This is a genomic window from Lentzea sp. NBC_00516 (assembly GCF_036346835.1).
GTDB classification, from domain to species: domain Bacteria; phylum Actinomycetota; class Actinomycetes; order Mycobacteriales; family Pseudonocardiaceae; genus Lentzea; species Lentzea sokolovensis.
Genome location: NZ_CP107840.1, coordinates 1 through 230686, shown reverse-complemented (window position 1 = coordinate 230686; position 230686 = coordinate 1). Strand labels below are relative to the sequence as shown.

Annotated in this window: 212 protein-coding genes, 3 rRNA genes and 2 pseudogenes (1 of these 217 cut by a window edge); 90 read left to right on the top strand and 127 right to left on the bottom strand. The window is 68.4% G+C overall.

All coding sequences use genetic code 11. From position 1 onward, the window contains the following. Both OG205_RS01085 and OG205_RS01080 read left to right on the top strand, forming a co-directional pair. Positions 1–428, top strand: partial view of a helix-turn-helix transcriptional regulator gene (locus OG205_RS01085; protein WP_330274319.1) — the final stretch only. It extends 448 nt beyond the left edge of the window; 428 of the gene's 876 nt are visible here — the last part of the coding sequence; its start codon lies off the left edge, out of view; its stop codon occupies positions 426–428. Between the two features lie 186 nt (positions 429–614). Beyond that, positions 615–1592, top strand: a complete 978-nt coding sequence (locus OG205_RS01080; RefSeq protein WP_330274318.1) for a hypothetical protein — start codon at positions 615–617, stop codon at positions 1590–1592. Here OG205_RS01080 and OG205_RS01075 read toward each other — a convergent pair. Then, positions 1589–2488 (bottom strand): LysR family transcriptional regulator, encoded by a 900-nt coding sequence (locus OG205_RS01075; protein ID WP_330274317.1) that lies wholly within the window; start codon positions 2486–2488, stop codon positions 1589–1591. The two genes, OG205_RS01080 and OG205_RS01075, sit on opposite strands and share 4 nt — an antisense overlap. A 71-nt stretch (positions 2489–2559) precedes the next feature. Here OG205_RS01075 and OG205_RS01070 point away from each other — a divergent pair, with 71 nt between their 5' ends. Beyond that, complete coding sequence (locus tag OG205_RS01070) at positions 2560–3228, top strand: nitroreductase family protein (RefSeq protein WP_330274316.1); 669 nt, start codon at positions 2560–2562, stop codon at positions 3226–3228. A 29-nt stretch (positions 3229–3257) separates the two neighbouring features. Then, a complete protein-coding gene (locus OG205_RS01065) occupies positions 3258–4121 on the top strand; it encodes an AraC family transcriptional regulator (RefSeq protein ID WP_330274315.1) in 864 nt (287 codons plus the stop codon). Here the strand turns inward: OG205_RS01065 and OG205_RS01060 are convergent. From OG205_RS01060 to OG205_RS01045, 4 genes are read right to left on the bottom strand one after another with little or no spacing between them, the layout of a single operon-like run. Continuing rightward, a complete protein-coding gene (locus tag OG205_RS01060) occupies positions 4099–5277 on the bottom strand; it encodes a hypothetical protein (RefSeq protein ID WP_330274314.1) in 1179 nt (392 codons plus the stop codon). The two genes, OG205_RS01065 and OG205_RS01060, sit on opposite strands and share 23 nt — an antisense overlap. A 3-nt stretch (positions 5278–5280) precedes the next feature. Then, positions 5281–6096 carry an SDR family NAD(P)-dependent oxidoreductase gene (locus tag OG205_RS01055; RefSeq protein WP_330274313.1) on the bottom strand — a complete coding sequence of 272 codons (816 nt, stop codon included), beginning with the start codon at positions 6094–6096 and terminating at the stop codon, positions 5281–5283. A gap of 28 nt (positions 6097–6124) precedes the next feature. Continuing rightward, positions 6125–8068: an ATP-binding protein gene (locus OG205_RS01050; RefSeq protein WP_330274312.1), complete on the bottom strand. Its 1944-nt coding sequence runs from the start codon at positions 8066–8068 to the stop codon at positions 6125–6127. A 10-nt stretch (positions 8069–8078) separates the two neighbouring features. Beyond that, positions 8079–9728, bottom strand: coding sequence for an AMP-binding protein (locus OG205_RS01045; RefSeq protein WP_330274311.1), 1650 nt, complete (start codon positions 9726–9728; stop codon positions 8079–8081). 68 nt (positions 9729–9796) lie between these two features. On the opposite strand from OG205_RS01045, the gene OG205_RS01040 reads away from it, so the two are divergent. Further along, positions 9797–10615 (top strand): LuxR C-terminal-related transcriptional regulator, encoded by an 819-nt coding sequence (locus OG205_RS01040; RefSeq protein WP_330274310.1) that lies wholly within the window; start codon positions 9797–9799, stop codon positions 10613–10615. 89 nt (positions 10616–10704) lie between these two features. Here OG205_RS01040 and OG205_RS01035 read toward each other — a convergent pair whose 3' ends face one another. Beyond that, positions 10705–11859, bottom strand: coding sequence for an RNA-guided endonuclease InsQ/TnpB family protein (locus OG205_RS01035; RefSeq protein WP_330274309.1), 1155 nt, complete (start codon positions 11857–11859; stop codon positions 10705–10707). A 194-nt stretch (positions 11860–12053) separates the two neighbouring features. Between OG205_RS01035 and OG205_RS01030 the strand changes: the two genes are divergently transcribed. After that, entirely contained in the window at positions 12054–12476 is a 423-nt protein-coding gene (locus tag OG205_RS01030) for a nitroreductase family deazaflavin-dependent oxidoreductase (protein WP_330274308.1), read from the top strand. On the opposite strand, the gene OG205_RS01025 is transcribed toward OG205_RS01030, so the two are convergent. Together OG205_RS01025 and OG205_RS01020 are read right to left on the bottom strand one after the other, a co-directional pair. Then, positions 12432–12995, bottom strand: a complete 564-nt coding sequence (locus OG205_RS01025; RefSeq protein ID WP_330274307.1) for a hypothetical protein — start codon at positions 12993–12995, stop codon at positions 12432–12434. The two genes, OG205_RS01030 and OG205_RS01025, sit on opposite strands and share 45 nt — an antisense overlap. Beyond that, positions 12992–13555, bottom strand: coding sequence for a TetR/AcrR family transcriptional regulator (locus OG205_RS01020; RefSeq protein ID WP_330274306.1), 564 nt, complete (start codon positions 13553–13555; stop codon positions 12992–12994). Before OG205_RS01020 ends, OG205_RS01025 begins: the two co-directional genes overlap by 4 nt. Before the next feature lie 130 nt (positions 13556–13685). Here OG205_RS01020 and OG205_RS01015 point away from each other — a divergent pair, with 130 nt between their 5' ends. Together OG205_RS01015 and OG205_RS01010 are read left to right on the top strand one after the other, a co-directional pair. Further along, positions 13686–15119: a trypsin-like serine protease gene (locus OG205_RS01015; protein ID WP_330274305.1), complete on the top strand. Its 1434-nt coding sequence runs from the start codon at positions 13686–13688 to the stop codon at positions 15117–15119. Between the two features lie 211 nt (positions 15120–15330). Further along, positions 15331–16551: a family 16 glycosylhydrolase gene (locus tag OG205_RS01010; RefSeq protein WP_442916723.1), complete on the top strand. Its 1221-nt coding sequence runs from the start codon at positions 15331–15333 to the stop codon at positions 16549–16551. Positions 16552–16649: 98 nt separating this feature from the next. Here the strand turns inward: OG205_RS01010 and OG205_RS01005 are convergent, their stop codons facing one another. Genes OG205_RS01005 through OG205_RS00995 form a run of 3 tightly spaced genes read right to left on the bottom strand, consistent with a single transcriptional unit; the run spans position 16650 to position 18535 of the window. Beyond that, entirely contained in the window at positions 16650–17507 is an 858-nt protein-coding gene (locus OG205_RS01005) for an ornithine cyclodeaminase family protein (RefSeq protein WP_330274304.1), read from the bottom strand. 25 nt (positions 17508–17532) lie between these two features. Beyond that, positions 17533–17694, bottom strand: a complete 162-nt coding sequence (locus tag OG205_RS01000; protein WP_330274303.1) for a DUF397 domain-containing protein — start codon at positions 17692–17694, stop codon at positions 17533–17535. A 10-nt stretch (positions 17695–17704) separates the two neighbouring features. After that, entirely contained in the window at positions 17705–18535 is an 831-nt protein-coding gene (locus OG205_RS00995; RefSeq protein WP_330274302.1) for a DUF5753 domain-containing protein, read from the bottom strand. Here OG205_RS00995 and OG205_RS00990 point away from each other — a divergent pair. After that, positions 18459–18851 carry a zinc finger protein gene (locus tag OG205_RS00990; RefSeq protein WP_330274301.1) on the top strand — a complete coding sequence of 131 codons (393 nt, stop codon included), beginning with the start codon at positions 18459–18461 and terminating at the stop codon, positions 18849–18851. The two genes, OG205_RS00995 and OG205_RS00990, sit on opposite strands and share 77 nt — an antisense overlap. Continuing rightward, entirely contained in the window at positions 18833–19081 is a 249-nt protein-coding gene (locus OG205_RS00985; RefSeq protein WP_330274300.1) for a hypothetical protein, read from the top strand. Before OG205_RS00990 ends, OG205_RS00985 begins: the two co-directional genes overlap by 19 nt. Positions 19082–19137: 56 nt before the next feature. Here OG205_RS00985 and OG205_RS00980 read toward each other — a convergent pair whose 3' ends face one another. Genes OG205_RS00980 through OG205_RS00970 form a run of 3 tightly spaced genes read right to left on the bottom strand, consistent with a single transcriptional unit; the run spans position 19138 to position 25020 of the window. Then, positions 19138–20259 carry a hypothetical protein gene (locus tag OG205_RS00980; protein ID WP_330274299.1) on the bottom strand — a complete coding sequence of 374 codons (1122 nt, stop codon included), beginning with the start codon at positions 20257–20259 and terminating at the stop codon, positions 19138–19140. Next, positions 20256–23132, bottom strand: a complete 2877-nt coding sequence (locus tag OG205_RS00975) for an ATP-binding protein (protein ID WP_330274298.1) — start codon at positions 23130–23132, stop codon at positions 20256–20258. The genes OG205_RS00980 and OG205_RS00975 overlap by 4 nt, the downstream gene beginning before the upstream one ends. After that, entirely contained in the window at positions 23116–25020 is a 1905-nt protein-coding gene (locus OG205_RS00970; RefSeq protein WP_330274297.1) for a hypothetical protein, read from the bottom strand. Before OG205_RS00970 ends, OG205_RS00975 begins: the two co-directional genes overlap by 17 nt. 83 nt (positions 25021–25103) lie before the next feature. Here OG205_RS00970 and OG205_RS00965 point away from each other — a divergent pair, with 83 nt between their 5' ends. After that, positions 25104–25418: a DUF4190 domain-containing protein gene (locus OG205_RS00965; RefSeq protein ID WP_330274296.1), complete on the top strand. Its 315-nt coding sequence runs from the start codon at positions 25104–25106 to the stop codon at positions 25416–25418. Here the strand turns inward: OG205_RS00965 and OG205_RS00960 are convergent. Then, positions 25402–26253, bottom strand: a complete 852-nt coding sequence (locus tag OG205_RS00960; protein WP_330274295.1) for a hypothetical protein — start codon at positions 26251–26253, stop codon at positions 25402–25404. The genes OG205_RS00965 and OG205_RS00960 overlap by 17 nt on opposite strands. Before the next feature lie 436 nt (positions 26254–26689). On the opposite strand from OG205_RS00960, the gene OG205_RS00955 reads away from it, so the two are divergent. Further along, complete coding sequence (locus tag OG205_RS00955) at positions 26690–28375, top strand: DEAD/DEAH box helicase (RefSeq protein WP_330274294.1); 1686 nt, start codon at positions 26690–26692, stop codon at positions 28373–28375. Between the two features lie 51 nt (positions 28376–28426). Here OG205_RS00955 and OG205_RS00950 read toward each other — a convergent pair whose 3' ends face one another. The 5 genes from OG205_RS00950 to OG205_RS00930 form a co-directional block, all read right to left on the bottom strand. Further along, a complete protein-coding gene (locus OG205_RS00950) occupies positions 28427–29164 on the bottom strand; it encodes a methyltransferase domain-containing protein (RefSeq protein WP_330274293.1) in 738 nt (245 codons plus the stop codon). 191 nt (positions 29165–29355) lie between these two features. Beyond that, entirely contained in the window at positions 29356–32757 is a 3402-nt protein-coding gene (locus OG205_RS00945) for a S8 family peptidase (protein WP_330274292.1), read from the bottom strand. A gap of 64 nt (positions 32758–32821) precedes the next feature. Then, positions 32822–33220: a VOC family protein gene (locus OG205_RS00940; RefSeq protein ID WP_330274291.1), complete on the bottom strand. Its 399-nt coding sequence runs from the start codon at positions 33218–33220 to the stop codon at positions 32822–32824. Beyond that, positions 33217–34017 carry a helix-turn-helix domain-containing protein gene (locus OG205_RS00935; RefSeq protein ID WP_330274290.1) on the bottom strand — a complete coding sequence of 267 codons (801 nt, stop codon included), beginning with the start codon at positions 34015–34017 and terminating at the stop codon, positions 33217–33219. The genes OG205_RS00940 and OG205_RS00935 overlap by 4 nt, the downstream gene beginning before the upstream one ends. Positions 34018–34027: 10 nt before the next feature. Next, positions 34028–35002: an ROK family transcriptional regulator gene (locus tag OG205_RS00930; RefSeq protein ID WP_330274289.1), complete on the bottom strand. Its 975-nt coding sequence runs from the start codon at positions 35000–35002 to the stop codon at positions 34028–34030. Positions 35003–35040: 38 nt separating this feature from the next. Here OG205_RS00930 and OG205_RS00925 point away from each other — a divergent pair, with 38 nt between their 5' ends. From OG205_RS00925 to OG205_RS00885, 10 genes and pseudogenes are all read left to right on the top strand, one after another. Continuing rightward, a complete protein-coding gene (locus tag OG205_RS00925; protein WP_330274288.1) occupies positions 35041–36048 on the top strand; it encodes a Gfo/Idh/MocA family oxidoreductase in 1008 nt (335 codons plus the stop codon). Next, entirely contained in the window at positions 36045–36515 is a 471-nt protein-coding gene (locus tag OG205_RS00920) for a heme-degrading domain-containing protein (protein WP_330274287.1), read from the top strand. Before OG205_RS00925 ends, OG205_RS00920 begins: the two co-directional genes overlap by 4 nt. 25 nt (positions 36516–36540) lie before the next feature. Then, positions 36541–36639, top strand: coding sequence for a hypothetical protein (locus OG205_RS46710; RefSeq protein WP_442916798.1), 99 nt, complete (start codon positions 36541–36543; stop codon positions 36637–36639). A 281-nt stretch (positions 36640–36920) separates the two neighbouring features. Further along, positions 36921–38327: a family 2B encapsulin nanocompartment shell protein gene (locus tag OG205_RS00915; RefSeq protein WP_330274286.1), complete on the top strand. Its 1407-nt coding sequence runs from the start codon at positions 36921–36923 to the stop codon at positions 38325–38327. A 3-nt stretch (positions 38328–38330) separates the two neighbouring features. Further along, positions 38331–39380 (top strand): annotated as a pseudogene (locus OG205_RS00910) (terpene synthase family protein); the annotation flags it as partial. Between the two features lie 46 nt (positions 39381–39426). After that, entirely contained in the window at positions 39427–40410 is a 984-nt protein-coding gene (locus OG205_RS00905) for a terpene synthase family protein (protein ID WP_330274284.1), read from the top strand. Between the two features lie 36 nt (positions 40411–40446). Beyond that, positions 40447–41847, top strand: a complete 1401-nt coding sequence (locus OG205_RS00900; RefSeq protein ID WP_330274283.1) for a family 2B encapsulin nanocompartment shell protein — start codon at positions 40447–40449, stop codon at positions 41845–41847. Positions 41848–41850: 3 nt separating this feature from the next. Continuing rightward, entirely contained in the window at positions 41851–42897 is a 1047-nt protein-coding gene (locus OG205_RS00895) for a family 2 encapsulin nanocompartment cargo protein polyprenyl transferase (protein ID WP_330274282.1), read from the top strand. A 22-nt stretch (positions 42898–42919) separates the two neighbouring features. Next, entirely contained in the window at positions 42920–43861 is a 942-nt protein-coding gene (locus tag OG205_RS00890; protein ID WP_330274281.1) for a 4-hydroxy-3-methylbut-2-enyl diphosphate reductase, read from the top strand. Then, positions 43851–45557, top strand: coding sequence for a 1-deoxy-D-xylulose-5-phosphate synthase (locus tag OG205_RS00885; RefSeq protein WP_330274280.1), 1707 nt, complete (start codon positions 43851–43853; stop codon positions 45555–45557). Before OG205_RS00890 ends, OG205_RS00885 begins: the two co-directional genes overlap by 11 nt. Here OG205_RS00885 and OG205_RS00880 read toward each other — a convergent pair. Together OG205_RS00880 and OG205_RS00875 are read right to left on the bottom strand one after the other, a co-directional pair. Continuing rightward, positions 45520–46617 carry an acyltransferase family protein gene (locus OG205_RS00880; RefSeq protein ID WP_330274279.1) on the bottom strand — a complete coding sequence of 366 codons (1098 nt, stop codon included), beginning with the start codon at positions 46615–46617 and terminating at the stop codon, positions 45520–45522. The two genes, OG205_RS00885 and OG205_RS00880, sit on opposite strands and share 38 nt — an antisense overlap. 59 nt (positions 46618–46676) lie before the next feature. Then, positions 46677–47276: a TetR/AcrR family transcriptional regulator gene (locus OG205_RS00875; protein ID WP_330274278.1), complete on the bottom strand. Its 600-nt coding sequence runs from the start codon at positions 47274–47276 to the stop codon at positions 46677–46679. A 90-nt stretch (positions 47277–47366) separates the two neighbouring features. Here OG205_RS00875 and OG205_RS00870 point away from each other — a divergent pair, with 90 nt between their 5' ends. Then, entirely contained in the window at positions 47367–48227 is an 861-nt protein-coding gene (locus OG205_RS00870; RefSeq protein WP_330274277.1) for an alpha/beta fold hydrolase, read from the top strand. A 51-nt stretch (positions 48228–48278) separates the two neighbouring features. On the opposite strand, the gene OG205_RS00865 is transcribed toward OG205_RS00870, so the two are convergent. Further along, on the bottom strand, positions 48279–49400 hold the full coding sequence (locus tag OG205_RS00865) for a citrate synthase (RefSeq protein ID WP_330274276.1): 1122 nt from the start codon (positions 49398–49400) through the stop codon (positions 48279–48281). A gap of 42 nt (positions 49401–49442) precedes the next feature. Here OG205_RS00865 and OG205_RS00860 point away from each other — a divergent pair, with 42 nt between their 5' ends. Next, a complete protein-coding gene (locus tag OG205_RS00860) occupies positions 49443–50558 on the top strand; it encodes a citrate synthase/methylcitrate synthase (protein ID WP_330274275.1) in 1116 nt (371 codons plus the stop codon). Between the two features lies 1 nt (position 50559). Here OG205_RS00860 and OG205_RS00855 read toward each other — a convergent pair whose 3' ends face one another. Next, entirely contained in the window at positions 50560–50709 is a 150-nt protein-coding gene (locus OG205_RS00855) for a hypothetical protein (RefSeq protein WP_330274274.1), read from the bottom strand. A 70-nt stretch (positions 50710–50779) separates the two neighbouring features. Between OG205_RS00855 and OG205_RS00850 the strand changes: the two genes are divergently transcribed. Beyond that, positions 50780–51724, top strand: a complete 945-nt coding sequence (locus tag OG205_RS00850) for a helix-turn-helix domain-containing protein (RefSeq protein WP_330274273.1) — start codon at positions 50780–50782, stop codon at positions 51722–51724. Here OG205_RS00850 and OG205_RS00845 read toward each other — a convergent pair. Beyond that, the gene (locus OG205_RS00845) at positions 51629–52108 is read right to left on the bottom strand and encodes a MarR family winged helix-turn-helix transcriptional regulator (protein ID WP_330274272.1); all 480 of its coding nucleotides are present in this window, start codon (positions 52106–52108) and stop codon (positions 51629–51631) included. The genes OG205_RS00850 and OG205_RS00845 overlap by 96 nt on opposite strands. A 148-nt stretch (positions 52109–52256) precedes the next feature. Between OG205_RS00845 and OG205_RS00840 the strand changes: the two genes are divergently transcribed. After that, positions 52257–52814 (top strand): YceI family protein, encoded by a 558-nt coding sequence (locus OG205_RS00840; RefSeq protein ID WP_330274271.1) that lies wholly within the window; start codon positions 52257–52259, stop codon positions 52812–52814. Here the strand turns inward: OG205_RS00840 and OG205_RS00835 are convergent. Next, positions 52801–53604 (bottom strand): universal stress protein, encoded by an 804-nt coding sequence (locus tag OG205_RS00835; RefSeq protein WP_330274270.1) that lies wholly within the window; start codon positions 53602–53604, stop codon positions 52801–52803. The two genes, OG205_RS00840 and OG205_RS00835, sit on opposite strands and share 14 nt — an antisense overlap. A gap of 84 nt (positions 53605–53688) precedes the next feature. On the opposite strand from OG205_RS00835, the gene OG205_RS00830 reads away from it, so the two are divergent. After that, complete coding sequence (locus OG205_RS00830) at positions 53689–54339, top strand: response regulator transcription factor (RefSeq protein WP_330274269.1); 651 nt, start codon at positions 53689–53691, stop codon at positions 54337–54339. Here OG205_RS00830 and OG205_RS00825 read toward each other — a convergent pair. Beyond that, positions 54336–55901 (bottom strand): sensor histidine kinase, encoded by a 1566-nt coding sequence (locus OG205_RS00825; RefSeq protein WP_330278075.1) that lies wholly within the window; start codon positions 55899–55901, stop codon positions 54336–54338. The two genes, OG205_RS00830 and OG205_RS00825, sit on opposite strands and share 4 nt — an antisense overlap. A gap of 157 nt (positions 55902–56058) precedes the next feature. On the opposite strand from OG205_RS00825, the gene OG205_RS00820 reads away from it, so the two are divergent. Then, a complete protein-coding gene (locus OG205_RS00820) occupies positions 56059–56709 on the top strand; it encodes a hypothetical protein (protein ID WP_330274268.1) in 651 nt (216 codons plus the stop codon). Between the two features lie 97 nt (positions 56710–56806). On the opposite strand, the gene OG205_RS00815 is transcribed toward OG205_RS00820, so the two are convergent. Then, on the bottom strand, positions 56807–57964 hold the full coding sequence (locus tag OG205_RS00815) for a hypothetical protein (RefSeq protein ID WP_330274267.1): 1158 nt from the start codon (positions 57962–57964) through the stop codon (positions 56807–56809). A gap of 81 nt (positions 57965–58045) precedes the next feature. Continuing rightward, positions 58046–58573 (bottom strand): CGNR zinc finger domain-containing protein, encoded by a 528-nt coding sequence (locus OG205_RS00810; RefSeq protein WP_330274266.1) that lies wholly within the window; start codon positions 58571–58573, stop codon positions 58046–58048. Positions 58574–58690: 117 nt separating this feature from the next. On the opposite strand from OG205_RS00810, the gene OG205_RS00805 reads away from it, so the two are divergent. Continuing rightward, positions 58691–59125: a nuclear transport factor 2 family protein gene (locus tag OG205_RS00805; protein ID WP_330274265.1), complete on the top strand. Its 435-nt coding sequence runs from the start codon at positions 58691–58693 to the stop codon at positions 59123–59125. 5 nt (positions 59126–59130) lie between these two features. Then, positions 59131–59811 carry an MOSC domain-containing protein gene (locus OG205_RS00800; protein ID WP_330274264.1) on the top strand — a complete coding sequence of 227 codons (681 nt, stop codon included), beginning with the start codon at positions 59131–59133 and terminating at the stop codon, positions 59809–59811. Positions 59812–60019: 208 nt separating this feature from the next. Here OG205_RS00800 and icmF read toward each other — a convergent pair whose 3' ends face one another. After that, positions 60020–63226 carry a fused isobutyryl-CoA mutase/GTPase IcmF gene (icmF, locus tag OG205_RS00795; RefSeq protein WP_330274263.1) on the bottom strand — a complete coding sequence of 1069 codons (3207 nt, stop codon included), beginning with the start codon at positions 63224–63226 and terminating at the stop codon, positions 60020–60022. Positions 63227–63364: 138 nt separating this feature from the next. Here icmF and OG205_RS00790 point away from each other — a divergent pair, with 138 nt between their 5' ends. Continuing rightward, complete coding sequence (locus tag OG205_RS00790; protein ID WP_319981291.1) at positions 63365–63706, top strand: iron chaperone; 342 nt, start codon at positions 63365–63367, stop codon at positions 63704–63706. Here OG205_RS00790 and OG205_RS00785 read toward each other — a convergent pair. Continuing rightward, positions 63703–64959, bottom strand: a complete 1257-nt coding sequence (locus tag OG205_RS00785; protein ID WP_330274262.1) for a LuxR C-terminal-related transcriptional regulator — start codon at positions 64957–64959, stop codon at positions 63703–63705. The two genes, OG205_RS00790 and OG205_RS00785, sit on opposite strands and share 4 nt — an antisense overlap. Before the next feature lie 139 nt (positions 64960–65098). Between OG205_RS00785 and OG205_RS00780 the strand changes: the two genes are divergently transcribed. After that, positions 65099–65998, top strand: a complete 900-nt coding sequence (locus tag OG205_RS00780) for an NADP-dependent oxidoreductase (RefSeq protein WP_330274261.1) — start codon at positions 65099–65101, stop codon at positions 65996–65998. Between the two features lie 15 nt (positions 65999–66013). Further along, positions 66014–66862: an NAD-dependent epimerase/dehydratase family protein gene (locus tag OG205_RS00775; RefSeq protein ID WP_330274260.1), complete on the top strand. Its 849-nt coding sequence runs from the start codon at positions 66014–66016 to the stop codon at positions 66860–66862. Here the strand turns inward: OG205_RS00775 and OG205_RS00770 are convergent. Then, the gene (locus OG205_RS00770) at positions 66768–67661 is read right to left on the bottom strand and encodes a polyprenyl synthetase family protein (protein ID WP_330274259.1); all 894 of its coding nucleotides are present in this window, start codon (positions 67659–67661) and stop codon (positions 66768–66770) included. The two genes, OG205_RS00775 and OG205_RS00770, sit on opposite strands and share 95 nt — an antisense overlap. A gap of 177 nt (positions 67662–67838) precedes the next feature. Between OG205_RS00770 and OG205_RS00765 the strand changes: the two genes are divergently transcribed. Together OG205_RS00765 and OG205_RS00760 are read left to right on the top strand one after the other, a co-directional pair. Further along, positions 67839–68804, top strand: coding sequence for an aldo/keto reductase (locus OG205_RS00765; RefSeq protein ID WP_330274258.1), 966 nt, complete (start codon positions 67839–67841; stop codon positions 68802–68804). A gap of 30 nt (positions 68805–68834) precedes the next feature. Beyond that, complete coding sequence (locus OG205_RS00760; RefSeq protein ID WP_330274257.1) at positions 68835–69239, top strand: TOBE domain-containing protein; 405 nt, start codon at positions 68835–68837, stop codon at positions 69237–69239. On the opposite strand, the gene OG205_RS00755 is transcribed toward OG205_RS00760, so the two are convergent. From OG205_RS00755 to OG205_RS00730, 6 genes are all read right to left on the bottom strand, one after another. Continuing rightward, positions 69236–70426 (bottom strand): acyl-CoA dehydrogenase family protein, encoded by a 1191-nt coding sequence (locus OG205_RS00755; protein WP_330274256.1) that lies wholly within the window; start codon positions 70424–70426, stop codon positions 69236–69238. The genes OG205_RS00760 and OG205_RS00755 overlap by 4 nt on opposite strands. Further along, positions 70426–71262 (bottom strand): 3-hydroxyacyl-CoA dehydrogenase NAD-binding domain-containing protein, encoded by an 837-nt coding sequence (locus tag OG205_RS00750; protein ID WP_330274255.1) that lies wholly within the window; start codon positions 71260–71262, stop codon positions 70426–70428. Before OG205_RS00750 ends, OG205_RS00755 begins: the two co-directional genes overlap by 1 nt. Beyond that, a complete protein-coding gene (locus OG205_RS00745; RefSeq protein WP_330274254.1) occupies positions 71259–71981 on the bottom strand; it encodes an acetoacetate decarboxylase in 723 nt (240 codons plus the stop codon). Before OG205_RS00745 ends, OG205_RS00750 begins: the two co-directional genes overlap by 4 nt. A gap of 1 nt (position 71982) precedes the next feature. Then, positions 71983–72726 carry a crotonase/enoyl-CoA hydratase family protein gene (locus OG205_RS00740; RefSeq protein ID WP_330274253.1) on the bottom strand — a complete coding sequence of 248 codons (744 nt, stop codon included), beginning with the start codon at positions 72724–72726 and terminating at the stop codon, positions 71983–71985. Continuing rightward, positions 72723–73886, bottom strand: coding sequence for a CaiB/BaiF CoA transferase family protein (locus tag OG205_RS00735; RefSeq protein WP_330274252.1), 1164 nt, complete (start codon positions 73884–73886; stop codon positions 72723–72725). Before OG205_RS00735 ends, OG205_RS00740 begins: the two co-directional genes overlap by 4 nt. 114 nt (positions 73887–74000) lie before the next feature. Beyond that, the gene (locus tag OG205_RS00730; protein WP_330274251.1) at positions 74001–74909 is read right to left on the bottom strand and encodes a LysR family transcriptional regulator; all 909 of its coding nucleotides are present in this window, start codon (positions 74907–74909) and stop codon (positions 74001–74003) included. 98 nt (positions 74910–75007) lie between these two features. On the opposite strand from OG205_RS00730, the gene OG205_RS00725 reads away from it, so the two are divergent. Continuing rightward, complete coding sequence (locus OG205_RS00725) at positions 75008–76276, top strand: FAD-binding oxidoreductase (protein WP_330274250.1); 1269 nt, start codon at positions 75008–75010, stop codon at positions 76274–76276. Here the strand turns inward: OG205_RS00725 and OG205_RS00720 are convergent. Then, positions 76273–78816, bottom strand: a complete 2544-nt coding sequence (locus OG205_RS00720; RefSeq protein ID WP_330274249.1) for an AfsR/SARP family transcriptional regulator — start codon at positions 78814–78816, stop codon at positions 76273–76275. The genes OG205_RS00725 and OG205_RS00720 overlap by 4 nt on opposite strands. Positions 78817–78879: 63 nt before the next feature. On the opposite strand from OG205_RS00720, the gene OG205_RS00715 reads away from it, so the two are divergent. Continuing rightward, the gene (locus OG205_RS00715; RefSeq protein WP_330274248.1) at positions 78880–80496 is read left to right on the top strand and encodes a C39 family peptidase; all 1617 of its coding nucleotides are present in this window, start codon (positions 78880–78882) and stop codon (positions 80494–80496) included. A 42-nt stretch (positions 80497–80538) separates the two neighbouring features. Beyond that, positions 80539–81006, top strand: a complete 468-nt coding sequence (locus OG205_RS00710) for a hypothetical protein (protein WP_330274247.1) — start codon at positions 80539–80541, stop codon at positions 81004–81006. Positions 81007–81074: 68 nt separating this feature from the next. Here the strand turns inward: OG205_RS00710 and OG205_RS00705 are convergent, their stop codons facing one another. Beyond that, positions 81075–82262, bottom strand: a complete 1188-nt coding sequence (locus OG205_RS00705; RefSeq protein ID WP_330274246.1) for an RNA-guided endonuclease InsQ/TnpB family protein — start codon at positions 82260–82262, stop codon at positions 81075–81077. Positions 82263–82315: 53 nt separating this feature from the next. On the opposite strand from OG205_RS00705, the pseudogene tnpA reads away from it, so the two are divergent. Continuing rightward, positions 82316–82714: pseudogene (gene tnpA / locus OG205_RS00700) on the top strand (IS200/IS605 family transposase). Between the two features lie 81 nt (positions 82715–82795). Then, entirely contained in the window at positions 82796–83521 is a 726-nt protein-coding gene (locus OG205_RS00695) for an alpha/beta fold hydrolase (protein ID WP_330274245.1), read from the top strand. Here the strand turns inward: OG205_RS00695 and OG205_RS00690 are convergent. Next, positions 83491–84090: a TetR/AcrR family transcriptional regulator gene (locus OG205_RS00690; RefSeq protein ID WP_330274244.1), complete on the bottom strand. Its 600-nt coding sequence runs from the start codon at positions 84088–84090 to the stop codon at positions 83491–83493. The two genes, OG205_RS00695 and OG205_RS00690, sit on opposite strands and share 31 nt — an antisense overlap. An 81-nt stretch (positions 84091–84171) precedes the next feature. Between OG205_RS00690 and OG205_RS00685 the strand changes: the two genes are divergently transcribed. Continuing rightward, positions 84172–85116 carry a beta-ketoacyl-ACP synthase III gene (locus OG205_RS00685; protein ID WP_330274243.1) on the top strand — a complete coding sequence of 315 codons (945 nt, stop codon included), beginning with the start codon at positions 84172–84174 and terminating at the stop codon, positions 85114–85116. A gap of 88 nt (positions 85117–85204) precedes the next feature. On the opposite strand, the gene OG205_RS00680 is transcribed toward OG205_RS00685, so the two are convergent. From OG205_RS00680 to OG205_RS00650, 7 genes are all read right to left on the bottom strand, one after another. After that, the gene (locus OG205_RS00680; RefSeq protein WP_330274242.1) at positions 85205–88897 is read right to left on the bottom strand and encodes a M28 family peptidase; all 3693 of its coding nucleotides are present in this window, start codon (positions 88895–88897) and stop codon (positions 85205–85207) included. Between the two features lie 32 nt (positions 88898–88929). Beyond that, positions 88930–90504 (bottom strand): S1 family peptidase, encoded by a 1575-nt coding sequence (locus tag OG205_RS00675; protein WP_330274241.1) that lies wholly within the window; start codon positions 90502–90504, stop codon positions 88930–88932. Positions 90505–90656: 152 nt separating this feature from the next. Continuing rightward, positions 90657–92780, bottom strand: a complete 2124-nt coding sequence (locus OG205_RS00670; protein ID WP_330274240.1) for a fibronectin type III domain-containing protein — start codon at positions 92778–92780, stop codon at positions 90657–90659. A gap of 319 nt (positions 92781–93099) precedes the next feature. Then, complete coding sequence (locus tag OG205_RS00665; RefSeq protein ID WP_330274239.1) at positions 93100–94485, bottom strand: NAD(P)/FAD-dependent oxidoreductase; 1386 nt, start codon at positions 94483–94485, stop codon at positions 93100–93102. Next, positions 94482–95306, bottom strand: a complete 825-nt coding sequence (locus OG205_RS00660; RefSeq protein WP_330274238.1) for a ferredoxin — start codon at positions 95304–95306, stop codon at positions 94482–94484. Before OG205_RS00660 ends, OG205_RS00665 begins: the two co-directional genes overlap by 4 nt. Positions 95307–95467: 161 nt before the next feature. Then, the gene (locus OG205_RS00655) at positions 95468–96178 is read right to left on the bottom strand and encodes a DUF4142 domain-containing protein (RefSeq protein ID WP_330274237.1); all 711 of its coding nucleotides are present in this window, start codon (positions 96176–96178) and stop codon (positions 95468–95470) included. Positions 96179–96247: 69 nt separating this feature from the next. Then, the gene (locus OG205_RS00650; RefSeq protein WP_330274236.1) at positions 96248–96841 is read right to left on the bottom strand and encodes a COG4315 family predicted lipoprotein; all 594 of its coding nucleotides are present in this window, start codon (positions 96839–96841) and stop codon (positions 96248–96250) included. 115 nt (positions 96842–96956) lie between these two features. Here OG205_RS00650 and OG205_RS00645 point away from each other — a divergent pair, with 115 nt between their 5' ends. From OG205_RS00645 to OG205_RS00630, 4 genes are all read left to right on the top strand, one after another. Further along, a complete protein-coding gene (locus OG205_RS00645; protein ID WP_090065093.1) occupies positions 96957–97526 on the top strand; it encodes a sigma-70 family RNA polymerase sigma factor in 570 nt (189 codons plus the stop codon). Then, on the top strand, positions 97523–98263 hold the full coding sequence (locus OG205_RS00640; RefSeq protein ID WP_319981315.1) for an anti-sigma factor family protein: 741 nt from the start codon (positions 97523–97525) through the stop codon (positions 98261–98263). The genes OG205_RS00645 and OG205_RS00640 overlap by 4 nt, the downstream gene beginning before the upstream one ends. A gap of 224 nt (positions 98264–98487) precedes the next feature. Beyond that, a complete protein-coding gene (locus tag OG205_RS00635) occupies positions 98488–98757 on the top strand; it encodes a hypothetical protein (RefSeq protein WP_330274235.1) in 270 nt (89 codons plus the stop codon). A gap of 8 nt (positions 98758–98765) precedes the next feature. Continuing rightward, positions 98766–99236 (top strand): YkvA family protein, encoded by a 471-nt coding sequence (locus OG205_RS00630; RefSeq protein WP_330274234.1) that lies wholly within the window; start codon positions 98766–98768, stop codon positions 99234–99236. Here OG205_RS00630 and OG205_RS00625 read toward each other — a convergent pair. After that, a complete protein-coding gene (locus OG205_RS00625; protein WP_330278074.1) occupies positions 99171–99656 on the bottom strand; it encodes a GNAT family N-acetyltransferase in 486 nt (161 codons plus the stop codon). The genes OG205_RS00630 and OG205_RS00625 overlap by 66 nt on opposite strands. 65 nt (positions 99657–99721) lie before the next feature. Between OG205_RS00625 and OG205_RS00620 the strand changes: the two genes are divergently transcribed. The 3 genes from OG205_RS00620 to OG205_RS00610 are packed head-to-tail and all read left to right on the top strand — an operon-like array spanning position 99722 to position 102817. After that, on the top strand, positions 99722–100867 hold the full coding sequence (locus tag OG205_RS00620) for a PP2C family protein-serine/threonine phosphatase (protein ID WP_330274233.1): 1146 nt from the start codon (positions 99722–99724) through the stop codon (positions 100865–100867). Beyond that, a complete protein-coding gene (locus tag OG205_RS00615) occupies positions 100864–102384 on the top strand; it encodes a sensor histidine kinase (RefSeq protein WP_330274232.1) in 1521 nt (506 codons plus the stop codon). Before OG205_RS00620 ends, OG205_RS00615 begins: the two co-directional genes overlap by 4 nt. Then, the gene (locus tag OG205_RS00610) at positions 102377–102817 is read left to right on the top strand and encodes a response regulator (RefSeq protein ID WP_330274231.1); all 441 of its coding nucleotides are present in this window, start codon (positions 102377–102379) and stop codon (positions 102815–102817) included. The genes OG205_RS00615 and OG205_RS00610 overlap by 8 nt, the downstream gene beginning before the upstream one ends. Here the strand turns inward: OG205_RS00610 and OG205_RS00605 are convergent. The 5 genes from OG205_RS00605 to OG205_RS00585 form a co-directional block, all read right to left on the bottom strand. After that, positions 102801–103232, bottom strand: a complete 432-nt coding sequence (locus OG205_RS00605) for a ClpX C4-type zinc finger protein (protein WP_330274230.1) — start codon at positions 103230–103232, stop codon at positions 102801–102803. The two genes, OG205_RS00610 and OG205_RS00605, sit on opposite strands and share 17 nt — an antisense overlap. Before the next feature lie 61 nt (positions 103233–103293). Beyond that, positions 103294–103443 carry a hypothetical protein gene (locus OG205_RS00600; RefSeq protein WP_330274229.1) on the bottom strand — a complete coding sequence of 50 codons (150 nt, stop codon included), beginning with the start codon at positions 103441–103443 and terminating at the stop codon, positions 103294–103296. Then, a complete protein-coding gene (locus tag OG205_RS00595) occupies positions 103440–104165 on the bottom strand; it encodes a lysophospholipid acyltransferase family protein (RefSeq protein ID WP_330274228.1) in 726 nt (241 codons plus the stop codon). The genes OG205_RS00600 and OG205_RS00595 overlap by 4 nt, the downstream gene beginning before the upstream one ends. Next, entirely contained in the window at positions 104162–105151 is a 990-nt protein-coding gene (locus OG205_RS00590; protein WP_330274227.1) for an MBL fold metallo-hydrolase, read from the bottom strand. Before OG205_RS00590 ends, OG205_RS00595 begins: the two co-directional genes overlap by 4 nt. Positions 105152–105186: 35 nt before the next feature. Next, positions 105187–105456, bottom strand: a complete 270-nt coding sequence (locus OG205_RS00585; RefSeq protein WP_396425015.1) for a GNAT family N-acetyltransferase — start codon at positions 105454–105456, stop codon at positions 105187–105189. Positions 105457–105494: 38 nt separating this feature from the next. On the opposite strand from OG205_RS00585, the gene OG205_RS00580 reads away from it, so the two are divergent. The 4 genes from OG205_RS00580 to OG205_RS00565 all read left to right on the top strand — a co-directional run bounded on the left by OG205_RS00580 (position 105495) and on the right by OG205_RS00565 (position 110659). Beyond that, positions 105495–106472 (top strand): LLM class flavin-dependent oxidoreductase, encoded by a 978-nt coding sequence (locus OG205_RS00580; RefSeq protein WP_330274225.1) that lies wholly within the window; start codon positions 105495–105497, stop codon positions 106470–106472. Between the two features lie 46 nt (positions 106473–106518). Continuing rightward, complete coding sequence (locus OG205_RS00575) at positions 106519–107004, top strand: hypothetical protein (RefSeq protein ID WP_330274224.1); 486 nt, start codon at positions 106519–106521, stop codon at positions 107002–107004. 348 nt (positions 107005–107352) lie between these two features. Then, on the top strand, positions 107353–108147 hold the full coding sequence (locus tag OG205_RS00570; RefSeq protein WP_330278073.1) for an ABC transporter ATP-binding protein: 795 nt from the start codon (positions 107353–107355) through the stop codon (positions 108145–108147). After that, positions 108140–110659 (top strand): ABC transporter permease, encoded by a 2520-nt coding sequence (locus tag OG205_RS00565; protein WP_330274223.1) that lies wholly within the window; start codon positions 108140–108142, stop codon positions 110657–110659. Before OG205_RS00570 ends, OG205_RS00565 begins: the two co-directional genes overlap by 8 nt. A 52-nt stretch (positions 110660–110711) precedes the next feature. Here OG205_RS00565 and OG205_RS00560 read toward each other — a convergent pair whose 3' ends face one another. Beyond that, the gene (locus OG205_RS00560) at positions 110712–111551 is read right to left on the bottom strand and encodes a dienelactone hydrolase family protein (protein WP_330274222.1); all 840 of its coding nucleotides are present in this window, start codon (positions 111549–111551) and stop codon (positions 110712–110714) included. 242 nt (positions 111552–111793) lie between these two features. Between OG205_RS00560 and OG205_RS00555 the strand changes: the two genes are divergently transcribed. After that, the gene (locus OG205_RS00555; RefSeq protein WP_330274221.1) at positions 111794–113719 is read left to right on the top strand and encodes an endo-beta-N-acetylglucosaminidase; all 1926 of its coding nucleotides are present in this window, start codon (positions 111794–111796) and stop codon (positions 113717–113719) included. On the opposite strand, the gene OG205_RS00550 is transcribed toward OG205_RS00555, so the two are convergent. Continuing rightward, complete coding sequence (locus tag OG205_RS00550; RefSeq protein ID WP_330274220.1) at positions 113703–115415, bottom strand: discoidin domain-containing protein; 1713 nt, start codon at positions 115413–115415, stop codon at positions 113703–113705. The genes OG205_RS00555 and OG205_RS00550 overlap by 17 nt on opposite strands. Positions 115416–115629: 214 nt before the next feature. Here OG205_RS00550 and OG205_RS00545 point away from each other — a divergent pair, with 214 nt between their 5' ends. The 3 genes from OG205_RS00545 to OG205_RS00535 are packed head-to-tail and all read left to right on the top strand — an operon-like array spanning position 115630 to position 117901. Beyond that, on the top strand, positions 115630–116466 hold the full coding sequence (locus OG205_RS00545; protein WP_330274219.1) for a DUF1996 domain-containing protein: 837 nt from the start codon (positions 115630–115632) through the stop codon (positions 116464–116466). Further along, positions 116463–116924 carry a hypothetical protein gene (locus OG205_RS00540; RefSeq protein WP_330274218.1) on the top strand — a complete coding sequence of 154 codons (462 nt, stop codon included), beginning with the start codon at positions 116463–116465 and terminating at the stop codon, positions 116922–116924. Before OG205_RS00545 ends, OG205_RS00540 begins: the two co-directional genes overlap by 4 nt. A 5-nt stretch (positions 116925–116929) precedes the next feature. Further along, on the top strand, positions 116930–117901 hold the full coding sequence (locus OG205_RS00535; protein WP_330274217.1) for a LacI family DNA-binding transcriptional regulator: 972 nt from the start codon (positions 116930–116932) through the stop codon (positions 117899–117901). A gap of 1 nt (position 117902) precedes the next feature. Here OG205_RS00535 and OG205_RS00530 read toward each other — a convergent pair whose 3' ends face one another. The 3 genes from OG205_RS00530 to OG205_RS00520 are packed head-to-tail and all read right to left on the bottom strand — an operon-like array spanning position 117903 to position 119799. Continuing rightward, positions 117903–118559, bottom strand: a complete 657-nt coding sequence (locus tag OG205_RS00530; protein WP_330274216.1) for a hypothetical protein — start codon at positions 118557–118559, stop codon at positions 117903–117905. Continuing rightward, entirely contained in the window at positions 118556–119371 is an 816-nt protein-coding gene (locus tag OG205_RS00525) for an ATP-binding cassette domain-containing protein (protein WP_330274215.1), read from the bottom strand. Before OG205_RS00525 ends, OG205_RS00530 begins: the two co-directional genes overlap by 4 nt. A 59-nt stretch (positions 119372–119430) precedes the next feature. Beyond that, entirely contained in the window at positions 119431–119799 is a 369-nt protein-coding gene (locus tag OG205_RS00520; protein ID WP_330274214.1) for a GntR family transcriptional regulator, read from the bottom strand. Between the two features lie 64 nt (positions 119800–119863). Between OG205_RS00520 and OG205_RS00515 the strand changes: the two genes are divergently transcribed. Then, positions 119864–120682 carry a hypothetical protein gene (locus tag OG205_RS00515; RefSeq protein ID WP_330274213.1) on the top strand — a complete coding sequence of 273 codons (819 nt, stop codon included), beginning with the start codon at positions 119864–119866 and terminating at the stop codon, positions 120680–120682. Continuing rightward, entirely contained in the window at positions 120679–121371 is a 693-nt protein-coding gene (locus tag OG205_RS00510; protein WP_330274212.1) for an SDR family oxidoreductase, read from the top strand. The genes OG205_RS00515 and OG205_RS00510 overlap by 4 nt, the downstream gene beginning before the upstream one ends. Here OG205_RS00510 and OG205_RS00505 read toward each other — a convergent pair. From OG205_RS00505 to OG205_RS00460, 9 genes are all read right to left on the bottom strand, one after another. Beyond that, entirely contained in the window at positions 121349–121543 is a 195-nt protein-coding gene (locus OG205_RS00505; protein ID WP_330274211.1) for an MbtH family protein, read from the bottom strand. The two genes, OG205_RS00510 and OG205_RS00505, sit on opposite strands and share 23 nt — an antisense overlap. 21 nt (positions 121544–121564) lie before the next feature. Continuing rightward, positions 121565–122815, bottom strand: coding sequence for a lysine N(6)-hydroxylase/L-ornithine N(5)-oxygenase family protein (locus OG205_RS00500; RefSeq protein WP_330274210.1), 1251 nt, complete (start codon positions 122813–122815; stop codon positions 121565–121567). A gap of 189 nt (positions 122816–123004) precedes the next feature. Beyond that, complete coding sequence (locus OG205_RS00495; protein ID WP_330278072.1) at positions 123005–124345, bottom strand: GH1 family beta-glucosidase; 1341 nt, start codon at positions 124343–124345, stop codon at positions 123005–123007. A gap of 1 nt (position 124346) precedes the next feature. Beyond that, the gene (locus OG205_RS00490; RefSeq protein WP_330274209.1) at positions 124347–125303 is read right to left on the bottom strand and encodes an ABC transporter ATP-binding protein; all 957 of its coding nucleotides are present in this window, start codon (positions 125301–125303) and stop codon (positions 124347–124349) included. Continuing rightward, positions 125300–126118, bottom strand: coding sequence for an ABC transporter permease (locus tag OG205_RS00485; protein WP_093604263.1), 819 nt, complete (start codon positions 126116–126118; stop codon positions 125300–125302). Before OG205_RS00485 ends, OG205_RS00490 begins: the two co-directional genes overlap by 4 nt. 7 nt (positions 126119–126125) lie before the next feature. Further along, the gene (locus tag OG205_RS00480) at positions 126126–127106 is read right to left on the bottom strand and encodes an ABC transporter permease (protein WP_330274208.1); all 981 of its coding nucleotides are present in this window, start codon (positions 127104–127106) and stop codon (positions 126126–126128) included. After that, positions 127103–128008 carry an ABC transporter ATP-binding protein gene (locus tag OG205_RS46705; RefSeq protein ID WP_442916720.1) on the bottom strand — a complete coding sequence of 302 codons (906 nt, stop codon included), beginning with the start codon at positions 128006–128008 and terminating at the stop codon, positions 127103–127105. Before OG205_RS46705 ends, OG205_RS00480 begins: the two co-directional genes overlap by 4 nt. Beyond that, the gene (locus tag OG205_RS00465) at positions 128009–129652 is read right to left on the bottom strand and encodes an ABC transporter substrate-binding protein (RefSeq protein WP_330274207.1); all 1644 of its coding nucleotides are present in this window, start codon (positions 129650–129652) and stop codon (positions 128009–128011) included. Between the two features lie 114 nt (positions 129653–129766). Beyond that, positions 129767–130762, bottom strand: coding sequence for a LacI family DNA-binding transcriptional regulator (locus OG205_RS00460; RefSeq protein WP_319981349.1), 996 nt, complete (start codon positions 130760–130762; stop codon positions 129767–129769). Between the two features lie 264 nt (positions 130763–131026). Between OG205_RS00460 and OG205_RS00455 the strand changes: the two genes are divergently transcribed. Beyond that, on the top strand, positions 131027–131566 hold the full coding sequence (locus tag OG205_RS00455) for an MOSC domain-containing protein (protein ID WP_330274206.1): 540 nt from the start codon (positions 131027–131029) through the stop codon (positions 131564–131566). Here the strand turns inward: OG205_RS00455 and OG205_RS00450 are convergent. Beyond that, positions 131563–132297, bottom strand: coding sequence for an alpha/beta fold hydrolase (locus OG205_RS00450; RefSeq protein ID WP_330274205.1), 735 nt, complete (start codon positions 132295–132297; stop codon positions 131563–131565). The two genes, OG205_RS00455 and OG205_RS00450, sit on opposite strands and share 4 nt — an antisense overlap. A gap of 182 nt (positions 132298–132479) precedes the next feature. On the opposite strand from OG205_RS00450, the gene OG205_RS00445 reads away from it, so the two are divergent. The 3 genes from OG205_RS00445 to OG205_RS00435 all read left to right on the top strand — a co-directional run bounded on the left by OG205_RS00445 (position 132480) and on the right by OG205_RS00435 (position 135424). After that, positions 132480–133376: an anti-sigma factor RsbA family regulatory protein gene (locus OG205_RS00445; protein WP_330274204.1), complete on the top strand. Its 897-nt coding sequence runs from the start codon at positions 132480–132482 to the stop codon at positions 133374–133376. A gap of 61 nt (positions 133377–133437) precedes the next feature. Next, positions 133438–134736 carry a wax ester/triacylglycerol synthase family O-acyltransferase gene (locus OG205_RS00440; RefSeq protein ID WP_330274203.1) on the top strand — a complete coding sequence of 433 codons (1299 nt, stop codon included), beginning with the start codon at positions 133438–133440 and terminating at the stop codon, positions 134734–134736. Positions 134737–134758: 22 nt separating this feature from the next. Then, positions 134759–135424, top strand: coding sequence for an HAD family hydrolase (locus tag OG205_RS00435; RefSeq protein ID WP_330274202.1), 666 nt, complete (start codon positions 134759–134761; stop codon positions 135422–135424). Here OG205_RS00435 and OG205_RS00430 read toward each other — a convergent pair. From OG205_RS00430 to OG205_RS00415, 4 genes are all read right to left on the bottom strand, one after another. Beyond that, positions 135421–136692 (bottom strand): serine/threonine-protein kinase, encoded by a 1272-nt coding sequence (locus OG205_RS00430; protein WP_330274201.1) that lies wholly within the window; start codon positions 136690–136692, stop codon positions 135421–135423. The genes OG205_RS00435 and OG205_RS00430 overlap by 4 nt on opposite strands. Positions 136693–136764: 72 nt before the next feature. Continuing rightward, entirely contained in the window at positions 136765–137991 is a 1227-nt protein-coding gene (locus OG205_RS00425; protein WP_330274200.1) for an ATP-grasp domain-containing protein, read from the bottom strand. A gap of 92 nt (positions 137992–138083) precedes the next feature. Further along, positions 138084–138701 carry a ScbR family autoregulator-binding transcription factor gene (locus OG205_RS00420; protein WP_330274199.1) on the bottom strand — a complete coding sequence of 206 codons (618 nt, stop codon included), beginning with the start codon at positions 138699–138701 and terminating at the stop codon, positions 138084–138086. Beyond that, positions 138698–139108, bottom strand: a complete 411-nt coding sequence (locus tag OG205_RS00415) for a nuclear transport factor 2 family protein (RefSeq protein WP_330274198.1) — start codon at positions 139106–139108, stop codon at positions 138698–138700. The genes OG205_RS00420 and OG205_RS00415 overlap by 4 nt, the downstream gene beginning before the upstream one ends. A 254-nt stretch (positions 139109–139362) precedes the next feature. Between OG205_RS00415 and OG205_RS00410 the strand changes: the two genes are divergently transcribed. From OG205_RS00410 to OG205_RS00395, 4 genes are all read left to right on the top strand, one after another. Continuing rightward, positions 139363–139671, top strand: coding sequence for a helix-turn-helix transcriptional regulator (locus OG205_RS00410; protein ID WP_330274197.1), 309 nt, complete (start codon positions 139363–139365; stop codon positions 139669–139671). A gap of 150 nt (positions 139672–139821) precedes the next feature. Continuing rightward, positions 139822–140352: a lamin tail domain-containing protein gene (locus OG205_RS00405; RefSeq protein WP_330274196.1), complete on the top strand. Its 531-nt coding sequence runs from the start codon at positions 139822–139824 to the stop codon at positions 140350–140352. A gap of 137 nt (positions 140353–140489) precedes the next feature. After that, complete coding sequence (locus OG205_RS00400) at positions 140490–141125, top strand: lamin tail domain-containing protein (RefSeq protein ID WP_330274195.1); 636 nt, start codon at positions 140490–140492, stop codon at positions 141123–141125. 151 nt (positions 141126–141276) lie between these two features. Then, complete coding sequence (locus OG205_RS00395; RefSeq protein WP_330274194.1) at positions 141277–144984, top strand: S8 family peptidase; 3708 nt, start codon at positions 141277–141279, stop codon at positions 144982–144984. Here OG205_RS00395 and OG205_RS00390 read toward each other — a convergent pair. Continuing rightward, positions 144978–145940, bottom strand: coding sequence for a helix-turn-helix domain-containing protein (locus OG205_RS00390; RefSeq protein WP_330274193.1), 963 nt, complete (start codon positions 145938–145940; stop codon positions 144978–144980). The two genes, OG205_RS00395 and OG205_RS00390, sit on opposite strands and share 7 nt — an antisense overlap. Before the next feature lie 140 nt (positions 145941–146080). On the opposite strand from OG205_RS00390, the gene OG205_RS00385 reads away from it, so the two are divergent. After that, positions 146081–147505, top strand: coding sequence for a glycoside hydrolase family 28 protein (locus tag OG205_RS00385; protein ID WP_330274192.1), 1425 nt, complete (start codon positions 146081–146083; stop codon positions 147503–147505). Between the two features lie 4 nt (positions 147506–147509). Here OG205_RS00385 and OG205_RS00380 read toward each other — a convergent pair whose 3' ends face one another. Then, complete coding sequence (locus OG205_RS00380) at positions 147510–147971, bottom strand: MarR family winged helix-turn-helix transcriptional regulator (RefSeq protein ID WP_330274191.1); 462 nt, start codon at positions 147969–147971, stop codon at positions 147510–147512. A 109-nt stretch (positions 147972–148080) separates the two neighbouring features. Between OG205_RS00380 and OG205_RS00375 the strand changes: the two genes are divergently transcribed. Together OG205_RS00375 and OG205_RS00370 are read left to right on the top strand one after the other, a co-directional pair. Further along, positions 148081–149241, top strand: coding sequence for an FAD-dependent monooxygenase (locus OG205_RS00375; protein ID WP_330274190.1), 1161 nt, complete (start codon positions 148081–148083; stop codon positions 149239–149241). Between the two features lie 48 nt (positions 149242–149289). Next, positions 149290–150090: a dioxygenase family protein gene (locus OG205_RS00370; protein ID WP_330274189.1), complete on the top strand. Its 801-nt coding sequence runs from the start codon at positions 149290–149292 to the stop codon at positions 150088–150090. On the opposite strand, the gene OG205_RS00365 is transcribed toward OG205_RS00370, so the two are convergent. Beyond that, the gene (locus OG205_RS00365) at positions 150064–151335 is read right to left on the bottom strand and encodes a PucR family transcriptional regulator (protein ID WP_330274188.1); all 1272 of its coding nucleotides are present in this window, start codon (positions 151333–151335) and stop codon (positions 150064–150066) included. The two genes, OG205_RS00370 and OG205_RS00365, sit on opposite strands and share 27 nt — an antisense overlap. 82 nt (positions 151336–151417) lie before the next feature. On the opposite strand from OG205_RS00365, the gene gabT reads away from it, so the two are divergent. The 4 genes from gabT to OG205_RS00345 all read left to right on the top strand — a co-directional run bounded on the left by gabT (position 151418) and on the right by OG205_RS00345 (position 155945). After that, on the top strand, positions 151418–152719 hold the full coding sequence (gabT, locus tag OG205_RS00360) for a 4-aminobutyrate--2-oxoglutarate transaminase (RefSeq protein WP_330274187.1): 1302 nt from the start codon (positions 151418–151420) through the stop codon (positions 152717–152719). Continuing rightward, positions 152614–154026, top strand: coding sequence for an aldehyde dehydrogenase family protein (locus OG205_RS00355; protein WP_442916719.1), 1413 nt, complete (start codon positions 152614–152616; stop codon positions 154024–154026). Before gabT ends, OG205_RS00355 begins: the two co-directional genes overlap by 106 nt. Positions 154027–154072: 46 nt before the next feature. Further along, positions 154073–155035, top strand: a complete 963-nt coding sequence (locus OG205_RS00350; protein WP_330274186.1) for a LacI family DNA-binding transcriptional regulator — start codon at positions 154073–154075, stop codon at positions 155033–155035. A 391-nt stretch (positions 155036–155426) separates the two neighbouring features. Next, on the top strand, positions 155427–155945 hold the full coding sequence (locus tag OG205_RS00345; RefSeq protein ID WP_330274185.1) for a CAP family protein: 519 nt from the start codon (positions 155427–155429) through the stop codon (positions 155943–155945). A gap of 464 nt (positions 155946–156409) precedes the next feature. Here OG205_RS00345 and OG205_RS00340 read toward each other — a convergent pair whose 3' ends face one another. Further along, positions 156410–156904 carry a hypothetical protein gene (locus tag OG205_RS00340; RefSeq protein WP_330274184.1) on the bottom strand — a complete coding sequence of 165 codons (495 nt, stop codon included), beginning with the start codon at positions 156902–156904 and terminating at the stop codon, positions 156410–156412. Between the two features lie 117 nt (positions 156905–157021). On the opposite strand from OG205_RS00340, the gene OG205_RS00335 reads away from it, so the two are divergent. Continuing rightward, a complete protein-coding gene (locus tag OG205_RS00335; RefSeq protein WP_330274183.1) occupies positions 157022–158347 on the top strand; it encodes an amino acid permease in 1326 nt (441 codons plus the stop codon). Here the strand turns inward: OG205_RS00335 and OG205_RS00330 are convergent. Together OG205_RS00330 and OG205_RS00325 are read right to left on the bottom strand one after the other, a co-directional pair. After that, complete coding sequence (locus tag OG205_RS00330; protein WP_330274182.1) at positions 158301–160289, bottom strand: NPCBM/NEW2 domain-containing protein; 1989 nt, start codon at positions 160287–160289, stop codon at positions 158301–158303. The genes OG205_RS00335 and OG205_RS00330 overlap by 47 nt on opposite strands. Then, positions 160286–163087, bottom strand: a complete 2802-nt coding sequence (locus OG205_RS00325; RefSeq protein ID WP_330274181.1) for a glycosyl hydrolase family 95 catalytic domain-containing protein — start codon at positions 163085–163087, stop codon at positions 160286–160288. Before OG205_RS00325 ends, OG205_RS00330 begins: the two co-directional genes overlap by 4 nt. A gap of 165 nt (positions 163088–163252) precedes the next feature. Between OG205_RS00325 and OG205_RS00320 the strand changes: the two genes are divergently transcribed. After that, positions 163253–164431 carry a cytochrome P450 gene (locus tag OG205_RS00320; protein WP_330274180.1) on the top strand — a complete coding sequence of 393 codons (1179 nt, stop codon included), beginning with the start codon at positions 163253–163255 and terminating at the stop codon, positions 164429–164431. A 4-nt stretch (positions 164432–164435) separates the two neighbouring features. On the opposite strand, the gene OG205_RS00315 is transcribed toward OG205_RS00320, so the two are convergent. From OG205_RS00315 to OG205_RS00300, 4 genes are all read right to left on the bottom strand, one after another. After that, the gene (locus tag OG205_RS00315) at positions 164436–164960 is read right to left on the bottom strand and encodes a hypothetical protein (protein ID WP_330274179.1); all 525 of its coding nucleotides are present in this window, start codon (positions 164958–164960) and stop codon (positions 164436–164438) included. 147 nt (positions 164961–165107) lie between these two features. Then, positions 165108–165365: a helix-turn-helix domain-containing protein gene (locus OG205_RS00310; RefSeq protein WP_030479084.1), complete on the bottom strand. Its 258-nt coding sequence runs from the start codon at positions 165363–165365 to the stop codon at positions 165108–165110. A gap of 268 nt (positions 165366–165633) precedes the next feature. After that, on the bottom strand, positions 165634–166269 hold the full coding sequence (locus OG205_RS00305) for a UdgX family uracil-DNA binding protein (protein WP_330274178.1): 636 nt from the start codon (positions 166267–166269) through the stop codon (positions 165634–165636). Further along, positions 166247–166426 (bottom strand): CsbD family protein, encoded by a 180-nt coding sequence (locus OG205_RS00300; protein ID WP_330274177.1) that lies wholly within the window; start codon positions 166424–166426, stop codon positions 166247–166249. Before OG205_RS00300 ends, OG205_RS00305 begins: the two co-directional genes overlap by 23 nt. Before the next feature lie 186 nt (positions 166427–166612). Between OG205_RS00300 and OG205_RS00295 the strand changes: the two genes are divergently transcribed. After that, positions 166613–166957: an ANTAR domain-containing protein gene (locus OG205_RS00295; protein ID WP_330274176.1), complete on the top strand. Its 345-nt coding sequence runs from the start codon at positions 166613–166615 to the stop codon at positions 166955–166957. Here the strand turns inward: OG205_RS00295 and treZ are convergent. From treZ to OG205_RS00260, 7 genes are all read right to left on the bottom strand, one after another. Next, complete coding sequence (gene treZ / locus OG205_RS00290) at positions 166876–168549, bottom strand: malto-oligosyltrehalose trehalohydrolase (protein ID WP_330274175.1); 1674 nt, start codon at positions 168547–168549, stop codon at positions 166876–166878. The genes OG205_RS00295 and treZ overlap by 82 nt on opposite strands. Then, entirely contained in the window at positions 168546–170624 is a 2079-nt protein-coding gene (gene treY / locus OG205_RS00285; RefSeq protein WP_330274174.1) for a malto-oligosyltrehalose synthase, read from the bottom strand. Before treY ends, treZ begins: the two co-directional genes overlap by 4 nt. Next, the gene (gene glgX, locus OG205_RS00280) at positions 170624–172729 is read right to left on the bottom strand and encodes a glycogen debranching protein GlgX (protein ID WP_330274173.1); all 2106 of its coding nucleotides are present in this window, start codon (positions 172727–172729) and stop codon (positions 170624–170626) included. The genes treY and glgX overlap by 1 nt, the downstream gene beginning before the upstream one ends. Before the next feature lie 460 nt (positions 172730–173189). Then, positions 173190–173492 carry a hypothetical protein gene (locus OG205_RS00275; RefSeq protein WP_330274172.1) on the bottom strand — a complete coding sequence of 101 codons (303 nt, stop codon included), beginning with the start codon at positions 173490–173492 and terminating at the stop codon, positions 173190–173192. Between the two features lie 95 nt (positions 173493–173587). Continuing rightward, entirely contained in the window at positions 173588–175402 is a 1815-nt protein-coding gene (locus tag OG205_RS00270; protein ID WP_330274171.1) for a 4-alpha-glucanotransferase, read from the bottom strand. 105 nt (positions 175403–175507) lie between these two features. After that, entirely contained in the window at positions 175508–175933 is a 426-nt protein-coding gene (locus tag OG205_RS00265) for a RidA family protein (protein ID WP_330274170.1), read from the bottom strand. Between the two features lie 13 nt (positions 175934–175946). Further along, positions 175947–176858 (bottom strand): LacI family DNA-binding transcriptional regulator, encoded by a 912-nt coding sequence (locus tag OG205_RS00260; RefSeq protein ID WP_330278070.1) that lies wholly within the window; start codon positions 176856–176858, stop codon positions 175947–175949. A 31-nt stretch (positions 176859–176889) separates the two neighbouring features. Here OG205_RS00260 and OG205_RS00255 point away from each other — a divergent pair, with 31 nt between their 5' ends. After that, complete coding sequence (locus OG205_RS00255; RefSeq protein WP_330274169.1) at positions 176890–177348, top strand: peroxiredoxin; 459 nt, start codon at positions 176890–176892, stop codon at positions 177346–177348. 145 nt (positions 177349–177493) lie between these two features. On the opposite strand, the gene OG205_RS00250 is transcribed toward OG205_RS00255, so the two are convergent. The 12 genes from OG205_RS00250 to OG205_RS00195 form a co-directional block, all read right to left on the bottom strand. Next, positions 177494–177985: an MmpS family transport accessory protein gene (locus OG205_RS00250; RefSeq protein ID WP_330274168.1), complete on the bottom strand. Its 492-nt coding sequence runs from the start codon at positions 177983–177985 to the stop codon at positions 177494–177496. A 93-nt stretch (positions 177986–178078) separates the two neighbouring features. Next, the gene (locus tag OG205_RS00245) at positions 178079–179362 is read right to left on the bottom strand and encodes a glycosyltransferase (RefSeq protein ID WP_330274167.1); all 1284 of its coding nucleotides are present in this window, start codon (positions 179360–179362) and stop codon (positions 178079–178081) included. Between the two features lie 41 nt (positions 179363–179403). Further along, positions 179404–179973, bottom strand: a complete 570-nt coding sequence (locus tag OG205_RS00240) for a TetR/AcrR family transcriptional regulator (RefSeq protein ID WP_330274166.1) — start codon at positions 179971–179973, stop codon at positions 179404–179406. 2 nt (positions 179974–179975) lie between these two features. Then, positions 179976–180926, bottom strand: coding sequence for an LLM class F420-dependent oxidoreductase (locus OG205_RS00235; protein ID WP_330274165.1), 951 nt, complete (start codon positions 180924–180926; stop codon positions 179976–179978). A 57-nt stretch (positions 180927–180983) separates the two neighbouring features. After that, the gene (locus OG205_RS00230) at positions 180984–181640 is read right to left on the bottom strand and encodes an O-methyltransferase (RefSeq protein ID WP_330274164.1); all 657 of its coding nucleotides are present in this window, start codon (positions 181638–181640) and stop codon (positions 180984–180986) included. Between the two features lie 11 nt (positions 181641–181651). Then, positions 181652–182410 carry an L-tyrosine 3-hydroxylase gene (locus OG205_RS00225; protein WP_330274163.1) on the bottom strand — a complete coding sequence of 253 codons (759 nt, stop codon included), beginning with the start codon at positions 182408–182410 and terminating at the stop codon, positions 181652–181654. Beyond that, positions 182407–183918: an HAL/PAL/TAL family ammonia-lyase gene (locus OG205_RS00220; protein WP_330274162.1), complete on the bottom strand. Its 1512-nt coding sequence runs from the start codon at positions 183916–183918 to the stop codon at positions 182407–182409. The genes OG205_RS00225 and OG205_RS00220 overlap by 4 nt, the downstream gene beginning before the upstream one ends. Positions 183919–184013: 95 nt before the next feature. Next, positions 184014–184739 carry an SDR family NAD(P)-dependent oxidoreductase gene (locus OG205_RS00215; protein WP_330274161.1) on the bottom strand — a complete coding sequence of 242 codons (726 nt, stop codon included), beginning with the start codon at positions 184737–184739 and terminating at the stop codon, positions 184014–184016. Next, a complete protein-coding gene (locus tag OG205_RS00210; RefSeq protein ID WP_330274160.1) occupies positions 184736–186184 on the bottom strand; it encodes an AMP-binding protein in 1449 nt (482 codons plus the stop codon). Before OG205_RS00210 ends, OG205_RS00215 begins: the two co-directional genes overlap by 4 nt. Before the next feature lie 93 nt (positions 186185–186277). Beyond that, on the bottom strand, positions 186278–187069 hold the full coding sequence (locus tag OG205_RS00205; protein ID WP_330274159.1) for a M23 family metallopeptidase: 792 nt from the start codon (positions 187067–187069) through the stop codon (positions 186278–186280). A 397-nt stretch (positions 187070–187466) separates the two neighbouring features. After that, on the bottom strand, positions 187467–189524 hold the full coding sequence (locus OG205_RS00200; protein ID WP_330274158.1) for a transglycosylase domain-containing protein: 2058 nt from the start codon (positions 189522–189524) through the stop codon (positions 187467–187469). Positions 189525–189683: 159 nt separating this feature from the next. Continuing rightward, the gene (locus OG205_RS00195; protein WP_319981402.1) at positions 189684–190712 is read right to left on the bottom strand and encodes a carbohydrate kinase family protein; all 1029 of its coding nucleotides are present in this window, start codon (positions 190710–190712) and stop codon (positions 189684–189686) included. 51 nt (positions 190713–190763) lie between these two features. Between OG205_RS00195 and OG205_RS00190 the strand changes: the two genes are divergently transcribed. After that, positions 190764–191981, top strand: a complete 1218-nt coding sequence (locus OG205_RS00190) for an MFS transporter (protein ID WP_330274157.1) — start codon at positions 190764–190766, stop codon at positions 191979–191981. Positions 191982–192006: 25 nt separating this feature from the next. Beyond that, on the top strand, positions 192007–192693 hold the full coding sequence (locus tag OG205_RS00185) for an alpha/beta hydrolase (protein WP_330274156.1): 687 nt from the start codon (positions 192007–192009) through the stop codon (positions 192691–192693). Here the strand turns inward: OG205_RS00185 and shbA are convergent. The 5 genes from shbA to OG205_RS00160 form a co-directional block, all read right to left on the bottom strand. Further along, the gene (gene shbA / locus OG205_RS00180) at positions 192656–193258 is read right to left on the bottom strand and encodes an RNA polymerase sigma factor ShbA (RefSeq protein ID WP_330274155.1); all 603 of its coding nucleotides are present in this window, start codon (positions 193256–193258) and stop codon (positions 192656–192658) included. The two genes, OG205_RS00185 and shbA, sit on opposite strands and share 38 nt — an antisense overlap. A gap of 231 nt (positions 193259–193489) precedes the next feature. Next, positions 193490–194716 carry a cyclopropane-fatty-acyl-phospholipid synthase family protein gene (locus OG205_RS00175; protein WP_330274154.1) on the bottom strand — a complete coding sequence of 409 codons (1227 nt, stop codon included), beginning with the start codon at positions 194714–194716 and terminating at the stop codon, positions 193490–193492. Next, entirely contained in the window at positions 194713–195378 is a 666-nt protein-coding gene (locus OG205_RS00170; RefSeq protein ID WP_330278069.1) for a DUF1365 domain-containing protein, read from the bottom strand. Before OG205_RS00170 ends, OG205_RS00175 begins: the two co-directional genes overlap by 4 nt. 11 nt (positions 195379–195389) lie before the next feature. Further along, positions 195390–196628: an NAD(P)/FAD-dependent oxidoreductase gene (locus OG205_RS00165; protein WP_330274153.1), complete on the bottom strand. Its 1239-nt coding sequence runs from the start codon at positions 196626–196628 to the stop codon at positions 195390–195392. Then, the gene (locus OG205_RS00160; protein ID WP_330274152.1) at positions 196621–197292 is read right to left on the bottom strand and encodes an alpha/beta hydrolase; all 672 of its coding nucleotides are present in this window, start codon (positions 197290–197292) and stop codon (positions 196621–196623) included. Before OG205_RS00160 ends, OG205_RS00165 begins: the two co-directional genes overlap by 8 nt. 256 nt (positions 197293–197548) lie before the next feature. On the opposite strand from OG205_RS00160, the gene OG205_RS00155 reads away from it, so the two are divergent. Next, the gene (locus OG205_RS00155; RefSeq protein ID WP_330274151.1) at positions 197549–198373 is read left to right on the top strand and encodes an alpha/beta fold hydrolase; all 825 of its coding nucleotides are present in this window, start codon (positions 197549–197551) and stop codon (positions 198371–198373) included. Here the strand turns inward: OG205_RS00155 and OG205_RS00150 are convergent. Beyond that, positions 198306–199802 (bottom strand): hypothetical protein, encoded by a 1497-nt coding sequence (locus OG205_RS00150; protein ID WP_330274150.1) that lies wholly within the window; start codon positions 199800–199802, stop codon positions 198306–198308. The two genes, OG205_RS00155 and OG205_RS00150, sit on opposite strands and share 68 nt — an antisense overlap. Positions 199803–199889: 87 nt before the next feature. Here OG205_RS00150 and OG205_RS00145 point away from each other — a divergent pair, with 87 nt between their 5' ends. From OG205_RS00145 to OG205_RS00135, 3 genes are read left to right on the top strand one after another with little or no spacing between them, the layout of a single operon-like run. Continuing rightward, a complete protein-coding gene (locus tag OG205_RS00145) occupies positions 199890–201014 on the top strand; it encodes a sensor histidine kinase (RefSeq protein WP_330274149.1) in 1125 nt (374 codons plus the stop codon). After that, positions 201011–201667 carry a response regulator transcription factor gene (locus OG205_RS00140; protein WP_330274148.1) on the top strand — a complete coding sequence of 219 codons (657 nt, stop codon included), beginning with the start codon at positions 201011–201013 and terminating at the stop codon, positions 201665–201667. The genes OG205_RS00145 and OG205_RS00140 overlap by 4 nt, the downstream gene beginning before the upstream one ends. Positions 201668–201695: 28 nt before the next feature. Further along, a complete protein-coding gene (locus OG205_RS00135) occupies positions 201696–202271 on the top strand; it encodes a nucleotidyltransferase family protein (protein WP_330274147.1) in 576 nt (191 codons plus the stop codon). Here OG205_RS00135 and OG205_RS00130 read toward each other — a convergent pair. Continuing rightward, positions 202246–202854, bottom strand: coding sequence for a C39 family peptidase (locus tag OG205_RS00130; RefSeq protein WP_330274146.1), 609 nt, complete (start codon positions 202852–202854; stop codon positions 202246–202248). The two genes, OG205_RS00135 and OG205_RS00130, sit on opposite strands and share 26 nt — an antisense overlap. Before the next feature lie 224 nt (positions 202855–203078). Here OG205_RS00130 and OG205_RS00125 point away from each other — a divergent pair, with 224 nt between their 5' ends. After that, the gene (locus OG205_RS00125; RefSeq protein WP_330274145.1) at positions 203079–204029 is read left to right on the top strand and encodes an ArsR family transcriptional regulator; all 951 of its coding nucleotides are present in this window, start codon (positions 203079–203081) and stop codon (positions 204027–204029) included. Positions 204030–204063: 34 nt separating this feature from the next. On the opposite strand, the gene OG205_RS00120 is transcribed toward OG205_RS00125, so the two are convergent. After that, the gene (locus tag OG205_RS00120) at positions 204064–204279 is read right to left on the bottom strand and encodes a hypothetical protein (RefSeq protein WP_330274144.1); all 216 of its coding nucleotides are present in this window, start codon (positions 204277–204279) and stop codon (positions 204064–204066) included. 70 nt (positions 204280–204349) lie between these two features. On the opposite strand from OG205_RS00120, the gene OG205_RS00115 reads away from it, so the two are divergent. Together OG205_RS00115 and OG205_RS00110 are read left to right on the top strand one after the other, a co-directional pair. Continuing rightward, a complete protein-coding gene (locus tag OG205_RS00115; protein ID WP_330274143.1) occupies positions 204350–205090 on the top strand; it encodes an SIS domain-containing protein in 741 nt (246 codons plus the stop codon). Positions 205091–205169: 79 nt separating this feature from the next. Beyond that, on the top strand, positions 205170–206726 hold the full coding sequence (locus OG205_RS00110) for a penicillin-binding transpeptidase domain-containing protein (RefSeq protein ID WP_330274142.1): 1557 nt from the start codon (positions 205170–205172) through the stop codon (positions 206724–206726). A gap of 26 nt (positions 206727–206752) precedes the next feature. Here OG205_RS00110 and OG205_RS00105 read toward each other — a convergent pair whose 3' ends face one another. The 5 genes from OG205_RS00105 to OG205_RS00085 form a co-directional block, all read right to left on the bottom strand. After that, positions 206753–207343 (bottom strand): response regulator, encoded by a 591-nt coding sequence (locus OG205_RS00105; RefSeq protein ID WP_330274141.1) that lies wholly within the window; start codon positions 207341–207343, stop codon positions 206753–206755. A 394-nt stretch (positions 207344–207737) separates the two neighbouring features. Further along, positions 207738–209624, bottom strand: coding sequence for an ABC transporter ATP-binding protein (locus OG205_RS00100; protein WP_330274140.1), 1887 nt, complete (start codon positions 209622–209624; stop codon positions 207738–207740). A gap of 93 nt (positions 209625–209717) precedes the next feature. Beyond that, positions 209718–210530: an enoyl-CoA hydratase/isomerase family protein gene (locus OG205_RS00095; RefSeq protein ID WP_319981422.1), complete on the bottom strand. Its 813-nt coding sequence runs from the start codon at positions 210528–210530 to the stop codon at positions 209718–209720. Positions 210531–210588: 58 nt separating this feature from the next. Next, a complete protein-coding gene (locus tag OG205_RS00090; RefSeq protein ID WP_030473247.1) occupies positions 210589–210798 on the bottom strand; it encodes a helix-turn-helix domain-containing protein in 210 nt (69 codons plus the stop codon). A 174-nt stretch (positions 210799–210972) separates the two neighbouring features. Continuing rightward, entirely contained in the window at positions 210973–212601 is a 1629-nt protein-coding gene (locus OG205_RS00085; RefSeq protein WP_330274139.1) for an ABC-F family ATP-binding cassette domain-containing protein, read from the bottom strand. 146 nt (positions 212602–212747) lie between these two features. On the opposite strand from OG205_RS00085, the gene OG205_RS00080 reads away from it, so the two are divergent. Next, on the top strand, positions 212748–213512 hold the full coding sequence (locus OG205_RS00080) for an SDR family oxidoreductase (protein ID WP_330274138.1): 765 nt from the start codon (positions 212748–212750) through the stop codon (positions 213510–213512). Here the strand turns inward: OG205_RS00080 and OG205_RS00075 are convergent. Further along, the gene (locus tag OG205_RS00075; RefSeq protein WP_330274137.1) at positions 213509–214384 is read right to left on the bottom strand and encodes a LysR family transcriptional regulator; all 876 of its coding nucleotides are present in this window, start codon (positions 214382–214384) and stop codon (positions 213509–213511) included. The two genes, OG205_RS00080 and OG205_RS00075, sit on opposite strands and share 4 nt — an antisense overlap. Positions 214385–214421: 37 nt before the next feature. Here OG205_RS00075 and OG205_RS00070 point away from each other — a divergent pair, with 37 nt between their 5' ends. After that, a complete protein-coding gene (locus OG205_RS00070) occupies positions 214422–215345 on the top strand; it encodes an EamA family transporter (RefSeq protein ID WP_442916797.1) in 924 nt (307 codons plus the stop codon). Next, positions 215342–215926: an NAD(P)-dependent oxidoreductase gene (locus OG205_RS00065; protein ID WP_330274135.1), complete on the top strand. Its 585-nt coding sequence runs from the start codon at positions 215342–215344 to the stop codon at positions 215924–215926. The genes OG205_RS00070 and OG205_RS00065 overlap by 4 nt, the downstream gene beginning before the upstream one ends. On the opposite strand, the gene OG205_RS00060 is transcribed toward OG205_RS00065, so the two are convergent. The 5 genes from OG205_RS00060 to OG205_RS00040 are packed head-to-tail and all read right to left on the bottom strand — an operon-like array spanning position 215892 to position 218465. Then, on the bottom strand, positions 215892–216368 hold the full coding sequence (locus OG205_RS00060; protein ID WP_330274134.1) for a GNAT family N-acetyltransferase: 477 nt from the start codon (positions 216366–216368) through the stop codon (positions 215892–215894). The two genes, OG205_RS00065 and OG205_RS00060, sit on opposite strands and share 35 nt — an antisense overlap. 17 nt (positions 216369–216385) lie before the next feature. Then, on the bottom strand, positions 216386–216853 hold the full coding sequence (locus tag OG205_RS00055) for a hypothetical protein (RefSeq protein ID WP_330274133.1): 468 nt from the start codon (positions 216851–216853) through the stop codon (positions 216386–216388). Then, on the bottom strand, positions 216853–217356 hold the full coding sequence (locus tag OG205_RS00050; RefSeq protein ID WP_330278068.1) for a SigE family RNA polymerase sigma factor: 504 nt from the start codon (positions 217354–217356) through the stop codon (positions 216853–216855). The genes OG205_RS00055 and OG205_RS00050 overlap by 1 nt, the downstream gene beginning before the upstream one ends. Before the next feature lie 10 nt (positions 217357–217366). Then, positions 217367–217753 (bottom strand): hypothetical protein, encoded by a 387-nt coding sequence (locus OG205_RS00045; RefSeq protein WP_330278387.1) that lies wholly within the window; start codon positions 217751–217753, stop codon positions 217367–217369. Between the two features lie 31 nt (positions 217754–217784). Further along, complete coding sequence (locus OG205_RS00040; RefSeq protein WP_330274132.1) at positions 217785–218465, bottom strand: acVLRF1 family peptidyl-tRNA hydrolase; 681 nt, start codon at positions 218463–218465, stop codon at positions 217785–217787. A gap of 319 nt (positions 218466–218784) precedes the next feature. Here OG205_RS00040 and OG205_RS00035 point away from each other — a divergent pair, with 319 nt between their 5' ends. Further along, entirely contained in the window at positions 218785–219687 is a 903-nt protein-coding gene (locus OG205_RS00035; RefSeq protein ID WP_245822512.1) for a helix-turn-helix domain-containing protein, read from the top strand. Between the two features lie 129 nt (positions 219688–219816). Here OG205_RS00035 and OG205_RS00030 read toward each other — a convergent pair whose 3' ends face one another. The 6 genes from OG205_RS00030 to OG205_RS00005 all read right to left on the bottom strand — a co-directional run bounded on the left by OG205_RS00030 (position 219817) and on the right by OG205_RS00005 (position 230535). Beyond that, the gene (locus OG205_RS00030) at positions 219817–222501 is read right to left on the bottom strand and encodes a S8 family serine peptidase (RefSeq protein WP_330274131.1); all 2685 of its coding nucleotides are present in this window, start codon (positions 222499–222501) and stop codon (positions 219817–219819) included. A gap of 260 nt (positions 222502–222761) precedes the next feature. Further along, a complete protein-coding gene (locus OG205_RS00025) occupies positions 222762–224303 on the bottom strand; it encodes a deoxyguanosinetriphosphate triphosphohydrolase family protein (protein ID WP_319981433.1) in 1542 nt (513 codons plus the stop codon). 18 nt (positions 224304–224321) lie between these two features. Then, positions 224322–225038 carry a hypothetical protein gene (locus OG205_RS00020; protein WP_330274130.1) on the bottom strand — a complete coding sequence of 239 codons (717 nt, stop codon included), beginning with the start codon at positions 225036–225038 and terminating at the stop codon, positions 224322–224324. 324 nt (positions 225039–225362) lie between these two features. Further along, positions 225363–225479: ribosomal RNA gene (gene rrf, locus OG205_RS00015) — 5S ribosomal RNA — on the bottom strand. A 111-nt stretch (positions 225480–225590) separates the two neighbouring features. Beyond that, positions 225591–228675: ribosomal RNA gene (locus tag OG205_RS00010) — 23S ribosomal RNA — on the bottom strand. A gap of 343 nt (positions 228676–229018) precedes the next feature. Next, positions 229019–230535: ribosomal RNA gene (locus tag OG205_RS00005) — 16S ribosomal RNA — on the bottom strand. The 16S, 23S and 5S rRNA genes sit together here, the layout of an rRNA operon. Positions 230536–230686: the final 151 nt, after the last annotated feature.

Genomic DNA, 230686 nt, shown 5'->3' with positions numbered 1-230686 from the left:
ACGACTACCCGCACGACCGGCTCAACATGCTGCTGATGATGTTCGACGAGACGCTGACCACCCAGCGGAACTGCCCGCACTGGGAACAGCACGCGATGGACTACATCGGCATGATGCGCGCCGCCGTCGCCACGGACCCCACCCATCCTCGCGCCACCTCGATCGTGGGCGAGCTGAGCATCCGCAGCGCCGAGTTCCGCCGGCTGTGGGCCCGCCACGACGTGCGGGAGTCAGTCAGCGGCACCAAGGCCTTCCACCTTCCCGAGGTCGGTGACGTCGTCCTCGACTGGGACACCTATCCGCTGCCCGGCAACCCCGGCCCGTTCATGCTCGTCTACACGGCCGAGGCGGACAGCGCCGACGCCGACCGGTTGCGCCTGCTGTACTCCTTGCGCGCGAAGCACTCCTGGACTTCACGCCAGGACTGAACAGGGCCGGCGTGACTTCGCCGGCGTGGATCAGGACCGTCACCGCCTGCCAGAACGTGCCCGCGTCCAGCGACCAGGCCGAGGCTCGCATCTCCGCTGATAATACGTATTACAGTCTTGTTTCGTCGCATCGTCGGCTCTACGGTCCGAAACACCCCGGAGTCCTCGACGCGAAGGAGCGCCCCCATGCCACCGAATCGCCGTCAACTGTTGTTGGGCACCGCGGGAGCGGCCCTGCTGACAGGAGTCGCGCCTGCCGCGGCGGCGCCGGCGGGCTTCCCGAACTACCGGTACACGAGGCTCGCCCTCGTCAAGAACAAGCTTCGCTACAACCCGACCAACGAATTGATCTTTCCCACCATTCGCGGCACAAAAGATCGGATCTCCGGCGCTCTCGCGGCCTACTACCTCTACTACGCGCCCCACGACGCACCAGGCGGAATCTGCCTGGCTTACGCGAACTCGCTGGAGGAGGAGTTCACCGAGTACGCCGGCAACCCGATCATTTCGCGGAGCTGGCCCGGCGAGTACAGCGTGTCCCACGTGTCCTCGCCGCACGCGATGTGGAACGACGACGTCAAGCGCATGTACCTGTACTTCCACGGCGAGAACACCGTGACCCGGCTCGCCAGCTCCGCCGACGGCATCCACTTCTCCTACGAGAAGGAGGTCCTGTCCACGCGACTGCAGCCCGCGGGCACCACCGAGACCTCCTACGCGAGGGTGTTCCGGCACGACCTGCCGTCGCGCAACGCCCGGTACGTGATGGTGTTCATGCTCAACAACAGCACGAACCGCCGGGACATCGGCTGGGGCTGGTCGCCGAACGCCCGCGACTGGACGTTCGCCCAGACCCCGCTCGTCCGGCACCAGGACGTGGGCGCGGTCAACGTCGGCGGGCCGCACCTGTTGTTCCGCAACAACAGCGTCTACGTCGTCTACAACACCGACATCGGCAGCGGCGGCAACATCCTCATCACCGAGGTGGGCGCCGACTTCAGCAAACGCAACCACCTGGGCGTCTTCCACGACTCGACGTCCGGATCACCGGACAACGGCAGGTCGGCCGCCCCGTCGTTCGGCACCTACCAGGGCCGGGAGTACATGATCTACGAGGCCGGGGACCGGCTGGCGGGCAACATCGCCATCGCGCGAGCGCTCTAACGGAACAGCGCGGCGCAGTGCTCGGCGAACGCTTGCGCGCGGCGCGTCAACGGCCCACTCGCCCAGCCGAGCACCACGGGTGTGGTGGGAACGTTGTCGCGCAACGGCAGTGCCAGCACCTCCAGCCCCTCGTACGACCGGGCCAGCGCCGGTTGCTGGACGGTCATCGAGTAACCGATGCCGCGCGCCACCAGCGACCGGGCCAGCTCGAAGCTGCGCGCCCGATGCGTCACCACCATCTCGACACCGGCGGCAGCGAACACCGACCGGAAGTAGCGCTCGCTCGGCGGCACGTCGAGCAGCACGAACGGATCGCCGGCCAGTTCGCTCAACGCCACCGCGCGCCGCCGGCGCAACCGATGATCAGCGGGCAGCAGGACCCTGGGCGGCTGGTCGTACAACGTCCGGGTCTCGATGCCAGGCAGCAGGTCCTGGTCGTAGAGGAACGCGATCTCGCACCGCCCGGAGATCAGGTCCTCCCCGATCTCCGGCAGGCTCCCCTCCACGAACCGCACGGACACCTCCGGATGTGCCCGCTCGAACGTCGCGATCGCCGCGGGCAGGTGGAACGGCGCGATCGGCGCGTAACACCCGACCGTCAGCACACCGCTCACGGTCGAACTGAGTCCGCGCGCCTCAGTGCCAAGATCCCCCATCGCTCCAATGACCCGCCGAGCGTCCGCCAGCACCTGCGTGCCCGCCGCCGTCAACGCGGCACCCCGGCGCGGCGACCGGACGACCAGTCGCAGGTCCAGAACCCGTTCCAACTCGGTCAACGCCAACGAGATCGCGCCCTGCGAGACGTGGCAACGTGAGGCGGCGGACGTCAGCGAGCCCGTCTCGGCCACCGCGATCAGGTATTCGAGCTGCCGCACCGTCACGTTGGGCAGATTCATGAGCTGAGCTTATAACTGACCGAAGAAACGTGAACTGGCCAAAAGAGTCGGCCACGGGCATCGTCCGAACAGTGACCCGACCGCACTCCCACCCGTTCATCCCGTACACACCGCCCCGGCTGCCGATCGAGGACGGACTCAACCACGGCAGGGCGTTCCACCGGCTGCTCGACGAGCGGAGGTCGGTGCGCTGGTTCTCCCCCGACCCGGTTCCGAAGGAAGCGATCGAACTGGCGGTCCAAGCCGCCAACACCGCCCCGAGCGGCGCGCACCAGCAGCCGTGGCGGTTCGTCGCCACTCAGGACCCGGAGCTCAAGCGCCGCATCCGGGCAGCGGCGGAAGAAGAGGAACGCCGCTTCTACCACGAGCGCGAGATCCCGGACTGGCACGCGGCGCTCGCCCGGCTGGAGACCGACGCGGACAAGGAGTTCCTGGAGGTCGCTCCCTGGTTGGTGGTCGCGTTCGCGCAGAAGCAGCAGGACGGCAAGAAGACCTACTACACCAACGAAAGCGTAGGAATCGCCTGCGGGTTCTTCATCGCGGCGCTGCACTCGATGGGCCTGGCGACGCTCACGCACACCCCGAACCCGATGACGTTCCTGACCGATCTGCTGGGACGGGACGGCGAACGGCCGTACATCCTGTTCCCGATCGGCTACCCGGCCGACGACTGCGAGGTGCCGGACCTCCACCGCAAACCGCTCACCGAAGCACTCACGTTCGCCGAGGGACTTGCCTGATCCCCCCACCAGCGGGGAGCATCGGCGAGGTGGACGAACTACGCGCGTTGCTGGCCAAGCACGCCCGGCCCGACATGAGCACCATCATCGAGGACGTCCTGGTCTCCAGGACCACGCTGGGAGGGCCGCCCACGCCGTCGATGTCCGGCACGATCCTCGCGTTCGTCGCCCAGGGCCGCAAACGGATCGCGTTAGGTGAGCGCGTCTACGACTACCGGGCCGGCCAGTACCTGGTGGCCTCGGTCGACATGCCGATCACCGGCAACTACGTCGACATCAGCCCCTCCGAGCCCGCGCTCGGCATCGGCCTCGTCCTCAGGCCGGACAAGGTCGCCGAACTGCTCCTGACCAACGACCTCCCGAAACCCGCGGGCACCCCGGAAGGCCTGGCCGTCAGCGACGCGAGCCAGGAGCTGATCGACGCCGTCACGAGACTCGCGCGCCTGCTCGACCAGCCGCGGGACGCGCGAGCGCTGGCGCCGCTGATCAAGCAGGAGATCCTCTGGCGGGTCATGACCGGCGAGCAGGGCGCGGTCGTCCGTCAGCTCGGCACCCAGGACAGCAGCCTGAGCCACATCGCCAAAGCGGTGAAATGGATCCGCGAGAACTACGCCGAGTCGTTCAAGGTCGAGAACGTCGCGCGGATCGCGGGCATGAGCGAGTCGGCGTTCTACCGCAACTTCCAGGCCGTCACGGCGATGAGCCCGATCCAGTTCCAGAAGCAGATCCGGTTGCAGGAGGCCAGGTTGCTGCTCGCGACGAACCGGGACGTGACGAGCGTCAGCCACCGGGTCGGCTACGACAGCCCGTCGCAGTTCAGCCGCGAGTACCGCCGCCAGTTCGGCGCGCCGCCCAGCCAGGACGCGATGCTCACGCTCCAGCCCGTGTCCTGACGTCCAGGTAGACCGCGCGGACCTCCAGCGTCCGTTCGACCTTCTCGATCACGGGCGCGAAGAACTGGCGGCGGTGCTCGGCGTCGCTCATCGAGATCACCGAGAAGTACATGCTGCCGAACGCCGCGAACAGCGTGGCGTTGCGCAACATCGCGGACGGCACGCCCAGCCACGACATCTTCGGCGGCTCCCCGATCCACAGCTCGGCGATCGCGGGCGTCACCACGATCAGGCCGAGTATCACGAAGAACGCGAACAGCGCGAGCCCGATCACCGCCGCCTGCACCAGCTGCCGGATCGCGAGCATCACCAGCAGGTTGCGCGACTGCCGGCCGTTCAACCGCTTGGGCGGCAACGGTTCGGTGATCTCCACTTCGGACAGCGGCGTGCCCTTGCAGGCGACGGACAGGATCTCCGGCCGCAGGTCCTGCTCGACGCGGCCGATCTCGTCGCGCAACCGGGCTGCTGCCGCCAGCACCGTGATGGCGGCGAACAGCAGCACGACCAGGCTGACCCGAGGCCAGCGCAACTGGTTCATCGCCTGCCACAGCTCACCCGTGAAGAACAGGAACAGCGTCACGAACAGCATCGGCGGCAACGCCCGGCCGATCAGGTGCACGCTGTTGCCCAGATCGGCGATCACGTGCCGGATGGCGGCCTTGAGCAACGCACCCAGCCCGTAGGTCGTGGCCAGCATGGTCGCCACGAAGGCCGCCGCGAACACGACGACGAACCAGACCAGGGCGACCCACACCGACTCGGTTTCCTGGTCCCCGTCCGGCGCGGTGAACTTGACGTCGATCGCGGACTGGATCAACGGTGTGATCACCGGTATCGCCGCGTAGACGACCAGCACCAGCACGGTCATGCGCGGCGAGAAGTTCGGCATCCGCCGCACGAACAGCGAAAGCAGGATCCACGCGGACACCATCGCCGCGACGATCACCCCGAGCAGCAGCCACCGCGACAGCCCGGCGGACTGCTGCAGCACCAGCCAGGCGAGGCTGCCGACCGCGACGAACGTCAACGCCGGCAACATCCTCGGCAGCACGTGCGACCGGAAGCCGTAGCCCTCGATCATGGTCGGCGCACCCTGCCGGACGAACCACTGCTCGGTCTGCCGCACGACCGTCTCCGAAGCCACGGCGAGGATCATGCCTCACCGTTCGAACAGGCGCGCCATGATGCTGTAGTAGTGGGTCGGCGTGATGCGGGCGAGCAGGTCGAACGCGTAGGCGTCCGGCCCGACGAGCACCCGTGCCTTCCCGCGTTCGACACCCCGGTGGATGACCTCGGCGGCCTTGTCCGGGGTGGTCAGGGCGATCTTGTCGAAGTCGGCGGCGATCTGCTCCAGCGACCGGCCCTGTTCGTCGAGTTCGGTGTGGAAGCGCCCCTTGCGGACGATGTTGGTCTTGATGCCGCCGGGGTGCACGGCGACCGCGGAGACGCCGGTGCCGCGCAGTTCCTGGCGCAACGAGTCGGTGAACCCGCGCACGGCGAACTTCGCGGCGCAGTAGGCGCTCTGGTTCGGCATGCCGCACAGCCCGAACACGCTGGAGGTGTTCACGATGACGCCGTAGTTCTGCTTGACCAGCAACGGCAGGAAAGCCCGCGTGCCGTTCACGACACCCCAGTAGTTGATGTCGAACAGCCAGGAGTCGTCCTCCGCCACGGAGTTCAGCACGCTCGTGGACGTGGCGACGCCCGCGTTGTTGAACACCGCCGCGAGCGGCAGGTCCAGCCAGTCCTGCACCTCCTTCGCGAACCGCTGCACGTCGTCGGCGTCGCGGACGTCGAGGATCCGGCTCAGCACCGGTCCCTTCAGCGACGCCGCGGTCTCCTCCAGCCCGATCTCGTCGACGTCGGCGATGATCACCGGCGAACCGTGCCGGGACAGCCGCTGGGCGAGGCTGCGGCCGATTCCCGAGGCCGCCCCGGTGATCACCGCCGGACGTCCTGAGATCTTGCGGACCATGCTCGTGCTCCCTGTCGTCGTGAGCACCTCACGTTTCCAGTGATCGCTCCGCCGCACCAGAGTCGATCAGCTTCGCCCGAACGCCCTCCAGGTCCGGATGTCCGAGCCTGGTCAGCAACGTTTCTGCCCGTGACCAGGCCCGGCGCGCACCTTCGTCGTCTCCGGCGGCCGCGAGCGCGTCACCGAGATCACCCGCGCACTGCGCCTCGCCGTACCGCTCCCCCAGCCCCGCGAGCTGGTCGACCGCCAGCCGCAGCACCACCGCGGCGCGTTCGTGCTCGCCGAGCTTGTGGTGGACATGTCCCAGCGTGCGCAGCGCGTACGCCTCGCCGTCGAGGTCGCCCAGCACCCGCAACCGGTGCAGCGCCTCGGTGGAGTGGTCGAGCGCCGCGTCGAGGTCGCCGATCATCGCGTTGGCCCAGCCGAGCGCGCCCTGGATGAGGGCGATCCACGACGGGTTCCTGGTGGTGATGAACTGTTCCAGGGCCTTCTGGGCGTGGGCGAGTGCCGTGGTGAAGTCCTCGGCCATCGCGTGCGACCAGGCGATCGAGAAGTGCGTGACGCCGACGTTCACGGCGTCGCCCTGGTGCAGCTCCAAGGCTCTCGCGAGGTCGGCCTGCGCACCCGCGTGGTCGCCGAGCATGGCCTTGCCGCGCCCGAGCAGGTGCAGTGTGACCGCCTCCGCCGACCGGTCCCCGAGCCGTCTCGCCGCGGCCAGGGCGAGGTGTTGTGTGGAAGCCCTGTCGTCCCACCGGCCGCAGCGGTACAGGAACGTCGACATCGTCCACGGCAGCTGCCAGGCGTGGACGTCGAAACCCTTCCGCACGGCCAGGTCCGTGGCCGCGAGCAGCACGGGCAGCTCGGCTTCCAGCCACGCCAGCGCTTCCTCGTACCCGCCGAACGACACGTCCGACTCGACACCGATCGACGGCCAGTGCGGGGCGAGACACCGTTCCGCCGCGAACGCCGTGTGGAGGTAGTGGTCGAGCAACCGCTGCAACGCCGGTCGTGCCTCGTCCTCCGTCACCAGGTCGGCGGCAAAGGCTCTGAGCAGGTCGTGCAGCCGGAACCGGCCGGGTACGTGCTCCTCCACCAGATGCGCGCGGGTCAGCTCCGCCAACGGCTTGCGCGCCCGGCCTTCGAGCAGGACCTCGGCCGCCCGCAGGTCCAGATCCGGTCCACAGTGGACGCCCAGCAACCGGAACAACCGCGCCGCGTCGTCCGGCAACGCGTTGTAGGACATGGAGAACACGGCATCGAGCGCGTCGAGCCGTTCCTCCTGAAGCTCGTCCACCAGCGCCCGCAACGGAAACGCCGGATAGGACAGCACCCGTGCGGCCACCACGGCCAGCGTCAGCGGCAGCCCGCCGGAGCACCGCACCAGCTCCGCCACGGCCTCGGTGTCCCCGAGCCGATCGGCACCGAGCCGCAGTGCCAGCAGCGCGACGGCCTCGTCGTCGGCCAGCACCGGCACGGTGAGCGGCTGGGCCTGCTCGTACGCCACCAGGTCGTGCATCCGGTTCCGGCTGGTGACGATCACCAGACTGTCGGCGCCACCGGGCAGCAGCGGCCTGACCTGCTCCTCGTCCCGGGCGTTGTCGAGGACGACGAGCATCCGCCGATCCGCCACCAGCCCGCGGAACAACGCCCCGCGCGCCTCCAGGTCGTCCGGAATCCGTTCGGGCACCACGCCCAGCGCGTCCAGGAACCCGCGCAGCACCACCGCGGGCGACGAGGGCGCGGCGGCTGGATCGAACCCGCGCAGGTTCACGTAGAGCTGGCCACCGGGGAACCGTTCGACGTTGTCGTATGCCCAGCGCACGGCCAGCGACGTCTTGCCGGACCCGCCTGGCCCGCCGATCACCGCCACCCCGGACTCGATCGCGTCCAGCGCCTTGAGCTCGTCCAGCCTCCCCACGAACACCGGCGGTCTGGCAGGCAACTGCCGTGGCACAACGGTTTCTCTCCCCACGAGCCCGATGCTAGGCGCGCAACTCCGGGAACTGGTCGTCCCGCCACTCTCCTGTTCCGTCGAAGCCCTGTTCTTCCCGGGTCCGCAGATCGACGCGCCGGATCTTGCCGGACACGGTCTTGGGAAGCTCGAAGAACTCCAGCCGCCGAATCCGCTGGAAGGGCGCCAGGTGTTCGCGGGCGTGCCGCAGGATCTGCAGCGCCGTCTCACGGTTGGGCTCCCAGCCCGCGCTCAACGCCACGTACGCCTTGGGCACGGCGAGCCGCAGCGGGTCCGGAGCAGGCACGACGGCGGCCTCGGTGACCGCCGGGTGCTCGATCAGCACGCTCTCCAGCTCGAACGGCGAGATCTTGTAGTCCGACGCCTTGAACACGTCGTCCGTGCGCCCGATGTAGAACAGGTAGCCGTCGTCGTCGCGGCTCGCGACGTCACCGGTGTGGTAGTAACCGCCGGCCATCGCCTCGGCGTTGCGCTCGTCGTCGCCGTGGTAGCCGACCATCAACGACATCGGGCGTTGCCCCAGGTCGATGCAGATCTCGCCTTCCTCGGCCAGTTCGCCGGTGATCGGGTCGACCAGCACGACAGGAACACCCTGCAACGGCCGTCCCATCGAGCCGAGCTTCACCTCGGCGCCCGGCACGTTGCCGACCGACAGCGTGGTCTCGGTCTGGCCGAAGCCGTCGCGGATCGTGAGGCCCCACTGCTTCTGGACCTGCTCGATCACCTCGGGGTTGAGCGGCTCCCCCGCAGCCACGACCTCGCGCAACCCGCCCGGCCCGCCGCTGAGGTCGGCCTTGATCAGCATCCGCCACACCGTCGGCGGCGCGCAGAACGTGCTGACGTTCTTCGCGCGGATCTGGCCGAGCAACGCGGCCGCGTCGAACCGGGCGTAGTTGTAGACGAAGATCGTCGCTTCGGCGATCCACGGCGCGAAGAAGCAGCTCCAGGCGTGCTTGGCCCAGCCGGGCGAACTGATGTTGAGGTGCACGTCGCCGGGCTTCACGCCGATCCAGTGCATGGTCGTGAGGTGCCCGACCGGGTACGAGGCCTGGGTGTGCTCGACGAGCTTGGGACGGCTGGTCGTGCCGGAGGTGAAGTACAGCAGCAGCCGGTCGTCCGCGGTGGTCTTCGGGTGCGGCAACGGGGTGTCCGGCGCGTCGGCGGTCTCGGCGTAGTCCAACGGGCCCGTGCCGCCGACCGTGATCACCACAGGTCCCTCTTCGAACTTGCCGGCGTCCTCAGCCCGTGCGATGACGTGCCGCACCGAACCCCGATGCAGCCGGTCGGCGAGATCGGCCGGCCCCAATGCGGTGGTGGTCGGCATGATCACCGCGCCGAGCTTCATCACCGCGAGCATCGACTCCCACAGCTCGATCTGGTTGCCCAGCATGATCATCACGCTGTCGCCGCGACCGACGCCCTGCGACGCGAGCCAGCGCGCGACGCTGTTCGACCGGCGGCGCAGCTCGTCGAACGAGTAGGCGCGCTCGGAGCCGTCCTCCTCCACGATGTGCAACGCCGTGGCGGTGTTGCCCTCCGCGATGAGGTCGAACCAGTCGTGCGCCCAGTTGAAGCTGCCGTCGAAGCTCGGCCAGGTGAACGAGTCGGGGTCCGTGAGCATCAGGTCGCGGGCCGCGCGGTAGATGTCGTGACTGGACATGACGCAGAGGGTGGGAGCGCCAGGGGTCGCAGGTATACCCCCGGACGGGGGTGTACCCCTTTTCGAGGGTGCCGCCGTCAGCGAAACTGCTGGACGTGCTGCCAGACCGTTTTCAGGCGATGCTCCCGCAGCGCCTGGACATGCTCCGCCGAGCCACCGGGCTGCCCGTCGTGTTCGGCGGGGCGTTGACGCCCGGCCACGACCTGCTGCTGAGCAGTTTCCTCGGCACGCACGGCTCCTCGTTGCACGGACTGCGCGTCGGCACCGGCCGGGGCCTGGGCGGCACCGCGATCGCGATGGGCACCGCGGTCCGCGTCAACGACTACGCCACGACCAGGGCGATCACCCACGAGTTCGATCAGATGGTGGTGGTAAACGAACGCCTGACCTCGGTGTTCGCCTACCCGGTGACCGTGCGGGGCACCGTTCGCGGCGTCCTCTACGGGGCCGTGCGCGGGCAGACGACAGTGGGTGACCGGGCGATCAGGATGGCCGGCGCCATCGCGCAGGGATTCGCACAGGACCTGGACATGCCTTCCCAGCAGAATCAGACACTGCACACGCAGGCCGCACTCCGCGAGCTTGCCGAGGTCGCCAAGCTCGTCGGCGATCCCGTGCTGCGCGAACGACTCCGCAAGGTGCACCAGAACCTCGGCGGCGAACCACCCGTCAGCGTCCCCAGCGGCCTGACCCCGCGCGAACTCGATACGCTTCGGCTGGTCGCGGTCGGTGCGTCCAACCGGGAGATCGCCGCCGAGCTCGGACTGAGCACCGAAACCGTCAAGGCCTACCTCCGGGGCGCGATGCGCAAACTGGGGGTGCACAACAGAACCGCCGCCGTCCACGCGGCGAGGTCGACGGGAGCGCTGTCAACTTCTTGGCCCTGATGGTTCGAGCGTGATGCTCGGACCTTCAAGCCGAGTCGCGTTCTCCGTGCGCCACTGGGTGTGGCGTGCGGGCCGCATCAACCCGTCGTCTATGCGGCGGCGGGTTCGGGTGCGTTGACGTGTACCCACGCCGACCGTGCCCGGTTTCGGACGTTCACGGCGGCGACGACGTCGGCGGGTCCAGCGAGACCGCACCGGCGACAGCAGAAGGTGTCCCTGTCTGGACGGTTCGAACGAGACGTGTGCTTGCAGCGCGGACACATCCGTGAGGTGTAGTGCGCGTCCACGATAAGCACGGGCACGCCGACGCGGCGGGCTTTGTAGCGGACGTGTGCTTCGAGTTGGTGAAACGGCCAGGAGCTGTGGGTGGCTCGCTGGTGCCGGGCAACCGTGACCCGGTCGCGGATACCGCTCAAGTCTTCGAGCGCGATCCCGCGACCGGTGCGTTCGGCAACAACCACCAACTGCTTGGCGACCCTGTGGTTGACGTGCGTCGAATGCCGCTGCTCGCGACGCGACCGTTTCCTGAGCCGCCGGGTCGCCGACTTCGTTCGCCTGGCCTGCAACTCGGCGCGCACGCGGGCGTGCCGGCGTCGGTAGCGGCCCAGCCCGCGGCCTTGGAAGTTGTCCGCGTCGCTGGTGGTCGCGAGGTTCACGATGCCCCGGTCCACACCGAGCCAGTCGACCGGCTCGAACTGTGGCTGCTCGGGCACCTCACAGGTCGCGATCAGCAACCACATGCCATCGCGGTGCACCAGATCGCTCTCGCCCTTGCGGTACTCACGCAGGGTCTTGAGCTGGCCTGGAGAACCCGCGAACCGCACGTCCTTCATCCGGCCCGCCGTGGTCCAGATCGACACGGTGCCCGCGTCGTGGTTCCACGACAGGCACCGGTCGTCGAACGGCTGCGCCGCATCCGGCCGGAACGCGACCGGTTTCGACTCGGCCTTCACCCGGCGCTTCGAACCAGGCCTGCCCAGGCTCCCGGCCCGGACGGTCGCGTGCAACGCGGCGTAGGCGTCCGCGACCTTCTTGATCACGTGCTGAGCGGCCTGCGCACCCAGACCGCGAGCCTTCAACTCCGCATAGGCGTGCTTGCGCAACGCGTACTCACGGAACACCCCGTGCTCGAACGCGATCCGCGACACCCAGTCCGCAGACTCGTTGCAGCCGTGCAGAGTCGCCGCCAACGCGGACGCCTGTACGGCGTCCAGCAGCAGCTTCACCTGCACAACGATCTTCACGAACGAGACCGTACATCGGTCTGGATCCCCTCAATGGGGCCGAAACCGGACTTGACCTTGCCTCGTAGGTCGCGCTCTCATGCCAGGTCGACAGCCTCAAAGGCGTCTCCTCGCGAGGCCAGGGCGCCGCGGAACTACAGATCGCAATCCTCTCGGCCTTGAAGAGCCGGGGGCTCCCACGATTAGATTGCCGAATGTCCTGGCAGCAAAAGGCCGTGATCGGCACCGATCGCCTGCTCTACAAGCTGACCGGAGGCAAGGTCGGTCTCGTCTCGTTCAGCAAGCAGACCGGCCTGACGCTGATCACCATCGGCGCCAAGTCCGGTGAGCGCCGCGAGAACCAGGTCCAGTACGTGGCCGACGGCGACGCGATGCTGGTCGTCGGGTCGAACTGGGGCAAACCCCACCACCCCGCCTGGACCACGAACCTGCTGAAGAACCCGGACATCCAGGTGAACGTGCGCGGCGACATCCGTGACGTGCGGGGCACGTTGCTGGAGGGCGCCGAGCGAGAGGCCGCCTGGACCAGGATGGTGGCGGCCTACCCCGCGTTCCAGGACTACGTGGAGCGGTCAGGCGGCCGCGAGTTGCGCGTCTTTCGCCTCACTGCGCGCTGAGTCCCACGCCAGCCACACGCAGCCGACGATCATGAGCACGCCGTGGGCGATCCGCACAGCCGGCGGCGTGAAGAACTGCGGCAGGAACAACGCGAACCCGGCCGCGAACACGATCGCCGCCGTGGTGCGGAGCTTCAGCGCGACCATGATCGCCGCGACGCCCATGGTGACGAGCCCGAGCGCGAAAATCGTGACGGCGAACGGGTTGTAGCGCACGGCCTCGGCCAGTTCGAGGACGTTCGGCTGGGCTGCGATCGCGTGCAGCCCGAAGTCCTCTGCGCCGTAGTACGGCAGCGTGAGGCCCGCGCCGACCCAGAACGTGATCGCGGCCGTGCGGTGGATCTCCAGCAACGCGATCGGCACCAGGATGAAGCCGATCATCGCGAACAGGTGCGACAGCACCCACGCGGTCGAGCCCATCGAGGCTGCCGCGCCCGCTGCCGTCGTTTCGTCGTGCCACGGTCTCAACGCCGGGTACAGCAGGAAGAGCAGGCCCGCGGCGGTCAGCGTCCACTTCATGATTGCCCCCTGAGATCGTCGAGATACATCCGGACGAGCTGGTCGTAGGTGTCGTCGAGTCCCTCCGGCAGGCCGAAGCCGCCGCTGGACTCGATCGACGCGAAGCCGTGCACGATCACCCGCACCCGTCGCGTGGCGTGGATGGCGTCCGAGCCCTCCAGGCCGTAGCTCCGCAGCGTGGCGAGGATGAGTTCCATGAACTTCTGACCTGCCTCCCGCTGCAGTTCGTCGTGCAGCGGATCCATCGGCGCGGCCAGGTAGCGCTTCGGATGTTCCTGCACGTAAGCGCGGTACGCGTACATGAGCGCCCGGACGGCGTCGTCCCCTGCCCTGCCGACGACGGCGGCGGTGAACCGGGCGGTCATGTCCTCCATCACCCGCAGGCCGAGGTGGCCTCTGAGCTCGCCGAGGCTCGCGATGTGCTTGTACAGCGAGGGCGTGGCGACACCGGTCCTGGCGGCGACGGCGGCGAGCGTCAGTGCCTCGACGCCGTGCTCGTCGACCAGTTCCAGTGCGGCGTCCACGACCTTGGCGGTGGTGAGACGAGCGCGAACAACCATAGCCCAAAAGCTAACGCCATTAGCCCAGAACGTCAAGCGAAGGTTTTGTGGAGATCTTGTGGAACCTCGGCGCGAGCGACCCGTCCACGGATATGAATGGCAAGTCACTCGCATCGGCAAGGAGAAAGCATTGCGATTAGCCAAGATCCTGGGGGCGGTCACCGCGAGCGTGCTGTTCGCGTCGACCATCGCGGCTGCACCGGCCACGGCCGGACCCACGACCACGATCGACCCGAGCACCGTCAAGGAGTCGATCGAGTACCTGGTGCAGACCTACCGCATCAGTGAGCGGGAGGCGTTGCGCCGGCTGGAACTCCAGAACAACGCCACCGAGCTCGAGAAGAGACTGAAGAGCGAGGCCGCCGGCGAGTACGGCGGCATGTGGATCGACCAGGAGGCGGGCGGCAAGCTCGTCGTCGCGATGACGAAACCCGCCGCCGCGCAACGACACATCGCCGCGTTGCCCGACCGCGCGAACGTCAGCATCCGCACGGTCAAGAACTCCCTGGCCTCGCTTCAGGCCACCTACGACCGGATCAGCGGCCAGATCGGCGCCAAGGCGGAGTCGGTGTACCTGCCGGCCGTCAGCCCGACCGAGAACAAGGTCGTCGTCTGGGAACGCGCCTGGCTCAAGAAGCCCGGGATCGCCGCGCAGGCGGAGCCGCGCACGTTCGACGCCGACCCGAGCCTGGTGTCGGCCCGCACGCTGAAGAAGCCGACCCCGTACTCGGCCGACCCGATCGACTGGGGTTTCTGCCACCCGCTGTACTGCACGAACTACGGCCCCATGCGCGGCGGTCTGCGCCTGGACATGAGGCGTGACAACGGCACCACCGGCGGCTGCACCAGCGCGTTCAACCTGCGCACGACCGGCGGCGCGTTCCCGGGAGTGCCGTGGGTGCTGACCGCGGGCCACTGCATGGCGACCAAGACGAACAACGTGCCGACCGAGCACAACCGCGAGGTGATCCTCAACCAGCACGGCATCGAGAAGAACTTCTACCCCTACGACTACTCCGCCCTGCGGTACGTCGACGCGGCCACCGCGAACAGGTGGCTGGAGAGCCAGACCAACCGCAACATGGTGCTCAAGTACTGCCGCAACGGCGGTCTGGACAGCAACGGCGACACCCCGTGCGGCCCGCAGGCGACCTCCCAGAACCAGGAGATCACCTCGGTCACGCCGCTGGCGCAGGTCCTGCCCGGCGCGGTCGTGTGCTCCTCGGGTTCCGGTGCCAGCTCGGTGAACTACCCGGACTCCTACGACAGCGGCCCCGGCGCGGACTACCTCGTCGGCACGCGGTGCGGCCGGGTCCTCTCGACCGACGTCGGCATCAACACCGACCTGTGCTCGCGCAACGGTGACAGCGGCAGTCCGCTGTTCAGCCAGGTCACCAAGGCGGCCCTGGGCATCCTGGAGGGCAGCCAGCAGGCCCGCAGCGGCCCGTGCCAGCTGGGCGAGCTGACCGACTACGCCCCGATCTCGACGATCCTCGAAGACCTCAGCGCGCGCCAGGCGAGCGGTGGTTCGGTCTTCAACGTGATCACGACCCCGCAGGGCTGATGCCCGCAGTCTCCGGAGGGACCGGTTCGGGCCCTCCGGAGACGCACCTTCGAGTTAAGCAGCCTTAAATCCACTGGTAGCGGGCCAGATCTCCTGAGAGCGCTCTCATCTGACAAATTCGTGAAAACCTTTACACGTTGACCGAGAGTCACAGCACGACAACACTTCCGAACCACTGGGCGCACAACTAACACCCGGAAAGGTCGGTTCGATGCAGCGACGCATCGGGACGGCCCTTGCCGCTGCCTTGATGGTTGCCGCAGGGATCACCGTCGCCACCACCAGCCAAGCTCCCCCTGCCAACGCGGCGGTGACCTGGGCCGACGAGTTCAACGCTCCCGCCGGTTCAGGTGTCGACGGCGGCAAGTGGAACATGGAAGTGGGCAACAACAACGGCAACAACAGGGAAAACCAGTGGTACCAGTCGGGTACCTCCAACGCCGCGCACGACGGCCAGGGCAACCTGGTCATCACCGCCAAGCGCGAGAACCCCGGCAACTACAACTGCTGGTACGGACGGTGTGAGTACACGTCCGCCCGCATCAACACCGCGAACAAGTTCACCCAGACCTACGGCCGGTTCGAAGCGCGGATGAAGATGCCGCGCGGCAAGGGAATCTGGCCCGCGTTCTGGATGCTGGGCGCGGACATCAACACCGGCAACCCGTGGCCGGGCTCCGGTGAGATCGACATCATGGAGTTCCTGGGACACCAGACGAACACCGTGTACGGCACGATCCACGGCCCCGGTTACTCCGGCGCCGGCGGCAAGTCCCACGCCTACAACGGCCCGAACTTCTCCGACGGTTTCCACAACTTCGCGGTTGACTGGAAGCCCGGCGAGATCACGTGGTCGGTGGACGGCAACGTCTACGCCCGCAACACGCCGACGGACGTCAACGGCAACCCGTGGGTGTTCAACAAGCCCTTCTTCATCATCATCAACCTCGCGGTCGGTGGCGAGTGGCCGGGCTACCCCGACGGCAGCACGACGTTCCCGCAGCAGCTCGTGATCGACTGGGTCCGCGTCTCCAACGACACCCCCAGTGGTGGTGGCGGCTCGGAGATCCGCGGCATCGGCGGCAAGTGCCTCGACGTGCCCTGGGCGAACACCGCCAACGGCACGCCCATCCAGATCGTCGGCTGCAACGGCAACGCGGCCCAGAAGTGGAGCCGTCCCGGTGACGGCACGATCCGCTCGCTGGGCAAGTGCCTGGACGTCAACGGTGGCGGAACCGCCAACGGCACAGTGGTCCAGCTTTGGGACTGCAACGGCTCGGCTGCCCAGCAATGGGCCGTCAGTGGGGCACAGGACATCGTGAACCCGCAGGCCAACAAGTGTCTGGACGCCATCGGAGGCTCCTCGGCCGACGGCACGAGAACCCACATCTGGGACTGCCTCGGCGTCGCCAGCCAGAAGTGGGCGGTCTGAGGTCTCTCCACGTCAGGTTGCGCATGGCCTGACGAGGAGAATCACGGCGCTGGACGTGAACCCCCGCGGCGGATGGGTTCACGTCCAGCGCTTTTCCTTTACGCCAGAAGCCTTGCGACAGCCCAGTCCTGCACCGCGACGCCGACCGACTTGAACACCGTCCGGCCTTCCCTGAGCGGCGGATTCCCCAGCGCCGCACCGAGTTCGACGAGCGACTCCAGCCTGAGCACGCCGGACTGCACGGCCCGGATGATCTCGCCGGCCTCGCTCAGCGCCGCCTCGACCTGGTCCACCACCACGACTCCGGCGGTCGCCAGCAGTTCCTCGGGCAGCTCCCGCATCACCGGCCGATACGAGCCGATGGCGTTGACGTGCACCCGTTCCTTGAGCGAGTCGCACCGGAACAACGGCACGGTCGACGCCGTCGCACAGCACACGATGTCCGCGCTCTCGACCGCTTCGTCCGGGTCGTTCGCCACGTCCATGACCGTGTCCGGCAGCTCGTCCTTCATGCTCTCCAGCAACGCCTCGGCCTTCTTGGCGTTCCGGTTGAACACGACGAGCTTCTTCAACGGCCGCACCGCGTGCACGGCCCGGATCTGGTCCGCCGCCTGCGCCCCGGCCCCCAGCAACGCCAGGTGCGAGGCGTCCTCGTCGGCCAGCAGATCCGTTGCCACACCGACGACAGCGCCGGTCCGCAGCGTCGTGAGCGGCACCGCGTCCGTGACGAACTGACCGTCCGGATGAGAGAACACGACCGTGCCCGTGATCACCGGATCCCGTTCGAGCTCGATGCTGATCACCTTGACCGCTGTGGACCGCGTGGGCCGGTGATGCGCCGCCATGACGAGCGACCGGCTGTCGCTGAACGCGTGCCGCGCGGGCAGGTCGAACTCCTCCGCGCTGAGCCCGACGAACGCTTCTCGCACGGCATCGATCGCTGCGGGCATGGTCATGGTTCGGATGGTAACGACCTGCCGGTCAGCGCTCCCGCGTGACGCCCGCCAGGAACGCGGACCAGGCGGCGGCGTCGATCTCGATGTGGGCGGCCGGCGCCTTGCTGTCCCGGATGCCGATGCCGATGGCGACTTCGACGCACTCGCTGGCGTTCGCGCTGTAGCTGCTCTTGCGCCACTCGGCCATCAATCTCTCCTCAACCGATGATGTCTTTGATCAGACTCCTCGATTGTTCCTCGTCCAACGCCGTCCGGGCGAGTGATTCGACCACCGCGTCGTAGCTCTTGATCGGCAGCGGCGACTCGATGATCAGGCTGGCGTTCTCGCTCTCCACGAAGACGACCGGCTCGATCTTGTGGAACCTCATCAGGTTGAAGCCCCCCGCGTGTCCCGCATGCGCTCCGATCGACGTGGGCAGCACCCTGATGACGACGTACTGCCGCATCGACACCTTCACCAGGTACTCCAGCTGGGCACGCATCACCTCCTCGCCACCGACCGGCGTCCTGAGCACGGACTCGTGGAGGTAGAACGTCGCCTTCAGGCCCGGCCGCAGCGCTTCCTGCCGTGCCACTCGTGCGTTGACCCGCTCTTCCACCTCGTCCTCGGGCACGTTCGCGTTCGCCGCGATCACCGCACGCGCGTAGTCCGGTATCTGCAACATGCCGTGCACCAGCAACGGCAACCAGCTCACCAGCGTCTTCGCGATGGCCTCGTGCTGGACGAGGGTGCGCGGCAGGATCGGCTCGGCGGCCCCGTGTTCCTGCAGCCATCCCTTGACGTTCGTCGCGCGGAAGAGCTTCTGCAGGTGTTCCCGCTCGTCCGACGGCGTCCGGCACGCCCCCAGCAACAGCGCGAGTTCCAGTTCGGTCGCACCGCCCTTGCCGTTGATCAGGTCGGACAGCTTGGCTTCCTGCCAGTCGACGATTTCGGCGATCTTGCGCGAGGTCATGCCCGTGGCGGCGATGGCGGCGCGAAGCCCGTCACCGAACTCCCGACCCCTTGCAGTGGAGAATCTTTTCGGCATGGCGAGGACCGTAGACCCATTCTCAGGGCCTCCAGAACATTTACCAGCAACACAACCCAAAAGGGCGTTAGCTTGGAGCTCCTCCAAGCTGCAGAATAATCCTGTGAGATTTCGATGGACGCCCCACGAAGGGCGGCGACACGCCATCTCCGACGAGCCGGCCAGGGGGCGGCTCGTCGAGACTCTATGCGGCGATCCCTTTGTGCCGCAAGAGTTCAACCTGTGGCGAGACAAGATAGTGTGGCCGACGTGCTGGGACTGCGACGGCATCTGGCGCGAGAACGAGGGGATCCTGCCATGGCCGCGGAAATCCTGACCGAAGACCTACTGCGCATATCTCTTCAGCGCCTCTCGCGTGAGGTGGTGAAGACTTATCCACAGTTCGGCGAGCTACTCGCACAAAACATGTTGCGCACGTGCGGCCTGATTCCCGACCTGGAACGCGCCGCGCACTATCGCGACCTCGGCACGTTGCTCATGGACCTGGGCCGCCTTTACCTGGCAGAGGCCGACGAACTCTCCACAGTCGACCTCCCCCAGACCTGACAACAACCCCCGGCAGGCTCCGGACCCATCGCCCCGGAGCCGCGCCACCGCCAGGGCTAGTCGTCGTCACCCTTCTCGCCGCCTCCGCCGCGCTTCTTGATGGAGTCGACGAAGGAGTCGAGGTAAGCCTTGAGCGTCCACGGCATGATCTTCCAGTGGTCGAAGTTCTTGCCGATCTCACCCGCTACCGGCGCGAGCGCACCGATGATGTCGCTCTGGGCGGCCTCGCCGCCGATTTTCTCAGCGGCCTCGCCGACGAAGTTGGTGAACTCCTCGACCTGCTTGCCCCGGAACTCGTCCTCGGTCTCGTCGTCCACGCCGTTGTCGTCGGCGTCGCCGTCGTCGTCAGGGCCATCTGACGAGTCAGGCCCTTCGCCCTCCGAGTTTTCCGACTCATCGTCAGACTCGTCGTCATCGTCCGATTCGTCGTCGTCTTCAGACTCGTCGTCATCGGACTCGTCGTCGTCATCAGACTCGTCGTCGTCATCAGACTCGTCGTCGTCATCGGACTCGTCGTCGTCATCAGACTCGTCGTCGTCATCAGACTCGTCGTCGTCATCAGACTCGTCGTCGTCATCGGACTCGTCGTCGTCATCGGACTCGTCGTCGTCATCGGACTCGTCATCGTCATCGGACTCGTCATCGTCATCGGACTCGTCATCGTCATCGGACTCGTCGTCGTCATCGGACTCGTCATCGTCATCGGACTCGTCATCGTCATCGGACTCGTCATCGTCATCGGACTCGTCATCGTCATCGGACTCGTCATCGTCATCGGACTCGTCATCGTCGTCCGATTCGTCGTCGTCATCGGACTCGTCATCGTCATCGGACTCGTCGTCGTCATCGGACTCGTCATCGTCATCGGACTCGTCGTCATCGGACTCGTCATCATCGTCCGATTCGTCGTCGTCTTCAGACTCGTCGTCATCGGACTCGTCATCGTCGTCAGACTCGTCGTCGTCATCCGATTCGTCGTCCTCTTCAGACTCGTCATCCTCGACAGCGCCGTCGTCGTCCTCCCCGCCCGACTCGCCCTCGCCACCAGTCTCGGACCCCTCCCCCGACTGGTCGTCCTCCTGAGCCGAGTCGGCGCCCTCATCCTCCGCAGACTCCGCCGAAGACCCGGACGACTCCGGCGCCTCGTCCTCCCCCGACGTCTCGCCCGTCTCGCTCACGGCGCCTCCCCCGGCTTCTGCGTGCTCTTGATCCTCAGCACCGAGGTCGCCCACGAGGTGCGGAGGTTGAGGAACCTGGTGGCCTGCCGGAACTGGGCCAGCGGGTCCTTCTCGCTGCTCAGGTCGGAGACGGCGAGGTCGATCGGTGCGGGCGTGACCGTGCCGCGCGTGGTGGCCTTGGCGCCGCGGCTGCGTTCTGGGCGCGCCTGCAGATCGTCGTGTTGTTCGGCGCGGGTGGTGCCGGTCAGCGCGAGGCCGCGTGCCGCCCAGGATGCTGTGCGGGGGTCCGGGGCGGTGTCCGGTGACACGGGTCGTTTCAGCGCCTTCGACACGTCTGCCCAGCGGTAGGGGCCGGACTGCCAGCGGAATTCGCTGCCGTCGCAGCCGTGCGGCTCGCCGGCGAGGGTGCGGCGGGCGCTGTCCATCAGGTGTGTCACCAGGTCGGGGGCCGCGTTGTGGGCGGTGATCGTGGCGTAGCGGGAGTCGACCGCTGTCTGCACGCGGTGGGCGAGAGCGCAGTCGAGGGTTCGCGGGTCCAAACCACGCAGTGACGTGATCCAGGCCGGGTCCGGGTCAGGAGCGGGACGGCCGGTCAGGTGGGCCACCGTCAGCAGTTCGATCCACAGCACGAAACGCGCGTCCTCGTCCGCCCGGTACACGGCGTCGCCCAGTTCGGCCAGCGTGCACGGCCGCGAGGAGCACAACTGTCCACACGCGACACTGCGCAGGCGGGCGAGGACCGGTTCCTTCGACACGAGCGCCGCGTCCTCGGAGCCCTCGTTCAACGGCACCAGCACGCGCAGCGGGCGGTCCATGCCGTCGGTGAACACGGCTGCCCGGCCTGGCGGCAGCGTGACGACGTGCCGGGACTGCGCCTCGCTGAGGTTCATCGTCGCGCCCACGGCTTCGCGGTCGTCGGCGGCGGGCAGGCGGTGCAGGATCTTGCACGCCGTGTTCTTCACGACGTCGGGCACGATCTTGCCGGGGATCTGCTCGGCGACGATGATGCCTTCGCCGTACGCGCGGATCTCGGCGAGCAACGACGTGAACAGTTCCACCGCGTGCTCGGTCTGGCTGCCCGGCTCGGCGCGCTTGAGCAGCCGGTGCGCTTCTTCCAGCACCAGCACGTGCTTCAGGCCGCGCACGCCCGCTTTGTGGTTCACGCGCAGGTGCTCGAACAACCGGATCAGCACAGCGCCGATGAAGAACGCCTTGTCCACGTCGGACCCGATGTCCTCGATCTCCAGCACCACGTTGCCGCGCAACAACGCCGCGATGTCGAGAGGGTGGCCGCCCTCGAAGAACCGGCCGGGCGTGCCGAGGCGCAACGACCCGATGCGCACGTCGACGAAGCCGCGGATGTTGTCCGCGACCTCCCGGCCGTAGCCGATCTTGTTCACGACCTCGACGGCCGCGCCCTGCAGATCGCCGAGTCCGGGGTACTTCACCGGTCCCACGCGGCCGCGCGGCACGCCGGTCACGGGATCCCAGCCGTAAGCGGTGTAGCAGTGGGTCAGCGCCTGCGCGAGCACCTGCGGGAACGGTTCGTCGGCGTCGAACGCGGCCAGGAACAGCGCGCGGGTCAGGTCGAGGTGGGTCTGCAACGGGAATCCGGCGACCGGTTCCAGCGGGTTCAGGCCCGCCGGGTAGGAGTGGGGGTCGCCGGGCCGGATCACCGTCACCGAGCCGCGCGAACCAAGCCTGCCCGCCATCGCGGCGTACTCGGCCTTCGCGGGTTCGATCACGAGCCACGGCACGCCCGCGTCGTTCAGCCCCTCCAGCAGCGTGCGGACGGTCTGGGACTTGCCGGAACCGGTGGCGCCGGCGACGAAGGTGTGCCGGTTGATCGTGTCCAGCGCGACCCGGTACTCCCCGACCGGCTGATCGGCGTCGTCGAGCACCAGTCCCAGCGGCACGTCCCCTGCGACCTCGGGCGTGACGTCGAACAGGGGTGGCTCGACCACGCGGATGCCCGGCAGTTCCCGCCGCGGCGGACGAGCGAGCGCGGCCACCAACTCGGCCGTGGCAGAAAAGGGCGAGCTCAACTCTCCGCTCTTGACCCGGTCACGCCACACGCCGGCGAAGTCCGAGCAGTCCTGTCCCGGGGTGAGGACGTACGGCAGGACGTCCAGATCGCTGGCACCGCACAGCAACGCGGCCGCGGTGCGCGCGCTCACGTCGTCCACACCGCCGACCAGCACGTGCACCGACCACATGCCGACGGCCTGGGCACGGGACAGTTCCCGGTAGCGCGACTCGGCCCGCAGCAACGCGACCCGGTCGGGTTCCGAGTTCTCCCGCTGCCGCAGGCGCGGCATGGTCGTCTCCAGCGCCAGCAGTTCGCGTTCGACGGTCTCCGCGGCCAACGGCTCCGCCAGGACCAGCCAGACGAACTCGCCCGGCAGGTGCGTGACGTAGTCGTCGAAGCCGCCCCTGCCCGGTGCCGCGGAACCGGACTCCGGTGTCCACAGTGGATCGGTCCCGCCCGCGCAACGGGTCCACGAGCCCAGGGACGCCCACCGCGCACGAAGTTCCTCCACCGGCTCCACGTCACCGAGGCTGCCCGGCGGGTAGAGCAACGGCACACCGGTGTCGGAATCCGAGCGGACCACCGGCGAGTACGGCCGTCCACCGACGAGGATGCGCAGTTCACGACCGCCGCGCGAACGTTCCCAGGCCACCGCGAACGCCGAGTCCGGCCGGCCGCGCAGGCCCGCGTGCGCCGCGGTCAGAGCGGCGAACAACTGGGCCGGGGCGCGCCCGCCCGACTCGTCCGGGCGGTCCACCGCCGTGGCCATGTCGTCGCCGCGAGGGACGACCTTCATCCGGTGGAAGACGAAACCGTCGAGCACGGACTCAGGAGGCCCGTGCATCGAGGGCCACCCGGTCGAGGAGCACGATGCCGGGGTTGCAGTCACCGAGAACGACCCTGCGTCCCGTGGGAGCGGTCTCCACCATCACGAACGCCGTGGGCGCCAGCGCCTGCAGCGTCGTCGGTTCGACGGTGAACTCGTAGACGCGGGCATCGGTCCGGCCGAGGGTCTCCGACCTGGCCTCCGACTGGCTGCGGGTGTCCGACCAGTTCGCTTCCCTGCTCTCCGCCCTGCTGCTGAACGACGACCACGAACTGCCGGAGGACGAGCTCCCTCCGTTGTTGGAGTAGGAACTGCTGGAGCTGCCGCCCGAGCTGGAGCCCCTGCTGGTGGTGACGCCTTCCGAACCGCCCTCGGACGTCGACGAGCCGTGCGTGAGGGTCTTGCCGATCTGCTCGGTCAGCTGGGACATCACGAACTTGTGCCCGCGGCCGATGAACTCCGCGGCGGCCGCGGCCTCCTCGCCGTTGCCCAGCTGCATCAGCAGGGTGGCGGTGCCGCCGGCGCCGAGGAGCTTGCGCAGGTCGTCCCGCAGGTGCTGGATCAGGAAGATCAGCCGCACGCCGGAGCGCCGCGCCTGCCTGGCCATCGCCTCGAGCGCTTCCAGGCCGATCTGGTCGGCGCCGGCGACGACCAGCGTCTCGCGTCCGGTCGCCTGGCGCGAGTGCAGTTCCTGCAGGGCGCGGTGGAACACGACGTGGTCGAGGAACCGGCGGTGCCTGCCGGTCCTGGCCCTGGTCGCGATCGTCGCGAGACCGCGCACCGGCCACACCTCGCGGAAGCCGGCAGAATCGGCAGCGTCCTCTTCGGCGCGGGCCAGCGAGCGCAGTTCCCCTTCCAGGGACTGGAGTTCGTTGCGGACCTGGTCGGTGTTGCCGGCCGTGTCGACGTACGAGTTGAGCTTGCGCAGTTCGTCCGCCGCGAGCGTCTCGTCCGATCCGGCGTCGTACACGCGGCGCAGCACCTGGAGCCCGGCGACCAGCTTCGCGAACGTGACGGGCCCGGTGAGCCGCTCGGCGATCGCCGTCAGCAGGTCGATGTGCAGACCGCGCTGGTCCGCGGCCATCATCGAGCGGTTGAGGTTGTACATGGACTCGGCCAGCACCTCGGCCAGTTCGGTCGCGTCGAGACCGGTCAGCAGGCCGAGGCGCGTGAGGTCGCGGGGCGCCTCGTGGGCGTGGACCTCATAACCCTGACGCGTGGCGGCGTGCGCGACGTTCTCGCCGACGGACATGTCGGTGAAGTCCAGCAGCAGCATCGACGATCCGGACGCGAGCTGCGCGGCGCCGATCGTGGTGAGCAGGCTGGCCCAGCCGTCCTCGGTGCCGCCGAAGACGTCGATCCGGCCCGGCCTCGACGCGAGCTGCAACGGGTGCCACAGCATGGCCGTGACGAACCGTTCGGCCTCCCGGCGGTCGTGCTCCTCGATGCGGGCGCGCCACCCCGCGTACGCGTCGTTGTAGCGCTGGACCGCGCCGTTGTACTCGGCGTCGTAGCGCCGCTTCATCACGCTGAAACGGCGCTTGGTGCGGAAGAACGAGAAGATCACGAGCACGACGCCCACGATCAGCACGATCCACGTCGCCCACTGCTCCAGCGCGGGCACCGTCGCGCGGGTCGGCCTGAGCAGCGCGCCCGTGAACACCACCGCGAAGAACGTGGCGACGAGCCCGCCGATCAACGCGAGCCAGGCCTTCTTGCTGCGTTTCTGCTGGAGCAGGAAGTCGTGAGGCGCGTAGACCTGGTCGGCCACCGGCTCGTGGGCCGCCTCCGGGCTGATCGCGGGCAGCGCGGGAGCGGTGAACTCCCAGCCCCACCTCTCCTGGCCGCTGAACAGCCTCTGCCACATCTGATTCGTCCCGGCCACGACGACGTCCTGCCCCTGCACGAGCCCTCCCCAGTGCGCTCTGAAAGATCGAGCATCACCGATTGTGCCGGATGGCCTAGCGCGCTGTGACACAATCGCGAACTGTGTCGGTCAATTCATCGGGGGAACCGCCGCAAGGGCCCAATCCGCCCGCGTACCTGCAGCTGTCCCAGGCTCCGCCGCAGCAGTACACGGGGCCGGGCCGCAACGGGTGGGCGGTCGCCTGTTTCATTTGCGGCCTGGTCGGAATCCTGGGCTTCCCGATCCTGCTGTGCTGGATCTTCGGCTTCATGGCGCGGTTCCAGATCATGCGGACCGGTCAGAAGGGCCGCCTGCTGGTGCACCTCGGGTTCATGGCGTCCGGCATCTGGATCCTGATCATCATCGCCAAGGCCGCACAGCTCACGCCGAATCTGTGATCGCGACCGCGCGGCCGCTGGTGTCGAACTCGTGCGCCAGGGTCCGCAGCGGCTGATCACCGGCGGCCCACGCGGCCGTCCAGGTCAGGCACTCCGCGGCGCCGTTGCCACCGCACTCGACCAGGTCTGCGCCGATCTCGTCGAGCCATTCCTGCGACGTGCCACCGATTCCCGCCAGGAACGCCTCGTCCCAGGTGCGCACGAGCTCGCGGATCGTTCCTTCACGCCGTGCGCGCTCGTTGACGTCCTTGATCCACGTCTGGCGTTCCTCCTCCGTGAGCGCCACGCCGGTCTCGGGTTCGCGGAAGCCCGGCAGGTCGTGCGCCAGCCCGCCCGAGCCGACGTAAAGAACGCGCTTGTCCGCGAAGAACTCCCCGACACGGCGGCCCAGTGCGGCGGCACGGCGGAAGGTCGCGTGCGGCGGCGAGGCGCAGTTGATGAAGATCGGCAGCACCGGCTTGGCGTCGATCGTGCCCAGCAGGTCGCGGGTCGTGTGGCCGAACGCGTGGTCCAGGGCGGCGCTGTAGGCCGTGGCGATGTCGAACTCGTGCGCGACCAGGTCGGCGATCAGCGCGCGTCCCAGATCGGCGGGCACGTCGTAGGAACCGGTGGGTCCGGCGACGTCGCCCTGCGCGGTCGCCTCCAGCACGACGGCGAAGGTCGGGACCACGGAACGGAAAGCGCGCCGGTGGTCGGTGCCGAAGAAGACGACGAGCTCCGGGTCGAACTCGTCAACGGCCTCGCGGGCGGCGCCGATCGCCTCGCGGACCGGGCCGTGAGGCGCGCTCGGCAGGGTGATCAGGTGCGAGGCGCAGACCGTCAGGCGTTTCTTCACCGGCCCAGTCTAGGTTCCGGGAGGCGTGACGAGCCCGCGCGTCCACTGTGGACTGCCTGCCGCTGGTGATCAACGGCAGGTGCCAAAGCCGAGATCCGGCCCATGTGGACCCACTCCAGGTGCGGGCTCCGTCCACCCTGCGCTCCGGCGTCACGGAAACAGTTGCGGCGACGGTGAAACAGGGGCCCGGTCGTTGGCGATGTCCGATGGGCGATGGGCGCGGTGTGGGAAGGGTCACGTGGTCCGCACGTCGGCACCAAGGCCGGGATCAAACCGTGACACCGATGTCCTCACCGGAATAAGGCCTGGTCAGGTCGAGATGTCGGTCACGGCGAACGGCGTGACGAGCAGCGCGGACGTGCGCGTGAGCCTGCGAGAGGCGGCTTGACCTGGTCTGAGTGAGTGCGGTGTGAGGCGGTGGGGGAAGATACTCGCCATGACCACCGCCGACAACGGTTCCGCCGACAACGGTTTCGCCGACCTGGGCCTGCGCCCCGACCTCCTCAACGCCCTCAACGCTCTGGGCTACGAGGAGCCGACGCCGATCCAGAGCGAAGCGATCCCGCCGTTGCTCGCGGGCAACGACCTGCTGGGCCAGGCGGCCACGGGCACGGGCAAGACGGCGGCGTTCGCGCTCCCGCTGCTCGAGCGCATCGCCGACAGGATCGGCAAGGGTGAGAAGCCGCTGGCCCTCGTCCTCGCGCCTACCCGTGAGCTGGCCGTGCAGGTGTCGGAGGCGGTCCACCGCTACGGACGCCACATGGGCGCACGCGTCCTCCCCATCTACGGCGGCCAGCCCATCGGCCGTCAGCTGCGCGAGCTGTCCCGCGGCGTCGACGTGGTGGTCGCGACCCCGGGTCGCGCGATCGACCATCTCCAGCGCGGCACGTTGCAGCTGGGCGACCTGCGGGTCGTCGTGCTCGACGAGGCCGACGAGATGCTCGACATGGGCTTCGCGGAGGACATCGACGCGATCCTGAGCGAGACGCCGGCCGAACGGCAGACCGTGCTGTTCTCGGCCACGATGCCGCCGCGCATCGACCGCATGGCCAAGAGCCACCTCCGCTCGCCGGTGCTGATCCAGATCGAGCGCGAGAAGACGGAGCCGGGCGAGGCCCCGCGCGTCCGGCAGACCGCGTACCTCGTGCGCCGCGAGCACAAGCCCGCCGCCCTGGGCCGTGTGCTGGACGTCGAGTCGCCGACCGCCGCCGTCGTCTTCTGCCGCACCCGCGACGAGGTCGACCAGCTCACCGAGACGCTCAACGGCCGCGGCTACCGCGCCGAGTCGCTGCACGGTGGCATCAGCCAGGAGCAGCGCGACCGCGTCATGTCGCGTCTGCGTTCCGGCACCGCCGACCTGCTGGTGGCCACCGACGTCGCCGCCCGCGGCCTCGACATCGAGCAGCTCACGCACGTCGTGAACTACAACGTGCCGTCCGCCCCCGAGGCGTACACGCACCGCATCGGCCGTGTGGGCCGCGCCGGCCGTGAGGGCGTCGCGATCACCCTGGTCGAGCCGCGCGAGAACTCGATGCTCAAGACGATCGAGCGCGTCACCAAGACCAAGATCCCGGTCGAGAAGGTCCCGACGGTCGCCGACCTGCGCGCCCGTCAGCTGGAACTGACCCGCTCGTCGCTGCACGAGTCGCTGCTGGAGGACGACCTCTCGCGCTTCCGCGTCGTGGTCGAGACGCTGGCGGACGAGTTCGACGTCATGGAGATCGCGCTCGCCGCGGTCAAGCTCGCGCACGAGGCCTCCGGTGCCGCCGCCGACGAGGAGGAGATCCCGGAGGTCCGCCCGCGTGAGGACCGTCCGCGCCGCGATGGTGTCGGTGGCGCGCCCGCCGGCCCGCGCCGCGAACGTCGTGGCCCGACGGAGGGCATGACCAGGCTGTTCCTCGGTGCCGGCCGCTCGTCGGGCATCCGTCCGCAGGACATCGTCGGCGCCCTCACCGGCGAGACGGAGCTGAAGGGCCGCGACATCGGCGCCATCGAGATCGCCGACCGGTTCTCGCTGGTCGAGGTGCCGGGCACGGCCGCGAACGACGTGATCGAGCAGCTGCGCGACGCCACGATCAAGGGCAAGCGCGTCACGATCCGCCGCGAGCGCCAGCCCCGCTAGAACACCTCGAAGCAGCCCTTCCGGACGAGTTCCGGAGGGGCTGTTTCGCGTTCACGGCCTGCGAGCCTCGATCAGGAACCGTGCAGAGGTGCACGCGAACTCCCCGTGCTCCCGAATGTGCTCGTGCATGGCCAGGAGCCGATCCCGATACCCCTCGACGGTGAACCCCGGCACGGTCCACAGCACCTTCCGCAGAAAGTGCACCACCGCGCCGACGTCGAAGAAGGCCACCCGCAGCTCCGCCGGTTCCAGCCGAAGCACTTCCAGTCCGGCAGCCTCGGCGTCAGCGCGCGACCGTTCAGCACTGCGAGCCTCGCTCACCGGCTGCGGCCCCATCATGAAGTCCGTGAGCCCCGAGTTCGTGCCCGCGCCGATCTGCTGCGAGAAGTAGGTCCCGCCGGGCCGCAGCACCCGCGCGATCTCCCGCCACGGCGTCACCACCGGATGCCGGCTGATCACGAGATCGAACGACGCGGAGCGGAACGGCAGCGGACCGTTGTCGGGCGCCTGCACGACGAGGGGCAGGTTCCGAGACGCCACCGACGCGTTCGGCGGCCACGACTCGGTGGCGGCCATCAGAGGCGGCAACACCGGAGCCGACGCCGTCACCTCTCCCCCGCCCGTCTGCAGGTCCAGTGCCGACGAGACGGCCGCCAGCCGCGACGCGATCAACCCGGCGTAGCCCCACGGCGGGCGTTCCTCGGTGGCCCGGCCCTCGAACCACGAGAAGTCCCAGCCCTCCAGCGGCACGGCCGCGCCCTCGGCCACCAGCTCCTCGAAAGTCCCCATGGGCCGACATGCCATCACAGCGGCGCCGAACCGGCCACCGAGAAAACGGCGGCACCTGCCCCGGGCGCAGAGACGCCGCGTCCTTGATCGTCTCGCGCACGGCGGGGGCAGGTGCCGCAGGGGGTTACAACGACCGAACGGCCGTGCGGTTACGCCCATAAGACGCAACACACACGACCGTTCGGCCTATCTCAGCGCAGGCGGTATGCCCGCAGCACCGTCTGGTCGACGGTGTTGCCGTCCGCGTCGGCGGCCACCACGCGCAACGACACGAACCCGCCCGCCGCTCCACCGGGCGGCACCAGCGACTTCACCGGAACCCAGGTGACCCCGTCGTCGAACGACGCGTACGCCTGCAGCGAGCGCAACGAGGCGTTGCCCGCCCCCGCCTGAGGTGACGCGGTGAACTTCGCCGGCATCGGCACACCGGCCTTCCAGCTGTTGCGCAGGTCGACCGGCACCGAGTAGTCGACCTCCAGCAACGGCAACCGGCCGTCGGCGGCACCCGAGAACTCCCACGTCGTCTTCACGCTCGTCGACAACGCCAGCGTCTCGCGGGAGGCGTCCAGCAGGAGCTTGTACCGGCCGTCGCGGGCGGGGGCGTGGAAGGAGCCCTGCCGGACGTCGGACCAGCCCTGCGCGACACCGTTGTGCTGCAGTTCGAGCGTGCCCCAGCCGCCGCGGTGCCAGTTCTCCACCCAGGTCGAGCCGCCGAACGGCGAGATCCGGGCGTTGATCAGGTCACCGGACCGCTCGACGCCGCCGCCGTCCGCCCACGTCACGAGCGGCGAACCGCCGAGCCGGGGTGAGGTGACCGCGCGGAGGTTGGTCCGCTCGTACTTCCTGCCCGCCTGGTAGGTCACCGGCGCGAGGTCGGCCCACGAGGTCGTGCTCGGGTCGTCGTCGCTGCCGAACATGCGACCGTCGAAACCCTCCTGGTACCAGGTGCCCGGGCTGAAGTACTCGGTGCGCTGCATGGGAGCGGAGATCCGTTCGTCCAGCACGTCGCCCAGGGCGCCGTTGACGACCGGGGAGTTCCGTTGCGAGACCGAGCCGTCGGCGCCGGACGTGTGGTAGCGCGCCTTGACCTCGGCGAGGTCCGAGTGCCGGATCTTCCTGGTGCCGAACGGCAACGCGCCCTTGTCCCGCAGGAACATCGTGTACGAGACCGGCGAACCCGCGATGGCCCGCAACGTCAGCTTCGCCGGCGTGGTGGTCACGTGGTGTTCCGCCACCGTGATCACCGGAATCGCCGACTGGGGCTCCAGGCCGAACGGCACCGGTCCCGCCCACAGCACGGCGACCGCTCCGGCGTCCTTCATCTCCTGGGCGACCGCGTAGGGGTCCTCGCCCGCCTGACGGACCAGGGCGAGCTTGCCGCGCACGTCCCCACCGCGTTCTGCCACGTCCAGCTTGTGCTCGCCCGGCGGCAGGTACTTGCTGCTTTCGTAGTACCGCACGGGGAACCCGCCGGGAACCGAGACCAGCGGCTGTCCGCCCTTGAGCCCGGAGTCGTAGGTCAGTTCCGGCAGCGGCGCCCCGAAGGACAGGCCGTACAACGGAACCCGGCCGTCGACGATGCTGGCGACACCGCTGATCTTGCCGGGCTTGAACGGCACCGCCAGCGTGGCGTCGCGGTACCAGACGACCGAGTCGCGTTCGGGCAGTTCGACGCTGATCGGCTTGCCCTGCCTGGCGTCCAGCGCGACGGACACGTCCGCGTTCAGCGAGACGCGGCCCGCCACCTCGGTCGCGGAGACCGGGGTGAACCAGGCGTAGTTCGGCGTCAGCTCGTCGATGCGGCCGATCACCGCGTAGTCCGCGACCGGCAGCCGCGACGTTCCGGTGCCGTCCACGATGGAGAGCACCGACGCTTCCTGCGTGGACATGTTGACCACGACGACGAACTCGCTCGCGACCGGTTTGCCGTCGCGTCCGGTCATCGACACCTTCAGCTCGTGCCGTTCCTCCTGCACGTACGCGCCGACGGCGGTCGTGAGGGAGACACCGTCAGCGGAAGCCTTGAGGTGCCCGAAGAACGTGCCGTTGCCCTTGTGCGGATCCAGCACGACGTCGACCGCCGCGCTGCCCTGGGCGGGCACGGTCACCGACGCCGGGACCGCGAAGTCCGCGCCGAGGTTGTGCTGCAACGCCAGCGTCACCGGTGCGGAGCCCGCGTTCGAGTAGGTGATCGTCTTCGTGAACGTCCTGGTGTGCGGCCATTGCAGCAACCCGAACGACAGGCTGCCCACCGATGCCCGGACCTGCTGCTTCACCGCGCGTTCGACGTCGAGCAGACCGGTGCCGACGCTCGTGGGAGAGTCCGCGACCGGCTTGACCGTCGCCATCAGCGCGGCCTTGAGCTCGGCGGCCTTCCAGGTCGGGTTGCGCTGCGCGAGGACCGCCGCGGCACCGGCCACGTGCGGTGTCGCCATCGACGTGCCTGTCAGCTTCGCGTGCAGGTCGTCGACCGCATGGTCCCACAACGTGTTCTCGGCGCGTGCGGCCACGATGTCCGTGCCCGGCGCCGCGATGTCCGGCTTGACCGCGTGGTCGTTGATCCGCGGGCCGCGCGACGACCACTCCTCCAGCACGCCCTGCTTGGTCATGTTCGCCACGGCCAGTGCCGCGTCGGCCGCCGCCGGTCCGGACACCTGCCGCCGGGTGCCGTAGTTGCCCGCCGCGATCACGAACAGCGCGCCGGTCTCGGCGGTCAGCTCGTTCACCTTGAGGGACAACGGGTCCGTGCCGTCGGACTGGTCGCCGCCCAGCGACATGTTGACGACCTTGGCCTTGACGTCGCGCGCCGCCCACTCCATGCCGGCGATCACCGCGCTGTCGAAGCAGTACTCGGCCTCGCAGACGCGGCCCACCGCGAGCGAGGCGCCCTTCGCGACACCGACGTACTGGCTGCCGCGCCCCGCGACCGTGGCCGCGACGTGCGTGCCGTGCCCGACGTTGTCCTGGATGCCCGCCGGGGTGAAGTCCTTCGACACCGAGACGACGCCCGCGAGTTCCGGGTGCTTCTGGTCGTAGCCCGTGTCGAGGACCGCGACCGTGACGCCGGTGCCGTCGAACCCGGCCTGCCACGCACCGGGCGCGCCGACCATGGGCACGCTCTCAGTGAGCGAGATCTTCGACTTGCCGTCGAGCCACAGCTTGCCGGCACTCAACGCGCTGGTGCGCCGCGCCGTCCACTGCTGTGCCGCGTCCTTCTTCTGCACCGCGCCCGCCGCACGGAAACCATTGCTCAGCAACGGAATCCGGTCGATCTTGTCGTCGGTGTACCCGTAGCCGTGCAACGAGGTGACGTCGAAGAAGCGCTTGTCGACGCGATCCTGCCCCACCGCGTCGACCGCGTCCGCCGGCACCACGTACTGGTGGTCGTTCTGGACGTACTGGGCGAACTGCATGCCGGGCCGCCCCTCGACCCTGACGAGTTCCCCCTGCTCGTTGACGACGACCTTGTCTCCGCTGATCAGCGTGATGGTCGACGTCTTCGCAGCTCTCAACGGTTCCGCCTGCGCCGTCGCCGCCGGACTGAGCAGTCCGGCGGCGAGGGCGGCGATCACCGAACATCGTGCAAGACGCACGTGTCCTCCCCTAGGTGTGAACCTCTCCTCCGGGGAAGACTCCAAACAGCGCGTGAAGGTTGCTTCACGCTCCGCGATAGGTGCCGAAGCTCCAGCGGTTGCCCTCGGGATCGGCCACGGTGAAGCCGCGCGAGCCGTAGTCCTCGTCGCGCAGACCGCGGATCTCGGTGGCCCCGTGCGCCAGCGACTGCGCGTGGAGCTCGTCGGGCCGGTCGGTCACCACGTAGATGGAGCCGGCGCCGACCTTGGTCGCCTCGACCTCGCCGACCGACCGCACGGCGGACCCCAGCATGACGCCGCCGCCCTCTGGCCAGACCATCTCGCAGTGCACGACCTCGCCGTCGGCCTCCCCTGGCACGACGAGGTGTTCCTTGAACCCGAACGCCTCCACGAGGAAGCGGATCGCGGTAGGAGCGTCCTGATAGGACAAACAGGGCCAACAGGTAGGTGCGGGTGTGCTCATGACGGCAACTCTGCGCCCTGACCGTGCTCGCTGCCTTGTACGAATGGAAGCTCGGCCGCGATCCACTCGGTCGGGGTCGCCCCGCACAGCGCGCGCCAGTCCCGGTTGAAGTGCGCCTGGTCGGTGTAACCGCAGGCAGCGGCCACTTCCGTCAGCGTGGGCCGGCGTTCGCCGCGCAGCATCCGGTTCGCCCGCTCGAACCGCATCACGCGGCCCATGACCTTGGGCGTGAGCCCGTACTCGGCCGCGAACCGCGCGCTCAGGTGCTGCCGGCTCCACCCGACCTCGGCGGCGATCTCCGCGACCGGCGCCCCCGCCGCGAGCCGTTGCCACGCCCACGCCACCTCGACCTGCTGCCGCACCGGTTTCACCAGGCCGCCCAGCATCTCGTCCAGGCGCGCGAACCGATCCGTCCACGTCGGCGCGTCCTGCAGCCGTTCGCGCAGCTCGGCGGCCGGAGCGTCGAGGGAGTCGAGCCCGACCGTGACGGCGCTGAGCTCGCCGGCCGGCATGCCGAAGAACGCCCGCATCCCCAACGGCGTGAGGTCGCACTGGACGCCGTGCTGGAACCCGTCGTGGGTGATGATCACGGCCTCGTCGTGCAACCCGCCGCACAGCGCGGCGAACCGGCCCTCGGACAGGTCGACCGTGCCGTCCATCGTGACCACGAGCGTGAGCGAGCGCGACGGCAGGCCGCGGTGAATGCCGGGCTCGGTGCGCATCCGATACCCGGAGTACCGCGTGACGAACGGCCGCAGCCGCGGGTGCGGCAGGCCGACGACGTGCTCGACGTCCACGCTGTCGATGCTAAAACAATTCGCCCAGGACCAGCAGCCCGGCGCCTACCGGCACCAGATCGGGGCCGTAGGACGTGACGCTCACGTCCACGTCCGGCATCGCCCGCAGGTACAGCTCCGGCGACTCCAGCACTCTCCGTCCACTCAGGACGATCTGGTCCAGGTCCAGCAGCTGCACCAGGTTCGCGACCGCCGCGCCGAGCACCCGTGCCGCCTCCACGCCGGACGCGGTCGCGTGCACCGCCTCGACGCACCCGCGCCGTCCGCACACGCACAGCGGCCCGTCGAGCTGGATCGTCGTGTGCCCGAACTCGCCCGCCCCCGAGCGTGCGCCGCGATGAACCTCTCCTCCGAGGAGCAGCCCCACGCCCAGGCCGGTGCCCACGAACACCAGTGCCGCGTCCCGCAACGGTCGTCGCCACGCCTCGGCGAGCACGGCCGCGTTCGTGTCCTTGTCGACGACGACCGGGAGCCCGAGCCGTTCCTCGGCCAGCGCCTTCAACGGGACCGAGGACCAGCCCGGCAGGCCGTTCGGCGACACCACGCCGTCGCGGAAGTCCAGCGGGCCGGCGATGCCGATGCCCAGCCCGAGCACCTTCTCCCCGGCCGTGACCAGCGGCTCCAGGGCGTCCAGCACGTCGTCCGGCGTGAACATCGGGGCCAGCGGCGCGACCTCGGCCGACACCACCTCGCCGGTCAGGTCGAGCCGCACCACCCGCAGCTCGTCGCGGTCGACGTAGGCCCCGTACGCGTAAGCCCCACCCGCGGCGAGCTGCAACGACATCCTGGGCTTGCCGCGGCCCCCGTCGCGCACGGCGCCGGTCTCCTCCAGCAGGCCCGCCTCGATGAGCCTCGCCACGATCTTCGACACCGCCTGCGGGGTCAGTCCGGCCTGTTCGGCGATGGAAGCCCTGCTCAGAGCACCGGAGCGGACCAGTCTGAGCACTGTCCTGTCGTTGTGCGAACGCAGCGAGGTGAGGTCCACGGTCGCAATTATTCAACAGCGTTGCTTTAATCGGAAGCATGACTCGAGTCGGACTTCTGGGCTACGGCATAGCGGGGCGGGTCTTCCACGCCCCGCTGATCTCCTCCACGGACGGCATGGACCTCGTCGCGATCGTCACGGCGAACCCGGAACGACAGGCACAGGCCCGTGCCGCGCACCCGGACGCCAAGATCGTCACCGCCGACGAGCTGTTCGAGCTGGACCTCGACCTCATCGTCGTCGCCACGCCGAACAAGACGCACGTCGAGTACGCGAAGCGCGCCATCGGCAAGGGTGTCGCGGTCGTCGTCGACAAGCCGTTCGCGCCGTCGTCGGCCGAGGCCGCGGAGCTCGTGGCCGCCGCGCAGGCCGCACAGGTGCCGCTCACGGTCTTCCAGAACCGCCGCTGGGACAGCGACTTCCTCACCGTCCGCAAGATCATCGGCGAACTGGGTGAGGTTCGGCGGTTCGAGTCCCGCTACGACCGCTGGGTGCCGGAGATCTGGGACAACTGGCGTGAGTTCGGCGCGCCGGAAGAGGCCGGCGGCCTGCTCTACGACCTCGGCGCGCATCTCGTCGACCAGGCGCTGCAGCTGTTCGGACCGGTCAAGATCGTTTACGCCGAACTCGACCGGCGCCGCCCCGGCGCGCAGGTGGACGACGACGTGTTCGTGGCGCTGACGCACGAGAACGGCGTCCGCTCCCACCTCTGGGCCAACGCGCACGCGGCGAGCCTCGGGCCGCGCTTCCGGCTGCTCGGCAGCGAGGGCGCGTTCGAGATCAGCGGCTTGGACGAGCAGGAGGACGCGCTCGACGCGGGCCGCCGCCCGTCCGACCCCGGCTGGGGCGAGGAGTCCCGCACCGGACGGCTCGGCATCCTCGACGACACGACCGAGGTAGCTGTCGAACCCGGCGCCTACCAGAACTTCTACGCCGAACTGCGGGCCGGACGCGTCCCCGTCGACCCCGCGAGCGCCGTGGACGCTCTGCGGGTCATCGAGGCCGCGTTCACGTCCGCGCGCGAGAACCGGGTGGTGGAGCTGTGAACCCCACGAGCGAGGAACTCCTGGCCCAGGAACGCGAGCTCCAGTTCACGCGCTTCGGCAACGACGTCGCGATCGAACTCGGCCTGCACCTGCTCGCCGCAGCCAAGGAGCAGGGCCTGCCGATCGCGATCTCGGTGCAGCGCAACGGGCACCGGCTCTTCCACGTCGCACTGCCCGGCACCGCGCCGGACAACGACAGGTGGCTGGAGCGCAAGGCGCGTGTCGTCGACCTGTTCGGCCACAGTTCGTTCTACGTTGGCACGACGTTCCGCGAGAAGGGCTCGACGTTCGAGACCGAGTCGGGTCTCGACACGGCGCTGTACGCGGCGCACGGCGGCGTCTTCCCGGTGATCTTGCGCGGCACGGGTCCAGTCGGCACCGTCGGCGTCTCCGGACTGCCCCAGGCACAGGACCACGCGTTCGTCGTCACCGAGCTGGAATCATTCCTGAACGGCCGCGAAGCGTAATAGCACGAATAGCCGTTGGTACAAAATCCGGTTAACGCTTGCCAGTATCACCGAGAGCCGTGACGTCGTATTGATACACACCACTTCGAGTGGATTCCGTTCCACTCGAAGTGGTTGTGCATAGCATCCGCACAAGGGCCGCCCGCACGCTCGAAAGAGTGATCCTACTGGGCCAAACGAGTGTCCTATTCCATATTCGAACGAATAGCACTCGGTCACCCGCCTGCGGATACAAGAGCGGTTGCGTACGACAGCAGTTGTACGCTCCGTAGCATCATCAGGCGTAAACCACCCACCCGAATGACGCCTTTTTGGCCTCTTCACAGTGCTCATCAGCGCGAACTAACGTCCGTTCCGGCTTATCGGATTGGTCCATTAGCGCATTGAGATGGGTGGGTGCAGGTTGTGACTGTGACGGATTCTGACCTCAATGAGGGCCGTCAGCAGCTGAGTTTGGGCACGGCCGCCGCACGTAATCTGGCCACGACCACCAAGTCCGTCCCGCAGATGCAGGGAATCACTTCCCGCTGGCTGCTCAAGGTGCTCCCCTGGGTGCAGGCGGCCGGTGGTGCCTATCGCGTCAACCGGAGGCTCACCTACACGCTGGGCGATGGCCGCGTCTCGTTCACGAACATCGGCGCGGAGATCCGCGTGGTGCCGATGGAGCTCACCGAACTCGCGCTGCTCAAGGGCTTCGACGACGAAGAGGTCCTCGCGGCGCTCGCCGGCCGCTTCACGCAGCAGGAGTTCGGCATCGGCGACGTCATCGTCGAGAAGGGCCGCCCGCAAGACACCGTCGTGCTGATCGCGCACGGCAAGGTCGACAAGATCGGCACCGGCGAGTACGGCGGCGACACCGTGCTCGGCAACCTGGCCGACGGCCAGTACTTCGGCGAGACCGTGCTGGCAGGGCCGCAGGGCGAGTGGGAGTACACCGCCAAGGCCGTCACGCCGGTCACCGTGCTCACGCTGTCGTGGGAGGACTTTCAGGCGCTCAACGGGGAAGCGGGCGGCCTGCGCGCACACATCCAGCAGACGTTCAACAGCCGCAACAAGCCCCAGGACGAGCACGGCGAGGCCGAGATCGGCATGTCGTCCGGTCACGACGGCGAGCCCGTCCTGCCCGGCACGTTCGTCGACTACGAGCAGTCGCCGCGCGAGTACGAGCTGAGCGTCGCCCAGACCGTGCTGCAGGTCCACAGCCGCGTCGCGGACCTCTACAACAACCCGATGGACCAGGTCGAGCAGCAGTTGCGGCTCACGATCGAGGCCCTGCGCGAACGCCAGGAACACGAGATCGTCAACAACAGGTCGTTCGGCCTGCTGCACAACGCGGACCTCAAGCAGCGCATCCACACCCGGTCCGGCCCGCCCACCCCGGACGACTTCGACGAGCTGCTGTCGATCGTGTGGAAGGACCCCGGGTACTTCCTCGCGCACCCGCGCACGATCGCGGCGTTCGGCCGTGAGCTCAACAAGCGCGGCCTCTACCCGCAGCACATCGACTTCAACGGCCAGCAGGTGCCCGCCTGGCGCGGTGTCCCCGTGCTGCCGTGCAACAAGATCCCGGTCTCCGACACCCGCACGTCGTCGGTGATGCTGATCCGCACCGGCGAGCAGAACCAGGGCGTCATCGGCCTGCACCAGACCGGCATCCCGGACGAGTACCAGCCGGGCCTGTCGGTGCGGTTCATGGGCATCAACGACCAGGCGATCATCAACTACCTGGTCAGCGCCTACTACTCGGCCGCCATCATGGTGCCGGACGCGATCGGCGTGCTCGAGCACGTCGAGCTCGGCCGCGAGGGATAGGTCTTGGCCTCCTTCACCATGCCGGAGTTCTACGTGCCGCACCCGGCGCGGATGAACCCCCACCTCGAACGCGCCCGCACCCACTCGACGCAGTGGGCGCGGGACATGGGGATGCTCGACACCGGGGTGTGGACCGACGAGATCCTCGCGGGCGACGACTACGGGCACATGTGCGCGTGGACCCATCCGGACGCGCCCGCGGAGATCCTCGACCTCATCACGGACTGGTACGTCTGGGTCTTCTACTTCGACGACGAGTTCTTCGCCGAGTTCAAGCAGACCAAGGACGTGGCGGGCGCGAAGGCGTATCTCGACCGGCTGCCGGCGTTCATGCCCCTCAACGGCACGGACCCGTGGCCGGAGCCGGAGAACCCGACCGAACGAGGCCTCGTCGACCTGTGGCAGCGGACCATTCCGCTGATGTCGCAGGACTGGCGGCGCCGGTTCACCACGAGCACCCACAACCTGCTGCTCGAGTGCATGTGGGAGATCAAGAACATCGAGAGCGGCACGGTCGCCAACCCGATCGAGTACATCGAGATGCGCCGCAAGGTCGGCGGCGCGCCGTGGTCGGCGAACCTGGTGGAGGTCTCCGAAGCAGCCGAGGTGCCCGCGTCCATCGCGGGCACCCGGCCGCTGCGGGTCCTGTCCGACACGTTCTCCGACGCGATCCACCTGCGCAACGACATCTTCTCGTACGAGCGGGAAGTGTTGCGGGAGGGCGAGAACTCCAACGGTGTGCTCGTGTTCGAGAAGTTCTTCGGCCACGACACGCAGACCGCGGTCGAGGCCGTGAACACGCTGCTGACCTCGCGGCTGCACCAGTTCGAGAACACCGTCTTCACCGAACTGCCCGTGCTGTTCTCCGAGAACGGCGTCGACGCGCTGGAGCAGGCCCGCGTGCTCAAGTACGTGAAGGGCCTGCAGGACTGGCAGTCCGGCGGCCACGAGTGGCACCTGCACGCGGGCCGCTACACGAAAGTCGAGGGAGGCGCCGGTAACTCCGCGTTCTTCCGCACGATCCTGCGCGGGCCGACCGGCCTGGGCACGTCCGCGGCGTGGCTGGGGGTGGCTCGTGGTTGAGGTTCCCTCGTTCGACATGCCTTTCGCCGCAAGGCTTTCACCGCACGTCGACCGCGTCCGCCAGCACACGAAGACGTGGGTTCGGGACATGGGCATGCTCAGCGGCGCGCCGTGGACCGAGGCGTTCTACGACGCCGCGGACTACGGCGGCTTCGGCCCGCTGACCCACCCGACGGCGTCCCTGGACGACCTCAAGCACATCAACGACTGGCACACGTGGGGCTTCTACGTCACCGACGCGTTCCAGGCCGGCTTCCTCCGGCCTCGCAACGTCGCGGGCGGCAGGGCGTTCGTGGCCGCGCTGAAGTCGGTGCTGAGCGGCTCGCTCCCCTCGTCGAACCCGGCCGAGAGGGGTCTGGCCGACCTGGTCTCGCGGTCCACTCTGGACAACGAGGACCAGGAGCACCTGGTCGAGTTCTTCGACGCGTTGCTGTGGGAGCTGCACAACACCGCGCAGGGCAGGGTGCCCGACCCGATCGACCTCGTGGAGATGCGGCGCCGGTCGATCGCCACGGAGCTGTCCGCGAAGCTCGCGCGCAAGTCCGTCGGCGCGGAACTGCCGGCGGAGTTGTTGCGCAACAGCACGATGCGGGCCCTGGTGGACTCGTTCGGCGACGTTCCCGCTCTGCGTCAGGAGATCGTCGGCTTCGACCTCCTCTACGCCACCGGGGGCAGCTCGACCAGCGCCGTCCTCGCCGTGCAGCAGTTCTTCGACTGCGACCTTCCGCAGGCCGTCTCGGTCGTCGGCGACCTGATCGCGGCCCGGTTGCGGCAGATCGGCTCGATCATCGGTGAGCTGCCGTCCATCGCCGACGAGTACGGCCTCGACGCGGAGGCCAAGGCCGGACTGCACCGGTACGTCGAGGCACTGAAGTCGTGGCTGGCCGGTGAGCTCCTCTGGACGCAGAGATCCGGCCGATTCAGCTTCTCCCCGGTCCCCAACCGGAAGTCGTTCCACCAGCCGTCCGGTCTCGGCACGGCAGCAGTTCTCGTTCGCTAGTTCCAACCCAGCACCAACAGATTGGCAGGACTTCCAGTGACTGTTACCGATCCGGGCCTTGGGGTCGAGGGCGGGCAGCTGAGCCTTTCCACGAAGGCGGCTCGCAACCTCTCGACGACCACCAAGTCCGCACCGCAGATGCAGGGGATCTCGCCCCGGTGGCTGCTGCGCATGCTGCCCTGGGTCGAGGCGAAGGGTGGTGCTTTCCGCGTCAACCGCCGGCTCACCTTCGCGATCGGCGACGGCCGGGTCACGTTCACCTCGGTGGGTTCCGAGGTGCGGATCGTGCCGCAGGAACTGGCCGAGTTCGTGCTGCTGCGCGGGTTCGAGGACGAGGCGGCGCTGACCGCCGTCGCGAACCGCTTCGAGCAGCGCGAGTACCTGCCGGGTGAGGTGATCGCGCACCGCGGCGAGTCCGTCGACGAGATCATCGTCATCGCGCACGGCAAGGTCACCAAGACCGGGCTCGGCGAGTACGGCGACGACGTGGCGCTGGGCACGATCGCGGACGGCGAGTACATCGGCGACGAGCCGGTGCTCTCCGGTTCCGACAAGAACTGGAGCTTCACCGCGCGCGCGTTGACGCCGACGACGGCCGTCGTGCTGTCGCGGGCGGCGTTCCGGCAGCTCAACGGGCAGATCGAGCCGTTGCGCCAGCACATCGAGCAGCAGCTCGCGAACCCGACGAACGCGTCGAACAAGCACGGCGAGGCCGAGATCGACATCTCGTCCGGCCACGACGGCGAACCGACGCTGCCCAGCACGTTCGTCGACTACGAGCTGCGGCCCCGCGAGTACGAGCTCTCGGTGGCGCAGACGATCGTGCGCGTCCACACGCGCGTGGCCGACCTCTACAGCCAGCCGATGGACCAGGTCGAGCACCAGTTGCGGCTGACCATCGAGGCCCTGCGCGAGCGGCAGGAGTTCGAACTCATCAACAACAAGGAGTTCGGCCTGCTCGCCAACGCCGACCTCAAGCAGCGGGTCAGCACCAGCTCCGGCCCGGTGACGCCCGACGACATGGACGAGCTGATCTCGCGGCGCCGCAACACCAAGCTGATCCTGGCCCACCCCAAGGCGATCTCGGCGTTCGGCCGGCAGCTGTCCTCGCGCGGCCTGTACGCCCCGACCGTGGACCTCGAGGGCAAGCAACTGCAGTCGTGGCGCGGCATCCCGATCGCGCCGTGCGACAAGATCCCGGTCAACAAGAACGGCACCACGTCGATCATCGCGATGCGGCTCGGCGAGGAGAAGCAGGGCGTCGTCGGCCTGCGCCAGACCGGCATCCCGGACGAGTACGAGCCCGGCCTCAACGTGCGGTTCATGGGCATCGACGAGCACGCGATGCTCAAGTACCTGGTGTCCACGTACTACTCGGCGGCCGTTCTCGTGCCGGACGCGCTGGGTGTGCTGGAGAACGTGGAGATCGGTCTCTAAGTCATGACAGCCGAGATGACCGAACCGCTGGCGGCCGGCAGGCCGTCGGGTGAGCTGCTCGCGTGGAGCCGGAGCCTCGTGCTTCCGGCTCTGCGCAAGGCCGTCGACCAGTTGCCGCCGTCGATGCGCACGATCGCGGAGTACCACCACGGGTGGCGTGACGAGTACGGCAACCCGGTGCTGGAGAACGGCGGCAAGGCGATCCGTCCCGCGCTGGTGCTGCTGGCGGCCGAGGCCGTCGGCGGCACGGCCTCCTCCGCCGTCCCGGCGGCGGTCGCGGTGGAGCTGATCCACAACTTCTCGCTGCTGCACGACGACGTGATGGACCGCGACACGACCCGGCGCCACCGGGCCACTGCGTGGACCGTGTTCGGCGTCAACGCGGCGATCCTGGCCGGTGACGCGCTGCAGATGCTGGCCGTCGACGTCCTCGCGGCCTCGGGGCATCCGCGTGCCCTGGAAGCGATCCGGACGCTCGGCGACGCCACGGTGGCATTGCTCGACGGGCAGGCGTACGACCTGGACTTCGAGACGCGGTGCGACGTGCGGGTGCCCGAGGTCGAGCAGATGGCACGAGGCAAGACCGGTGCATTGCTGGGCGCCTCGACGGCTTTGGGCGCGTTGTACGGCGACGGGTCCGACGAGCAGGTCGAGGCGATGCGCGGCTACGGCGCCGAGCTGGGTCTGGCGTTCCAGCACGTGGACGACCTGCTCGGCATCTGGGGCGACCCCGCGGTGACCGGCAAGGCCGCGCACTCGGACCTGGTGAACCGCAAGAAGTCCCTGCCCGTCGTTCGTGCGCTGAACGCCGGCGCGCCCGCCTCCGCGGAGCTGGGTTCGTTGTACTTCGGCGAGCAGGAGATGAACGCGGAAACGCTTGCGCGGGCGGCATCCCTGGTCGACATGGCCGGTGGTCGCGCGTGGAGCCAGACGCAGGCCGATGAACTCCACACGCAGGCACTGGTTCATCTCGGCGAGGCCTCACCGACCGCGCGTGCGGCGGTGGAGCTCGGCACGCTCGCCCAGCTGGTCACCCACCGGGACCACTGAATCCCCTTTTGGAAGGCACTAGATGACGGAACATCCGCCGCGTTCGGTGCTGCTCGCCTCACCCCGGTCGTTCTGCGCCGGGGTGGAGCGGGCCATCGAGATCGTGGAACGACTGCTGGACCAACGCGGCGGCCCCATCTACGTGCGCAAGCAGATCGTGCACAACGTCCACGTCGTGCGTTCGCTCGAGGCTCGTGGCGCCGTGTTCGTGGAGGAGCTGTCCGAGGTGCCTTTCGGTGCCACGGCGGTCTTCTCCGCCCACGGCGTCTCTCCCGCCGTACGCGCTGAGGCGCGGGACCGCTCGCTGGACGTGCTGGACGCCACCTGTCCGTTGGTGACGAAGGTGCACGCCGAGGCGCGGCGTTTCGCCGAGCGCGGCGACACCATCGTGCTGATCGGGCACGCCGGGCACGAGGAGGTCGAGGGCACGTTCGGCGAGGCTCCCGACCAGATGGTGCTGGTGGAGACCGTGGCCGACGTCGAGGCTCTGGAGATCACCGGTCCGGTGTCCTACCTGACGCAGACGACGCTGGCCGTGGACGAGACGACCGAGGTGATCGAGGCGCTCGAGCGGAAGTTCCCGCAGGTGCGCGGCCCTGGTTCCGATGACATCTGTTACGCCACCACGAACCGGCAGGTCGCCATCCGCGAGGTCGCCGCTCAGGCAGACCTGGTGCTGGTGGTGGGATCGAAGAACTCCTCCAACTCGGTGCGGATGGTCGAGCTCGCCGCCCGTGGCGGCACTCCGGCCTATCTGATCGACGACGCTTCCGAGATCGACCCGGCATGGCTTTCCGGTGTGTCGTCGGTGGGGCTGTCGGCAGGTGCTTCAGCGCCCCCTGAGCTGGTGGACGAGGTCGTGGCGGCGTTGGAGGCCTTGGGTTCCGTCTCCGTGTCGACCCACACGACCGCGACGGAGACGATCGCCTTCACGTTGCCGCTGGCGGTGCGCCGTGCTGGCTGACATCACCTCGCCCGCGGACGTCCGGGCGCTCTCCTCCTCCGAACTCTCTTCGCTGGCAGCGGAGATCCGGTCGTTCCTGATCTCCAAGGTGCACCGGACCGGTGGTCATCTCGGCCCGAACCTGGGTGCCGTCGAGCTGACGATCGGGGTGCACCGGGTCTTCAACTCCCCTGCCGACGTGGTGCTGTTCGACACCGGGCACCAGTCGTACGTGCACAAGATGCTGACCGGCCGGTGCTCCGACTTCGACTCGTTGCGGCAGGCCGGCGGCATGTCCGGCTATCCGTCGGCCGCCGAGTCGGCACACGACGTCATCGAGAACTCGCACGCCTCCACCGCACTGTCCTATGCGGACGGTCTGGCCAAGGCGTTCGAACTCGGCGGCACCGATCGCCGGGTCGTCGCCATCGTCGGCGACGGCGCGCTGACCGGAGGGATGTGCTGGGAGGCCCTGAACAACATCGGCGGCGCTTCTCGTCCGGTCGTGGTGCTGCTGAACGACAACGGCCGTTCCTACGACCCGACGACCGGTGGTTTCGCGGCGTCCCTGCTGGCCGGTTCGGCGCGGCACCTGTTCGAGGCGCTGGGTCTCGCCTACATCGGTGAGGTCGACGGGCACGACGTCCACGCCGTCGAGAACGCCCTGTGGGAGGCCAAGTCCCTCGGTCGCCCGGTCGTGGTGCACTGCAAGACGGTGAAGGGCAAGGGATACGAGGCCGCGGAGTCCGACGAGGCCGACCGCATGCACGCCGTCGGCGCGTCCGGTGCCTCCGGCGGACGGACCTGGACCGACGCGTTCTCGGACGAGATCGTGGCGATCGGCGCGGAACGTCCGGACGTCGTCTGCCTGACCGCGGCGATGCTGGAACCGGTGGGGCTGCGGCCTTTCTCCGAACGCTTCCCGGCGCGCGTCTTCGACGTCGGGATCGCCGAGCAGCACGCCGTGACGTCCGCCGCCGGCATGGCGATGGGCGGCCTGCACCCTGTCGTCGCCGTCTACGCGACGTTCCTGTCCCGCGCCTTCGACCAGTTGCTGATGGACGTGGCCCTGCACCGGCTCCCGGTGACGTTCGTGCTGGACCGCGCCGGCGTGACCGGCCCGGACGGCGCGTCGCACCACGGCATGTGGGACGCCTCCGTGCTGCCCGTGGTGCCTGGGTTGAGGTTGGCAGCACCCCGCGATCCGGCTTCTCTGGCCGCACTGCTGCGTGAGGCCGTCGAGGTGTCGGACGGCCCGACGGTCGTGCGCTATCCGAAGGCCGCCGTCGGCCCGGACGTGCCCGCACTGCGGCGCGTGAACCACTTCGACGTGCTGCGTGAGGAACCGGACGCCGAGGTGCTGCTGATCGCGGTCGGTCCTCTGGCCGGCCAGTGCCTGGCCGCGGCGGAGGAACTCGCGGGGCACGACGTCCGAGTCACCGTGGTCGACCCGCGCTGGACCGCTCCCCTGGACCCGCACCTGGTCAAGTACAGCGGCCAGCACCGCCTGGTCCTCGCGGTGGAGGACACGACGTCGACCGGTGCCCTGGGCGCCCGCCTGGGTCAGGCGCTGGCCGGTTCCTCGACCTGCGTGGCGACTTTCGCGCTGCCACCACGCTTCCTGCCGCACGACTCCCGCGCCCGCATCCTGCGAGCACACGGCCTGGACGCCGCCGGCATCACGACGAGCGTGCTGAAGCGCCTCGGCGTGAAGTGACGAACCAGCCGATCGCGAACGACAACGCGATCGCCCCCGCACCCACCAGCGGCGCCTTCGCCTCGGCGGGAAGGTCCAGCGGGCGCAGGGCGGTCGCGAGACTGAGCAGAATCGGCCCCTGCACGACGAACGCGACGTAGGCGGACCGCGCCAGCCCCTCCGCGAAGGGCCCCTGGCGCGTCAGCCGCCGTTGCGCCAGCCCGATCAGCCACAAACTCCCCGCCACCACGAGAATTCCCTCGATGAGGGCGAGGATCGCGGCCTGCCAGGTGAACCCGCCGAGGAACGGTTCCGCGCTCCTGGCCAGATCCAGCACGCCCATCAGCGCGGCCGCGACCGGCAGGACCACGATCGTCCCGATGACGACGTTGCGGGTCATCCGATAGATCTCGTCCGGCACCCGTTCCGCGAGCTTGCGCCCGCCGATCGCCCCCAGCAGCAACATCCCCAGGCACTGCGGCCACCACCAGAGGTGCAGATCCCCGACCTGCCCGCTGCGCGCCGGAAAGACCAGCCGCGTCAGAAACGTGGTCCCCGCAACGATCATCGTCATGCCGACGACGGTCTTCGTCGTGATGGCCCGCTCTTTGATCGGTGGTGCCAGCGCGATCGCGATGCTGAAGATCAGCAACACCCCGACGAACCACAACGACCCGCTGTCCAGGAACGGCCGCCGGTCCGTGAACGCCTGCCACCACGAGACGTCCCGCCCGGCCCCGTTGTAGGCGATCCACACGAACGTCGGCCAGACGACCAGGGCGGTGACGATCCAGGGCGTGCCGAGCCGCACGAGCCGCTCGGCGATGAACCGCTGCCGCCCTTTGCGCTCGATCGAGCCGGGCGTGAAGATCCCGGCCATGAAGTAGAAGGTGCCCATGAAGAACAGCCCAGAGGGCCCGATCATCGCCGCCAGCACCGTCTCGGCCCCGGGATGGAACGTGACCTCGTTGACCTCGTCGTACGGCCAGCCACCGATCGCGGCGTAGCCCAGCAGCGCGTGGCCGCCGATGACCCACGCCACCAGGATCACCTTCAGGTTGTCCACAGCGGACAATCTCATGGTTTCGATGGTCCGCTTCGGGACGCGATCACGCCAGCGGCCAAGCGAGGCAGCCCTCGCTAGGCGGAGAACAACTGGCCGAGCCGGTAGTCGACGATCTCCTCGGCCTGCTTCGCGTCGTAGGCGTCGACCAGCATCGCGCTGAGGAGGCCGGCCGTCATGGTCGCGAGCGCGTCCGCCTCCAGCTGGAGGTCGAGGTGTGACGGGACCCGGTCGCGTTTCCGGGCGAGTCCGAGCTGGTCGACGAGAAGGCGCACGAGGTAGGGCATCATCGCCTGCTGGTCCGGCGCCTGACCGCCGCGCGTGACGTCCAGCGCGAAGTAGGCGATCTGCACCGCGCAGAGCATGCGGCTGCGCTCGTCCGTCGGCAGGACCGCGAGCAGACATGCCCGCATGACCGCGCGTTCGTCACCCGTCCGCATCGCCTCCGCGATGCGCTGCCCGGCACGTTCGGCGCCCAGCTCGGTGATCCGCTGCCACGCGTGCCGCAGCATCTCTTCCTTGGTCGGGAAGTAGTACTGGATCTGGAACATCGACACGCCGGCCTCCGCCGCGACCGCGCGCAACGTCACCGACTGAAGGCCTCGCGTCGAAGCGATCCGGAAGAGCGCCTCCGCGAGGTCACGCCGTTTCTCCTCGTGGTCGACGCGCTTCGGCATGTGATCACTGTGTCACAACGACCGGTGTCGACGAGCACCGCGCGACGCTGTTACATTGCATCTGCATTAGAAAAACAACCTGGGGGTGTGATGGTCGGGAAGTTCGTGGACCAGAAGGCGCAGGAGCGGTACTTCGCCACCTACGAGGCGATCCGGCGGAAGTGGCCGGTGCCGTCGGAGGAACTGGACGTGGAGACGCGGTTCGGCTCGACCCGCGTCCGGCGCAGCGGCACCGGTTCGCCGATAGTCCTGCTGCCCGGCGCGATGGGCACGTCGTTGTCCTGGTACTTCTACGCCGCCGAACTGGCGGCGCGGCACACCGTGTACGCCGTCGACACGATCGGTGAACCGGGGCACTCGGTCCAGACCCGGCCCCTGGAGAGCACCGACGACGAGGCGGACTGGCTCGCCGACGTCCTCGCGGGTCTCGGCCACGAGAAGGTCCACCTGGTCGGGATCTCGCGGGGCGCCTACATGGCCCTGAACCTCGCCACCCGGCGTCCCACCGGGGTCGCCGGCGTCCTCGCGTTCGAACCGGGCGGGTTCGGGATCGCCTTCCTGAGGTTCGTCATCTGGAGCATCGGCGAGCTGTTCCGCTGGTGGCTGCCCGCCGCGATCCTGCGCCGGGTCAGCGCCGGCGATCCCGCCGTGCGCCACACGATGCGCCCGCTGGTGTTCCGCGGCCTCAAGTACAAGATCCAGATGGCTCCGCAACACGTGTTCACCGACGAGGAGTTGCGGTCGATCGACGTGCCCACCTACTTCGTCCTGGGCGAGCGCTCGCTGATCAACGCGCGGGAACTCGCCTCGCGCGTCGAGTCACTCGTCCCGCGCGTGCGCACCGAGATCGTGCCTGGGGCGACCCATGCGCTGAACCTGGAGGAACTCGAGCTGACCACCGCGCAGATCCTCGCCTTCGCCGGGGAGGACCACGCCGGCCTGCCGGACTGAACGAGCTCTGCGGTGCCAGGCGTCCTGGGGGTCGCCTGGCGCCTCACGCGACTACGGCCTGTCCCCCGTGTACACACCCATCGTCCGGAACCGCAGCCCAGGCTCCCGGTACTCCTCCATCGCGTGCGCGATCCACCCCACGATCCGCGCGATCGCGAAGATCGCCTCGCCGGCGTCCGGCGCCATCTTGAACAGCAGCGCGAACTGGGCCAGCGCCAGGTCGACGTTCGGGAACGTCTGCGACTGGGTGGCGATCACCTTGTCCGCCACCAGGTCGCCGTGGCCGCGCAGCAGGGCGAAGAGGTGGTCGGCGCGCGGGTCGCGCGCCGAGTAGACGCGGTGGCCGAAGCCCGGGATCGGATGGCCGGAGCGCAGGTGTTCGGCGACGGTGCCCATCGGGTCGGACTGGGCCTGCAGCAGGAAGCGGTACGCGATCGTGGTGGCGGCGCCGTGCTTCTGGCCCTCCATGGCGCCCATGCCCGCGGACACGACGGCGTACGGGTTGGCGTGGGCCGAGGCGGCGACCCTGGCGGCCATGGTCGAGATGGCCAGGTCGTGGTCGGCCAGCAGGATCAGGGCGGCGTTGAGGAGGTCCGGCTGGGCGGGCTCCGGCGAGAGGCGGGCCCACAGGCGTTCGGCGATGTCGGTGCCCTGAGGCCTGCCCACCAGCGGCAGGGACTCGACGACGTCGGCGATCAGGGACTTGGCCGTGGTGACGGCCCGGTCCAGGTCGTAGCGCAGCGGGTCGCCGACGCTGGCCAACGCGATGGCCACGCGGACCCGGTCGGTGAGGGTGGCGCTGTCGGGCAGGGCCATCCAGATCTCCTGGCCCTCGGGGAACTGCATGCCCGTCGAGTCGATCTCGGTCCACAGCCAGTGCGCGACGTCCTCGAAGCGCTTGGTGCTCGAGAGTTCGGGGACGGACCGGCCGCGGTAGTGCAGGCGGTCGTTCTCCAGCAGCGAGATGCGGGTGCGGATGCGATCCGTCACAGCGGCCACTGCTCCGCGCGCACCAGTGCGCTGCGCCAGGGCCTCCACCTCGGCGACGCCGAACATGCTGTGGCGGTTCACCTTCGTGCTGGTCAGGTGGCCGCGGCTGACGTACGCGTAGACCGTCGCCGGTTTCACGCCCAGGCGGCGAGCAGCTTGATTCGTCGTCAACATTGATTCCATCAACGTTGACTGTACAAGACATGTTGACGGAGCCTGGTGTCCATGTTGATTGATGCACCCAAAGGGCTTAAAGACGTCGTCGTCACCACGACCCTCATCGGGGACGTGAACGGTGCCGCGGGCTACTACCACTACCGCGAGCACGACGCGATCGAACTGGCCAGGACGCGGTCGTTCGAGGACGTGTGGTTCCTCTTCGCGGAGGGCAGGCTGCCGGACCCGGCCGAGGCCGCGCTGTTCGCCCGCCAGACCGCCGAACTGCGTCCGCTACCCGCGGCGATCCGCGAGGTGCTGCCCGCCGTCGCGCGGTCGGGGTGCACGGCGCTGGCCGGGCTGCGGACCGCGTTGTCGATGCTGCCGGCACAGCCGATGTGGGACGCGCCGATGAGCACCAGGAAGGCGGACGCGCTGCGGGTCAGTGCGATGACGCCGACGATCCTGGCCGCACTGCACCGGCTCAAGCTCGGACTTGATCCCGTCAACCCCAGGGTTGATTTGTCAACGTCGGCGAACTGGTTGTACATGTTGACCGGGCAGGAGCCGTCAACATGGGCGGCTCGTGCCGTCGAGCAGTACTTGATCGCCACGATCGACCACGGCTTCAACGCGTCGACGTTCACCGCGCGCGTGGTCGCGTCGGCGGGAGCGGACGTCGTGTCGGCGGTGACGGCGGCGATCGGGACGTTCTCCGGGCCCCTGCACGGTGGCGCGCCGGACCGGGCGCTGGAGGCGCTCGACCTCATCGGGACGCCGGACAACATCGACGCCTGGGTGCGGGAGCGCATCGAACAGGGCGACCGGATCATGGGTTTCGGGCACGCCGTCTACAAGACGGAGGACCCGCGGGCCCGCCTGCTCAAGGAGATCGCGCTCGAGCAGCCCACGCGGCTGACGGAGTTCGCGGTCACCGTGGAGCGCAGGGTCACGGAGCTGCTGGCCGAGCTCAAGCCCGGCCGGCAGCTGTACGCGAACGTGGAGTTCTACGCCGGTGTGGTGATGGAGCAGTGCGGAATCCCGCGCGAGATGTTCACGCCGACGTTCGCGTGCAGCCGGGTGATCGGGTGGTGTGCCAACGCGCTCGAACAGTCCGAGGACACGAAGATCATCCGCCCGGTCGCCCGCTACACGGGACCGGAACCCCAGATCATCGGGCACTGAATCAGGTGAGGTACCGCAGGTCGTTGCGCACGCGGCTGCGGTCGCGGTCGTTGACGTCGGAGGAGCCCGCCAGACCGGCGGTGCGGTCGCGGTGCCTGTCGAGCCAGACGGAGAGTGCTGCTACTGCCAGGACGATCGCTGCAAGAGTCATGTCATAAATGTATGGTCGGCAATATCCCGCCAACAGTGGCAGATCTGACGCTGCGCGCTAATATCCTGCCATGCTGGCTTCGGTGGCGGTTCCCCTCATCGACGGCGTCGCGCCGTTCGAGTTCGGCCTGCTCTGCGAGGTGTTCGGCATCGACCGGACCGAGGAGGGCGTGCCGCTGATCGACTTCCGGGTCTGCGGGGAACTCCCGAACGAGCCGGTGCCGACGAGCGTCCGGGGCGTCAGCATCACGCCGGAACACGGGTTCGACGCGCTGCAGAGCGTCGACCTCGTCGCACTGCCCGCCGCGCGGGTCCGCGACCACTACCCCGAGAAGCTGGTCAAGGCGCTCCAGGAGACCGACGCGACGCTGCTCAGCGTGTGCAGCGGGGCCTTCATCCTCGGCGCGGCCGGGCTGCTCGACGACCGGAACTGCACGACGCACTGGCGCGAGGCGAGGCAGTTCCAGGAGCGGTTCCCGAAGGCCCACATGGACCCGGACGTGCTGTTCGTCGACGACGGCAACATCATCACCAGCGCCGGCACGGCGGCAGGGATCGATGCCTGTCTGCACCTGGTCCGGCGGGAGCTGGGCACCAAGGTCGCCAACATCATCGCGCGCCGCATGGTCGTGGCGCCGCAGCGCGACGGCGGTCAGCGGCAGTTCGTGGAGCTCCCGATCCCGGAGTGCAGCTCCGACAGCCTGGAGCCGGTGCTGGAGCAGGTGCTCGACACGATCGCGGACAACCACACGGTGGCCACGATGGCAAAGCTCGCCGTCATGTCCGAACGGACTTTCGCGCGCAGGTTCGCCGCGGAGACCGGCACCACTCCGAACAAGTGGCTGTCACTCCAACGGGTACTTCACGCGCGCAGGCTCCTCGAGGAGACCGACCTGGACGTCGACGCGGTCGCGACCAGGTCAGGCTTCGGGACAGCCGCTCTCCTCCGGCACCACTTCCATCGGGTCGTCGGCATCGCACCGAGCGATTACCGCCGCACATTCTCCTGTCGTTAGGCGCGTGAAGACCTTCTCGGAGATCTCCCGCAGCGCCGTCACCTCGGAGTCGTCGAGCAGGTCGAACACCAGTTTGCGGACCGTCTCGGCGTGCGACGGCGCGGCCGCCTCGATCGCCGACCGGCCCAGGTCCGTCAGCACGACGAACGACCCGCGCCCGTCGCTGCGGCAGTTCTCCCTGCGCACCAGGCCGCGTTTCTCCATCCGTGCGACGTGATGTGAGATACGGCTCTTCTCCCAGTGCAAGGACCGTGCAAGCTCCAACACGCGCACGCGTTCATCACGCGTGTCGGTGAGCTGCACCAGCACGGCGAAGTCAGCCATCGAGATGTCCGAATCGACTGACATTTGCCTGCTCAGATGCGCATTGAGCTCCCCCTGCATGCGGACGTAGGCACGCCACGCCTGCTGCTGCTCAGGTTCCAACCATCGTGTCACTGGTTCAGCATACGGGAATAGTTGACACATCATCCACGTTCCGGCAGGGTGAGTGACACTTCAACCAAATCGAGCAACCGAAGGACTTGACACCATGACCACCGCCACCAACCTCTCCGAACTGACCGGCGACTACGTCATCGACGCCTCGCACTCCCGCATCGGCTTCGTCGCGCGCCACGCGATGGTCACCAAGGTTCGCGGTGCGTTCAACGAGTTCGACGGCAAGATCTCCATCGACGGTGACAAGCCGGACAACACCACCGCCGAGGTGACCCTGAAGGTCGCCAGCATCGACACCCGCAACGCGCAGCGCGACGGTCACCTGACCACCAACGACTTCCTCGCCGTCGAGGAGTACCCGGAGATCAAGTTCGTCTCGACCTCCGCCAAGCAGATCGACGACGACAACTTCGAGATCACGGGTGACCTCACCATCAAGGACGTCACCAAGAGCATCACCATCCCGTTCGCCTTCGAGGGCGTGGCCGTCGACCCGTTCGGCAACACCCGCGTGGGCTTCGAGGGCTCGCACACCATCAACCGCAAGGACTACGGCGTGACCTGGAACGCCGCCCTGGAGACCGGTGGCGTGCTGGTGAGCGAGAAGGTCGTCCTCGAGTTCGAGATCTCGGCGATCAAGCAGGCCTGACGACGGCCACCGGGCACGGGGCGTGGTAGATCAGGGCCTGCGAGGTAGATCCGAGCAGCATCCCGGCGAATCCGCCACGCCCCCGAGACCCGACGACGAGCAGCCCGGCCCGTTGCCCGAGCTTCAGGAGCAACGGAATCGGCCGCTCCCCCACCACGAGTTGTTCCACCGCGACGTCCGGGTACTTCTCCTGCCACCCGGACATGCGCGCGTTCAGCAGCGACGACTGCTCGTCGACGTGCGCCATCGCCGCCACCAGCGCCACCCCGGACGCCGCCGCCTCCTCGAACCCGAAGCCGATGGCCGGGTCCGACTCGGGCGAGAGGTCGACACCCACCACCACGGGGCCGTCGTGCTGACTGCCTCTGACCACCACCACGGGACACTCACCGTGAATCGACAGCGCCACGGCCGTTGAGCCGACCAACGCTCCGGTGAACCCGCCCAGTCCGTGCGACCCCACCACCACCTCGCGTGCGCGTGCAGACTCCGCGATCAACACGGGCGTGGGGTGTTCCATCCGCAGGTCGTGCTCCACGGACACATCAGGTGCTTCCGCCCGTGCGACGGCAACGGCCTGAGAAAGCCACATCCGCCCTTGGTCGTACATGGCGGAACGCAGGTCACGCGCCGATGAGATGACTTCGGGATACCCGCGCGTCGGCAACGTGTATGCGTGCACCAACCGCAACGGCGCACCGTGATGCGCGCACGACCGAGCGGCCCACGCCACCGCGGCGAGCGCGGACGAGGAACCGTCGACTCCGACGACCACGGGAAGTCTGCTCATGATCCCAAAGTAGGCCCGATCGTCGCAGTGAGCCGTGTGCCGTTGGTCCCCTCATGTCAGGGTCTTTGGGCTACCGTGGCCCTCATGGCGACGCGTGTTTTCCTCGTCGACGACCACGAGATCGTCCGGCGTGGCATAGCGGACCTGCTCGGCGAGGAGTCCGATCTGCTGGTGGTCGGTGACGCCGCGTCGGTCACGGAGGCTCTGGCCAAGGTGCCGGGTGCCCAGGCCGACGTGGCAGTGCTCGACATCAGGCTTCCGGACGGCAACGGCATCGAACTGTGCCGCGAACTGCGCAGCCGGATCCCCGGCCTGCAGTGCCTGATGCTGACGAGCTTCGCGGACGACGAGGCCCTCTTCGACGCGATCATGGCCGGCGCCTCCGGCTTCGTGCTGAAGCAGATCCTCGGCGCCGACCTGGTCAACGCCGTCCGCACCGTCGCAGCGGGACAGTCCCTTCTGGATGCTCGCACGACTTCCGCGCTGCTCAACCGAATCCGCCGCGAACGCGAGGAGGGCGACCCGCTGCGCATGCTCAGCGAGCAGGAGCGCACGGTCCTCGACCTCATCGGCGAAGGCCTGACGAACCGGCAGATCGCCGAGCGCATGTTCCTGGCCGAGAAGACCGTCAAGAACTACGTCTCGCACCTGCTGGCGAAGCTCGGCATGCAACGCCGCACGCAGGCAGCCGTGTTCGCGTCGCAGTTCCGCAAGGACGTCGACAGGCCCCATTAGCCGAGGGGCACGCGCCACACCAGGCAGGCGCCGCCACCTTCCGTCGCCCGCACCTCCAGTGACCCGCCGAACTTGGTCGCGCGGTGGGCGAGGTTGCGCAGCCCGCTCCTGGCGGCGTCGGCCGGAATGCCGACCCCGTTGTCCTGCACGGTGATCACGACGTCGTCACCGGCGTCGATGAGCACCGTCAGTTCGGTCGCGGACGCGTGCCGGACGCAGTTCGTGACGGCCTCGCGCACCACGGCCTCGACGTGTTCGGCGAGTTCGGGTGGCACGGAGTTGTCCACGGTGCCGGACATGCGGACGGACGGCTTGAGGTGCGTCGCCTCGGTCAGACCGGCGACGAGGTCCAGGAGTCTGCGCCGCAGCGAGGTGTTGTCCGTCGAGTGCAGGTCGAAGATGGACGTGCGGATCTCGCGGACGGTCTCGTCCAGCTGCTCGACGGCCGTCCGCAGGCGGGAGGCGACGTCGGGTTCGGTGATGCGGCGCATGGTGGCCTGCAGGGTGAGGCCGGTGACGAACAGCCGCTGGATCACGTGGTCGTGCAGGTCGCGGGCGATGCGGTCGCGGTCCTCCAGGACGTCGAGCAGGCGTTGCGAGCGTTGCTGTTCGGCGAACTCCAGGGCGACGGCGGCCTGGTCGGCGAACGACGCCAGCATCGGCACCTGGTCGGGCAGGAAGCGCGTCTCGCCGCTGAGGCGCAGCACGACCAGCGCGCCCGTGACACCCATCTCGGACCGCAGCGGCACGGCCAGTGCGGGGCCGAACGCCGTGCCCAGGTCGTCCACCAGCAGCGGGACCCCGGAACGGACCACCTCGTCGACCGCGTAGTCGGCGGCGGTGAAGTTCTCGATCTTCACGCCCGCGCTCGCGGCGATGGACAGCGGCGTGTCGTGGCCGTCGCCGAGCACGACGAGGGCCGAGTCCGCGCTCGCGAGTTCGACGGTGCGCTGGGTGATCAGGCGCAGCGCGTACTCGCCGGACGCGCCACCGAGCAGTTCGGAGTTGACCTCCCCGATCGCCTCCAGCCACCGCTCACGCATGCGGGAGCGTTCGAACAGGCGGGCGTTCTCGATCGCGATGCCGGCGGCCGCGGCCAGGGCCTGCAGCACGGCCTCGTCATCGGCGGTGAACTCGGCGGCGCCGATCTTCTCGGTCATGTAGAGGTTGCCGAACACCTCGTCGCGCACGCGCACGGGCACGCCCAGAAAGCTGTGCATCGGCGGATGGTTGGGCGGGAAGCCGACGGACATCTCGTGCCGTGCGAGGTCGCGCAGGCGCAGTGGCGTCGGGTCCTTGATGAGCAGCCCGAGCAAGCCCTTGCCCTCGGGCAGGTGGCCCATCGACGCGCGCGTCACCTCGTCCACCCCGACGTGCATGAACTCGGACAGGTCGTCCCGGGTGCCGAGCACGCCCAGCGCGCCGTAGCGGGCGCCCACGAGGTCGGCGGCGGCCTGGACGATGCGCAGCAACGTCGGCTTGAGCTCCAGACCCGACGCGACGGCGAGCATGGCGCCGAGGAGCTCCTGCATCTGGTCGCGGGTGGTCACGATCTCGTCCATGCGGTCTCGAACCTCGTCGAGCAGCTCGTCGAGGTCGCGGCGACCAGGCACGTCAGGCACGCCGCCTAGATTCGCACATTTTCCGACAACTCACGGCCCTAGTAAGTGAGGACCTTCGACCGTGGTCGATCTACGTCCCCGGCCGCAGAGTGGGCGCATGACGATCGCTGTGCCCGGCTCACTCGGACTTGCGGGTGAGGACGTGCGTGCCGTCCTGGCGCTTGCGAGGGACTCGGTCTCGGGCGTGCGGTTCGAGGTGCGGCCCGAACAGATCGAACTGCACACCTCCACCCCGCACGGCCGGGAGACGCGTGTTGCCTGCGGGGTCGCGCTGCTCAACGTCCGGCTGGCACTGCAGGGGCACGGCATCCGTCCACTGGTGACGTTGCTGCCGGGGCCGAGCGCGCACGACGCGGCCGCGGCCATCAGGCTCGGCGGGTACCAGGAGCCGAGTCCGGACGTGCTGGCGTTGCTGCACTCCCTGCGCACGAACCGTCGCGCGTGGACGGCGTTTCCCGAGCTGGCCTCCTGGCGCGGGTTGCTGTCGCGGGCGGCCGAGGTCGAACGAGCGTGGCTGCACGTGCGGAGCGGGACCGAGCTGGTGCTGTGCACGTTCAACCAGGGTGCGGCGGCGGAAATCCGTGCGGGGCAAGCGATGCAGCGCGTGATCCTGACGGCGGGGACGATGGGGTTCGACGTCTCCCCCGCGCTCGCCGCGGTGGACCTGGCCGCGTTGCGCGCGGACCTGCGCCAGTGCCTCGGCAGCACGCTGGTGCCGCAGATGGTCCTGCGGCTGGGCGCGCAGTAGACCGCGCCCAAGTGGCACGGTCAGGTCGTGCCAACGCGAAGGCAGCGACTATCCGCAATGGACGACGCAACCTTGCGTGTCTCTGAGAACGGACCGGCTACCGGACCATCACCGCCTTCCAGAGCAGTCGCGCCAGTTCCGGATGACAGATGTCGTTGTGCGCACCGGCGATTCCGTCGATGCGGCGGATCACCGACGTGCAGTCGACGTTGTGCACCTGCCCGCGCTGCAGCTCGCCGGGAGATCCGATGTTGTGGCCGTGGGCGTATGTGCCCTGCACGCCGTGTGAGCCGAGGCCGCCGTACTTCGGGTACTCGTCCAGGTCGACCTGGCGGCCCGATCGCGCGGCCAGCGGGTAGAACCTGCCGATGGCGTAGTCGTTCGACGACGTGGTGACGATGATCGGGCCGGGCACGCGGCCGAGCACGCCGCGGAAGTAGCCGGAACCGGGTTCGCCGGGCAGCCGTTCGGCGAACGACCAGAGCGACATCGCGCCCTGCACCAGGGTCAGCGTCGCGGCGGGCACGACGTTCGCCATGGCGGTCGCGGTGATGCAGCCGAAGCTGTGGCCCATCAGGTGGACGCGCGCGTTTGGGGCGGCCTGAGCGACCTCGCGGGCGATCCTCGCGGCGCCGCTCTCGCCGAACACCTTGGCGCGGCGCTTCATCTTCCAGAACGTCAGGATCCGCAACGGCGACAGGATCCCGCCCAGCGCCGGATCCTCCAGGCACGCGCGGTAGAGCTGCTCGGCGTCGAACGTCATCCCGTCCTCGCCCGGCAGGTCGGGAACCGAGCTCTCGAGGTAGTCGTAGGCCTGTTTGACCGCACCGGACATCCGGCACGGGTGTTGCCGCGCGGCCTCGACGATCGTGCGCACCGCGGCCGTGCGGCCTGCGCCTCCGCCGAGACGCTGGGCCTGTGCCTTGATGAACTCGTCCGACCGCACGTCCTCGTCGCCCCACGCCTTCGACGGCCAGTGCAGGCCGACGAGCAGGGACTTGAACCCGCCCGGAAGCCCATGCGCCGCTTCACGTTCGGCGCGGCAGCCGGCCATCGTCGCGACCCACCGCCCGTACTGTTCGCGGGCGGCCGGCACGTCGCCGTTCCACCCGTGGATGAAGAAGAAGATGTCGGTGACACCGCGGCGGGCGTCGTACAGGACGTCCGCGCTGTCGCGCCCCCGCTCGTTACCTGTCTCGTCGAAGCAGACGAGGTGATAGCTGATGTCGTGACCTGGCACGGATTCTCGGGACATCGCGGATCACCACCACACAAAACGCGCCCAACTGTTGTCCGTTTAATCGGAACCGGGGCGGCTCATGTTTACCCCCGCTGATCAGGAAAACCCGTTCGGACCAGGGGATTCACCCCGATTGCGCCGGTAGTGTCGGGCCGCGCGGACCCTGTTGCCGCACGACGGCGAGCACCATTCACGGCGCGGATGGTCCTTCACGAAGTACAGCACGCAGCCCGGCGCATAACAGGCGCGCAACAGAACTCTCTCCTCGCCGGTGAACAGCTCCACGGCCTCCGCGGCGATCGAAGCGCGCTCACGATCCGCGAGCGAGCCCTCACTTTCGTTGAGCCGCAACAGCTTCCCTTCTTGCACGGCCAGTTGCGGCCATCGCTGCGCGCTGCGCGCCGCACGGTTGACCTCACCCACGGCCCGTTCGAGGTCACGATCCTGCGCGACCGGACGCGTGTCCTCGGTGAGCACGCCCGCGAGGTCCCGGAGCGCCTGCCGCAACGCGCGGAACGCCGTCAGGTCGGCCTGATCCGCCGGCCCCCCCAGAAAGTCGCGGAGCCCACCGACAGTCGTCAGGTCGTCGTGCACCTGCGACCGATTGGCCCAGATGGTGTTCATCAACAGGACCGGACGGGGTTCGTCGGGCGTCAGCACGACTAACGGTAACACAGGCTTGCATCCGTTAGAATCTCGTTCTAACGTTTGCAGCGTCGCCCAACCGTTGGAAGGACCGTCGTGAAACTCGTGCCCCCGTTCGACGCCGAGACCGCCCGGCTCAAGGTGCAGGCGGCCCAGGACGCCTGGAACACGAAGGACCCGCAGCGCGTCGCCGGCGCCTACACGCCGGATTCGGTGTGGCGCAACAGGTCCGACTTCGTCCACGGCACCGACGAGATCGTCGCGTTCCTGACGAAGAAGTGGGAGCGCGAGCACGAGTACGTGCTGCGCAAGTCGCTGTGGGCGTTCAGCGACAACCGCATCGCCGTGCGCTTCCAGTACGAGTGGCACGACGACGAGGGCCAGTGGTGGCGCAGCTACGGCAACGAGAACTGGGAGTTCGCCGAGTCCGGCCTGATGAGCAGGCGCGAGGCGAGCATCAACGACGTGAAGATCGCCGAAGCCGACCGCCGCATCGACCCCAGCTCGACCTACGAGATCCCGCAGGAGTGAGGAACGTGCACGTCAAAGCACTGTGGCGCTTCCCGGTGAAGTCACTGGGCGGCGAACCACTCCAGCAGGCCACGTTCACCCCGGACGGCGTGGAGGGCGACCGGCTCGTGCACGTGCAGGGCCCGCGCGGCGTCCTGACCGGGCGCACGCGGTACGGACTGCTCACCATCCCCGCCTCCACCGGCCCGGACGGCCCGCTGGTCGACGGACATCCCTGGGACAGCTGGCAGGCTCACGAGAAGGTGCTGCCGTACGGCGGCAGGCTGACCCGTTACACCGGCCCGGAGCGCTTCGACGTGCTCAACGTCCTGGTGGCGACGGACGGCCAGGTCGAGGCGGCGGGCGTCGACGTGCGGCGGCTGCGGCCCAACATCCTCATCGGCGGCGTCGAGGCCGGCGAGGAGGACGGCTGGCCGGGGCACGCACTGGTGGTCGGCGACGTGGTGATCGGGATGTACCAGAAGCGGGCCCGGTGCGTGGTCACGACGATCGACCCGGACACCGGCGCGCAGGACCTCGACGTGCACCGGCGCATCCGGCACGAGTTCGGTGGCGTGCTGTGCCTGGACAGCTGGGTGATCCAGCCGGGTGTGGTCGACGTCGGCGACACCGTCGAGCTGGTGCCGACCGACGAACTCCCCGACCGCATCGGCGGGTGGATCGTCGGCCGGCCCTACGCGGTCTAGCCGTCAGTCCGAGCGGGTGATGCGGATCGCCTCGATGAAGCAGTAGTCGCACTCCGCCGGACTGCCCACACGATGGGTGGCCGAGGCGGGTGCGGCCGGCCCGGCAGCGAGCGTCAGCGCCGCACCAGCGCAGCCAGAACTGAACGCGTCTCATTCGAGTCCCCCAGGACTGTTGACGGAACGAGCCGTGCCCGTTCCGTCAACGCACTCAGATGTTGCGCCGGTACTGGCCGCCCACCTCGAAGAACGCCTCGGTGATCTGGCCGAGCGTGCAGACGCGGGCGGCGTCCATCAGCACGGCGAACACGTTCTCGTTCGTCTGCGCCACCTCGCGCAGGCGGGCCAGCGCCTTCTGGGCCTCGTCGCGGTGCGCCGCCTGGTAGGCGCGGGTGCGGTCGACCTGCGACTCCTTCTCCTCCTCGGTGGCGCGCGCGAGCTCGATCTTCACGACCTCGCGTGTGCCGTCCTCCGGCAGGAAGGTGTTGACGCCGATCAACGGCAGCGAGCCGTCGTGCTTGCGCTGTTCATAGAGCATCGACTCGTCCTGGATGCGGCCACGCTGGTAGCCGGTCTCCATCGCGCCGAGCACGCCGCCGCGTTCGGAGATGCGGTCGAACTCCAGCAGCACGGCCTCTTCGACGAGGTCGGTCAGCTCGTCGATGACGAACGAGCCCTGCAGCGGGTTCTCGTTCGCCGAGAGGCCCCACTCCTTGTTGATGATCATCTGGATGGCCATCGCGCGGCGGACGGACGACTCCGTGGGAGTGGTGATCGCCTCGTCGTACGCGTTGGTGTGCAAGGAGTTGCAGTTGTCGTACAGCGCGCACAACGCCTGCAGCGTCGTGCGGATGTCGTTGAAGTCCATCTCCTGCGCGTGCAGCGAACGGCCGGACGTCTGCACGTGGTACTTGAACTTCTGCGAACGCTCCGCGGCGCCGTAGCGGTCGCGCATGGCCACGGCCCAGATCCGGCGTGCCACCCGGCCGATGACGCTGTACTCGGCGTCCATGCCGTTGGAGAAGAAGAACGACAGGTTCGGCGCGAAGTCGTCGATGTTCATGCCGCGCGCCAGGTACGACTCGACGTAGGTGAAGCCGTTGGCCAAGGTGAAAGCGAGCTGCGAGATGGGGTTCGCCCCGGCCTCGGCGATGTGGTAGCCGGAGATCGACACCGAGTAGAAGTTGCGGATCTGCTGCTGGATGAACCACTCCTGGATGTCCGCCATCATGCGCAGCGAGAACTCCGTGGAGAAGATGCAGGTGTTCTGGCCCTGGTCCTCCTTGAGGATGTCGGCCTGAACGGTGCCGCGGACGTTGGCCAGCGCGGAGGCCCTGACCTTCTCGTACTCCTCCGCGTTCGGCTCACGGCCTTCCGCGTCCTTGAACTTCCCGACCTCCTGGTCGATCACCGTGTTCAGGAAGTAGGCGAGGATCGTCGGTGCCGGGCCGTTGATCGTCATCGACACGGACGTCGTCGGCGCCACGAGGTCGAAGCCGTCGTAGAGCGCCTTCATGTCGTCCAGCGACGCGATCGAGACGCCGGAGGTGCCGATCTTGCCGTAGACGTCCGGCGGGGTGTCGGGGTCGCGGCCGTAGAGCGTCACCGAGTCGAACGCCGTCGACAGGCGCGTGGCCGGATTGCCCTTCGACAGGTACTTGAAGCGGCGGTTGGTGCGGAACGCGTCGCCCTCGCCCGCGAACATGCGGGCCGGGTCCTCGCCCTCGCGCTTGAACGGGAAGACGCCTGCCGTGTACGGGAAGAAGCCCGGCAGGTTCTCCTTGCGCAGGAACCGCAGCAGCGAGCCCTCGTCGTCGTAGCGCGGCAGGCTGACCCGGCGGACCTGGTTGCCGGACAACGTCTCCCGCGTCAGCCTGGTGTGGATCTCCTTGTCCCGCACCTTGAACACGAGCTCGTCGCCGGAGTACTGCTCCACCGTCGCCGGCCACGCCTGGAGCAGGTCCGCGGTGTCGCGGCCGACCTTGCGCTCGGCGGCGTCGGCGAGTTCGGCGATGTCCGTGACGCCCTTGCCCGCGGCTTCCAAGGCCTTCTGTGCTGCGGAGAGCTGGGTGTGCGTGCGCACAGCACCGACCTGTTCGTCGGTCTTGCGGTGGTAGCCGCGCACGGTGTCCGCGATGTCGGACAGGTAGCGCGCACGAGAAGCGGGCACGATCGTGGACGCGGACGTCGACGTCTTGCCGTTGACCGTCGCGAGAGAGCCCTCTTCCACCGCGAGACCGTGTTCGACCAGTCCGTCACGCAGGAACTGGTAGAGCGCCGTCACGCCGTCGTCGTTGAACGTCGCGGCGGACGTGCCGTAGACCGGCATCTCCTCCCACTTGACGCCGAACGCCTCGCGGTTGCGCACCATCTGCCGTGCGACGTCACGGCGCGCGTCCTCAGCACCGCGACGCTCGAACTTGTTGATCGCCACGGCGTCCGCGTAGTCGAGCATGTCGATCTTCTCGAGCTGTGACGCGGCACCGAACTCCGGCGTCATCACGTACAGCGAGAAGTCGACGAACGGCACGATGGCCGCGTCACCCTGACCGATACCGGGCGTCTCGACGATGACCAGATCGGCACCGGACGCCTTGCACGCCACGATGGCCCGCTCCAGGCCGTCCGGGATCTCGCTGCCCGCACGGCGCGTTGCCAGCGAACGGAAGAACACGCGGTCGCCGTCGAGGCAGTTCATCCGGATGCGGTCGCCGAGCAGCGCGCCACCGCCACGGCGGCGCGTCGGGTCGACGGCGAGCACGGCGATGCGCAGCTTGTCCTGCTGGTCGAGCCGGAAGCGGCGCACGAGCTCGTCGGTGAGCGACGACTTGCCGGAGCCACCGGTACCGGTGATGCCCAGCACGGGGACCTTGCGGGTGGTCTCGATGCCCTCGGCGCTGCCGGCCTCGATGTGCGTGATCGCGCGCGCCAGGGCCTCGTCCGCCCCCGTCAGCAGCGCGTCGTGGCTGAACGGCGCCGTGAGCGCGTGGTCGCACTCCTCGATCATCAGGTTGATCATGCGCGCGAGGCCGAGCGTCTGCCCGTCCTGCGGCGAGAAGATCCGCGCGACCCCGCGCGAGTGCAGCAGCTCGATCTCCTCCGGGACGATGACGCCGCCACCGCCGCCGTAGACCCTGATGTGCCCGGCGCCGCGTTCGCGCAGGAGTTCCACCAGGTACGAGAAGTACTCGACGTGCCCGCCCTGGTACGCGCTGATGGCGATGCCCTGCGCGTCCTCCTGGATCGCCGCGTTGACGACCTCCACCACGGACCGGTTGTGCCCGAGGTGGATGACCTCCGCACCCTGCGACTGCAGGATCCTCCGCATGATGTTGATAGCCGCGTCGTGGCCGTCGAACAGGCTGGACGCGGTCACAAAGCGCACCGGGTTCACCGGCTTGTGCAGAGTGGTCGCCATGAGAATAGTTTGACTTCCTACTATTGGACGTGCAACTGAGCGTGGTCCAGGTCTCTGTATCGAGCAGGAAACCGACATGATCCAGGCAATGCCCACAGGTTCGCTCGCGGAGCACTTCGCCCAGGTAGCGTGCGCGGCATGGCCGACGTGGACGACTACTTCGCCTCGCTCGACGCCCCGGCGCGAGCCGCGTTCGAACGGGTCAGGGCACTCGCGGAGGAGTTGGCGCCGGACGCCGAGCAGGGCCTGAGCTACGGCCTGGCCGCGCTTCGGCACAAGGGCAAGCCGCTGCTCGGGTTCAAGGCGGCGAGGGACCACCTGGCCGTGTTCCCGTTCAGCCCGGCCGCGGTGGACGTGGTGCGCGAGCGGCTGACCGGCTACTCGCTCTCGAAGGGCACGATCCGGTTCACGACGGACATGCCGCTGCCCGACGACGTGGTGCGCGACCTGATCCGGCAGCGGCTCGGCGAGATCGGCTAGCGAGCGTTCGCTCCCCACTCGTGGGCAAGGGCGGCCGCTTCGCCGCGGGAGCCGACGCCCAGCTTCTCCAGGATCTTCGCCACGTGGAACTTCACCGTGGACTCGCTGATGTGCAGGTCACCGGCAATGTCGCGGTTGCGGCGGCCGCGGGCGAGCTGACCCAGCACCTCCAGTTCCCGCGCGCCCAGCACGGTCAACGGGTCCTCGCGCGGGCTCTCCGGCGGGCCGAGCGGCACCTCGATCGTCACCGTCGTTCCCCACTCCGGCACGGCGTCGACCTCGACTTTGCCTCCGAGCGGCCCGAGGCGTTCGGCGACGCGGCGCGCGTCGAGGCTGCCGCAGGACAGGGTGCCGGGGCCGTCGTCGCGCACGGTCGCCCTCAGCACCGTCCCGACGATCTTCCAGCCGATGTGGATCCGGTGCACGCCCCGCTGGTCGTCCAGCATCGCGTGCACGGAGGACCGGACGACCGCGCCGGCCGTGGAGGCGATGTCGGTCGGCAGAACGCGGTCCGCGCCCTCCTCCGCACCGGGTGTGCCCAGGTCCAGCCGCACGTCCCGGCCGCGCAGGACGCGGCGCAGCGACTCGGCGAGCCGTTCGAAGGCGTCGCCGGTGCGTTCCTCGGTCTGCGCCCGGTCGAGGTCGGCGTGCGCACGCAGTTCGACCAGCGCGGTGACAGCGAGGTCGACGGCACGCGCACGGGCAGGTGCGTCGTCCACGTCGCGGTCGCGCAGCACGCCGAGCAGGGCGGTCAACGAGGCTCCGTACGCGTCACCGAGATCTGAGATGGCCACGGCACGCGCCGCAGCAGCTGCCCGAGACACGGCGATAGTCGCGGGCACGGCCTCGTTGCGCAGGGCCTCCATGTGCGCGGTGACGACGTCCCACAGCGCGTTGGCCGACGTCAGGTCCGTGTCGGGCACCGGGGTGTCCTCGGAGCGCAGGAGCACCAGGAGCGCGCTCGGCACGGAGAAGGCACTCACCAGCACCACGACCGGGACCTCGGCTCCGGCCAGGACCGCCCGGCCCTGCCAGGGCCCGTTCTCCCCTGCCAGCGACCTCAGTGCGGCGATGTCGGCGATCGTGACGGACGGCCCCGGTGACTCGCCGCGGAACTTGAACGGCGCGAACGAGCAGTTGGACAGCTCGGAGATCGCCCGGTGCGGAATGGCCCCGGCGAAGGCCGCCGACAGCTGCGACAACGTCTCGCACAACGGCGCCTGGATCACCTCGGCGGCCTTTGACAGGTCCATGGATTCCAGGCTAGTCCGCCCGACCAGGTGACCGGCTGGCCGTTCGACTAGGCGGGACTAGCCGAAGTACGGGGGCAGCAGACCTGAGACAGCGCTAGTGTTGACATGTCAACCAAAAGACGAAGCTCTGGAGTCAGCCATGAAGGCGATCACCTACACCACGTTCGGCGGCCCGGAAGTGCTGAACCTGACCGACGTCGAAGAGCCGCACGCCGGACCGGGACAGGTGCGGCTGAAGGTCGTCGCCGCGGCCGTCAACCCGCTGGACTCCAAGATCCGCAACGGCTGGATGCCCCCGGAGATGACGCCTCCCTTCCCCGTCACTCCCGGCCTGGAGGCCGCCGGGGTCGTCGACGAGATCGGCGAGGGCGTCACCGGCGTCTCCGTGGGCGACGAGGTCCTGGGTTGGGCCACCGGTGCCTACGCCGAATACGCCGTGGCCGGCGACTTCGCCCCCAAGCCCGCGAACCTCGACTGGGACACCGCCGCCGCACTGCCCGTGGCCGTCGAGACCTCGGTCCGCGTGCTCGACATCCTCAAGGTCGAGGCGGGCGACACCGTGCTCCTGCACGGGGCGGCCGGTGTCGTCGGCGCGGTCGCGGTGCAGCTCGCGGTGGCTCGCGGCGCCACGGTCATCGGCACCGCCTCGCCTCGCAACCACGACTACCTGCGTTCCCTCGGCGCCGTCCCGGTCGCCTACGGGGACGGGCTCGGCGACCGCGTCCGCGCCGCCGCGCCGAACGGGGTCGACGCCGTGTTCGACGCCGCCGGAGCGGGCGACCTGCCGTTGTCGATCGAGCTGCGCGGCGGCACCGACCGGATCGTCACCATCGCCGATCCCGCGGCCGCCGAGCACGGCGTCACGTTCTCCGGCGGCGGTGGCCCGTTCGGTGCCCGGCTCGCCGAGTACGCCCGGCTCGCCGCCGACGGCAAGCTCGCCGTGCGGGTCGCGCAGAGCCTGCCGCTGGCCGACGCGGGCAAGGCGCAGGAGCTGAGCGCGACCGGTCACGCGGAGGGCAAGGTCGTGCTGCGCCCGTGAGGTAATGATTGACCCATGACTCAACGTGTCGCGGTGACCGGAGGAAGCGGCAAGCTCGGGCGCGCCGTCGTGGCCGACCTGCTGGCGAACGGCTGGGAGGTCCACAACCTGGACCAGGCCGCTCCCCCGGTTCCCCAAGGCGAGTTCACCCGCGTCGACCTCACCGACTACGGCCAGGTCGTGGAGGCGATCAGCGGAATCGACGACAGGTACGCCGGGCTGGACGCCGTCGTGCACCTGGCGGCGATCCCCGGTCCGGGCGTGGCGCCCAACGCGCGCACGTTCCACAACAACGTGACAAGCACGTACAACGTGTTTGCCGCCGCACGGCTGGCGGGCGTGCGCAACGTCGTGTGGGCGTCCAGCGAGACGGTGCTCGGCTTGCCGTTCGACACTCCTCCGCCCTACATCCCGGTCGACGAGGAGTACGCGGGACGCCCGGAGACGTCGTACTCGCTGGGCAAGCTGGTGGACGAGACACTCGCCCAGCAGTTCTGCCGCTGGGAGCCGTCGATGAAGATCATCGGTTTGCGGTTCTCGAACGTCATGGAGCCACACGACTACGAGCGCTTCCCGTTCGACGCCGACCCCTTCGCACGCAAGTGGAACCTCTGGTCCTACATCGACGCACGCGATGGTGCGCAGGCTGTGCGCAAAGCGTTGGCCCACGACGCCACGGGTTTCGACGTGTTCATCATCGCGAACGCCGACACGTGCATGACGACGCCGAACGACGAGTTGGTCGCGCAGGTCTATCCGGGCGTGCCGATCAAGCGAGAGTTTGGTCCGCACGAGACTCTGCTGTCGATTGAGAAGGCACGACGGGTGCTGGGGTTCGAGCCGGTGCACACCTGGCGGTCGTGACCGTCCTGGCGAGCGAGGCCAGCTCGTCCGCGGCCAGCGCCCTGGGACCGCACTGCCTCAGGTGGTGCAGGGCGCGGGCGAGCAGCAGTTCGGCCTGCTGCTCGCACCACTTCCGCCCGCCGTCGACGGTCATGCCGGAGCTGATCGCCGCCGCCATCGGGAGCGTGCGACGGTCGGTGTCCGGGGCCAGCACGTCGTCCACGTGCCTGCGCGCCAGGCCGATGTCGTCGCCGAACTCCCTGAGGTGGCCCGCCTGGCTCGCGCTCGCACCGGCGGCCAGTGCGCCGAGCTCACAGGCCGCCGCGGTGAGCGAACTGCTCTTGGCCGCCGCCACGCCCAGGTACTCGGCCATGTCCACGTCGTCGCGTTCGTCCATCTCGATCTCCTGGACGTAACCGTCCACAACGGACATCAGCGCGACGTTGAGGATCAGCACTCCGGGCTTGGTGAGCCGTGCGCACGCCAGCGAGAGAAGCGCGTCGGCCGCCGAGACGGTCCTGTCCGCACCGAACACCTCCCGCGCACCCGTGCGCGCCATGAGGTCCACGTGCAGTTGTTCGTGCAGGTGCGCGAACTCCAGCGCGAGCGCGACCAGAGCCACGTCCGCGTCACCGAAGGCCTCGGCGGAGAGCAGCACGAACGCGGCCGTCGAGAAGTCCTGCCGGGCGAGGCCGAACTCGACCACCTCGCGCGTCTCGTCCGGAAGTTCCGCCAGCGCGGCCCGCAGCAAGGGCTCGACCGTGGCGCGGGTGCGCTCCAGGACGTCCTGCGGTGGCGCGACCAGGTCGATGCTCGTCATGCGCTTTCCTCTCAAACCCCGGGAAAACGACGCTAAACCCGCTGGTCGGACAATCAGGACCGAAAGCCACTGACGTGTTCAACAGAGGCACGATCCGGCGAGCCGGACTAGGTTGATGTTGACGGGTTGTCGTCACCATCACCCGACCGTGATCGTCTTTTTCCTGAGGGGCTGACCATGCGCTACACCAAGCTCGCCGGCATGGACGTGTCCGAGATCTGTCTCGGCATGATGAGCTACGGAGATCCGAAGCGTGGCGGCCACCCGTGGTCGCTGCCAGAAGAGGACTCCCGGCCGTTCATCAAGGCCGCGCTCGACGCCGGCATCAACTTCTTCGACACCGCGAACGTGTACTCGGCCGGTTCGTCGGAGGAGATCACCGGCGCCGCGCTGCGCGACTTCGCCCGGCGCGAGGAGATCGTGCTCGCCACCAAGGTGCACAACCGGATGCACGAGGGCCCCAACGGTTTCGGGCAGTCGCGGAAGTCGATCCTCGCCGAGATCGACAACTCGTTGCGCAGGCTCGGCACGGACTACGTGGACCTCTACCAGATCCACCGCTTCGACGGCACCGTCCCTCTCGAGGAGACGCTGGAAGCGCTGCACGACGTCGTGAAGTCCGGCAAGGCACGCTACATCGGTGCGTCGTCCATGTACGCGTGGCAGTTCGCCAAGGCGTTGTTCACGCAACGGCAGAACGGCTGGACGCGGTTCGTGTCGATGCAGAACCACTACAACCTCCTCTACCGCGAGGAGGAGCGCGAGATGCTGCCGTTCTGCGCGGACCAGGGCATCGCCGTGATCCCGTGGAGCCCGCTGGCCCGTGGCCGCCTGGTCCGTGACTGGGACGCGACGACCGCGCGCAGCGAGACCGACGAGTTCGGGTCCACTCTGTACCTGGAGTCGGACCGCGCGATCGTCGACCAGGTCGCCGCCATCGCCACCGCTCGCGGCGTGTCACGGGCGCAGGTCGCGCTGGCCTGGTTGCGGCGCAATCCCGTTGTCACGGCGCCGATCGTCGGCATCACCAAGCCCGCGCAACTCGACGACGCGGTGGCGGCGCTGGACTTCGAGCTGACCGACGACGAGGTGGAGCAACTGGAGTCGGGCTACCAGCCGCACCGCATCGCTGGCCACTCCTGACTCCGCGAAAGCGGATATACACTCCCGCTCGTGCCGAATCTGCGGATCAGTGAGGCCGCCGCGCTGCTCGGGGTCAGTGACGACACCCTGCGCCGGTGGATTGATCAGGGACGCCTCGCGTCCGTCGTGCTCGACAACGGGCGCAAGGGCGTCAGCGGCACGGAGCTCGCCGCGTTCGCCCAGAAGATGACCGACGTGGCCGAGCACGGCGCGACCGTGGCGGCCTCGGCGCGCAACCGCATGAAGGGCATCGTCACGCGGGTCGTCAAGGACGGCGTGATGGCCCAGGTCGACATGCAGGCCGGGCCCTTCCGCGTCACGTCTCTGATGAGCCGTGAGTCAGCGGACGAGCTCGGCCTGGAGGTCGGCAGCGTCGCGGTGGCCTCGATCAAGTCGACGCACGTGGTCGTCGAGATTCCCGAGTCACACCATTAGACGAAGGCGCTCTGCCCGGTGATCGCCTTGCCGACGATCAGCGTGTTCATCTCGCGGGTGCCCTCGAAGGAGTAGATCGCCTCGGCGTCGGCGAAGAAGCGGGCCACGTCGTAGTCCAGCACGATGCCGTTGCCGCCGAAGATCTCCCGCGACCAGGCGACGACCTCGCGCATCCTGGAGGTGACGAACGCCTTCGCGAGCGACGAGTGCTCGTCCTGGAAGATGCTCGCGTCCTGCAGCTTCGCGAGCTGCACGAGCATGCCCCACGACGCGGTGATGTTGCCGAGCGACTGCACCAGCTTGTCCTGCACCATCTGGAAACGCGCGATCGGGCGGCCGAACTGCTCGCGTTCCTTCGAGTAGGCGAGGGCGGCCTCGTAGGCGCCGATCATGACGCCGAGCGCCTGCCAGGCGACGCCGCCGCGGGTGGCGCGCAGGATCTCCGCGACGTCGCGGAACGAGTCGATGCGCTGCAACCGGTTCGCTTCCGGCACGCGGACGTCGGTCAGGGTGATCTCGGCGTTCTCGACGATCCGGAACGCGATCTTGCCCTCGATCTTCTCGGCGACGAAGCCGGGCGTGCCCTTCTCCACGACGAACCCCTTGACCTGGTTGTCGTCGAGGTCGCGGGCCCACACGATCACGTAGTCGGCGAAGGTGGCGTTGCCGATCCACTTCTTGGCGCCGTTGAGGATCCACGTGTCGCCGTCGCGCTTCGCGGTGGTGCGCATGCCGCCCGCCACGTCGGAGCCGCCGAGCGGTTCGGTCATCGCGAACGCGCCGATCTTGTCCATCGCGGCCATGGCGGGCAGCCAGCGGTCGCGCTGCTCCTGCGAACCGCCCGCGTAGATCGAGTACATCGCGAGTCCGTTGTGGACGCCGAAGAACGTGGCGACCGACGCGTCCGTGCGGGTCATCTCCATCGCCAGCATGCCGGTGAGCAGGTTGCTGACGGCGGCGGGGTGCTCGCCGTAACCCTCGTACGACAGGGCGGTGAAGCCGGCGCCGCGGAACTTGCCGATCAGCTCGTGCGGGAACTCGCCCTTGGCCCAGTACTCGTTGACCAGCGGCTTGATCTCGGTGGTCATGAACTCGCGAGCGCTCAGCAGGATCTTGCGCTCGTCGTCGCCGAGCAGCGCCTCGTAGTTGTAGAAGTCGGCGGTCAGCTGGTCTTCCAGGCGGTTCATCAGTTCTCCTCCAATGCCGTGAGCACGGCGAGCTGCTTGCGGTCGCGCGTCTCGGCGAGCGCCGAGTACGTGGAGGAGCCGTAAGCGTCTTCCACGGCCTTGATCAGCCGTTCTGGATCTTGTGAAGGGATGCCCAGCTCCAAACCCTGCATGGACTTCCCGATGTGCGTGGCGAGGTGCCGGTAGCCGCCGGGTCCGCCACCGAGGTGGGCGCCGAGGAACGGGCCGACGGTCGCCCAGCGCAGGCCGAGCGAGTTCGTGACGACGGCGTCGAGGTCTGCCGGCGTGACGACGCCCTGTTCGACCAGGTAGGCGGCCTCGCGGGAGAGCGCGGCCTGCAGGCGGTTGCCGACGAAACCGGGGATCTCCTTGCGCTCGACGACAGGGGTGCGGCCGAGCGAGCGGTAGAACTCGACGGCTTGCGCGACGGACTCCTCGCTCGTCTGCTCCCCCGGCACGACCTCGACCAGCGGGATCACGTGCGGCGGGTTGAACGGGTGTCCGATCAGGACGCGCGAGCCGTCGATGCCCTCGGTGAACGCGCTGGACGGGATCGCGGACGACGAACTGAGCAGCAGTGCGTGCTCCGCGGCTTCCCTGACGAGTTCGGCGAACAGGTTCTTCTTGAACTCGAGGTTCTCCGGGCCGTTCTCCTGCACGAAGTCCGCGTCCCGCACGGCTTCCGCGACGCTCGACGCGATCTGCACGCCGTCCGGGACGACGTCCGCGAGATCCGGGCGCGGGTCGGTGATCCGCACGGTCAGGCCGTGCTCCACGAACAGGCGGGCCCACGAGAGACCGATGACACCTGCTCCGACGACTGCGACGGTTTTCATGCTTCCTCCAAGTAGTTGTGAACCGGCTTGGCGGGAGCGAGCGTCAGGTCGGTGATGACGTGGCTGGCGGACACGACCTCCAGCACCGGGAGGTCGGCGAGCGGCGCGAGGACGTGCTGGAACAGCTGCAGGCGCGCCGGGCCCGTGTACGCGGCCTTGACCACGACGTCGGTGATCTCCGTGCGCACGAGCTCCTGGACCCGCGGCGTTCCGTCATAGTCAGGGATGGTCTTCAGCATGAAGGTTGGAACCGTGATCTCCGCCTCAGCCTGACGACGGTCCAGTTCGAACTGCTTGTAACCCATGGTCGCGGTCGCCACCCGCAGCGTCCCGTAGTCGAGGGTGCCGACCAGTGCGCCGCTGTCGGCGTAGAGCTTCGGCGACCCCATGACCTTCGGGTAGGCGCTGACCTCGCGGCCGGACGCGGTGGCGGCGAAGCTGTCGAGGTACATGGCGTGCAGGTACTCGCCGCGTTCGCCGTCGAAGACGACCGGGATCGCCTGGCCGGCCTCGGTGTACGGGCCGTAGCCGGTGACGTCGTTCATCCTCATGACCTCGAACCGGACGAGCGGCTCGTCGATCTCCAGCGGCGCGGGGACGACGGCCCGCAGCGCCTCCGGATCGGTCCGGTAGACGATGTTCAGGTACTCGCGGTCGAAGAACCGGGGCTGCACGGCGGGGAAGGCCGGTGCGCTCAGCGGTGTGATGCCGAGGTTCATGTCAGCGTCCTGTCCACTGTGGAGTGCGACGCTCGGCGAACGCGGTCATGCCCTCGCGGACGTCGGCCGTGGTCATCAGCTTCGCGCTCTCGGTGCGTTGCGCGGCCCAAGGGTCTTGGGAGCGCACGACCTTCTTGACGGCGGCGAGCGCCAGCGGGGCGTTCAGGGCGATCTGCTCGGCCAGCTGGAGTGCGATCGCGGCGGCCTCGCCGTTCGGCACGACCCTGTTGGCGATGCCCAGCGTGCCCGCCCGGACGCCGTCGATCGGCTCGCCGGTCAGCAGGATCTCCATGGCCAGGTGGTGCGGGATCCGTTGCGGCAGGCGGACGACTCCCCCGGCGGCGGCGATCAGGCCCCGCTTCACCTCTGGCAGCCCGAACTTCGCGTCCTGCGCGGCGACGATCAGGTCGCAGCCCAGTGCCAGCTCGAACCCGCCGCCCAGCGCGAAGCCCTCGACCGCGGCGATCAGCGGCTTGGTGAGCTCGGCCTCGGTGAGACCGCCGAGGCCGCGATCGCCGACCACCGGCGACTCGCCCTTCAGCGCGGCCTTGAGGTCCATGCCCGCGCTGAACGAGCCACCCGCCCCGGTGAGCACGCCCACGCGCAGTTCCGGCGTGGCCTCGAGCTCGTCCAGCGCGGCGGAGAGCTTCGTCGCGACAGCCGCGTTCACGGCGTTGCGAGCCTCCGGCCGGTCGATCGTGATCAGCAGCGCCGAGCCGACGCGTTCGGTGCGAACCTCAGTCATGACAGCACTCCGTTTTCGAGTTCGGCGAGCACTTCTGCGGTGTCCTGCCCCGGCAGCGGGGCGAGCCTGCGGACGGTGGCGGGGGTGGCGGAGAACCGGACTGGGATGCCGATCGACCGGATCTCGCCCTCGCTCGGGTGCCGCACGACGTCGAGGAGGTGACCGTCGCGGACGTAGGGGTCCTCGTGCGCCTTGTCGAGCTCCAGCACCGGTCCGAACGGGATGCTGTGCTTCGCGCACACCTCGGCCCAGTCCTCGGTGGACAGTGCGGGCGCGCACTCGTCGACCAGGCCCATCAGGTCGTCGCTGTCACCGGGATCGATCCGCTCACCGGCGACGCGCGGGTCCTCGACCAGGTCGGGACGCTCCGCGGCGGCGAAGAAGTCGCGGAAGTTCTGCGGGTTGTACGGAACGACGCAGGCGAGGCCGTCCTTGGTGTGCACGGCGTGGTGGCCCTTGGCCATCGACAGGGTGAAGCCCGTCGGCCCCTCCTCCGGCACGAACGCGTGGCCAGCGAGGTGCTCGACCAGGTTGAACGCGATCATCGTGTCCGCCATGGGGATCTCGACCCGCTGCCCCTCACCGGTCGAGTTCCGGTGCACCAGCGCGGCGAGCACGCTGTAGGCGATGGTCAGCGACGACACCTTGTCGCCGATGATCGTCGGCAGGTAGACGGGCCGCCCGATGGCGCGGTTCGCGATGTCGACCAGGCCGGACGCGCCCTGGATCGTCTCGTCGTAGGCCGCGACGCCGGCGCGGTCGGAGTCGCCGCGGAAGCCCTGGGCGTGGGCGTAGATCAGGCCGGGGTTGCGCTCGGCGACGTCGGCGTAGTTCAGGCCGAGCCTGCTCAGCGCGCCGGGACGCATGTTGGTGATCAGCACGTCGGCCGTGTCGATCAGTTCGAGGGCGGTCTCGCGGTCGTTCTCGTCCTTGAGGTTGAGGGCGACGCTGCGCTTGTTCCGGTTGACGTTGAGGCTCAACGAGGTCATGCCCGGCGTGGTGCGGTAGCGGCCGTTGCGGACGGTGTCCACAGGCGACTCGATCTTGATCACGTCGGCGCCGAGGTCTCCGAGGATCTGGGCCGCGTACGGGCCCATGACCACGGTCGAGAGGTCGATCACCCGCACGCCGTCCAGCGGACCGGCGGTGATGTCCTTCATCGTTCGTCCTTTCGCACCTGTTCGTTCTTGCACCTCCGAAGTTAGTGACGAACGACGAGAAAGGGAACGATCATGTCGCGAACAATGGTATGACCACAGCGGTCACACCATTGTTCATTTGATTATCGGCTCGGAGAAGACTTCTTTCGCGACCGCGACGAGTTCCTCGATGTCGCCGCCGTCGCCTCGGTCGCGCCGCCACAGCAGTCCGGTGTCGAGCTGCGCGCGGAAGTCCTCGAACGGCAGGACAGCCATGTTCTCCAGGCGATATCCCCGCATCGAGCTGTCCTCGTCGAGCATCGAGACGGAGAACCCGAGCCCGCCCGACACGATCTCCGAGGTGCCCTGGTAGCCGGTGTTGCTCAGCTGGATGCGCTTTTTGATGCCCAGTTCGTGCAGTTGTCGGTCGAGCTGCTCGAAATACGCGGGCATGATTTCCTCCGGCGACTTCGCGTACGCCAGATCGGCGAGATCGGCCAGTTTGACCGATTCACGGCCTTCGAACCGGTCGGCGGGCACCACCGCGCCGAGACGTTCCGACATCACGTGCAGGGTGTCGAGGGAGGCCTCCTGCACGGGCAGCCGGGCCAGCGTGAGCGCGAGCCTGCCGTCCTTCACCGCCGCGACGAGGTCCGTGGTCGTCCCCGGCCAGCGCTTGACCTCGAACCGGCCGTCGACCCGCTCCGCGAGGAGGGTCAGCCGTTCCCGCAGCGCCGGGTGGAGTCCGGCCGGCACGCCGACGAACACAGTCGACCTGGTGGGCTGCGTGGCCTGGTCGAGGCGCCATCTGATCGACCCGACGCGGTCGAGCACGTCCCGCGCGATCGGCAGCAGGGCCGCGCCCGCGTCCGTCAGCGCCACGTGGTGGGTGCTGCGGTCGAAAAGCTGACGGCCCAGCTCGTGTTCGAGGTCCTTGACGCGCTGGCTCAGCGGCGACGCGGCCATGTGCAGCTTGCGCGCGGCGGCCGAGAAGTTCAGTTCCTCGGCGACCGCCACGAAGTACCTGAGGTGCAGCAGTTCCACGTGATCCAGACTAGGCCGTTCGGAGCACGGACTCGTCACCGTGACGCGCGGCGCCCGGCTACCGGCTTCCGCCGCCACTTCGCCCTATCGTGCGCCGCGTGTCCATCGAACAACCCGCCGCCTTCCGCCCGCGCACGATCACCGAGGTCCTCCGTCCCGCGACGGCCGACGAGGTCGTGGAGATCGTCCGATCCGGCAGGCGAGGGCTGCACCCGATCAGCACCGGCTACAACTGGGGCCTCGGTTCGGGTCTGCCAGTGGGCGACGGTGCCACGGTCCTCGACCTGTCGGGACTGGACCGCGTTCGCGCACTCGACCTCGAACGCGGCTATGCCGTCGTGGAGCCGGGCGTGACGCAGGGCGCGCTCGTGGAGTTGTTGCGGGGCACGCCGAGGATCTTCAACCTGACCACGTCCTCGTTGCGCACCAGCATCATCGGCAACTCGCTGGAGCGCGGCGCCGGCGTGCACCGCGCCCGCGCGGAGGACCTGGTCGGGCTCGAAGTGGTGCTCGCCGACGGCCGGCGCGAGCACGTCGGCTGGTGGCCGGGCACGTCGGCCGTGCCGCGGCCGCACGGTCTCGGGCCGACGCTCACCCACCTGTTCACGCAGTCGTCGTTCGCGGTCGTCACGGCCGCTGTGGTCCGGCTGCTGCCGAGGCCGGAGGAGGTGCGGGTGCTGCCCTTCACGTTCGCCGAGGACGACCTCGCCGACGCGGTCGACGCGCTGCGGTCGTGGACGGAGCAGCGGCTGATTCCCCCTACCACCAAGGTCTACAACCCGGTCGCGGCGCAGGCGGACGGCTACCTCGCGCACGTCTGCCTCAGCGGTGCGGGCGAGGTGGTCGAGGCGCTCAGCTCGGTTCTTCTCGGCGTGGCACGGCATTCGCCCCTGGTCGCGGGGGCGTCGGCGGTGGACGAGGTGGTCCGCGCGACGTACGCGGGTGATCCCGATCCGGCCGACACGTGGTTCCAGCGCAGGACGATGGGTTGTCCTGCCGACCGGATCGACGCCGAGCTCGGGTTGCTGATGTTCCTGCCGATCCTGCCGTTCTCCGGCGAGACCGTGGCTCTCGCGGAGAAACTGATCCGCGACTGCTGCGCGTCGACGCCCGCCGTCACGATGAACGTTCTCGACGGCGACGCCGTCGACCACGTCATCGCCATCGGCTTTCCGGCAGACGATCCTTCTGCCGTCGCCGAGGCACGGGAGACGCTCGACCGGTTGCACCAAGCGTTTGCGGCACAGGGTTTTCCGGCGTATCGGCGAGATGTCGACCGGCCGGGGACGGCGACGGCGTTGCAGGACAGGATCGGGCAGGCCCTCGATCCGGACGGGGTGTTCGCGCCCGGCAGGTACACGGCCTAGCCCAGACCCGCCAGCTTCCGCGTCGCTTCCGTTTCCCCCCAGCGGAATCCGATGCGGCGGGACAGCTCCACGGCCTCGGTGTAGGAAGCGCGGGCCTGCTCGGCCCGTCCCGCCAGCTCGTGCACGGTGCCGCGGTCGAGCAGCACGCCCGCCTCGATCTGCCTGTCCCCCACCGACCGCGCGAGCCGCAACGCCTCGTCCGCCAGTTCCAGCGCCTGGTCCAGGGACCCGAGCTGGCGGTGGGCGTCGGCCATGTTCGCGAGCGCGTGCAGTTCGCCGGACCTGTCGCCGCACGCGCGCAGCGTCGTCAGCGTCTCCTCGTAACACACCAGCGCGGCCGGGAGATCGCCCAGCGCCGCGTGCACGAGACCCAGGTTGGTGCGCACGTAGGCCGCGCCCTGCGAGTCGTCCAGCTCCTCTCGCAACGTCAGCGAGGCCTCCAGCGAGGCCAGCGCGGCGGGCAGGTCGCGGCGGCGCCAGTGCGCGATGCCGAGATTGTTGAGCGTCACGGCTTCGAGCTGGCGGTCGTGCAGGTCACGGGCCAGTGCCAGCGCCGCCGTCCAGTGCTGCTGGGCCTCGGCGAACTTGAAGCCGCGCTCGCAGGCGGCACCGAGTTCCTTCAACGCCAGCGCTTCCGCGCGGACGTCGCCCAGCGAGCGGGCGGCCTCCAGGGCGAGCGTGTTCAACGCGGCCCAGTCCGCCACCTCCGAACGGCGGCGGAAGTACCAGGACAGACCGGCGGCGAACGCGATCGTGTCGGCCGACGAGGCCTGGTGCGCGGCGGCGATCAGGTTGTCGCGCTCCTCGGCGAGCCAGAGGTCCGTCGGGTTGTCCGCCAGCGCTTCCAGATAGTGCTTGTGCAGGCGTTCCAGCGCCAACGACCGTTCCTCGGACGACTCCGAGCCGCGGCAGCGTTCACGGGCGAAGAGGCGCAGCAGGTCGTGCAACGCGAACCGGCCGGGCACCGGTTCGTCGACCAGGTGCGCGTCGGCGAGTTCGGCGAGCAGGTCCCCCACGTCCGGCACGTCGGTCAGCGCCCGTGCCGCCGCGACCGCGAAGTCCGGGCCGTCCAGCAGCCCGAGCAGCCGGAAGACCCTGGCCACCGCGGTCGATCCGAGCTCGGCGTAGCTGACCGCGAACGCCGAGCGCACCGCGACGTCTCCGAGCCGGAGCTCGTCGAGGCGGCGCGTCTCGTCCGCGAGCCTGGCGGCGAGCAGCGGTGCGGTCCACTGTGGACGGGCAGCGAGGCGGGCACCGGCGATGCGCAGCGCCAGCGGCAGTCCGCCGCACCAGCGCACGAGTTCCGTCGCGTCCTCGACCCTGCCGGCGACGCCTTCCAGCAGCCGGAACGCGTCTTCCAGTGGCAGCGCCCCGAGTTTGACGTACGAGGCACCGGTCAGCGAGGTGAGCGGGCGGCGGGACGTGATCAGCACGGCCGAGCCGGGGCCGGTCGGCAGCAGGCGCTTGACCTGGCCCGCGGTGGCGACGTTGTCCAGCACCACGAGCAGCCTGCGCGACGCGGTGAGCGAGCGGTAGCGCAGGGCCTCCTCGTCGCCGGGCCGTTCGCCGAGTGCCCGCAGGAACTGACTCAGGATCCGGTCCGAGGCGCCGTCGGAGAGGTCGGCGTAGAGCTGGCCGTCCGGGAACCTCGCGGCGATCTCGTGGGCCGCCCGCACGGCGAGCGCCGACTTGCCGATACCCGCCTGCCCGGTGAGCACGCACACCGCGACCCGGTCCTGCCGGAGCTGCGCCTTGATCAGGTTCAGTTCCCTGCCGCGGCCGGAGAAGGTGACCACGTCCGGCGGCAGTTGCCGGATCGCCGCCGCGCCAACGGGTTTCGCGCGCAGGATCTCGGCCTGCAGTCGCCGCAACGACTCCCCCGGCTCGACGCCGAGCTCGTCCATCAGCACCCGGCGGCACTCCTGGTAGGCGGCCAGCGCCTCGGCCGGACGTCCCGCGCGGTGCAGCGCGCCCATCTGCTGCTCGCGCAGGCGTTCGTTCAACGGGTGCTCGCGCACCCACTCGTTCAGGTCCGCGACGATCTCGACGTGCCGGCCGAGGTCGAGCTCCGCCTCGGCGCACTCGACCCGCGCCGCCAGCCGCAACTCCTCCAGCTGGGCGACGACCCCGCGCAGCAACCCGGACGCGGCAAGATCCGCGAGGGCGGGCCCGCGCCACAACGCGAGCGCCTCCCGGTAGCTCCGCGGCGTGCGTTCCCGGCGGGCGGCGTCGAGCAGTTCGGTGAAGCGGGTGAGGTCCAGCTCGGCCGGGTCGATCGACATCAGGTAGCCGGGCGCCCGCGAGAGCAGCCTCGATCCGACGATCTTGCGCAGCTGGTAGACGTAGACCTGGAGGTTCTTCAACGCCGTCTTGGGCGGCGCGTCGTCCCACAGCACGCTGATCAGCCGGTCGACCGACAGCACCCGGCCGGGCTGCGCGAGGAGCAACGCGAGCACCGCGCGTTGCTTGGGCGGCCCAAGGCTCACCCGCACGCCGTCGTCGGCGTAACACTCGACCGGCCCGAGCACCCGGAACTCCACAACTCCCGATCGTAACTACCAACCGCATACCGGACGCATGCCACGCGCCAGGACGTTCGACCCATGACGAAAACCTCACTGGCACTGGTGGTGGCACTGGGCACGCTCGCCGCCGCCGTGTCCCCCGCTCAGGCCGTCGAGCCCTACTCCTCCAGCCCGTCCCAGTCGCACGCCGTCCGCTCGGGCGACGGCTACGACGTGATCGTCGGCGGCGTGAAGAGAGCCGCTGTGGCTGTCAGCGATCCCGCCTACACGGTCCGGTCGACCTCTTCCGCCGACGGCGCTCTGGCCGCCGTGATCTCCGACTTCGACGGCACCAGCGGCAGCGTGCTGAACACGGTCGACCGCTACGGCAAGTCACGTTTCGTGGCGCGCGGGGCGATCACCTCAGCCGTGTTCCACGGTTCGACGCTGGCCTACGCGGACGGCGAGAACGTCGTGGTCGACGGCGTCTCCGTGGGCAAGCTCAAGGGCCGCGCACCCCAGCTTCTCGGCTTCACCACCGACGGCACCGGGTTGCTGGCCGTGGAGCACCCGAACGTCGCCGACGACAGCACGTACGTGGGCTCGCTGGTGCGGTTCGACGTGAAGTCGGGCGCCGCGAAGCCGTTGCTCACGTCTGGCGTCGAGGCGCTGTACCGCGACTTCAAGCTCGTCGACGTCAAGGGCGAGCGGCACGTCAGCTTCATCAAGCACAACGAGGTCTACCGCTGCGGCGGCGCCGACCCGCAGTGGCTGGGCCTCGCGTCGGAGAACGGCGAGGTCCGATCGCTGGTCGGCGAGACCCGGCACCACTACCGCAGCGCGGTGTGGAGCACCGACGGCGCGCGCGTGGCGTACGAGGTCATGGGCTGCGTGTCCGACAAGACGCTCGGCCCCGACCAGTTCGCCGGGTTCAACGGCGTCTACGTCCAGGACCTGGCTACCCGCAAGGCTTCGCGAGTCGTCGAGGGCCTGTCGTTCAACTACGCGCTGACCGGCATCGACGGCGCGGAGGCCGTGATCGGCAGCCCCGCCAAGGGGTACGTGAAGGCTTCGGGCCTGCGCGCAACCTCGCTGGACGGCGAGGTGACCACGATGGGCCGGCTGAACCGCGCCGAGTACATCCACCAGCTGTGGGACACGCGCAACGAGTTCAACGGCAACTCGTCCTGCGGCCCGACCAGCGCGGTGATCGACCTCGTCACCTACCAGCTCACGAACGAGTTCGGCGTGCAGGTCCCACAACCGTTCTCGCACTACTCGAAGTGGGGTCGCTACATCACCGACGAGTTCAGCAACCGCGGCACCACCTTCAACCGCACGATGAACGACTGGGACCGCGTCGGCAACTGGAAGGGTGCACACGGCTGGATCACCGGCTACTACTGCCCCGGCAACCGCCCCTGTGCCTCGTGGGAGTCCGAGCGCGACTTCCTGGCCCGCAACGGCGCCGCGGTCCAGCAGGGCAACTTCACCCCGGCGCAGGTCCGCGCGTTCCTCGACCAGGGCAAGTTCGTGATCATGAGCGGCACGTGGGGCTCGACCTCCGGCCACCTGTCCGTGGTGATCGGGTACCACGACAACGGGTCGTTCTACGTCCACGACACCTATGGGGCGGGCACGGACGGGAGTTACGACGGGGCGAACCAGCTCTACACCTGGAACTACATCGCTCCCGCGCAGATGTGGGCCGCCTAGATACTTGACAGTGGCCGTCAAGTACTTGATATCGTCTGTCAAGTGGCGACCACTTCGGAACACGTGGACCTGCGGAACGACCTGATCCGGCTCGCGACGAGCCGCCTGCTCGACCCGCTGGAAATCCTGCTGCCGCAGGCCGATCTCGTCGGCCTGCGGCAGTCCGTCGAGGCCGACGCCGAGATGTGGGCGGCCCAGCTGCTCGGACCGGACGACGCGGTGGCCCGGCAGGTGGCCGTCCGCCTGATGGCCGTGCTCTACCCCGGCGACACCCCGTTCGACCCGCCCGAAAGCTGGTGGGCGACGCCACTGGGCCGTGCCGCCGCACGTCGCGCCGGCCATCCGAGCAAGGACCACGTGTCATTGGGGGTGGCCGGCGCGATGCTCGGCATCACCCGCCAGGGCGTTCATGACCTCGTGAATCGCAACAAGCTGCTGCGGCACCCGGACGGCGGCGTGACCGTCGACTCGATCCGCACACGGCTGAGCCTGAGGAGAGACCTGTCATGAGCTCGTTCCTGAAGGAGCGAGGTTGCCAGCCGCCGCGAGCGGCGGTTTGCAGGCTTGCTGCTGCCGTCCTAGCCGGCTGCCAGGATGGGCGCTGCGTCTGGGCGCATGACTTCGCCCCAGCGCACGACACCGCGGGCCGCGATGTTGTGTGCCGCGTTGTGGTCGGCGTGCCCAACGAAGTCACACCGGCCACACTGGAACACCGCCTGAGTGCGGCGGTTGCGTTTGTCGACGTGCCCGCAGGCGTGGCAGGTCTGCGAGGTGTAGGCCGGATCGACCTGCACCACCATCACACCGGCCTGCTGGGCCTTGTAGGTCAGGAACTGACCGAGCTGGGCGAACGCCCAGGAGTGCAGCGTGGCCCGTTGGGGCTTGCGAAGCCGTACCCGGACACGGATTCCCATCAGTTCCTCGACGGCGATCCCACGTCCGGTGCGTTCAGCCACGGCCACGATGTTCTTGCTGACCCGGTGGTTCACGTCGGCGGCGAACCGGGCCTCCTTGCGACGGCGTTTCTTGAGCAGCCGTCGCGCGGAGGAGGTCTTCTTGGCCTGCAACCGCTTCCGGATTCGCTGCTGGCGCTTGCGGTAGCGGTTCAGGCGCGATCCGCAGAACCGGTCACCGTCAGAGGTGGTCGCGATGTTGACGATACCCAGGTCGACCCCGAGAAACCCGTTCACCGGTTCCCGCCGGGGCGCCTCGAAACTGTCGACGACAGCGTGCAACAGCCACACCCCGTCCCGGTGCAGCAGATCGGTTTCCCCGATCGCCGGCCGGGAACGCAACAGGGCGAGATGCCTGGGGTTTCCCACGATCCGCACACCGCGGAGCCGACCGGCGGTGGTCCAGATCGACACTGTCCCGTCGCGGCCCGCGTCACCGAGTTGCCAGGACAGGCAGCGGGCGTCGAACGGCTGCCCCGCCTGCGGACGGAACCTGATCGGGGTGTCCTCGACCTTGCGGCGCCGGCTCGACCCAGGCGGCCCGTAGTTGCCTGCCTTGAGGTTGGCCCGCAACGTCGTGCAGGCGTCCACTGTCTTACCGATCACCCGGATCGCCGGCTGCGCGGCCAGCCCGAACCGATCCCGCAGTTCGGCGTAGAAGCGCTTCTGCACATCAAACTTCCGGAACACCTGGTCGGTGTGCATCCGCTCAGACAGCCAGGAAGCTGCCGTGTTACAGACGCGCAAGGTGTCGCCCAGCGCCGACGCCTGCTCGGGCGACGGCAGCAACCTCACCTGCACGACCTGCTTCACGTTGATCACCATAGCGTTGGTCTAGGTCACCAAGGCGGGAACCCGACCCCAACGTGCGCAGGGGACGCAGTGTCATCCACAACCTTTATGTCCATCTGGTCTTCGTCACGAAGTACCGGCGTGGCGCGTTCATCGATCAGATCCTGCGCCACTGCGAGGAGATCATGCGGGACGTGTGCGCCGACCTGGACGCGGAGCTGCGCGAGTTCAACGGCGAGACCAACCACGTGCACATGCTCGTGCACCACCCGCCCAGTCTGGCCCTGTCCACACTGGTCAACAGTCTCGACGGCGTCTCCTCTCGACGCCTGCGGCAGGAATTCTCCACGCACATCCGCCGATACCTGTGAGGGCAGCACTTCTGGTCACCCTCCTACTTCGCCGCGTCGTGTGGTGGTGCGCCCTTGTCCATCATCAAGGACTACATCGACCAGCAGCAGCGTCCCGATTGATGGCCCGCTGCGCGGGCTGCGCAAGCCGGAATCGGCTCCTCCTGGCCGTCAACGACCAGGCTTCCGCCGATTGGAGTTCAGGTGAAGTTAGCGGCAATCGACTTCGGCGGCGACGGCCGGGATCACCTGCTCCTGCACGGCCTGGGCGGCGGCAGGTCCACCTGGGAAACGCTTGCGCCCCAACTGAACGGCCGCGCCGTCGCGGTCGACCTGCGTGGGCACGGCGAGTCTCCCGACGGCGAGTGGGACTGGGAGGCCGTGCTCGACGATCTCGACGAGACCGCCGTCCACTTCGGACTCGACGAGCCCGTCGTCGTCGGGCAGTCGCTGGGCGGCATTCTGGCCGGCATGTGGGCGCTGCGGCACCCGTCGTGCCCGGCGGCGATCAGCCTGGACGGACACCGTTCCGCCACAACTCATCCGGCGAACTACGCGGGGCTGCCGGCCGAGGAGGTCGCGGACGGCCTCGCCAAGCTGAACGCGATCTTCGACGCCCAGCTGGAGACGATCACCCGCCCGTCGCGCGAGATCCTCTCGGTGCTGCGGACGTCGCCCGAACTCCTGGACGCGCTGCCGATCTTCGCGAAGGTGACCAGCCCGTTCCTGCTGGTGCTCGCCACCCGCAACCTGCCGGTGCCACCCGATCTCGTGCCGTTGTTCGACGCCCACCGCGCGGGACTGCGCCGCGACCTACCGAAGAACGTGCAGGTGCACGACATCGATGCGACGCACGGCCTGGTGTCCGAGCAGCCGCAGGAAGTCGCCGCGATCATCAATCACTTCGTGAGCAGTCGCTTCAACGCCTGACGGGCCCGGCGCGGTGCGGCGGTGTCGTGTTCGAGTTGCAGGAAGTGGTTGAGCGCCAGCATGACGCCGAGGACCTCGTAGATCAGCTGGTCGACATCGGTGTCCAGCTTGAGGTCGCCGTCGCTCACCGCTCGCCGGATGTGGATCCGCAGGTCCCTGCGCCACAACGCGTTCATGCCGGCCAGGGCGTCCCTGACGCGTCCGCTGCGGCCGTCGAACTCGGCCGTGGCGGCGGTGAAGAAGCACCCGCCGGGGAGCACCTCGCGTTCGAGGTAGGAGACCCAGGCCTCGCAGACGTCGATGAGGCGCGGCAGGCCTGAGGGCATCTGCTTGACTTTGCGCGGCACCTCTCGGAGGAAGACCTCCGCGGCCTGGTCGACCACCGCGAGTTGCAGGGCCTCCTTGGTGCCGAAGTGGCCCAGCAGTCCCGCCTTGCTCATCCCGAGTTCTGTCGCCAGCCGCCCGATCGTCAGGCCTTCGAGCCCTTCCGCCGAGGCGATGGCGAGGCTCCGGTCGAGGATGCGCTGCCGCGTCTCGCGGGTGTCGGCGGCGGATCGGCGCGGGCTCATGTTTGTAGTCTACGTCTCTTTAGCTACCGACCGATCGGTTGCTATATTCGCCCGGTCGCCTGGCCTGAAGGAGAGTTCACCTTGTCCGGATCCCGTGTGGTCGCGTTCGGCCATCACCAGCCCGAGCGCGTGCTGACCAACGCCGACCTGGAAAAGATGGTGGACACCAACGACGAGTGGATCCGCCAGCGCACCGGCATCGCCACCCGCCGCATCGCCGCCGAGAAGGAGACCGTCGCCGACATGGCCTCCGCGGCGGGCGCGAAGGCGCTCGCCGCTTCCGGGCTCGCGCCGTCCGACATCGGGCAGGTCATCGTCGCCACCTGCTCGCCGATCGACCGCTCCCCCTCGACCGCGGCCAGGGTGGCGGCGCACCTGTCGATCCCGTCGGCGGTCGTCTTCGACCTCAACAACGCCTGCGCGGGCTTCTGCACCGCGCTCGCCACCGCCGACCACACGATCCGTGCCGGTGCCGCGCAGCACGCGCTGGTCATCGGTGCCGAGAAGATGTCCGACCTGGTCGACTGGACGGACCGCTCCTCCTGCATCCTGCTGGGCGACGGCGCCGGCGCGGCCGTGGTCAGCGCCTCCCCCGACGCGCTCATCAGCCCGGTCACCTGGGGCTCGGACCCGACGCGCGCCAACGCGGTGCGTCTCGTCGACGAGTGGCAGCCCCGGTTCTCCCAGGAGGGCCAGGCCGTCTTCCGCTGGGCCACCAGCGAACTCCCCGCCATCGCCATCCAGGCGTGCGAACGGGCCGGCGTCGCGGTCACGGACCTCGCGGCCGTGGTCACGCACCAGGCCAACCTGCGGATCATCGAGGCGATGACACGCAAGCTCGGTCTGCGCGAAGGCACCGTGATCGCGCGCGACGTGGTCGAGTCGGGCAACACCTCCGCCGCCTCGGTGCCGCTCGCGCTGTCCAAGATGGCCGAGCGCGGGGAACTCCCGTCCGGTCAGCCCGTCCTGCTGTTCGCCTTCGGTGGCGGGCTGTCGTGGGCGGGTCAGGTGATCACCGCTCCGTGAAAACGCCAAGCGAGGGCACGGATGGAGCGTGCCCTCGCCCGTGGCGATGTTTCCCTGTCCCTGCGACCGACATCGCCAGCCTGAGGGGCTAGCTGGCCCGCCGGGTCAGACTCGTGGGAGCCAGGTCCAGGCTCCACGTGTCGATCGTGCCGACATCGGCCTGATAGACGTCACGCACGCGGAGCTTCCACGTGCCGTTGGCGGACTCGCTCGACAGGTCGGCCGTGTAGGTCTGGTCGATGTCGTCCGCGCTGCCCCCGGTCTGGTCGCGCAACGGGTAGGCCGTGCCGTCCGGCGCGATCAGGGACACCGTCAGGTCGCCGACGTAGGTGTGGCGGATCTTCACCGCCACCGCGGCCCGGATCGACGGCACCGCAGAGCATCCGGAGATCACGAGGTCGCTGTCGACCGCGGCACCCGCGTCCGGGATGGCGACGTCGTTCGGGTTGGTGGCGCTGCAACTCCCTCCTCCGCCGCCGGTCACCGTCAGCGTGTAGGCGGCGGTGCGCGAGGCCGAACCGGCCGCGGTGATCGTGACCGGGTAGCTGCCGGGCGCCACCGACGCCGAGGTGCTGATCGTCAGCGTCGCACTGGCGCCCGTGCTCACCGAGGCCGGACTGAACGAAGCCGTTGCGCCGGAGGGAAGACCGGACGCGGACAGCTGCACGGTCTGCGGCTGACCGCTGACGGTCTGGGTCGCCACGGTCGCCGTCAGGGACGCACCCGCCGCCACCGAACCCGACGACGGCGAGACCGCTACCGAGAAGTCCGCGGCCGGCACACCACCGACCGCCGCCTTCCACAGCGTGTAGGCGATGCCGTCGACAGCGCGGTTCAGGTGGGGGTCGCTGATGTTCGACGTGCTGTCGCAGGCCTGGTGGTAGCACGGGTCGAACGCGCGACCCGCCGTACCGCCCCACTTCGTCGCCTGGGCGGACGTCTTGGTGGCACTGGCGCCCATCGCGTAGCCGGACGCCGGGATGCCCGCGTTGGTGAACGACGCGTCGTCGGAACGGTTGCGGCCCTCGGTGTTCTCCTCGGGCTGGAGGTTCAGCGAGTCCCAGTAGGCCTTCATGTGCGTGGACTGCGTGGCGTTGATGTTGTTGATGAAGTAGCCGCCGTTGACCGATCCGATCATGTCGAAGTTGTAGTAGGCCTTGATCTTCGAGCGGTCCGCCGCCGGGAGCTGCGAGACGTAGAAGCGCGAGCCGTTCAGCCCCTGTTCCTCGTCGGTCCACCAGCCGAACCGGACCTTGTTCAGCATCGACGGGTTGGTCCTCGCGAGGACGAGCGCGGTCTCCAGCAACGCGGCGGAACCCGAGCCGTTGTCGTTGATGCCGGCACCGGCGGACACGGAATCCAGGTGGGCGCCGAACATGTGCACGCTGTTCGCGTCACCGCCACGCCACTCGGCGATCACGTTCGGGCCGGCACCCGAGGTGCAACCAGAGGTGCAGGCCTGCTCCGTCACGGTGAATCCGGCCGCGGTCAGCTTGTCCTTCACGTAGGTCACCGACGCGCGGTACCCGGCCGACGTGGACCGGCGGTTGCCGCCATTCTGCGACGCGATCGTGGAGAACTGGGTCAGGTGCTGCTTCACCGCCGCGATGTCGACGTCCGGTGCCTGACCACCGCCACCTCCGCCGCCGCCACCGAGGTTGAGCGACCACGAGTCGATGCGCCCGGTGTCGTTGGCCGCGTTGTCGTTCACCCGCAGCTTCCAGGTGCCGTTCGCGGTCTCGCCCGAGAGGTTGACGGTGTAGGTCTGGTCGATGTTGTCCGCCGAACCGCCGGTGTTGGTGTGCAGCGGATAGGTCGAGCCGTCCGGCGCGACCAGGCTGACGGCGAGGTCACCGATGTAGGTGTGGACGATCTTCACGGGGACCGTGCTGGTCGCCGACGGGGCCGTGGAGCACCCGGAGATCGTGATCGACGACTCCACCGTCGCGTTGTCGTTGATCGTCACGTCGTCGGCGTTGGTCCCCGAGCACCCTCCGCCACCTCCACCGGAGGTGACCGTCAACGAGTACACAGTGGACTTCGTGGTCGTGCCCGCCGCGTTCACCGTCACGTTGTAGGTGCCTGAGGGCGTGGACGAGCCCGTCGAGATCGTCATCGTCGCGCTGCTGCCGGTCGTCACCGAGGACGGGCTGAACGCCGCGGAAGCTCCGCTGGGCAGGCCGGACGCCGACAGCGCCACGGTCTGCGCGGCGCCGCTCACGGTGGTGGTGTTCACGGTCGCGGTGGCCGAAGAGCCCTGCGCGACGCTGCCGGAGGACGGCGACAGCGCGACGGAGAAGTCGTTCGACTGACCGGTGCAGACCGGGTCGTTCGTCTGCGCCGGTACCGACACCGCGTCCCACGCCGCCTTCACGGTGGTGAAGACCCGGCAGTCGGAGTACAGGTTCTTCGCCGCGTTCAGCGTCGCGGTGCGGACGTTGACGTACTTCCAGTTCGACGTCTTGGCCAGCAGGCCGTTGTAGAACACCTTGCCCGCGTCCTGGATGCCGACACCGGTCACCGAGGACGGGCCGCCGGAGCAGATCGGGCTGTTCGGGTCGCTGCCGCCGGGGTTGCTTCCCTTGGCCACCAGGTAGAACCAGTGGTTCAACGGGCCTGCAGCCTTGTGCACCTCGGTGCTCGGGATGGACGACGAGAAGCAGTTCGGGTCACCGCTCACGAGCGACGGGTTGTACATGTTGCGCAACGGCTGCGTGCCGCTGAAGTTGACTTCTTCGCCGACGAGGAAGTCCGGCGGGTCGTTGGGGTTGTTGGCGAAGTGCTCGGTCAGGGCGCCGAAGATGTCGCCGGTGCCCTCGTTGAGGCCGCCGTTCTCGTTGCCGGAACCGTTGCCACCGGGCGTGGTCTGGAAGATCGCGTGCCCGTACTCGTGCGCCACCACGTCGATCGCGGTGAGCTGACGGTCGCGGGCGCCGTTGTAGCCGAACGTCGTGTTGCTGCCGGTCCAGTAGGCGTTGGCTTCCTGGAGCCCGACCTTCGCCGGGAACGTCCGGCCGTTGCCGTCGACGCCGTTGCGCCCCAGCCACTGCGAGAGCATGGACCACTCTTGTTGCGCCGCGTACAGAACGTCGACGCAGGCGGTTTCCAGGTCGTTGGCGCCCGCGCTGCCCCACGCGTCGTCGGCGCCGGTGTAGGCGCCGCCGCTCTGGCCGCCGCACTGCAGGCCGGGTTTCGTGGTGTCGGTCATGCTGAACGACGAACCGGAGCCCGAGGTGCCGATGGTGACGTCGCCGTTGTAGTAACCGCGACCCGTGCCGGCGAAGACCTCGTCACGCGTGCCGAGCACAGCGCCCGTGGAGGCGTCGACGAACACGTGCAGCACGCTCGGCGCACGGTCCCGGGTGCCGCGAACGACCGTCTCCCAGGCGAGTTTCGGCGCGTCCGTCGCGTGCACGACGAGCCGTGGCGTGTCGACGACGTTCGCCACCGCGAGCTGGGTCCGGGAGATCGCCTTCGCCCGGTCGGCGCTGACCTTGGCGGTGGTGTCGACCGCGATCGCTTGCTGCTGGGCGACACTGGAGCTCAGCACGGCGCCCGTGGCGTTCTTGACGACGACGTAGTCGCCGCCCACGACCGGAAGTCCGCGGTAGGTGCGTTCGTAGGCCACGTACTGCAGGCCGTTGCCGCCTTGGGTCGTCGAGACGACGTGCGCGTCTCCGCTGCTGGGCGGAGGTTCCGGTGCGGCGGAGGCGGGTAGGACGACTGTCGCGATGGCTGTCGCTGTTGCCAGCGCAGCCGCTAGCAGGGTTCTTCTTCTCACGGTGGAGCTCCTTACGCAGGGAGAGCTGTGGTTCAGGCGTCGGCGCGCTGGCCCGTGACCAGGGCGGCGGCCGGCGCGAAGGTGACGTCGTCGAACAACGCCGACACCGGGTCGTCCGGGTGGTTGTCGTCGCGGTTGACGAGGGTGAGCGTGTAGCTGACGCCGGACTTGAGTGGCGCGGTGACCTGCTGCCAGCCCTGACCACTCGTGCAGGTCTTGGCCAGTGGAGTCGTTGAGGCACCGGAGGAGTTGTCGGTCAGCACGACCTTCGCCCACGCGTAGCGCACGCTGTCCGGGCAGGACTGCGAGTACCAGACCGAGAGCGTGCCCGCGGCCGGTGCGGTGAAGGTCTGCCGGACGGTGGACTCGCCGTTGGTGGCGGTCGCGGCACCGAGGCGCACGGCGTTCGTGCCGGTGCGGGCGCCCGCGTTCACGACGGTGGCGGTGCCGCTACCGGTCCAGCCGGTCAAGGAGCCGGACTCGAAGCCGCCGTTCGTGACGCCCCCGCCACCACCGCCGCCCACGGTCAGTTCGACCGCGGCCGACTTCGTCGCGCTGGTACCGGTTCCGGTCACGGTGACCGTCGCGGTGCCGGAGGTCGCCGAGGACGAGGCCGCCAGCGTGAGAGTGGCGCTCTCCCCCGCCTTCACCGACGCCGGCGAGAACGTCGCGGTGACACCGGCGGGCGCACCGGACGCGCTGAGAGCGATCGTCTGCGCGGCACCGGTCGCCGTGGTGCCGACCTTGACCGACGCCGACTGGCCCGGCTGGACGGTCACGGCCCTGGGTTCGACCCCGATCGAGAAGTCGTCACCGGGTTGGTCGCCCAGCTGCTGACGGATCAGCGGCTCGTAGTTGGTGATCTTCGCGCCGACCTGCGGTCCCGCGCACTGCGCGTCGCCGGACTCGATCAGCCCGACCTGCTTCCACACGCCGTTCTGCTGGACCACCAGCGGGCTTCCGCTGTCGCCGGAGCACACGCCGGTGGTGTCGTTCTTCACCGGCCCGAAGCAGAGGTGTTTGTCCGGTGTGAACGTCCAGCCGATGTTCTTGCAGCCACCGGTGGCGTCCGGGTCGATCACCGGGAGGGTGGCCTTCTTCATGACCGGGTCGTAGTCGGCCGTCGTGGTGCCGGGGCCGGTCTTGCCGTGCGTGGCGAGCAACGACTGGGTGCCGACGGCGTTGAGCGCGGGGTCGGTGGCCAGCTGCAGCAACGACGCGGGCGTGCCCACGTTGCGGTCCAGCGTCAGCACCGCCACGTCGTCACCGGCCAGCGAGCCCCACTGGTAGTCGGGGTGCTTCCAGAACGACGTGATCTTGGCGACCACTCCGTCGGTGCCCGTGAGGTCGGTGCGGCCCCAGATGACGGTCTTGTCCTTGACGTCGCCGTAGGTGGGGTCCATGCAGTGCGCGGCGGTGACGACCTTGTTCGGCCGCACCAGTGCGCCGCCGCACGAGACCTTCTGCGGATGCGCGCTGCCCGGCCTGGTGATCACCACCTGCCACGGGTGCTCGGCGTGCGTGGTGTGTTCGCCGCCTTTCACCGCGTGCGCGGATCCAGGAATTAGGGTCGCGAGCAGGGCCGCGACACCGACGATTAATCGCATTGTTTTCACGACGGACAGATTCGCTTCACCGGACATTCCGGCACAATGCCTAACTCTTCAGTGCGCCGTTCACTTTTCAGTTGTTCATTTCATGACGTCATAGGTGAAGCGGGTCCCGCCGGGGATGCGGGACCCGCTCCTGCCGCTGGTCGTCAGATGGTGACCGACCAGCTGTTCAGCACGCCGACGTCACCGGGGCCGTTGTCCCCGATCCGCAACGTCCACGTGCCGCCCGCGGCCTCCCCTGCCGCCGGGACCACGGTGAACGTCCTGCCACTGGGGAACGGGGTGCACGAGTAGTTGCCTCCCGGCGTCCGCAGCAGCGGGTACCAGCGGCCGCTCGGCGCCACCAGCGTGACGTTCAGGTCTTCCAGGCAGGTGTGCGTGGCGCCCACCTTGACCGTGACCGGGTTCTTGGCGGAGCCGGTGGCGGTGGACCGCACCGGGCTGACCGCCGTCTGGAAGTCACGGATCTGGAAGTCCGTGTCGTTCGTGAACGTCCGGCCACCCGTGTCACCGGGCGACGTGCGGGCGGACACGGCCGGGCTGGGCTTCGACTTGTTGCCCGCCGCGTCGCGCGCCTGGACGGTGAACGAGTACGACGTGTCCGCGGTCAGGCCCGTCACGGTCGCCGTGGTGCTCGTGACGGTCGCGGCGAGCGCACTGCCGTTGTAGACCTCGTAGCTCGCGACGCCCACGTTGTCGACGGACGCGTCCCAGGTCAGCGACACGCTGGACGCCGTGACGCCGGTCGACCTGGGGTTTCCTGGCGTCGTGGGCGGTTCGTCGTCCGCCGTGCCCGGCTGGGTGCGCGCGTTGACGGGCGCGCTGGCGGCGGACGCGTTGCCCGCGGCGTCCTTGGCCTTGATCGTGAAGGTGTAGTCGGTGTCCGGCTTGAGTCCGGTGACGGTCGCCGTGGTGCCCGTGACCGCCGTGGCGAGCGCACTGCCGTTGTAGACCTCGTAACCCGTGACGCCGACGTTGTCCGTGGAGGCATCCCAGGCCAGTGACACGCTGGACGAGGTGGTGCTCACGGCACGAGGGGCCCCTGGAGCGGTGGGCGCGGTAGTGTCGCCTGGACCGCCGGTGACCAGCGTGAGGTTCCACTTCCGCAGTGCCTCGTTGACCGGCTGGAAGATCGACATGTCGTCGTCGGCCGGGTTCTGCACGCACTGCGACGGACCGCCGTCGTGCAGGCCGACGGCCTTGTCGCCGAGCAGCCAGCCACCGCCGGAGTCGCCGCCGAGCGAGCACGCGGTGGTCCAGGTGAGGTCCTCGATGACCAGCCCGCCGCCGTAGTCGACGGACTTGTGCGTGTACTTGACCTCGCCGCACTTCCACTTGGAGGTGTTGCCGGAGTGGCAGACGCGGTCGCCGACCATGGCCTCGGCGGACCCGGTCACGGTGATCGCGGGCTCGCCCCACGTGTTGACCGCGGCGGACAGGTTCCAGCCGGACTCGGTCACCGCGACCACGCCCATGTCACCCTCGCGGGCGTTCACACTGCGGCTGCCACCGACGTTCGAGGTGCCCAGACGGTTCTGCTGCCCGGACTGCCCGTACGCGGCCTGGTTGGCGTCGTTCGTGCAGTGCCCGGCCGTGAGGAAGTGCTTGGCGCCGTTCGCGTCCGTCGCGCCGAACCCGACCGAGCAGTTCGACTCGGACCCCGGCCACCACGGGCTGCCGGTCTGCACCGTCCCGGCCTGCTGCCGTTGCTGGGAGTCCGTCTCGACGACGCCGGCCCCGAGCTTCTTCACGTCCCGCAGGAACTTCTCGGTGGCCTGGGTCTTCCTGGTCGTGTTGACCGTGACGCCGACCTGGTTGTTCTTGACGTCGACGCCCCAGCTGTACACGCCGGGCACGCCGGTGCCGATCAGCTTGCGGACCTCGTCGAGCTGCCGGTCGAGGTCGGCCTGGCTCCGCTGGACCTTGGTCGCCTTGACGCCGCGCGCGTTCGCCTGGGCCACGGCCTCGTCGGTGGTGACCGCCACGGTCAGCGCGCCCGCCTCGGCGTCGAACCAGTGGCCGGCGAGTTGGTCGAGCAGGGACGGCGGCAGGCTCTTGAACCGCTTGTGCGCGTCGTCCTGAGCGGTGAGCTGGGTGCGTGCCTGCTGGGGCGAGATGCCCAGCGCCTTCGCCACCCCGTTGACGGCGGCGGGCGGTGCACCAGGGGTGTCGGGCTGGACGGCTTGCGCCGATCCGCCCTGAATCGCCGCGAGAACACCGATCGCGACGATCGGCCCGCACGCGGCGGCGATGATTCTGCGCATTCGCATGGCTGGAACTCCTTCAAGCAGGGTTCCGGAAAAATATGTCCGGAAACCGGCCTGCGGACAGCCACGACCGCGTTTAACAGTTCAGTTCGGCGTTTTCAGGGATTCACTTTCCCCGCAAATAGGCCGGTGTGGCGACTCGGGAGCCCGCCGAGCCGCCACACCGTTGGTGACGCACGAGAAGAAGGTTCAGGCCGCCGGTGCGGGAACGAGCGCATCGCCGCGTGACGTCATCGGTCCGCCACCTGGCCACGCGGGCGACGTCGGAGTTCGCCGTTCCCGCTTGCCCTGTACCGCCGGCCTGAGTACCTCCTGTACCTGGTTAGGGCCTCGCACGTCCTCCGCCCGAACGCACCATCTCCGGCCTCGACCGCGAATGCCTCCGCCGCTGCAATGGCGGGGACATCGACGACGAGACTGACGGGGGAACCGATGATGCGAGGGCGGCGACCGGTTCGGGAACCGGGATCAGGGAGGTCGGGAGAGCTTCCTCGGCGGCAGCAGCGGCAGCGGGTTCTTCCTCCGGCTGCGTCCACACGGGGGTGTTCGTCTCGACCTCGTTCTGCCGGAACAGTTCCGGAGTCTCAGTGATGATCTTGCCCGGCGACTCCAGGCCCACGATGCCGACGAGCTTGCCGTTGGCGATGAAACCCGTGAGGCCGTTCACGTCGGTGGTGTCGGTGCCCAGGACGGGCAGGCCCGCGCCCTGCACCCGCATGCCGTACTGCTCGGTCCAGAAACGCGGGACCGGCGTGTACGTCTTGGCGTGGCTGCGGCCCACCAACAGGTTCTCGGCCGCGGCTCTGCCTCCCTCGACGGCGTTGAGCCAGTGCTCGACGCGCCGCACGGCACCGTTGAAGCGCATGTTGGGCCAGCGGGCCACGTCACCGCAGGCGACCAGGTTCTCGGCGCCGACCACGTGGTTCGTCGAGTCGCACAGCACGCCGTCGGAGATGTCGAGGCCGGAGCCGCGCAACCAGTCGACGGCCGGGGAGGCGCCGACGGCCAGCACGACGCACGAGGCGAAGAAGACCTGGCCGTCGCTCAGGTGAATGCCGATGCCGCCGGGCTGACGCACCCAGTGCTTGATGCCGACACCGGTGGCGAGGCGGACGCCGTGCTCGACGTGCGCCTCAGTGATCTTCTTGCCGATGTCGTCACCGACGACGCCGCCCAGCAACGCGGGCGAGCGCACGATCAGGGCCACGTCGCGGCCCATGTGACGAATCGAACAGGCGAGCTCGCAGCCGATGAACCCGCCGCCGATGACGGCGACGAGACCCTGCGACTGACGGATGTTCTTGCGGATCGCGATCGCGTCGTCCAGCGTCCGCAGCACGTGCACCCGCGGGTCGTGGCGTGGAGCCCCGCCCATCGCCCTGGCGTCGACGCCGGTGGCGATGATCATGCCGTCGTACTTGATCTCCTCGCCGCCGGGCACCCAGACGGACTGCGACTTGGGGTCCAGGTGCAGGGCCGGGGAGTTCATGCGCCACTCGGCGTCGAGGTCACCCGAGAACGACAGCAACGAGTCGTCCGGGGTCCACTCTCCGGTGATCATCTGCTTCGACAGGCAAGGGCGGTGGTACGGGAGGTGCCGCTCGGCGGACAGGATCGTGATCTGTCCGTCGAAACCCATCTCCCGCAGCCGTTCCGCGGAACGAACTCCTCCGAGTCCGCCGCCGACGACCACGATCCGTTCGCTCACTTCACTCGCTCCCTGATCTCGATCGCGCGCATCGGGCACGCACGTTGTGCCGCCCTGGCCTGAGCGAAGTGCTCCTCTGGCGGCCGGCGGTTGTAGGTCAGGCGGTTGTCCTCGATCAGCTGGAAGACGTCCGGTGCCTCCGCCTGGCAGGTGCCGTAGCGGTGGCATTTCTCGTTGTTGACGCTCACGTCCATCGCGTCGCCCTCGCCGACGCCGGGTTCCTTGCCGCGCTCGGAGTCGAGCATGCCGATGCGCATCAGCACGTCGGGCGGCAGGAACCGGGCCAGGGCCAGGGTCGCGGTCGGGACGAGAACGGTGAGGCCGGCCAGCCAGAGAACGGACAGGTTGCCGTTCGCGATGGCGCCGAACCAGGAGTGCACCACGGTGATCGTCACCGCGATGTACGCCGTTTGATGGAACCTCAACCACTTGCGGTAGAAGACTTTGTGCCTCATCGAGGCGAGCACGGCGATCGCGAGCATGACCTCCAGGCCGAGGATGCCCAGCGCGTGCCGGAACAGGCCGCCGTCGACGAACGGCAGGATCAGCTTGATGATGCCGAGGGGGGCACCCTGCAGCAGTGAGAAGGCGAACGCGTGGATGCAGCCGAACGCGATCGCCAGTGACGCGAGCACCATGTGCCCGTTCTTCAACCCTTCACGCCCGGTGAGCTTCTCGGCCCATCCGGTCGCGATCAGCACGCCCCAGGACAAGGTTGCGCACATCATGACGTAAGCCAGCCTGGCGGAGATCTGCGCCATCTTCTTGACGCCCGAGTCGAACTCGGCTTGGGCCACCAGGAGCGGAATCTGGCTCGACAACAACTCTTCCTCCGGAAAGAACTTCTCGCGGGAACCCGCCCGGTCCTGGGTGCAGGAGTGGACACTTCAGGGCCGGGCGGGTGGGAACAGGTCCGCGTTGGAGTGCCTCTGACGTTGGGACACCACCTCCGTTTCCCGTCGTGCAACGGGGTCTTGCAGAATCACCGCACCGGTCGTCGCGGGCGGAGTACTCGGAGCAGGAGCACGGTGAGGACGGCTCCCGCGGCGGTGACCGTGAGGATCACCCACATGTTCGGCCCCTCGTCGGAGGCCAGCGTCGCGTTGATGATGTTGCCTGCGGGCTGCGGTTCGGCGAACGCCGCGTCACCCGCGATGCCCGAGCTCTCCAGCAGCGTCATGTGCTTCATGACCACGTCGATGCCTGCCTGCGCGAACCCGCGGATCACGTCGTTGCGCGTTCCTGAGCGGACCTTCGCGATGAAGGGGAAGATCTGGCCGTGCGCGGCGCGCAACCGGGCGATGAACGCCTGGTCGAACGCGTCACCTTCGAGCGCGTTGATCTCTTCCATCCACGACTGCTGCGTCGGGTTCGGCACGTCGGGCGTGGTCAGCCCGAATCCGGCGGCCGTCTTCTTCGTCAGCGCGTCCAGCATCATGTGGTCGAGCATGATCATCTTGCCGATCTGCTTGACCCTGGCGTTCGACGCCTTGGTGGCCGTGAGCTCGCCCATGGGCATCTCCCACAGGCCTGCGAGGCGCACCCTGTTGAGCAGTTCGCGGTCGTTCGCGGTCAAAGGTCCGCTCGGGGTGTCCATCACTCCCCCGGTGTCCGCGGGCTGCGCTGCAGCCGTGGCGGAGAGGCCGGAGAAGAGGAACAACATCGCAAAGACGGTGGCGAGGGCTCTGGTCATCGTCTTGTTGTCCTCGTTGTCCAAAGGAAGTCGATAGGGGGTGGATGAAGCTGCGGCTGAGCAGTGGGCTCAGTAGCCGGGCGCGGCGGGCGGAGGCGCAGATGACGTCTGGCCGGTGCCCGAGGGGGACGTGCTCGGCGTGCTGCTGCTCTTGTTGCTGTTGTTCTGCGCTTTTCCGCCGGTGATCTTGGCGCCGTTGGGGGCGGTGACGAACCACACTCCGCCCTTTCCCTGCCCCTTCATGTCACCGGCGACCTTGTCCTCGGCGAACGTGTACTGAGGCCAGCCCTGGATGGTGAGCTGCTTGGTGCCATCCGGCCTGGTCAGAACACCCATGGAGATCGGATCGATCCCGGTCGCCATCGGCGTCTTGTCCGCCAGCACCGGCTTCCACGCCTTCGCACACTCGCCCTCGCAGTTGGACTTGGACGGTTTCGGAACGTCCTTGTCGTAGCGGTAGAGCGGGAGCCCGTCGGCGTCGGTGACGAACCACCCCATCTGCTCGGTGTTCGAGATGAAGTACATGTTCGCGCCGCTCAGATCAGCGGGTTTCGCCTGCAAGCCGCCCGTCGCGACCCCTCCGGGAGGGGTCTGGGTGCTACCGCACGCCGTGAGGCTGAGAGCCAGTGCCGCAAGAGCGGTGATGGCCTGTTCACGTCGCATCGGCTGGGGTCCTTTCTCGGCGGGGTACCGAGGAGTACGGACACGATCCGGCAACGGTTCACGAACTTCGTGAGGAATATTTGCCTCTCGACTTGAGACGGTTGATGGGGCAAGGATGTCCACCGTGGCGCGGCATAGACGTCAACGCGAGTTAGACGAACAATCACCAAGACCGGGGTCTCTCGAGGAAGAGTTGATCCGTCGGCTGTACGAGGAATTCGGGAGCGCCCTGCTGGGACACTGCATGAGGCTTACGGGCCATGATCGTCAATGGGCCGAGGACATCGTGCAGGAGACCCTGGTCAGGGCATGGCGCAACGCCGAAAAACTCGAGCGTGACCCCGTGCTCTTGCGGTCGTGGTTGTTCACGGTGGCAAGGCGGTTGGTCATTGACGACAGGCGTAAGAGAAGCGTCCGTCCGCAGGAGTTCGAACTGACCCCTTCGGACGAGTCGCCTTCGGGCAGCGAAGAGGATCGCACCCTCGCGGCGATCGTCGTGGCCGAGGCGATGAACGGTCTCTCCGAGGAACACAGGGAGGCTATTCTCGAGACATATCTGCGGGACCGCACTGTCGGTGAGGCCGCGGCTGCACTGGGTGTGCCGCCGGGAACGGTCAAGTCGAGGGTGTACTACGCGCTCCGTGCGTTGCGGCGTGCGTTGCACGATCGGGGAGAGACGCGGTGACAACGGCACCAGATCACCTCGACGTCGCCGCCTACGTGCTCGGCATCCTCGATGCCGATGAGGTGGAGGCGTTCGAGAACCACCTGACCGAGTGTCGGCGGTGTGCTCTTGACCTGCGCGACTTCGCGGTGGTGCCCGACCTCATCGACGAGGCCGACGCGGGCGGGATGCTGCGCGGGACAGCTCCGGAACGCCCCGACGGCAAGTCGGTGCGAGTCATGCTCGACGCCGTCTCGGCGCGCAGGAAGCGCCGCCGGTGGTTCGTCGCCCAGGGTGTCGCGGCCGCCGCCGCCGGCATCGTGGCGGTGACCGCCGTGGTGACGACGCTCGTAGTACGCGGAGGGGACGAAGGTTCGAACCAGGCGGCCCCCAACAACACCACGACCACGTCGCAGACTCCGGTGGCGAACAACTCCACGGACTCTTCGATGAAGGTCCAGCAGCAGGATCCGAACAGCGGCGTCTTCACGAAGATCAACGCTTCCGACGAGCCGTGGGGAACCTCGATGGACATCGAGGTCAGCGGCATGACCGGCCCCAGCAGGGGTTCGCTCGTCGCGGTCGGACGCGCGGGTCGCGTCGCCCAGGTGACGTCCTGGTACGCCCCGGAACCGGTGGCGGGCGACAAGAAGACCATCCGGCTGCAGGCGAACGTGGCCATGCGCTGGCACGAGATCGCGACGTTCCGGATCGTCGACGAGAACGGCAAGACCCTGCTCGAAGTCGTGGCTTCCTGACGTTTCGCGACACCAGAGGGCTGCCCCTGCGGGATCCGTGAGATCCTGTGGGGGCAGTTGTCGTTTTCGGGGAGGCTATCTACGTGGCAATTGGCCCGTCAGCGGTCGAACGCTGGCTCGATCTGTCCACAGAGGAACTGCGTGCACAGATCACGAAGCTCGTAGCCGCCCGGCTACCGGATGATCACCCTGTGTGGCATGCGATCCGGCGTCATCAGGCACTCGTGCCCCGCATTCGCGGTGTCCTGTCCGGACTCGCGGCGACGGCGGCCGGCGGCAAGGACGAGGCCATGCAGAAGGTCTGGATCTCCAAGGCGCGCGCCGCTCTGGACCAGCCCTACGTGGCGCCCGTGAAGGCCGCCCGCAAGCCGGTGGTTAAAGAAGAGCCGGTTGAGGAACCCGAAGCGGTGATCGACCTGCGCGAGCCGGAACCACAGCAGCTCAAGCAGCCGCACAAGGCCATTCCGACGATGCTCTTCCAGGAACCGAGCTAGGGAGCAAGATGGTCGTCTTCGGATCGTTCATCTCGCTGTCCGGTCTGCTGATCCTCTTGTTCCGCAACGCCCCGCTGGGCGGCCTGAGTCCTGCGGTGGTCGGCTGGGTGCTGATCCCGCTCGGACTGGTGTTCGCGGTGCTGGGCGTGCTGCGCAACCGCCGCAAACGCGCGCAGAACGGCCCCGGCCCGGTCGGGAACCCGATCCAGCGCGCGAAGGCGTTGCCTCGGCTGTGGAAGACCTGGCGCAGCGGCAAGTACCCGGAACTGCCCCGCAGCCAGGTGCTGCTGTGGGTGGTGAGTCTGGTCTACCTCGTGTCGCCGATCGACGTCCTGCCGGAGTTCCTTCCGGTGATCGGCGTGACCGACGACGCGGGTGTCCTCGTGTGGCTGCTCAGCAGTCTTTCGATGGCCTCAGGCTCGTACCTGCGCTGGGAGAAGGATCATCGCGACACGGCTCGCGGGATCGAGGCCCCGTGAGGCCTCCTCGCGCATGATCCCGGCCAGACCGGGCGAGACGTCCGCGACGGCCTGAAAACCGAGGCGCTCGTAGTACGGCGCGTTCCACGGCACGTCGCGGAACGTCGTGAGCGTCACAGCGCGCCCGGAGCGGGTGACGTGCTCGATCAGCGCCGCGCCGATCCCCTGGCGGGCGTGCGTCGGATGCACGCTGACCTGGTGGACGTGCGTTGCGCCGTCGACGTCGCCGACCGCGATGAACGCCACAGGCACGCCTTCCGCGCCGATGGCGACCCAGACCTCGTGCTCGGCGAGGTCCTCCAGGGACATCGGGTCGTCGTCGGCGATCTCGGGCATCCCGATGTCGCGGAACGGCTCTCCGGACGCGTTTTCGATCTGCTGGAGGTATGGCAGTTCGGCTGGTTGGACGAGACGGATCAACACGCCGCACATCCTGGTAGGTCGGACGCGGACCCCGCAGCCCAATAACGTTAAAGTCCGACTCGATGCGAACGAAGACAGTGCGCGTCCTCCTGGTAGAGGACGACGATGGCGACGCCTTGCTCGTCGAGGCGCTGCTCGAAGAGGCGAACGCGCCGTTCGTGCTGGCGCGCGCCCGCACGCTGGCGGAATCCGAACAGCTGCTCGGCGACGCCGAGTGCGTGCTGCTCGACCTGGGCCTGCCCGACGCGACCGGGCTGAACGCGCTGCACCGGCTGCTGAGCAGGCCGAACGCGCCCGCGATCCTGGTGCTGACCGGGCGCGACGACGAACGCGAGGGCATCACCGCGGTCGCGGCCGGCGCGGAGGACTACCTGGTCAAGGGCCAGGTCGACGGCGAACTGCTGCTGCGCGGGGTCCGGTACGCGGTCGAACGCCGTCGTTCCGAGGACGCCCAGCGTCAGCTGCGGGAAGCGAAGCTGCTGGCCGCCGAACGGGCCCGGCTCGAACGCGGCCTGCTCCCTCCCCCGCTGCTGCAGAACTCGGACGTCGACCTGGAGGTCCGCTACCAGCCCGGTGGCCAGCGGATGCTGCTCGGCGGCGACTTCTACGACGCGGTCGGCATGCCGGACGGCACCGTGCACGCGATCATCGGCGACGTCTGCGGCCACGGCCCGGACGAGGCCGCGCTGGGCGTCTGCCTGCGGATCGCGTGGCGTGCGCTGGTCCTTTCCGGCGCACCGCCCGAGAAGGTGCTGCAGACGCTGGACCAGGTGCTGGTCGCGGAACGGCACGGTGAGGGCATCTTCACCACGGCCTGCATGGTCACGGTGGCACCGGACCGGCGGTCGGCGCGCTACTTCCTCGCCGGGCACCCCGAGCCGTTGCTGATGGTGGGCGACCGGATCGTGGACCTGCCGCAGTCGAAGATCGGCGTGCCGCTCGGCGTGCTGCCCGACTACGCGTGGACCGGCGTGGACGTGCCGCTGCCGTCCGGCTGGTCGATCGCCTGCTACACGGATGGATTGATCGAGGGCCGGGTACCTGACGACATCGACCGGCTCGGCGTGGAACGCCTGTGCGACATCCTGCACCGGCACCTGCGGAACGGCCCGAACTGGATGGACTCCGTCATCGCGGAGGTGACGGAGCTCAACGGAGGCGCGCTCGATGACGACGTGGCCATTCTGCTGCTGAAGGACGGTAAGTGAATCTCCCGCAGAGGATGCCGGCGAGCCGCCTGCTCGGCGTGATCGCGGCGGTCCTGCTCGCCATGACCGCGGTCGCGATCTCGTCCACGGTGGTCGCGCTGGACGCGCTCGGCGACACGCGGTCGCAGTCGGTCGACAGGATCGAGCCCGCCGCACGCCGCATCCAGAACCTGAACCGCTCGCTGCTCGACCAGGAAACCGGCGTGCGCGGTTTCGCCCTCACCGGCCAGGACGACTTCCTCAAGCCGTACCTGGACGGTCAGGCGGCCCAGACGGAGGCCGCCAGGAACGTGCGCGACCTCGTCGGTGACGTCAACGGCAGGGTCAGCCGCATCGAGGAACTCGCGCGGCAGTGGCGCTCCGAGTACGCGGACCCGACCATCGCCGCGATCAAGGTGACCGGCCCCGCCGCCGGGGTCGCGGGCGACATCGAGCGCGGCAAGGTGGTGTTCGACCAGCTCCGTTCCGAGACGGCGGCGCTGCAGAGCGACATCGCCGGGCTCGCCAGGCAGGCCCGTGCGGATCTCGACAGCGCGGCGAAGGTGGTGCTGTGGCTGGTGATCGGCATGGGTGTGCTGCTGGTCGCGGTGATCGGCGGGCTGACGCTGCTGCTGCACCGCCTGCTGATCGCGCCGCTCGCGAACCTCGCCGACCACACCCGGCAGGTGGCCTCCGGCGACTTCGACCACGAGATCGACACGGACGGTCCACGCGAGACGGTCATGCTCGGCGAGGACGTGAACCAGATGCGCCGCCGGATCGTGCAGGAGCTCGCGACGCTCGCGGAGGCGAAGTCCGAGCTGCAGCGGTCGAACTCGGAGCTGGAGCAGTTCGCCTACGTCGCCTCGCACGACCTGCAGGAGCCGCTGCGCAAGGTGGCGTCGTTCTGCCAGCTACTGCAACGCCGCTACGGCGGCCAGCTCGACGAACGCGCCGACCAGTACATCGACTTCGCCGTCGACGGCGCGAAGCGCATGCAGGTGCTGATCAACGACCTGCTGGCGTTCTCCCGCGTCGGCCGGATGTCGCGCGAGCAGACGGTGATCGACCTCAACGACCTGGTGCGCCACGTCGTGGACAGCTTCTCCGACCGCGTCGAGGAGACCGGGGCCCGTCTCGAGATCGCGGAGCTCCCCTCCGTGCGAGGTGAGGCGTCTCTGCTCAGCGCGGTGTTCCAGAACCTGATAAGCAATGCGTTGAAGTTCAGGGGAACCGAGGCGCCGGTGATCACCGTCGGCGCCCAGCGCCACGGCGAGATGTGGAAGTTCACGGTGCGGGACAACGGCATCGGGATCGAGCCGGAGTACGCTGACCGGATCTTCGTCATCTTCCAGCGCCTGCACCCGAAGGACGCCTATCCGGGCACGGGCATCGGACTGGCGATGTGTCGCAAGATCGTCGAGTTCCACGGCGGCACGATCCGGCTGAAGACCGATGTGGACTCCGGCACCTGCTTCGAGTTCACCCTGCCCGTAGTCGCGGAAGTCGCCGCCGAGCTTGAGGAAGTACATGTCTGACTCACCACTGACCGTGATCGACGTCCTGCTCGTCGAGGACGACCCCGGCGACGCCCTGATGACGCAGGAGGCGTTCGAGCACCACAAGATCCGCAACTCGCTGCACATCGTCAAGGACGGTGTGGAGGCGCTGGAGTTCCTGCGGCGCGAGGGCCAGTACGAGAACGCGCCGCGGCCGGGCCTGATCCTGCTGGACCTCAACCTGCCCCGCAAGGACGGCCGTGAGGTTCTGAGCGAGGTCAAGAACGACGCCGAACTGCGCTCGATCCCCGTCGTCGTGCTAACGACCTCGGAGGCCGAGGAGGACATCCTGCGCAGCTACAGCCTCTACGCCAACGCCTACGTCACGAAGCCGGTGGACTTCGACAGGTTCATCGAGGTCGTCCGCCAGATCGACGACTTCTTCGTCACCGTGGTCAAGCTGCCCCGCTGATCACGGCGGCGCTGAAGTCGAGGCAGGATCGGCAGATCTGCGCCTCGGCCCCCTCGTGGACCGGTTTGGTCTCGCTGCAGAACGAGCAGTGGCCGACCTCGGCGACCTGAGCCGCGGTGACGCACTTGTCGCAGATCAGCGCGACCGGCCCGGCCATCAGCTTGTCGACCTCGTCGCCGACACGTCCGCAGAACCAGCAGCGCTCGGTGCGCCTGGACTGCTCCACGATCTGGTGCACGCGCTGATGACTCATCTTCAGCGCCTCGGCGATCTCTCGCATCGATCCCCCGGCGCGGTGCAGCCGCAGCACGGAGTGGTGGTAGACGGCCTTGGCGATGTCGGCCTGATCCTGAGCAGCGGCGGAGGCGGTACCCGCCTTCCGCGCCGCCCTCAGCAGTTCTTCGTCCAGAGTCATGGCGTCTACGTTAGCTAGACGCGTCTACCTTCACTAGACGCCGTCCAGGGGAACTAGACACTCAGTCGACGCTGCGCACGATCACGGGTTCGTCGTCGGCCTGCACGACCCACTCCTGGGGCTCGCGCGGTTCAGGGACGACCGGCGCCCAGATCCCCGTCCCACCGGGACGACGCTGCCTGCGTAACTCGAATTCCTCTCGTGTGGTCATGCACCAGGGCTACCCGCCTGAGCGGAACGTATGCCTGACAGCATCGTCGTGATGGCCGCCATGACCCGTCGCGTGGCCTCGGCCAGCACCTCGGCGGTGAGATCGAGGTCGTACAGGTCCGACAGGTCGACCGGCGCTCCCGCGACGACCTCGATCCTCTTGCGCGGCAACAACCTCGGCAGGATCTTGCCCCTCGGCAACAGGTCCTGCGTCCCCCACTCGGCCACCGGCACGACCGGGACGCGGGATTCGAGGGCCATCCGCGCCACCCCGGACTTGCCCTTCATCGGCCAGTTCTCGGGATCGTCGGTGAAGGTGCCCTCGGGGAACACCATCACGCACTCCCCGTCGCGCAGCGCCTCCACAGCGGGCCTCAGCGCCTCTGAGGCCTTCACAGTGCCCCGCTCGACCGGAATGTGACCACCGGAGCGCATGACCCAGCCGACGACCGGCATGCGCCACAGGGAGGCCTTCGCGAGCACGCGCGGCACCCGGTTCGACATCAGCGCGAACACCACGGCCGCCACCGTGTCCGCATTGGACAGGTGGTTGAACGCGAGGATCACGCCGCCGTTGCCCGGCACGTGCTGCTTGCCGCGCACCCTGAGGCGCACGAACAGCACGACAACGGGCCACAGCACGTCGATCGCCAGCGAGAACCAGAATCCCCTGCCCCTGCGGGGCATCTTCCAGGTCCAGGCGGCCAGCTCAAGCGGTGTCACACTTGATATTCGAGCACGCCGGCGTTCTGAGTTCGGGTCAATTCGCCACGTTCGACGAGAACGTCGAGGTGCGCGGCCGTCTCACCGATGGCCAGCACCTGGTTGAACATGTCGAGATCGTCGAACCGGCGCTGCCGGCGGGTCCAGCCGATCTTGCGGGCGGTCTCGAACGCGCTGCCCGCCACGGCACGGAGGATCTCCTCCAGGCGCTGCTCGTGGAACTGCAGCAGCTCGTCGACGCGCTCGTGCGAGCTGTCGGTCACCGGCCCGTGCGCGGGCAGCAGCTTGAGGTCCGGCAGCTCACGGGTGAGCCGCAGCGACGTCATGTAGTCGCCGAGCGGCAGCTCGGGCCGGAGCGGCTCGAAGCCGATCGACGGCGTGATGTGCGGGAGCACGTGGTCGCCGGAGAACAGCACCTTCGCGGTGTGGTCGACGAACACGACGTGCCCGCGGGTGTGGCCAGGCGTCGGGATGACCTCGAGTTCGCGGTGTTCGAGGCCGACCGTGCTGCGGACGAGCCACTCGTCCGGCTCCTCGTAGTCACGCAGGGCCTCGCCGCGGTCGACGTGGTGCATGATCTTGATCCACGTCTCCGCCAGCTCCGCGGCGCCCCATTTGCGCAGGTCCGAGACGTGCTGGTCGTCCTGACCGTGCAGCATGTGCCGCAGCGCCGGCTGCTCGCCGAGGCCCAGCGCGATCTTGTTGCCGAACGTCCTGCGCAGCGACACGGCCATCGTGAAGTGGTCGCGGTGCACGTGCGTGATGAGGAACTTCCTGATGTCCTCGAAGCCCTTGTTCAGCGTGCCGAGGGCGGCTTCGAGCTGGTCGCGGGCCTCGTCCAGCGCCCAGCCGGAGTCGACCAGGACAAGGCCGTCGCCGTCCTCGATCGCGTAGACGTTGACCGCGCGCAGCCCGTCGTTCGGCAGCGGCAGCGGAATCCGGTGCACCCCTGGTGCGACCTCGAACGCGCCCGGCTCACTCCACACGCTCGCCACCTCATTGTTAGCGACAGCAACTATCCTTACCGGATAGTAACCCGGTATTCCGGATGCTTGTCGATGTACTTCGCCACGAACGGGCACAACGGGGAAATCTTGACATCACGGGCAAGCGCGTCGTCGAGCGCGTACTTCGCGAGCTGGGCGCCGAGGCCCTGACCGGCGTAGGCCTCGTCGACCTCGGTGTGCACGAGGGCGACGACCTCACCGATGATCCGGTACTCCAGGAACCCGGCGAGCGCGCCGTCGACGTGGACTTCGTAGCGGCTCTCGGCCTCGTTGTTGGTGACCACATCAACCATCTTGCCTCGGACGATGGAAAATGGCCCGCATGGACGTCTACCTGCTCATCCTGGGTGACCACCTGCCCAACCCGTGCACCGGGCAGGAGGTGCCGCAGGCCGACCGGCTGCGGGCGATGGTCGAGCAGGCGGTCGTGGCCGAGGAGGCGGGCTTCGCGGGCGTCGCGATCGGCGAGCACCACTTCACCCGCTACATCGTGTCCGCGCCCGAACTGCTGCTGGCGGCCGTGGCGGCGCGCACGTCGACGTTGCGGCTCTCGACCGGCGTGACGCTGCTGGCCCACCGCGACCCGGTGCTGGTCGCCGAGGCGCTGGCGACGCTCGACGTGCTGTCGAACGGCCGCGCCGAGCTGATCGTGGCGCGCGGGGTCGACAAGGAGACCGACGCGGCGTTCGGCGTGCAGCCGGGCGAGCTGCGGGCGCGGTTCGAGGAGCACCTGCGGTTGCTGCTCAAGCTGCTGGAAGAGCCGTCGGTGAGCTGGGACGGGCGGTTCCGGGGGCAGCTGAGCGACGTGACGACGACGCCGCGCCCGGTGCAGACGCCGCGGCCGACGGTGTGGATCGGGTCGGGGTCGGCGGTGTCCGCGGATCTGGGCGCCGAGCTGGAGATGCCGCTGATGCTGCCGTCGACGTTGCGGGATCCGTCGGCCTACCTCGAAGTCGTGCAGCGGTACCGGGAGCACTTCCCCGCCGGACGGGTCGGCGTGCCCAGTCATGTGTTCGTGTCGCGGGAGGACGCGCGGGAACGGTGGCGGCCGCATCTGGCCGAGTACGCGCGGTTCGCGGATCCGTGGCGCGGGGACGGCGACATCGATGTCGACGCGATCATGGACGGCGCCGCGGTGTGCGGCACGCCGGACGAGGTGGCGGCGCGGCTGAACGCGTTGGCGGAGCACCTGTCCATCGACACGCACCTGGTGATGGTGGACATCGGCGGCATGCCGCACGAGTCGGTCATCGAGACGATCCGGTTGTTCGGCGCGGAAGTGCTTCCGAAACTTGTTTAACGCGAGCGGTGCCAAGGGTTAACACGAGCTCGGCAGGATTGACGTCGTGGGCATCACCGTCATCGGCATCACGCATCCTGGGCAGGTCGGGGCTCTCCCCGGCGGCACGAACGTGCTGGTGCTGGCCGACGACGGCACGTACGCCGATGAGTTCCTCGACACCGACTTCGGCGCGCATCAGCTGGTGGTGCGCGCTCACGGGCGTGGGTCGGCGTTCTTCGGGGTGGCGGACAAAGCCCGTGAGTTGGGTGCGGATCGGATCCTCTTCGGTGGCATGCACGACACCGCCGCCTCTTTCGCCACTGGAGAGGATCCCGTGCTGGTGCTCGGAGTCCGGCCTCCCGGCGGCCCGATCGCGATCAACGCGGCGTTCGCCGAGTGGATGGACCGCTGGCCGAGGCCGGCGCGCGCCTACCACGGTGACGTGGACCACTGGCTCGCCGAGAACGCGTTGAGGGAAGGCCTCCGCGTGGAATTGGTTTCATGGCTGATGGAACCGACCGTCCCCTTGCGACGGAAGTTGACGGCTTAGGGTCTGCATCGAAGGTCTGGTTCGATGAGAGTCGCGCCTGAGGTGGTTCCTGGTGGTGCGGACGAACGGCCCGCATACCGGTGTTGTATGTGGGTCGTTCGGCCGTGCCGCCAGGGGCCGCCTCAGGCCCGGCTATCGCGGATCAGACTTTCGATGCAGGCCCTGGTCATCCGAAGGCTGAAGACATTGCCGCAGCAGTGAAATAACGTTTCCTCCAAGCAACCGCACGGCTACGTGGCGCAGCTGAGAGTTCTCTCAGTGTGGTGACTCGGGCGGGGGCACCGGGGTTAATCTCAGGGTCGATCTCAGTGGAAGACCTGAGCCTTCGGTGTGCCCGTGTCGCCGAAGATGGTGCGCACGAAGGCCCATAGGAGGGGACAAGAAGTGAGCGCGTCCGATGGAGTCGCGGCGAGAGCCGTCGACGTGTGGAAGTCTTACGGGTCCGGCGACGCCGCCGTGACCGCGCTCGCGGGGGTGAGCGTCGACCTGGACAAGTCCAGGTTCACCGCGATCATGGGTCCGTCCGGGTCGGGCAAGTCGACGTTGATGCACTGCCTCGCGGGTCTGGACGACGTCACGAGCGGTGAGGTGTGGGTCGGTGACACCAAGGTCACCGGGTTGAAGGACCGCGGTCTCACCGAGTTGCGGCGGGACAAGGTCGGTTTCATCTTCCAGCAGTTCAACCTGCTGCCGACGCTGACCGCGGAGGAGAACATCACCCTGCCGCTCGCGATCGGCGGCAAGAAGGTCGACAAGGCGTGGTTCGACGTCGTCGTCGACACGGTCGGTCTGCGCGACCGGCTCACGCACCGGCCGACGCAGCTGTCGGGTGGCCAGCAGCAGCGTGTGGCGTGCGCCCGTGCGTTGGTGTCGCGCCCTGACGTCGTGTTCGCGGACGAGCCGACCGGCAACCTGGACTCGCAGTCCGGCGCCGAGGTGCTCGGGTTCCTGCAGCGCTCCGCCCGCGAGTTCGGGCAGACGATCGTGATGGTCACGCACGACCCGAACGCAGCGTCGTACGCCGACCGCGTCATCTTCCTCAAGGACGGCCACATCGTCCGCGAACTGCTGTCGCCGTCGGCCGAAGAGGTCCTCGACACGATGAAGCACCTCGACTCCGTTGTCGCGGTGCCGCATGTTTAAGGCGACTCTCAAGAGCCTGCTGTCGCGCAAGCTCCGCCTGGTGCTGTCCGCGCTCGCGGTGGTGCTGGGCGTGATGTTCGTGTCCGGTTCGTTCGTTCTGACCGACACGCTCCAGCGTTCGTTCACCGACCTGTTCTCGTCGGCCTTCGCCAACGTGGACGTCTCGGTGTCACCGAAGGCGGAGAAGGGCAAGCAGCCGGAACCGCTGACGCCGCAGGCGATCTCCGACGTGAAGTCGGTGCCGGGCGTGGCGTCGGCCGTCGGTGACGTGCAGGGGTCCGCGCGGCCGATCGGCAAGAACGGCAAGGTCATCACCACGTCGGGCTCGCCCCGGTTCGGTTTCAACTGGACGGGCACCGGCCAGGAGAAGATCCGCGAGGGCAAGGCGCCTGCCGCGGACGACGAGGTCGTCCTGGGCGGGTATCTCGCGACGACCGGTGGTTTCAAGGTCGGCGACGACATCGCGCTGCTCACGCTGGAACCCAAGAAGACCTTCAAGGTCACCGGAATCTACGAGTACGCGGGCGGCCGTGACTCGCTGGGCGGCGAGCTGTCGGTGGCGTTCACCGAGCCGGTCGCGCAGCAGTTGTTGCTGGGCAAGAAGGACGTGTTCTCCGGCGTCACCGTCACCGCGGCCCAAGGCACGTCTGACGACGCGCTGCGGGACGCCGTCGCGGCCAAGCTCGGCTCCGGCTACGACGTCAAGACCGGTGCGGTGCTGGCGAAGGAGCAGGCCGACCAGATCAACGAGGGCCTGAAGTTCTTCAACTACGTGCTGCTCGGGTTCGCCGGCATCGCGTTGTTCGTCGGCATCTTCATCATCCTCAACACGTTCTCCATCATCGTCGCCCAGCGCACGCGGGAACTGGCGCTGCTGCGATCGATGGGCGCCTCCCGCGGCCAGGTCATCGGGTCGGTGGTGCTGGAGGCGCTGGTGATCGGCCTGATCGCGTCGATCGTCGGTCTCGGGGCAGGGATCGGCATCGGCGCGTTGCTGGCGAAGATCTTCAGCTCGGTCGGTGGCACCAACCTTCAGCTCGCGGGCATCGGCGTGCCGTCGTCGGCGATCATCTCGTCCTTCGCGGTGGGCATGATCGTCACCGTGATCGCGGCGGTCATGCCGGCGCTGCGGGCGTCGCGGATCGCACCGGTCGCGGCGATGCGCGAGGCGGCCACGCCGGACCGGCCGCTCACGAAGATCACGATCACCGGCGCACTGGTGGCCGCCGCGGGTGGCACGTCGCTGGCGTTCGGCTTCAACCAGGCCTCGCTGCCGCTGATCTTCGGCGGCATCCTCGTGGCGTTCGTCGGTGTCGCACTGCTGACCCCGATCCTGTCCAGGCCGATGGTGTCGCTGATCGGCCGCCTGCTGTCGTGGTCGATGCCGGGCCTGCTGGGACGCCGCAACTCCGCGCGCAACCCGCGCCGCACCGCGATCACCGCGGCCGCGCTGATGGTCGGTATCTCGCTGATCACCGGCGTGAGCGTCGTGCTGACGTCGGCGACCAAGTCGATCGAGAAGCTGGCCTCCGGGCAGCTGCAGACCGACCTGATCATCTCCGGCGAGGGCCAGATGGAGGGCCAGCCCGCAACGTTCAGGCGGGACGTCCTCACCAAGATCGAGAAGACCGACGGCGTCAAGTCGGCGGTCGGCTGGTCGCAGGACGGCGTGCTGCAGGGCGAGAACCAGTTGTTCGCGGTCGGCGTCACGGACATGCCCGCGCTGGCGACGATGTTCGCGCTCAAGCCGAAGTCCGGTGACATCGCGCCGCTCAAGGACGACCAGGTCGCGCTGCCGGAGGAACTGGCGGCCGAGAAGGGCTGGTCGGTCGGCAGCAAGGTCACGCTGCAGCTGGCCAAGGGCGAGCCGAAGGACTTCACCGTCGGCTTCATCTGGGTCAAGTCGCAGGTGCTGCAGGGCGCGCTCGTGCTGCCGGAGTCGGCGAGCAAGAGCTTCCGGTCGGACCAGATCGCCCAGGCGTTCGTCCAGGTCTCGCCGGGCGTGTCCGCGGCGGACGTGCAGAAGCGCGTCGAACCGCTGTTCGCGGACAACCCGGAGATCACCGTCCAGGACCGCAGCGCGTTCGTGAAGCAGACGACCTCGCAGTTCGACACGGTCCTGCTGATGATCCAGATCCTGCTGGCGCTGGCGATCCTGATCGCCGTCCTCGGCGTCATCAACACCCTGGCGCTGTCGGTGATCGAGCGGACCCGCGAGCTGGGTCTGCTGCGGGCCGTCGGCATGCGGCGGTCGCAGGTGATGCGGATGATCACCGTCGAGTCGGTGGTGATCTCGGTGTTCGGCGCGGTGCTCGGCCTCGCGGTCGGTCTCGCCCTGGGCGTCGCGACCGTGCAGGCGCTGAAGGACCAGGGCATCTCGGAGATCGGGCTGCCCTGGATGACCATGGTCCAGTACCTGGTGGTGGCGGCGTTCGTCGGCGTGATCGCGGCGATCCTGCCGGCGATCCGGGCCGCGCGTCTGAACGTGCTGGACGCGATCGCGTACGAGTAGGCAGAAAGAAGGGGCTGTGCCACGCCGTCGCGTGGTGGCACAGCCCCTTTTCTCATGCGTGCGGGCAGGTGTCCCGGTAGGCCGAGATGAGAGTGTTCGCGGCCGGTGCGGGGCACAGGAACTGGTCGTAGCGCAGGTCGTCGTCGACGAACCGCTTCAGCCACGACAGCGTGTACTTCCGCACCGTCACGTTGTCACTGCGCGGCGCCGAGTGGTCGCCGCCGCGCAGTTCGAGGAACGCCTTGTCGGGGGCGGCGGTCATCGAGTTGTAGAACGGCGTGGAGTGCTGCGAGTTGGGGGCGGTGGGGTCGTTCTGGCCGCCGAGCACCATGGTCGGCACCGCGACCGTCGGCCAGCTCTTGGTGGTGTGCCAGCCGGCCATCGGGATCGAGGCCTGCAGGGCGGGGCGGGTGGCCGCGGCGCGCAACGCTCCGCCGCCGCCCATGGAGTGGCCCATCACGGCGAGACGCGAGGCGTCGACGCGCGGGTTGGTGCGGACCACGTAGTCGAGCGCCGCCAGCAACTGACGGCCCCGGCTGTCTGGGTCGTCGAAGCCGGACAGGGTGTTGATGGTGATCACGACGAACCCGTAGGACGCCAGGCGCGGACCGAAGTGCGCGACGGACGTCTGGGTGGCGGTGAAGCCGGGTGAGACGGCGACCGCGCCGAACGTGAGATCGCTGGTCGGGGTGTAGACCGTGCCACCGCCGAAGTTCGACTGGCGGGCCACGGCCGCGGACGTCACGGCGAACGTGCCGCGAGAGGCCTCGACTGTTGCGGCCGTGGGTGCGGGGCCGCGCTCGTAGGGGTTGGCCGCCGCGGTGGCGACGGCGGGGCTGGCGACCGGGATCAGCGCCAGGGTGAATGCCGCAAGCACGACTTTGATGCGCACGACGATGACACCTCGATTGGTTGCAGGGGAACCAAAAACCGACGGCGAGGCTCACGCTACCGCCCAGTAGCCTGCCTGGGATTCGGCCACATGGATGGTTACGGGGACGTTTCGACGCTGTTCGACAGAATGTTTCCCAGGACCGGCTCGTCACCCAGCGCAGCGGACCGGGACTTTGTCGTCCTGTTCAGTCACCGTAGAAGCGGTATGCGGCGAATCAGATGGCGCACAAGGGTGATCACGTGCCCACCCGGAGACAGTTCCTCGTTCTGAGCTCCACAGCAGCACTCACCAGCCTGCTGTCCGAGACTCCCGCGTCCGCAGCCGAAATCGCGCAGCCCTACGCGTCCTACTGGCACCCGGCGACGATCCTGAACTGGGATCCGTCGACCGACCGGGACGCGAAGTACAACCGCAGCACGGTGCCGCTCGCGAGACGTGTCGTTCCGGCCAGACCGGCCAACGCGCACGCCCGTGCCGGCGAGGCCCGAGTGCAGGCGCTCGTGGCGTACGCGCCCACGAGCAACAACCCCGCACAGGGCGCGCTCGACATGAACTACTACGCCACGAACTACTGGCAGTACATCGACGAACTGGTGTTCTGGGGCGGGTCCGCGTCCGAGGGCCTGATCCTCGCGCCGAACCCGACGGTCACCGACGCGGCCCACCGCAACGGGGTCAGGGTGATCGGCAACGTGTTCCTCCCGCCGACCGCGTACGGCGGCCAGATCCAGTGGGTCCGCGACTTCGTCAGGCGCGACGGCGACCGGTTCCCGGTGGCGGACAAGATGATCCAGGTCGCCCGGCACCACGGCTTCGACGGCTGGTTCCTCAACCAGGAGACCGCCGGCGGCAACACCCAGCTCGCGAACGACATGCGCGACTTCATCGTCTACCTGCAGAAGTCCGGCCTGCGGATCATCTGGTACGACGCGATGACCGACAGCGGCAGCGTCAGCTGGCAGAACGCCCTGACCGCGCGCAACCGGATGTTCTTCGAGCAGTCCGACGAGATGTTCATGAACTTCTGGTGGAGCACGCAGGGTCTCGCGAGCTCGGCCGCACTCGCCCAGCAGATGGGCCGCAGCCCGTACGACCTGGCGTCCGGCGTGGACGTCGAGTCCAACGGCTACAACACGAGCATCGGCTGGGCGAGCGTCTTCCCCGAGAACAAGCCGCACGTGACGTCGCTCGGCTTCTACCGTCCGGAGTGGACGTTCAAGTCGGCGACGAGTCCCGCCGACTTCTACAGCCGTGACAACAGGTTCTGGGTCGGCCAGAACGGCGACCCGGCGAACACCACGACGACGGCGAACTGGAAGGGCATCGCCCACTACATCACCGAGCTGACGCCGATCACGAGCCTGCCGTTCGTCACGAACTTCAACACCGGCCACGGCAGGAAGTTCGCGGTCGGCGGCACGGTCCGGTCCACTCAAGCCTGGAACAACCTGTCGTTGCAGGACGTCCTGCCGACGTGGCGGTGGAGCGTCACCGGCACCGGCACGAAGGTCACGCCGTCGCTCGACTGGGACGACCCGTACGACGGCGGCACCGCACTGAAGATCACCGGCACCCCGCAGTCCGTCAACGATGTCAAGCTGTTCGCGACGTCGCTGAAGCTGACCGGTGCCAGCCAGTTCGAGATCGTCCACCGCACCGGCACAGGTCCGTCACGACTCCAGGCGATCCTGCGGTTCGGCACGGCGGAGAAGGTCCTCGACCTCGGCGGGGTCAGCGGGGCGTGGCGGCGCAGCGTCTTCCCGCTCGGTGAGCACTCCGGCGCGACGCTCACGGAGATCTCGCTGCGGGTCCTGCCCGGCGCGGCCGTCACGGCGTTGATCGGCCGGATCGGCGTGACGAACCCGGTCATGACTCCCCCGGCGGCACCGACCGGCGTCCAGGTCGAGCAGGTGAGCCGCACCAATGCCACGACGGCATCGGCACGGCTCACCTGGACTCGTTCGCCCGGTTCCATCAGGCAGTACCGGGTCTACAAGTGGACCGGTTCCGAGCGGATCTTCCTCGGTGGCACGACGAACGACGCGTACTTCGTGCCGGCGATCCCGCTCACCCCCGGCGAGACCGCGCACATCGAGGTCGAGGCGGTCAGCGAGGCGTTCGACGTCTCACCGCCCGCGACGATCTCCATCACTGGTACACCCTGACGTAGTCCAGCACCATGTCCTGAGGCAGCTGCGTCCCGGCCCCCGGCGGGCCGGGCCAGTCGCCGCCCACCGCGTTGTTGATGATGAGGAAGAACGGGTGGTCGTAGACCCACGGGCCGCGCGTGGTCTCCAGCACGTTCCGATCGACGGTGAAGAACCGGTTGCCGTCCACGCTGAACGTCATGTGGCTCGAGTCCCACTCGACCGCGAACGTCCGGAACGCCGACGACGCCGGAGCACCCAGTTCCAGCGGTGACCCGTACCCGCCCGCACCGAAGTACGCGGGCGCGTGCAGCGTCGAGTAGACCCGGTTCGGTTCCTTGCCGACGTGCTCCATGATGTCGATCTCGCCGGTGTACGGCCACGGCCTGCGCTGGTCGAAGAAGTCCGCGCCCAGCATCCAGAACGCGGGCCACAGCCCCTGCGTCGACGACACCTTGATCCGCGCCTCGACCCGGCCGTAGGTGAAGTTGAACTTGCCGTAGGTGTTGAGCCGCGCGGACGTGTACTGGCAGGTCCCGCTGCCGCTGACCGGGTCCACCGGGCACGCGCTGCCGGGCGTCACCTCGCGCCGCGCCTGCAGCACCAGGTTGCCGTTGCCGTCGTGCCGGGCGTTGTTGTTGTTCGTGTAGTACTGCAGCTCGTTGTTCACGCCCGGCCCGGTCTCCGGCGTCCACTTCGAGGCGTCCGGCCCGGAGCCCGCGGGCGCGTTGAACTCGTCCGCCCACACCAGCCGGCCGGGGAACGACGGGTTCGGCGGCAGCGGCGGTGGCGTGATCGGCGCGCCACCCGTGCCGTAGACCTGGAACTCCCACAGCGAGTAGCCGTAGCCGTTCGACCTGGCCGTGCCGTACATCCGCACGTACCGGCCGGTGCCGCTGACCGTCAGCGTCTCCTTGAAGCCGCGGCTCGTGGTGGTCGAGTAGATCTCGCGCCAGCTGGAGTTGTTGTCGGAGACCTCGATCCGGTACGCCGTGGCGAACGCCGGATCCCACTGGAGCACGACCTTGGAGATCGTGGCGGTGGCGCCGAGGTCGACGGAGATCCAGCCGGGATCGACCCAGCCGTTCGTCGCGCTCGTCGCCCAGCGGGTCGCCGGATCGCGGTCGAACGCCTTGGCCGGGGTGCACCCCGAGCAGTTCGGGTCGTCCTGGAACGTCGACGCGGCACCGGTCCTGCCGTAGGACAGCAGGGTTTCCCCGCCGTTGCCACCGTCGCGGGTGCCGAACACCTGGAACTCCCACAGCGAGTAACCCCACTGAGTGGCTCGTTGAGCGAGGTCGAGGCGCACGTACCTGCCGGTGCCGGTGACCGGGAGCGTTTCGGTGCCGCCCGGACCGGTCGTCGTTCGACGAAGTTCCTGCCAGGTGGTGCCGTCGGCGGAGATGCTGAGCGTGTACGCCCGCGCGCTCGCGGCCTCCCAGGCCAGCACGACCTGGTCGACCCGCGCGGACGAGCCCAGATCGATCTGGATCCACTGCGGGTCGCTGAACGCGCTGGACCAGCGGGTTCCGGCGTCGCCGTCGACCGCGGCCGTCGCGGCGAAGGCGGCGTTCTCGCTGCTGGACGCGGTGACAGGACGGTTCTGCGAGATCAGCGGACCGGCGGCCGAGGCCTGCACCGGGACGAGCAGGGCGGTCGCGACCATCGCCGCGACGAACAGGGGGAGTCTTCCGCGTTGAAGCCTTCCTGACATGAATGCTCCTGAGGCCGGAGAACGGGACGGCGGCGCGAGAGAGCGCTCTCTGGGACAGGAGTTCAGAGCCGAGAGTCAGGGCATCAGGCATGCCGTGTCAAGAAAACCGGGACTTCTGAACGTTTCTTGCGGATTGACGCCTGATTGCGTTCTGCGCCATGCTCGATGAGCGTGAGAGCGCTCTCCCAATCCTGCTGCGGAGAGGAAAGCTTCAATGAGGAAGCCTTTGTTCCACATCGCCGCCGTCATCGGACTGATAGCCACGGCTCTCAGCATTCCCGTTGCGGCACAAGGAGAACCTGTCCGCGTGGCCGAGTTCCTCGCGGAGTGCCCGATCAGCCACCGGCTGGCGGACGACCCGATCGTGCTGCCGAACCTGGCCGGTGCCTCGCACTTCCACGACTTCTTCGGCAACCACTCGACGAACGCCCGGTCCACCCAGCAGTCGCTGGAGGGCCAGACCGGCAACTGCAACCCGGCCACGGACATCTCGTCCTACTGGGTGCCGACGCTGTACCGCGACAACACGGCGATCGCACCGACCGGGGTCACCTTCTACTACCTCGGTGAAGGCGTGAACAACCCCGGGGCGATCCAGCCCACGCCGTACGGGTTGAAGATCGTCGCGGGCAACGCGAAGGCCACGGGCGATGCCGACAGCATCGCGCGCTGGTCCTGCCTGCACGCCGGGCACGTCAACCCGTCCAAGAACTTCGTCACGTGCCCGGCGGGCACGATGCTGGAGACCTACCTGGACTTCCCGCAGTGCTGGGACGGCCGCAACCTCGACTCGGCCGACCACAAGTCCCACATGTCCTACCCGGTCGCGGGCGGCTGCCCGTCGAGCCACCCCGTGTCCGTGCCGAAGCTCCGGATGGTGCTCAGGTATCCGGTCAGCGGCAGCACCGCCGGACTGCGACTCGCTTCCGGTACAGGGCAAACGATGCACGGTGACTTCTTCAACGTGTGGCCGCGCGCCGAGATGGAGCGCCGCGTCCGCAACTGTCTCAACGTGGTGATCAAGTGCGACCACGCCGGCAACCACGGTTGACAGTACTCCTGCTGGCAGGCCTTCTCGCGGCCTGCCAGCAGGCTCCACCTCCACAGCCAGCACCGCCCTCGACTCCTCAGAACGGTTACGGCGCAACGGAGCGGGCGTTCGTCGAGCTCGCCATCGCCACCGACGAGCAGGCGCTCAGACTGCTCGACCTGACGGAGAACGCCTCGCTCAAGGAGAACCGGAACATCGAGCTCGCCGAACTGAGGAAGCTGCTCGACGCGCCGTACGTGAACAACCACGCCGGGCACGACATGCCCGGCATGCCAACGGATGCCGAGATCCAGCTCGCCTCGACCAGCCCGGACGCGCTCCGGCAGTTCGTCCACACGCACCTCACCGAGTCGCTGGAGGTCGTGCGCTCGGCCGGTTCCGCGATCACCCATCCACCGACCGCCGAGGTGGTCAAGCTGATGGAACGCCACCGCACGGCGGAACTGGCGGCCGGGTGAAGCGCGTGACGCTGGAGGAGGTGGCCCGCGTGGCCGGAGTGTCGCGCGCGACCGCGTCGAGAGTGGTCAACGGCGCCTCCAGCGTGGACGAGTCGCTCCGGCACGCCGTCCAGAAAGCCATCTCCAGCACCGGTTACCTGCCGAACATCGCCGCGCGGTCGCTCGTCACGCGCCGGGCAGCCGCGATCGGGCTGCTGCTGCCGGACGAACGCCGGATGGACGGCGACCCGCACCTCGCGAGCGTCGTCAGCGGCGTCACCAGGGTCGTGCGACCACTCGGCATCCACCTCGTGCTGATGATGACCGGGCCGGGCACCCGCGAGCAGGCGTTGAGCGACCTGCGGTGCGGGCGGCTGGACGGCGTGATCCTCGTGCACACCGATCCCGCGGACCCGGTGCCCGGTCAGCTGATCGCGGCCGGGTTGCCGGTCGTGCTGGCAGGCCGCCCGCTCACGCCGATGCCGATCACCTACGTCGACGTGAACCAGACGGTGGGCGCCGCACTGGCCGCGCGAAGGCTCAAGTCGTTGCAGTGCAACAGGATCGCGACGATCACCGGGCCGCAGGACACCCCGGCGGGCCAGGACCGGCTCGCCGGGTTCCTCGCCGAGGTGCCGAACGCCGTGGTGGTGCACGGCGACTTCACCCGGCAGTCCGGCGTCGCCGCCATGGAACGGCTGATCGGCTGCTGCCCGGACGTCGACGGCGTGTTCATCGCCTCGGACCTGATGGCGAACGGCGCGATCCCCGTGCTGCACCGCAGCGGCCGCAAGGTTCCCGACGACGTGGCGATCGTCGGGTTCGACGACAGCAGCGCCGCGCTGACGTCCGAACCCGAGCTCACGACCGTTCGCCAGCCGATCACCGACATGGCCGCGGAGATGGCGCGTCAGCTGCTGCGCCAGATCAGCGAACCGCGCTCCCCCGCCACCTCGGTGGTCTTCGAGCCGACGCTGGTGGTGCGGGACAGCGGCTGAGTCACGTCCGCGTCCTGATCGGCATGTCCCTCGCGATCGCCCAGGTACCGGCCAGCGCGACCACGAACGACACCGCGAGCAGCAGATACCACTCCGGTCCGAGCGCGTCCGGGATCTCGTCGAGGAACGGCAGGTTGCCCGAACCCGGGAGCTGCACGCGTGTCGCGACCACGAGCGCCAGTGCGACCGGCAGCACCAAGATCCCGCCCGCGCCGAACCTGTCGAACGCCGCCGCGCAGAGCATGCCCACGGCGATCCAGACGAGGTACATCAGCAGGTATGTGAGCTGGGTGCTGTGCTCGTCCGCACGCCAGTCCATCAGCGAGTAGATCCCGCCCTCGGCGAGGAACCCGAGCCACTCGACCGCCGTCATGACGAGTGCCAGCACGACGGAGAACCCGGACGCCGCAACGAGGAACTCCCGCCGTGTCCGGCCGTGCGCGACAGCGATCGGCAGCATGACGTGGATCGCGTAGACGCCCATGAACAACAGGAACCAGGGCCCGATCTGGGAGGCGACGACGTTCCACGCGCTGATCTCGACGTCCCGGAAGACCGAGACGACGAACGTCAGGGCCACGACGAACGCGAACGCGCCGCCGGCGACCATTGCGGAGAACGTGGTGAGGGAAGCGGTCAGGTGACGGAAGATCTTCACCGCTTGCCTCCGACCGGGTCGGTGAGGTGGACGAACAGGTCCTGCAACGCGATCGGGCCGAGCTCCAGGCCGAGCTGACGGGCGCGGATCAGCTGCTCGTCGTCCAACGCGCCGTAGACCATCGCAGCCTTCGTGCGCCCCAGCGACTTCTCGCTGAGCACGGTCAACGCCGCGGTGAACTCGTCGACGTCGGAGGCGTTCCCGGTGACCTCGGTACCGCGTGAGCGCAGTACGTCGGCCTCCTCCTGCAACACCAACCGGCCGCTGTCGATGATCAGCACCTCCTCCAGCAGCGAGGCGAGTTCCTCGATGAGGTGCGTGGAGATGACGATCGTGCGCGGGTGCTCCATGAAGTCGCCCAGCAACGCGTCGTAGAACGCGTACCGGGTCGGCGTGTCCATGCCGAGGTGCGACTCGTCCAGCATCGTGAGCGGCGAGCGGCTCGCGAGCCCGATCACGACGCCGAGCGCGGACCGCTGCCCCAGCGACAGTTCGCCGACCTTGGTCCTCAGCTCGATCTTGAACAGCTCCGCGAGCTTGAGCGCGTAGTCGTTGTCCCACGTGTCACGCCAGGCCGCGCCGTACGCCAGCACGTGCGAGACCTTGTCACCCTTGTCCGCGGCGTCGGCGCTGTGCCGCACCAGGCACACCTGGCGCATCGCGGCGGCGTTCTCGAACACCGGCAGGCCGTCGAGCTGAACGGATCCTGAAGCCTTGCGGTAGCCGGCGAGCGCCGACATCAGGCTGGTCTTGCCGGAGCCGTTGCGCCCCAGCAGGCCGTAGATCTTGTTGCCGGACAACGAGAAGCTCATGTCGTCGACGGCCGTGACAGCACCGTAGCGAACCGTTAAGCCCTGCACGTCAACCCGCATCACACGCCCCCGTTGTTCTCGTGCTGTTCGATCCGGCGGATGACCTCGGCGAGCGGAATGCCGATGGCGCGCGCCTCCGCGACCATCGGGTCCACGACCTCGCCGAAGAACGACTCCCGCCCCTGTTCCCGCAGCATGTCGCGAGCCCGCGTGCTCACGAACATCCCGATCCCCCTCTTCTTGTAGAGCACCTGCTCGTCCACGAGCTGCTGGAAGGCCTTCGCGGCCGTCGCCGGGTTGATCCGGTAGTAGGCGGCGTACTGGTTGGTCGACATGACCTGCTCGTCCGCCTTCAACGCCCCGCTGAGCACGTCCGCCTTGATCCGGTCGGCGATCTGCCGGTAGATCGGGCTCCGGTCGTCGAACACGGTCAGTTCCTTGGTTCGTTACTCATGTAATGAACCATAGCAGTGGCGGCGTAGCATCGGCCAGGTGGTCGGGGTCGCGATTCTGTGCGCGGTGCTCGCGGCCGGGTGCAGCGCGCTCGGTGCGATGTGGCAGCACGCCGGGGTGCGGGAGACGACCGATCTGAAGCTCACCTCGGCGCTCCAGCTCGTGCGCTCACGCCGGTGGGTCTACGGGTTCCTGGTGCTCTTCGCGTGTGCCGTGCTGCAGGTCGTCGCGCTGGCGCTGGCCCCGGTGTCGGTGGTCGCGCCGCTGAACGCGCTGGCCATCCCGATCATCGCGGTGACGCGGGCGCGGCGGCTGACCGGACTGCTCGCCGTGGCGGTGCTGGTGACGACGGCCGGGATCGTGGTGTTCGTGTCCATCACGGCGGGCGCGGCGGTGCCGACCGAGGTGTCGCCGAAGGTGGCGCTGCAGGCCGGGCAACTGGTCGTCGCGGGCGTGCTGGTGTGGGTGGTGGCGGCGACGTTCACCGCGGACGCCGTACGGGCGCTGGCGCTCGCCGTGGGCGCCGGGATCGCGTACGGACTGGTCGCCGTGCTGGTCAGGGACGTGACGACCACACTGCCGGTGATCGAATGGTTCTCGCTCGGCGGGTTGGCCGTCGCCTTCCTGACCGGAGCGTGGTTCATCCAGCTCGGGTACGCCGCCGGGCCGCCGGATCTCGTCGTGGCCGGGCAGACCGTGGTGAACCCGATCGTCGCCGCGTGGATCGGTATCAAGCTGCTCGGCGAGGGCGCCGTCATGAGCGCGCTGACGCAGGCCGGTCTGGTGATCAGCGCGGTCGTCGCGGTGTCCGGCACCGTCGTGCTGGCCTACTACCACCGTGCCAGAGTGACGGCATGACCTTCGTCGTCACGGGTGGCAGTGGTTCGCTGGGCAGGCACGTCGTCGCCGCGTTGCCGGGGGCTCGCTCCGTTTCCCGTTCCTCCGGAACGGATCTGGTGCGCGGCACCGGCTTGAACGCTCTGCGGGCGGACGTGGTGGTGCACTGCGCGACCTCGTTCCGGCACGAGGTTCAGATGGCGCGGGCGGTGCTGGCCTCGAAGCCCGCGCACCTGGTCTACATCTCGATCGTCGGCTGCCACGAGGTGCCGCTCCCCTACTACCGGCAGAAGCTCTCCGCCGAACGGCTGATCATCGATTCCGGTGTGCCGCACACGATTCTGCGGGCAACGCAGTTCCACTCGTTGCTGCGCGGGATGTTCGACGCCGCTTCGAAGCTGCCGCTGATGCTCGTGCCGGGGTTCCGCTTCCAGCCGGTCGACGAGGCCGAGGTCGGCCTGGAACTGGCCTCGCTGGCCCAGGCACCGCCCGCGGGCAAGGCACCCGAGATGGGCGGCCCGGAGATCCGCGAGGCCGTCGACTTCGCGCGGATGTACTTGGCGGCAACGGGAAAGCAGCGTCGGCTCGTGCCGGTGAAGGTGCCAGGAGCGACGTATCGCGCCTACCGCGCGGGCGGGAACCTGACTCCCGGCCGCGCGGTGGGCAAGCGAACGTTCGAGGAGTACCTCAGCGGATCGAGGCAGGCCTGAGGTCCGTCCAGTTCTCCTCGACGTACGACAGGCACGCCTCGCGGTTCTCCTCGCCGAAGACCTTGGTCCACCCGGCGGGCACCTCCGCGAACACCGGCCACAGCGAGTGCTGCTGTTCTTCGTTGACCAGCACGAAGAATCGGCCTTCCGGGTCCTCGAACGGGTTGGTCATCACAGGTCCTTCCTCATGGAACTACTTGACTGCCTGGAGCTTCGGTTCTGCCTGCCGCTGGGCGACTCGCCGCAGCACCGAGTCGAGGATCTCGCCGACGCGCACCGCGGTGTTCGACAGCAGCGACGACGTGATGCCGTGCGTGTGTTCGGTGCCGCCCTGCAGGTAGATGCCGCCGCTCAGGCCGTTGTCCGTGACGACGCGGTAGTCGCGGGTCACCTTCAGCCGGCCGCGCTCGTCGCGTTCGCAGTGGCCGGCGAGGTCGCCGAGGAGCCTGACCGGGTTCGCCGGCCGGTAGCCCGTCGCGTAGACGATCACGTCGGCGTCGATCGGCAACCGGCTGCCGTCGGCGAGCGACTCGACCACGCACCTGCCGTCGGCGGTCACGCCGGTGAGCTTGGAGGTGTTGTGCAGCAACAACCTTTGCCGGCCGACGACCTTCTCCCGGTACACCCGCCGGTACAGCTCCTCGATCAGGTCGCCGTCGACCACGCCGTAGTTCGTGTTGGCGTGGTAGCCCATCAGCTTCTGCTTGACCTCCTCCGGCGCGGAGTAGAAGTCGTCCACCGCGGCGGGGTCGAAGATCCGGTTCGCGAACGAGCTGTCGTCGGCGGGGCTGTAGCCGTACCGCGCGAAGACGCCGTGCACCTCGGCCTCGGGGAAGCGGTCGTGGAAGAACGCCACGGCCTCGGCCGCGCTCTGGCCGGCGCCGACCACGACGACCTGGCGCGGGTCCTTCAGGCTGTCGACGCGGGTGAGCAGGTCCTTGTTGTGCCAGATCCGGTCGCTCGTCTCGATGCCGTCCGGCAGGTTGGCCTCGAGGCCGGTCGCCAGCACGAGGTTGCGGGCCCTGACCTGCTGCTCGCCGACGGCGAACTCGAAGCCGTCGGCACAGGTCCGCACCTGCGACACCTCGGCGCCGTAGGACACGTGGTGCCCGACCCGTTCGGCGGCCCACTCGAAGTAGTCGTGGAACTCCTTGCGCAGCGGGAAGAGGTTCTTGTGGTTGACGAAGTCGATCAACCGCCCGCGGTCGCGCAGGTAGCACAGGAAGCTGAACCCGCTGGTGGGGTTGCGCAGCGTGACGAGGTCCTTGAGGAAGGACACCTGCATGGTGGCGTCCTCGAGCAGCATCCCCCGGTGCCAGCCGAACCGCGGCTGCCTCTCGAAGAAGCGAGCCCTGACAGGCAGCGCGTGTTCCTCCACTGCGATCGCGAGAGCGAGGTTGGACGGCCCGAAGCCTATTCCGGCCAGGTCTAACACCGGTTCCATCGCGATCCTCTCCTGGCACTCCTTGACGTAAAGCGACCTAACTTAACTAAGGCATGCCTTAGCTAGTGCATCAGGGCGTGATCTACGCCGCTGGATCGAGGTTCAAGCCGCGGAGATGGAACCGGCCCGGTCGCTGTGGGGGCGCAGAGATTCCACAACGACCGGGCCGGAGACTGGACCGAGCCGGGACTACGCTCGCGATCGGGTGATCAGGTCGCGGAACCACTGCGCGCTCTGCTTCAGCGTGCGTTCCTGCGTCTCGTAGTCGACGCGGACGATGCCGAACCGCTTGGCGTAGCCGTAGCCCCACTCGAAGTTGTCCATCAGCGACCACGCGAGATAGCCGCGCACGTCCGCACCTGCGCGCACGGCCTCCGCCACGGCGGCGATGTGCGACTTCAGGTACTCGACGCGGTCGGTGTCGGCGACGTAGCCGTCCTCGACGTCGAGGTCGTCGAAGGCCGCGCCGTTCTCGGTGATCACCATCGGCACGCCGTAGTCCTGGTGCAGACGGACCAGCAGTGCCGTGAAGCCCTCGGGAACGATCTCCCAGTCCATCGCGGTGACCGGACGGCCCTGCGGCACCACCTCGGACACTGCCGGGTCGTCGGTCGCCTTGTGGACGTGCGAGGTGTAGTAGTTCACGCCGAAGACGTCCAGCGGCGTCGAGATGATCTCCATGTCGCCGGGGCGGACCGGGATCCCGGCGCCGCGCGCGGCGATGTCGACCAGCACGTCCTCGGGATAACGCCCGTGCACCAACGGATCCATGTAGATCCGCGTGCCGAGGCCGTCCGCGCGCCGGGCCGCGTCGATGTCGCGCGGGTCGTCCGAGGCGGCCGTGTGGGTGCCCATGTTCAGCGTGATGCCCAGCGACGCCACGCCGCGCGTCCGAAGCTCCTGTGCGGCAAGGCCGTGCGCCAGCAGCAGGTGGTGCGTCGCGCGCATGGCCTCGGCGAAGTTCTTGCGGCCCGGCGCGTGTCTGCCGGTGTCGTAGCCGAGCACGGCCGAGCACCACGGCTCGTTCAGCGTCGTCCACGTCGGCACGCGGTCGCCCAGCGCGTCGTGCACCAGGCCCGCGAACTCGGCGAAGCGGTAGGCCGTGTCGCGGTGCGGCCAGCCGCCCGCGTCCTCCAGTTCCTGCGGCAGGTCCCAGTGGTAGAGCGTCAGCCAGGGGTCGACGCCCTTGCCCAGCAGCTCGTCGACGAGCCGGGAGTAGAAGTCGATGCCCTTGGCGTTCACCGGGCCGCGGCCGCCGGGCTGGATGCGCGGCCACGACACGGAGAAGCGGTACTTGTCCACGCCCAGGCGAGCGATCATCGCCACGTCGGACGGCATGCGGTGGTAGTGGTCGCACGCCACGTCGCCGTTCTCGCCGTTCAGCACGGCGCCGGGTCGGCGGGAGAACGTGTCCCAAATGGACAGTGTCCGGCCGTCCTCGTCGTACGCGCCCTCGATCTGGTACGCCGAGGTCGCGACGCCCCAGAAGAAGTCCCGGGGCAGCCCTCCAAGAGGATCAGACGCAGTCACGTCAGACACGCGCGTCCTCCAGCCAGCACGCCACGCGACGGCGTTCCTCGACGGACTCCAGCGACGGCATCCGCTCACCGCAGACGTCCATCGCGGACGGGCAGCGCGGGTGGAACGGGCAGCCCGACGGCATCGAACGCAGGTCCGGCGGCGAGCCGGGAATGCCCTTCAGCTCACGTCGAGGCCCGCGCAACGCCGGGAACGACCCCAGCAGGCCCTGGCTGTACGGGTGCTTGGCGGCGCGGTAGATCTCGTCCGCCGGCGCCTCCTCGACCACTCGCCCGCCGTACATGATCGCGATGCGGTCCGAGAACTCGACCAGCAGCGAGATGTCGTGGGTGATGAAGACGACCGAGAAGCCGAGCGTCTCGCGCAGCCGCATCATCTGACCGAGGATCTGCCGCTGCACCACCACGTCCAGCGCGGTCGTCGGCTCGTCCATGATCACGATCTCGGGTTCCAGCGCGAGCGCCATCGCGATCATCACGCGCTGCCGCATGCCGCCGGAGAGCTGGTGCGGGTACGAGCCCAGCCGGTCGACGGGAATGCCGACCAGGGACAACAACTCGCGGCCGCGCGCCGTCCGTTGCGGGCGCTTCATCTGCGGCCGGTGGGTGCGCAGCACGTCGTCGATCTGCGTGCCGACCGAGATCACCGGGTTCAGGGCGTTCATCGCGCCCTGGAACACGATCGCGATCTCGTTCCACCGCAGCACCTGCAACTGCTTGTCGGTCAGCGACAGCAGGTCCTGGCCCTTGAACAGCACCTCGCCGGACGGCACCTTGCCCGGCGTCTGCAGCAGCCTGGTCGCGGCATAGGCCAAAGTGGACTTGCCGCTGCCGCTCTCCCCCGCGAGACCGAGCACCTCGCCCGCGTTCAGCGTCAGCGAGACGTTGTGCACGGCTCGCAGGTTGCCGTAGTCGACCGAGAGATCGCGGATCTCCAGCACCGGGCTCATGCGCGCACCTTCCGCAGGCGGGGATTCGCGTACTCGTCGATCCCGAAGTTGATCAGAGCCAGTGCCGTGCCCAGCAACGCGATGCACAGCCCGGCGGGGACGAACCACCACCACGCGCCCAGGCCGAGCGCCTGGTTGCTCTGCGCCCAGAACAGGATCGTGCCCCAGTTCCAGGTCGACAGCGAGATCACGCCGACGAACGACAGGGTGATCTGCAGCATGACCGCGAAGATCACCGTGCCGACGAAGCCGGAGCCGATCACCGCCAGCAGGTTGGGCAGCACCTCGAACACGATGATGCGCCAGGTCCGTTCACCGGACGCCCGCGCGGCCTCCACGAAGTCCCTGCGCCGCAACGACATCGTCTGAGCGCGCAGAATCCGGGCGCCCCACGCCCACGCCGTCAGGCTGATCACCCCGGCGATCAGGACCGTGTCGGCCGACGGCAGCATCGAGGCCACGATGATGATCAGCGGCAGTGCCGGGATCACCAGGAAGACGTTGGACAGCATGGACAACGCCTCGTCGGCAGCGCCACCGAGGAACCCGGCGGTCACCCCGACCAGGATCGACAGGAAGGTCGCGAGCACACCGCACACCAGCCCGACGACCATCACTCCCCTGGTGCCCACGAGCACCTGGGAGAAGATGTCCTGCCCGGTCATGGTCGTGCCGAACCAGTGCGCGCCCGAGGGCGGCGACAGCAGGTCGTCGCTCATCGCGGACGGGTCGTACGGCGCGATCCACTCGCCGATCACCGCGATCAGCGTGAAGAAGGCCAGAATGCCGAGGCCCAGCTTGGTCTTGAAGTTCATCGGAGTCTCAGCCCTCCCGCCGCGTGCGCGGGTCCAGCAGCAGGTAGCCGATGTCCGCGAGCAGGTTCGCCACCAGCACCGCCAGTGTGATCACCAGGAACACTCCCTGCATCAACGGGTAGTCCTTCGCGCCGATGCCCTGGAACAGGACGTAGCCGAGGCCCGGGTAGGAGAACACCATCTCGACCAGCAGGGCGCCGCCGACGATGAAACCCAGCGACAGCGCGAAACCGGAGATCGACGGCAGCACGGCGTTGCGGGCCGCGTAGGCGAACATGATCCGCTTCTGGGTGAGTCCCTTGGCCCGCGCGACGAGCACGTAGTCCTCCGCCGTCACGGTCACCATCATGTTGCGCATGCCCAGGATCCAGCCGGCCACCGAGCTCACGATGATCGTGACGCCGGGCAGCACGGCGTGCTCCAGCATGCTGCCGATGAACTCGCCGGAGAACTCCGGCACCAGTCCCGGCGCGTAGCCCCCGGACGCCGGGAACAGCGGCCACGTCACGGAGAACAGCGAGATCGCGATCAGCCCGAGCCAGAAGTACGGGATCGACGACAGGAACGTCGTGACCGGGATCAGGTTGTCCATCCACGATCCGCGCTTCCACCCCGCGTAGACACCCAGCAGGGTGCCGAGCAGGAACGCGATGACCGTGGTGACGCCGACCAGCCCGAGCGTCCACGGCATCGACTGCGCGAGCACGTCGGCGACCGGCGTCGGGAAGAACGTGAACGACAGCCCGAGATCGCCCCGCACGAGCGATCCCCAGTAGTCGACGTACTGCTCCCAGATCGACTTGTTGTCGTCCAGCCCGAAGAGGATGTACAGCGACGCCATCGCGTCGCTGTTCAGCCGTCCACCGAGCTTGGTGATCATCGCCTGCACCGGGTCGCCGGGAAGAAAGCGCGGCAGCAGGAAGTTCACCGTGATCGCCGCCCACAGGGTGACCAGGTAGAACAGCGCACGACGCAGCAGGAAGCTCATGCCGCCGCCTCCGCGTACAACCAGCAGGCCGCCCAGTGCCCGTAGGAGTCGACCTCGGTGCGGGCCGGCGCCTGGGTCCAGCAACGCTCCTGCACCTTCGGGCAGCGCGCCGCGAACTGACAGCCGGTGGAGATCTGCGCGACCTCCTCCAGCGGCGCGTCCAGCGCGAGCACCGACCGTTCCGGGTCGGGCGCGGACTCGATCAGCAGCTGCGTGTACGGGTGCGCCGGCCGCTGCGTCACGGACTCGCTCTCGCCGCCCTCGACGATCTGCCCGCCGTACATCACGAACGTCTCGTCCGCGAAGTAGCGCGCCGACGCGATGTCGTGCGTGATGTAGAGGACCGCGAGCTTGAGCCGGTCCTTCAGGTCCAGCAACAGGTTCAGCACACCGAGCCGGATGGAGACGTCCAGCATGGACACCGGCTCGTCGGCGAGCAGCACCTCGGGGTTGGCCGCGAGCGCGCGTGCGATCGCGACGCGCTGCCGCTGACCGCCCGACAGCTCGTGCGGGTACCGCGCGGCGAAGTCGGCGGGCAGGTTCACCCGCTCCAGCAGTTCCTCGACCGTCTCCGACTGCTTGTGGATCTTCAGCGGCCGGGTCAGGTGGTAGCGGATCGTGTGGACCGGGTTGAGGGACGCGAAGGGGTCCTGGAACACCATCTGGACCTTGCGCCGGTACTCCCGGACCCTTCGCACCTTCTCACCGTCCAGCAGGATCTCGCCGGAGGTGGGTTCCACGAGCCGCGCGAGCAGCTTCGCCACCGTCGACTTGCCTGATCCGGATTCGCCGACGAGGGCGGTCACGCGCCCGCGGCGCAGGACGATGGAAACGTCCTGCACCGCGCGCACGCGCTTGTAGGTCTTGACCAGACCTTTCGCTTCAAGCGCGACTTCATTCATCTACGATCCCGCGGGCTTCAGCTTCATGACGATCTGCAGGGCGTTGGGCAGGGTGGCCTGCGGCGGACCGTACGGGTCCTCCTCGGTCGGCCAGCCGACCCAGTTCTTCGTGCTGTACTCCGCGCCGATCGGGCCGGCGGAGGTCGGGATCATCGGCACCTGCTCGACCATGATCTTCTGCAGCACCGCGAGGGCCTTGGCCCGCGCCGCGTCGTCCGCCGCGTTCGCGTATTCGGCCAGTGCCGCGGTCGCCTCGGGGTTGTTGTAGCGCCCGAAGTTCACCGCCGCGGTCTGCCCGACCGGCTTGATCTCCGCGCTGTCCATGATGTTCTGGTACATCTCGTACGGCGTCGCGCCGGTGTTGGTCCAGCGCAGCGAGCCCTGGAACGCGCCGTTGGCGAAGTCGGTCGTCCACGCGTCCGCGGTCTGCGTGCGCACGGTCGCCTCGATGCCGATCTTCTTCAGGTCGCCCTTGATGATGTCGAGCACCGTCAGGTAGTCGGACCAGCCGGACGGGTTCGTGAGCTCGATGGTGACCGGCTTGCCGTCCGGAGCCTTGAGCACGTCGCCTTCGAGCTTGAAGCCGGCCGCGGTGAGCTTCTGCTTCGCCCCGTCGACGTCGATCTTGAACTTCGCGTCCTTGTACTCCGGCGCGAGGAACGAGTCACCGGCGGGCAACGGCATACCGGTCTTCGACTCGAGCTTCGGGAAGAGACGGGCCTCACCCTTGACGAAGATCGCCTCGCGGTCGATCACGTCGCTCATCGCGGAGCGCAGCGCGGCGTTGTCGAACGGCGCGATCGTCGTGTTCAGCCACAGACCGTGGATGCCGAGACCGGCCGGGAACCAGAGCTTGTGGTTGGCCGGGTCCTTGTCGACGTACAGCTTTTGGTAGTCCGGGATGAAGACGTACGACCACTGGCTCGCACCCGACGCCAGCGCGGTGGTCTGCGCCGTGTTGTCGTTGTACGAGGTGTACTGGATCTCCGGAACCTTGGGCAGTTCCTGCCAGTACTCGGCGCGCCGGGCGATCGTCACGGTCTGCGAGGTGAACGACTTCAGCTCGTACGGACCGGTGCCGACGGGCTTCGGGTTCGTGTAGGTCGTCGGGTCCGGGACGGTGCTCCACACGTGCTGCGGAATCACCATCGCGCTGATGACCTTGTTGCGGGTCACGAACTGCGGGCTCGCGAACGACACCTCGACCTTGTTGTCCGGCGTCGCGGTCGCGGTCTCGACCTTGAGCGAGTCGCGGTTGTTGAGCGCCGGCCACTTCTTCAGGATCTCGAACGAGAAGGCGACGTCAGCGGCCGTGAGCGGCTTGCCGTCGGACCACTTCACGTTCTCCCGGATCGTGAAGGTGACCTTCTTGTAGTCGGGCGTCCAGTCCCACTTGGTGGCGAGCCACGGCACCGGGTCCTGAGCCGGGCGCGTGTTGTTCACGAACGCGAGCGGCTCGTAGATCTGGTAGCGGTAGCCGAGCGAACCCGCCGCCGACGTGGGCAGGAAGGGGTTGTGGTTCTCGGTCAGCGGCCCGTTGGGCATGCCCACGGTCAGCACTCCGGCAGCCTTGGTGGCGCCACCAGAGGAGCAACCGGTCGCCGCGAGCGCCAGTGCTAACGCGACGATGACTGTTCTGCGCATGGGGGAATCTCCCGATACGACGGTGTATGAGAGCGCTCTCTCATACGTACGGCGAACTAGCCAGACCGCGCACGGCCTGGCCGGTTCGTTTCAGTTGTGGTGGAGCAGGGTGGGTCAGGGCGCGGATTCGCGCACGATCAACGAGGTCGGCAGCACCAGCGGGTGGTCGGGCATCGGCTGTCCCTCGAGCGTGGAGAGCAGCATCCGCGCGGCGGCGGCACCCATCTCCTGTGCCGGCTGGCGGATCGTCGTCAGCCGAGGTTCGGTGTGTCCCGCGACCGGGACGTCGTCGAAGCCGACCACGGACACGTCGTCGGGGACGACGCGGCCGGCCTCCCGCAGCGCTCGCAGCACACCGACCGCCGAAAGGTCGTTCTGCGCGAACACGGCGTCGAACGGGATTCCACTCGCGACGAGCTTGTCGACGGCCACCTCACCGCCTTCCGTGGTGAAGTCGCCGTCGACCACGAGGTCCGGGTGCAGCGTCAGGCCCGCTTCCGCCAAAGCGAGCCGGAACCCGTCCAGCCTCGCCTGAGTGCACCCGAAGTGCGGTGGTCCGGTGACGACGGCGAACCTGCGGCGGCCTGCCGCGACGAGATGCCTCGCGACATCCGCGCCTCCCTGCCGGTTCGTCGTCGTCACCGAAGGGAACTCCGGGTGCGAGCCGCGGTCGTCGATCATGACGACCGGCAGGCCCGCCCGGTAGAGCGTGGAGATGTAGTGCAGGGCGTCCGGCGGCTCGACGACCAGCAGGCCGTCGAAGGCGTTGGCGGACACGTGGTTCGCGAACTGGTTCAGCGACTCGGGTCCGCGGTTCAGCGTGTAGAGCAGAAGGCCGTAGCCGTCGGCTTCGAGAGTGTCCACGATGCCCTGCAGCACCTCGCCCATCCACGGCCAGGTGAGCGACGGCGCGAGCATCGCGACGGTGCGGGTGCGGCCTCGCGCCAGACCGACGGCACGGGCGCTCGGCACGTACCCGATCTCGTCGATGACCTTGCGAACTCGTTGCGCGGTAGAGGCGTCCACGTCCGGCTTACCGTTCAGCACACGTGACACGGTCGCTTTGGACACCTGGGCGCGTTGGGCGACCTCTGCGATCGTGACACGCATGCCGAACTTCCTTCCGCCGCCTCCTGAAACCGGTTTCGGTACCGGTTCCGACGAGGTGTGACGGAGTCAACAGCCTGACGTGAGGATTAGTCAAGAGTCTTGCCGGAAGTTCGTGAGAGCGTTTCCACAGCAGGGTGCATCGATGCAGGTAGAACACTGTCGAGCGCCCTGAATTGAGACACCTTGATCGATTCCTGCTTCCGTGTTTCCCTCCGCCGAACGGAGTACTCGTCGCGTCTCAACTGATCGTGCACAATCAGGGACATGGGGGTTGTGACAGCGGTAAGCCGCAACGAGGAGTACACGTTCACAAAGCCGGCACGGGAGAGCATCACTTTGCTCGCCGGTCTCGGCGTCGAGGGCGACGTCCACCAGGGCGTGACGGTCAAACACCGGTCGCGGATGGCGCAGGACCCGACCCAGCCGAACCTGCGCCAGGTGCACCTGATGCACGCCGAGCTCTTCGACGAGCTCCGGGACAAGGGTCACGCCGTGGAGCCCGGCCAGATCGGCGAGAACATCACCACGCGGGGCATCGATCTGCTCGGCCTGCCCACCGGAACGTTGCTGCACCTGGGTTCCGAGGCCGTGGTCGAGGTGACCGGGCTGCGCAACCCGTGCCTGCAGATCGACGGGTTCTCCAAGGGGCTGCTCAAGGAGGTCGTGGGCAAGGGCCCGGACGGGGAACTGGTCCGGCGCGCGGGGATCATGTCGATCGTGCTCGCCGGCGGCGTCGTCCGCCCCGGTGACGAGATCCGCGTCGAGCTGCCCGCGCACCCGCACCGTCCGCTGGAGAAGGTCTAGCTGTTGCCGAAGTGGTCGTCGAGGATCACCGAGATCGTTCTCGGCGCCTCGACGACCGCCAGGTGCGCGGCGTCCCCGACGACGTAGAGCTCCGAGTCCGGCAGGTCGTCCGCGATGTGCCGGACGAGTTCCGTCGGCGTCGCGTGGTCCTGGGCCGCCGCGATCACGACGGTAGGCACGTCGATCTTCGGCAGATCCGGCCGCAGGTCCATGTCCCGGACTGCTTCGACGCAGGCGAGGTACGACGGCAGGTGGGTCCGGAGCAGTTCGGCGCGGTAGTGCGCGACGACGGCCGGCGCGCACGTCGGCGTGAACCACCGGGAGACGATCGAGTCCGCGACGGACTCCATCCCGTGTGCACGTAGCAGTTCGACGCGTTCGTCCAACCTGGCCTTGTCCGGCACCCAGGCGGTGGTGCACACGAGTGCCAGCCGGGAGATCCGGTCGGTGTGCGCGGCCAGCCACATGCCGACCATGCCGCCGAGGGACACGCCGCAGTAGTACACCTGGCGCAATCCCAAGTGGTCCAACAGTTCTACGACGTCGTGCGCCAGGTCTTCGATCGTGCACGGGCCTTCGACGGGCGCGCTGCCGCCGTGACCTCGGTGGTCGAAGCGCAGCAGGCGGAAGGGCAGCGAGAACTCGCGCCACAGTCCGGTCGTCGTGCCGAGCGCGTTGCCCAGCACCAGCACCGGCGCGTCCCGCGGGCCGGTCAGCGTGTGGTGCAACACGGCGTCACCTCCTCGCTGTGCCCCGACATCCGCGAGTCTGCCTGGGCTTTTGCCCGCCCGCACGACGAATCCGGCGTACGGCGGCACGCGTACCGACAACCACCGTCCTGGCCCCCGCCGAAACACTGTTACGGGGAGCAGAATGGTGGCTTGCCGCCGCCACCGACCTCACCGGGAAGCCGATGAACTCCGTTGCTCCGTTCGCGCACGAGGCCCTGTTCTACCGAGACGAGGACACCTTCCTCTCCGGTACGGCCAGATTCGTGACGGAAGGTGTCGACAGTGGCGAGCCGGTGCTGGTGGCGGTGTCGGAGGCAGGCATCGCGCTGCTGCGCGCACGCCTGGGCGAAGCGGCGGACCAGGTCCACTTCATCGACATGACCGAGGCCGGCCGCAACCCCGGCCGGATCATCCCCGGCGTGCTGATGGCGTTCAGCGCGAGCGCGCAGGGCCGCTTCCGCATGATCGGCGAACCGATGTGGCCCGGCCGCACCGAACTCGAGTACCCGGCGTGCGTGCAGCACGAGGCGTTGATCAACACAGCGTTCGAAGGCAGGCGGGGCGTCATCCTGTGCCCGTACGACGCGGCGGCGTTGCCCGGCCGCGTGCTGGAGGACGCGCGGCGCACCCATCCCGTGGTGATCGAAGGCGAACGGCGCGTGGCGAGCGAGTGGTACACCGACCCCGCCGGCCTGACCGACATCTACAACGTGCCGTTACCGCCGCCGCCCGCGGACGCCGAGGAGCACCCGTTCACCGTCGGCACCCTCGCGCACATGCGCAAGGTCGTGTCGGCGTACGCGCACTGGCTGCGCCGCGAGCAGATCGAGGATCTGATGCTCGCCGTGAACGAACTCGCGACGAACAGCATCCTGCACGCGTCCGGGCGCGGGGTGCTGCGGATGTGGCGCGAGGGCGACACGGCGGTGTGCGAGGTGAGCGACGAAGGCACCGGCTTCCCACCGTCGTTCACCGGCCTGTCCGGCTTCGGAATCGTGATGGTGAACCTGTTGTGTGACCTGGTTCGCACCCACACGAGTCACAGCGGTACCACCGTTCGAGTGTACTTGGGCCGGTAGAGAGTCACCGCCATCTCATCGCAATGCGCAGGACACGAGGACCTGTTTTCCTTGCACGGATATGACAGACCACCTCTCCCCCCTTGACATCGCTTTCCTCGCAATGGAAGGCGACAGCAACCCGTTGCACCTCGGCGCGGTGGCGACCTTCGCACCGTCCACTCCGGTGCATCCGGCTCGCATCGCCGCCGTGCTGTGCGAACGGGCGCAAGAGATTCCGCGCCTGCGCCAGCGCGCCCGCACCTCGATGTTCGGCGGCGCGCGCTGGGTGGAGGACCCCGGCTTCGCGCCAGAGGACCACGTCTTCACGCACCACGTGCGCGGCCGTGATCGGTTCGCCACCCTGGTGTCGCACCTCATGGCGCAGCCGCTCGACCTCGCGCGCCCGCCGTGGGAGCTGCACGTCATCACCGGCCTCGCGGGCGGCAGGTTCGCCGTCGTCGCGAAGCTGCACCACTCGCTGTGCGACGGCATGAAGGCCGTTGGCCTGGGAATTCAGCTCTTCGACCCGTCGCGGCTGTCCATTCCGGACGCTCCGCAGCCCGTGGTGAAGTCGATCATCCCGTCCCTCCCGTCGCTGCGCGGGATCAAGGACACCTTCGACATCGCCTCCTCGGTGCTGATGAACACGCGTCCGCCGACGCTGAACTCGCCCGTGCTCACCGCGTCCACCCGGCCACGCCGGGTGGTGATGTCGCGCCTGGATCTCGCGGACGTGCACCGAATCCGGCGCGCGCACGGCGGCACGGTGAACGACGTGCTGCTCGCCCTGGTCACGGGTGCGTTGCGGCACTGGCTTTCCGCGCACGGCAGCGCCGGCACCGACTCGGTCGTGCGCGCCCTGATCCCGGTTAACCAGCGCTCACGCTCCGGTGACGGCGCCTCGGGCAACCAGATCTCCGGTTTCCTGGTCGCGCTGCCCGTCGGCGAGACCGACCCGGCGCAACGCCTGCGGAACATCCGCGCGCAGATGGAGTCCGCGAAGGCCGCCGGTCCCGACCGGGGCGCCGGCGCGCTGCCGTTGCTCGCCGACAAGGTGCCGCCGCTGGTGCACCGCCTGGCCGCGCCGGTGATGGGCCGCTGCGCTCCCCTGCTGTTCGACACGCTGGTCACCTCGGTGCCGCTGCCGTCCGTGCCGCTCGCGCTGGACGGCGCCGCGTTGTGCGAGATGTACCCGGTGGCGCCGGTCGCACCCGGTCACGCCGTGGGCATCGCACTGTCGGTGTACCGCAACTCCGTGCACGTCTGCCTGAACACGAACCAGTCGTGGATGTCGGACGCGCAATGGCTGGACGGAGTGCTGCGCCGAGAGCTCGTCGCTTTGCAGGAGACTCGCGAGCTGGTGGGTTTGCCGAGGTAGACGCACGGGCAAACCTGGTTTCATGAGCAACACCGTGGTCCTCGACGTGGACGGCACCCTGGTCGACACCAACTACCACCACACGGTGGCGTGGCTGCGCGCGTTCCGCGAAGTCGACGTCACCGTGCCCGCGTGGCGAGTGCATCGCGCGATCGGCATGGGCGGCGACAAGCTCGTCGCCGCCGTGGCGGGCGACAAGGTCGAGCAGGACCACGGCGACGAGGTGCGCGCCGCGTGGGAACGCCACTTCGACACCATGCTCGACGAGATCCAGCCGCTGGAGGGCGCGCACCGCCTGGTGCGGGCCGCGACCGACATGGGCCTGGCCGTGGTGCTCGCCAGCTCGGGCAAGAGCAAGCACGTCGAGCACTACCTGAAGCTGCTCGACCCCGGCGACGTCGCGTGGACGACCTCCGACGACGTCGACGACAGCAAGCCCGCGCCGGACCTGATCGAGGTGGCGCTGCGCGAGGTCAAGGGCGACCGCGCGGTCGCCGTCGGCGACTCGGTCTGGGACTGCGAGGCCGCCGCACGGGTGGGCCTGCCGTCGATCGGGCTGCTCACCGGCGGGTTCGCGGAGAACGAACTGGTCGACCGCGGGGCCTCAGCGGTGTACGCGAACCTGGACACGCTGCGGGCGGAACTGGCCGACCTGCCGTTCGCCGAGGTGAGCGACCCGAACGCCTAGGGCAGCGGCTCCTGCGACGGAGTGGGCGCCTCCGAGGACTTCTTGCGGTCCTTCTTCTTCTCCTTGTTCTTCTTCGTCGTCTCGTCGACCGGCTCCTCCTCGGTCGTCTCGACGGCCGAGGTCGACGGGTCCACACCGCTCGCCCCTGGCTGCGGCGCACCGGGCACCCCGGGCGCCTCCGACCCGTCCGGCGTCTGCACCACGGTCACCGTGGACTGCGTCACCGTCACCACCTGGGTCTGCGCGTCCGGCGTCACAGGCTTGTCCGCCGCCGGCGCCTCGTTCCCGCCAACGGCGAAGTTGGCCACCACCACGGCCACCGCGGTGACGGCCACCGCCGCGGCCGAGATCGCCAAGCGCTTGCCCCGCCAGGACCGGGGCTCCGGCACGACCGGACCCGTGGGCGCGTCCGGAGCGACCGCCGCGTCGGGCAGCAACGCGGGCAAGCCCCGGCTGGCCTCGAAAGCGGCGGTCAGCGAGCGCGCGCACTGGGCGGCGGTCGGCCGGCGCGACGGGTTCATGTCCGTCATCGCGGACAGCAGCGATTCCCAGGCAGGCGGCAGGTCGAGCGGGATCCGCGGCGACCGGGCCAGCCTGGCCAGCGCGGCCTCGGCGTCGCCGCCGGGGTACTCGCTGCGCCCGGTCAGGCACTCCAGCAGCACGAGGCCGAGCGCGTAGACGTCGGCGGCGGGCCCGACGTCCGAGCCGCGCACCTGTTCCGGTGACAGGTAACCGGCGGTGCCGACCAGCACGCCGGACGTCGTCACCCGCGTCACCTCGGCCACCAGCGCGAGACCGAAGTCCGCGAGGTACGCCTGCTTCTCCTCGTCGTCGATCAGGATGTTGGACGGCTTGATGTCGCGGTGCACGACGCCGAGGTCGTGCACGTGGTCCAGGACCGCGGCGATCTGGCTGCCGATCCGCGCCACGAACCGGGGCGGCAGCGGTTCGCGCATGCGCTGGCGCAGGGTGCCGCCGGTGATCTCGCGCATCACGAAGTACGGGCGGCGCGACAACGAACCCGACGCGTAGACCGGGATGATGCCCGGGCACTCCAGCGAGACCAGCATCGAGGCCTCGCGCTGCAGGCGCAGTTCGTCGTCCGGCAGGCCGGGGCCCGTGAAGATCTTGACCGCGACCGACGACGTGGTCTCGCGGTCGTACGCGCGGTAGACCTCCGCCATGCCACCCGAGCCGAGCAGCGACCCGATCACGTAGCGGTCGTCGACCACCGTGCCCGTCAGGTCACCGTCCCAGCGCTCGCTCATGGGCCTCCGCTCCGTCGCACAGCAAAACTAACGGGTCGCGTGGAATCACGGCTACCCGGTCACGCCTGACGATCACACTACGATCAGCCCGGCTTCGATCTCCCGGACGACCGCCACATCGCGTTCCAGCTGGTCGGCGTCGGTGTTCGCCAGCACTACCGAACCCAACGACGTCCACAGGTCATCGGTTCGCGGCACCGTCGAACCTTCGCGATAGGGCAGCGCGTCGCTCTGGTAACTGGGCAAAAGTGAGGCCAGCTCGTCAAATCGCACCGAGTTGCCGAGCTCTCCCGCCGCGGGCGAGGACAGGTACACCGACTTCACGTGCCGGCGTCGCGAGTACCGGCCGACCGACGAGTCGCCGTCGACGCGGTGCCGCACCATCCGGGTGATCTGGCTTTCGCCGGTACCCAGCACGGTGAGCTCCTGCTGCTCCGCACCGGCCAGCCGCGCGCCGATCTCGATCAGCCGCGGGCCGTCGGGGGTGATCATGACCTCGACGTGCGCCGGCCCGTTGCGGACGCCGGTCGCCTCGAGCACCTGGCGCACGTAGTCGAACAGCACGTCGACCACCGGCTCGTCCTGCGCGACCAACGTGTTCGACAGGTAGATGCCGAGCCGGTCGCCGCGCCGTTGCTTGGCATAGCGCCAGACCGCGACCAGGCCGTGTTCGCCGTCGATCGAGTAGGTGTCGACCTCGTACTCGGTGCCCACCGCGAGTTCCTGCACGAGCACCTTGTCGTTGCGGATGTTCAGCTTGTTAACGCAACCGAGAATCCGGTCGAACTTGGCCCGCCAGTCGTCGCCCGGCATCGCCACGAACACGTCGTCCGTACCGCCGCTCTCCTGCGGTTTCACCACGATCGGCGAGTCCTCCAGGCCTTCGCGCCGCAGCCACGCGGCGACCTCGTCGACGCGGTCGGAGCTGATCTGACGCAGGTGCGGCACCTCGGCGGTGCGCAGCGCCACGGCCATCTGCCACTTGTCGCGGCGCGCGGAGGAGAGCGTCAGGACGTTCGACCGGCCCGGCGCGATGAGCTCCGACAACGCCTCCGCGGTCTCGACACCGGTCTCGGTGCCCGGCACGACGGCGATCGGCTCGTGCACGGCCAGTTTCGCGGCGAGCTCGTCGAGGTCGTGCAGCACGTGGACCTCCGCGAAGTCGTCCGGGATCCAGTCCAGCCCGGCGGGAGGCTTCTCCGTCGTCAGCACCGCGATCGCGTCGACGCCCCGCGCCGCGAACGCGGGGGCGATGCCCTTGCCCGCCGAGTACGGATCCACCACCACGATGCTGCTCACCCTTGCTCCTTCGTTAGGACACTTGACGAACGAGGAGCACAACGGCCCTGGTGCGAGCGGGCATTCCTGTCTCGATTGGGTCGAGACGACCGTCACTCGAAACGCAACGTCTCGTAGACAGGTCTTGTCACCAGACAGCCAGAAGACGCCCGCCAGACCCGCGCGAGCCGCGTGCGGAGATCGGTGCCGCCGCTCAGTGCCTGGGCCACGAACTGCAGTCCGAGCAGCTCCGCGACGATCTGCTCGGCCGCGTGCCGGACGTTCACCTCCGGCCGCAGTTCGCCTCGTTCCCGAGCGAGCGACAGCAGCTCCCGCACCACCGCGACCCAGCCGACGACCTGTGCGGCGGCCACGACGTCGAAGAACACCGCCTCCCGCAACAGCTTCGCGCTGACCCGCACGGTGAGGTCGGTGTCCAGCCTGCGGGTGAACTCGAACGACATCGCGATCAGCGCCTGGACCGGCGACTGCTCGATCGCGAGCTGCTCGTCGCGCAGCCGGTGCCACAACAGCGACTGCTCCTCGATGATCGCGACGCCGAGCGCCTCTTTGGAACGAAAGTGGCAATACAGCGCACCTTTCGACACGTCCGCCCGCGCGCACACGGCGATGAGGCTGGATCCGGCGAACCCGTCGCGGTCGAACACCTCCGCGGCGGCGTGCAGCAGTTTGGCCCTGGTGCGGGTCGATCTCTCGCGGTTGACGCTCATGCCTCGGTCCGCGCGGCCCCTGTGGCGACGGCGGCGGCCAGCGTGTCCGGCATCTGCCAGTACTGCTCGATCTCCCCCAGGTGCACGGAGACCACGGCGGCGAAGCGCACGTCCACCCGCTCGGCCGTGGTCAGGACCCGCCAGCGCGCCGAACCGACCACGGCCGCGTCTCCTCCGTCGACGATCACCTGGCGGGCCGAGAGCCGCTCCAGGCCGAACGTGGCGAACAGGGTGAGGAACTGGGACTCGACCTCCCTGCGGGTGCGCGGGCCGGTCGTCCACCGGGCGCCACCGGGGTCGGGCGCCTCCCATTCCACGGTCGGCGCGCACAACCGCGCGATGCCCGCTGCGTCCTGCGCGGCCAGCCGCGCGAGAAACACCTGCACCACTTCGACCGTCGAGAGCATTTTCTCCACCTTCTCATCCCGGTCATTGCTGTCGCAACGGTCCTGGCGCAGTCACACTAGTCAAAGACCCACAATGCGAGAACGCGCACCCCGTTGGCCCAGCTCACTTTCACCCGAACATCCGAGCGGACGATTCCATCGGTACGCGAACTTTCAACGACCGTCGGTATCACCGCAATGCAGGGCCCCATGATCCAGACTTTGCGGCATGGTGGTCGACACACCCACCCATCACACCGAAACGGAGCAGAACCGTGCTCAAGGCAGCCCTACCAGCCACCGAGCACCAGGATGTGCCGCCCATTACCGCGCTGATTCCACAGGCCAGGCGAGAGCAGGGCCTCACCCAGCGCGAACTCGCGGACCTGTTGTGCGAGATCTCACAAAACGACAGCGTCACTCGTGAAGAAGTGTCGAGATGGGAACGCGGCAAACGCATTCCCGGCCCCTACTGGCGAGCCTTCCTCAGCACGGCGCTCGACGTGCCGCACGCCGCGGTCGACAAGGCGGCGACGATCGCACGTGAGACGCGCAGGGGAACCAGGGAAGACCACTCCGGTTAACGGAGCGCGGACAGGCCGAAGGAAACCTGTCCCCCGTCCGGGAAGCGGTGTACCGCCAGGACCCCGCGGCCACCGTCTTCCCGCAAGTCCCAGGCAGAGCAGGTCTTTGGCCCCCTGTGACGACCACCGGGCCGGGCCAGACTGCGATCTGTGACACCCCTGGGAAACACCGTCGCAACGTACCTGTTGCTCGCCGGTGCCGCGCTCGGCGGCGCGCCGGGGGCATCCCCGGTCAAAGTGAACGAGATCGCGCTCGGATCGAGCGGATTCGTAGAACTGCGCAACACCGGCTCCACCGAGACAGACATCGGAGGATGGTCGGTCCAGGCCTGCGCCGGCAGCACTCCGCGAATCCTCGCCACCATCCCCCCGGCCACCGTGCTACCTCCGGGTGAATACTTCCTGATAGTCGGCAGCGCGTTCAGCGGAACGGTGCCCAACGGGATCGTCGTGAGCACGGTGGACGGCTCGGGCGTTATCGCTCGAAACCGGCACGGCGCGCACACCGACAGCGTGGGCCTGACCTCGTCCTCACCGTGCCGTGAAGACGGACCGGCCACCCCCTGCCCGAATTCCGGCCAGGGCTCCTCACTCGGCCGCGACAGCGCCTCACACGACACCGACCACAACTCCGCGGACTTCACCTGCCTCATTCCCACTCCCGGAGAAATCAATCCCTAGCCACACTTCAATGGCCCCTTACGACCCACGACAAATCAGAGCAAAGTCGGTCCCGGCGGCAAGACAGGTTGTTTCACGAGACCAGGCAGGCCGCCACGAGAAATGCCCACAATTCACTTCTCGAAAGGACCGAGACAATGCGTCGACTGCTGAGCGGAGCCACGGCTCTCGCATTCGCGAGCACCATCGCGTTCGCGGGAATGGCGACCGCGGCCGAGGAGCCCGGTGCTCCCGAGGTCATGGCCGTGCCGGCTGTGCTCGTCAACGAGGTCTCGACGATGGGCCCGAACGGACCGCTCGACGAGGCGATCGAGATCGTCAACACCACGGACCAGCAGCTCGACCTCACCAACTGGGTGCTGAAGATCTACAACCAGCAGAACCAGGTCATCCAGACGATCCCGCTGATGGACTCCCTCAGCCAGCCGATCGTGCTGGCGCCCAAGAACAACGTCGGCTCCACGCTGGTGCTGACGGGCGCCGAGTTCTCCGGCACCACGAGCACGCAACACGTGCTCCCGGTGAACTTCCTCGGTGTCGAGGGCATTCCGGTGTACGGCGGTGTCGCGATCTTCGGCAGCAACGCGCCGACCGCTTTCAAGATCGACGGCGTCGCGTTCTCGGCGAGCGCGGTCACGCCCAAGGAGAGCGTCAACGCCTCGCCGGAAACCGCGCAGACGGCCGCGCTGAACGGCTCGAACACCCGCAACATCCTCGGCCAGGACACGAACAACAACCAGCGTGACTTCTCGCTGCAGGAACGCACCTTCTGACCGAACAGTCCCAGGAGCCCGGGCCGTCACCGACGGTCTGGGCTCCGTCGTGTGGCGCGAAGTCGCCAACGGCGACCAACCGCCGCTTTCCACTGTTCCGCAAGGAATTCCGGCCCCTCATCCTGCTGTGAACTGATCACGAGGAGGCGCCGTGTTCCGACACGTCCTGGCACTAGCCGTTGCCGCGGCCACGCTCGTCGCACCACCGGCGCACGGGGCCGCCCAGGCTCCCCCGCCGGCCCAGACGTCCGAGGCGTCCCACCGGATCACTCTGATCACCGGGGACGTCGTCGACTACACCGAACGCTCCGACGGCCGGAAATTCGCCCAGATCCACGCCGCGCCAAGGGAAGGCGAGCCGCCGGTCTTCCACACCATGACGACGGCCAAAGGTCTGCACGTCTACCCATCGGACGCGATCGGCGCGGTCGCGTCCGGCACCGTCGACCGCACCCTCTTCAACGTCACCGAACTCGTCCGCACCGGCCAGTCCGACGACCGCACGGCCACCGTCCCGGTGCTCACGATCGGCGGCGTCAGCGCCAGCGCGCACACCAGGATCAACACCCTCAACGCAGCCGGCGTCCACGTGGAGAAGGCCAAGGCGCAGGAGTTCTGGCGTTCCCTGGACATGAGCGTGAAATCCGGCGTGCGGGTGAAGTACGACCGGCCGATCCGGGTCACGCTCGACCAGACCACGAAGCAGATCGGTGCACCGGCGGCGTGGGCGGCCGGCCTGAACGGCGCCGGTGTCACGGTCGCCGTCGTGGACACCGGCATCGACCAGCACCACCCCGACGTCGCCGCGAAGATCACCGAGACGGCGAACTTCTCCGACGAGCCCGACGTCACCGACCTCCACGGCCACGGCACGCACGTCGCCTCGATCATCGCGGGCACCGGCGCGAAGTACTCCGGCGTCGCCCCGGCGGCGAAGCTGATGGTCGCGAAGGTGTTCAACGGTGCGGGCGAGGGCGACACCTCGCAGGTGATGGCGGGCATCGAGTGGGCGGCCAGGTCCGGCGCGAAGATCGTCAACCTCAGCCTCGGAGGCGACGTCACGGACGGCTCCGACGACCTCAGCGCGCTCGTCGACCGGCTCTCCGCCGAGACCGGTGTGCTGTTCGTGGTGGCGGCGGGCAACAACGGACCTGCCGGGCGTTCGGTCACCTCCCCCGGCGCCGCGGCGTCCGCGCTGACGGTCGGCGCGGTCGACCGGCAGAACAGGCTCGCGCCGTTCAGCAGCACCGGCCCGCGCATCGGCGACGCGCACGTGAAGCCGGAGATCACCGCGCCGGGTGTCGGCGTGGTCGCCGCGCGCGCCGCGGACACGTCGATGGGCGCGCCGGTCTCGGACCTGCACACCGCGTCGTCCGGTACTTCGATGGCCACGCCGCACGTCGCGGGCGCGGCCGCGTTGCTCGCCCAGCAGCACCCCGGCTGGACCGCGAAGCAGCTGAAGAACGCACTCGTGACCAGCGCGTCCGACGTGGGCCTGCCCTGGTACGAGCAGGGCGCGGGACGGCTGGACGTGGCGCGCGCCGTGGCGGGCAAGGCGACCGGACCGGCGTCGGTGAGCTTCGGGCGGCAGGAGAAGGGATCCGGCGACACTCTGACCCGGGAACTGGGCTACACCAACGACTCCGACTCCCCGATCACCCTCGATCTGGCCGCGTCCCTGAAGGGCTGGGACGGCACGTCCGCGACGGCGTTCCGGCTCAGCACCTCCCGTCTCACCGTCCCTGCCCGCGCTCAGGCCACCGCGATCCTCACTCTTGACCCCGACGCCGGTCCGGCGGGTGTGTACGGCGGCGTCGTCACGGCCACCGGCGCGGGCACCACCCTCCGCACCACGGTCAGCGTCTATGAGGCGCCACGGACGTTCCCGGTGTCGGTGCACGTCCGCGACACCGCGGGCAGGGCACCCGCACCCGCCTTCGGCCAGCTCATCGACGACACCAACGGCCAGGACGACGTCAACGACCCGTTCGACGACACCCTCAGCTACGTCTTCGACGTGGTGAACGGCGAGGGCGTCGCGAACGTGCCGAGCGGCCGCTACTCCGCGATGAGCTGGGCGACCGAGAACACGGCGGGAGTGCGCCGCTGGTCCGCGCTGGCCGCACCGGAACTGACGGTCGCCGGCGCTCAGGACGTCTCGCTCGACGCGCAGCGGACCGTGCCGATCGAGGTCGTGCCGCCGGGCCCGGCCGAGCAACGCGACCGCACCGTCACGATGCGCCGCGTCCTGCCCGCCGAGGGCGGCAACCTGCCGCTGATCACCGAGACCTCGGCCGCGCTCGGCACCGCGCCGTGGGAGATCCGCGCGACCCCGTCCCCCGCCGCGGGCAAGGGCGCGATCTCGTTGCAGGACAACGTGACCCTGCAGACCGCCACGGTCACGCTGACCTCCGGCGGCCGCACGCTCAAGGCCGACGGCGACATCGCCGTGCTGTCCGCGAAGTGGCCGGGCGAGAGGACCGACGTCAAGGTCGTGAAGATCAAGCCGGACACGCCGGCCGTCATGGTCAAGGCCGCCAACGCCGCCGCCACCACCGCCGCCCAGGAAGGCAGGAAGGCACTGCTGTCCTATGTGGACCAACCGGGGGCGCTCCCGCTCACCGGTCTCGCCAGTACCGCCCTGCCCTCGCTCAGCGTCAGCAACGCCGACGGCGAGTTCCTGGCGAAGCAGACAGCGATCAGGCTGAGCATCAGGTCCGGTCCGGAGTCCGTGTTCAACCTCAGCTACCTCGACGCCAACGGCATCCCCGCCGCCCACCGGCAGACGGTCGACCCGGCGAAGCTCGTGCTGCACAGGACCTCCTACCACGCCGACAAACCCGGCCTCACCGTGCAGAAGACCTGGTACCCGTTTCCGACCGGGCTGTGGCAGACGCAGATCATGCGCGGCACCACGTTCACCCCGCCCGCCGCGTGGAACGAGTACATCGGCCCAGGCGACGACCGGATCGTCTGGAAGCGTTCGGTCACGTTGAGCGGCACGGACGACAAGGGCGCTCGCGCGGCGATGGCGATGTACCAGGAGAACGTGTTCCGCGACGGCCAGGCCCCGGCCGTCGAGCGCTGGTTCGCCGGACCGATGCACAGCACCGCGATCGACCTGCAGTCCGACCACCCCGCCCGCTACCCCGCCGCGGGTGACGCGTGGCGCCAGCTCTGCTCGGACTGCCGCACCGGCGACACGTTCGTCCCCGCTCTGCAGTGGACGGACGGCAGCCCTGGTCACTACACAAACCCCTACCAGAACAGCAAGTTCTTCACGACGACCAAGGTCCGCCTCTTCCAGGACGACCGCGAGATCGGGCAGAACCAGGACCCGCTGGCGTTCTACCCGACCTTCCCGCTGTCACCGGACCAGGCCACCTATCGCCTGGAGAAGGTCGAAAGCCACGCGCCAGGAGCGATCGCGGGCGCGGTCAACCCCGTCCTGTTCACCCTCGCCCCGCGCACCGAGACGACGTGGACGTTCCAGTCACGCCGGTCGCTCAACCCGCCGCCGCGCGGCTACTCCTGCCACGCCCAGGCGGCGAGCTGTCAGTTCCAGCCGTTGATCGGGCTGCGGCACGACCTGCCGCTCGACCTGACGAACTCCGCACCGGCGAACACGCCGTTCGTCTACCACGTCACCGCGTCGAGCAGCGCGCCCGTGACCGTGGTGAAGGTGCAGTGGTCCGCGGACGGCGTGACCTGGCGGCCGGCGCGGATCGAGCCCGACGGTGGCCGCTGGCAGGTCACGATCGACAAGCCGAGTGGTGACGTGTGGCTGCGCACCGAGGCCAGGGACGGCACCGGGAACACCGTCACGCAGACCATGCAGAAGGCGTTCCGCACTCACTGAGGCGGCAGAAGGGAACCCGCACCACGCGAAGCCGCGCGCAGACCCGCCTGGAACCGGGTCTGCGCGCCCAGCTCGTCCATCAGCCGGTGCAGGCGCCGCTGGTACGTCCGGTAGCTCAGCCCGAGCTGCTTGGCGATGCTGCGGTCCGGCAACCCGGTGGCCAGCAACGCGAGCAGCCGCGCGTCCGCGATCGAGACCTCGGAGCTCGCCGGCTGCCCCGGTAACGACAGCGGTACCGCGTCGTCCCAGAGCTTCCCGAACAGCGCCCCGAGCGAGTCGAGCAACGCCGACCGGTGCACGATCACCGCGCTCTCGAGCGTCGTCTCGGTGCTGTACAACGGAATGAGCCCGAGGTGGGAGTCCGCGAGGATCATCTTCGTCGGCGCGACCGCGACGACCCGTGCCTCCTCCCCCAGCGACAGCCCCATTTCCAGGTCGGCGCGCAGGTCGTGCAGCTCCAGCGCCCGGCGTTCGTAGATGCCCCGGAACCGGACGCCGCGGCGCAGCAACTCGTCCTCCACCGGGTGCAACGACGTGGGCGCCTTGGCGTACGGAGGCTTGTCCACGAACCGCACCTCGTGCCGGGCCGTGCGCATCACCTGGTCCACGCGCCGCGAGATCGCCTCGGCCCCGTGCACCACCTCGACGAGGTCCGCGGGAGCGCGCACGCCCGCCGCCCGTTCGTAGCGGACCTGCAGCGCACCCGCCAGCAGCCGCTCCCGCCGCAGATCGTCCTCACGGCGCAGGAAGTACGCCGCCAGCGCGACGTCCGGGGCGACGGCCGTGTGCAGCCCGTCGACCTGGTGGACGAAGCCCAGGTCGGTCAACGACCTCAGCGCGGCCCGCACCACCCGCTCGGCCAGTCCCGCCGCGGGGCACAGCTCCGCCAGCTCCAGCTGGTAGGAGTCCACGAGCGTCTCGTAGACCGCGAGTTCCGTCGGACGCAATCCGAGCACGCAAGCCAGTATGCCGACTTCGGGCAGCCGTTGACGCGGGGCCGGAAACGGGTGTAGACATCGGTTGAAAAGGTTTTCACAACCTTCTCATCGCCGCCGCTCGCAGTTTGTGCCAACACATGCGTGCGAAAGGACGGCCGATGGAGACCAATCGCCGCGACTTCCTCAAAGTCGCCGGTGCCACCGCGGGTGTCACGATGTTGTCCTGCTCGTTCCTGCCGGCGCCGGTCGCCTCGGCGCGGGACCACACCGCGATACCGATGGCAGAGTCGCCGTGGGACCAGGTGCCGGCGATCCTCGCGAAGATCGTGCCGCCCACGTTCCCCAGCGCCAGGTTCGACATCACCGCGTACGGCGCCAAGGGCGACGGCAAGACGAAGAACACCGAGGCGTTCAGGAAGGCCGTCGAGGCCTGCGCCGCGGCGGGTGGCGGCCAGGTCGTCGTGCCCGAAGGCGCCTTCCTGACCGGCGCGATCACCTTGCTGAGCAACGTGAACCTGCACGTCTCGGAGGGCGCCACCATCCGGTTCTCCACCGACCCCAAGGACTTCCCGCTGGTCTACACCCGATGGCAGGGCATCGAGTGCATGAACTTCTCGTCGTTCATCTACGCCCGCAAGGCCGAGAACATCGCGATCACCGGACCGGGCCTGATCGACGGCCAGGGCCCGTCCGGTCCGTGGTTCGACTACGACGGCAAGCGGCAGCCCGACTGGGAACAGCTGCAGAAATGGGCCGTCGACAACAGGCCGGTGACCGACCGGAAGTTCGGCATGGGCCACTACCTGAAGCCGAACATGATCACGCTCTACGAGTGCCGCAACGTCCTCGTCGAGGGCGTTCAGCTGCGCAACTCCGCGATGTGGAACGTGCATCCCGTGCTGTGCAGCAACGTGACGATCCGCGACATCTTCGTGTACAGCCGCGGCGGCATGGTCGACGGCTGCGATCCCGAGGCCTCGCAGTACGTCCACATCACCGGGTGCCGGTTCGACTGCGGCGACGACGGCATCGCGATCAAGGCCGGTCGCGACATCGACGGCCGCCGAGTCGGTGTGGCGAGCGAGAACATCGTGATCGAGAACTGCTCGTTCGAGGGCCGCTGGGGCGCCCTGACGGTCGGCAGCGAGATGTCCGGCGGCGTGCGCAACGTCTTCTTCCAGGACTGCACGGTGAAGAAGGGGTCGTCGTACAAACCGTTCCACGTCCTGTACATCAAGACGAACAAGCGGCGCGGCGGCACTGTCGAGAACATCCACGCCCGGCGGATCAAGGCCACCGACGTCGACCGCGAGGCGATCATGGTGACGCTGAACTACAGCCTCACCGGCCCCGGCTACGGCCCGATCGTGAACCCCAGGGTGCGGAACATCACCGCGGACGGCTTCACCGTCAACGGGGTCAAGAAGACCGCCGTCACCCTGGACGGCCTCGACGAGTCGCACATCAGGAACGTCGCGATCTCCAACAGCACCTTCACGAACGTGACCACCGCGAAGCCCAGCATCAAGAACGCGGACGGCACCACGTTCACCAACGTGACCATCAACGGCAAGAAGGTCTGAGCCCTCACTCCCGGCCGAGGTGCGCCTGGAGGTCGTCCACGAACCGGCTGAGCAGCCGGCCGAGCGTCGTCTTGTCCTCCTCGGACCAGTCGGCGACCGCGCCGGCCAGCCGTCCAATGACGGCCTCCAGGTAACGTCCGGCAGCCGCCGCGCCGGCGTCCGTCAGCTCGACCAGACGCGCACGCTGGTCGTCGGGGTCGGTGACACGACGGACCAAGTCGGCGCGTTCCAGGTCGTGCAGGTGCCTCGTGACGTGCGGGCCGACGACCTGCATCCGTGCGGCGATCTCCCCCACCCGCAACGGCTGCCCGGCCATGCGCAGGGTGATGAGCACGGTCAGGCCAGGGCGGTCGAGCGGGAGGCCGACGTGCTCCATCCCCCGTTCGACCAGCTGGCTGCGGTTGAGCACGGTGCCCAGTTGCATCAGGCGCGGCAGCAGTGCCGCAGGGTCCAGGGCCTCGCCCATCTCACACCTTACTTACCTAACTTAGGTATATGCTTGCCTCAGTCGCAGGCAACCGTAGCGATCATCGCGACCTGAAAAAGGATACCTAAGTTAGTTATCTGGAGGAACCATGAGCTCAGTCCTGATCTCCGGCGCCAGCATCGCCGGCCCCGCGCTCGCGTTCTGGCTGCGGCGGAACGGCTTCGACGTCACCGTCGTGGAGAAGTCCCACGCCCTGCGCGGCGGCGGCTACCCGATCGACATCCGCGGCACCGCGTTAGGAGTGGTCGACCGCATGGGCCTGCTCCCCCGGCTCCGCGAGGCGCACGTCGACACGCGGCAGATCACGTTCCTCAACGCCGACGGCGGCCACGTCGCGTCGATCCGCCCGGAGTCGCTCACCGGCAGCGACAACAGTGACCTGGAGGTGCGGCGCGGCGACCTCGCCGAGATCCTCTACGACACCGTGCGCGACGACGTGGAGTTCCTCTTCGACAACACCATCGTCACGATGAACGAGCACTCCGGTGGCGTGGACGTGACGTTCCGCAGCGGCTTGCAGCGCACCTACGACCACGTCATCGGCGCTGACGGGCTCCACTCCACGGTGCGTGCGCTGACGTTCGGCCCGGAGGAGCAGTTCCACCGCTACCTCGGCTACTGCTTCGCGGGCTTCACGCTGCCCAACCACCTCGGCCTCAAGCAGGAAGCGTTGATGTGGAACGAACCCGGCCGCGCCGCCGCCCTGTACGCGGTGGGGTCGAACGAGAGCGTGCACGGGTTCCTGAGCTTCACGCGCCCTGAAGCTCCGTTCGGTGCGTTCCGCGACCCGCAGGCTCAGCGCGATCTCGTGGCGTCGGTGTTCGCCGACAACGGCTGGGAGGTGCCGGGGCTGGTCAAGGCGATGCACGAGGCGGACGACCTGTTCTTCGACACGGTCAGCCAGATCCGCATGCCGCACTGGTCGTCCGGCCGCGTCGCTCTCGTCGGTGACGCCGCGTACGCCCCGTCGTTCCTCACGGGGCAGGGGTCGAGCCTCGCGCTCGTCGGCGCGTACGTGCTGGCAGGCAACATGCGCGACTTCGGGGCGTACGAACGCACGATCCGGCCGTTCGTGGAGGCGAACCAGGGCCTGGTCGACGTGGGCAACGCGGAGCTGTTCCCGGGCACCGCCGAGGCACTGGCCGCCCGCAACGCCGCCCTGCGCTCCCGCGAGACGATGCCCGCCCCGGCCGCGCGGCCCGAGCACTCGGCCATGACCCTCCCAGAATTCCCGCTGCTATCTCCGTGACAGCTCTTCCACAGGCGGCTCACAGGAAACGGCCGCAATCTGGGTCGCATGACGGACAACCACGACCGCGGCCTCCAGTTCGACCTCGCCACGCTCTTCGGGCGCAGGCGGGCGTTGTCGCTGCTCGGCGGCGCAGGCCTCACGCTCGTGGCCTGCGCCCCGTCGACCACCACCGCGACCTCGACCACCACGGCCGGCTCGTCCACGACGGCGGACGGCTCGCCGCTGGAACCGATCCCCGAGGAGACGGCGGGCCCGTTCCCCGGCGACGGCTCCAACGGCCCGAACGCGTTGACGCAGAGCGGAATCGTGCGGTCGGACATCCGGTCCAGCTTCGGTTCCTCGACCCGCACGGCCGAGGGCGTGCAGCTCACGATCGACCTGACGGTGCAGAACGACGACGGCAAGCCGTTCGCGGGCGCCGCCGTCTACCTGTGGCACTGCGACATCAACGGCGACTACTCGATGTACTCGGACCGCGTGAAGAACGAGAACTTCCTGCGCGGCGTCCAGGAGGCCGACTCCAGCGGGAAGCTGAAGTTCGTCAGCGTCTTCCCCGGCGCGTACTCGGGGCGCTGGCCGCACATCCACTTCGAGGTCTACCCGAGCCTGGCCGAGGCGACCAAGGCCGGCAACAAGATCACGACCTCGCAGCTCGCGTTGCCCGAGACGACGTGCAAGGAGGTCTACGGCACGACCGGCTACACGCAGAGCGTGCAGAACATGTCGCGGACGTCCCTGAAGCAGGACATGGTGTTCCGCGACGGCGTCGACCACCAGATGGCGACCATGTCGGGCGACGTCGGGTCCGGCTACACCGCCTCACTGACCTTCGCGGTGGAGGGCTAGCCACAGCTCCGCGCGCAGACCGGGTGAGTCGAGCGAGCGGCCGAGAGCCTGCTCGGCCTTGCGCACCCGGTTGCGCAGCGTGTGCCGGTGCACGCCCAGCTCTGCCGCCGCCGGGTCCCAGGCGCCGTGGTGGGTCAGCCAGACCCGCAGCGTCTCGCGGGTCTCGGCGTCGAGCGGCCTGAGCAACGCGTCCGCGAACCCGTCCGGGACCTTCAGGCTGCCGGCGAGGTCCTCGAACGTCCGCACACCCGCTCGACGTGCCTGCTGGGCCTCGCGATAGCCGCGCGCGACCTCGGTGACGTCCACTTCGGACGATGCGAAGCCGTCGAACTCCTTTGTCAGCACGACGATCCGACCTTCGTGCTCGGCCCAGAAGCCGGCGTCGGGCGGCTCGTCCACGAGGAACACCCGGAATCGCGAGGGCAGTCCGTCGATCGGAATCCCCGCCAGCAGCAACCGGAACTGTCCCGAACGCAACTCACGATGGGCCGCGTCGACGGCGTCGTTCTGGGCGAGCGCGAGGGTCAGCAAGGACGCGGCCGTGTTGACGATGCTCAGGTCGGCGGCGTCGAGCGGAGCCGCGGTGCCGACCGCGAGCACTCCCCTGGCGCGACTCCCCAACGCCTGCAGGAACACGTTCCAGCCACCTGTCTCGAACGCCGCGCTGGCCAGACCACCCGCCGTGCGCAGCCGCGCCACCTCGGCGCTCAGGCCGGGTACCTGGCGCGCGTTGTGTTCGTGGACAGCCACTCCCGCCGCGTCGAGCAGCACGACCCACCCGTCGATCCACTGGCCGAGCCTGCGCACCACGCCGGCGACACCACCGCGCACGGCCGCGCGGGTCAGCGCCCTCTGCGCCTCGCTGGTCCGGGTCAGTGCCGCGTACTCGTCCGCCGCGAGAGCCTTCGACACCGCCTTGCTGATCGCGATGAACGGCACCCCGCGCGGCACCTCGACCAGCCCCAGGTCGGCCTTCGCCGCAGCCTCCACGAGCTCGACCGGAACGACGTCGTGGCCCAGTCCGGTACCAAAACCGAGCCCAACGACCCCGGCACGCACAAGCCGTTCGACGTAGTCGGCACCCACGACCGCGAGCCCGGTCGTGAGCAGCAGCTCGCCCCCTTCGAGGAACGGCGTGGGGTCCGCGAGCTCCGTACCGTGCACCCACCCGACCGGCCTCGACACGTCCCCGGCCAGCACCGGCAGCCGAAGCGTCCGAGCGAGTTCCCGCAGGGTGATGGGCATGTGCCACTTTGTACATCCCGACGACCGCGGAGCGCCATTTCAGGCACTGCGCAGCGCGCTGACCAGGGCCATGCTGGGGAACATGACCCGACTGCTGCCCAAGAGCCGGCTAGTAACCGCGATTCCCGGTCCCAAATCGCTGGAGCTCCAGGCGCGGCGCAAGGGCGCCGTCGCTGCCGGAGTGGGCTCGACGCTGCCTGCCTACATCGACTCCGCGGACGACGGCCTGCTGATCGACGTCGACGGCAACCAACTCATCGACCTCGGCTCCGGCATCGCCGTCACGAACGTGGGCAACCCCGCACCCGCCGTCGCCGAGGCCGTGCACGCGCAGATCGACAGGTTCAGCCACACCTGCTTCATGATCACGCCGTACGAGAGCTACCTCGACGTCTGCGAGGCGTTGAACGAGCTCACCCCCGGTGACCACGAGAAGCGGTCGGTGCTGTTCAACTCCGGCGCCGAGGCCGTCGAGAACGCGGTCAAGATCGCCCGGCACGTCACCGGCAGGCAGGCCGTCGTGGTGTTCGACCACGGCTACCACGGCCGCACGAACCTCACGATGGCGTTGACCGCCAAGAACATGCCGTACAAGCACCGGTTCGGTCCGTTCGCGCCCGAGGTCTACCGCGTGCCGGCGTCCTACCCGCTGCACGACGGCCTGTCCGGCCCCGAAGCGGCCGCACGCGCGATCGCCGCGATCGAGAAGCAGGTCGGCGCGGACAACACCGCCGCGCTCGTGATCGAGCCGATCCAGGGCGAGGGCGGCTTCATCGTCCCCGCCGAAGGCTTCCTGCCTGCGATCGCCGAATGGTGCCGTGAGCGCGGCGTGTTGTTCGTCGCCGACGAGATCCAGACGGGCTTCTGCCGCACCGGTTCGTGGTTCGCGCTCGACCACGAGGGCGTCGTGCCGGACCTGATCACCACGGCCAAGGGCATCGCGGGCGGCCTGCCGCTCGCCGCCGTCACGGGTCGCGCCGAGATCATGGACGCCGTCCACGTCGGCGGCCTCGGCGGCACCTACGGCGGCAACCCGGTGGCGTGCGCGGCGGCTCTGGGCGCCATCCGCACGATGCGCGAGCGCGACCTGAACGCCGCCGCCCGCCGCACCGAGGAGACCGTGCTGACCAGGCTCAGGGCGATCGCGGAGAAGACCGACATCATCGCGGACATCCGCGGCCGTGGCGCGATGCTCGCCGTCGAGTTCACCGAACGCACGCCCGACGTCGCTGCTCGCGTCGCGAAGGCGTGCCACGAACAGGGTGTCGTCGTGCTGACGTGCGGCACTTACGGCAACGTGATCCGCCTGCTGCCCCCGCTGGTCATACCGGACGACCTGCTCGCCGAAGGACTCGACGTGCTCGAAGGAGCCCTGCTCGCATGATCGAATTTCACACTCGGGAAGACGTCGAGAACGCGGTCGCCAAGGCCGCTGCCGTCGCCCCCGAAATGGCCGCGCTGCCCGCGCACCGCCGTGCGGCCGCGCTGGACCACGTGTCGCGGCGGCTGGCCGAACGCGCCGAGGAGTTCGCGCAGGCCATCAACGACGACTCGGGCAAGCCGCTGAAGTGGGCCCGCGTCGAGGTGACCCGCGCGATCTCCACGTTCCGCTGGGCCGCGGAGGAGGCCCGCCGGTTCTCCGGCGAGTTGCAACGCCTCGACACCGACCCGTCCGCCGAGGGCCGCCTCGCGCTGGTCCGCCGGGTGCCGCGCGGTCCGGTGCTGGGCATCGCGCCGTTCAACTTCCCGCTGAACCTGGTGGCGCACAAGGTCGCTCCCGCCATCGCGGTCGGCGCGCCGATCGTGCTGAAGCCGGCGCCCGCCACCCCGACGGTCGCGTTCCTGCTCGGCGAACTGCTGGCCGAGACCGACCTGCCCGACGGCGCCTTCTCGATCCTGCACCTGTCCAATGAGGACACCGCCGCACTCGTCGAGGACCCGCGCCTGCCGGTCGTGTCGTTCACCGGCTCGGGCCCGGTCGGCTGGGGCATCAAGGAACGCGTGCCGCGCAAGCACGTCACGCTGGAACTCGGCGGCAACGCGGCCGCGATCGTCGCCCCGGACTGGCAGGACGTCGAGTTCGCGGCGCAGCGCATCGCCACGTTCGCGATGTACCAGGCGGGCCAGTCGTGCATCTCGGTGCAGCGCGTCTACGTCCACACCGACGTGTACGACGCTGTCTCGGAAGCCGTTGTGCAGCACGTGAACAAGCTCGACGTGGCCGGCGACGTCGGCCCGTTGATCAACGACGCCGCCGCGGACCGAGTCGAAGCCTGGGTGCGCGAGGCTCAAGCGACTGTCCTGACCGGGGGCACCCGCGACGGCCGCACCTACTCCCCGACCGTGCTGACGGACGTGCCGGAGGACTCGAAGGTCAACGCCGAGGAGGTGTTCGGCCCGGTCGTGACGCTGACGCGGGTGGACAGCGTCGAGGAGGCGTTCGACCGCGTCAACAGTTCCCGGTACGGCCTGCAGGCGGGCCTGTTCACGACGGACGTGCGGCTCGCTTTCCGTGCCGCGCAACGGCTCCAGGTCGGCGGCGTGATCGTCGGCGACGTGCCGAGCTACCGCGCGGACCAGATGCCGTACGGCGGCGTGAAGGAGTCCGGCATCGGCCGCGAGGGCCTGCGCGCGGCCATGGACGACCTCACCGAACAGCGCGTTCTGGTCCTGACCGGCCTGGAGCTATAGCTGGTGATGATCGGTCGCTCTTGACCTTGACTGCGATGATTTGCGCGTGGCCGTCACGATCAGGGATGTCGCTCGCCAGGCTCAGGTCTCCGTCTCGACCGTCTCGCGTGCGCTGAGCGCGCCGGGCCTGGTCAAGGACGCGACCCGGCAACGGGTTCTGGACGTCGTCGCCGGGCTCGGCTACCAGCCGAACCGGGCGGCGAGGAGCCTGATCACGGGCCGCACCGGCAACCTCGCCGTAGTGGTGCCCGACCTCCTCAACCCGTTCTTCCCGTCCGTCCTGCGGGGCGTGCAGACGAAGGCGGGCGAGGCGGGCACCTCGGTGTTCTTCTGCGACAGCAGGGAGGACCCGGAGACCGAGGCCGAACTCGTCCGCACGATGGCGTCACAGGTGGACGGCGTGGTGCTCTGCGCATCACTGCTGTCCGACGAGACGATCGTCGACCTGGCCGCCGTAACACCGCTAGTGCTGATCAACCGCATAGTGCCGGGCGTCTCGTCCGTTCTGATGGACAGCGCCGACGGCATGGAACAGGTGGTCACACACCTGGAGTCACTGGGCCACAGGGACTACGTCTACCTGGGCGGCCCCGCGGCAGCGTGGTCGAACAACCGCAGAATGCAGGGCCTGGGCGGCCGCGCCCAACTGCTCGGCTCGTTCGACCCGAACTTCGACGGCGGCTACACAGCCGCCGAACAGGCGCTCAGGACCGGCGCGACAGCATTCATCGCCTACAACGATCTGATCGCACTAGGCGCACTCGCCTACCTGGCCGAGCACGACGTCAAGGTGCCGGAGCAGATCAGCGTGACCGGCTTCGACGACATCCTGTACGCCACGATGTGCTCCCCGGCGCTGACGACAGTCCACATGCCGACCGAGGCCGCGGGCGAGGTAGCAGTGGACCTCCTGGCCACCCTGCTGGACGGCGGACAGCCCGAGCACCGGGAACTTCCGACGACGCTGGTGGTCCGCGCGAGCACAGCCAGGGCACATTCCCAGCCCTGACCAACAACGGCCCACTAACCACTCAGGCCGTGAGGGAGTCGCTTCGGGGTGACTCCCTCACGCGGCCAGTGGAGTGAGCTCTAGTCGTACCCGCGAACGTGGCCATCCTCGTCGGCGAGAATTTCGTAGCCATCCATGTCCAGCTCCTAACGTTGGTGTTCGACATCACAAACCATAAAGCCTCAGCCGCGTCCTGTGGAGTGAATTTGCATCGCAACCGGGGTAGTCGGCGGTAACCCAAGGGGGTCGTAGGGGTATCCCCCGACACCTAGCCCACCCGTGACCCGCATCACACGCCAAGGCTACAGCACGACTACACACCGCCTATCAAGACAACGGATGTGCCCCCAACTATTGCCTTCCCTACCCCATTTGGGGGACAAAACCAGTCATGCGATCGATGCTCACCGTAATCGCCGTGGCGGCAGCCCTACTCCTGCCGACCACCCCGTCGGTGGCCGCCGACCCCGTTTCCACGGCGGTGGAACTCATGAACTCCTACCGCGCAAAGCACGGCGTGCCCCCTTTCTCCCTCGATTCCGAAGTGTCAAGAACAGCGCAAGAATGGGCCGACCACCTCCACGCGACAAACAGTTTCGAACACCGCCCGGACAACGCCTACGGCGAGAACCTGTACGGGACCGGCGGCCGCAAGGCAATCGATTCAGTGATCGTGAAAGCCCTGGAAGACTGGTATGCCGAATCGCGCCGCTACGACTACGACAAAGAGATGACGCAGTCGAACGTCGACTACGGCGTCCTGCACTTCACCGCCATGGTCTGGAAGGCGTCGACCCGCGTAGGCGTGGGCCTGGCGCAGGGCCGCAACGGCACCTACGTAGTAGTGAACTTCGCCGAACGAGGCAACACCCTGAACCACTTCAGGACGAACGTCCTACCCCCAGCCTGATCACCCGCGAAGCCGAAGGCGAGCCGTCCCACCGCGATGCCGAAGGCGAGCCGTCCTTACCGAGCGGGCCCGGCGGTGGGGTCCCGTCACGAGTCGCACCACAGCTCTTGCTGCATCTGGAAGGGGAGGTCAAGTCGACACGCTTTTCGTCGACTTGACCTCCCCTTCCAGATGTGGCCCGCTCCTGGTGCGGCTCGTGACGGGACCCCACCGCCAACGCAACCCTCAAAGCAACGCGCAGCCGCCCAACGCAACAGGCGTGCCATCAACCTGCTCGTGGCGCCACCCCCCGATCAGATTGCCGGGGGTCTGGGGGCAGAGCCCCCAGGGGAAGCACCCAACGCAAGCTGGCCGCCCGCACGGTGACCACCCACCCGGTCGCAACCCGCCAGCTCAACGCAACCTGGCCGCCCGCAAGGTGACCACCCGCAAGGCCGCCGCCCGCAAGCCCGCGACCCCACCAGTCACCGCAACCCAGCAGTCTCAGTAACCGCCCTCAAAGCCGCCACCACAGCCGAAAACGGCGGCAAGAACGGCCGAGCGGACGGCACGTCCCCCAACCACCGAACCCCACCCCCGTCAATCCGCGAGGGCGGCAACGGCACCAACGTCCCCAACCGATGCGTCAACGCCCCCCGAGCCCGCAACCGAATCAAGTTCACCTGCGAAGCCTCATCAGCGGACTCAGTGAGGATGAGCCACCGCCCGGCAGCCCCGGACGCGGACGGCAACACCACAACGGGCCCGCCAAGCATCCGCACGGACAGGTAGTGCTGCACCTCCCCGCCGATCCCGGCCGCCATCTCCACGGCGGACACGGTGTGGTCGGTGGTCAGCAGCAACCGGTTCTCCGACCGCAGCACGAGCCACCCCCAGCTCGAGTAACGCTCCAGCGCGCCGGAGAAGGTGTCGAGCTGCGGCAGAACTCCGGACGGTAGTACTCCCTTAGGCGAGTTCATCGATCTCACCCTCACTCTGTTTCAGTACGGTGTAACTCCGATCACACGATTTGACTCTCCGCCGCCATGAACTCACTATCGGGCCGCCATCGGCACACTCGAACGGGGCTGGAGAGCGTGACTCACCTGCGGGAACGGCATGTCACCATGATCGCGCTGGGTGGCGTGATCGGAGCGGGTCTGTTCGTCGGGACGGGGGCGGGCATCGCGCTGGCCGGACCGGCCGTGCTCATCTCGTTCGGACTTGCCGGAGTTCTGGCGCTGCTGGTCCTGCGCATGCTCGGGGAAATGGCCGCCGAACATCCGAGCGGTGGCGCGTTCTCGGTGCACGCGGAGAAGGCGATCGGTCCGTGGGCCGGGTTCACGGTCGGCTGGACGTACTGGGCGGCGGTCGGCGTCGTGCTCGCGGTGGAGGCGACCGGCGCGGCCAAGATCGCGTCAGGCTGGATCCCCGCCATCCCTCAATGGGCCTGGGTGCTGGTTTTCATGGCCGCGCTCACCGCCGTGAACCTCGTCGGCGTCCGCAACTTCGGCGAGTTCGAGTTCTGGTTCGCCGGCCTCAAGGTCGCCGCGATCGTCCTGTTCCTCCTGCTGGGCGCAGCCGCCATCTTCGGACTGCTGCCCAACCTCGACTCACCCGGCACGCAGAACCTCCAAGACTTCCTCCCGAACGGTTGGGGCGGCGTCATCGCCGGGTTCATGGCGGTGGTGTTCGCGTTCGGCGGCCTGGAGGTCGTCACGATCGCCGCAGCCGACGCCAAGGACCCGAAGCACGCCATCAAGAAGGCCGTCCGGACGTCCATGACCCGGCTGCTCGTCTTCTACCTCGGCTCGATGGCCGTGGTCGTGACCCTCCTGCCCTGGAACGACTCCGAGGTCGGCGCCAGCCCGTACGTGGCGGTGCTCGACCGGATCGGCATCCCGGCGGCCGGACAGATCATGAACGTCGTCATCTTCGTGGCACTGCTGAGCGCCATCAACGCCACGCTCTACGGCGCCGCGCGCATGCTCAGTTCGCTCGCCGAACGCGGCGAGGCACCAAAGGCCCTCCTCACCAAGAAGAACGGCGTCCCACGCAACGCCGTGCTCGCCTCCACGGCGTTCGGTTTCTTCTCCGTGCTCCTCAACTACCTGTGGCCGGACACGGTGTTCCTGCTGCTGCTCAACGCGGTGGGCTCGGCGCTGCTGGTCGTCTGGGCGTTCGTCGCGGTCTCCCAGATCCGCCTGCGCCGCACGTACGAGAACCCGGCGGTCCCCATGTGGGGTTACCCGTACCTCTCCTGGCTGGCGCTGGCGGCGATCGCCGGCATCATCGTGCTGATGCTCAGCGACGAGCAGGCCCGCGGCCAGATCCTGTCCACGGGCGCGCTCGTCGCCGTCGTCGCGGCCGTCGCGCTCAGCAGGTCAGCCTTGCGTCGGCGAAGTCTCCTCGATCGAACCTGACGCCGTCACCGCCGTCGCCGACCACCAGCCGCAGGAACTTGGCGCCCTTCAACGAACCCGTCAGCGACACGGCGTCGTCGCGCCACGTCCGCAGCCCGGTGTCGGCGACCTTCGTGCCGTCCGCCCAGACCTCGAAGACCGCCGACCCGAGCTGGTTCACGTCCCGCTCGTCATCAATGCCGACGTCGGACGAGAACGACGTACAACGCCCACCCACGTACAGAATCAACTCGGCTTGAGCGTGCGCGCCGAGCCCCTTCGCGTACGTCTTCCCGTTGATGGTCAACGTCTTGCCGTCACCACCGACGTAGCCGCCGTTGGACCGGTCACGTTCGACCGGCCCGTACCCGCTGCGCTCGGTGGTGAACTGGACGTCACTCGCCCACACCTCCCCTGACGGCCCGACGAGAGGCACGAGCACCCCGGACTCCACCGGACGCGACAACTTGCCGTGCCCGACCCACGTCACGCCCAACGAGCCACGCAACACATGCATCCCAGCCACAACCCCGGTAGGAGGTGTGACCCGCCACCTGCTCTGCACCGACTGCGAGGTCAGCAACACCGCGGCGCGTTCGGAAGAAAGCTTCTCGACCTTCCACCCGGCAGGCGCCACAAAGGAAGTAGAAGCGTTCAGCAGCGGAATCGGCGCCTGGTTGGTGGCGGTCACGCTGGCCACGAACGGATCCCCAGCCGGCGTCAGAGTGCCCGGAATGCCGGGAACCGTGGCCTCGACGTCCAGCGACGTGTCGATCGCCGGCTCGTGCCGGTACCAGTCCTGCGACGCCTTCACCCGGAAGATCGCGGTGCCGTGCGGAGGCAACGAGGCCGAGATCTGTCCGGCGGACTGGAAGTTCTTGCCCTGCCACAGATCCCGCACGGTGTACCCGACGCTCGCGGGCAACCCCACCGCACGCGCCGAGGTCGAGATCGTCGCGTTCACCTCGGACTCGTTGAACAGCGCCACCGCCCTGTCCCCGTTGGCCAGGGGCTTCACGAACACCCAGTGCCCGTCCTTCTGCTGGATCACCTTTCCCTGCACGCCCAGCCGGTCCTGGTTGACCGCGATGATCTCCTTGTTGCGCAGGATGTCGAAGTGCTCGGCCGAGACCTTGCGCAGGTCCGCGCCGATCAGCAGCGGCGCCGCCATGATCGACCACAGCGCGAAGTGGCTCTGGTACTCGACGGTGGTCTGCCGGCCGTTGCCGACCTCGAGCATGTCGGGGTCGTTCCAGTGCCCTGGCCCGGCATAGGCGTCGAGCGGCGCGTTGAGCTTGAGGATCTCCACGGTCTTGGACCAGGTGTCGTTGATGTCACCGGTGGTGCGCCACAGGTGCCCGACGCCCTTGCCCCACTCCCACGGCTTGTTCTGGCCCCACTCGCAGATCGAGTAGACGATCGGGCGGCCGGTCTTCTTCAGCGCGTCCCGCATCTTCGTGTAGCGCTCCAGGGCGGGACGGCCCTCGTTGTTGCAGTTGTCGTACTTCAGGTAGTCGACGCCCCAGTCCGCGAACGTTTGCGCGTCGATCTCCTCGTGGTCCAGCGCCCCCGGCATGGTCTTGGCGCAGGTCTGCACTCCGGCGCTGGTGTAGATGCCGAACTTGAGGCCACGCGCGTGGATGTGGTCCGCCAACGCCTTCATGCCACTGGGAAAGCGAACGGGATGGTGGCGCAACCGGCCGGTCGCCGGGTCACGGGTGGCGTCGGCCCAGCAGTCGTCGACGTTGACGTACTGGTAGCCGGCGTCCTTGAGCCCCTTCGTCACGAAGATGTCCGCCATGTCGCGGATCATCTGCTCGTTGATGTCACAGCCGGTGGTGTTCCAGTTGTTGAACCCCATCGGTGGCGTCAGCGCCAACGTCGGATCCACGGCCGATGCGGGTGGTGCGGGGACGACCACGGACGCTGCGACCAGCGCCAGCGCGGTGAGCAGTGATCTCACTTCGGCTTCTCCAAGGTGATCGCGAAGACGTGCAGGCGTGGCCCGCTCGTCCTGGGAAGGGTGACGGCGGAGAGCTCTCGGGCGGCGTCCAGGTCGACGGACTGGTGGAAGATCGACACCTGTCTGGTCACCGGACCGGACGGCGTGTGCATCAGCGTCGTGGCAACGGGTTCCGACTCGCCGAACTGCGGCCGCTGCTGCCAGGCCGTCACGCGGAACCGGGCGGGAACGGCGCCGTCGGCGTACACCACCGCGCCGTCCGCCTCGACGTTGCCGGTGTCGGCGGCCGCGAGCAGGTGCAGCTTCCCGTACTTCCCGGCGGGAACGGCGAGCGTTTGTCCATTGGCGACGGTGTTGTTCCTGCTGGCCTCGTCGCCGTTGTGGAACTCGAACAGGACGCCGTCGTCGGTGACGGACCCGGTCTGCGGCAGCTGCGCGGCCGGATAGGTGTCGCCCAGCCCGTCGAAGTCCCCGTCGCGGCTGGTGAACTCGTTGGACAGCCCGTCGTTGTCGAACGACGCGCTGATGTTCACCGGCACCGCGCTGCCACCGGGCGGCAATGCGGGCAGTCCCCAGCGCCTGCTCGGCGACGTGATCCGCACCGGTGCGATGGTGAAGTCGCGCTCCCCCTTCGCGTGGATCAGGGCCTCCTGGCCCCTCTGCAACCCCAGCTCGACCACGCCGTCCCGGACGCTCCACCGCGAGCAGCCACGCACGGTCAGCGGCCCGTCGATGCCCGTGCGGACGCGGCACGGCTGGCCGGCCTCGCTGAGCACGCGCACGAACCGCGTCCTGCCGCCCCTCCGCACCGCACTGACCAGGAACGCGCCCTCGGTGCGGGTGTCGTGGATCGTGACGTCCCGCCAGCCGGACGGCACGGCGGGAAAGATCCGGATCAGCCCGCCCCAGCTCTGGATCAGCATGTCCTGCAACGACTTCGCGGCGCTCAGTGGTGTCTCGATCACCGGCCCCGCCTCGAAGTACATCGTGTTGGGCTGCGCGAACCTGGCCACGAACTCACGCAGATGACGCAACGCGTCGTCCCCGCGAGTCATCTGGGCGGCGATCGACGCGGCGCCGGTGAAGGTGAAGCCCCGCAACGACCCCTCGAAGCTCAGCCAGTGCTTCAGCGAGCGTTCGATGAGGTCACGGCGTTCCGACTGTTCCCAGGTGACCTCGTGCAGCGGGTAGACGGCCAGCAGGTGCGAGTAGTGCCGGTGCGACTTCGCGAACGGCACCCCGGCGCCGATCATGAACCCGCCCGCGTCCACCGGGTACTCCACGAGCTGGTCCAGCACCTCCTGCCAGCGCGCGGCCAGCGGGTCGGCGATCTTGAGGATCTTCGCGGACTCGATGAGCGTGCGGCACGACCAGCGCAGCAACGCGAGGTCGTAGTTGCAGTCCGGTGCGATGCCGTACTCGGGTGAGTAGGTGGGCAGCAGGTGCAGCCTGCCGTCGTCGCCCTTGCGCAAGAAATGCAGGTAGTAGTTCGTGGATCGGCGCAAAACAGGGAAAACGGTGTCGCGCAGGATCCGCTCGTCCATGCTGTGGCGGTAGTGCAGCCAGGCGTTGTGCAGCAACCACGGCAGATTCCCGATCTCCGGGTCCGGCGAGGGGTGCAGCGGTGAGCCGACGAACCCGGCGTCCTGGAACGTCGGATCGGTGCTGCGCCGCAACCCCATCGAGTCCGCCCGGAACTCGGGTCGCAGCGCGTCGACGAGGATCTGCTGGTGCTGCGAGATCGTGCGCGGGATCGGGTCGAGTTCGAGGTGGTTCGACGCCAGCACGGGCCAGTACTCGAGCTGCGCGTTGAGGTTGAACCACACCGACGGCCACGGCGTCGGCTCCAGCCACGGCCCGGTGGTCGGCATGATCGGCGCTTCGCTGCGCGCGCCCGACGCGAGCTTGTACAGCTGGATCCAGTAGAAGCTCTGCATCAACGCGTCCGGCACGGACACGAAACTCTTGCGATAGAAGCGATGCCACCACTTCTGATGCTGTTGGCGCAGCACCTCCGGTGCCAGCGCCGTGGTGATCGCGGTCCTGACCGCGGCTTCCGCGGTCCTGTCCGGGAACGAATGTTCCACGGACAGAAGGAGATCCGTGCGGCCGTGGCTCTCGCGCGTCCGGTACGCCGTGGCCGTCTGACCGCCCGCGACCATCTCCTGGGTGACGAGCGTGAGTCCATTCACGGTGCGGCTGACGGGTTGGGGGTTCAGCGGGAACGTAGCGGGCGGCGGCTCGCGGATCGTGCGCGGGCTCAGCGCGTCGAGAGCCTGGAACTCCAGCTTGAACGCTCGCTCGCCGCTCGTGGGCCGGACTTCGAGGTGCAGCAACGACTTCTCGGCGTGCACGAACGTCCTGATCGCCAGCTCGCCGCGGTCCGTGACGATCTTGCCGCGCAGTTCGGCGTTCCACAGGTCGAGCCGCAGGTCAACGCCCGTGATCTGGCCGACCGGTGTCAGCAGCAGTCGTCCGACCGGTAGCCGCGCCACGCCCCACTCGTTGCCGAACTGCGGCCGGTGGTCCTGCACCTTCGCGTGGTCGACGGTGAACCGGACGGCGTTCGCGCCCGGCTCCCGGTAGACCGCGGTGGCGAGAAACCCGTTGCCCAGGAACGGTCCCTCGTACCAGGCACGCGGAATCCGTTGCCACACCAGGTCCTGCTCGCCGAGGAACCTCTCCCAGTCGATTCTCGTCGTGCACCCGGAAGTCCGCGCTTCCGCTCCGGCGGGCAACGCCGTGAGCGCCGCCCCCGCCACCACCCCGCCCATGAGCCCGCGCCGCGACAGCTCCACTCCAGCACCCTTCAGGTCCGTTGGCGGCGGCGCCCAAAGATCGGATGTGTACGTCCGACGGCAGCCTAGGACCGCCAAAGAAGACGGTCAAGACCGGTCAAGCCTCGGATGTAAGCGTTTACCGGAAGTACGCTGAGTCGGCCGCGAACCCCTTGGAGGATGCTCATGATCGCGCGTACCTACCCGTTCGGACCGGTGGACGGGCTCGACCTGCACCCCACCTACGCCAGGCTGCGTGACGAAGAGCCACTCGCCCGCGTCAAGCTCCCCCACGGGGAAGAAGGCTGGCTTCTCACGAGATACGACGACGTCCGATTAGCCCTCAGCGACCCGCGGTTCAGCCTCGCGCAGGCGGCCGTGCGGGACACGCCCCGGATGGGCCCGACGCGCATCGGGGCGATCCTGACCGACCTCGACCCACCCGACCACACCCGGTTGCGCCGCCTGCTGGCCCACGCGTTCACCGTGCGCCGCGTCGAACAGCTGCGCGCCACCGCGGAACGGGTGGCGGGCGACCTGCTCGACGAGATGGAGAAGGCGGGTCCACCGGCCGATCTCCTGACGGCGTTCGCGATTCCGTTGCCAGGACTGATGGTCTGCGACCTGCTCGGCGTGCCGTACGCCGACCGCGACCACTTCCAGTCGCTCGCCGAGGCGTTCATGTCGACCACGGCGATGACCGACGAGGAGAAGCTGTCGAAGCTCGGCGAACTCGCGGGCTACCTCGCGGGCCTCGCCGACCAGCGCCGCGCGCACCAGGAGGACGACCTGATCAGCGCGCTGGTGGTGGCGCAGGAGGAAGGCGACCGGCTCAGCGCGGAAGAACTGGCGCAGCTCACGGTGTTGCTGCTCGGCGCGGGCTACGACTCGACCGCGAGCCACATCGTCAACTCGGTCCACACCCTGCTGACGTTCCCGGACCAGGCCGCACTGCTGCGCTCCGACCCGGAACTGATGCCCGGCGCCGTCGAGGAACTGCTGCGGTGGATCCCGGGGCAGGAGGTCGCCGACATCCTGCCCCGGTACGCGCTGGAGGACGTCGAACTGAGCGGCGGCACGGTGCGCGCGGGTGAACCCGTGCTGCTCGCGAAGCACGCGGCCAACCGCGATCCCCGCCAGTTCCCCGACCCCGACCGGTTCGACGTGACGCGCAACGCGAAGGGGCACCTCGCGTTCGGGCACGGACCGCACCACTGCATCGGCGCGCAGCTGGCACGGATGGACGTGCAGGTCGCGCTGACGGCGCTGCTCGAACGGTTCCCGGACCTGCGCCTGGCCGGTGACGTGACATGGCGGACCGGCATGGCCATGCGAGGTCCGCTGGCCATGCCGGTCACGTGGTGAACGATCAGCCGGTGACGTTCTTCAGCCGGTAGGGCTTGTACTTGGTGTTCTTCAGGCCGTACGTCAGCGGGCGGTGGTCAGTGCCGTGGCCACCCCGCTGTTCGTAGGCCATGTACTGCGACTTGTCGGCCTTCGTCCACTTCTCGAAGATCACGACGTGCCGGAAGTCGTCACCGGGTTCATCGACGGGGTCGATGAAGAGATCACCGGGTTTCAGATCGGCGATCTTGATCGGTGTCGTGTACTTGCTGCCGGCCAGAGCGACGGTGTTCGGGCCGCCCTTGGGATTCGCGTTACCCAAGTTCGCGGCCATCGAAACAAAGCCCGAACAGTCGGTTCGATAACCGTCCTTCCAGTACTTCGACATGCTGTACGGCACCTGCTTGCCGTTGTTCGCGGTCAGCCACGTCGCCGCCCGCTTCAGCACGTCACCCCTGCTGATCTGCGCTTCCGGTGCTGCGGACGCCGCCGGTGGCCCCACGAGCACCAGCGCGAAGAACGCAGCAATCAAAGCTGAAATGAACTTCATCATTTCCCCCTGCTTCGAGAAGAGCGAATCTCGTGGCTCCACCGGAACATGGGAAGAAAGGCGAGTCAAGGTCACCAGCCGAATCGCCGGTGACTTCCAACTTTAGTGGTAACTCAACCGAGCGAATCACCAAACGATCGAGCGAACCTAGGCTGATCGACTTTGCGGGGTCAGCAGTTCGTTGATGGAATCGAGTGAGATCCCGAGCGCACCCGCGAGGGCGGCGATGGTGAAGAACGACGGCGTGGGGGCGCGTCCGGTCTCGATCTTGCGCACGGTCTCGGCGGACAGGCCGGCGCGGGCCGCGATCTCGACCATGCTCTCCTCACCGCGGGCGTCCCGCAGCAACTGACCGAGCCGCCTGCCGCGCTCCCGTTCCAGCGACGTCAGTGGGATGCGCACCATGGGTGCGGATTCTACGCGAAACAGACGTGCCGAGTGGCGTGAGAAAAGTCCGTTGCGAGCCCGGCCGATCTCGACATAGGTTCGTCTTACACACGAGAGGAGGTGGTCCGAAGTTGTATAGCAACAGGACTCGTGAGGTGGCTGTCCGATAGGACCGCCTTTTGGTGACGCCTTGTCGTAAACCCAGGCAGCCACCCGACCCCCGGACTTCGAGCGCTGGTCCCGCTCGGCCTGCTCGCGCAGGAGTCGTCCGGGGGTTGTCCCGTTCTCAGGCCTTCTTCAGCGCCAGCAGATCCGCGACGAACGCGTCGAACGCCTCGCTGAAGTTCTCGGCCCGCACGACCGCCGACGGGTGCACCGTCACGCCGACCCGCAGCCCGTCGTGCTCCAGCACCTCACCGCGGTGCTCGGTCAGCTTGAACGACGGCCCCAGCACCGCCTTCGCCGCGACGGCCCCCAGCACGACCACGAGCCGCGGCTTCACCACGCGGATCTCCTCCCGCAACCACGGGAAGCAGGCCACGACCTGACTTCGCAAAGGCTGCTGGTGGATCCTGCGCTTGCCGCGCTCGGTGAACCGGAAGTGCTTCACCGCGTTCGTCAGGTACGTCTTCGAACGGTCGATCCTGGCGGCCTTGAACGCCTTGTCCAGCAACCGCCCGGCCGGTCCGACGAACACGTGGCCCTCGGTGTCCTCGTGGTCACCGGGGCACTCGCCCACCATCATCAGCCGCGCCGGCACCGGTCCCTCGCCGAACACGGTCTGTGAAGCGTCCTTGTGGAGCTCGCAGCCGTGACACTTCTTGGCCGCAGACTGCAACGCCGCCCAGTCAGCCCCCTCAGGGACGTACTGGGCGGCGTCCGCCGTCTTGCCCGCGCTCTTACTTGTCCGAGCGGAAGGCATCCTTGACCTTCTCGCCGGCCTGCTTGATGTCGGCCTTGGCGCGCTCGGCGCGGCCCTCGGCCTGCCACTGCTCGTTGTCCGTGGCGTCGCCGACGGCTTCCTTGGCGCGGCCCTTGAGTTCGTCTGCCTTGTTGCTGAACTTCTCATCGGCACCCATGCTTCCCGGTTACCCCGCGAGCACGGATCAAAACAGTTGATAAGGTGATCACTCGCGGTTGAGAACCCAGCCGCAAGCCGATGTGATGGCTTGCCCTGGGTGTGCCCGCCCTTCGCAACGCAGCTCCAGAGCGCGTCGTCACACCGGCATGCCGCTGTGACCGTGACGACGCGAAAGGAGCAGGCGGTGTCGTCCGCGAGAATCACCGCCCTGGAGGCCGAGGTGGCGGGGCTGCGCAAAGCCCTGGCGTCCCGGACAGTCATTGGGCAGGCCACAGGCCTGATCGCCGCGCGCAAACCCTGCACACCCCAGCAGGCCTTCCAGCTGCTGGTGCACATATCCCAGCACCACAACATCAAGCTGCACGTCGCCGCCGACCGGCTGGTCACGGCGTTCGTGCACGCGCACCTAGGACGGCCCGTCGAGGCAGCCGACCAGATGCTGTGGGATCACGTCGACGCGACGACCGCGAACGACTCCGGTGGAAGCAACGACGGGTTCGCTGAGGAGGTCAGCAGCACGTCTCCCTGAGGTAGCGGGACGGGGGTCGTGCCGAGGTTCACCACCACGCGGATCGTGCCGCGGTGCAACACCAGGCACTCCCCGTCCTGCTCCACCACGAACCTGTCCAGTCGCGGATCGGCCAGCTCCGGGCGGGAGCGGCGCAACGCGATCAGGGCGCGATAGGTGTCCAGGACCACGGCGTGGTCGCCCTCGCGGGCCTCGTCCCAGCGCAGCCGCGAATTCTCGACGGTCTGCGGCGACATGGGGTCCGGCACGTCGGACTCGCCCCAGCCGTGCCGGGAGAACTCGCGCCGCCGGCCCGTCCGGACGGCCTCCGCGAGCTGCGGGTCCGGGAAGGACGCGAAGAACTGCCAGGGCGTGGAAGCCGCCCACTCCTCCCCCATGAAGATCATGGGCGTGTAGGGCGAGGTGAGCACGATCGCCGCCGCGCACAGCAACTTCCCCGTCGACACGGAGGCGGTCAGCCGGTCGCCGGTGGCGCGGTTGCCGATCTGGTCGTGGTTCTGCGTGTACGCGAGGAACCGGTAGCCGGGGATCAACGCGGTGTCGACCGGCTTGCCGTGGTGCTTCCCGCGGAACGACGACCACGTGCCGGCGTGGAAGAACACCTTCTCCAGCGTGTTCTTCAACGCTCCTGGTGCCGCGAAGTCCTCGTAGTAGCCGAAGGTCTCGCCGGTGAGCGCGACGTGCAGACAGTGGTGCAGGTCGTCGGACCACTGCGCCTGCAGGCCGTAGCCACCGCCTTCGCGCGCCGTCACGAGCTTGGCGTCGTTCAGGTCGGACTCGGCGATCAGCGTGAGCGGACGGCCCACCGCCGCCGACAGCGCGTCCACCTCGACGGACAGCTCTTCGAGGACGTGCGTCGCGCGGCTGTCCGCCAGCGCGTGCACGGCGTCGAGCCGCAGTCCGTCGACGTGGAAGTCCCGCAACCACTGCAGCGCGTTGTCGATGACGTACCGGCGCACCTCGTCGGAGCCCGGCCCGTCCAGGTTCAGCCCTGGGCCCCAGTCGTTGCGTCCCGCGAAGTACGGGCCGAACTTGTCGAGGTACGCGCCGGACGGCCCGAGGTGGTTGTAGACCACGTCGAGCAGCACGGCGAGGCCTCGGGCGTGACAGGCGTCCACGAACCGCTTGAACCCGTCCGGCCCGCCGTAGGGGTCGTGCACAGCACCCCACAGCACGCCGTCGTAACCCCAGCCCTCGACGCCGTCGAAGCTGTTGACCGGCATGACCTCCACGAACGAGATGCCGAGGTCCACCAGGTGGTCGAGCCTGCCGATGGCCGCGTCGAACGTGCCCTCGGGCGTGAACGTGCCGATGTGCAGTTCGTAGATCACGCCGCCCGGCAGCGCCCGGCCGGTCCACGCGCCGTCGGTCCACTCGAACCCGTGGGTGTAGACGCGGGAGGCTTCGTGCACCCCGTTGGGCTGCCACAGCGACCGCGGATCCGGGTACGCCTTGTCCTCGATGACGAACGCGTAGTCCGTCCCGTCGGCGTCGGAGTGCCACCAGTCGCCGTCGCGCTTCATCTCGTGGTCGAAGCCGTCGACGCGGACGTGCACCGACTCGGGAGTCGGTGCCCAGACGGAGAAGCTCACTGATCCCCCTGCACCAGCAACGCCACCGGATAGGTGTCGAGCAACGACGCCAGGTCCTCGGTCGCCGGCCGCCCGGTGAGGACGTCCGTCCACTTCGCACCCGGCAGCGGCAGAACCGTGTCCTGCCAGCCCTTCTGCTCCAGCCCGACCGGCAGCCGGGTGGCCACCGTGATCACACCGGACCGTTCGAACGCCAGCACGTGCTCGGCAGCCGGGCCCTCGGCGTGCAGCGGCCGGTAGCCGTGCAGACCGCGTTTGCGCACGTGCAAAGCCTTCTGCACCACGAGAAGCTTCGCCGCGCCCGAGTCGTCGACCTCCGGCAGCCAGCCGGACTCGATGCGCGCCAGCAGATCCCGGCGCACCTCGTAGTCGACCGGCCTGCGGTTGTCCGGGTCGACCAGCGAGAAGTCCCACAGCTCGGTGCCCTGGTACACGTCCGGCACGCCGGGCGCGGTGAGCTGGACCAGCTTCTGCCCCAGCGAGTTCGACCAGCCGGGCGCCTTGATCCGTTCGGCGAACGCGGTGACCTCGGGCTCGTTCAGCGCCTTGGCGGGCCACGCGGCCACCTCGGCGTCGAACTCGGCGTTCCGGTCGACCCACGAGGTCTTGATCTTCGCCTCGCGGGACGCCTTCTCGAGGTAGGCGCCCAGGCGTTCTTCTGTGAGCGGCCACGCGCCGACGAGCGACTGCCAGGCCAGGCGGTTCAGCGACGGTTCGGAGAGGCCGTGCTTCCGGCTCATCTCGGCCTCGAACGCCAGGTACTCGTTCGGGATCTCCGCCAGCACCGCGAGCCGCGCCCGGACGTCCTCCGACCGCTTGGTGTCGTGTGTGGACAGCGCCGTCATCGCGTTCGGCTCTGCGGACTCACGCCGTGCCGCGCGCTGGTGGAACTCGCCGACGGACATCCCGAACCGGTCCGGCGAGCCGCCGACCTCGTTGAGCGCCACGAAGTTCGTGTACCGGTAGAACGCGGTGTCCTCGGTGCCCTTCGCGACGACCATGCCGGACGTCTGCTGAATCCTCGTCGCCAGCTCGCCGCGCGGGTCGGCGCGTACCTGCTCGTCCAACGCCCGCACCGCGGACGACCTGCTCCGCTGCACCGCGATCTCCCAGTGCCGCAGGCCTTCCGGGAGGTACGAGCGGTACACCGGGAAGTTGACCATCACCTCGGCGACGGCCTGGCAGGCGTCCTCGAACTCGACACCCTGGACCAGCCGTGCGATCCGGCGCACCTCGGCCACCAGGATCGAGTCCGCGACCTGCTGCCGTGACGAGTGCTCGATCTCGTGGAAGTCGCCGCTGAAGGCATCCCTGGGGGCGATGAACACGCCGCAGATCTCGCGCAACGCGTCGTAGCCCGTCGTGCCGTCGACCGGCCAGCTCTGCGGCATCGACTCGTCCGGCCCGAGGATCTTCTCCACCACGAGCCAGCCGTCGAAGTGCTCGCGCAGCCGCCGGAAGTAGCCGCCGGGATCGGCGAGCCCGTCCGGGTGGTCGACGCGCAATCCCGTGACGCCCCAGGACAACACCGCGCGATGCGTCGCCTCGAACACCTCGGGGTCCTCGACGCGCAGCGCCGCGAGCTCGGTGATGTCGAAGAACCGCCGGTAGTTCAGCTCGGTGTTCCCGCGCCGCCAGTTCGCTTTCAGGTAGTGCTCGTGAACCTCGTCCTCGGCGTCCTCACCGAGGACCGGCAGCAGCACCTTGCCCGACGACCAGTCGATGTCGAAGTACCGCGCGTACTTCGACTCCTGCCCGTGAGCGAGAACGTCCTCCCACCACGGGTTCGGCACGACCATGTGGTTCGGCACGATGTCGACGACCAGGCCGAGGTCCTGCTCGTCGAGCTGCGCCTGCAGCGCCACCCGACCCTCGTCGCCGCCCAGTTCGGGCCGGGCTCGGGTCGGGTCCACGACGTCGTAGCCGTGCGTCGACCCCTCCCGCGCGTCGAGCATCGGCGACGCGTACAGCGCGCCGATCCCCAGGCGCGCCAGGTAGTCCGCGACGGCCGCGGCGTCGGCGAAGGTGAAGGACGGGGTGAACTGAACGCGGTACGTCGAGGACGGCGCGCCCATCAGCCCACCCGCTGCAGCACGACGAGCGACCGCGCGGTCAGCGACAACTGCCCGGACGCGGCGATCGGCTTCTCGTTGCCACCGACCTCCCCGGTCGTGGTGTCCACGACGACCTTCCACTCAGGACCGTACTCGGGATCGGGCAACGTGACCTGGATGTCCTCGTAGTGCGCGTTGAACGCCATCAGGAACGAGTCGTCGACCACCCGCATGCCGCGCGAGTCGAGGTCGGGAATGCCCTCACCGTTGAGGAAGACGGTGATGCACTTGCCGAGGTCGTCCTCCCAGTTCTGCTCGGTCATCTCCTCACCGGCCGGCGTGAACCACGCGATGTCGCGCAGTTCCTCGCCCTTGCGGATCGGCCTGCCCGCGAAGAAGCGCTTGCGCCGGAACACCGGGTGCGCCTTGCGGAACGCGGCGAGCGCCGAGGTGAACTCGGCCAGCTCGGAGTTGGCCTCCAGCAACGACCAGTCGACCCACGAGACCTCGTTGTCCTGGCAGTACGCGTTGTTGTTGCCGTTCTGCGTACGCCCGAACTCGTCGCCGTTCACGATCATCGGCACACCCTGCGACAGCAACGTCGTCGCCATCAGGTTCCGCCGCTGCCGCCGCCGGAGCGTGAGGACTTCCTCGTCGTCGGTCGGCCCCTCGACGCCGCAGTTCCACGAACGGTTGTGGTCCTCGCCGTCGCGGTTGTCCTCGCCGTTGGCCTCGTTGTGCTTGTCGTTGTACGACACCAGGTCGTTGAGCGTGAAGCCGTCGTGCGCCGTCACGAAGTTGATCGACGCGTACGGCCGCCGGCCGTCGTCCTGGTAGAGGTCGCTGCTGCCGGTGATGCGCGACGCGAACTCGCCCATCGTCGCCGGCTCACCGCGCCAGAAGTCGCGGACCGTGTCGCGGAACTTGCCGTTCCACTCCGTCCACAGTGGAGGGAAGTTGCCGACCTGGTACCCGCCGGGCCCGACGTCCCACGGCTCCGCGATCAGCTTGACCTGCGACACCACCGGGTCCTGCTGCACGACCTCGAAGAACGTCGCCAGCCGGTCCACGTCGTAGAACTCGCGCGCCAGCGTGGCCGCGAGATCGAACCGGAAGCCGTCGACGTGCATCTCGGTGACCCAGTACCGCAGCGAGTCCATGATGAGCTGCAACGTGTGCGGCGAGCGCACGTTCAGCGAGTTACCGGTGCCCGTGTAGTCCGTGTAGTACTGCGGGTCGTCGTCGACCAGGCGGTAGTACGACTCGTTGTCGATACCGCGCATCGACAACGTCGGCCCGAGGTGGTTGCCCTCCGCCGTGTGGTTGTAGACGACGTCGAGGATGACCTCGATGCCCGCCTGGTGCATGGCGCGGACCATGCCCTTGAACTCCTGCACCTGGTTCAACGGCAACGCCGAGTAACCGTCGTGCGGCGCGAAGAACCCGATGGTGTTGTAACCCCAGTAGTTGCTCAACCGCCGCTCGGCCAGCGTGTGATCGCTGATGAACTGGTGCACCGGCATCAGCTCGACGGCCGTGACCCCGAGCTTGGTCAGGTGGTCGATCATCACCGGATGCGCGAGGCCCGCGTAGGTGCCCCGCAGCCGCGGCGGGATCTCCGGGTGGTCGATGGTGAGACCGCGAACGTGCGCCTCGTAGATGACGCTCTCGTTGTACGGCGTCCTGGGCAGCCTGTCGTTCGTCCAGTCGAAGAACGGGTTCACCACCACGGACTTCGGCACGTGGGGAGCGGAATCCTCGTCGTTGCGCTCGTCCGGCGATCCGAACTTGTACCCGTACAGCGCCTCGTCCCACGCCAGGCCGTTCGAGATGGCCTTGGCGTACGGGTCGATCAGCAGCTTGTTGGGGTTGCACCGGAGGCCTCGGGCCGGGTCGTGAGGCCCGTGCACGCGGTAGCCGTACCGCTGCCCCGGGCCCACGCCGAGCAGGTAACCGTGGTGGACGAAACCGTCCACCTCCGGCAGCCTCACGCGTGTCTCTGTGCCGTCGTCGTCGAACAGGCAGAGCTCGACGTACTCCGCGACTTCGGAGAACACAGCGAAGTTCGTGCCAACGCCGTCATAACCGGCGCCAAGCGGGTAGGGCCTACCAGGCCAGGGTCGCACAATGCTCCTCGTCACAGAAACTAGCTACCGACAGACCATATCCGCGCGACAACGTCGTGGCATCACGCTTCGACGACCGGTACCGACGGTCCACGAACAGACACTTACCCCGTCATCGCGCCTCGTACGCATGATGTTCGCCGGATCTCACCAGTGCCGGTGCCGGCGATCGCCGTGGCGAGCCGCAGGACGCCGCGGCCGGCCTCGCGGGCGGCAGGTGGGTGCGCTCGACCTCGCTGGTAGAGGGAGCGGGAAACGCGCGGCACCGCAGGGCGCGGACGACGTCCGCGCCTGTGCCGGGTGCTCGACGGACGCGAGCCGGTAGGCCTGGTGGAAGATCACACTCGAACCTTACGAGCGGGCTCTGACAATTCCGGGCCCGCTGCGGCAGGTTTTCGCGAGAGTCGGAGCTGCTTAACTCGATCGTGTGATCGTGCCGTCAGGCGACTACCGGGTGCGGTCACACTCCTTCGTGTGCAAGAACGAGCTGTCCACGTGCGGCCGTGAGCAGCGTGCGGGCTTCCTGGATCTCCGCGTACTTCAGGTGTTCACAAGCGGCCTCAGCGCACGCCAGCGCGTGCTGAAGGGCGAGGTTGTCCTCGACGGGACCCGCGTCCCGCAGCGCGTCACGAAGGGATTCCTCCGCGCGCCGTGCCCCGACCACCGGGTCGCCGAGCGCGGTGGGTCTCACCGAAGCGAGGACCTGCTCGACGGCCAGTTCAAGCACGCCGGTTGATGTCCGCGTGCCCACGGCTGAGCTCATTTGGTACGCCACCTCCAAGAACGTTCGTCTTCCACCGTCGGGTGACGGCCCCTACAGTACTCCGCAGGTCTATGACCTGCCGTTACGCAAGAGTTTCATCTTTCGCGGTTGCGCAGTGGCCGGGTGATCTCCCGGACGCGCGGGAAGAAATCATCCAATGCCACCGGCAGGGGGATTCTCCAGTTCGGGTGCTCGTCGATCGTGCCCGGCACGTTGGGCTGCCGGGTTTCCCGCAGAGCGTCCTGAGGTGAGGTCAGGACCAGCGCGCAGGGGGCCTGCGCGAGCAGTTCGTGGGCGCCTTCGACCCTGTCCGCGGACTTGATGCCCTCCTGCCGCATCAGCTCGTCGAAGTCGGGGCCGTCGGGGCCCGCGAAGAACGTCGCCGCGGTCGGGAGGTCGTGCGTGGAGATGCTGGCCATCTGGTTCGGGTTCCACTGCGACGGCGGGATCAGCGGGTGACCCTCGGCGTAGTAGTCGCGCTGGAAGTAGAGGACGGCGCTGGTCAGCATGCCGTTCTCCTGCAACGTCTTCGTGACGACCGGTTCGACCGTGCCGAGGTCCTCGCCCACCACGACGGCGCCGGCCCGGTAGGCCTCCAGCGCGAGCACGCCGAGCATGGCGTCGGAGTCGTAGTAGACGTAGGTGCCGCGGGACGGTGGCTCGCCCGGCGGGATCCACCAGAGCCGCCACAAGCCCGCGACGTGGTCGATGCGGATGCCGTCTGCGTGCTTGAGGACGCTGCGCAGCACCTGCCGGAACGGCCGGTAGCCGGTCTCGGCGAGCTTGTCCGGGCGCCACGGCGGCAGGCCCCAGCCCTGGCCGTCGGCGCTGAACGCGTCGGGTGGCGCGCCGACCGTGACGTCGATGGCGAACACGTCGGGGTCCGCGAACGTGTCGGCGCCGCCGGGGTCGACGCCCACCGGGAGGTCGTGGATGACGCCGATGGCCATGCCTGCCTCGTGCGCGGCGAGCCGGACGTCCTGGAGCTGGCGTGTGCAGAGGTGCTGGAGCCAGGCGTAGAACCCGACCCGTTCGGCGGGAGGTTCAGGACGGTCGGCGGGCCACGTGCGCCAGTCCTTGCCGTGGACCTCGGCGAGCGCGCAGTACGTGGCGAACTTCTCCAGCTCGGCGTCCATCTCGACGTCGCCGCCGGGGAAGAGCAGCTCCAGTGCCTGTTTCTTGGCGTCCCAGATCTCGTCGTAGTCGATCAGCTCGTGGTTGCCGGGCCTGAGGTCGCGGATGAGCTGCCGGGTGCGCGGGCAGGCCTGCAGGAACTCGGCCGTGTCGGTGACGCGCAGGTACAGCGGGTTCGCGAACCGGCGGCTGGTCGGCGAGTACGGCGAGCGTTCGACGGGATGCGTCGGCGACGGCGCCTGCACCGGATTGACCAGCACGACGCCGGCGTCGAGCTCCAGACTGCTGCGGCGGGCGATGGTGGCGAGGTCGGCGAAGTCGCCCATCCCCCACGAGTCCTTCGAGCGCGCGGCGTAGAGCTGCAGCATCCAGCCCCAGGTGTGCGGGACGTCCGGCAGCGTTCTGGGCGCGACGGCGAGCGTGACGGTCTGGTCCCCGGTGACGACGCGGTGCCAGCCGAGCGGAACCGAGTCGGGCACGTGCCGTTCGACGGCGAACGAGGTGCCGTCCTCCAGCTCGATGGTCGCGGGGCCGCGCAGGTCGTACGTCTCGTACTCGCGGATGACGATCGTGGACGGGAGCTTCTGCTCGGCCCGACGGCGTTCGACCTCGGCGAGCTCGCGGGCGACGGAGTCCTCAGTGGACGCGTCGACACCGAACTGGGCGAGGATCTTGACGACGACCTCGCGATCGACCGCGACCTCTTGCTGGTCCGCGTTTTCGTACCGTGTGGCAACGCCCCAAGCGTCCGCCAACCGCGCCACCAACTCCTCCACAGGTACAAGCTATGTCATAGCCCGGTCCGCATTACCAGAGCAAATGGTCCCTGGTCACCCGATGGGTGCAGGCCGGTCGAGACACCCACGCAGAGATGCATTTACTTAGACATCCGATGCTTCACCTGGAATAGCGACGACCGCCTCGACCTCGACCAGGAAATCGGGGCCGAACAACGCCGCCACCTGAACCAGCGTGCTGGCGGGGTTGGGCACTTCTCCCAGCGCGGGCCGCAGAATCTCGTCCCGCACGTCACGAATGGTCTGAACCTCCGACGCATCAAGCACGAACCAGGTGAACTTGACGACATCCGACCAGTCCGCGCCAAACTTTTTGATGATGTGATGAAGATTGCTCAAAGCCTGCCGGGTCTGCGCCGCGAGGTCGTCCACGCCGACCGCGCACCCCTGCGCGTCCACCGCCACCTGACCGGAGACGAACGCGAGCGTGCCGGTGACCGTGACCGCGTGGGCGTAGCCGGGGGTGGTCGGCAGGCCGGGCAGTTCGGTGAGGCGCTCCTGGGCGGGCATGACGCCACAGTACTCAGGCCGCGGGCCCGCTCGAGTTCCTGACGACCAGCCGCACCAGGTGCTCCGCCGGTTCGATCTCCCCACCCCTGATCAGCGTGAACAGGTCGGCGACCGCCCGCTCCCCCTGGGTCTTCGCCGCCCCCTCGACGGCGGTCAGCCCGACCACGCGGGTGAGCTCCTGCCCGTCCAGCGACACGATCGACACCTCGTCGGGCACCGCGCGCCCGTCCCGCTGCATGCGCAGGAAGATCCCGACAGCCGCGGCGCCGTTCGAGCTGATCACCGCGGTCGGCAGGCGTTCGCCGTCGAGCAGCACGTCGACCACCTGCTCGCCGCCGTCGACGGTCGGCGAGCACCACACCGTCCACTCGGGACGAACCTCGAGACCCGCGGCGACCAGGATCTCGTCGTAGGACTCGTCCACGCCGTCGGCCAGCACCAGGGCGACCTCGCGATGCCCGAGGGTCTGCAGGTGCGACACGGCGGTCTGCAGCGCGTGACGGAGATCGGTGTCGTCGACCGTGACGTGCGGGACCTCCAACGACTCCAGCGCGACCTGCTCCGAAGAGGACAGCGACATCGAGAGCAGCAGCACGCCGTCCACCCGGCGCCCCAGCGGCAACTCGTCGAAGAACTTGGCGCGCGCGTCCGCGTCACCCAGCACGTAGAGCAGCACGTCGTACCCGGCCTGCCGCAACGCGCCCTCCGCGCCCGCCAGCACGGGACTGACCTCGGACGTCAGCACCGCGATCGCGTACCGCCGCCCACCGGCCAGCGAGGAGGCGTCGCGGGCGATCGCATACTTCATCCGGCGTGCGACATCGCTCACGTGCTGCCTGGTCGCCTCGGACACGCCCGGTTCGCCTCGCAGCGCACGCGATACGGTCGCAGCGGACACCCCTGCGGCCTTGGCCACGTCGGACATGCTGGTCACGGCCCGAGCGTATTGGAGATCCATGAAGCCCGGCGACCTCGCCCCCGACTTCACGCTGCCCGACCAGGACGGCACCGACCGCAAGCTGTCGGCGCTGCTCGAGGACGGCCCGGTCGTGCTCTTCTTCTACCCCGCGGCGATGACGTCCGGGTGCACCGCGCAGAGCTGCCACTTCCGCGACCTCGCGAAGGAGTTCGAGGAGGCGGGAGCCCAGCGCGTCGGGATCTCGATGGACGACGTCGCGAAGCAGAAGGAGTTCGCCGAACTCAACGGCTTCGACTACCCGCTGCTCGCCGACGTCGGCGGTGACGTCGCGGAGCAGTACGGCGTGCGGCGCCGGTTCGGGCCGATCCCGGTCAAGCGGCACACGTTCGTCATCGGGGCCGGCCGCGAGATCATCGAGGTGGTCAAGAGCGAGTTCTCGATGAACGCGCACGCGGACAAGGCGCTGGCGGCGCTCCGTGAGCGAGCCGCTCAGTAGCCGCTAACCAACGCGGTCTTGGACGTGTAGCCGTTCGGTCGTCCGACAGGTCGGACTGCTGGTCTACGGCGAGCCGCACGCGGTGAGCAGGGTGGCGGCGAGGATGCCGTCCTTCGTCCTGCGAAGGACGTCCGTTACGAGGCCCTCAGGAGTCGGTGATCGTCAGCACGCCGTAGGGCCCGGAAGCCTTGCCCTCGCGGACAGTCACACCGTCGATCGTGTACTTGCCGTGCACCTCGGCGCCGTCCGGGCCCGCGACGACCACGAGCATCACGAACTCGGACGCGGGGTCGGCGGGCACCTCGACGGTGCGGGTCCACGGCAGCGTCACGCTCGCCTCGTTGTGGATGGTCGCGCCGACGGTCGCGGTGACGTTGAACGCCTTGCCGGTGCCGGTCACCTCGAACACGACGGTCCGGGTGACCGGTGCGGGCGACTCGACGGGCTCCAGCGAAACCCCTGTGCTCGTCGAGGAGTTGAAGGTCCGCTCCAGCATGGTCGTCACGTGGCTGCCGAACGCGAGTGCGCCCGTGACCACCAGCACCGTGATCAGCAACAGCACCCAGGGCCACTTCGGCGACCTGGGTGGCTCGTGCAGCGGTGGTGCGATGCCGTATTCGGGCGGTTGGTGCGACATGAAGACCCCCTGATGAGGGAGTCGATCTCGCGACTCCCGCCGTTACCGCTGCTGGGACGCGGTGCGGTGCCGGAAGGATCCGCGTCGACCGGATCAGCCGGTCTGCACCGCGCTCGCCAGGGCCAGCCGTTCGACGTGGTCGGCGCTGAGCGAACCGGCGTCGTGCTGCCGGTACTCCGCCGCCAGCTCCCGGGCCCGCACCCGGAACGACCCGCCGTGCAGCACCTCGCTCACCGCGGCCCTGATCGTCTTCTCCGACGGCGCCGAGGTGCGCAGGTTCAGGCCGGCGCCGGACCGTTCGACGCGGGCGGCCACCTCGGGCTTGTCCTCGGTCGTGCCGGCCACGACCAGCGGGACGCCCTGGGCGAGCGCGAGTTGCACACCGCCGAACCCGCCGTTGGTGACCATCGCGGCGATTTCGGGCAGCAGCCTGTCGTAGGGCAGGAACGGCGCGGTGAAGGCGTTGGCGGGCAACGGGCCCACGTCGTGCGCGCCGGTGCTGGCGACGACGGTGACCGGCTCGTCGGCCAACGCGTGGATCGTGGGCAGCACGAGTTGCGCCAGGTCCGTGTCCGCGACCGTGCCCTGGGTGACGTGCACGATCGGGCGGCCGGCGGTCATCATGCGTTCCCACCAGTCCGGCAGGTCGACAGACGGCGCCGGGTCGACCAGCGCGCCGACGAACTTCACCTGCGGCGGCATGAACGCCCGCGGGTGCTCCAGGCCGGCGATGCCGTTCTGCAGGTGCAGGTGCGACGACACGGTCGCGAGGCCGCGCTCGCCCGCGGGCAGGCCGAGGCCTGCGAAGATCCGGTCGCGGTGCCGGAACACGGGCTTGAACGCCACGTTGTCCAGCAACCCGCGCACGGCCGCGTACCGCATCCGGGCGAACGCACCGGTCCGGTACCGCAGGCCAGGTCCGAACGGCGGCACGTCCGGCGCGGGCAGCATCATCGGCATCACACCGACGCTGACGGCGCGAGGCCCGCCGAGCTGTTCGACCAAGGTCGCGCCGAGGTACGCGGCGTCGTGCACGACGAGGTCGGCCGGTCGTTCGGCCAGCACCCGCCGCAGGTCGCCGACCTGGGCGGGGATCGGGTCCAGGAACACCTCGGTCATGTCGTAGCGCAGCTTCGCGATGCCCTTGAGCCGAGTGCGCTCGGGGAACAGCTCGTCGGCGTTGCGGCCCCGATGGTCGATCGACGGGTCCATCGCGACGAACTCCGCGCCGGTCGCGGCGATCCGGGCCGCGAACACCTCGCCGGTGCACCACCGCACGTTATGGCCGCGCTCGATCAGCGCACGGGCGATGGGCAGCAACGGCACGACGTGGCCGGGCACGGGCATGGTCGCGAACAACAGGTTCAGACGGGGCACGGGAGCAGTCGACCAGATCGCGCTTAACGCGCCCTAATTCGTCATCTCAATCCGGCCAGCACGAAGTCCGCGATCTCCCCTGCCAGCCGGCCGGGCGTCTTCTGGCCGTCTGGACGGAACCACATGGGGAGCTGGTTGACGACGCCCAGCGCGATCCGCACGACGGTGTCCGCGGGCACCAGGGAGCTGAACTCGCCGTCCGCCTGTCCCTTCTCGATCACCGCCAGGAACGTCTCGTGGTAGCGGCGGCGTTCGGCGCGGAACTCGGTCATCGAGTCCTCGCCGAGCCGGTGCAGCTCGCGGACGAACACCGCCGTCTCGTCGACCCGTTCGGCCGTCGAGATGACGAGCGACGCCAGGATCTCGCGCACCGTCTCGCCCGCGGACAGGCCGAGGCCGATGATCCGGTCCATGTCGGCGGACTGGGACGTGATCAGCAGCCGGTAGATCTCGAAGAGCAGGTCGTCCTTGGCCCGGAAGTAGTGGTAGAGCGCGCCCTTCGTGACCTCGGCGGCCGTGACGATCTCCTGCACCGAGGTCGCGTCGTAGCCCTGCGACGCGAACAGCCGCACGGCCGTGTCGAGGATCTTCTGCTCGGTCGCGCTGGGCATCGCTAAGCCTTCGGTGCCAGTGCGCGTACCTGTTCGATCTGGTCGCCACCGGTCGGGAGCAGGGCGATGATCGGGGTGTCGACACCGGCGGCGTGGTACTCGGCGACGCGCGAACGGCACTGGTCCAGCGACCCGTGCACGACCAGCGCGTCCACGACCTCGTCCGGGATCGACTTCGACGCGGCCTTGCGGTCGCCCGCCGCCCACGCCTCGTGCATCGGGCGCAGCGCCTCGCCACGACCCAGCCAGTCGTGGAACGCCGCGTAGGCGGGCACGGTCAGATAGGTGCTGATCAGCATGCGTCCCAGCGCCCGCGCGGCGTCGGCGTCCTCGGTCGGGCAGACGAAGATCCGGGCCGCGAGCTCGGCCTCGCCCAGTTCGGAACGCACCTGCGGCACGTCGGTGGCGGCGAGCCAGTTGGTGATCGCGCCGTCGGCCTCGCGACCGGCCAGGCGCAGCATGTTCGGTCGCAGCGCCGCGAGCATGATCGGCACCTTCTCCGCCGGCGGGCGCTCCAGCTTGAAGCCCTTGACCGAGAACGTGTCGTAGTCGGCGCTGACCTTCTCCCCCGCCAGCGCGGCCTTCAGGAACCGCAGCGTGTCGCGCGTGCGCTTGAACGGCTCCTCGAACGGGATCGCGTTCCAGCGCTGCACGATCGCGGGCGACGACGAGCCGATGCCCAGCACGAACCGCCCACCGGTCACCTCGGCCAGCGTCGCCGCGGTCATCGCCAGCGTCGCCGGGCCGCGCGTGTACACCGGCGCGATCGCCGTGCCGAAGCGCAGCTCGGAGGACCACTGCGCGGCGAGCGCGAGCGGTGTGAACGCGTCGGTGCCCGTGGTCTCGGCCGACCACACGTCCGTGTAGCCGAGCCCGGCGAGCTCGGACACCAGCGCGCGGTGTTCCAGCACCGGCACGCCGATCAGCGGCAGTGTGATTCCCCAACGAGCCATGAACGCCTCCAAGTCAGCTTGGAGGCACCCTACCGACCGGTCGGTATGCTCACAACCTCACTTCTTGCGGGCCATCGTCAGACCGTCCGCGATCGGCACCAGCACCGACTCCACGCGCGTGTCGGCGCGCACGAACCTGTTGAAGGCGTCGATCGCGGCGGCGTTGCCCTCCGGCTGCTCGTCGGCGGCCTCGCCGTAGTAGAGCGTGTTGTCGGCGAGCAGCAGGCCGCCCTGCCGCACGCGCGGCACCAGCAGGTCCCAGTAGTGGACGTACCCGACCTTGTCCGCGTCGATGAACACCAGGTCGATGACCGGCTCCTCCGGCAGTTCGGCCAGCGTCACGGCGGCCGCGCCGATCCGCAGGTCGATCCGGTCACGCACGCCCGCCGCCTGCCACGCCTCCTCGGCGATCGCGGTCCACTCGGTCGAGAGGTCGCAGGTGATGACCTTGCCGGACGGGGGCAGTGCCTGCGCGAACGCCAGCGTGGAGTACCCCGTGTAGGTGCCGACCTCGACCACCGTCTGCGCGCCGGTGAGCTTGACCAGCAACGACAGCAGCACCGCCTGCTCGTGCGGGATCTGCATCTCCGCCGAGTCGCCGAGCTCGGCCGTGCGGGCGATCAGCTTCTCCTGCACGGCGCTCGGCTGACCGGCCTGCTCGCGCACGTAACGATAGATCTGCGGGGTCATGACCACGGTCTTGAAGTCGTTCACGCGGCCTTCTCTCATAGTCGGGTGGCGAACGTCCTGAGTGTCTCTCCGTACTCGGGGCTCAGCGGGTGTTTCGCGAGGTCATGACCGATCGCGGACAAGATGGCCGTGCGGTGCGCCTGGTAGCGGCTCACGCACACGCACTCCCTGCTGACGAGGAAGAACTCGTCGAACCGGGCGCGTTCGGCGTCGGTGGTGGGCACGCTCGTACGGCCGGACTCGCGCAGCAGCGACGGGCCGCCGGGCACGAGTCTGCGCATGACCTCCTTGTGTGCCACCAGGTTCGCCTTGCTCGCGGAGGAGAGCGGCGCGGCCGCCGCGGGCCCCAGTGCGGCACGCGCCCTGCGCAGCAGGCCGGGCAGTGGCTCGTAGTCACGTGCCCATCGCCCGCTGAACGCCGGGTCGAACGTCACCATCATCGGCCGGATGACGTCCTCGTACACCTCACGGGAACAACTGCCCGAATAGGCGAGCATCACCGAGTACGCGTCGTATCCAAGCGCAGTGAGGCGGACTAGTTGCGAATCAGGCTCGCGCATCAACCGATCGAGTGAATCCGACAGAAACTTCCACACCAGAAATGCGCCGTGATGGCCGAGAAACCACCGGTGCACGGCCCGTTGCACCGGGTCTTGCGGGGCGTTGATGACGATCGGAATCTGAAAGCACCGGTCCGCGCATGGAATCAGTTCCGCGCCCGGCATCGGCAGCCGCAGGACGGGCAGGTCGACCCAGGTGTGCCCCCACGCGGGCAGGCAGGCGGGAGCGCTCATCGTTCACCGTCCACTTCGGACACGACGGCGTCGAGAAGATCCGCGACCCCGCCCAGCGCGGTGTCCAGCGGCCGGTCCTCCACGATCGGCGGCACCACCTGCGCGATCCGGTCGAACACCTCCGCGAGCCGCGGCGCCAGCGGTCGGCGCGCGCCGACGTGCACGGCCTGGCGCAGCCCGATCGCGAGCCCCGCGTGCAGGTACCGCAGCAGCCGGGCCTGGTCGAGCGCGGTGAACGCGGCCTGCGTGCCGAACGGGACGACGTCCTGGTTGTGCAGGTTCGTCGGCAGGCTCTGCACCGAGGCGGGCGCTGCGGCCCTGCGCATCGCGGCGACGGTGGCGGTCGCGCACAGCTGCACGCCCTGAAGCGCGTGGTGCTGCCCGGGAAGCGGGCTGAGCATCGGCGGCAACCCGTTGGTGCGGTGGGGATCCACCAGCAGGTCGAGCTGGCGTTCGGCCAGGTTGCCCAGCTGCACCAGCGCGACGTTGAGCTGGTCGGCCGCGAAAGCACTGGGCTGGCCGAAGAAGTTGCCGCCGTGCACGACCTCCCCGGTCTCCGGGAAGAACAACGGGTTGTCGCTCACGCCGTTGAGGTCGCGGCGCACCACCTCGTCCGCGTGCCGCACGCTCGTGCCGGCCGCGCCGATCAGCTGCGGCGTGCACCGGATGCTGTAGGGCTCCTGCAGCGGACGCTCCCCGGATGGCTTACTCCCTTCGAGCCAAGTTCTAATGGCCGCACCCGTTTCAGCGACGTCCGGATGCCCGAACGCCGCCAGTAGTCCAACCGACGTGAACTCGACACCGCAGCCGAGGACGTCGGTCATCAAGGCGGACAACAACTCCGCCGTTCGCCGCGCGCGAACCGCCTGTGCGACAGCGAGTCCGAGAGCTGCGGCGGTCACCGAAATGCCGTTGACCAACGCGAGGGCGTCCCGGCCACCGAGCACGAGTTTCCGGAGCCCTGCGCGTGTGAGCGCTTCCTCGGCGGGCATCAGCCGCCCCTCGAAGAACGCGTTCCCGTTACCACGCAACGCATGGGCCACATAGGCCAGTGGCTGGAGGTCTCCACTCGCACCGACTGACCCCAAACGTGGTACAGCCGGGGCGAAATCGGTGTCCAGCATGGCAGTCAGCGAGTCCACGACCTGCTCGGACACTCCGGATCGCCCCTGTGCCAAAGAGAACAGTCGCGTGAGCACAGCCGCGCGGGCGACGGCCGGCGGCAGCAGTTCACCGTGGCCGACGATGTGGTGGAGGATGGTGTTGTCGCTCTGGCCGGCGCTGTCCGCGCGGCCCTCGAACTCGACGAGCGGGCCGAAACCCGTTGTGACGCCGTAGATGGCGCGTCCGGACGAGCTGACTTCGAGCACGAACTCGTGGCAGCGCGCGATCCGTGCGCGCACGTCCGCCGGCAGTTCGACGTGCAACGGATCGCGGGCGAGTTCGAGCTGCGCCGGTGCGAGGTGTGCGGCCAGATTCAGGACAGCAGAAGATGTTCCGACAGGCACGATGCCTCCATATGACTTGGGAGCCACTCGCGACGATCCCGGTTGACCTGCCTGCGAGGAAGGGCCTTATGTACGCACTAAACGAGGAAAATTTCTCAGCTGTCCTTCGGCGTGATCAAGCCTCCGGAGAGGTGATCGAACTCTCCGCGCACGATTCGGCCCAAAAGATCGGCGGACTGCTCCAGCGGAGTGAACCTGCCCGTGTCGCGCTGAGACCTCGCCCACGTCGAGATCCTTTGCTGGTGGGGATCCCGCGAGTCCATGGTGGCGCCACGGCGCATCAGACCGATGTCGACCATGCCGGGGTCGAAGCTCAGCACGGCGATGGGCCGGTGCTTCAGCTCGATCGCGAGGTTCTCGGTCAGCTTGATCACGGCCGCTTTGGACACGGAGTACGCGGTGACGTAAGGCCATCGGTGCACGCCGGCGTTGCTGACCACGTTGATGATCCGGCCGCTCGTCATCGTGCGGATCGCGGCGTTGGCGGCGAACGCGGTGCCGCGCAGGTTCACCTCGAACGTGCGCCACCAGTCGTTCTCGTCGACCTGCCACGTCGGACCGACCGGTCCGCCCAGCGCACCGTTGTTGACCAGCACGTCGATCCCGCCGAGACTCTCGATGAGCTTCGGTGTCGCGTGCGGATCGCCCAGGTCCGCGACGTGCGTCTCGACGTCGACGCCCCTGGCCGTCAGTTCGGCATGGGCGGTGTCGAGCGCCTTCTCGTCGCGTCCGGTGATGACGAGCTGATGTCCTTGCGCGCCAAGGACGTCGCTGAACGCCCTGCCGAGTTCCTTGGCGCCCCCGGTGATGAGAACCCTCACTGCGAGGCGTCCTTCAGCAGGCGACGAAGGATCTTGCCTGAGACGGACTTCGGTATCTCTCGCACGAACTCAACCTGGCGGATCTTCTTGTAAGACGCCACCTCCGCCGCCACGAAGGCCATCAGTTCGTCCGCGGTGACGTCGCCTTGCGTCACCACGAAGGCTTTGGGGATCTCGCCGTTAACCCGATCGGGCGCACCGATCACGGCCGCGTCCTGGACGGCGGGATGCCGGTGCAACACCGCCTCCAACTCGGCGGGCGCGACCTGGTACCCCTTGTACTTGATCATTTCCTTGATGCGGTCCACGACGTGGAACCGGCCGTTGTGGACTCGCACGAGATCCCCGGTGCGCAGCCAGCCGTCCACGAAGGCGTCGCGCGTGGCCTGCTCGTCGCCGAGGTAGCCGTCCATCACCTGAGGGCCGCGGATGAGCATCTCGCCCTCCGCCGCGTCCGTTGTGGTGCCGGGCTCGACGATGCGCGCCTCGGTACCGGGACAGAGCACACCGACGCTCGCGGGGTCGGATTCCACGTCACCGTCGAATGTCTGGTGCGTGCCACCGGCTTCGGTGAGGCCGTAGCCCTGCCGGACGGGTGCCTGGAGCTTGCGTTCGGCCGCTTGGCGGATGGTGTCGTCGAGCGGGGCGGCGCCGCAGAGAACGAGCTTGAGGCTCAGTTCCGGTACCGGTTCTGGGTGATCCGCGATGGCGGCGGCGAGCGGCGGCACCAGAAACGCCCGTGTGACGTGATGTTCCGCGAGGCGCCGCAGGTACGTTCCGGCGTCGCTGCGGGGCATGGTGACGAGCGTGGCGCCACCGAGGAGGCCGGAGTTGAGGATGATCGCGAAGCCGTAGACGTGGAAGAACGGCAGGTTCGCCGCGAGCACGTCGGTCTCGTCGATGCGCCAGCCAGGCCGGTGCTGTTCCAGATTCGCGACGAGCGCGCGGTGGCTCAGGCCGACGGCCTTGGTGAGACCCGTTGTGCCGCTGGAGAAGAGGACGACCGCCGTACCGCCGGGATTTCCCGGTGGCAGCGAATCTTCTTCGCTCTCAGGGAGGTCGTCGAGGTCGAGCGTCGTGGTGACGTTCGCGAGCTCTTTGAGCCGCGCGATCTCCGGCGGCGTGAGCATCGGGTTGATCAGCGCGGCCGTCGCGCCCGCGGCCATGACCGCGTGCAGGCCGACGGCGTACCTCGGCCGGTTGAGACTGGCGATCGCGACCGTGTCACCGGGCCGGATCCCAGACCTGACAAGGCCTTTGGCCGTTCGCTCGACCTGATCGGCGAGCTCGGCGTAGGTGAGGGACTCGCCCGTGACGGCGTCCACGAGCGCGACTTTGTCGTTGTGCCGTGCGCGTTCCAGAACGTGTTCTGGCACTGTGCGTTCAGGAACGGCCACTGCCGGCAGGGGGCTGTGGTAGATCACTGGCGCGACTCCGGTGTCCACGCCGCCGCACCTGTTGCACGGCGACGTGGCCGGACACTATCGGCACTTTTCGTGATCGTGTGAGCGAGTTGGTCAGAAGCTCACCAAGTCTGGTCAGAGACTCACACCGCGCTCGGCCAGCCAGCCGACGGGGTTGATCTTCTGCCCGCCGCCGAGCCACACCTCGAAGTGCACGTGCGGCCCGGTCGACTGGCCGCGGTTGCCGATCGTCGCGATCTGCTGCCCGGCCTTGACCTTGGCGCCCTGCGGAACGTCGATGGTGTTCATGTGCCCGTAGACGGTGACGGTGCCGTCCTCGTGCTGCACCCGCACCCACAGCCCGAACCCGGACGCGGGCCCGGCCTCGATGACCGTGCCGTCCATGACGGAGACGATCGGGGTGCCGATGGCGTTCGCGATGTCGACGCCGTTGTGGCTGGTTCCCCAGCGGGCGCCGAAGCCGGACGTGAACGAGCCCTGAGCGGGCCGCACGCACTTCGGGCGCTTCGCCTCCTCCTCGGCCGCGATGCGCGCCTGCTCGGCCTTGGCGGCCTCCTGGCGCTTCACGTACGCGCCCTCGGCGGACTTGAGGGCCCCTGCGACGTGGTACTGCGCCTGGATCTGCTCGGCCTGCAGCAGCTTGCGCGCCTCGGAGCCGGTGGCGACGGAGTGAATCGTCTGCGGGCCCTCCTGCTGCGGCGGAGCGGTCATCACCGCGGCGAGGTTCTTGGTCGCCGCGACGGGGGTGATGAGGCGGTCGACCGGGGACACCGTGCTCGCCGCCTGGGCGAAACCGGCGCCGGCCAGGGCGCCGGCGGCGACGACCACCGCAACGGCCTTCTTGCGGTCCAGGTCCACTCTGGTGATGACGTCGACCAGCGGACCTTTCGCACGATGCCGTGCCAAAACTGCCTCCATGCACTCGGGGGAGTTCGGCAACCGCGCTTCGCCTGGCGTCGGGGGGCCTGGCTGCGGGCTTCGGGGGCCCGGTGGTGGACTGGACCGCTTCGGGGGCGTTCCGTGTCCTTGCGGTTATCGAACCGTGACATGCGGCGCAGAACGTAACCTCGCGTCACCGGCCCGAGCAAGCCAAGTGGGTGTTCAGGTGATTAGGCCCACTACCAGTCACTTTCGGTAGTCAAGACATTCCAGGCTTGGTTAACACGTTCTAAACCAATCCCCGCCAGTACGTTTGTACTGGTCAGTCGCTTAATCGTGAAAGGTTTACCCAACCGCCCCGCCCACGACAGAGGGCCGCCGGACGCACGTGGCGTCCGACGGCCCTCTGGGACCGAACGATTGCTTACTTGTACTTGGCCGCGGCCGGCTTGAGCTGTTCCACCGGCAACCCTTCGTGGATCGCCTTCATGGCGTTGAACCACGTCGGCGCGGCGGACTGGCCACCGAAGATGCCGTTGCGGCTACCGGGGCACAGCCGGATCGGGTCCGCGCAGATCACCTGCGGGTTGTTGCCGTCCGCGTACGTCATCACCGCACCCGCGTACTGCGGGGTGGCGGCGAGGAAGGCGACCGACTTGCTCTCCTCGGTGGTGCCGGTCTTGCCGATGGCCGGACGGTTCCAGCCGGCGCCCTGGGCCGCGCGGGCCGCGGTGCCGCCGCCGTGGATGTCCTGCGACATGCCCTGGGCCAGCGTGTTCGCCAGGTCGGGCTCGACCGCCTGCTCGCAGGGCTTCTCCTTGAGCGGGATCTCCTTGCCGTAGCGGTCGATGACCTTCTCGACCGGGGTCGGCGGGCACCAGGTGCCGCTGGAGACGATGGTGGCGGCCACGTTGGCCAGCTCGAGGACGCTGGTGGCGCCGGGGCCGAGGGTGTAGGAGCCCGCGTTGTTCTGCTTCGTCCAGTCACCCTGCGACGGGCCGTTGGAGCCGTCCGCCTTCAGCGGCTCGGCACCGCGGTTGACCGCGCTCAGGGTCTCGCGCATGCCGAGCTTGTACGCCATGTCGACGACGTTGCTCAGGCCCGCCTGCTCCTGCAGGATCACGAAGCCCGTGTTCGGTGACTGGGCCAGGGCCTGGGTCAGCGTCATCTCCTCGGCGTAGTCGCCCGAGTTCTTGACCTGCCAGGCCGAGCCGCCGTTGGGGTAGACCTTCGACGCGTACGTCTTCGGGACCTTGATCTTGCGGTCGATGCCGGTGAGGTTGCGCTGCATGGCCGCGGCGGCGGTGAAGACCTTGTTCACCGAGCCGGGGCCGAACGGCAGCACCTCGGCGGGCACGGGACGGGCGACCTGGCCGAGCTCGGCGTTGTTGCCGAAGTCGCGGGACGCGACCAGCGCGCGGACGCGGTGCTTGTCGCTGCCCGGCTGGACGACGGACATGACGTTCGAGACGCCGTTGGTGGTCTTCGGCACCTGCTTCTCGGCCGCGTCCTTCGCCGCCTTGGTGGCCTTCGGGTCCATCGTCGTCTTGATGGTGAGGCCGCCGCGCTGCAGCTGCTTGTCCGTGATGCCGGCGTCGCGCAGGTAGTCGAGCAGGTACGAGCAGAAGAAGCCGTAGATCGGGCCGTCACCGGCGCCGACGCAGCCCTTGGGCAGGATCTGCAGGTCCTCGACGACGCCCAGCGGCGCGGCCTTGAACTCCTCGGCCTTCTTCTTGGCCTCGGTCTCGTCGGCGCCGAACGCACCGTTCTCGCGCATCTTGTCGATGACGATGTTGCGGCGCTCCAGAGCCTTCTCCGGGGACGCGCCGGGGTTCAGCGACGACGGGCGGTTCGCGATCGCGGCGAGCAGCGCGGCCTGCGGAACCGTCAGCTTGTCGGCCGTGGTGTTGAAGTACGCCTTGGCGGCGGCACCGACGCCGTAGGTCTGGTTGCCCAGCGGCACGATGTTGAGGTAGCCGGTGAGGATCTCGTCCTTGCTCATCTGCTGCTCGAGCTGCAACGCGACCCGCGCCTCGCGCATCTTGCGGCCGACCGTCGCCTCGGTGGCCTTCTCCCAGGCCTCCTGCTCGTTGTCGGCGCCGAGCACGAACGCCATGTAGTTCTTCACGTACTGCTGGGTGAGCGTCGACGCGCCCTGCGTCGCCCCACCGTCCACACCGGCCTTGGCGGCGGCACGGGCGATGCCCTGCCAGTCGACGCCCTGGTGCTCGTAGAACCGTTTGTCCTCAATGGCCAGGATCGCGCCCTTCATGGTGTCCGCGATGTCCTTGGTCTCCAACGGGATGCGGTACTGGTCGTACAGGTAGGCGATCGCCTGGCCGTCCATGTCCTGGATGGTGGTGACGAGCGGCAGCTCACCCTTCGCGAGGTCACCCGACGTCTGGTCGACCGTGTCGGCCGCGCGGTTGGACGCGAGCCCGAGACCTCCGACGAACGGGAACACCATCGCAGCGAGGAGCACGCCCGCAGTCAGGCACAACCCCAGCAACTTGACCAAGCCAGACGCGCGTGCGGCGAACAAACCGCAACTCCTTCCGAGCAAAACCCCAGAGACTCTCTATACGTATAAGTCGCGCGGAAGGCCCATGAGGTTGCGTCCGCTGATCGACTGATTTCCAACCTACCGGAGTAGTCGGAGGCCGATCGTCGGACTTGCCCTGCGCACCTCGACGCCCGCGTGGTCGGGAAGGACGTCGTCGAGGAACCCGTAGCGCGCCAGTTCTTCGTCGGGCCGCCTGCTCACCGTCCGCCACCAGACCGCGATGTCCCCCCAGCCGGGAGCGGACAGGGAGCCGCCGAAATGTTGCACGGACAGTGCGGCACACAGGTTCGCGAACCGCACCCGGTGTTCGAGGGGCCACCCGGCCAGAGTGCCCATGACGAACCCGGCCCCAAACACGTCACCGGCACCGGTCGCGTCGAGTTGCGCGACGTTGAGCCCCGGCACGTCCACGCACTCGCCGGTGGCGCTGTCGACGGCGACCGCTCCCCCGCCCCCGCGTGTGACGACCACCACGGGCACGTGCTCGGCGAGTTCGCGCGCGGCGGCCTCCGGGGTGTCGGTGCGCGTGTAACCCTGCGCCTCCACGTGATTCGGGAGGAACACGTCATATCCGTCGAGCCTGCGCAGGAGTTCCGGCGACCACGCCCCGGTGCGGTCCCAGCCGATGTCGGCGAAGAGCTTGGCACCGTTCTCCTTCGCCGTGCGCACCCACTGTTCGTCCTCGGCCTGGATGTGCACGAAGCACGCCTTGGTCGACGGCGGCGGCGAGAAGAGGTCGTCCGCGACAACGGGCGATTTGTGGCCGTGCGTGACCATGCTGCGGTCGCGCTCCATCGCCATGCTCACCGTCACCGGCGAGTGCCACCCGTAGAAGCGACGGCAGTAAGAGAGGTCGACGCCCTCCTGGTCGGCCAGCACGTCCCAGCAGAAGTCGCCGTACGCGTCCTCGCCGAACGCCGCCGCCAGCGCGGTCTTCAGTTCGAGCCTGCGCAACGCCACCGCGAGGTTCGCGATCCCGCCGGGGCAGGACCCGAGGCCCTCTGCCCACACCTCGGTGCCCGGCTCCGGTGGTCGGGGCAGGCCGGTGAAGATGATGTCGAGGAAGACCGTGCCGGTGAGAAGCACGTCGTAGTCCGGTTCCGCCATGCGTAAACCTTGCCATCCGCATTCGGCCGTCATGCGATAGAAACGTCGGCCATGGGGGTTCCGCTCAGGAAAAACGTCCAGTTCCAGCTGCTCTGGCTCGGCGGAGCCGTCTCGCAGCTCGGCACCACGATCACGACGCTGGCGATGCCGCTGCTGGTCGTCGCGCTCACCGGCTCGTACTTCCTGCCCGGCGTGATCGCGGGCGCGCGGGCCGCGGCGCTGCTGCTCACCCTGATGCCGGCGGGCGTGTGGGTGGACCGCTGGGACCGCCGCAAGACGCTGGTCTGGAGCCAGTCCGTGCAGGCGCTCGCGGCCGCTCTGCTGGCCGCCGCGATCCTCACCGATCACGCCTACGTCGTCGTGTTCGTCGCGCTGGCCGTCGTCGACGGCGTCTGCACCGCGTTCGCCGGCCCGGCCCGCACGACCGCGATCCAGGCCGTCGTGCCCCAGGAACAGCTCACCACCGCCTACGCCCAGGAGGAGGCCCGCAGCCACGCGGCACGGGTGGCCGGACCACCGCTGGGAGCCCTGCTCTTGGCCGTCGGCCGCGCGGTCCCGTTCGTGGCCGACGCGATCACGTTCGCCGTGGCCGCGGTCTGCGCCTGGTTCGCGAAGATCCCGGCTCGCGGTGAGCAGAAGCCTCGCCGGCGCATGCACCACGACATGAAGGACGCGGCCCGCTGGCTGTGGCATCAGACCGGCCTGCGCAACCTCACGATCATCTTCCTCGTGCTGAACCTGCTCGGCGGCGCCTCGATGCTGCCGGTGTTCGCCCTCGTCGCCGAACGCGGCGGCACCGGATTCGACACCGGCCTGGTGCTCGCGGGCATCGGAGTCGGCGGCGTCATCGGCTCGCTGCTGTCCCCCAGGGTCACGCTCGCGCCCGGCAAGCTCATGGTCGCCGTACTGGTCGTCTTCGGCGCCTGCAACCTCGCGATGGCACTCCCGTTCGGCGTCTTCTGGCCGTTCGTGCCGCTGGCGCTCACCGCGGTCGTCACGCCGCTGATCAACGTGTCGGTGTCCGCGCTGCACTCGACGCTGGTCCCCGAGGACATGATGGGCCGCCTGGACGCGGTCTCGACGCTGGCCGTCCGCGTGCTGACGCCACTCGCGCCGGCGCTCGGAGGGTTGCTGGCCGGTGTGTTCGGCGGCGCGGTCGCGTTGCTGACGTTCGGCGCGTTGATCCTGGTGACGGCGGTGGCGGCGGCGTTCACCGACCTCAAGACACCGGCGAACTTCCACTCAGCGGAAGCCGATGCTTCCCACTGACACGGCCAGAGCGTCCACTGAGGACATGCCCGAACGCCCCACTCTGCTGCTCGTGCACGGCGCCTGGCACGGCTCCTGGTGCTGGAACCCGCTGCGCGCCCTCCTCGAATCCAACGGCTGGCGGGTCGACACGGTCGACCTGCCCAGCGTGGCGCCGCAGGACGCGCCCAGGCACGGCATGCACGACGACGCCCAGGCGATCAGGGACGCCGTCAACGGCCCGACGGTGGTGATCGCCCACTCCTACGGCGGCATCCCGGCGACCCAGGCGGCCACGCCCGAGGTCCAGCACCTCATATATGTGGCCGCGTTCATGCCGGACGTGGGCGACTCACTGCTGAACATGGTCGGCGGCACCGCGCCGCCGTGGTGGTGCGCAGAGGAAGACGTCATCCACGCGCTGACGCCGGAGACCGTCTTCTTCAACGACGTCGACGACCCGCCGACGGACAGACTCCTGCCGCAAAGCCTGAAGGCCTTCACCGACGAGCTCACGGAGGCGGCCTGGCACACCACGCCCAGCACCTACGTCCTCTGCGCGAAGGACAACGCCATCCCGCCACCGGCGCAGGAGGCGATGTCCCGGCGAGCGACCACGACCGAACGTCTTGATGCAGGACACTCCCCGTTCCTGTCCTGCCCGCAAGAGCTCGCCGCGATCATCGAGAACGCGGTCAGCCTTCCTCGGCGACCATCTCCCGCATCCGGGTGAGCGCACGGTGCTGTGCGACCCGCACGGCACCCGGAGTCGACGAGACGGCCAGCGCGACCTCCTCGGCGGACAGGCCCACGGCCACCCGCAGCACGAGGATCTCGCGCTGGCGGGCCGGCAGCTTGTGCAGCAGGCGCGTGACCTGGGCCATCATCTCGCCGTTGACGGCGTGCTGCTCCGGGCCGAGGTCCAGCGACGGGCAGTCCGGCAGTTCCGGCACGACCTCGGCGCGGTTGCGGACGGCACGGCGGCGGGCGTCGGCGACCTTGTGAGCCGCGATGCCGTACACGAACGCGAGGAACGAACCGGGCTCGTAGCGGTACTTCGACAGCGCGCCGAGCACCGCCACGCAGACCTCCTGCGCTATGTCCTCCGCCGAGACCAGCGTGCGCTCGCGGCCGCCGACCCGTGCGCGGCAGTAGCGCACGATCAGCGGCTGGATCCGGCCGAGCAGGTGCTCGACCGCGCGTCTGTCTCCGGCAAGAGCGGCATCGACGAGGTCGGCGAACTCGGCTTCGGCGAGCCACTGGCTGGAGACCGGTGCCTGGCGCACCCGACGGCGCATGGGCACCGTTGGCTGGTTCCAAGACTCCTCAGGAACGAGGACGTCTACACCGCCACCGGTCCGCACGGCTGTGGGTATGACCATCCCGGCGACCCTCCTCCACTACAGCGACACTAGGGGCTTCACTGAAGTAGAGACCGCAGCGAGCCGTTTGATACCGCCTGCTTCCAAGAGGACCACGAAGTCCATGCGGGTGGGGCACGCAGCACCCTTCTGGGGTAGAACGTGGTCCTAATGGCCCAGTCGTTCGGACATGCCGAATTGCTGTACTCCCAGGTATCCGACGCGGAAACCTGCCTCCGAGTAGGCCAGGTAGAACTCCCACATCCGGCGGAACGTGTCGTCGAAGCCCAGCTCCCGCACCTCGTCCCAACGGGTGAGGAACGTTTCGCGCCAGCGGCGAAGCGTCTCGGCGTAGTCCTCGCCGAACGACCGCGTCTCGACGATCCGCAGCCGGGTGTGGTCGCGCACCGACTCCTCGATCGACCGCACCGACGGGATGAGCCCGCCGGGGAAGATGTACTTGTGGATCCAGGTGTAGCTGGCCTTGCTGGCGATCATGCGGTCGTGCGGCATGGTGATCGCCTGCAGTCCGACACGGCCGCCCGGCGCGAGCACGCGGTCGAGCATCGAGAAGTAGTCGGGCCAGTATTCGGCACCGACTGCCTCGATCATCTCGACGCTGACGACGGCGTCGTACCGGCCGTGCTCCTCTCGGTAGTCACGCAACTCGACCGTCACCCGATCGTGGAGGCCAGCGGCCCTCACCCGGTCCAGTGCCAGCTTGCGCTGTTCGGCGGAAATGGTCAGCGACGTGACCGTGGCACCCCTCTGGGCGGCCCGGATCGCGAGCGCACCCCAGCCCGTGCCGATCTCCAGCACGCGTGAGCCGGAACGCACGCCCGCGTAGTCGAGCACGCCGTCGATCTTGCGCAGCTGAGCCGTGCGCAGGTCGGCGTTCCCGCCCTCGAACAACGCCGACGAGTACGTCATCGTCTCGTCGAGGAACACCGCGAACAGCTCGTTCGACAGGTCGTAGTGCCGGTGGATGTTCTGCCGCGAGCCCGCGACGTCGTTGACCTCGGTCTGCCGCCGCTCCGCCCACCGCCGCATCAGCTGCAGGCGCGGCGGGATCAGCGTCGAGAGCTTGGCCGCGAACACCGAGAGCACGTCCGCGAGCTCGTCGGAGACCCAGTCACCCACCATGTAGGCCTCACCGAAGCCGATCTTGGCGTCGGCGCCGAGGCGGTGGAAGAACTCGCCGGGCCGCACGATCCGCATCACCGGACCACCCGCTCCCCACGACCTGCCGTCGGGGAACTGGACGGTCACGTGCAACGAGCGCACGGCTTTGCGGAACAGCGCCTCGGCGATGCGGGCGCGCATGGGCGAACGCGGGGCCGTGAACAGTCCGGGCCAGACGCCCTGACCAGGACGGGGCAGGGACAGCGTGCTCATCCATCACTCCTGGGGATGATCGGAATACGCCTCAGGTAGAGGGCAATGCCATGACGGCGGATCAGCGCGGACACGCGCTGGGGCATAAGCGGACGCTTGAACAGCATGCGCAGACCCGAACTGCGCTCGCCCCTCATGGTCGCGCTGAAGGTCGTCTTCCCGTTCTGCCGCAACGCGATGGTCACGGACAGCTGGTTCCCCGGTTTCGGCAGCTTCATCACGTAGTGGCCGTCGACTTCCAGGAACGGGGAGACGTAGAACTCCTTGTCCACCGACGCACGGCCGTTGGCGTCGGTGCGCAGCAGATAGCAATGACGTCCGCCGTAGGTGTTGTGCACCTCCGCGACGACGCACGCGAGCTCTCCGGAAGCGTCGTGGCACCAGAACACGGACAGCGGGTTGAAGACGTAGCCGAGCACGCGGGCGTTGGCGAGCATCAGGACCTGCCCGCCGCCGAGGTCGATACCCTGCTCGGCCAGCCATTCGTCCAGGTTCTCCCGGATGGTCCTGTCCGGCGAGCCGAGATGGTCGCGGGCCTCGAACTTCGCGAACGGTCGTGCCCACCACGGCACGCGAGGCATGTCACCGAGGTCGACCAGCCACATGTAGGCGCGGTGGCTGAACGCCCGGTCGATCAGCTCGCGCCGGGAGTGGGTGATCATGACGTCGTAGATCACCAGGCCACCCCGAAGTGCTGGGCCGCGCGCACACCGGACGCGCAGCCGTCCTCGTGGAAGCCCCAGCCGTGGTACGCGCCGGCGTAGGCGGTGGTCGAGGTGTTGATGCCGGGCAGACGTCGTTGCGCCGCAACGGATTCCGGCGTGTAGATCGGGTGCTCGTAGACCATCTTCGCGAGCACCCGGTCCGGGTTCACGTCGTGCGGGTTGAGCGTGACGACGAAGTCGCGTGGTTCGTCGAGCCGCATCAGCCGGTTCATGTGGTAGCTGACGAGCACCTGGCCGTCGGCTTCCCGGCAGGCTCGCTTGTAGAGGTTCCAGGACGCCCGCGCGGCCTTCGCTCGCGGCAGGATCGAGGCGTCGGTGTGCAGCCAGGTCTCGTTGCGCGAGTACTGGAACGCGCCGAGCACCTCTTTCTCCTCACGCGTCGGGTCGGCCAGCAGTCCCAGCGCCTGGTCCGGGTGCGTGGCGATGACGACGTGGTCCGCGGTGTGCAGCACGTTGTTCTCGTCGCGGATCTCCACGCCCGCGCCGTTGCGCGTGACGGCCCTGACGGGCGTGCCGACGTGCACGGCGTTGAGGCCCTTCACGGCGCGATCGACGTACGTGCGCGAGCCGCCGGCGACGGTCTTCCACTGCGGGGTGCCGCCGATCGCGAGCATCCCGTGGTTGGCGAGGAACTCGAACAGGTACCAGGCCGGGTACTTCATGCTCAGGGCCGCACCGGACGACCACACCGCGCTGACCAGCGGAATGATGAAGTGGTCGACGAAGTAGCGCGAGTAGCCGCCGATCACCAGGAACGCGCCGAGCGTGACGTCGTGCGCCTCCTCGTGGGCGAGAACGCGCTGGGCGTGCCGGTAGAAGCGGGTGACCTCGGCGAGCATCCGGACGTAACGGCCGTTGACCGCGTTCTTCGGCTGCGCGAACAGGCCCGGCAGCTTCCTGGCGCCCGCGTACTCCAGGCCGCAGCCGTCGCACCGGACGCTCATGGACATCTCGGAGTCCTGAGTGGACACGTCCAGCTCGCGGAAGAGCCTGATCAGGTTCGGGTACGTCCGTTCGTTGTGGACGATGAACCCGGAGTCGACGGCGACGCCACCGACGTCGTGCGTGTGCGCGTGCCCGCCGAGCCTGTCGTCGGCCTCGAACAGCGTGACGTCGTGCTTGCGTTGCAGCACGTAGGCGGCGGTGAGCCCGGCCACTCCTGCTCCGATGACGGCGACCTCAGCCACGCGAGCCTCCCAACGGCACGTCGAGACCTCGCGGCGAGGCCTCCTCCATGGCATTCGCGATGTCGGGTGCCACCGGTTCGAGTCCGAGCTCACCGTGGACGAAAGCTACGACCAGCCGGGTCCAGTCCCTCGCCCTCTTGAGCATCGCGTGGCCGTCGCCGACGACGCTGAACCGCGCGACCCGGTCCGTCACGGTCTTGGCCTGCCGCGCGAACCTCAGCGACTGCGCCGGGTCCGTCATCCGCTCCTGGTCGCCGTGCGCGATGAGCAGCGCCTTGCCCCTCAACTGCTCGAAGGGCTCGCCGGGCACCAGCCACGGTGCGAGCGCGCACACGGCGACCACGCTCGGATGCCCGGCGACCCGCAACGCCGTCCGGCCGCCCATGGAGTGCCCGACGAGCACGATCGGCCGGCCGGGATGCAGCTCGGTGATCTTCGCCAGCGCCCACTCGGCGTCCTTCACCGGATCGAGGCTCGGCGCGTTCCAGCCGCGGACCCGGTAGCGCAGGTTCCAGACCTCGACGCCCGGCGCCCGCAGCGCGCGGGCCAGCGGGACCATGCGCAGGTACGCCAGGTTGTGGCGCCGGACAGGTCCGGCGCCGTGTTCCCGTCCGCCGTGCAGCACGAGCACAACGGCGTTCGTACCGTCCGGCGGTTTCAGCACGTCAACATGCGGATGCACACCTGATGTTCGGGAAACCACGGCCTTCGGCTCGGCCGTTGAGAGCCAGCTCACACCGGCACCGCCGTGGCCGTCGGCCGTCGCCCCGCATTTCGGTGGTCAGACGGGTGCATCGCGGTGCCGGCCCCGCGCCCTCGTACTGGTTTGTACGGGGGCGCGGGGCCGGTGCCGCGAGGCGGCCTGCTGGGTGCCGGAAGGCGCGGCGAGGGTCGGCGGCCACGGCGGTAGTCTTCGGAAAGTGATCGACCACATCAGCATCGAAACCGAGGCAGGCTCCTTCGACGCCATCGCGTCCGGCCCAGAGGACGGCCGCCCGGTGCTGCTGCTGCACGGCTTCCCCGAGGCCGCCATCGAGTGGGAGCACCAGGTCGCGGTGCTCGGCGTGAACGGCTTCCGCGCGGTCGCCCCCGACCAGCGCGGCTACTCCCCCGGCGTGCGCCCGGAGCAGGTCGGCGAGTACACGGTCACGCACCTGGTCGGCGACGTGATCGCGATGGCGGACTCGCTCGGCTGGGACACGTTCGACCTGGTCGGCCACGACTGGGGCGGCGCCGTGGCGTGGTGGACCGCGATCGAGCACCCGGACCGGCTGCGCACGCTCACCGTCTTCTCGACGCCGCACCCCGGTGCGTTGAAGACCGCGCTGCAGACCGACGAGGAGCAGGCGATGCGGTCGCAGTACATGCGCGACTGGCGTGAGCGCAGCACCGAGAAGCGCATGCTCGACAACAACGCCCAGGCCCTCAAGCAGATGTTCGAGTGGCGGATCCGGCCCTCACACGTCGAGGAGTACGTCCAGCGCCTGCAGGAACCGGGCGCGCTCACCGCCGCACTGAACTGGTACCGGGCGGGCAAGCCGCACGGCGCCGCGGATAAGGTCAGCGTCAAGACCATGTACGTGTGGAGCACCGAGGACGTCGCGTTCGGGTCGATGGCCGCCTTCGAGACCGAGAAGTGGTGCACCGGCCCGTACCGCTTCGAGATGGTCGAGGACGTCAGCCACTGGATCCCGGAAGAGGTTCCCGAAGCGGCTTCCTCGCTGATTCTGGAGAACCTGAACTAGCGGCCAGCCACAGCACGAGTGCCGTGTAGGCACACAGCACGGCGAACCCGGCCCAACCCGGCAGCGGGAAGAACCCCGCCGAGGGCGCGTAGTGGGCTATCACCTGCGGATGCTCCACCATCGTCTGTTTGACGGCGAAGCCGGCGGCCGGGGTGAGCCGCAGCAGCCACTCCGCGACGCCGTCGGGCAGCAGCGGAACCGCGGTGACGGCGTAGGGCAGGCCGGCCAGCGCCAGTCCGGCCAGGATCGCCGCCCAGCCGCGGCGCAGCCACACGCCGAGCCCGTACGAGAGAACCGCGCAGAGCGCGAGCGCCGCGGCGACACCGGCGATCACCCGAAGACCGGTCAGCAGCGGCACCGGCGTGGGGTCCTCCATGACGGCGACCCCCACCGGGACAACGACGCCGGCGGCGACCAGGCCGGTGACGAAGGTGGCCGCCCCGACGACGGCCGCCCGGACCGCGATCACCTGCCGTGCGGCGCGGGCCGTGCGAGCGCCGTAGCGGGCCGCGACGACGAGCACGATGATCAGCGCGATCATCAGGCCGGGCAACGTCTTCTCGACGGCACGGGCGCCACCTTCGCCGATCGGCCCGATGTCGCCGGCGCCGCTGACGGTGACAACGCCGTCCTTCTCCACCACCCCTGACGCGTTGTGGAACTTCTCCCAGTCGGTGTGGTTCATCTCGCCGACCGAGCCGCTGTCCCACCGACCGGCACCTCCCTCGACGCTGACGTTGTCGAAGACGCCGACGGCCTGGGTGAACCGGACCTCCTCGATCGCGCCGCCCAAGCCGGTCCTCCGGAGCGTCAGGTCGCCCGGCGAGGTGGCGAAGAGTCCGACCTGGACGGTGTCCGGCAGCCCGGTGAGCTCCGCGGTTCCGACGACGTGCCACTGCCGGCCGTCCGCCGACTCGGACCCGGTGATGGTGTCGCCCGACCGGGTCAGACGCAGCCAGCGCGGTGACTGCTCCGAGACGCTGCCCGCGCTGCCGGCGACATCGTGCTCGTAGTCGTGCTGGAAACGCACGCCGTGGCCACCGGTCATCGCGAGCGCCGCGTACCGCGAGCCCTGCCGCGTGCCGTCCTTGACGATGATCCCGGACTTCGCCCACGGCACGAGCCCCGAGACGATCTGGTCGTGACCGGGCGGCGGGTAGGTGATCGTCCCGGTCATCGACGTCATCCTGACCGTGATGACGCCGTCGCGGCCGAGGTCCTGGTGCCGGAACCAGAACGTGTCGCTGACGACGGAGCCGTCGGCGGTGGTGGGAACGGCGGGGCACGGGCCGTCGCAGGACGACGTGGCGCCGCCCGCGAACAGCAGGCCCAGCGCGATGACGGAGAGGGCGGCGACGGCCAGAGAGATCAGGCGGCCCGGCCTGCGGAACGCGGTCCACTCCCGCCGGAGGAGTTCGGTGCTCGACATGGTGCTGGGTCTACAGATCGGCGGATAACGCGGCCCGAAGCGGCCTTGTCATGCTGTTGTTAGGTCCTCGCGGGCATGCTGACAACCATGAGCAGGCTGCGCGGCGGGACCATCGGGGTGCGATTCACGATCCTGTACGCCGTCGTGTTCCTCGTGTCGGGCATCGGCCTGCTGGGCCTCACCTTCCTGCTGTCCGGCGGCAAGATGACCGACATCGCGCCCGCGAACCCGCCCGGCCTCGACTCGACGCAGCAGCACGTCCGGCAACTGCAGGACCAGCTGGCCGAGGTGCACTCACAGCAGTCGCGCCAGCTGCTGGCCGGATCGTTGCTGGCGCTGGTCGTGATGGCGGTCGTCTCGTTGCTGGTCGGCCGGGTGCTGGCCCGGCGGGTGCTGCGCCCGTTGCGGACCATCACGAGCGCCACCCGGCGGATCTCCGCCGACAGCCTGGACCGGCGGCTGGCCGTCACCGGCCCGGCCGACGAGGTGAAGGGCCTCGCCGACACCATCGACGAGTTGCTCGAACGGCTCGAGGTGTCGTTCGCCGCGCAGCGCCGCTTCGCCGCCAACGCCTCCCACGAGCTGCGCACACCCCTCGCGACGATGCGCGCGTCGCTGGACGTGGCGGTCGCCAAACCCGATCCAGCAACGTCGACGGTGGCGCTCGCGGATCGTCTGCGCGTCCAGCTCGACCGGGTCGATCACCTGCTCGACGGCTTTCTCCTGCTGGCCAGGGCGCAGCACGGCGCGCTGGCCGACTCCGCCCCGGTCGACCTCGGCGAGCTCGCCCAGGCAGCGCTGCGCGAGCTGTCCACCGAGGTCGAGGCGAAGGGACTGAACGTCGTGATGGACGTGCCGCCGGAGATGGCGACGCAGGGAAGTCCGGCGCTGCTGGCGCGGCTCGTGGGCAACGTCGTCGACAACGCCGTGAAGCACAACGAGGCCGGCGGATGGGTCGGGATCAGCGGATCCGTGAGCGAGAACGAGGCAGTGCTGGTCGTCGAGACCGGAGGGCCCGTCTTCGACCAGCGGGAGGTCGACAGGCTGAGCCGGCCCTTCGAACGACTCGGCGGCGACCGCATCGGCTCCTCGGGCCTGGGTCTGTCCATCGTGGCCGCCGTCGCCGCCGCGCACGGCGGACAGCTCGCCCTGCTCGCCCGGCCGGAAGGCGGCCTGCGCGTGTCCTTGACGCTTCCGGCCGCGACGGCATGAGGATCCTCGTCGTCGAGGACGACAGCGCCCTCGCCGAGGTCATCGCGGAAGGGCTGCGCGACCAGGGGATGCCCGTCGACCTCGCGCACGACGGACTGGTCGCCGCCGCGCAACTCGACGTCACCTCGTACGACGTGGTGGTCCTCGACCGGGACCTGCCGGGGCTGCACGGTGACGTGCTGTGCCAGATGATCACCGAACGGGCAGACCGGCCGATGGTGCTGATGCTGACCGCGGCGAGCGAGCCCGGTGACCGGGTCAGCGGGCTGGTCCTCGGCGCGGACGACTACCTCGGCAAGCCCTTCCACTTCCCGGAACTGATCCTCCGGATCCGGGCACTGGCCCGCCGCAAGCCGGACGCGCGGCCCCGGACGGTGCGCGCCGCCGGGATCGAACTCGACCCCGTGCGCCGGACGGCCGTGCGCGACGGACGGCAACTCACCCTGTCGGTGAAGGAGTTCGCCGTGCTGGAGGCGCTGCTGCGGGCGTGCCCCGGCTTCCTGAGCGCCGAGGACCTGCTCGAACGGGTCTGGGACGAGAACGCCGACCCGTTCACCAACACCGTCACCGTCACGGTGGGCCGGCTGCGCCGCAAGCTCGGCGAGCCGCCGATCATCGCGACGACACCGGGAATCGGCTATCGAATCGTGTGATCCGCCGGCGGTCATTAGATTCAGCGGTATGCGCGTGGCCGGTCTTCTGCTCGCCGCGGGGGCCGGTCGCCGGTTCGGTTCCCCCAAGGCTCTCGTCCCGTTGAACGGCAAGCTCTTCGTGGACTCGGCAGCCGAGCTCCTCAGAGCCGCCGGCTGCGACCCGGTCGTCGTGGTCCTCGGCGCGCAGGCGGCGGAGGTCAGGGCGAAGGCCACTTTGGACGGCGTGACCGTCGTGGACAACCCCCACTGGGACACCGGCATGGGGTCGTCGCTGCGCACCGGCCTGCACGCGATCGGCAGCGCGGACGCCGTCGTGGTGCTCCCCGTGGACACCCCGGGAGTCACCGGCGAGGCCCTGCACCGCCTCATGGCGCTCGCCGAGCCTGCAGTGCTGGCCCGCGCCACCTACGACGGCGAGATCGGGCACCCGGTGCTGATCGGGTCGGACCACTTCGCGGGCGTCATGGCGTCGGCGGCGGGCGACCAGGGCGCGCGGGACTACCTCAAGGCGAACACCGTCCGCCACGTCGAATGCGCCGACGTGGCGGACGGTGCGGACATCGATCGGCCGGAGGATCTCAGGCGACGTAGCGGCGGAGCTTGATGCCCGACGACACGTTGGACGCGCTCAGCCAGTGCAGGCCGCCGCCCGCGTAGGCCGGGTCGGACACGGCGAACTCGTTGCCACCGGCGCGGTAGCCGACGATCGTGGCGTAGTGGCCGCCGGAGTAGTTGCGGCCGTTCAGGCGGATCACGTTGATGACGACGGCGTGGCCGCGGTCGGCGTTGTAGACGACGTCGGCCTTGAGCTTCTGCAGCAGCTGCGCGTCCGTCGACCACTGCTTGACCTGGTAGTAGGTCGAGCCGGTGTAGTGGTCGAGGGCGTTCTCGAGGTTCTTGATGTTGGGCAGGCCGTTGGTCGTGACCTTCATGAACGAGGCCAGCGTGGACTGCTCGACGTACTTGCCGCGCGCGGTCAGAGCGATGCGGGCGGCGGCAGCGGAGCACCAGTAGCCGGTCTTCTGCACCTGGAACTGGTGCGGCAGCACGCCTTCGCCCTGGATGCCGAGCTCGGCGGCGGCCGGAATGACGTTCTCGCCCGGTGCCGCGAGCGCGACCGGTGCGGTCAGAATCGTCATGGCGACACCGACCACGGCCACTGCCCCGGTGATCTTCGCAAGCTTCATCGAAACAACCCCTCAGTGTGGCGCCGTCCCCTTGATCCGGCGCTCGGCGAAAGCTTGGCGGCAACGCGGGAAAGGCCGCCACCACATTCGGCCAAGTCCTAAAAAGCCAGGTAGAAGTACTTACACCGACGCACGGACCCACCCAGAGTGGGCGATCTGCACCAATCGGATGAGTCGTCTCGAATCCGGTACAGGTCCCGCACCGCTGTGCCAGTCTGCTCGCCGTGCTGCGTGTCCACTTCACGGCGGAGGACCTGGCGAGGGTGCGTGTCGCCGCCGGTCCCGACCCGATGTGGGAGATCCTGCTGAGCCTGCACGTGCTGCGGCAGCGTTCGGCGACGCCCGTGTTCGGCACGTGGCGCGCGACCGTGCGAGCGACGTTGCCGGAAGACACGCGCTGGCTCATGCAACTGGCGCCGCCGGTCGGCTACTCCCCCGACTTCTTGACGCCCACCGCGGGCTCGTGCGCCGTGGACGCGGGCATCGACGCGGTGCTGTCGACGCCCGCGGAGTCGTTGCGCGCGGACCTGGAGCAGTTGGGCTGCCAGCAACGTCTCGACCCTCGCACGCACCGTCTGGCCAGTGGTGACGTGGCCACTTTGGACTCACTCGGCGACGCGTTGCGCGCCTACTACCGCCACGCGCTCGCCCCGATCTGGGACGCGGTCCGCGCCGTCGTCGACGCCGACCGCGCGGTGCGGGCACGGTCCTTTCTGGACAACGGCTGCGAGGGCATGCTCGCGGTACTGCACCCGACGATCTCGTGGACGCCGTCGGTGTTGTCGATCGAGTCGCGCCTCCCGCAGCGTGACGTCCGCTTGCGCGGCCAGGGCTTGGTTCTCGTGCCGTCGTACTTCTGCTGGGAACGGCCGATCATGCTCCGCGACCCCAGCCGCACGCCCGTGCTCGTCTATCCGATCGCACGCGACCTGCACGTGACGAGCGCCGGCAAACGGTCGCTGGAGGCGTTGCTCGGCCGCACCCGTGCCGCCGCCCTGGAGGTCATCGCCGGCGGCTGCACCACCACGGAACTGGCCCGGCGTCTGGGAATCTCGGCGGCCTCGGCCAGTGCCCACGCCTCGGTCCTGCGCGACGCGGGCCTGGCCGTCGCCCAGCGCCACCGCAACTCGGTGCTGCACACCGCGTCGGCGCTGGGCGTCGAACTGCTGGCCTGAGCCGGGCTTTTGTCCATCGTTGTCAGAACGGGCACTAAGGCCTCGCCCGCACCGCCGCCCTGGCACACCCGACGGCCACGACGAGCAGCGCCAGCGCCACCCACACCGGCCACAGCTCGGAGTAGGTGATCGCCAGCGCGATGTGCGTGGCCGCCGCGGCCGTGAAGACGGCCACCAGCACCACCCAGAAGTAGAAGTACCGCGTGATCCGACCCACCCCCTGTCCGCCGAGTGCCGCCACACCCGTCATCGCGCGTATCGAGGTTTGTGCTGCCCGGGTTACTGGTGAGGTCATCTGCAATCCGGTACTACTGACCGGCATGACGACCGACACCGTGACCGGATCCGACTACGGCAATCTCGTGCGCACGCACCTCGCGCGCGTCGAGCAGCACAACGCGGCCGCGCTCGACGACGTGGCCGAACTCGTGCTGGCCGCCGTCGAGGCCGACGGAATCATCCTCACCGCAGGCGCAGGACACTCACTGGCGGCCGTCGCCGAGACCTTCTACCGGGCAGGCGGCCTGGCCTGCGTCCGCCCGATCTACCACCCCGAACTGCTGCCGATGCACGGCGCGATCAGCAGCACCTCGGCCGAACGCCGCTCCGGCCTCGCGGGCGAGGTGCTGCGCGAGTCGGGACTGGCCCCGCACGACGTCCTGTTCGTCTTCTCGACCTCGGGCGTGAACTACTACCCGGTCGAACTGGCCCAGGAAGCCGCGAGCAAGGGCTGCCCGGTCGTCGGTGTCACGTCGGTGGCCGCCAGCGCCCAGGCCCCCAGGCGGGCCGGTGCGACGCTGGCCGAGGTGTCCACCGTCGTCCTCGACAACCTGGTCCCGCCGGGTGACTCCACCTACCCGGAGTCCGCCCCGGTCACCGCCGCCGTCTCCACGCTGGCCACCACGTTCCTGTGGAACCTGCTGATGGTCCGGCTGCTCGACAAGGCCGCCGCGTCCGGTGTGCAACTGCCGCTGTGGCGCAGCGCGAACGTGGAGGGCGGCGACGCGGCCAACGCGGACCTGCTCCGCCACTACCAGACCCGCGTCCCTGAGCTCGGATAGGTAGAAATCCTCAGGGTTTCTCAGCTCGCCACCGTTATTCTCCCACCGGGGAAAGCACTGACCTGGGGGGTCTTCAACAGTGGAGCCGAAAACTCGTAGATGGATCCTGATCAGCGGCGCGCTCGCCACGACGGCAATCGTCGGTGTGGCGGGCGCGTTGCTCTGGTCGGGCAGCAGAACAGTGGTGGTCGCCGACGAACCGGCCAAGTCGGCGGAGACACCGTCGCAGGTGGCCCAGTCCTTCCTGACCAGGGCGTTCTCCGGTCCCGCCAGCGCCGCCGTCTACACCGACACACCGGCGGCGGCGAGCACGGCGCTGGAAGCCACCAAGGCCGGCATGGGCACCTCCGCGTTCCAGGCAGCCCTGGCGACCTCCGAACCGCCGCCGGCCGACGCCACCACCGCCGAGCTCACCGCGGCCGTCACCTGGACGATGCCGAACGCCGCCAAGCTGAAGTACGACGTCAAGGTCTCGCTGAAGCGCGCGGACGGCGCCTGGAAGGTCCACTGGACCCCCGCGCTCATCCACCCGCAGCTGACCGAGGGCGCCTCGCTCACCTACCGCAAGGCGCTGGCGGACGGCGCGCTGCTGGGCCGTGACGGCAAACCGCTGGTCCAGGGCACGATCCCGGACGGCCTCTACAAGACGATCACCGCCACGGCCGGCGACGTGAAGGGCACCGACGGCTGGGAGGTGGGCATCACCGCGGGCGGCGCCTTCACCGCGCTGGACGGCAAGAAGGCGGAAGGGGGCGAGAAGATCACCGTCACCATCGACCCGGCCCGCCAAGCGGCGGCGCAGGCGGCCGTCGACGCCCTACCGCAGGGCGCGGCGATCGTCGCGATCGAGGCCTCCACCAGCGAGATCCTGGCCGTGGCGCAGAACAAGGCCCTCGCGGGGACCAACCCGTTCGTGGGCCGCTACGCCCCCGGCTCGACGATGAAGATCGTGACCGCCGCCGCGGCCATGAACGCGGGCCTGGTCCAGTCCGGCACCGCCGTCCCCTGCCCGGCCAAGGCCACCATCGGCACCCGCACGATCACCAACGCGGGCTTCGGCCACGACAGCGTGCCGTTCCACACGGCGTTCGCCCTGTCCTGCAACACGACCTTCGGTGACCTGGGCTCCAAGCTGGACGCGAACGCCCTCCCGGCCATGGCGAAGCGCTTCGGCCTCGGCGCCGACTGGACCATCCCCGGCGCCGACACGAACACCGGCAAGGTCCCACCGGCCACCGGCGACCAGCAGGTGGAGAACAGCTTCGGCCAGGGCAACGTGATCGCCAGCCCGTTCGGCATGGCCCTGGTGGCCGCCACCGTCGTCTCGGGCAAGACCCCGGCGCCCACCCTCATGCGCGGCAAGCCCTCCGAACCGAACGACGTGGCCGCACCCCCACCCGCCGCCGTCCTGCAGCCACTGCGCGCCATGATGCGCGAGGTCGTCACCTCCGGCACCGCCAAGCAGCTGGCCGGAATCCCCGGACTGGCGGGCAAAACCGGCACGGCGGAGGCGGGCGGCGGCACCGCGCACGGCTGGTTCGTCGGCTACCAGAACAACGTGGCGTTCGCGGTGGTCGTGGAGAACGCCGGTTCGTCGGCCAGTGCTCTGGACGCGACGGCGACCTTCCTCAGGTGACGATCACCGCTACCCGCGCGGCACCATCAGGCCGCGGTGGAACGCCTCGGTGACGGCCGCCGCGTGGTCGCTCGCCTCCAGCTCGGCGTAGATGGCGAGCAGGTGTGACGCGGGGTGACCTCGGAGGTGAAGAGTCCTCGGGCCACCTCGCGGTTCGTCGCGCACCGGCGACGAACCGCGGCACCTCCAACTCGCGCGAGCTGAGCACCACGGCGGCCTCCGACCGCACCTCGCTTCATCCACTGCGCCGCCGCGGCCGGGGCGAGCACCGCCTCGCCCCGCGCGATGGCCCTGACCGCCAGCACGAACTCGTCCCGCGGAGCGCCCTTGTCCAGGTAGCCGGTGGCGCCCGCCTCGATCGCGGACACGACGTAGTAGTTGTCGCTGTCGTACGTGGTCAGCACCAGCACGCGTGCGGTGCAGGCGGGTTCGCGGGTCGCAGCCAGGCCGTCCGTTCCAGGCATGAGCAGGTCCATCAGCAGGACATCGGGCACGGCAGCGGCCGATCTCTCCCCACCAACCCGCCCGCCGCCACCGCGCCCACACCGGCGAATAGCGCTCGACGGCTCGCCCCGCTGGCTGGTGGAGCCGCCCGCGACGGCGAATTCCGTCTCCACGACCAACTCACACGGGCTCGACTCCTCGACGCCGGAGCTTTTCCGCCCAGGGTTCAACGACTGTCTGCCCGCCTCAGGCTTTCAGCGCCACTGTTCAACGACTGCGGGCCCACCTGCTCGCGCCTCGAAGCTTTCCGTCTCCAGCATTCAACGACTGCAGGCTCACCTGCCGCCCCCGAAGCCGCCCGCTGCGGTGTCAACGCACGTCGGGCCCACCTTCTCGCTCCGAGACCGCCGTCTGCGCCGTTCAACGGCCGGCCGCCCAGCCGCCCATCCCTGGAGTCGCTCGTCCCAAACCGTTCCACCCTGGTGGTTCTCCACCAAAGCGGACCGACATCGCCGGGGCATCAGCCGATCACCCGGCCGGGAGGACGGGTCGCGGCCCGCCGCGGGGTCAGTTCGTTCGCGCCGCCCCGAGGCGCTCGCTGAACTTCGGCGTCGGCAGGACGCCGACGACCGGGGGCTGGGCGAACTGGGTGTTGTAGAGGTCCGCGTAGCGGCCCTCGGCGGTCATCAGTTCGGTGTGCGTGCCGCGTTCGACGATGTCGCCGTGTTCCAGCACCAGGATCTGGTCGGCCGCGCGGATCGTGGAGAGCCGGTGCGCGATGACCAGCGAGGTCCTGCCCTGCAGTGCCTCGGTGAGGGCCTCCTGCACGGCTGCCTCGGACTCCGAGTCCAGGTGTGCGGTGGCCTCGTCGAGGATCACCACGCGGGGCTTGGCCAGCAGCAGGCGCGCGATCGTGAGGCGTTGGCGCTCGCCGCCGGACAGGCGGTAGCCGCGTTCGCCGACCACGGTGTCGAGCTGGTCCGGCAGCGACGTCACCAACTCCAGCAGGCGGGCCCGGCGGAGCGAGTCCCACAGGTCGTCGTCGGAGGCGCCGGGGGACGCGTACTCCAGGTTCGCCCTGATGGTGTCGTGGAACAGGTGGCCGTCCTGCGTCACGACGCCGACGGAGGAACGCAGCGCGTCGAAGGTCAGGTCGCGAACGTCCACACCGGACAGACGTACGGCGCCGGAGTCGACGTCGTAGAGGCGGGGCACCAGCGAGGCGAGCGTGGACTTGCCCGCGCCGGACGAGCCGACGAGGGCCACCAGCTGACCGGCTTCGGCCTTGAAGCTGATGCCGTGCAGCACTTCCTCGCCACCGCGAGTGTCCAAAGTGGCCACGGACTCCAGCGAGGCCAGCGACACCTTGTCCGCGGACGGGTAGGCGAAGCGCACGTCGGAGAACTCCACCGACACGGCGCCATCAGGCACCGAACGGGCGTCCGGGCGTTCCTTGATCATCGGGTCCAGGTCGAGCACCTCGAAGACGCGCTCGAACGACACCAGCGCGGTCATCAGGTCGACGCGGGCGTTCGCCAGCGCGGTCAGCGGCGCGTACAGGCGGGTCAGCAGCAGGGCGAGCGACACGACGGCGCCCGCCGCCAGGTGCCCGGTCAGCGCCAGGTAGCCACCCAGGCCGTAGACCAGCGCCTGCGCGAGAGCCGACACGAGCGTCAGGCCGGTCATGAACCAGCGGGTGGCCATCGCGGTCCGGATGCCGATGTCGCGGACCTGCGCGGCCTTCTCGCCGAACTCCTGCTCCTCGCGGTCGGGACGGCCGAAGAGCTTCACCAGCGTCGCTCCTGGCGCCGAGAACCGCTCGGTCGACTGGGTGACCATCGAGGCGTTCAGGGTGGACGCCTCGCGCTGCATGTCCGCCATCCGGCGGCCCATCCGCTTGGCGGGCAGCACGAAGACGGGCAACAACACCAGGGCCAACGCCGTGACCTGCCACGACAGCGTGAACATGACACCCAGCGACAGCACCAGCTGGATGATGTTCGTGACGAAGCCGGACAGGGTCGAGGTGAAGGCGCGCTGAGCGCCGATCACGTCGTTGTTCAGGCGCGAGACGAGCGCGCCGGTGCGCGTGCGCGTGAAGAACGCGACGGGCATCTTCTGCACATGACCGAACACGGCACGACGCAGGTCGTAGATCAGGCCTTCACCGATGCGAGTCGACTGCCAGCGCTCGACCACGCCCAGACCGGCGTCGACCACGGCGATCAGCGCGATCGCCACGGCCAGCCACACGACCACGGACGGCACGGAGCCGCCGACGATCGCGTCGACCACCCGACCGGCCAGCAGCGGCGTCGACACCGCGAGCACCGACGAGACCACCGTCAGCAGCAGGAACACCAGCAGCTTCGCCCGGTGAGGCTGAGCGAAGGCCAGTACGCGCCGGAACGTCCCCCGGCGCACCTTGGAGGGCGCGTCCGACGTCGCCCCCATCATGAATCGCCAAGAGCTGTATCCGTCCACGCTGACTAGAACAGCACAGCGGTCTGACAATTCCGTCGCGCGCGACTAGGAGCGCGCAAAGTTTCAGCTTTGAGCGGACAGGGCCGCGAAGGACTGCAGCCGGCGCAGCTGGGCGGCGCGCTCCACCGCGAGCTGCGTCTCCGCGTCCACGCCAGAGGCCGCCGACGCGATCAGCGCCAACGTCTCCGTGACCGCACCGGCGAGAGGCTTCAGAACGGCGGCCACCAACTCGTCGACGGCGCCGTCGAGCCCGTCCGCGGGCACGACGGAGTTCGCGAGGCCGATCCGCAGCGACTCCTCCGCCTTGACCCGGCGGGAGGTCACGCACATCTCGGCCGCGCGCGAGTACCCCACGAGTCGCACCAACGGCAGCGTGCCGCCGAGATCGGGCACCAGACCCAGCCCGGTTTCGGCCATGCAGAACTGCGCGTCCTCGGCGAGCACGCGGAAGTCGCACGCCAGCGCCAACTGAAAACCCGCGCCGATGGCATGCCCTTGCACCGCGGCGATCGTCACGCGTGCGGGATCGCGCAGCCAGGCGAACCCGGCCTGGTACGACGCGATGCGGGCGTCCGCCTCCTCGGGAGACAGCGCCAGGATCGCGCCAAGACCACCGGGCTCGCCGTCGACGGGCTCACCGGTGAACATGCGCCGGTCCAGCCCTGCCGAGAAGGCACGGCCGGAGCCCCGGACGACCACGACTCGGACGTCCGGGTCCAGCTGTTCGCCGATGTGCCGCAACGCCTGCCAGGTAGCCGGCGTCTGCGCGTTGAGCACGTCGGGACGATCGAGCGTGATGGTCGCGCGCGGCCCGGAAATCGCGAGCCGCACACCACCGCGCTCGAGCAAGCCAGCGTCGATAGCAGGCACTGGCATGTCGTTACCTCCGGCGAACTAGAAGCTAGTTACCGGAGAGTAGCAGTCTGAGTCGGGGCTACTTCTTCTTCGTCCGGGTGGCGCCACCGCGACCGCGCAGCGTGACCCCGGATTCCGACAGAACCCGGTGCACGAAGCCGTAGGAACGCCCGGTGCTCTCGGCCAAAGCCCGGATGCTCGCGCCCTTTTCGTACTTCTTCTTCAGGTCAGCGGCCAGCTTGTCCCGTGTGGCGCCGGTGATCCGGGCACCCTTCTTCAGGTCAGCCACCTTGTCCCGCCTTCCGTACGAGCAGGTGGGCCGTTCTACGGCCCCTGTCGTCGCAATGATCGAACAGGAACCGGCAGAACGCCAGGTGATCAAGCAAAGAGATCGCCGAACGGTCGATTCGATCACACTGAGTTGATCACAGAACGCGCTCGGTAGTCCTTTGACGCGTGGAGATCACGCCAGCTGAACGAGGTCCAGGTAGTCCTCTGACCAGTGATCCTCGGTGCCGTCGGGCAGCAGGATGACCCTTTCAGGCTCCAGTGCCTCGACCGCGCCGGGGTCGTGCGTCACCAGAACGACCGCGCCCTCGTAGCGCCGCAACGCGTCGAGCACCTGCTCGCGCGAGGCCGGGTCGAGGTTGTTCGTCGGCTCGTCGAGCAGCAGCACGTTCGCGGCGGACGACACCAGGCCGGCCAGTGCCAGTCGCGTCTTCTCGCCACCGGACAACGTGCCGGCGGGCTGCTCCAGCTGCTCGCCGCTGAACAGGAACGTGCCGAGCAACGACCGCAGCCGCTGCTCCTGCTCGTCCGGCGCCATGTGCCGGATGTTCTCCCACACCGACGCGTTGTGGTCGAGCGTCTCGTGCTCCTGCGCGAAGTAGCCGATCTTCAGGCCGTGGCCGGGGACGACGCCACCCGCGTCCGCCTTCTCGCTGCCGCCCAGCAACCGCAGCAGCGTCGTCTTGCCGGCACCGTTGAAGCCCAGCACCACGACGCGGGAACCCCTGTCGATCGCGAGGTCCACGCCGGTGAAGATCTCCAGCGAGCCGTAGGACTTGCTCAGACCCTCTGCCATCAAAGGGGTCTTGCCGCACGGGGCGGGCGACGGGAAGGTGATCTTCGCGACCTTGTCGCTCTGGCGCACGTCGTCGAGACCGTCGAGCAGCTTCTGCGCGCGCTTCGCCATGTTCTGCGCCGCAACGGCCTTCGTGGCCTTCGCGCCCATCTTGGCGGCCTGCGTCATCAGCGCGCCGGCCTTCTTCTCGGCGTTGGCGCGCTCACGGCGGCGGCGCTTCTCGTCCGTCGCACGGGCTTCGAGGTACTTCTTCCAGCCCAGGTTGTAGATGTCGACCTCGCCGCGCATCGCGTCGAGGAACCACACCTTGTTCACGACGTCGTCGAGCAGTTCGACGTCGTGGGAGATCACGACGAGACCGCCGTCGTGCGACTTGAGGAAGCCGCGCAGCCACGTGATCGAGTCGGCGTCGAGGTGGTTCGTGGGCTCGTCGATCAGCAGGACGGTGCTCGACTTGGCGCCGATGCCCGCCTCGGACGCGGCGAACAGGATGCGTGCCAGCTCGACGCGGCGGCGCTGACCACCGGACAGCGTGCGCAGCGGCTGCTCCAGGACCCGGTCCGGCAGACCGAGGTTCGAGCAGATGCGCGCGGCCTCGGACTCGGCGGCGTAGCCACCGAGCGAGGAGAAGCGCTCTTCGAGCTTGCCGTACTTGGTGACCGCGGCGTCGAGCTCACGCGCGTCGGCCAGCTCGGCCATCCTCGTCTGGGCCTTCTCCATGTCGCGGAGGAGCTGGTCGAGGCCGCGCGCGGACAGCACCCGGTCCTTGGCGATGACCGACAGGTCGCCCTCACGCGGGTCCTGCGGCAGGTAGCCGAGTTCGCCCTTGCGGGTGATGGCGCCGGCGTAGGGCTGCCCCTCACCGGCGAGAACGCGCAGGGAAGTGGTCTTGCCGGCACCGTTGCGGCCCACGAGGCCGATGCGGTCGCCGGGCTGAACGCGCAGATTGGCGCCGCTCACCAGAATGCGTGAGCCCGCGCGCAACTCCATGTCAGTTGCGGTGATCAAGAGAAACTCCGAGCAGTAACAAAACTCCGGGCATGACAAGGGATGGCACGTCCGGTTCGGCCTACTCGAGGAGGATCACGCAACTCATTCTACGGGATCACGACCATCGAATTTCCCACCTGTGGCCAGGCGCATAGATTGCGGCCATGAGCGAAGACTTCTCGGGCAAGGCCGCGCTGGTCACCGGCGCGTCCCGCGGCATCGGTTACGGCATCGCACGCGAGCTCCTCTCTCGCGGCGCCTCCGTCACGATCACGGGCCGCAAGGCCGACCAGCTGGCCAAGGCGGCGAAGCAGCTGGAGGCCGACACCGGCGGCAAGGTCCTCACGATCCAAGGCAACGCCGGCGACGACGCGTCCCGCGAAGAGGTCGTCACACGCACGGTCGAGGAGTTCGGCAGCCTCGACGTGCTCGTCAACAACACCGGCATCAACCCGCAGTACGGGTTCCTGATGGACGCCGACCTGAACGCCGTCCGGAAGATCTTCGACGTCAACGTGGTGGCCACGCTCGGTTTCATCCAGCTCGCGTGGAAGGCGTGGATGAGCGAGCACGGCGGCGCGGTCGTGAACGTCGCGTCGATCGGCGGTATCCGGTCCACGGGCGTGATCGGCGCGTACGGCGCGTCGAAGGCGGCGCTGATCCGGCTGACCGAGGAACTCGCGTGGCAGCTCGGCCCGAAGGTGCGCGTGAACGCCGTCGCGCCCGCCGTGGTCAAGACGAAGTTCGCGGAGGCCCTCTACGTCGGACGCGAGGAGGAAGCCTCGCAGCAGTACCCGATGAAGCGCCTCGGCACGCCGGAGGACGTCGCCTCTCTCGTGGCGTTCCTCTGCTCCGACAAGGCTTCCTGGATCACCGGCGAGACCGTGCGCGTGGACGGCGGCCTGCTGTCGACCGGCACGGCAGGTTAATCGGGCTCCACACCCAGTACGTCGAGGAACGCGGCCGTGGCCGGTGTCAGCCCGGCCGCGCTCCACACGAGGTGCTCGACGCGCGACGGCCCGCCCACGATCGGCACCGTCGCGACGCCGCTGAGCTGGGGCGTGTACCGCGACGGCAGCACGGCGACCGCGAGCCCCTCCCGAATCAGCCCGGCCATCAACTCGGCGGTGGTCACCTCGAACGCGACCTCGCGATGCAGTCCCGCGATCGAGAAGGCCTGATCCGACTGCATGCGTCCCGGTGACCCCGCCGGGAAGTCCGCGAACAACTCCTCGGCGAGCGCCCTCAGGTTCGTCGACTCCTGCCGCGCGAGCGGATGCTCAGGCGCCACCACGGCCACGTGCTCGTCGCGTGCCAGCTCACGCCCTCGCACGCCGTCCGGCCGCACGCCGAGCGGCAACCCGAGGAACGCAAGATCGAGCGTTCCCTGCCGCACCTGCTCGACCATGTCGAGGCTCGACAGCATCCGCAACGCGACCCGCACCTGCGGATACCGCTCGCGGAACACCTTCAGCGCGGCCGGCAGGTCCACGGCCGCGACGGTCGGGATCACGCCGACCACGACCCGTCCGCGCACCTCCCCCACCGCCGCGGCGACCTCGGCCACCGCCCGTTCCGCGAAGTCGAGGCACTGCCGCGCGGACGGCAGGAACGCCGCACCGGCAGGGGTCAGCCGGACGCTGCGACTGGTCCGCTCGAACAGCCGCGCGCCCAGTGAGCGTTCAAGGCGCGCGATCTGATGGCTCAACGCCGACTGCACGACGTGGCACCGCCGGGCCGCCTGCGTGAAGCTGCCCGTCTCGGCGACCGCCACCACGTACCGCATCTGCTGAAGCTCCACCGATCCATCTTGAATCACGATGGATCGGATGAAAAGCATGCGTTGGACTCATCAATCGCACCGGCCAACACTGGAGAACGTGAAGAACAGCGACCTCTCCCGCACCGCGCTGGCGGCGTTCGCCCCGGTGGTCTGGGGCTCGACCTACGTGGTCACGACCGAACTGCTGCCGGTGGGACACCCGCTGTTCGCCGGCCTGCTCCGCGCGCTTCCCGCCGGCCTGATCGCGCTGGCGCTGACCAGGACGCTGCCGCGCGGTTCGTGGTGGGCGAAGGCGGCCGCGCTGGGCGTGCTCAACATCGGCCTGTTCTTCCCGTTCCTGTTCATCGCGGCCGAACGCCTGCCCGGTGGCGTGGCGGCGACCCTGGGCGCCGCACAGCCGCTCGTGGTGGCGTTGCTGGCGATCGGGGTGCTCAAGGAGAACGCGTCCGCGTGGCGGCTCGCCTGGGGCGTGATCGGCATGCTGGGCGTCGGACTCGTGGTGCTCGGACCGGCCGCGGGCTTCGACCTGATCGGTGTGCTGGCCGGACTGGGCGGCGCCGCGACGATGGCGCTCGGCGTGACCCTGACGAAGAAGTGGGGCAGGCCGGCCGGGGCGACCCCGACGGCGTTCGCGGGCTGGCAGCTCACGGCGGGCGGGCTGTTCCTGGTGCCGGTGACGTTCCTGTTCGAGGGACCGCCGCCCGCGATCGGCCTGACCGCACTGCTCGGCTACCTGTGGCTCGGCGGTGTCGGCGGCCTGCTCGCCTACGTCCTGTGGTTCCGCGCGATCGGCACGCTGCCGGTCACGTCCGTCTCGATGCTCGGCCTGCTGTCGCCGATGGTCGCCGCGCTGCTCGGCGTCGTCGTCCTCGGCCAGACGCTCGACCCGGTGCAGCTCACCGGTTTCGCACTCGCCCTCGCCGCGATCCTGGCCAGCCAGCGACCGGCTCCCGTTCTCGCCAAAGGAGTTCTCCAGTGAAGATCGCGGTCGTCGGCGCGTCCGGCATGGTCGGATCACGGGTCGTCGCCGAGGCGGTGCGACGCGGGCACGACGTGACGCCGGTGTCCCGCAACGCCGGCGAGGTGCGCGGTGACGCCACCGACAGGGAGTTGATGGACGGCGTTCTGTCCGGAGTGGACGGTGCGGTGGTGGCCACCACGGGGGTCACCTCGACGGTGCTGCTCGACGCGGCACTCGCGACACGCACACGGGTCATCGTCGTCGGTGGCGCCGCACCGCTGCGAACACCGGACGGCACCGGCCTCGTGCTCGACGACGAACGGTACGTGCCGCCGCAAATCCGTCCCGTCGCGGCGGCGAGCATGCGTCAGCTGGCGGAGTGCGAGGCCCACCGCGCCGACTGGGTCTACCTGAGCCCGCCCGCGCTGCTCGAACCGGGCGAGCGCACCGGCACCTACCGGCGTGGCACGGACGTGCTGCTCACCGGCCCGTCCTCGATCTCGGCGGAGGACCTGGCCGTCGCGGTGCTCGACGAGCTGGAGAGCCCTGGCGAGGACCGCCGGTTCACGGTCGCGAGCCGAGGTCCAGCAGCAGGATGAGCTCGCCGTCGTCGTCGACCTCGCCGGTGGGCTCGAACCCGAACGCGCGGTAGAACGGCGCGGGTGACCCCTCCCCCGGCACGCAGCTCGTGTACAGCTCGGTGGCGCCCGCCTCGCGCAGCAGCGCCACGACCTCGGTGAGGATCGCGGTGCCGTAGCCACGGCCCTGGTGCCCGGCGTCCACGAGCAGCCGCCACAGGAAGTACGGCCCGCGCAGACCGGGACCGGGCACGACGTTCCAGCTCAGCATGACGAACCCGACCGGCGTGTCGCCGTCGTGGACCGCGCGGAACCACGGATTGGCCACGGGGTTCTCCCGCGCGTGCTGGAAGGACTTCTCGACGGACGCGACGAACTGCTCCTGCGCGGGATGCACGCGCACGGCGATGACGGCGTCACGGTTGGCGTCGGTGACCTCGACCAGGCGGATCTGAGCGCTCATGGCTCGGATCATGCCGCTCAGCGGGAAGTCTGTGGCACCGAATAAGCGGTGGAGGACGACGGCGGCGCCACGGACGTCGGCGGCACACCCGGATTGGTCACCGAGCCGGTTGGCGTCGTGGAGCCGGGCGGCGTCGTCGACCGGACCGGCGGTGTCTGCGGCGCGTGCGAACTGGGCGGGCTCAACGTCGTCGGCGTCGGCTCCACCGAGGGCGACAGCGGCGACGTGGTCGACGGAACCAGCGACGTCGTCGACGACGGGCCCGGTGTCGCCGGTTCCGGGGGTGTCGCGGCCGGCAACACGGCGAGCGCCACCGCCACGACTCCCACGGTCGCAAGTCCGCTGCCGACCACCGCGATGGTGCGGCGCCGGGACCGCACGGTCTCGCCTCGCTGGATCAGGTCGGCCGCTGTGACGGCGCGCGGCGGCGCCCCTTCCTGGTGCAGAGCGGAGAAAGTCGCCCGCAGGTCGTCCTCGCGAACCATCACACCTCCAGCCTCAAGTGGTCGAACTCCGGGCCCAGCTTGCGCCGCAGCGTCTCCAGGCCCTTGCTGCTCTGCGACTTCACCGTGCCCGTCGAGCACTTCAGCGCGGTCGCAGTGTCCTCGACGCTCAGATCGTGCCAAAAGCGCAGCACGAGGACAGCGCGTTGCCGTGCGGGCACGGCGGTGAGCGCCTGCCACACCACGAGCCTGTCTTCCGCCGACACGACGGAAGACAGGCCCTCTGGGGGTGCGTCAGTCAGCTTCTCCCTGCGCCAGCGCACCTTGCGGCGTTCGGCGAGGAACGTCCGCACGACGATCTGACGCAGGTACGGCTCCAGCCCCGACCGGTCCGCGAGCTTGGGACCGGCCAGGTACAGCTTCAAGAACGCCGACTGCATGACGTCTTCCGCCTCGTGCCAGTTGCCGCACAGCAGGAACGCCGTGAAGCGCATCGAGTCGGCGCACCGGTCGAAGCAGTCGGTGAACTCGGCCTCCCAGTTCAGAGGTTGCTCCCTACCTGGCCGAGGTCGACGGGACCGGCGTCGTGGCGGGCGGGGTCCACGTCGTGGGGGTGTGGGTGACCGACGGCGTCGGCAGGACCGACGGGGGCGCGGTCGTCGGCGGGTACGCCGGGTGCGACGACGGCGGCAGCACGGTCGTGGGCGGATGCCCCGGCTTCGACGAGGACGGCGGGAGCACACTCGGAGTGACCTCGGGCGCGGTCGACGACGGCGGCAGCACCGAAGGGCTGGTCGAGACCGGAGACGACGTGGGCGGCTGCGGAGCCGAGGTCGTGGGCTGAGGCGCGTTGCCGCCGCCGCTCAGCGCGAGGGCGGGCACCGCGATGCCGATGGCACCCAGCGCGACCGCTCCGGCCACGATCACCATTCGTTTGCGCACTTGCAGCTCCAGCAGGTCAGTGGCGCCAGGATCAGGCACCCTCACCCGTATCCATGCGGCCGGACTCTCGTCCGGTTGCCCGTGTGTCTTGGATCACGATCTCGACGCAACGGGCTCGTTGCGCGGCCTCGTCCAGCACCGCGCGCCGGGGTTCCGGCACGTCCAGGACGCGCGCCTCGGCCTTGCTGAAGACGTCCGAGAGCCTGCGGTCGTTGCGCAGGACGTCGAGCGCCTGCCAGTCGCCGCCCAGCACCACGCTGTCGAGTTCGGCCAGGCGCGGGACGAGCACCCTGGCGACGTCGTCCGCCGCGGCCTGGAGCGCGACCCTGGCCTGGCCCTCCCGGCGCCGGGCGAACCGCTGCTGCGACCACCCGCCTGCCCTGATGCGGCCGTGGACCTGCTTGCGGTCGGTGGTCGACACCTCGACCTTGCCGCCGAACGCCACGCCGATGCTGTGGCCGCCGAGCCGCACGAGGACGAGTCCGATCCTGCGGGGCTCCGCCAACTTCTCGATCACCTCTAGTACAGAGGTACCGCCTCGGGTCGGGAACGTGGCCGTCGCGCCGTCGTTCGCTGTGATCTCGACCTCGGCCTCGGTCACGCGGATCTCGGCGGCGCCGTGCCGGTCGGCGAACCTGGCGATCCAGCCCTCGATCCGTTCCGGTTCGACCTCGACGGCCCGCCCGCCTGGAACCGGTCGCACCCGGCTCATGTGTCCCATCCCTTGGCCACACGCGAGTCGGTCACCGTGCACACACTAGAGCCGACCCGACACAGCCCGTGAACGGCACGAAGATGTTACTGATGGGTTCGCAACGCTTGACAGATGAGTCTCGAAAGCGTGAACTCATCAACCGTATGGATTAACCATTGACTCCATCCGGTCCCGACCAGCGATGTTCACGGGCGGGTAGGGTCACTGGGGCGTGATCTTATGACAGCGGGGAGTCACCATGACGACTGCTGCCGGTCGACCAACACTGACCGTTGAAGAAACGGACTCAACGGGCCACGGCAGCCTTACGCAGCTCTTGACGACGGGACCGTTCCCGGAAGCGTTGAGGGCCGCGATCAAGGCGAGCCGGCTCAGCCTCGACCGCATCCAGCACCGGTTGGCACTGCGCGGCGTCACCATCAGCGTCGCGACACTCAGCTACTGGCAGTCAGGACGACGACGGCCTGAACGCCCTGAATCACTGGAGGCGCTGCGGCACCTCGAGTCGGTTCTGGGAGTACCTCAGTCGGGTCTTTCGGCGCTGCTCGGCCCACCTCGTCCGCGAGGCCGCCGTTGCCGCCCGACGACGATGATGCCGATCGACGCCCTCTGGGCGCGTCGTGAGCGGGTCGCGAACCTGCTCTCGAAGGTCGACACGTCCTCTGACCTGAAGCTCGGCCGGATCAGTCAGCACGACCGCATCGAGATCTCTGCCGACGGCGGGCAGAAATCAGTGTGGGTGCGGCAGATCCTCCGTGCGGAGCAGGACGGCCCAGACCGTTGGGCGCTCGTGTTCGAGACCGAGGAGAGCGACGTTCTCCCCGAGATCACGAACGTGCGCAACTGCCACCTCGGCCGCATCGCCCGTGACCACGAGGCCAACATCATGGTCGCGGAGATGATGTTCGAACGGCCGCTCACCCGCGGCGAGACCCTCATCATGGAATACCAGCTGGTGTTCCCCGAGGGCCACGCCCCCAAGGGCAACAACACGTTCGCGCGCAAGTTCCGGTTGCCGGTGCGCGAGTACGTGATCGAGGTCCGGTTCGACGAGACGAACCTCCCGTCGCGCGTGCAGCAGTACAGCGTGCCCGCGGGCGACGAGACGCCGTCGCGGCGCCGCAACCTCACCCTGGACTCGGGTGGCGGCGTGCACGCCGTGGCGCTCGGGTTCGGACCCGGTGTGTTCGGCATCCGGTGGGAATGGCCGAACCGCTAGCAAGGCTCTGACAGACGCGTGAGGGGCGCTTCCCAGCCTGGGAAGCGCCCCTTTCGCCGTGTTCCCCTCCTGGGACACGAAAAGGCCCCCGGCGCGCCGGGGGCCTTTTCGTTGCATCAGCTCAGATCATCACACCCAGCCGGCGACGCTGAGGGTCACCGAGCGGATCGAACCGCGGTCGGAGCCCACCACGTCGGCGACCTTGAACACCCACGTGCCGTCGGCGGGGTCGGCGGTCAGCGAGGACAACGGCGCCCCCGCCTTCCACGAGCCCGTGAACGGCGCGTTGGCACTCGTCACGCCCGAGAACGGCAGCGTGGCGTCGTCGGTGAACACGGCCTGGCAGATGTTGTTGCCGGTGCCACCAGCCCGCGAGAACAGCGTCACGGACTTGCCGGACGGCGAGGTGAGCGTGCCCACCAGGTCGCCGACGAAGGTGTGGTCGATGCCGACCGTCGTCGCACCGTCGGCGGCCGAGCACGTCGCGCCGTCCACGGAGAACTTCAGGTTCGACGCCGCGCCGACACCCGTCACCGGCAGCGAGACCGAGACGCCGGTCTGGTCGTTGTCGGGGATGGCCAGCGGCTCGCCGGCGTACGCGAACGTCTTGAACGTGCGTGACGGCTCACCCACGCGGAGCGTGAACGAGCTGGTCGTCGGCGACGTCGCGCCCGAGTAGGTCACCCGAGCGTCGAGCTTGACCGCCGAACCGAGCACGGCGGAGGCCGGCACGGTCACCTTGTAGGTGTTGCTGACGGTCTGGCCCGGGTCGATGTTGCCGTAGTACTTGGACCGCGGCGCGATGGTCACACCGGCGGACGTCGTGGACAGCACGACCGAGGTCGACGCGGCCGAGCCGTCACCGTTGTTGGCCACCGGCACCGTCACCGTGGCGGAGGTGCCCGGCTTCAGGAAAGCGCTTCCGTCGGCGTCGTTGACGATCGTCGGCTTCTGCGCGCGAGCCAGTGCCTGCGGCGACGCACCCGTGTACTGCAGGGCGCGGTCCGCCATCACGAGGCCGGCGCCGGTGCGGTTGTCCACACCGGACTCGACGATGTCGATCGCCGTGGCCACAAGGGCTTCCTTGACCTCGGCGGGCGTCAGCGTCGGGTTGCCGGACAGGATCAGTCCGGCGATCGCGGCGGCGTTCGGGGCCGAGGCGGACGTGCCGAAGAACGGCGCGAAGCCCGGCACCGACGTGGTCACGCCGTCGGCCGCGGTGATGTCCGGCTTCTGCCGGGTCTCGGCGAGCGGCGAGCCGTCCGGTGCGAAGAACGTCTTGCGCGGACCGTCAGAAGTGAAGCGTTCCGGCTTCTGCGTGCCGTCGAAGGCGTTGGGGTACGGGCCCTTCGGGTTGGCCGGGTCACCGGGCTCCAGGTCGAACGGCAGCGCGGCGGCGGCAGGTGCGGCCGCGACCGAGATCGCGCCCTTGGCCGCCGAGTGGCCGCGGGTCGTGCCCGGCGTGACGTACTTCTTGAGGCCGTCGTTGGTGTCGGCGAACCGGCCACCGAACAGCGACAGCGCGAAGTACTTGTCGTCACCGCGGTACTTCACGACCGCGAGGCGCGTACCCGTCGAGCTGCTAGGGGTGTTGATGCGCTCGTACGGGTCCTGGGCGCCGTCCTGGTTGTTCTGGCTGAAAGTGACAACGTTGCCCTGGGCGTTGACCAGGTACAGGTCGTAGTCGTTGGCCGACTGGCCGAGCGGGTCGGCCCAGTGCAGCACCACCGGGGTGTCGCCGGAGAAGTTCGACAGCGGGTCGAACAGCTGCTTGGCGTTGGGGTCCGGGTTGAAGTCGTGCGCGCTGCCGGCGAACTTGCCGACGCCCACACCGGAGTCGACGAACTGGCCCTCGTAGTGGCCGGAGGTGCCGTCCGCGACGTTGCCCTGGTTGCCGGCGCTGGAGAAGAACATCGCGCCGTCCGCGACGACCGCGTCCACGGCACGCGCGATGATGCCGTCCTGGAACGGCGACTCGTTGAAGTAGATGACGTCGTCGACGATGACGTCGCAGCCGAGGTCGAAGCGCAGCTTCTTGATGTTGTCGGCGAAGCTCGCGTCACCGTTGAACGCCGTGGCGAAGCCGAGTTCGGCGTTGGGCGCGAGGTCGTGCAGGATCTCGAGCATCGCGGTGCCCTCGTCACCGGAACCCGCCTGGCCCGGAACGATGTCGACGGCCGGCAGTTCGCCGGACGCCTGCGACACGGCCAGCGAACCCACGCCGTCCGACAGCGCGCAGAGCTTCACGCCGACACCGGTCACGCGGAACGATGCGCGCGCCGCCTCGGCGTTGTGCGCCTTGTCGCTCTCCGCGACCTTCGCGGCCTGGACGGACAGCTGCTTCTCCGACAGCCGGCGCTCGACCTCGCGCGACTTGTCCTCTTTGGACGGAGCCTTGGACTTGCTGTCCTTCTTGTTCTTCACGTCCTGCGTCATCGCGTCGCTGCCCGGCTCGACACGGGCGACGTCGGAACGCCCGGCGATCTCGGCGATCTTCGCGACCGGGACCTCAGCGCGCACGGTGCGGTGCTCGGGGGACACTGCCCGGATCTGTCCACCCGCGGCGCGGACAGCGTTGACCAGGTCCTCGGAGTACTGCTTGGCACGGATGTCGACGAGAGTGGTGGACTTCGGCGTCACGGCAACGCCGGTCTGCACCTGCGGAAGGGCGCTCGTGGTACCAGTTGAGACGCGCTTGCGCGCCTCGACGACCAGTGCGCTGTCCACCTTGGACTCGGCAGGGGTGAGCGACTTCTTGATGCTCTGCAGCGCGGAGATCTGCGCTGCCGTGCGGTCGCTGATGGTCTTGGACACCTTGCCCGGATCAGCGGACGCCGGCGTGACTGCGGTGAGTGCGGCCAGAAGAACTGCGGTACCTGCGGTGACTAAGGTCGTGCCTCTTCGAGATCGGCGCACAGGAGTTTCTCCCCCGAACGTTGGCGTGCCCCCGAGCACGCGGCCTGCGACCGGAGATTCCCGGTCGGCGTCAACGTATGGTGCTTGCGTGATCACAGTCAGCATCCGATTGGGCTAGTTCCCACTTAGCAGACGCAATCACACTTCACAGAACATCGTCAGAGGACAAAAGCGTCAGTCCACAACTGACCGGTTCGTCCGGAGAGCGCTTCCAACAGCGCGGCGGCCTGGTTGTCGGTGAGCGATGCGACGAAGTCCACGACGGCCCGTCCCCGCGCCAATCCCCTGACGACATCGGGACCGACCGGAAGCTCCCCGGTCGTACCGACCAATGTGGACGGCTCCGTCCGGGCGAGTGCCGCGTACTCCGTTTCGGCCAGCTCCACCAGATCGTGCAGCCTGCGCGGCAACCGGTCCGCCTCTGCCCGATCGGTCACCCACTGCTCCAAGGCGTCCACCAGCGAACCGAGCAGACGCGCCTGTCCACGTTGGTGCAAAGCCAGATCCGGCCGCAGCAACACGAACCGCCGGTGCACGAACTTCAACACCTGAACCTCGTGCCACTGCTGAACGGCCAGCACCACATGCCCCGACCGCGGCGTCGGCTCCTCGATCACGCCAACGGCATCCACAAGCCTGCGCGTCCACCGCGCACTGAACCCGGCAACCGCCTGCTCGGCCTCGACCGACCCGTCAAAGGGCACCGACAGCAACCCGTCGACAAGCTCCTTGCTCACCTTCCGCACCGCGAGCGCGAACGCCTCGTCGCTCATCACCCAGGAGTCCTTGAGGTGCATACGCCTGCGGAGCGTCTCCAGCGACCGCCCGGGCATCCGAATCTCGGCATACAGCTCAGCGTCACTGAGCCCGGCGAGGTCCAGCGCCTGCGCCTGCCAGGTCCCGAGCTCGGCGGCGACCGTCGCGTGCTGCAACACCCCGACCCGATGGAAGTCCTCCAGGTCGTGGATCGCGTAGGCGATGTCGTCCGCGGTGTCCATGACACTCGCCTCGACCGTCTGCTGCCAGGACTCGATCCGCCCGTCGAACGGCTCGCGCGCCTGCCGCAGATCGCTGATCTCCGTGACGTACGCGGAGAACTTCGAACTACCAGTGCCGGGCATGTCGTCAGGCTCGCCGGCACCACGAGGCGCCACCGCCAGACCAAGCTCCTGGTGACGCGTCCACGGGTACTTCAACATCGCCGCCCGCACCGCCACCGTCAGGTCGAGCCCCAACGCCTTGGGCCCGCGCACATCCGTGGTCGTGACGATCCGGAACGACTGCGCGTTGCCCTCGAACCCGTCCGGCAACCCGAACCGGTGCCGGGCCAGCCTGTCGAGCACCTGCTCGCCGAGGTGTCCGAACGGCGGATGCCCGAGATCGTGCGCGAGCGCGGCCGCCTCGACCACATCGGGGTCGCACCCACCCAGCTTCTCCAGCACCGCGGTCAGCTCGGGACGGTTGGTGAGCCGTTCGGCGATGGCGCGCGCCGCCTGGGCGACCTTGAGGCTGTGGGTGAGGCGGTTGTGCACAAGCAGCCCGGAGCCAGTGGAGCTGACGACCTGCGTGACTCCACCGAGCCTCGCGAAGAACGGGGAGCTCGCTACGCGGTCCCGGTCCACCCGGAACGGGTTCGTGGCGAGGTCGGCGGTCCTGCCCACACCCGCCGACCGGCGGGCGGTGCGCTGCTCGTTGTGCATGGGAGAACGGTAGACGGTCTAATCGGTCGCGGCGTCAGCCGTACTGGGCTTGGGCTCGGCGACCAACTTCTTCGAGCAGTTGTCCAGGATCCTGGTCCTGGCGTGCTGCGAATACCTCTGCGCGATCGCCGTCATGATGAGCGCTACCTGGTTGTCGAGCTTCTGCCCCGCGATCGCTCCCGCCTTCAGTGCGAGCATGCCGATGACAGCGATGCCTGCGGCGAGCAGGAGCTTCGTGATGACCAGGAGTACGCCGAACGCGTAGGGGCCAAGCTCGGCTTGAGCTTCATCCCGGTGACGGTCGCGGCGCTGCCCACGCCGAGCACGCCCCGTCCGGCCACCCACAGAAGTGCCACCGCTGTCGGAGCTACTACCCCGGCTGACGTAGGCCTTTGCGCGCACAGCGGGAGGAACTGGCCGGCACAAGGTGAGCGTGCCTGTCGCGATCACCAGGACCAACAGCATGAGCGCCGTGTAGAGCCGCCGATTCCGGTGTCTGTGCGAGGTGCTCCGACTGTTATCGGCGATCTTGAACGCGCGGCGGTCAAAGCTGTCTCGAGCCACAACGCTGTGCTCGGCCGTCATGGCGGCCGCAGTCGTGGCGTCGATCCTGGCGAGCGCTCGGTATCGCTCGTCCTTGCTGGCCAGGTGGCACTTGCTCTCGCTCGCACGTTTTCGGCGGCTTGCCGGCGAGAGCGGTGACTGGCGTCCGGCACTGCGTTGCTCGTTGTGCATGGGAAGGAAGGTGCCGGACAGCCCGGAGCCGTCGGCGGCCCACGCGTCTTCCTTATTGCGCGGCGAAGATGACCATGGTTTTGTGACACCCCCTCGGGATATATGTCTACTAGAGGGAGTTCGAGCCGGATCAGGCCACTGTTCACCCGATCGAGCTAGGCCGGGCTTGCGTGAGGGCCTTCGGGGTGTCTGACCTGTGCTTGCGGGCCCGTTGGTTCGGCGCGGGGTGCCTGGCCGGCATGGGGAGAGAGTGCATCGGGAAAGCAGAAAGCCCCTGAGAGGAGCGCTTGTGGCGCTCGACCCTCAGGGGCTTTCTGTACGTAAGTTCGGCGGCGACCTACTCTCCCACACCGTAACCAGTGCAGTACCATCGGCGCAGAAGGGCTTAACTACCGGGTTCGGAATGGGACCGGGTGTTTCCCCAACGCTATGACCACCGAAACACTATGGAATTCAACCTGAACCCCGATCCAACAGACCCAGAAGGCCCGTAGCGGGTTCGATCGGTTCTGGTTGTTCTTCCAGAACCGCACAGTGGATGCGTAGCGTCTTTGTAACAAGTCCTCGGCCTATTAGTACCAGTCAGCTCCAACCGTTACCGGTCTTCCACCTCTGGCCTATCAACCCAGTGGTCTAGCTGGGGGCCTTAACCCACGAAGGGTGGGATACCTCATCTTGGAACGAGCTTCCCGCTTAGATGCCTTCAGCGGTTATCCCTTCCGAACGTAGCCAACCAGCAATGCTCTTGGCAGAACAACTGGCACACCAGCGGTCCGTCCGTCCCGGTCCTCTCGTACTAGGGACAGCCTTCCTCAAGTATCCTACGCGCGCGGCGGATAGGGACCGAACTGTCTCACGACGTTCTAAACCCAGCTCGCGTACCGCTTTAATGGGCGAACAGCCCAACCCTTGGGACCTACTCCAGCCCCAGGATGCGACGAGCCGACATCGAGGTGCCAAACCATCCCGTCGATATGGACTCTTGGGGAAGATCAGCCTGTTATCCCCGGGGTACCTTTTATCCGTTGAGCGACCACGCTTCCACAAGCCATGGCCGGATCACTAGTTCCGACTTTCGTCCCTGCTCGACCCGTCAGTCTCACAGTCAAGCTCCCTTGTGCACTTGCACTCAACACCTGATTGCCAACCAGGCTGAGGGAACCTTTGAGCGCCTCCGTTACTCTTTGGGAGGCAACCGCCCCAGTTAAACTACCCACCAGGCACTGTCCCTGATCCGGATCACGGACCGAGGTTAGACATCCAATACGACCAGAGTGGTATTTCAACGTTGACTCCACACTGACTGGCGTCAGCGCTTCACAGTCTCCCACCTATCCTACACAAGCCGAATCGAACACCAATACCAAGCTATAGTAAAGGTCCCGGGGTCTTTCCGTCCTGCCGCGCGTAACGAGCATCTTTACTCGTAATGCAATTTCGCCGGGCCTGCGGTTGAGACAGTCGAGAAGTCGTTACGCCATTCGTGCAGGTCGGAACTTACCCGACAAGGAATTTCGCTACCTTAGGATGGTTATAGTTACCACCGCCGTTTACTGGCGCTTAAGTTCTCAGCTTCGCCCCGAAGGACTAACCGGTCCCCTTAACGTTCCAGCACCGGGCAGGCGTCAGTCCATATACATCGTCTTGCGACTTCGCATGGACCTGTGTTTTTAGTAAACAGTCGCTTCTCGCTGGTCTCTGCGGCCGTCTCGCCCTAGCCTGCAAGAGGCTTCAAGCGCTACGGCCCCCCTTCTCCCGAAGTTACGGGGGCATTTTGCCGAGTTCCTTAACCACAGTTCGCCCGATCGCCTTGGTATTCTCTACCTGACCACCTGTGTCGGTTTGGGGTACGGGCCGCGTGAAAGCTCGCTAGAGGCTTTTCTCGGCAGCATGGGATCACTCTACTTCGCCTCAATCGGCTACGCATCACGTCTCAGCCTATGTGAACTGCGGATTTGCCTACAGTTCGGCCTACACGCTTGCACCAGTACTACCACTCACTGGCGGAGCTACCCTCCTGCGTCACCCCATCGCTTGACTACTACAAGTTCAGGTCCCGCGCTCCACAGTCCCCATCGGCCCGAAGGCTTTCAGGAGGTGCTTTGGGCGGTTAGTATCACAAGGTTCATCATGGGCGCGTTCACACGGGTACGGGAATATCAACCCGTTGTCCATCGACTACGCCTGTCGGCCTCGCCTTAGGTCCCGACTTACCCTGGGCGGATTAGCCTGGCCCAGGAACCCTTGGTCATCCGGCGGACGAGTTTCTCACTCGTCTTTCGCTACTCATGCCTGCATTCTCACTCGCATAGCGTCCACGGCTGGATTACTCCGCCGCTTCAACCGCTACACGACGCTCCCCTACCCATCCCAGCACAAGGCTGAAATGACACAGCTTCGGTGGTGTGCTTAAGCCCCGCTACATTGTCGGCGCAGGACCACTTGACCAGTGAGCTATTACGCACTCTTTAAAGGGTGGCTGCTTCTAAGCCAACCTCCTGGCTGTCTGTGCGACCCCACATCCTTTCCCACTTAGCACACACTTAGGGACCTTAGCTGGCGTTCTGGGCTGTTTCCCTCTCGACTACGAACCTTATCGCCCGCAGTCTCACTGCCGCGCTCTCACACCACGGTATTCGGAGTTTGGTTGATTTCGGTAAGCTTGTAGGCCCCCTAGACCATCCAGTGCTCTACCCCCGTGGTGAAACACACGACGCTGCACCTAAATGCATTTCGGGGAGAACCAGCTATCACGGTGTTTGATTGGCCTTTCACCCCTAACCACAGCTCATCCCCCAGGTTTTCAACCCTGGTGGGTTCGGGCCTCCACGCGGTCTTACCCGCGCTTCACCCTGGCCATGGCTAGATCACACCGCTTCGGGTCTAGACCACGCGACTCAAGCGCCCTATTCAGACTCGCTTTCGCTACGGCTACCCCACACGGGTTAACCTCGCCACGTAGCACTAACTCGCAGGCTCATTCTTCAAAAGGCACGCCGTCACCCCTAAAGGCTCCGACGGATTGTAGGCACACGGTTTCAGGTACTATTTCACTCCCCTCCCGGGGTACTTTTCATCTTTCCCTCACGGTACTAGTCCGCTATCGGTCACCAGGGAGTATTTAGGCTTAGCGGGTGGTCCCGCCAGATTCACAGCGAATTTCACGAGTACGCTGCTACTTGGGAACACTCTAAACAGACATCGGGTTTTCGAGTACGGGAGTTTCACCCTCTACGCTCACGCTTTCCAGACGTATTCCTCTAACCACAATGTTTTCTGACTGTTTGCCAGTTCGGCAGAACTGACCAAGAGGTCCCACGACCCCGTACACGCAACCCCTGCCGGGTATCACACGAATACGGTTTAGCCTCATCCGCTTTCGCTCGCCACTACTCACGGAATCACGGTTGTTTTCTCTTCCTGCGGGTACTGAGATGTTTCACTTCCCCGCGTTCCCTCCACATACCCTATGTGTTCAGGTATGGGTGAACCCACATGACTGGGTCCGGGTTTCCCCATTCGGAAATTCTAGGATCTCAGCTCGGTTGACAGCTCCCCTAGACTTTTCGCAGTCTCCTACGTCCTTCATCGGCTCCTGGTGCCAAGACATCCACCGTATGCCCTTACTAACTTGCTACAAAGATGCTCGCATCCACTGTGCAGTTCTCAAAGAACAATCAGACACTCTCGCACCAGTGCGAACGCCGGCCTGACCAATGTCAGGTGGTTCATCCGCGGCAAGAGCCCGATCACTGAAAGACACACAAAGCGTGTTCCCTCAGGACCCAACAGCGTACCGATCTGTTCACCCAGCCCCCCGATGACCTTTCCACGCAGGCAAGCCTGCAGTACTCACTCATCCGGCAACCGGACGTCTAGCCAGCCAGCATCCACTAATGAGCCCTACCTCGCTTAAGCGAGTGCAGGTTCTGACTACCGCTCGGAACGTTTGCCCAAGATCGGTAGTAGATGCTCCTTAGAAAGGAGGTGATCCAGCCGCACCTTCCGGTACGGCTACCTTGTTACGACTTCGTCCCAATCGCCAGTCCCACCTTCGACCGCTCTCCCCCTTGCGGGTTGAGCCACGGGCTTCGGGTGTTACCGACTTTCGTGACGTGACGGGCGGTGTGTACAAGGCCCGGGAACGTATTCACCGCAGCGTTGCTGATCTGCGATTACTAGCGACTCCGACTTCACGGGGTCGAGTTGCAGACCCCGATCCGAACTGAGACCGGCTTTATGGGATTCGCTCCACCTCGCGGCTTAGCAGCCCTTTGTACCGGCCATTGTAGCATGTGTGAAGCCCTGGACATAAGGGGCATGATGACTTGACGTCATCCCCACCTTCCTCCGAGTTGACCCCGGCAGTCTCCCATGAGTCCCCGGCATTACCCGCTGGCAACATGGAACGAGGGTTGCGCTCGTTGCGGGACTTAACCCAACATCTCACGACACGAGCTGACGACAGCCATGCACCACCTGTGAACCAGCCACAAGGGAGGCTCTATCTCTAGAGCTTTCTAGTCCATGTCAAGCCCAGGTAAGGTTCTTCGCGTTGCATCGAATTAATCCACATGCTCCGCCGCTTGTGCGGGCCCCCGTCAATTCCTTTGAGTTTTAGCCTTGCGGCCGTACTCCCCAGGCGGGGTGCTTAATGCGTTAGCTGCGGCACAGAGGGCGTGGAAGCCCCCCACACCTAGCACCCACCGTTTACGGCGTGGACTACCAGGGTATCTAATCCTGTTCGCTCCCCACGCTTTCGCTCCTCAGCGTCAGTGTCGGCCCAGAGACCCGCCTTCGCCACCGGTGTTCCTCCTGATATCTGCGCATTTCACCGCTACACCAGGAATTCCAGTCTCCCCTGCCGAACTCAAGTCTGCCCGTATCGACCGCAAGCTTGGAGTTAAGCCCCAAGTTTTCACGGCCGACGCGACAAACCGCCTACGAGCTCTTTACGCCCAATAATTCCGGACAACGCTCGCACCCTACGTATTACCGCGGCTGCTGGCACGTAGTTAGCCGGTGCTTCTTCTGCAGGTACCGTCACTTGCGCTTCGTCCCTGCTGAAAGAGGTTTACAACCCGAAGGCCGTCATCCCTCACGCGGCGTCGCTGCATCAGGCTTTCGCCCATTGTGCAATATTCCCCACTGCTGCCTCCCGTAGGAGTCTGGGCCGTGTCTCAGTCCCAGTGTGGCCGGTCACCCTCTCAGGCCGGCTACCCGTCGTCGCCTTGGTAGGCCATTACCCCACCAACAAGCTGATAGGCCGCGGGTCCATCCCATACCGCCTGAACTTTCCACCACAAGACATGCATCTCGTGGTCGTATCCGGTATTAGACCTCGTTTCCAAGGCTTATCCCAGAGTACAGGGCAGGTTACCCACGTGTTACTCACCCGTTCGCCGCTCGTGTACCCCGAAGGGCCTTACCGCTCGACTTGCATGTGTTAAGCACGCCGCCAGCGTTCGTCCTGAGCCAGGATCAAACTCTCCAATAAGGATTGTGTTTGATCGCTCCAGACGGAATATGTCTGGCATCAATCTGGTCTTGCCTCAAAGGAACTACCTCGACGAGGAGGTAATTCATATATTACTGGCTGTGTTTCGGCACGCTGTTGAGTTCTCAAAGAACACGCGCACACCGCAGTC

Excerpts from the sequence above, each read along its gene's own strand:
- OG205_RS01080 (WP_330274318.1), top strand. The coding sequence starts at position 615 with ATGCCACCGAATCGCCGTCAACTGTTGTTGGGCACCGCGGGAGCGGCC.
- OG205_RS01075 (WP_330274317.1), bottom strand. The coding sequence starts at position 2,488 with ATGAATCTGCCCAACGTGACGGTGCGGCAGCTCGAATACCTGATCGCG.
- OG205_RS01060 (WP_330274314.1), bottom strand. The coding sequence starts at position 5,277 with ATGATCCTCGCCGTGGCTTCGGAGACGGTCGTGCGGCAGACCGAGCAG.
- OG205_RS01055 (WP_330274313.1), bottom strand. The coding sequence starts at position 6,096 with ATGGTCCGCAAGATCTCAGGACGTCCGGCGGTGATCACCGGGGCGGCC.
- OG205_RS01045 (WP_330274311.1), bottom strand. The coding sequence starts at position 9,728 with ATGTCCAGTCACGACATCTACCGCGCGGCCCGCGACCTGATGCTCACG.
- OG205_RS01030 (WP_330274308.1), top strand. The coding sequence starts at position 12,054 with ATGTCCTGGCAGCAAAAGGCCGTGATCGGCACCGATCGCCTGCTCTAC.
- OG205_RS01025 (WP_330274307.1), bottom strand. The coding sequence starts at position 12,995 with ATGAAGTGGACGCTGACCGCCGCGGGCCTGCTCTTCCTGCTGTACCCG.
- OG205_RS01020 (WP_330274306.1), bottom strand. The coding sequence starts at position 13,555 with ATGGTTGTTCGCGCTCGTCTCACCACCGCCAAGGTCGTGGACGCCGCA.
- OG205_RS01010 (WP_442916723.1), top strand. The coding sequence starts at position 15,331 with ATGCAGCGACGCATCGGGACGGCCCTTGCCGCTGCCTTGATGGTTGCC.
- OG205_RS01005 (WP_330274304.1), bottom strand. The coding sequence starts at position 17,507 with ATGACCATGCCCGCAGCGATCGATGCCGTGCGAGAAGCGTTCGTCGGG.
- OG205_RS01000 (WP_330274303.1), bottom strand. The coding sequence starts at position 17,694 with ATGGCCGAGTGGCGCAAGAGCAGCTACAGCGCGAACGCCAGCGAGTGC.
- OG205_RS00990 (WP_330274301.1), top strand. The coding sequence starts at position 18,459 with ATGCCCGTGGCGGCGATGGCGGCGCGAAGCCCGTCACCGAACTCCCGA.
- OG205_RS00995 (WP_330274302.1), bottom strand. The coding sequence starts at position 18,535 with ATGCCGAAAAGATTCTCCACTGCAAGGGGTCGGGAGTTCGGTGACGGG.
- OG205_RS00985 (WP_330274300.1), top strand. The coding sequence starts at position 18,833 with ATGGCCGCGGAAATCCTGACCGAAGACCTACTGCGCATATCTCTTCAG.
- OG205_RS00975 (WP_330274298.1), bottom strand. The coding sequence starts at position 23,132 with ATGCACGGGCCTCCTGAGTCCGTGCTCGACGGTTTCGTCTTCCACCGG.
- OG205_RS00955 (WP_330274294.1), top strand. The coding sequence starts at position 26,690 with ATGACCACCGCCGACAACGGTTCCGCCGACAACGGTTTCGCCGACCTG.
- OG205_RS00950 (WP_330274293.1), bottom strand. The coding sequence starts at position 29,164 with ATGGGGACTTTCGAGGAGCTGGTGGCCGAGGGCGCGGCCGTGCCGCTG.
- OG205_RS00940 (WP_330274291.1), bottom strand. The coding sequence starts at position 33,220 with ATGAGCACACCCGCACCTACCTGTTGGCCCTGTTTGTCCTATCAGGAC.
- OG205_RS00925 (WP_330274288.1), top strand. The coding sequence starts at position 35,041 with ATGACTCGAGTCGGACTTCTGGGCTACGGCATAGCGGGGCGGGTCTTC.
- OG205_RS00905 (WP_330274284.1), top strand. The coding sequence starts at position 39,427 with ATGCCTTTCGCCGCAAGGCTTTCACCGCACGTCGACCGCGTCCGCCAG.
- OG205_RS00895 (WP_330274282.1), top strand. The coding sequence starts at position 41,851 with ATGACAGCCGAGATGACCGAACCGCTGGCGGCCGGCAGGCCGTCGGGT.
- OG205_RS00890 (WP_330274281.1), top strand. The coding sequence starts at position 42,920 with ATGACGGAACATCCGCCGCGTTCGGTGCTGCTCGCCTCACCCCGGTCG.
- OG205_RS00880 (WP_330274279.1), bottom strand. The coding sequence starts at position 46,617 with ATGAGATTGTCCGCTGTGGACAACCTGAAGGTGATCCTGGTGGCGTGG.
- OG205_RS00875 (WP_330274278.1), bottom strand. The coding sequence starts at position 47,276 with ATGCCGAAGCGCGTCGACCACGAGGAGAAACGGCGTGACCTCGCGGAG.
- OG205_RS00870 (WP_330274277.1), top strand. The coding sequence starts at position 47,367 with ATGGTCGGGAAGTTCGTGGACCAGAAGGCGCAGGAGCGGTACTTCGCC.
- OG205_RS00865 (WP_330274276.1), bottom strand. The coding sequence starts at position 49,400 with ATGGAATCAATGTTGACGACGAATCAAGCTGCTCGCCGCCTGGGCGTG.
- OG205_RS00860 (WP_330274275.1), top strand. The coding sequence starts at position 49,443 with ATGTTGATTGATGCACCCAAAGGGCTTAAAGACGTCGTCGTCACCACG.
- OG205_RS00855 (WP_330274274.1), bottom strand. The coding sequence starts at position 50,709 with ATGACTCTTGCAGCGATCGTCCTGGCAGTAGCAGCACTCTCCGTCTGG.
- OG205_RS00850 (WP_330274273.1), top strand. The coding sequence starts at position 50,780 with ATGCTGGCTTCGGTGGCGGTTCCCCTCATCGACGGCGTCGCGCCGTTC.
- OG205_RS00845 (WP_330274272.1), bottom strand. The coding sequence starts at position 52,108 with ATGCAGGGGGAGCTCAATGCGCATCTGAGCAGGCAAATGTCAGTCGAT.
- OG205_RS00840 (WP_330274271.1), top strand. The coding sequence starts at position 52,257 with ATGACCACCGCCACCAACCTCTCCGAACTGACCGGCGACTACGTCATC.
- OG205_RS00835 (WP_330274270.1), bottom strand. The coding sequence starts at position 53,604 with ATGAGCAGACTTCCCGTGGTCGTCGGAGTCGACGGTTCCTCGTCCGCG.
- OG205_RS00830 (WP_330274269.1), top strand. The coding sequence starts at position 53,689 with ATGGCGACGCGTGTTTTCCTCGTCGACGACCACGAGATCGTCCGGCGT.
- OG205_RS00825 (WP_330278075.1), bottom strand. The coding sequence starts at position 55,901 with ATGGACGAGATCGTGACCACCCGCGACCAGATGCAGGAGCTCCTCGGC.
- OG205_RS00820 (WP_330274268.1), top strand. The coding sequence starts at position 56,059 with ATGACGATCGCTGTGCCCGGCTCACTCGGACTTGCGGGTGAGGACGTG.
- OG205_RS00815 (WP_330274267.1), bottom strand. The coding sequence starts at position 57,964 with ATGTCCCGAGAATCCGTGCCAGGTCACGACATCAGCTATCACCTCGTC.
- OG205_RS00810 (WP_330274266.1), bottom strand. The coding sequence starts at position 58,573 with ATGAACACCATCTGGGCCAATCGGTCGCAGGTGCACGACGACCTGACG.
- icmF (WP_330274263.1), bottom strand. The coding sequence starts at position 63,226 with ATGGCGACCACTCTGCACAAGCCGGTGAACCCGGTGCGCTTTGTGACC.
- OG205_RS00790 (WP_319981291.1), top strand. The coding sequence starts at position 63,365 with ATGGCCGACGTGGACGACTACTTCGCCTCGCTCGACGCCCCGGCGCGA.
- OG205_RS00785 (WP_330274262.1), bottom strand. The coding sequence starts at position 64,959 with ATGGACCTGTCAAAGGCCGCCGAGGTGATCCAGGCGCCGTTGTGCGAG.
- OG205_RS00780 (WP_330274261.1), top strand. The coding sequence starts at position 65,099 with ATGAAGGCGATCACCTACACCACGTTCGGCGGCCCGGAAGTGCTGAAC.
- OG205_RS00775 (WP_330274260.1), top strand. The coding sequence starts at position 66,014 with ATGACTCAACGTGTCGCGGTGACCGGAGGAAGCGGCAAGCTCGGGCGC.
- OG205_RS00770 (WP_330274259.1), bottom strand. The coding sequence starts at position 67,661 with ATGACGAGCATCGACCTGGTCGCGCCACCGCAGGACGTCCTGGAGCGC.
- OG205_RS00765 (WP_330274258.1), top strand. The coding sequence starts at position 67,839 with ATGCGCTACACCAAGCTCGCCGGCATGGACGTGTCCGAGATCTGTCTC.
- OG205_RS00755 (WP_330274256.1), bottom strand. The coding sequence starts at position 70,426 with ATGAACCGCCTGGAAGACCAGCTGACCGCCGACTTCTACAACTACGAG.
- OG205_RS00750 (WP_330274255.1), bottom strand. The coding sequence starts at position 71,262 with ATGAAAACCGTCGCAGTCGTCGGAGCAGGTGTCATCGGTCTCTCGTGG.
- OG205_RS00745 (WP_330274254.1), bottom strand. The coding sequence starts at position 71,981 with ATGAACCTCGGCATCACACCGCTGAGCGCACCGGCCTTCCCCGCCGTG.
- OG205_RS00740 (WP_330274253.1), bottom strand. The coding sequence starts at position 72,726 with ATGACTGAGGTTCGCACCGAACGCGTCGGCTCGGCGCTGCTGATCACG.
- OG205_RS00735 (WP_330274252.1), bottom strand. The coding sequence starts at position 73,886 with ATGAAGGACATCACCGCCGGTCCGCTGGACGGCGTGCGGGTGATCGAC.
- OG205_RS00715 (WP_330274248.1), top strand. The coding sequence starts at position 78,880 with ATGACGAAAACCTCACTGGCACTGGTGGTGGCACTGGGCACGCTCGCC.
- OG205_RS00690 (WP_330274244.1), bottom strand. The coding sequence starts at position 84,090 with ATGAGCCCGCGCCGATCCGCCGCCGACACCCGCGAGACGCGGCAGCGC.
- OG205_RS00675 (WP_330274241.1), bottom strand. The coding sequence starts at position 90,504 with ATGCGATTAATCGTCGGTGTCGCGGCCCTGCTCGCGACCCTAATTCCT.
- OG205_RS00670 (WP_330274240.1), bottom strand. The coding sequence starts at position 92,780 with ATGCGAATGCGCAGAATCATCGCCGCCGCGTGCGGGCCGATCGTCGCG.
- OG205_RS00655 (WP_330274237.1), bottom strand. The coding sequence starts at position 96,178 with ATGACCAGAGCCCTCGCCACCGTCTTTGCGATGTTGTTCCTCTTCTCC.
- OG205_RS00650 (WP_330274236.1), bottom strand. The coding sequence starts at position 96,841 with ATGCGACGTGAACAGGCCATCACCGCTCTTGCGGCACTGGCTCTCAGC.
- OG205_RS00645 (WP_090065093.1), top strand. The coding sequence starts at position 96,957 with ATGTCCACCGTGGCGCGGCATAGACGTCAACGCGAGTTAGACGAACAA.
- OG205_RS00630 (WP_330274234.1), top strand. The coding sequence starts at position 98,766 with ATGGTCGTCTTCGGATCGTTCATCTCGCTGTCCGGTCTGCTGATCCTC.
- OG205_RS00620 (WP_330274233.1), top strand. The coding sequence starts at position 99,722 with ATGCGAACGAAGACAGTGCGCGTCCTCCTGGTAGAGGACGACGATGGC.
- OG205_RS00610 (WP_330274231.1), top strand. The coding sequence starts at position 102,377 with ATGTCTGACTCACCACTGACCGTGATCGACGTCCTGCTCGTCGAGGAC.
- OG205_RS00605 (WP_330274230.1), bottom strand. The coding sequence starts at position 103,232 with ATGACTCTGGACGAAGAACTGCTGAGGGCGGCGCGGAAGGCGGGTACC.
- OG205_RS00600 (WP_330274229.1), bottom strand. The coding sequence starts at position 103,443 with ATGACCACACGAGAGGAATTCGAGTTACGCAGGCAGCGTCGTCCCGGT.
- OG205_RS00580 (WP_330274225.1), top strand. The coding sequence starts at position 105,495 with ATGGACGTCTACCTGCTCATCCTGGGTGACCACCTGCCCAACCCGTGC.
- OG205_RS00570 (WP_330278073.1), top strand. The coding sequence starts at position 107,353 with ATGGTGCGCACGAAGGCCCATAGGAGGGGACAAGAAGTGAGCGCGTCC.
- OG205_RS00565 (WP_330274223.1), top strand. The coding sequence starts at position 108,140 with ATGTTTAAGGCGACTCTCAAGAGCCTGCTGTCGCGCAAGCTCCGCCTG.
- OG205_RS00550 (WP_330274220.1), bottom strand. The coding sequence starts at position 115,415 with ATGTCAGGAAGGCTTCAACGCGGAAGACTCCCCCTGTTCGTCGCGGCG.
- OG205_RS00545 (WP_330274219.1), top strand. The coding sequence starts at position 115,630 with ATGAGGAAGCCTTTGTTCCACATCGCCGCCGTCATCGGACTGATAGCC.
- OG205_RS00525 (WP_330274215.1), bottom strand. The coding sequence starts at position 119,371 with ATGAGCTTCTCGTTGTCCGGCAACAAGATCTACGGCCTGCTGGGGCGC.
- OG205_RS00510 (WP_330274212.1), top strand. The coding sequence starts at position 120,679 with ATGACCTTCGTCGTCACGGGTGGCAGTGGTTCGCTGGGCAGGCACGTC.
- OG205_RS00505 (WP_330274211.1), bottom strand. The coding sequence starts at position 121,543 with ATGACCAACCCGTTCGAGGACCCGGAAGGCCGATTCTTCGTGCTGGTC.
- OG205_RS00500 (WP_330274210.1), bottom strand. The coding sequence starts at position 122,815 with ATGGAACCGGTGTTAGACCTGGCCGGAATAGGCTTCGGGCCGTCCAAC.
- OG205_RS00490 (WP_330274209.1), bottom strand. The coding sequence starts at position 125,303 with ATGAGCCCGGTGCTGGAGATCCGCGATCTCTCGGTCGACTACGGCAAC.
- OG205_RS00485 (WP_093604263.1), bottom strand. The coding sequence starts at position 126,118 with ATGAACTTCAAGACCAAGCTGGGCCTCGGCATTCTGGCCTTCTTCACG.
- OG205_RS00480 (WP_330274208.1), bottom strand. The coding sequence starts at position 127,106 with ATGAGCTTCCTGCTGCGTCGTGCGCTGTTCTACCTGGTCACCCTGTGG.
- OG205_RS46705 (WP_442916720.1), bottom strand. The coding sequence starts at position 128,008 with ATGAATGAAGTCGCGCTTGAAGCGAAAGGTCTGGTCAAGACCTACAAG.
- OG205_RS00465 (WP_330274207.1), bottom strand. The coding sequence starts at position 129,652 with ATGCGCAGAACAGTCATCGTCGCGTTAGCACTGGCGCTCGCGGCGACC.
- OG205_RS00460 (WP_319981349.1), bottom strand. The coding sequence starts at position 130,762 with ATGCGTGTCACGATCGCAGAGGTCGCCCAACGCGCCCAGGTGTCCAAA.
- OG205_RS00455 (WP_330274206.1), top strand. The coding sequence starts at position 131,027 with ATGGGGGTTGTGACAGCGGTAAGCCGCAACGAGGAGTACACGTTCACA.
- OG205_RS00445 (WP_330274204.1), top strand. The coding sequence starts at position 132,480 with ATGAACTCCGTTGCTCCGTTCGCGCACGAGGCCCTGTTCTACCGAGAC.
- OG205_RS00440 (WP_330274203.1), top strand. The coding sequence starts at position 133,438 with ATGACAGACCACCTCTCCCCCCTTGACATCGCTTTCCTCGCAATGGAA.
- OG205_RS00435 (WP_330274202.1), top strand. The coding sequence starts at position 134,759 with ATGAGCAACACCGTGGTCCTCGACGTGGACGGCACCCTGGTCGACACC.
- OG205_RS00430 (WP_330274201.1), bottom strand. The coding sequence starts at position 136,692 with ATGAGCGAGCGCTGGGACGGTGACCTGACGGGCACGGTGGTCGACGAC.
- OG205_RS00420 (WP_330274199.1), bottom strand. The coding sequence starts at position 138,701 with ATGAGCGTCAACCGCGAGAGATCGACCCGCACCAGGGCCAAACTGCTG.
- OG205_RS00415 (WP_330274198.1), bottom strand. The coding sequence starts at position 139,108 with ATGCTCTCGACGGTCGAAGTGGTGCAGGTGTTTCTCGCGCGGCTGGCC.
- OG205_RS00400 (WP_330274195.1), top strand. The coding sequence starts at position 140,490 with ATGCGTCGACTGCTGAGCGGAGCCACGGCTCTCGCATTCGCGAGCACC.
- OG205_RS00385 (WP_330274192.1), top strand. The coding sequence starts at position 146,081 with ATGGAGACCAATCGCCGCGACTTCCTCAAAGTCGCCGGTGCCACCGCG.
- OG205_RS00380 (WP_330274191.1), bottom strand. The coding sequence starts at position 147,971 with ATGGGCGAGGCCCTGGACCCTGCGGCACTGCTGCCGCGCCTGATGCAA.
- OG205_RS00375 (WP_330274190.1), top strand. The coding sequence starts at position 148,081 with ATGAGCTCAGTCCTGATCTCCGGCGCCAGCATCGCCGGCCCCGCGCTC.
- OG205_RS00370 (WP_330274189.1), top strand. The coding sequence starts at position 149,290 with ATGACGGACAACCACGACCGCGGCCTCCAGTTCGACCTCGCCACGCTC.
- OG205_RS00365 (WP_330274188.1), bottom strand. The coding sequence starts at position 151,335 with ATGCCCATCACCCTGCGGGAACTCGCTCGGACGCTTCGGCTGCCGGTG.
- gabT (WP_330274187.1), top strand. The coding sequence starts at position 151,418 with ATGACCCGACTGCTGCCCAAGAGCCGGCTAGTAACCGCGATTCCCGGT.
- OG205_RS00345 (WP_330274185.1), top strand. The coding sequence starts at position 155,427 with ATGCGATCGATGCTCACCGTAATCGCCGTGGCGGCAGCCCTACTCCTG.
- OG205_RS00340 (WP_330274184.1), bottom strand. The coding sequence starts at position 156,904 with ATGAACTCGCCTAAGGGAGTACTACCGTCCGGAGTTCTGCCGCAGCTC.
- OG205_RS00320 (WP_330274180.1), top strand. The coding sequence starts at position 163,253 with ATGATCGCGCGTACCTACCCGTTCGGACCGGTGGACGGGCTCGACCTG.
- OG205_RS00315 (WP_330274179.1), bottom strand. The coding sequence starts at position 164,960 with ATGAAGTTCATTTCAGCTTTGATTGCTGCGTTCTTCGCGCTGGTGCTC.
- OG205_RS00310 (WP_030479084.1), bottom strand. The coding sequence starts at position 165,365 with ATGGTGCGCATCCCACTGACGTCGCTGGAACGGGAGCGCGGCAGGCGG.
- OG205_RS00305 (WP_330274178.1), bottom strand. The coding sequence starts at position 166,269 with ATGCCTTCCGCTCGGACAAGTAAGAGCGCGGGCAAGACGGCGGACGCC.
- OG205_RS00300 (WP_330274177.1), bottom strand. The coding sequence starts at position 166,426 with ATGGGTGCCGATGAGAAGTTCAGCAACAAGGCAGACGAACTCAAGGGC.
- treY (WP_330274174.1), bottom strand. The coding sequence starts at position 170,624 with ATGGGCGCGCCGTCCTCGACGTACCGCGTTCAGTTCACCCCGTCCTTC.
- OG205_RS00275 (WP_330274172.1), bottom strand. The coding sequence starts at position 173,492 with ATGAGCTCAGCCGTGGGCACGCGGACATCAACCGGCGTGCTTGAACTG.
- OG205_RS00265 (WP_330274170.1), bottom strand. The coding sequence starts at position 175,933 with ATGCCCGCCCAGGAGCGCCTCACCGAACTGCCCGGCCTGCCGACCACC.
- OG205_RS00260 (WP_330278070.1), bottom strand. The coding sequence starts at position 176,858 with ATGTCCGACGTGGCCAAGGCCGCAGGGGTGTCCGCTGCGACCGTATCG.
- OG205_RS00255 (WP_330274169.1), top strand. The coding sequence starts at position 176,890 with ATGAAGCCCGGCGACCTCGCCCCCGACTTCACGCTGCCCGACCAGGAC.
- OG205_RS00250 (WP_330274168.1), bottom strand. The coding sequence starts at position 177,985 with ATGTCGCACCAACCGCCCGAATACGGCATCGCACCACCGCTGCACGAG.
- OG205_RS00240 (WP_330274166.1), bottom strand. The coding sequence starts at position 179,973 with ATGCCCAGCGCGACCGAGCAGAAGATCCTCGACACGGCCGTGCGGCTG.
- OG205_RS00235 (WP_330274165.1), bottom strand. The coding sequence starts at position 180,926 with ATGGCTCGTTGGGGAATCACACTGCCGCTGATCGGCGTGCCGGTGCTG.
- OG205_RS00225 (WP_330274163.1), bottom strand. The coding sequence starts at position 182,410 with ATGAGCGCTCCCGCCTGCCTGCCCGCGTGGGGGCACACCTGGGTCGAC.
- OG205_RS00195 (WP_319981402.1), bottom strand. The coding sequence starts at position 190,712 with ATGGCGGAACCGGACTACGACGTGCTTCTCACCGGCACGGTCTTCCTC.
- OG205_RS00190 (WP_330274157.1), top strand. The coding sequence starts at position 190,764 with ATGGGGGTTCCGCTCAGGAAAAACGTCCAGTTCCAGCTGCTCTGGCTC.
- OG205_RS00185 (WP_330274156.1), top strand. The coding sequence starts at position 192,007 with ATGCCCGAACGCCCCACTCTGCTGCTCGTGCACGGCGCCTGGCACGGC.
- shbA (WP_330274155.1), bottom strand. The coding sequence starts at position 193,258 with ATGCGCCGTCGGGTGCGCCAGGCACCGGTCTCCAGCCAGTGGCTCGCC.
- OG205_RS00175 (WP_330274154.1), bottom strand. The coding sequence starts at position 194,716 with ATGAGCACGCTGTCCCTGCCCCGTCCTGGTCAGGGCGTCTGGCCCGGA.
- OG205_RS00170 (WP_330278069.1), bottom strand. The coding sequence starts at position 195,378 with ATGATCACCCACTCCCGGCGCGAGCTGATCGACCGGGCGTTCAGCCAC.
- OG205_RS00150 (WP_330274150.1), bottom strand. The coding sequence starts at position 199,802 with ATGTCGAGCACCGAACTCCTCCGGCGGGAGTGGACCGCGTTCCGCAGG.
- OG205_RS00145 (WP_330274149.1), top strand. The coding sequence starts at position 199,890 with ATGAGCAGGCTGCGCGGCGGGACCATCGGGGTGCGATTCACGATCCTG.
- OG205_RS00140 (WP_330274148.1), top strand. The coding sequence starts at position 201,011 with ATGAGGATCCTCGTCGTCGAGGACGACAGCGCCCTCGCCGAGGTCATC.
- OG205_RS00135 (WP_330274147.1), top strand. The coding sequence starts at position 201,696 with ATGCGCGTGGCCGGTCTTCTGCTCGCCGCGGGGGCCGGTCGCCGGTTC.
- OG205_RS00130 (WP_330274146.1), bottom strand. The coding sequence starts at position 202,854 with ATGAAGCTTGCGAAGATCACCGGGGCAGTGGCCGTGGTCGGTGTCGCC.
- OG205_RS00120 (WP_330274144.1), bottom strand. The coding sequence starts at position 204,279 with ATGACGGGTGTGGCGGCACTCGGCGGACAGGGGGTGGGTCGGATCACG.
- OG205_RS00115 (WP_330274143.1), top strand. The coding sequence starts at position 204,350 with ATGACGACCGACACCGTGACCGGATCCGACTACGGCAATCTCGTGCGC.
- OG205_RS00100 (WP_330274140.1), bottom strand. The coding sequence starts at position 209,624 with ATGGGGGCGACGTCGGACGCGCCCTCCAAGGTGCGCCGGGGGACGTTC.
- OG205_RS00095 (WP_319981422.1), bottom strand. The coding sequence starts at position 210,530 with ATGCCAGTGCCTGCTATCGACGCTGGCTTGCTCGAGCGCGGTGGTGTG.
- OG205_RS00080 (WP_330274138.1), top strand. The coding sequence starts at position 212,748 with ATGAGCGAAGACTTCTCGGGCAAGGCCGCGCTGGTCACCGGCGCGTCC.
- OG205_RS00070 (WP_442916797.1), top strand. The coding sequence starts at position 214,422 with ATGCGTTGGACTCATCAATCGCACCGGCCAACACTGGAGAACGTGAAG.
- OG205_RS00060 (WP_330274134.1), bottom strand. The coding sequence starts at position 216,368 with ATGAGCGCTCAGATCCGCCTGGTCGAGGTCACCGACGCCAACCGTGAC.
- OG205_RS00055 (WP_330274133.1), bottom strand. The coding sequence starts at position 216,853 with ATGGTTCGCGAGGACGACCTGCGGGCGACTTTCTCCGCTCTGCACCAG.
- OG205_RS00040 (WP_330274132.1), bottom strand. The coding sequence starts at position 218,465 with ATGAGCCGGGTGCGACCGGTTCCAGGCGGGCGGGCCGTCGAGGTCGAA.
- OG205_RS00025 (WP_319981433.1), bottom strand. The coding sequence starts at position 224,303 with ATGCACAACGAGCAGCGCACCGCCCGCCGGTCGGCGGGTGTGGGCAGG.
- OG205_RS00020 (WP_330274130.1), bottom strand. The coding sequence starts at position 225,038 with ATGCACAACGAGCAACGCAGTGCCGGACGCCAGTCACCGCTCTCGCCG.